Origin of the sequence: Candidatus Poriferisodalis sp., from assembly GCF_965214215.1 — a bacterium.
Taxonomy (GTDB): domain Bacteria; phylum Actinomycetota; class Acidimicrobiia; order Acidimicrobiales; family Poriferisodalaceae; genus Poriferisodalis.
The window spans coordinates 115,344-346,029 of sequence record NZ_CBDCBD010000002.1 but is presented as its reverse complement, the minus strand read 5'-3'; the positions used below and the strand labels follow the sequence as shown (position 1 = coordinate 346,029).

General features: G+C 65.8%; 198 protein-coding genes, 7 tRNA genes, 6 pseudogenes and 1 other annotated feature (2 of these 212 only partly in view). Of the genes and pseudogenes, 113 read left to right on the top strand and 98 right to left on the bottom strand.

The features are described 5' to 3' along the window. On the top strand, positions 1-1,808 hold the 3' portion of the coding sequence (locus ACOOF5_RS01810; protein WP_420435996.1) for a leucine-rich repeat domain-containing protein. Its footprint begins 2,359 nt before the window's first position; 1,808 of the gene's 4,167 nt are visible here — the last part of the coding sequence; the start codon falls outside the window, past its left edge; the stop codon is at positions 1,806-1,808. 25 nt (positions 1,809-1,833) lie between these two features. Here the strand turns inward: ACOOF5_RS01810 and ACOOF5_RS01805 are convergent, their stop codons facing one another. Continuing rightward, positions 1,834-2,625: a tyrosine-protein phosphatase gene (locus tag ACOOF5_RS01805; RefSeq protein ID WP_420435994.1), complete on the bottom strand. Its 792-nt coding sequence runs from the start codon at positions 2,623-2,625 to the stop codon at positions 1,834-1,836. 41 nt (positions 2,626-2,666) lie between these two features. On the opposite strand from ACOOF5_RS01805, the gene ACOOF5_RS01800 reads away from it, so the two are divergent. Then, entirely contained in the window at positions 2,667-3,650 is a 984-nt protein-coding gene (locus ACOOF5_RS01800) for an NAD(P)H-quinone oxidoreductase (RefSeq protein ID WP_420435992.1), read from the top strand. Between the two features lie 49 nt (positions 3,651-3,699). Here the strand turns inward: ACOOF5_RS01800 and ACOOF5_RS01795 are convergent, their stop codons facing one another. The 11 genes from ACOOF5_RS01795 to ACOOF5_RS01745 all read right to left on the bottom strand — a co-directional run bounded on the left by ACOOF5_RS01795 (position 3,700) and on the right by ACOOF5_RS01745 (position 20,443). Further along, positions 3,700-4,971 (bottom strand): citrate synthase, encoded by a 1,272-nt coding sequence (locus tag ACOOF5_RS01795; RefSeq protein WP_420435990.1) that lies wholly within the window; start codon positions 4,969-4,971, stop codon positions 3,700-3,702. A 179-nt stretch (positions 4,972-5,150) separates the two neighbouring features. Continuing rightward, entirely contained in the window at positions 5,151-6,488 is a 1,338-nt protein-coding gene (locus ACOOF5_RS01790; protein WP_420435988.1) for an acyl-CoA carboxylase subunit beta, read from the bottom strand. A gap of 147 nt (positions 6,489-6,635) precedes the next feature. Next, the gene (locus tag ACOOF5_RS01785; protein WP_420435986.1) at positions 6,636-7,553 is read right to left on the bottom strand and encodes a LysR family transcriptional regulator; all 918 of its coding nucleotides are present in this window, start codon (positions 7,551-7,553) and stop codon (positions 6,636-6,638) included. A gap of 289 nt (positions 7,554-7,842) precedes the next feature. Beyond that, the gene (locus tag ACOOF5_RS01780; RefSeq protein WP_420435984.1) at positions 7,843-10,122 is read right to left on the bottom strand and encodes an aconitate hydratase; all 2,280 of its coding nucleotides are present in this window, start codon (positions 10,120-10,122) and stop codon (positions 7,843-7,845) included. A gap of 29 nt (positions 10,123-10,151) precedes the next feature. After that, the gene (locus ACOOF5_RS01775; RefSeq protein WP_420435982.1) at positions 10,152-11,237 is read right to left on the bottom strand and encodes a class I SAM-dependent methyltransferase; all 1,086 of its coding nucleotides are present in this window, start codon (positions 11,235-11,237) and stop codon (positions 10,152-10,154) included. 104 nt (positions 11,238-11,341) lie between these two features. Continuing rightward, a complete protein-coding gene (locus ACOOF5_RS01770) occupies positions 11,342-12,229 on the bottom strand; it encodes a M15 family metallopeptidase (RefSeq protein ID WP_420435980.1) in 888 nt (295 codons plus the stop codon). After that, positions 12,219-14,162, bottom strand: a complete 1,944-nt coding sequence (locus ACOOF5_RS01765; protein WP_420436317.1) for an ABC transporter ATP-binding protein — start codon at positions 14,160-14,162, stop codon at positions 12,219-12,221. Before ACOOF5_RS01765 ends, ACOOF5_RS01770 begins: the two co-directional genes overlap by 11 nt. A gap of 163 nt (positions 14,163-14,325) precedes the next feature. Next, complete coding sequence (locus ACOOF5_RS01760; protein ID WP_420435978.1) at positions 14,326-15,306, bottom strand: lysophospholipid acyltransferase family protein; 981 nt, start codon at positions 15,304-15,306, stop codon at positions 14,326-14,328. Further along, positions 15,296-16,885 (bottom strand): lactate racemase domain-containing protein, encoded by a 1,590-nt coding sequence (locus tag ACOOF5_RS01755; protein ID WP_420436315.1) that lies wholly within the window; start codon positions 16,883-16,885, stop codon positions 15,296-15,298. Before ACOOF5_RS01755 ends, ACOOF5_RS01760 begins: the two co-directional genes overlap by 11 nt. Further along, positions 16,882-19,278: an HAD-IB family hydrolase gene (locus tag ACOOF5_RS01750; protein WP_420435976.1), complete on the bottom strand. Its 2,397-nt coding sequence runs from the start codon at positions 19,276-19,278 to the stop codon at positions 16,882-16,884. The genes ACOOF5_RS01755 and ACOOF5_RS01750 overlap by 4 nt, the downstream gene beginning before the upstream one ends. A 166-nt stretch (positions 19,279-19,444) precedes the next feature. Then, complete coding sequence (locus ACOOF5_RS01745) at positions 19,445-20,443, bottom strand: hypothetical protein (protein WP_420435974.1); 999 nt, start codon at positions 20,441-20,443, stop codon at positions 19,445-19,447. A 265-nt stretch (positions 20,444-20,708) separates the two neighbouring features. Here ACOOF5_RS01745 and ACOOF5_RS01740 point away from each other — a divergent pair, with 265 nt between their 5' ends. Next, complete coding sequence (locus tag ACOOF5_RS01740; protein ID WP_420435972.1) at positions 20,709-20,978, top strand: hypothetical protein; 270 nt, start codon at positions 20,709-20,711, stop codon at positions 20,976-20,978. 220 nt (positions 20,979-21,198) lie between these two features. Continuing rightward, on the top strand, positions 21,199-22,311 hold the full coding sequence (locus tag ACOOF5_RS01735; protein ID WP_420435970.1) for a hypothetical protein: 1,113 nt from the start codon (positions 21,199-21,201) through the stop codon (positions 22,309-22,311). 106 nt (positions 22,312-22,417) lie between these two features. On the opposite strand, the gene ACOOF5_RS01730 is transcribed toward ACOOF5_RS01735, so the two are convergent. From ACOOF5_RS01730 to ACOOF5_RS01720, 3 genes are all read right to left on the bottom strand, one after another. Then, the gene (locus tag ACOOF5_RS01730; RefSeq protein WP_420435968.1) at positions 22,418-23,542 is read right to left on the bottom strand and encodes a D-alanine--D-alanine ligase family protein; all 1,125 of its coding nucleotides are present in this window, start codon (positions 23,540-23,542) and stop codon (positions 22,418-22,420) included. 658 nt (positions 23,543-24,200) lie between these two features. Further along, positions 24,201-25,040: a transposase gene (locus ACOOF5_RS01725; RefSeq protein ID WP_420435966.1), complete on the bottom strand. Its 840-nt coding sequence runs from the start codon at positions 25,038-25,040 to the stop codon at positions 24,201-24,203. Next, the gene (locus ACOOF5_RS01720) at positions 25,041-25,277 is read right to left on the bottom strand and encodes a hypothetical protein (RefSeq protein WP_420435964.1); all 237 of its coding nucleotides are present in this window, start codon (positions 25,275-25,277) and stop codon (positions 25,041-25,043) included. It abuts the gene before it with no gap. 324 nt (positions 25,278-25,601) lie between these two features. On the opposite strand from ACOOF5_RS01720, the pseudogene ACOOF5_RS01715 reads away from it, so the two are divergent. The 3 genes and pseudogenes from ACOOF5_RS01715 to ACOOF5_RS01705 form a co-directional block, all read left to right on the top strand. After that, positions 25,602-25,977, top strand: a pseudogene (locus ACOOF5_RS01715) (transposase); the annotation flags it as partial. Further along, positions 25,966-26,280 (top strand): annotated as a pseudogene (locus ACOOF5_RS01710) (transposase); the annotation flags it as partial. The pseudogenes ACOOF5_RS01715 and ACOOF5_RS01710, both read left to right, overlap by 12 nt. Positions 26,281-26,335: 55 nt before the next feature. Beyond that, a complete protein-coding gene (locus ACOOF5_RS01705) occupies positions 26,336-26,428 on the top strand; it encodes a transposase (protein WP_420436313.1) in 93 nt (30 codons plus the stop codon). Between the two features lie 216 nt (positions 26,429-26,644). On the opposite strand, the gene ACOOF5_RS01700 is transcribed toward ACOOF5_RS01705, so the two are convergent. Continuing rightward, positions 26,645-27,838: an IS110 family transposase gene (locus ACOOF5_RS01700; RefSeq protein WP_420436311.1), complete on the bottom strand. Its 1,194-nt coding sequence runs from the start codon at positions 27,836-27,838 to the stop codon at positions 26,645-26,647. Positions 27,839-28,098: 260 nt separating this feature from the next. Between ACOOF5_RS01700 and ACOOF5_RS01695 the strand changes: the two are divergent. Then, a pseudogene (locus ACOOF5_RS01695) lies at positions 28,099-28,186 on the top strand (transposase); the annotation flags it as partial. Between the two features lie 4 nt (positions 28,187-28,190). Here ACOOF5_RS01695 and ACOOF5_RS01690 read toward each other — a convergent pair. The 8 genes from ACOOF5_RS01690 to ACOOF5_RS01655 all read right to left on the bottom strand — a co-directional run bounded on the left by ACOOF5_RS01690 (position 28,191) and on the right by ACOOF5_RS01655 (position 39,365). Then, a protein-coding gene (locus ACOOF5_RS01690; RefSeq protein WP_420436309.1) for an IS3 family transposase occupies positions 28,191-29,455 on the bottom strand; the annotation gives its coding sequence in 2 pieces (ribosomal slippage) (positions 28,191-29,155 and positions 29,155-29,455; 1,266 coding nt in all). Then, positions 29,043-29,159: a sequence feature (AL1L pseudoknot), on the bottom strand. It overlaps the preceding gene by 117 nt. A gap of 205 nt (positions 29,456-29,660) precedes the next feature. Next, positions 29,661-29,921 carry a hypothetical protein gene (locus tag ACOOF5_RS01685; RefSeq protein ID WP_420435962.1) on the bottom strand — a complete coding sequence of 87 codons (261 nt, stop codon included), beginning with the start codon at positions 29,919-29,921 and terminating at the stop codon, positions 29,661-29,663. Positions 29,922-30,191: 270 nt separating this feature from the next. Then, positions 30,192-30,881 (bottom strand): recombinase family protein, encoded by a 690-nt coding sequence (locus ACOOF5_RS01680; RefSeq protein WP_420435960.1) that lies wholly within the window; start codon positions 30,879-30,881, stop codon positions 30,192-30,194. A gap of 142 nt (positions 30,882-31,023) precedes the next feature. Then, a complete protein-coding gene (locus ACOOF5_RS01675; protein ID WP_420435958.1) occupies positions 31,024-32,709 on the bottom strand; it encodes a Mur ligase family protein in 1,686 nt (561 codons plus the stop codon). A gap of 67 nt (positions 32,710-32,776) precedes the next feature. Then, positions 32,777-33,529, bottom strand: a complete 753-nt coding sequence (locus ACOOF5_RS01670) for an alpha/beta fold hydrolase (protein ID WP_420435956.1) — start codon at positions 33,527-33,529, stop codon at positions 32,777-32,779. Between the two features lie 97 nt (positions 33,530-33,626). Next, the gene (gene leuA / locus ACOOF5_RS01665) at positions 33,627-35,354 is read right to left on the bottom strand and encodes a 2-isopropylmalate synthase (RefSeq protein WP_420435954.1); all 1,728 of its coding nucleotides are present in this window, start codon (positions 35,352-35,354) and stop codon (positions 33,627-33,629) included. A 237-nt stretch (positions 35,355-35,591) separates the two neighbouring features. After that, positions 35,592-37,694 (bottom strand): polyphosphate kinase 1, encoded by a 2,103-nt coding sequence (gene ppk1, locus ACOOF5_RS01660; RefSeq protein WP_420435952.1) that lies wholly within the window; start codon positions 37,692-37,694, stop codon positions 35,592-35,594. 201 nt (positions 37,695-37,895) lie between these two features. Beyond that, positions 37,896-39,365: an acetyl-CoA acetyltransferase gene (locus ACOOF5_RS01655; protein ID WP_420436307.1), complete on the bottom strand. Its 1,470-nt coding sequence runs from the start codon at positions 39,363-39,365 to the stop codon at positions 37,896-37,898. 167 nt (positions 39,366-39,532) lie between these two features. Between ACOOF5_RS01655 and ACOOF5_RS01650 the strand changes: the two genes are divergently transcribed. Continuing rightward, positions 39,533-40,273, top strand: a complete 741-nt coding sequence (locus ACOOF5_RS01650; protein WP_420435950.1) for a J domain-containing protein — start codon at positions 39,533-39,535, stop codon at positions 40,271-40,273. Between the two features lie 22 nt (positions 40,274-40,295). On the opposite strand, the gene ACOOF5_RS01645 is transcribed toward ACOOF5_RS01650, so the two are convergent. Genes ACOOF5_RS01645 through ACOOF5_RS01630 form a run of 4 tightly spaced genes read right to left on the bottom strand, consistent with a single transcriptional unit; the run spans position 40,296 to position 44,658 of the window. Then, positions 40,296-41,141 (bottom strand): VOC family protein, encoded by an 846-nt coding sequence (locus ACOOF5_RS01645; RefSeq protein ID WP_420435948.1) that lies wholly within the window; start codon positions 41,139-41,141, stop codon positions 40,296-40,298. 11 nt (positions 41,142-41,152) lie between these two features. Then, positions 41,153-42,778: a sulfatase gene (locus ACOOF5_RS01640; protein ID WP_420435946.1), complete on the bottom strand. Its 1,626-nt coding sequence runs from the start codon at positions 42,776-42,778 to the stop codon at positions 41,153-41,155. Positions 42,779-42,833: 55 nt separating this feature from the next. Next, positions 42,834-43,592, bottom strand: coding sequence for an SDR family NAD(P)-dependent oxidoreductase (locus tag ACOOF5_RS01635; protein ID WP_420435944.1), 759 nt, complete (start codon positions 43,590-43,592; stop codon positions 42,834-42,836). 13 nt (positions 43,593-43,605) lie between these two features. Continuing rightward, a complete protein-coding gene (locus ACOOF5_RS01630; protein ID WP_420435942.1) occupies positions 43,606-44,658 on the bottom strand; it encodes an LLM class F420-dependent oxidoreductase in 1,053 nt (350 codons plus the stop codon). Between the two features lie 188 nt (positions 44,659-44,846). On the opposite strand from ACOOF5_RS01630, the gene ACOOF5_RS01625 reads away from it, so the two are divergent. Genes ACOOF5_RS01625 through ACOOF5_RS01615 form a run of 3 tightly spaced genes read left to right on the top strand, consistent with a single transcriptional unit; the run spans position 44,847 to position 46,511 of the window. After that, on the top strand, positions 44,847-45,050 hold the full coding sequence (locus ACOOF5_RS01625; protein ID WP_420435940.1) for a type II toxin-antitoxin system HicA family toxin: 204 nt from the start codon (positions 44,847-44,849) through the stop codon (positions 45,048-45,050). Then, positions 45,047-45,289: a type II toxin-antitoxin system HicB family antitoxin gene (locus ACOOF5_RS01620; protein ID WP_420435938.1), complete on the top strand. Its 243-nt coding sequence runs from the start codon at positions 45,047-45,049 to the stop codon at positions 45,287-45,289. Before ACOOF5_RS01625 ends, ACOOF5_RS01620 begins: the two co-directional genes overlap by 4 nt. A 4-nt stretch (positions 45,290-45,293) precedes the next feature. Continuing rightward, a complete protein-coding gene (locus tag ACOOF5_RS01615; RefSeq protein WP_420435936.1) occupies positions 45,294-46,511 on the top strand; it encodes a PrpF domain-containing protein in 1,218 nt (405 codons plus the stop codon). 32 nt (positions 46,512-46,543) lie between these two features. Here the strand turns inward: ACOOF5_RS01615 and ACOOF5_RS01610 are convergent, their stop codons facing one another. Next, positions 46,544-47,854 (bottom strand): cytochrome P450, encoded by a 1,311-nt coding sequence (locus ACOOF5_RS01610; protein ID WP_420435934.1) that lies wholly within the window; start codon positions 47,852-47,854, stop codon positions 46,544-46,546. A 67-nt stretch (positions 47,855-47,921) separates the two neighbouring features. On the opposite strand from ACOOF5_RS01610, the gene ACOOF5_RS01605 reads away from it, so the two are divergent. Continuing rightward, a tRNA-Val gene (locus ACOOF5_RS01605) sits at positions 47,922-47,995 on the top strand. 30 nt (positions 47,996-48,025) lie between these two features. Here ACOOF5_RS01605 and ACOOF5_RS01600 read toward each other — a convergent pair. Next, positions 48,026-48,889 carry an alpha/beta fold hydrolase gene (locus tag ACOOF5_RS01600; protein ID WP_420435932.1) on the bottom strand — a complete coding sequence of 288 codons (864 nt, stop codon included), beginning with the start codon at positions 48,887-48,889 and terminating at the stop codon, positions 48,026-48,028. A gap of 78 nt (positions 48,890-48,967) precedes the next feature. On the opposite strand from ACOOF5_RS01600, the gene ACOOF5_RS01595 reads away from it, so the two are divergent. The 8 genes from ACOOF5_RS01595 to ACOOF5_RS01560 are packed head-to-tail and all read left to right on the top strand — an operon-like array spanning position 48,968 to position 55,687. Then, positions 48,968-49,114, top strand: coding sequence for a hypothetical protein (locus tag ACOOF5_RS01595; RefSeq protein WP_420435930.1), 147 nt, complete (start codon positions 48,968-48,970; stop codon positions 49,112-49,114). Further along, on the top strand, positions 49,114-49,812 hold the full coding sequence (locus ACOOF5_RS01590) for a 4-carboxy-4-hydroxy-2-oxoadipate aldolase/oxaloacetate decarboxylase (protein ID WP_420435928.1): 699 nt from the start codon (positions 49,114-49,116) through the stop codon (positions 49,810-49,812). The genes ACOOF5_RS01595 and ACOOF5_RS01590 overlap by 1 nt, the downstream gene beginning before the upstream one ends. 58 nt (positions 49,813-49,870) lie before the next feature. Continuing rightward, positions 49,871-50,779 carry an MBL fold metallo-hydrolase gene (locus tag ACOOF5_RS01585; protein ID WP_420435926.1) on the top strand — a complete coding sequence of 303 codons (909 nt, stop codon included), beginning with the start codon at positions 49,871-49,873 and terminating at the stop codon, positions 50,777-50,779. Between the two features lie 9 nt (positions 50,780-50,788). Continuing rightward, on the top strand, positions 50,789-51,877 hold the full coding sequence (locus tag ACOOF5_RS01580; protein ID WP_420435924.1) for a 4-oxalomesaconate tautomerase: 1,089 nt from the start codon (positions 50,789-50,791) through the stop codon (positions 51,875-51,877). Continuing rightward, positions 51,877-52,062 (top strand): amidohydrolase family protein, encoded by a 186-nt coding sequence (locus ACOOF5_RS01575; RefSeq protein ID WP_420435922.1) that lies wholly within the window; start codon positions 51,877-51,879, stop codon positions 52,060-52,062. The genes ACOOF5_RS01580 and ACOOF5_RS01575 overlap by 1 nt, the downstream gene beginning before the upstream one ends. A gap of 45 nt (positions 52,063-52,107) precedes the next feature. After that, the gene (locus tag ACOOF5_RS01570; protein ID WP_420435920.1) at positions 52,108-53,625 is read left to right on the top strand and encodes a circularly permuted type 2 ATP-grasp protein; all 1,518 of its coding nucleotides are present in this window, start codon (positions 52,108-52,110) and stop codon (positions 53,623-53,625) included. Next, on the top strand, positions 53,622-54,617 hold the full coding sequence (locus ACOOF5_RS01565) for an alpha-E domain-containing protein (protein ID WP_420435918.1): 996 nt from the start codon (positions 53,622-53,624) through the stop codon (positions 54,615-54,617). The genes ACOOF5_RS01570 and ACOOF5_RS01565 overlap by 4 nt, the downstream gene beginning before the upstream one ends. After that, positions 54,614-55,687, top strand: coding sequence for a transglutaminase family protein (locus ACOOF5_RS01560; RefSeq protein ID WP_420435916.1), 1,074 nt, complete (start codon positions 54,614-54,616; stop codon positions 55,685-55,687). Before ACOOF5_RS01565 ends, ACOOF5_RS01560 begins: the two co-directional genes overlap by 4 nt. An 11-nt stretch (positions 55,688-55,698) precedes the next feature. On the opposite strand, the gene ACOOF5_RS01555 is transcribed toward ACOOF5_RS01560, so the two are convergent. Then, positions 55,699-57,237, bottom strand: a complete 1,539-nt coding sequence (locus ACOOF5_RS01555) for an acyl-CoA carboxylase subunit beta (RefSeq protein WP_420435914.1) — start codon at positions 57,235-57,237, stop codon at positions 55,699-55,701. A gap of 154 nt (positions 57,238-57,391) precedes the next feature. Between ACOOF5_RS01555 and ACOOF5_RS01550 the strand changes: the two genes are divergently transcribed. The 5 genes from ACOOF5_RS01550 (at position 57,392) to ACOOF5_RS01530 (ending at position 63,624) form a co-directional block, all read left to right on the top strand. After that, positions 57,392-58,750, top strand: a complete 1,359-nt coding sequence (locus ACOOF5_RS01550) for an aromatic ring-hydroxylating oxygenase subunit alpha (protein WP_420435912.1) — start codon at positions 57,392-57,394, stop codon at positions 58,748-58,750. Positions 58,751-58,759: 9 nt separating this feature from the next. Continuing rightward, complete coding sequence (locus tag ACOOF5_RS01545) at positions 58,760-60,178, top strand: aminopeptidase P N-terminal domain-containing protein (RefSeq protein ID WP_420435910.1); 1,419 nt, start codon at positions 58,760-58,762, stop codon at positions 60,176-60,178. Between the two features lie 60 nt (positions 60,179-60,238). Beyond that, on the top strand, positions 60,239-61,549 hold the full coding sequence (locus tag ACOOF5_RS01540) for an NAD(P)/FAD-dependent oxidoreductase (protein WP_420435908.1): 1,311 nt from the start codon (positions 60,239-60,241) through the stop codon (positions 61,547-61,549). A gap of 297 nt (positions 61,550-61,846) precedes the next feature. Further along, the gene (locus tag ACOOF5_RS01535; protein ID WP_420435906.1) at positions 61,847-62,953 is read left to right on the top strand and encodes a hypothetical protein; all 1,107 of its coding nucleotides are present in this window, start codon (positions 61,847-61,849) and stop codon (positions 62,951-62,953) included. 62 nt (positions 62,954-63,015) lie between these two features. Continuing rightward, a complete protein-coding gene (locus tag ACOOF5_RS01530; protein WP_420435904.1) occupies positions 63,016-63,624 on the top strand; it encodes a hypothetical protein in 609 nt (202 codons plus the stop codon). A gap of 52 nt (positions 63,625-63,676) precedes the next feature. On the opposite strand, the gene ACOOF5_RS01525 is transcribed toward ACOOF5_RS01530, so the two are convergent. Continuing rightward, positions 63,677-64,444, bottom strand: a complete 768-nt coding sequence (locus tag ACOOF5_RS01525; RefSeq protein ID WP_420435902.1) for an NUDIX hydrolase — start codon at positions 64,442-64,444, stop codon at positions 63,677-63,679. Between the two features lie 67 nt (positions 64,445-64,511). Between ACOOF5_RS01525 and ACOOF5_RS01520 the strand changes: the two genes are divergently transcribed. After that, entirely contained in the window at positions 64,512-65,867 is a 1,356-nt protein-coding gene (locus ACOOF5_RS01520; RefSeq protein WP_420435900.1) for an LLM class flavin-dependent oxidoreductase, read from the top strand. Between the two features lie 127 nt (positions 65,868-65,994). Here the strand turns inward: ACOOF5_RS01520 and ACOOF5_RS01515 are convergent, their stop codons facing one another. Beyond that, positions 65,995-68,100 (bottom strand): polysaccharide deacetylase family protein, encoded by a 2,106-nt coding sequence (locus ACOOF5_RS01515; protein ID WP_420435898.1) that lies wholly within the window; start codon positions 68,098-68,100, stop codon positions 65,995-65,997. A 63-nt stretch (positions 68,101-68,163) separates the two neighbouring features. Here ACOOF5_RS01515 and ACOOF5_RS01510 point away from each other — a divergent pair, with 63 nt between their 5' ends. From ACOOF5_RS01510 to ACOOF5_RS01490, 5 genes are all read left to right on the top strand, one after another. Beyond that, positions 68,164-69,120, top strand: a complete 957-nt coding sequence (locus ACOOF5_RS01510; protein WP_420435896.1) for a hypothetical protein — start codon at positions 68,164-68,166, stop codon at positions 69,118-69,120. Between the two features lie 66 nt (positions 69,121-69,186). Continuing rightward, the gene (locus ACOOF5_RS01505; protein WP_420435894.1) at positions 69,187-70,200 is read left to right on the top strand and encodes a hypothetical protein; all 1,014 of its coding nucleotides are present in this window, start codon (positions 69,187-69,189) and stop codon (positions 70,198-70,200) included. Positions 70,201-70,209: 9 nt separating this feature from the next. Further along, positions 70,210-71,145 carry a hypothetical protein gene (locus tag ACOOF5_RS01500; RefSeq protein ID WP_420435892.1) on the top strand — a complete coding sequence of 312 codons (936 nt, stop codon included), beginning with the start codon at positions 70,210-70,212 and terminating at the stop codon, positions 71,143-71,145. Positions 71,146-71,236: 91 nt separating this feature from the next. Then, positions 71,237-73,774, top strand: a complete 2,538-nt coding sequence (locus ACOOF5_RS01495; RefSeq protein ID WP_420435890.1) for a CaiB/BaiF CoA transferase family protein — start codon at positions 71,237-71,239, stop codon at positions 73,772-73,774. Between the two features lie 49 nt (positions 73,775-73,823). After that, entirely contained in the window at positions 73,824-76,346 is a 2,523-nt protein-coding gene (locus ACOOF5_RS01490) for a CaiB/BaiF CoA transferase family protein (protein WP_420435888.1), read from the top strand. 93 nt (positions 76,347-76,439) lie between these two features. On the opposite strand, the gene ACOOF5_RS01485 is transcribed toward ACOOF5_RS01490, so the two are convergent. After that, on the bottom strand, positions 76,440-79,907 hold the full coding sequence (locus ACOOF5_RS01485; RefSeq protein ID WP_420435886.1) for a carboxyl transferase domain-containing protein: 3,468 nt from the start codon (positions 79,905-79,907) through the stop codon (positions 76,440-76,442). Between the two features lie 224 nt (positions 79,908-80,131). Here ACOOF5_RS01485 and egtB point away from each other — a divergent pair, with 224 nt between their 5' ends. Together egtB and egtD are read left to right on the top strand one after the other, a co-directional pair. Beyond that, positions 80,132-81,439: an ergothioneine biosynthesis protein EgtB gene (gene egtB / locus ACOOF5_RS01480; RefSeq protein ID WP_420435884.1), complete on the top strand. Its 1,308-nt coding sequence runs from the start codon at positions 80,132-80,134 to the stop codon at positions 81,437-81,439. After that, a complete protein-coding gene (gene egtD / locus ACOOF5_RS01475) occupies positions 81,439-82,482 on the top strand; it encodes an L-histidine N(alpha)-methyltransferase (RefSeq protein ID WP_420435882.1) in 1,044 nt (347 codons plus the stop codon). Before egtB ends, egtD begins: the two co-directional genes overlap by 1 nt. Before the next feature lie 19 nt (positions 82,483-82,501). Here egtD and ACOOF5_RS01470 read toward each other — a convergent pair whose 3' ends face one another. The 3 genes from ACOOF5_RS01470 to ACOOF5_RS01460 form a co-directional block, all read right to left on the bottom strand. Then, a complete protein-coding gene (locus tag ACOOF5_RS01470; RefSeq protein ID WP_420435880.1) occupies positions 82,502-83,155 on the bottom strand; it encodes a nitroreductase family protein in 654 nt (217 codons plus the stop codon). A 9-nt stretch (positions 83,156-83,164) separates the two neighbouring features. Then, positions 83,165-83,899: an SCO6745 family protein gene (locus tag ACOOF5_RS01465; RefSeq protein WP_420435878.1), complete on the bottom strand. Its 735-nt coding sequence runs from the start codon at positions 83,897-83,899 to the stop codon at positions 83,165-83,167. Positions 83,900-83,982: 83 nt separating this feature from the next. Continuing rightward, the gene (locus tag ACOOF5_RS01460) at positions 83,983-84,735 is read right to left on the bottom strand and encodes a dienelactone hydrolase family protein (protein ID WP_420435876.1); all 753 of its coding nucleotides are present in this window, start codon (positions 84,733-84,735) and stop codon (positions 83,983-83,985) included. Between the two features lie 229 nt (positions 84,736-84,964). On the opposite strand from ACOOF5_RS01460, the gene ACOOF5_RS01455 reads away from it, so the two are divergent. The 4 genes from ACOOF5_RS01455 to ACOOF5_RS01440 all read left to right on the top strand — a co-directional run bounded on the left by ACOOF5_RS01455 (position 84,965) and on the right by ACOOF5_RS01440 (position 88,115). Beyond that, the gene (locus ACOOF5_RS01455) at positions 84,965-85,780 is read left to right on the top strand and encodes an enoyl-CoA hydratase-related protein (protein ID WP_420435874.1); all 816 of its coding nucleotides are present in this window, start codon (positions 84,965-84,967) and stop codon (positions 85,778-85,780) included. Positions 85,781-85,916: 136 nt separating this feature from the next. Continuing rightward, positions 85,917-86,159, top strand: a complete 243-nt coding sequence (locus ACOOF5_RS01450) for a FitA-like ribbon-helix-helix domain-containing protein (RefSeq protein ID WP_420435872.1) — start codon at positions 85,917-85,919, stop codon at positions 86,157-86,159. Further along, positions 86,156-86,557, top strand: a complete 402-nt coding sequence (locus tag ACOOF5_RS01445; RefSeq protein ID WP_420435870.1) for a type II toxin-antitoxin system VapC family toxin — start codon at positions 86,156-86,158, stop codon at positions 86,555-86,557. The genes ACOOF5_RS01450 and ACOOF5_RS01445 overlap by 4 nt, the downstream gene beginning before the upstream one ends. Positions 86,558-86,642: 85 nt before the next feature. Next, positions 86,643-88,115, top strand: coding sequence for an amidase (locus ACOOF5_RS01440; RefSeq protein ID WP_420435868.1), 1,473 nt, complete (start codon positions 86,643-86,645; stop codon positions 88,113-88,115). A 47-nt stretch (positions 88,116-88,162) separates the two neighbouring features. Here ACOOF5_RS01440 and ACOOF5_RS01435 read toward each other — a convergent pair whose 3' ends face one another. From ACOOF5_RS01435 to ACOOF5_RS01425, 3 genes are all read right to left on the bottom strand, one after another. Then, entirely contained in the window at positions 88,163-89,098 is a 936-nt protein-coding gene (locus tag ACOOF5_RS01435) for a DMT family transporter (RefSeq protein WP_420435866.1), read from the bottom strand. A gap of 167 nt (positions 89,099-89,265) precedes the next feature. After that, positions 89,266-89,736: a hypothetical protein gene (locus ACOOF5_RS01430; RefSeq protein WP_420435864.1), complete on the bottom strand. Its 471-nt coding sequence runs from the start codon at positions 89,734-89,736 to the stop codon at positions 89,266-89,268. A 3-nt stretch (positions 89,737-89,739) separates the two neighbouring features. After that, positions 89,740-91,047, bottom strand: a complete 1,308-nt coding sequence (locus ACOOF5_RS01425; protein WP_420435862.1) for an AAA family ATPase — start codon at positions 91,045-91,047, stop codon at positions 89,740-89,742. 155 nt (positions 91,048-91,202) lie between these two features. Between ACOOF5_RS01425 and ACOOF5_RS01420 the strand changes: the two genes are divergently transcribed. The 7 genes from ACOOF5_RS01420 (at position 91,203) to ACOOF5_RS01390 (ending at position 99,656) form a co-directional block, all read left to right on the top strand. Further along, positions 91,203-93,311, top strand: coding sequence for a type I restriction-modification system subunit M (locus ACOOF5_RS01420; RefSeq protein ID WP_420435860.1), 2,109 nt, complete (start codon positions 91,203-91,205; stop codon positions 93,309-93,311). A 60-nt stretch (positions 93,312-93,371) separates the two neighbouring features. After that, positions 93,372-93,623, top strand: a complete 252-nt coding sequence (locus ACOOF5_RS01415; RefSeq protein WP_420435858.1) for a hypothetical protein — start codon at positions 93,372-93,374, stop codon at positions 93,621-93,623. Next, on the top strand, positions 93,623-94,024 hold the full coding sequence (locus ACOOF5_RS01410) for a DUF2335 domain-containing protein (RefSeq protein WP_420435856.1): 402 nt from the start codon (positions 93,623-93,625) through the stop codon (positions 94,022-94,024). The genes ACOOF5_RS01415 and ACOOF5_RS01410 overlap by 1 nt, the downstream gene beginning before the upstream one ends. Positions 94,025-94,050: 26 nt before the next feature. Next, the gene (locus ACOOF5_RS01405; protein WP_420435854.1) at positions 94,051-94,251 is read left to right on the top strand and encodes a DUF2283 domain-containing protein; all 201 of its coding nucleotides are present in this window, start codon (positions 94,051-94,053) and stop codon (positions 94,249-94,251) included. Between the two features lie 103 nt (positions 94,252-94,354). Continuing rightward, positions 94,355-94,954 (top strand): hypothetical protein, encoded by a 600-nt coding sequence (locus ACOOF5_RS01400; protein WP_420435852.1) that lies wholly within the window; start codon positions 94,355-94,357, stop codon positions 94,952-94,954. Between the two features lie 189 nt (positions 94,955-95,143). Beyond that, a complete protein-coding gene (locus ACOOF5_RS01395; protein ID WP_420435850.1) occupies positions 95,144-96,562 on the top strand; it encodes a hypothetical protein in 1,419 nt (472 codons plus the stop codon). Then, entirely contained in the window at positions 96,552-99,656 is a 3,105-nt protein-coding gene (locus tag ACOOF5_RS01390; protein ID WP_420435848.1) for a type I restriction endonuclease subunit R, read from the top strand. The genes ACOOF5_RS01395 and ACOOF5_RS01390 overlap by 11 nt, the downstream gene beginning before the upstream one ends. Positions 99,657-99,758: 102 nt before the next feature. Here the strand turns inward: ACOOF5_RS01390 and ACOOF5_RS01385 are convergent, their stop codons facing one another. Further along, a complete protein-coding gene (locus tag ACOOF5_RS01385) occupies positions 99,759-101,246 on the bottom strand; it encodes a tetratricopeptide repeat protein (protein ID WP_420436305.1) in 1,488 nt (495 codons plus the stop codon). A 697-nt stretch (positions 101,247-101,943) separates the two neighbouring features. On the opposite strand from ACOOF5_RS01385, the gene ACOOF5_RS01380 reads away from it, so the two are divergent. After that, entirely contained in the window at positions 101,944-102,540 is a 597-nt protein-coding gene (locus ACOOF5_RS01380; protein ID WP_420435846.1) for a hypothetical protein, read from the top strand. After that, positions 102,537-103,244 carry an RES domain-containing protein gene (locus tag ACOOF5_RS01375; RefSeq protein ID WP_420435844.1) on the top strand — a complete coding sequence of 236 codons (708 nt, stop codon included), beginning with the start codon at positions 102,537-102,539 and terminating at the stop codon, positions 103,242-103,244. The genes ACOOF5_RS01380 and ACOOF5_RS01375 overlap by 4 nt, the downstream gene beginning before the upstream one ends. A 57-nt stretch (positions 103,245-103,301) precedes the next feature. Here the strand turns inward: ACOOF5_RS01375 and ACOOF5_RS01370 are convergent, their stop codons facing one another. The 8 genes from ACOOF5_RS01370 to ACOOF5_RS01335 form a co-directional block, all read right to left on the bottom strand. Further along, positions 103,302-104,558, bottom strand: a complete 1,257-nt coding sequence (locus tag ACOOF5_RS01370; RefSeq protein WP_420435842.1) for a type II toxin-antitoxin system HipA family toxin — start codon at positions 104,556-104,558, stop codon at positions 103,302-103,304. Further along, a complete protein-coding gene (locus tag ACOOF5_RS01365; RefSeq protein ID WP_420435840.1) occupies positions 104,545-104,871 on the bottom strand; it encodes a helix-turn-helix transcriptional regulator in 327 nt (108 codons plus the stop codon). Before ACOOF5_RS01365 ends, ACOOF5_RS01370 begins: the two co-directional genes overlap by 14 nt. 80 nt (positions 104,872-104,951) lie before the next feature. Continuing rightward, entirely contained in the window at positions 104,952-106,262 is a 1,311-nt protein-coding gene (locus tag ACOOF5_RS01360) for an alkyl sulfatase dimerization domain-containing protein (RefSeq protein WP_420435838.1), read from the bottom strand. Positions 106,263-106,350: 88 nt separating this feature from the next. Further along, a complete protein-coding gene (locus ACOOF5_RS01355) occupies positions 106,351-107,064 on the bottom strand; it encodes an ABC transporter ATP-binding protein (protein WP_420436303.1) in 714 nt (237 codons plus the stop codon). A gap of 77 nt (positions 107,065-107,141) precedes the next feature. Continuing rightward, positions 107,142-107,858: an ABC transporter ATP-binding protein gene (locus ACOOF5_RS01350; protein WP_420435836.1), complete on the bottom strand. Its 717-nt coding sequence runs from the start codon at positions 107,856-107,858 to the stop codon at positions 107,142-107,144. Continuing rightward, positions 107,855-108,850 (bottom strand): branched-chain amino acid ABC transporter permease, encoded by a 996-nt coding sequence (locus tag ACOOF5_RS01345; RefSeq protein WP_420435834.1) that lies wholly within the window; start codon positions 108,848-108,850, stop codon positions 107,855-107,857. Before ACOOF5_RS01345 ends, ACOOF5_RS01350 begins: the two co-directional genes overlap by 4 nt. Continuing rightward, positions 108,847-109,773 carry a branched-chain amino acid ABC transporter permease gene (locus tag ACOOF5_RS01340; RefSeq protein ID WP_420435832.1) on the bottom strand — a complete coding sequence of 309 codons (927 nt, stop codon included), beginning with the start codon at positions 109,771-109,773 and terminating at the stop codon, positions 108,847-108,849. The genes ACOOF5_RS01345 and ACOOF5_RS01340 overlap by 4 nt, the downstream gene beginning before the upstream one ends. A 45-nt stretch (positions 109,774-109,818) precedes the next feature. Continuing rightward, positions 109,819-111,219, bottom strand: a complete 1,401-nt coding sequence (locus ACOOF5_RS01335) for an ABC transporter substrate-binding protein (RefSeq protein ID WP_420435830.1) — start codon at positions 111,217-111,219, stop codon at positions 109,819-109,821. Positions 111,220-111,463: 244 nt separating this feature from the next. Between ACOOF5_RS01335 and ACOOF5_RS01330 the strand changes: the two genes are divergently transcribed. Beyond that, complete coding sequence (locus tag ACOOF5_RS01330; RefSeq protein WP_420435828.1) at positions 111,464-112,189, top strand: hypothetical protein; 726 nt, start codon at positions 111,464-111,466, stop codon at positions 112,187-112,189. Between the two features lie 43 nt (positions 112,190-112,232). Here ACOOF5_RS01330 and ACOOF5_RS01325 read toward each other — a convergent pair whose 3' ends face one another. After that, on the bottom strand, positions 112,233-112,676 hold the full coding sequence (locus ACOOF5_RS01325) for a GlcG/HbpS family heme-binding protein (protein ID WP_420435826.1): 444 nt from the start codon (positions 112,674-112,676) through the stop codon (positions 112,233-112,235). 134 nt (positions 112,677-112,810) lie between these two features. Here ACOOF5_RS01325 and ACOOF5_RS01320 point away from each other — a divergent pair, with 134 nt between their 5' ends. The 3 genes from ACOOF5_RS01320 (at position 112,811) to ACOOF5_RS01310 (ending at position 115,521) form a co-directional block, all read left to right on the top strand. Further along, positions 112,811-113,761 (top strand): LLM class flavin-dependent oxidoreductase, encoded by a 951-nt coding sequence (locus ACOOF5_RS01320; RefSeq protein ID WP_420435824.1) that lies wholly within the window; start codon positions 112,811-112,813, stop codon positions 113,759-113,761. A 138-nt stretch (positions 113,762-113,899) separates the two neighbouring features. Further along, positions 113,900-114,472 (top strand): VOC family protein, encoded by a 573-nt coding sequence (locus ACOOF5_RS01315; protein WP_420435822.1) that lies wholly within the window; start codon positions 113,900-113,902, stop codon positions 114,470-114,472. 77 nt (positions 114,473-114,549) lie between these two features. Continuing rightward, positions 114,550-115,521: a quinone oxidoreductase family protein gene (locus ACOOF5_RS01310; RefSeq protein ID WP_420435820.1), complete on the top strand. Its 972-nt coding sequence runs from the start codon at positions 114,550-114,552 to the stop codon at positions 115,519-115,521. 336 nt (positions 115,522-115,857) lie between these two features. Here the strand turns inward: ACOOF5_RS01310 and ACOOF5_RS01305 are convergent. Together ACOOF5_RS01305 and ACOOF5_RS01300 are read right to left on the bottom strand one after the other, a co-directional pair. After that, a protein-coding gene (locus ACOOF5_RS01305; protein WP_420435818.1) for an IS3 family transposase occupies positions 115,858-116,999 on the bottom strand; the annotation gives its coding sequence in 2 pieces (ribosomal slippage) (positions 115,858-116,717 and positions 116,717-116,999; 1,143 coding nt in all). A 78-nt stretch (positions 117,000-117,077) separates the two neighbouring features. Continuing rightward, positions 117,078-117,396 (bottom strand): annotated as a pseudogene (locus tag ACOOF5_RS01300) (transposase); the annotation flags it as partial. Between the two features lie 303 nt (positions 117,397-117,699). Here ACOOF5_RS01300 and ACOOF5_RS01295 point away from each other — a divergent pair. The 5 genes from ACOOF5_RS01295 (at position 117,700) to ACOOF5_RS01275 (ending at position 124,617) form a co-directional block, all read left to right on the top strand. After that, positions 117,700-118,965 carry a hypothetical protein gene (locus tag ACOOF5_RS01295; RefSeq protein ID WP_420435816.1) on the top strand — a complete coding sequence of 422 codons (1,266 nt, stop codon included), beginning with the start codon at positions 117,700-117,702 and terminating at the stop codon, positions 118,963-118,965. Between the two features lie 25 nt (positions 118,966-118,990). Continuing rightward, positions 118,991-120,091, top strand: a complete 1,101-nt coding sequence (locus ACOOF5_RS01290; protein WP_420435814.1) for a S8 family serine peptidase — start codon at positions 118,991-118,993, stop codon at positions 120,089-120,091. 735 nt (positions 120,092-120,826) lie between these two features. Then, complete coding sequence (locus ACOOF5_RS01285; protein WP_420435812.1) at positions 120,827-122,392, top strand: 4-hydroxyphenylacetate 3-hydroxylase N-terminal domain-containing protein; 1,566 nt, start codon at positions 120,827-120,829, stop codon at positions 122,390-122,392. A 120-nt stretch (positions 122,393-122,512) separates the two neighbouring features. Next, positions 122,513-123,808, top strand: a complete 1,296-nt coding sequence (locus ACOOF5_RS01280) for an LLM class flavin-dependent oxidoreductase (RefSeq protein WP_420435810.1) — start codon at positions 122,513-122,515, stop codon at positions 123,806-123,808. Beyond that, positions 123,805-124,617 (top strand): alpha/beta fold hydrolase, encoded by an 813-nt coding sequence (locus tag ACOOF5_RS01275; RefSeq protein ID WP_420435808.1) that lies wholly within the window; start codon positions 123,805-123,807, stop codon positions 124,615-124,617. The genes ACOOF5_RS01280 and ACOOF5_RS01275 overlap by 4 nt, the downstream gene beginning before the upstream one ends. A 121-nt stretch (positions 124,618-124,738) precedes the next feature. Here ACOOF5_RS01275 and smpB read toward each other — a convergent pair whose 3' ends face one another. Continuing rightward, positions 124,739-125,269, bottom strand: a complete 531-nt coding sequence (smpB, locus tag ACOOF5_RS01270) for an SsrA-binding protein SmpB (RefSeq protein WP_420435805.1) — start codon at positions 125,267-125,269, stop codon at positions 124,739-124,741. 222 nt (positions 125,270-125,491) lie between these two features. Here smpB and ACOOF5_RS01265 point away from each other — a divergent pair, with 222 nt between their 5' ends. From ACOOF5_RS01265 to ACOOF5_RS01240, 6 genes are all read left to right on the top strand, one after another. Then, positions 125,492-125,767 (top strand): ubiquitin-like small modifier protein 1, encoded by a 276-nt coding sequence (locus tag ACOOF5_RS01265; protein WP_420435803.1) that lies wholly within the window; start codon positions 125,492-125,494, stop codon positions 125,765-125,767. A 112-nt stretch (positions 125,768-125,879) separates the two neighbouring features. After that, positions 125,880-126,827 (top strand): PLP-dependent cysteine synthase family protein, encoded by a 948-nt coding sequence (locus tag ACOOF5_RS01260; RefSeq protein ID WP_420435801.1) that lies wholly within the window; start codon positions 125,880-125,882, stop codon positions 126,825-126,827. 119 nt (positions 126,828-126,946) lie between these two features. After that, the gene (locus ACOOF5_RS01255; protein WP_420435799.1) at positions 126,947-127,696 is read left to right on the top strand and encodes an MBL fold metallo-hydrolase; all 750 of its coding nucleotides are present in this window, start codon (positions 126,947-126,949) and stop codon (positions 127,694-127,696) included. 34 nt (positions 127,697-127,730) lie between these two features. Then, the gene (gene rph / locus ACOOF5_RS01250; RefSeq protein ID WP_420435797.1) at positions 127,731-128,459 is read left to right on the top strand and encodes a ribonuclease PH; all 729 of its coding nucleotides are present in this window, start codon (positions 127,731-127,733) and stop codon (positions 128,457-128,459) included. A gap of 162 nt (positions 128,460-128,621) precedes the next feature. Next, positions 128,622-129,203, top strand: a complete 582-nt coding sequence (gene rdgB, locus ACOOF5_RS01245; protein WP_420435795.1) for an RdgB/HAM1 family non-canonical purine NTP pyrophosphatase — start codon at positions 128,622-128,624, stop codon at positions 129,201-129,203. Positions 129,204-129,283: 80 nt separating this feature from the next. Beyond that, a complete protein-coding gene (locus ACOOF5_RS01240; protein WP_420435793.1) occupies positions 129,284-129,904 on the top strand; it encodes an ATP-dependent Clp protease proteolytic subunit in 621 nt (206 codons plus the stop codon). 29 nt (positions 129,905-129,933) lie between these two features. Here ACOOF5_RS01240 and ACOOF5_RS01235 read toward each other — a convergent pair whose 3' ends face one another. The 7 genes and pseudogenes from ACOOF5_RS01235 to ACOOF5_RS01205 all read right to left on the bottom strand — a co-directional run bounded on the left by ACOOF5_RS01235 (position 129,934) and on the right by ACOOF5_RS01205 (position 140,162). Beyond that, positions 129,934-130,389 carry a hypothetical protein gene (locus ACOOF5_RS01235; RefSeq protein WP_420435791.1) on the bottom strand — a complete coding sequence of 152 codons (456 nt, stop codon included), beginning with the start codon at positions 130,387-130,389 and terminating at the stop codon, positions 129,934-129,936. Further along, positions 130,386-131,105, bottom strand: a complete 720-nt coding sequence (rpe, locus tag ACOOF5_RS01230) for a ribulose-phosphate 3-epimerase (protein WP_420435789.1) — start codon at positions 131,103-131,105, stop codon at positions 130,386-130,388. The genes ACOOF5_RS01235 and rpe overlap by 4 nt, the downstream gene beginning before the upstream one ends. Positions 131,106-131,176: 71 nt before the next feature. Further along, on the bottom strand, positions 131,177-132,406 hold the full coding sequence (locus tag ACOOF5_RS01225; RefSeq protein WP_420435787.1) for an acetyl-CoA C-acetyltransferase: 1,230 nt from the start codon (positions 132,404-132,406) through the stop codon (positions 131,177-131,179). A gap of 156 nt (positions 132,407-132,562) precedes the next feature. Further along, the gene (locus ACOOF5_RS01220; RefSeq protein WP_420435785.1) at positions 132,563-134,875 is read right to left on the bottom strand and encodes a xanthine dehydrogenase family protein molybdopterin-binding subunit; all 2,313 of its coding nucleotides are present in this window, start codon (positions 134,873-134,875) and stop codon (positions 132,563-132,565) included. A gap of 155 nt (positions 134,876-135,030) precedes the next feature. Further along, positions 135,031-135,177 carry a hypothetical protein gene (locus ACOOF5_RS01215; RefSeq protein ID WP_420436327.1) on the bottom strand — a complete coding sequence of 49 codons (147 nt, stop codon included), beginning with the start codon at positions 135,175-135,177 and terminating at the stop codon, positions 135,031-135,033. Positions 135,178-135,527: 350 nt separating this feature from the next. Next, positions 135,528-135,773: pseudogene (locus ACOOF5_RS01210) on the bottom strand (alpha/beta fold hydrolase); the annotation flags it as partial. Positions 135,774-135,872: 99 nt separating this feature from the next. Further along, entirely contained in the window at positions 135,873-140,162 is a 4,290-nt protein-coding gene (locus tag ACOOF5_RS01205) for a hydantoinase B/oxoprolinase family protein (RefSeq protein WP_420435783.1), read from the bottom strand. A gap of 82 nt (positions 140,163-140,244) precedes the next feature. Here ACOOF5_RS01205 and ACOOF5_RS01200 point away from each other — a divergent pair, with 82 nt between their 5' ends. The 4 genes from ACOOF5_RS01200 (at position 140,245) to ACOOF5_RS01185 (ending at position 145,669) form a co-directional block, all read left to right on the top strand. Further along, positions 140,245-141,618 carry an aspartate aminotransferase family protein gene (locus ACOOF5_RS01200; RefSeq protein ID WP_420435781.1) on the top strand — a complete coding sequence of 458 codons (1,374 nt, stop codon included), beginning with the start codon at positions 140,245-140,247 and terminating at the stop codon, positions 141,616-141,618. A 125-nt stretch (positions 141,619-141,743) separates the two neighbouring features. Next, positions 141,744-143,078 carry an aspartate aminotransferase family protein gene (locus tag ACOOF5_RS01195; protein WP_420435779.1) on the top strand — a complete coding sequence of 445 codons (1,335 nt, stop codon included), beginning with the start codon at positions 141,744-141,746 and terminating at the stop codon, positions 143,076-143,078. A 154-nt stretch (positions 143,079-143,232) separates the two neighbouring features. Next, entirely contained in the window at positions 143,233-144,705 is a 1,473-nt protein-coding gene (locus ACOOF5_RS01190; RefSeq protein WP_420435777.1) for an amidase, read from the top strand. A 79-nt stretch (positions 144,706-144,784) separates the two neighbouring features. Further along, on the top strand, positions 144,785-145,669 hold the full coding sequence (locus tag ACOOF5_RS01185) for an acyl-CoA thioesterase (RefSeq protein WP_420435775.1): 885 nt from the start codon (positions 144,785-144,787) through the stop codon (positions 145,667-145,669). A gap of 13 nt (positions 145,670-145,682) precedes the next feature. Here ACOOF5_RS01185 and ACOOF5_RS01180 read toward each other — a convergent pair whose 3' ends face one another. From ACOOF5_RS01180 to ACOOF5_RS01155, 6 genes are all read right to left on the bottom strand, one after another. Then, a complete protein-coding gene (locus ACOOF5_RS01180; RefSeq protein ID WP_420435773.1) occupies positions 145,683-146,348 on the bottom strand; it encodes an ATP-binding protein in 666 nt (221 codons plus the stop codon). A gap of 12 nt (positions 146,349-146,360) precedes the next feature. Further along, positions 146,361-147,542, bottom strand: coding sequence for an HlyD family efflux transporter periplasmic adaptor subunit (locus ACOOF5_RS01175; RefSeq protein ID WP_420435771.1), 1,182 nt, complete (start codon positions 147,540-147,542; stop codon positions 146,361-146,363). Further along, the gene (locus tag ACOOF5_RS01170) at positions 147,539-149,530 is read right to left on the bottom strand and encodes a type I secretion system permease/ATPase (RefSeq protein ID WP_420435769.1); all 1,992 of its coding nucleotides are present in this window, start codon (positions 149,528-149,530) and stop codon (positions 147,539-147,541) included. The genes ACOOF5_RS01175 and ACOOF5_RS01170 overlap by 4 nt, the downstream gene beginning before the upstream one ends. A gap of 86 nt (positions 149,531-149,616) precedes the next feature. Further along, positions 149,617-150,129: a hypothetical protein gene (locus tag ACOOF5_RS01165; RefSeq protein WP_420435767.1), complete on the bottom strand. Its 513-nt coding sequence runs from the start codon at positions 150,127-150,129 to the stop codon at positions 149,617-149,619. A 191-nt stretch (positions 150,130-150,320) separates the two neighbouring features. Then, complete coding sequence (locus tag ACOOF5_RS01160) at positions 150,321-151,484, bottom strand: CaiB/BaiF CoA transferase family protein (RefSeq protein ID WP_420435765.1); 1,164 nt, start codon at positions 151,482-151,484, stop codon at positions 150,321-150,323. 31 nt (positions 151,485-151,515) lie between these two features. Then, positions 151,516-152,970, bottom strand: a complete 1,455-nt coding sequence (locus ACOOF5_RS01155) for an amidase (protein WP_420435763.1) — start codon at positions 152,968-152,970, stop codon at positions 151,516-151,518. Positions 152,971-153,225: 255 nt separating this feature from the next. Between ACOOF5_RS01155 and ACOOF5_RS01150 the strand changes: the two genes are divergently transcribed. Next, the gene (locus ACOOF5_RS01150; protein ID WP_420435761.1) at positions 153,226-153,915 is read left to right on the top strand and encodes a hypothetical protein; all 690 of its coding nucleotides are present in this window, start codon (positions 153,226-153,228) and stop codon (positions 153,913-153,915) included. A gap of 119 nt (positions 153,916-154,034) precedes the next feature. Further along, entirely contained in the window at positions 154,035-156,485 is a 2,451-nt protein-coding gene (locus ACOOF5_RS01145) for a CaiB/BaiF CoA transferase family protein (protein ID WP_420435759.1), read from the top strand. Between the two features lie 24 nt (positions 156,486-156,509). On the opposite strand, the gene ACOOF5_RS01140 is transcribed toward ACOOF5_RS01145, so the two are convergent. Further along, positions 156,510-157,514 (bottom strand): isopenicillin N synthase family dioxygenase, encoded by a 1,005-nt coding sequence (locus tag ACOOF5_RS01140; RefSeq protein WP_420435757.1) that lies wholly within the window; start codon positions 157,512-157,514, stop codon positions 156,510-156,512. A gap of 214 nt (positions 157,515-157,728) precedes the next feature. Here ACOOF5_RS01140 and ACOOF5_RS01135 point away from each other — a divergent pair, with 214 nt between their 5' ends. Then, positions 157,729-158,715, top strand: a complete 987-nt coding sequence (locus ACOOF5_RS01135) for an NADPH:quinone oxidoreductase family protein (protein ID WP_420435755.1) — start codon at positions 157,729-157,731, stop codon at positions 158,713-158,715. 21 nt (positions 158,716-158,736) lie between these two features. On the opposite strand, the gene ACOOF5_RS01130 is transcribed toward ACOOF5_RS01135, so the two are convergent. Beyond that, entirely contained in the window at positions 158,737-160,488 is a 1,752-nt protein-coding gene (locus ACOOF5_RS01130; protein WP_420435753.1) for an AMP-binding protein, read from the bottom strand. A 197-nt stretch (positions 160,489-160,685) separates the two neighbouring features. Between ACOOF5_RS01130 and ald the strand changes: the two genes are divergently transcribed. The 3 genes from ald (at position 160,686) to ACOOF5_RS01115 (ending at position 164,071) form a co-directional block, all read left to right on the top strand. Beyond that, entirely contained in the window at positions 160,686-161,798 is a 1,113-nt protein-coding gene (gene ald, locus ACOOF5_RS01125; protein WP_420435751.1) for an alanine dehydrogenase, read from the top strand. 225 nt (positions 161,799-162,023) lie between these two features. Continuing rightward, positions 162,024-163,115 (top strand): DNA cytosine methyltransferase, encoded by a 1,092-nt coding sequence (locus tag ACOOF5_RS01120; RefSeq protein ID WP_420435749.1) that lies wholly within the window; start codon positions 162,024-162,026, stop codon positions 163,113-163,115. A 32-nt stretch (positions 163,116-163,147) separates the two neighbouring features. Continuing rightward, the gene (locus tag ACOOF5_RS01115) at positions 163,148-164,071 is read left to right on the top strand and encodes a NaeI family type II restriction endonuclease (protein ID WP_420435747.1); all 924 of its coding nucleotides are present in this window, start codon (positions 163,148-163,150) and stop codon (positions 164,069-164,071) included. On the opposite strand, the gene ACOOF5_RS01110 is transcribed toward ACOOF5_RS01115, so the two are convergent. The 3 genes from ACOOF5_RS01110 to ACOOF5_RS01100 all read right to left on the bottom strand — a co-directional run bounded on the left by ACOOF5_RS01110 (position 164,068) and on the right by ACOOF5_RS01100 (position 165,091). Beyond that, positions 164,068-164,172: a type II toxin-antitoxin system HicA family toxin gene (locus ACOOF5_RS01110; protein ID WP_420436301.1), complete on the bottom strand. Its 105-nt coding sequence runs from the start codon at positions 164,170-164,172 to the stop codon at positions 164,068-164,070. The two genes, ACOOF5_RS01115 and ACOOF5_RS01110, sit on opposite strands and share 4 nt — an antisense overlap. Before the next feature lie 48 nt (positions 164,173-164,220). Next, complete coding sequence (locus ACOOF5_RS01105) at positions 164,221-164,430, bottom strand: type II toxin-antitoxin system HicB family antitoxin (protein ID WP_420436299.1); 210 nt, start codon at positions 164,428-164,430, stop codon at positions 164,221-164,223. 253 nt (positions 164,431-164,683) lie between these two features. After that, entirely contained in the window at positions 164,684-165,091 is a 408-nt protein-coding gene (locus ACOOF5_RS01100; RefSeq protein WP_420435745.1) for a very short patch repair endonuclease, read from the bottom strand. 193 nt (positions 165,092-165,284) lie between these two features. Here ACOOF5_RS01100 and ACOOF5_RS01095 point away from each other — a divergent pair, with 193 nt between their 5' ends. Then, a complete protein-coding gene (locus tag ACOOF5_RS01095; RefSeq protein WP_420435743.1) occupies positions 165,285-166,535 on the top strand; it encodes an amino acid ABC transporter substrate-binding protein in 1,251 nt (416 codons plus the stop codon). On the opposite strand, the gene ACOOF5_RS01090 is transcribed toward ACOOF5_RS01095, so the two are convergent. Further along, positions 166,532-167,101, bottom strand: coding sequence for a peroxidase-related enzyme (locus tag ACOOF5_RS01090; RefSeq protein ID WP_420435741.1), 570 nt, complete (start codon positions 167,099-167,101; stop codon positions 166,532-166,534). The two genes, ACOOF5_RS01095 and ACOOF5_RS01090, sit on opposite strands and share 4 nt — an antisense overlap. A gap of 75 nt (positions 167,102-167,176) precedes the next feature. Between ACOOF5_RS01090 and ACOOF5_RS01085 the strand changes: the two genes are divergently transcribed. After that, entirely contained in the window at positions 167,177-167,737 is a 561-nt protein-coding gene (locus tag ACOOF5_RS01085; RefSeq protein ID WP_420435739.1) for a carboxymuconolactone decarboxylase family protein, read from the top strand. Here ACOOF5_RS01085 and ACOOF5_RS01080 read toward each other — a convergent pair. The 3 genes from ACOOF5_RS01080 to ACOOF5_RS01070 all read right to left on the bottom strand — a co-directional run bounded on the left by ACOOF5_RS01080 (position 167,712) and on the right by ACOOF5_RS01070 (position 168,513). After that, positions 167,712-168,257 carry a beta-class carbonic anhydrase gene (locus tag ACOOF5_RS01080; RefSeq protein ID WP_420435737.1) on the bottom strand — a complete coding sequence of 182 codons (546 nt, stop codon included), beginning with the start codon at positions 168,255-168,257 and terminating at the stop codon, positions 167,712-167,714. The two genes, ACOOF5_RS01085 and ACOOF5_RS01080, sit on opposite strands and share 26 nt — an antisense overlap. 50 nt (positions 168,258-168,307) lie before the next feature. Further along, positions 168,308-168,381 (bottom strand) — tRNA-Lys (locus tag ACOOF5_RS01075). A gap of 56 nt (positions 168,382-168,437) precedes the next feature. Further along, positions 168,438-168,513, bottom strand: a tRNA-His gene (locus ACOOF5_RS01070). 119 nt (positions 168,514-168,632) lie between these two features. On the opposite strand from ACOOF5_RS01070, the gene ACOOF5_RS01065 reads away from it, so the two are divergent. The 3 genes from ACOOF5_RS01065 (at position 168,633) to ACOOF5_RS01055 (ending at position 170,583) form a co-directional block, all read left to right on the top strand. Further along, positions 168,633-169,151 (top strand): glycine/sarcosine/betaine reductase selenoprotein B family protein, encoded by a 519-nt coding sequence (locus ACOOF5_RS01065; RefSeq protein WP_420435735.1) that lies wholly within the window; start codon positions 168,633-168,635, stop codon positions 169,149-169,151. A gap of 69 nt (positions 169,152-169,220) precedes the next feature. After that, positions 169,221-169,637, top strand: a complete 417-nt coding sequence (locus ACOOF5_RS01060; protein ID WP_420435733.1) for a hypothetical protein — start codon at positions 169,221-169,223, stop codon at positions 169,635-169,637. A 7-nt stretch (positions 169,638-169,644) separates the two neighbouring features. After that, entirely contained in the window at positions 169,645-170,583 is a 939-nt protein-coding gene (locus ACOOF5_RS01055; protein WP_420435731.1) for an NUDIX hydrolase, read from the top strand. Positions 170,584-170,625: 42 nt separating this feature from the next. Here the strand turns inward: ACOOF5_RS01055 and ACOOF5_RS01050 are convergent, their stop codons facing one another. Next, complete coding sequence (locus ACOOF5_RS01050; RefSeq protein WP_420435729.1) at positions 170,626-171,099, bottom strand: cupin domain-containing protein; 474 nt, start codon at positions 171,097-171,099, stop codon at positions 170,626-170,628. Positions 171,100-171,235: 136 nt separating this feature from the next. On the opposite strand from ACOOF5_RS01050, the gene ACOOF5_RS01045 reads away from it, so the two are divergent. The 3 genes from ACOOF5_RS01045 (at position 171,236) to ACOOF5_RS01035 (ending at position 175,025) form a co-directional block, all read left to right on the top strand. Next, positions 171,236-171,309: transfer RNA gene (locus ACOOF5_RS01045), tRNA-Arg, on the top strand. Positions 171,310-171,379: 70 nt separating this feature from the next. Next, positions 171,380-172,048 carry a GTP cyclohydrolase I FolE gene (gene folE, locus ACOOF5_RS01040; protein ID WP_420435727.1) on the top strand — a complete coding sequence of 223 codons (669 nt, stop codon included), beginning with the start codon at positions 171,380-171,382 and terminating at the stop codon, positions 172,046-172,048. A 64-nt stretch (positions 172,049-172,112) separates the two neighbouring features. Further along, complete coding sequence (locus ACOOF5_RS01035) at positions 172,113-175,025, top strand: ATP-dependent DNA helicase UvrD2 (protein WP_420435725.1); 2,913 nt, start codon at positions 172,113-172,115, stop codon at positions 175,023-175,025. Between the two features lie 41 nt (positions 175,026-175,066). Here the strand turns inward: ACOOF5_RS01035 and ACOOF5_RS01030 are convergent, their stop codons facing one another. Together ACOOF5_RS01030 and ACOOF5_RS01025 are read right to left on the bottom strand one after the other, a co-directional pair. Then, positions 175,067-175,723: an NUDIX hydrolase gene (locus tag ACOOF5_RS01030; protein WP_420435723.1), complete on the bottom strand. Its 657-nt coding sequence runs from the start codon at positions 175,721-175,723 to the stop codon at positions 175,067-175,069. A 100-nt stretch (positions 175,724-175,823) separates the two neighbouring features. Further along, positions 175,824-176,666, bottom strand: a complete 843-nt coding sequence (locus ACOOF5_RS01025; protein WP_420435721.1) for an LLM class F420-dependent oxidoreductase — start codon at positions 176,664-176,666, stop codon at positions 175,824-175,826. A 233-nt stretch (positions 176,667-176,899) separates the two neighbouring features. Between ACOOF5_RS01025 and ACOOF5_RS01020 the strand changes: the two genes are divergently transcribed. Then, positions 176,900-177,091, top strand: coding sequence for a ferredoxin (locus tag ACOOF5_RS01020; RefSeq protein WP_420435719.1), 192 nt, complete (start codon positions 176,900-176,902; stop codon positions 177,089-177,091). Positions 177,092-177,213: 122 nt separating this feature from the next. Further along, positions 177,214-177,287: transfer RNA gene (locus ACOOF5_RS01015), tRNA-Pro, on the top strand. A 61-nt stretch (positions 177,288-177,348) separates the two neighbouring features. Here the strand turns inward: ACOOF5_RS01015 and ACOOF5_RS01010 are convergent. Then, positions 177,349-178,845 carry a CoA-acylating methylmalonate-semialdehyde dehydrogenase gene (locus ACOOF5_RS01010; protein WP_420435717.1) on the bottom strand — a complete coding sequence of 499 codons (1,497 nt, stop codon included), beginning with the start codon at positions 178,843-178,845 and terminating at the stop codon, positions 177,349-177,351. A 164-nt stretch (positions 178,846-179,009) separates the two neighbouring features. On the opposite strand from ACOOF5_RS01010, the pseudogene ACOOF5_RS01005 reads away from it, so the two are divergent. From ACOOF5_RS01005 to ACOOF5_RS00990, 4 genes and pseudogenes are all read left to right on the top strand, one after another. Next, positions 179,010-179,135 (top strand): annotated as a pseudogene (locus tag ACOOF5_RS01005) (VOC family protein); the annotation flags it as partial. Positions 179,136-179,138: 3 nt separating this feature from the next. After that, positions 179,139-180,092, top strand: coding sequence for an SDR family NAD(P)-dependent oxidoreductase (locus ACOOF5_RS01000; protein WP_420435715.1), 954 nt, complete (start codon positions 179,139-179,141; stop codon positions 180,090-180,092). 30 nt (positions 180,093-180,122) lie between these two features. Beyond that, positions 180,123-180,221: transfer RNA gene (locus ACOOF5_RS00995), tRNA-Gly, on the top strand. 52 nt (positions 180,222-180,273) lie between these two features. After that, a tRNA-Gly gene (locus tag ACOOF5_RS00990) sits at positions 180,274-180,345 on the top strand. 86 nt (positions 180,346-180,431) lie between these two features. Here ACOOF5_RS00990 and ACOOF5_RS00985 read toward each other — a convergent pair. Together ACOOF5_RS00985 and tig are read right to left on the bottom strand one after the other, a co-directional pair. Further along, the gene (locus ACOOF5_RS00985; RefSeq protein ID WP_420435713.1) at positions 180,432-181,112 is read right to left on the bottom strand and encodes an ATP-dependent Clp protease proteolytic subunit; all 681 of its coding nucleotides are present in this window, start codon (positions 181,110-181,112) and stop codon (positions 180,432-180,434) included. Between the two features lie 9 nt (positions 181,113-181,121). After that, entirely contained in the window at positions 181,122-182,660 is a 1,539-nt protein-coding gene (gene tig, locus ACOOF5_RS00980) for a trigger factor (protein ID WP_420435711.1), read from the bottom strand. A gap of 228 nt (positions 182,661-182,888) precedes the next feature. Here tig and clpX point away from each other — a divergent pair, with 228 nt between their 5' ends. The 18 genes from clpX to ACOOF5_RS00890 all read left to right on the top strand — a co-directional run bounded on the left by clpX (position 182,889) and on the right by ACOOF5_RS00890 (position 204,127). Continuing rightward, positions 182,889-184,154 (top strand): ATP-dependent Clp protease ATP-binding subunit ClpX, encoded by a 1,266-nt coding sequence (gene clpX / locus ACOOF5_RS00975; RefSeq protein WP_420435709.1) that lies wholly within the window; start codon positions 182,889-182,891, stop codon positions 184,152-184,154. Positions 184,155-184,164: 10 nt separating this feature from the next. Then, the gene (locus ACOOF5_RS00970) at positions 184,165-185,595 is read left to right on the top strand and encodes a bifunctional folylpolyglutamate synthase/dihydrofolate synthase (protein ID WP_420435707.1); all 1,431 of its coding nucleotides are present in this window, start codon (positions 184,165-184,167) and stop codon (positions 185,593-185,595) included. Between the two features lie 188 nt (positions 185,596-185,783). Further along, complete coding sequence (gene ndk / locus ACOOF5_RS00965) at positions 185,784-186,245, top strand: nucleoside-diphosphate kinase (RefSeq protein ID WP_420435705.1); 462 nt, start codon at positions 185,784-185,786, stop codon at positions 186,243-186,245. Then, positions 186,245-187,303, top strand: a complete 1,059-nt coding sequence (locus tag ACOOF5_RS00960; RefSeq protein WP_420435703.1) for a rod shape-determining protein — start codon at positions 186,245-186,247, stop codon at positions 187,301-187,303. The genes ndk and ACOOF5_RS00960 overlap by 1 nt, the downstream gene beginning before the upstream one ends. A 68-nt stretch (positions 187,304-187,371) precedes the next feature. After that, positions 187,372-188,226, top strand: coding sequence for a rod shape-determining protein MreC (gene mreC / locus ACOOF5_RS00955; RefSeq protein ID WP_420435701.1), 855 nt, complete (start codon positions 187,372-187,374; stop codon positions 188,224-188,226). Between the two features lie 13 nt (positions 188,227-188,239). Next, on the top strand, positions 188,240-188,776 hold the full coding sequence (locus ACOOF5_RS00950; protein ID WP_420435699.1) for a hypothetical protein: 537 nt from the start codon (positions 188,240-188,242) through the stop codon (positions 188,774-188,776). Then, entirely contained in the window at positions 188,769-190,907 is a 2,139-nt protein-coding gene (mrdA, locus tag ACOOF5_RS00945) for a penicillin-binding protein 2 (RefSeq protein WP_420435697.1), read from the top strand. The genes ACOOF5_RS00950 and mrdA overlap by 8 nt, the downstream gene beginning before the upstream one ends. Beyond that, a complete protein-coding gene (gene rodA / locus ACOOF5_RS00940) occupies positions 190,904-192,073 on the top strand; it encodes a rod shape-determining protein RodA (RefSeq protein WP_420435695.1) in 1,170 nt (389 codons plus the stop codon). Before mrdA ends, rodA begins: the two co-directional genes overlap by 4 nt. A 40-nt stretch (positions 192,074-192,113) precedes the next feature. Further along, positions 192,114-194,108 carry a TIGR03960 family B12-binding radical SAM protein gene (locus ACOOF5_RS00935; protein WP_420435693.1) on the top strand — a complete coding sequence of 665 codons (1,995 nt, stop codon included), beginning with the start codon at positions 192,114-192,116 and terminating at the stop codon, positions 194,106-194,108. Positions 194,109-194,178: 70 nt separating this feature from the next. Beyond that, complete coding sequence (locus tag ACOOF5_RS00930; protein WP_420435691.1) at positions 194,179-194,997, top strand: TIGR03936 family radical SAM-associated protein; 819 nt, start codon at positions 194,179-194,181, stop codon at positions 194,995-194,997. Then, complete coding sequence (locus ACOOF5_RS00925) at positions 194,990-197,014, top strand: Rne/Rng family ribonuclease (protein WP_420435689.1); 2,025 nt, start codon at positions 194,990-194,992, stop codon at positions 197,012-197,014. The genes ACOOF5_RS00930 and ACOOF5_RS00925 overlap by 8 nt, the downstream gene beginning before the upstream one ends. 56 nt (positions 197,015-197,070) lie before the next feature. Next, a complete protein-coding gene (gene rplU / locus ACOOF5_RS00920; RefSeq protein WP_419838575.1) occupies positions 197,071-197,382 on the top strand; it encodes a 50S ribosomal protein L21 in 312 nt (103 codons plus the stop codon). 3 nt (positions 197,383-197,385) lie between these two features. Continuing rightward, a complete protein-coding gene (rpmA, locus tag ACOOF5_RS00915; RefSeq protein ID WP_419838576.1) occupies positions 197,386-197,637 on the top strand; it encodes a 50S ribosomal protein L27 in 252 nt (83 codons plus the stop codon). A gap of 171 nt (positions 197,638-197,808) precedes the next feature. Beyond that, positions 197,809-199,068: a GTPase ObgE gene (gene obgE, locus ACOOF5_RS00910; protein ID WP_420435686.1), complete on the top strand. Its 1,260-nt coding sequence runs from the start codon at positions 197,809-197,811 to the stop codon at positions 199,066-199,068. Between the two features lie 61 nt (positions 199,069-199,129). Then, entirely contained in the window at positions 199,130-200,224 is a 1,095-nt protein-coding gene (gene proB, locus ACOOF5_RS00905; RefSeq protein ID WP_420435684.1) for a glutamate 5-kinase, read from the top strand. Positions 200,225-200,427: 203 nt separating this feature from the next. Then, positions 200,428-201,660, top strand: a complete 1,233-nt coding sequence (locus tag ACOOF5_RS00900; RefSeq protein WP_420436297.1) for a glutamate-5-semialdehyde dehydrogenase — start codon at positions 200,428-200,430, stop codon at positions 201,658-201,660. A gap of 119 nt (positions 201,661-201,779) precedes the next feature. Beyond that, positions 201,780-202,661, top strand: coding sequence for an AAA family ATPase (locus ACOOF5_RS00895; protein WP_420435682.1), 882 nt, complete (start codon positions 201,780-201,782; stop codon positions 202,659-202,661). A gap of 29 nt (positions 202,662-202,690) precedes the next feature. Next, positions 202,691-204,127 carry a vWA domain-containing protein gene (locus ACOOF5_RS00890; RefSeq protein WP_419838580.1) on the top strand — a complete coding sequence of 479 codons (1,437 nt, stop codon included), beginning with the start codon at positions 202,691-202,693 and terminating at the stop codon, positions 204,125-204,127. On the opposite strand, the gene ACOOF5_RS00885 is transcribed toward ACOOF5_RS00890, so the two are convergent. Beyond that, positions 204,124-205,554 carry a class II 3-deoxy-7-phosphoheptulonate synthase gene (locus tag ACOOF5_RS00885; protein ID WP_420435680.1) on the bottom strand — a complete coding sequence of 477 codons (1,431 nt, stop codon included), beginning with the start codon at positions 205,552-205,554 and terminating at the stop codon, positions 204,124-204,126. The genes ACOOF5_RS00890 and ACOOF5_RS00885 overlap by 4 nt on opposite strands. Beyond that, positions 205,532-206,398 carry a sigma-70 family RNA polymerase sigma factor gene (locus tag ACOOF5_RS00880; protein ID WP_419838582.1) on the bottom strand — a complete coding sequence of 289 codons (867 nt, stop codon included), beginning with the start codon at positions 206,396-206,398 and terminating at the stop codon, positions 205,532-205,534. The genes ACOOF5_RS00885 and ACOOF5_RS00880 overlap by 23 nt, the downstream gene beginning before the upstream one ends. Positions 206,399-206,751: 353 nt before the next feature. On the opposite strand from ACOOF5_RS00880, the gene ACOOF5_RS00875 reads away from it, so the two are divergent. Continuing rightward, positions 206,752-207,345: a nicotinate-nicotinamide nucleotide adenylyltransferase gene (locus ACOOF5_RS00875; protein ID WP_420435677.1), complete on the top strand. Its 594-nt coding sequence runs from the start codon at positions 206,752-206,754 to the stop codon at positions 207,343-207,345. A gap of 2 nt (positions 207,346-207,347) precedes the next feature. Then, positions 207,348-207,767 (top strand): ribosome silencing factor, encoded by a 420-nt coding sequence (gene rsfS / locus ACOOF5_RS00870; RefSeq protein WP_420435675.1) that lies wholly within the window; start codon positions 207,348-207,350, stop codon positions 207,765-207,767. A gap of 49 nt (positions 207,768-207,816) precedes the next feature. Here the strand turns inward: rsfS and ACOOF5_RS00865 are convergent, their stop codons facing one another. Further along, complete coding sequence (locus ACOOF5_RS00865) at positions 207,817-208,746, bottom strand: DUF3048 domain-containing protein (protein ID WP_420435673.1); 930 nt, start codon at positions 208,744-208,746, stop codon at positions 207,817-207,819. On the opposite strand from ACOOF5_RS00865, the gene ACOOF5_RS00860 reads away from it, so the two are divergent. Both ACOOF5_RS00860 and galE read left to right on the top strand, forming a co-directional pair. Then, the gene (locus ACOOF5_RS00860; RefSeq protein ID WP_420435671.1) at positions 208,715-209,110 is read left to right on the top strand and encodes a hypothetical protein; all 396 of its coding nucleotides are present in this window, start codon (positions 208,715-208,717) and stop codon (positions 209,108-209,110) included. The genes ACOOF5_RS00865 and ACOOF5_RS00860 overlap by 32 nt on opposite strands. Positions 209,111-209,325: 215 nt before the next feature. Further along, positions 209,326-210,333 (top strand): UDP-glucose 4-epimerase GalE, encoded by a 1,008-nt coding sequence (gene galE, locus ACOOF5_RS00855; RefSeq protein ID WP_420435669.1) that lies wholly within the window; start codon positions 209,326-209,328, stop codon positions 210,331-210,333. Positions 210,334-210,373: 40 nt separating this feature from the next. Here galE and ACOOF5_RS00850 read toward each other — a convergent pair whose 3' ends face one another. Both ACOOF5_RS00850 and ACOOF5_RS00845 read right to left on the bottom strand, forming a co-directional pair. Continuing rightward, positions 210,374-213,583, bottom strand: a complete 3,210-nt coding sequence (locus ACOOF5_RS00850; RefSeq protein ID WP_420435667.1) for a glycosyltransferase family 2 protein — start codon at positions 213,581-213,583, stop codon at positions 210,374-210,376. Continuing rightward, positions 213,580-215,172, bottom strand: a complete 1,593-nt coding sequence (locus tag ACOOF5_RS00845) for a hypothetical protein (protein ID WP_420435665.1) — start codon at positions 215,170-215,172, stop codon at positions 213,580-213,582. The genes ACOOF5_RS00850 and ACOOF5_RS00845 overlap by 4 nt, the downstream gene beginning before the upstream one ends. 296 nt (positions 215,173-215,468) lie before the next feature. Here ACOOF5_RS00845 and ACOOF5_RS00840 point away from each other — a divergent pair, with 296 nt between their 5' ends. The 4 genes from ACOOF5_RS00840 to ACOOF5_RS00825 are packed head-to-tail and all read left to right on the top strand — an operon-like array spanning position 215,469 to position 220,770. Next, complete coding sequence (locus tag ACOOF5_RS00840) at positions 215,469-216,803, top strand: sugar transferase (RefSeq protein ID WP_420435663.1); 1,335 nt, start codon at positions 215,469-215,471, stop codon at positions 216,801-216,803. Then, positions 216,800-217,810 carry a glycosyltransferase family 2 protein gene (locus ACOOF5_RS00835; RefSeq protein ID WP_420435661.1) on the top strand — a complete coding sequence of 337 codons (1,011 nt, stop codon included), beginning with the start codon at positions 216,800-216,802 and terminating at the stop codon, positions 217,808-217,810. Before ACOOF5_RS00840 ends, ACOOF5_RS00835 begins: the two co-directional genes overlap by 4 nt. Positions 217,811-217,841: 31 nt before the next feature. Next, positions 217,842-219,557, top strand: a complete 1,716-nt coding sequence (locus tag ACOOF5_RS00830; RefSeq protein WP_420435659.1) for an N-acyl-D-amino-acid deacylase family protein — start codon at positions 217,842-217,844, stop codon at positions 219,555-219,557. Positions 219,558-219,561: 4 nt separating this feature from the next. After that, positions 219,562-220,770, top strand: a complete 1,209-nt coding sequence (locus ACOOF5_RS00825) for a CaiB/BaiF CoA transferase family protein (RefSeq protein WP_420435657.1) — start codon at positions 219,562-219,564, stop codon at positions 220,768-220,770. Positions 220,771-220,840: 70 nt separating this feature from the next. Here the strand turns inward: ACOOF5_RS00825 and ACOOF5_RS00820 are convergent, their stop codons facing one another. From ACOOF5_RS00820 to ACOOF5_RS00810, 3 genes are all read right to left on the bottom strand, one after another. Continuing rightward, complete coding sequence (locus ACOOF5_RS00820) at positions 220,841-222,175, bottom strand: bifunctional o-acetylhomoserine/o-acetylserine sulfhydrylase (protein ID WP_420435655.1); 1,335 nt, start codon at positions 222,173-222,175, stop codon at positions 220,841-220,843. 143 nt (positions 222,176-222,318) lie between these two features. After that, positions 222,319-223,344 carry a D-2-hydroxyacid dehydrogenase gene (locus ACOOF5_RS00815; protein WP_420435653.1) on the bottom strand — a complete coding sequence of 342 codons (1,026 nt, stop codon included), beginning with the start codon at positions 223,342-223,344 and terminating at the stop codon, positions 222,319-222,321. Next, on the bottom strand, positions 223,341-224,120 hold the full coding sequence (locus ACOOF5_RS00810) for a 2-keto-4-pentenoate hydratase (RefSeq protein ID WP_420435651.1): 780 nt from the start codon (positions 224,118-224,120) through the stop codon (positions 223,341-223,343). Before ACOOF5_RS00810 ends, ACOOF5_RS00815 begins: the two co-directional genes overlap by 4 nt. Positions 224,121-224,338: 218 nt before the next feature. On the opposite strand from ACOOF5_RS00810, the gene ACOOF5_RS00805 reads away from it, so the two are divergent. After that, positions 224,339-224,782: an ArsI/CadI family heavy metal resistance metalloenzyme gene (locus ACOOF5_RS00805; protein WP_420435649.1), complete on the top strand. Its 444-nt coding sequence runs from the start codon at positions 224,339-224,341 to the stop codon at positions 224,780-224,782. A gap of 157 nt (positions 224,783-224,939) precedes the next feature. Here ACOOF5_RS00805 and ACOOF5_RS00800 read toward each other — a convergent pair whose 3' ends face one another. The 9 genes from ACOOF5_RS00800 to ACOOF5_RS00760 form a co-directional block, all read right to left on the bottom strand. Further along, positions 224,940-225,767 carry an acyl-CoA thioesterase gene (locus ACOOF5_RS00800; protein ID WP_420435647.1) on the bottom strand — a complete coding sequence of 276 codons (828 nt, stop codon included), beginning with the start codon at positions 225,765-225,767 and terminating at the stop codon, positions 224,940-224,942. Positions 225,768-225,810: 43 nt separating this feature from the next. Then, entirely contained in the window at positions 225,811-227,028 is a 1,218-nt protein-coding gene (locus ACOOF5_RS00795) for an acyl-CoA dehydrogenase family protein (protein ID WP_420435645.1), read from the bottom strand. A gap of 40 nt (positions 227,029-227,068) precedes the next feature. Further along, complete coding sequence (locus ACOOF5_RS00790; RefSeq protein ID WP_420435643.1) at positions 227,069-227,902, bottom strand: enoyl-CoA hydratase-related protein; 834 nt, start codon at positions 227,900-227,902, stop codon at positions 227,069-227,071. A gap of 85 nt (positions 227,903-227,987) precedes the next feature. Then, positions 227,988-228,368, bottom strand: coding sequence for a PIN domain-containing protein (locus ACOOF5_RS00785; RefSeq protein WP_420435641.1), 381 nt, complete (start codon positions 228,366-228,368; stop codon positions 227,988-227,990). Then, a complete protein-coding gene (locus tag ACOOF5_RS00780; RefSeq protein WP_420435639.1) occupies positions 228,365-228,511 on the bottom strand; it encodes a hypothetical protein in 147 nt (48 codons plus the stop codon). Before ACOOF5_RS00780 ends, ACOOF5_RS00785 begins: the two co-directional genes overlap by 4 nt. A gap of 56 nt (positions 228,512-228,567) precedes the next feature. After that, on the bottom strand, positions 228,568-228,810 hold the full coding sequence (locus ACOOF5_RS00775; RefSeq protein WP_420435637.1) for a type II toxin-antitoxin system HicA family toxin: 243 nt from the start codon (positions 228,808-228,810) through the stop codon (positions 228,568-228,570). After that, positions 228,807-229,058 carry a type II toxin-antitoxin system HicB family antitoxin gene (locus tag ACOOF5_RS00770; protein ID WP_420435635.1) on the bottom strand — a complete coding sequence of 84 codons (252 nt, stop codon included), beginning with the start codon at positions 229,056-229,058 and terminating at the stop codon, positions 228,807-228,809. The genes ACOOF5_RS00775 and ACOOF5_RS00770 overlap by 4 nt, the downstream gene beginning before the upstream one ends. 3 nt (positions 229,059-229,061) lie before the next feature. Next, the gene (locus ACOOF5_RS00765; RefSeq protein ID WP_420435633.1) at positions 229,062-230,183 is read right to left on the bottom strand and encodes an acyl-CoA dehydrogenase family protein; all 1,122 of its coding nucleotides are present in this window, start codon (positions 230,181-230,183) and stop codon (positions 229,062-229,064) included. A 29-nt stretch (positions 230,184-230,212) separates the two neighbouring features. After that, positions 230,213-230,686, bottom strand: partial view of an acyl-CoA dehydrogenase family protein gene (locus ACOOF5_RS00760; protein WP_420435631.1) — the 3' end only. The gene runs 678 nt beyond the window's last position; 474 of the gene's 1,152 nt are visible here — the last part of the coding sequence; its start codon lies beyond the right edge, outside the window; the stop codon is at positions 230,213-230,215.

Below are 230,686 nucleotides of genomic sequence, written 5' to 3'. Positions count from 1 at the left end.
ACGAGTTGACCGGCTGTATGCCCGCCGAATGGCGTCAGATCGAGTTCCTAGCCGACGATCTGTCGCAACTGGCCGGCTGCGCAGCCGACGAGTCCGAGGCGTCGAGCGAGATTGTGGACGAACTGCGCCGCAATGCCGAAGACTTCGCCTACGAGATCGGCACCCACGGCGGCGCGCTCACCACATCGACGATCTCCGAGCCGCTCACCCTGAACCTGGCGCTGGCCGATGACGCAGGCACGTCGAACGTGCTGGGCTACCTGTTCGAGGGCCTCACCGAGACCTCGTGGCTGAACGACGAAGTAGAGCCCCTGCTCGCCGAGTCGTGGGAGAGCTCTGATGACGGCCTGCGTTGGGTGTTCCGCCTCCGAGACGATGTGACTTGGCACGACGGAACGCCCTTTACGGCACACGACGTGGAGTTCACCTTCAACCGGGTCATCTACAACGACGACTTCAACGCGCGCGGCCGCGCCTCGTTCGAGTTCCGGCACCTCAATGACGACGGCGATTGGGAAACGTCGAAGATGACAGTCGCAGCGCTCGACGACCACACGGTCGAATTCGTGCTGCCGCGGCCGTTCGCGCCATTCCTCCGTTCGATGGGCACGTCCATCTACCCCAAGCACCTTCTGGAAGAGCCCATCACCGCAGGCACCTTCACCGAGTTCTGGGGTATCGACACCGCCCCATCGGAGATCATCGGAACCGGCCCGTTCACCATCGGCGAATACAGCCCTGGCGAGCGGATTGTTTTCGAGCGCAATCCGGATTACTGGCAGACCGACGCCAAAGGTCAGCAACTCCCGTATTTGGACCAGGTAGTGCGCATCGTGGTGCCCGATTTCGCGTTCGAGCTGCCGCTGTTCCGCGACGGCACCACAGACTTCCACGGAGTGCTCGGCGAAGAATATGCGCTGCTCGAGCCGCTGCAGACAGAGGAAGACTTCGCGTTGCACAGGCGCGGCCCTGGCTTCGGCACGAGTTTCTTGACCTTCAACCAGAATCCGGGAGCTGACGCTGAAGGCGAGCCGTTCGTGGACCCGACCAAACTGCATTGGTTCGGCAACGTCAGCTTCCGTCAGGCCGTGGCCCATACGTTGGACAAGGCGGCCATAATCGACGGTGTCCAGCACGGCCTGGGCTACCCGCAGTGGTCGTCGGTGAGCCCGGCCGCTGGCGACTTCCACAATCCTGACGTGCGTCGCTACCCGTACGACATCGACAAGGCGAACGAGATCCTCGACGGCTTGGGCTGGGTCGACACCGACGATGACGGCATCCGCGAGGACGAACTAGGCAACCCGATCTCGTTCACGCTGGTGACCAATGACAGCAACGCCGTGCGAGAGGCCATTACCGCGATTATTCACGACGGGTTGACCGCGGTGGGTCTCGACGTCACCTATGAGACGATCGATTTCGGAGACTTGGTCTCGCAGCTCACGACCACCTACGACTGGGAGGCGATGTTCATCGGCTTCACAGGGGGGCCTGATCCCTACAGCGGAATCTCGCTGTGGCACAGCTCCGAGTCGCTGCATCTGTGGCACCCGTTCCAGGACGAACCCGCGACTGCGTGGGAAGCCGAAATCGACAGGCTCTACATCGAGGCCAGCCAGGAGTTCGATCACGGCAAGCGAGTTCAGCTCTACCGCGAGGCCCAGGCGATCGCTGCGGAAAATGTGCCGGTGATCTACACGACCCTCGGCGAGCGGCTGGGCGCCGTGCGCAACGTGTTCGGCAACATCACGCCCACGCTGCATGGCTACTGGGACATCCGCTACCTGTACCGAACTGACCTGTAACGGCTTCGTCTATCGGCTCAGCCTCTTAGATCAGCAGGTTCGCCCGCAGCATTTCGAGCGCTGCGGGGTCGAGACCCTGGCCGAGGAGGTATCCCTCGACACCGGTTGCCCTGCTGCCATTCGACAGATGGCCGAAGCGATTGTCGAGTTCTGTCAGCACCGCCGACATCACGCCGCGCGGCGCACTGAGGATGGCCCGCACATCATCGATGGCAATGCCGATCTTTGCGAATTCCGGCGTCAGCTCTTTGATGCGTTGATGCGACCGGAGTTCGTTGGACAGGCAGTAGTCATCCAGCACGGTCTCGCGGTCGACGCCGAGTGCTTCGAGCAGCAGCGCTGACGCGATGCCGCTGCGGTCCTTGCCGGCGGTGCAGTGGAACAGCATCGGCAGATGGTCGAAGTCGGCAGCGATGGCCACGAACTCAGCGAACCGCTCGCCGTAGGTGCCGATCATCTTCAGGTAGAGCTCGGCCATGTCGTCTTCGCTCACCGAGCGCAGTCGACCCTCGAATATCTGGTCCACCATGCTGATGTCGCCGTCGACCGTGTCGCCCACCGGCAGCGAGATGTGCGAGGTCACCCCGGGCCACAGCCGCGAGCGGTCCCGTTCGATTTCGGGCCCGGCCCGGAAGTCCACCACGGTGCGAATGCCGCGGCTTTCGAGTTCGTCGAGATCGTCGGGCGTCAACGCACTCAAACGGCCCGAGCGGAACAGCGCCCCCGTCCGAACGTGACGTCCTCCCGCTGAGGGGTAGCCGCCGAGGTCTCGGCAATTACGAGCGCCTTCGAGGGTGACCACGGCATCTCGACGCACGGGCTCGCAGGCTAACCATCGGGGGGCTACGGTCGCCGCCCATGCGTGCAGTGGTGATCCCTGAATACGGCGGCGTCGAGGTGCTCGAGGTGCGGGACGTTCCCGACCCGGTGCCGGGACCGGAGGAGGTGCTCGTAGAAGTGGCCTGCTCGGCCATGAATCGGGCCGACCTGCTCCAGCGGATGGGCTCATACCCAGCGCCCGGTCCGAAGCCGGAATTCGAGATCCCGGGCATGGAGTTCGCCGGCACGATCGCGGCATTGGGCGAACGAGTCATCGGCTGGTCTGTGGGCGACGAGGTCATGGGAATCGTGTCCAGCGGCGCCAAGGCCGAGCGTGTCGTCACCCATGAACGCATGCTCCAACGCATCCCATCGGGCGTGGGCTTGCGAGACGCAGCAGCCATTCCGGAAGTCTTCATGACCGCTCACGATGCGCTCGTCACCCAGGGCGGGCTGACATCGGGCGGCACAGCGCTCTGCCACGCCGGAGCCTCAGGTGTGGGCACCGCAGCGATCCAGATCGCCAAGGCGCTCGGCGCCCGCATCGCAGTCACCTGCTCGACCTCCAAGGTGGCTGCGTGCACCGATCTCGGTGCCGATCTCGTCGTCGACTACACCCAGACTGATTTTGCCGAAGCGATCAGGGAATGGACCATGCGTCAGGGCGTCGACGTAGTGCTCGATGTGATCGGCGGCGACTACCTGGCCCGCAACATCGCGTCTGTCCGTGTGCAGGGACGCATCATCCAGGTCGGCGTCATGGGAGCGCCCACGGCCACGTTCCCCCTCGGCGCCCTCCTGCCGAAACGAGCGGCGCTCATCGGCACTGTTCTTCGCTCGCGACCCATCGAGCAGAAGATCGACGCCAATCAGCGGTTCTGCGCCGAGCTGCTGCCGCGCTTCGACGACGGCTCATTGCGGCCGGTCATCGACTCGCGATTCGCCCTTGATGACATCGCCGCGGCGCACGAATACATGGCCACTAACGCAAACGTCGGAAAGATCCTGCTCGACGTCAGCTAGCGCCGATCTGCCGGCGCGGCACCCGCCGCGCTGAGCGGCGACTGAACAGCTAGCGGTTCTCGATCGGCACGTAGTCGCGTTCGCCCGGACCAGTGAACTTCTGGCGGGGCCGGTAGATCTTCTGCTCGGGATCGTCGAGCATCTCCACCCAGTGCGCCAGCCATCCCGGCGTCCGCCCGATGGCGAACAATACCGTGAACATGTCCAGCGGGAAGCCCATCGCCTCGTAGATGAGCCCCGAATAGAAATCCACGTTCGGGTACAGCCGGCGGTCCTTGAAGTACGAATCGCTGAGTGCGACCTCTTCGAGCTTCATGGCGATGTCGAGCAGCGGGTTCAGCCCAGTCACCTTGAACACCGCGTCGGCGGTCTCCTTGATGATTTTCGCCCGAGGGTCGTAGTTCTTGTAGACCCGGTGGCCGAAGCCCTGCAGCAGCACGTCACCCGACTTGGCGCGCTCGACGTACTCAGCCACGTTGTCGAAGCTGCCGATCTCGTGCAGCATCCGGATCACCTGCTCGTTCGCACCTCCGTGCAGCGGCCCATACAGCCCGCAGGTCGCCGCCGCCACCGCCGAGTACGGATCGGCCCGGCTCGAGCCGACGGTGCGCATCGTGGTGGTGGAGCAGTTCTGCTCGTGGTCGGCGTGCAGGATGAGAAGCACGTCCAGCGCTCGCGTGAGGACTGGGTCGGGTTCGTAGTCGGGATCGGCCACGCTCCACATCATCCGCAGGAAGTTCGCGGTGTAGCTGAGGTGGTTGACCGGGTATTCGTATGGCAGCCCCATCCGGTTGCGGTAGGTGAACGCCGCCATCGTCGGCATCTTGGCCATCAGACGGATGATCTGCACCAGGCGCGTGTACGGATCGTCGATGTCCTTCGCCTCGGGGTAGAAGGTGGACAGCGCAGCAATCGTGGACACCAGCGTGCCCATCGGGTGGGCGTCATAGCGGAAGCCCTTGATGAATCGCGTGACGTCCTCATGCACGTAGGTGTGGAAGGTGATGTGGTGGACCCACTCGGCGGCCTCGGCCTCGGTGGGCAGCTCGCCGTGGATCAGCAAGTAGGCGACTTCGAGGAAACTGGACTGCTCCGCGAGCTGCTCGATGGGATAGCCGCGGTACCGCAGGATCCCCCTGTCGCCGTCAATCTCAGTGATCTTCGAGTCGCAGTTCGCGGTGGAGAGGTAGGCCGGGTCGTAGAACCACATGCCTCGGTCCAGCTCGCGCAATGCGGCCGCGGAGATTGTGCCGTCGACCACGGGAACGGTCACCGACTCCCCGGTGCGGTTGTCGGTGATCGTGAAGCTGTCCTGCGCCATCAGTCCCCCTCGTTCGCGCCGCAGAATGTACCCAATCGAACGCTGTCGCGCGAGTCCGGCAACCCAGTGGGGACAAATGCGCCCGCTGTGCAGGCGGCAGAACCCTCTGCTCCAGCGATCCAGCAGGCCGCAACGTCGCAGAGCCTCCTGCCGCCTCCGCAGCTATCGGAATTTGGCGATTACAGGGGAGCGTTGTCGTGGCGACGGTGTCGCAGCCGTTCGCGCTTGGTGGCGAGCATGTCGAGCGTGTCGATGAGTTCGCGGCGCGTGTCGGTGGGATCGATGACGCTGTCCACGTAGCCCCGCTCAGCCGCGACGTAGGGATTCAAGTACGTGTCCTCGTAGGTGGAGACATAGTCGGCGAGCTCGCTCTCATCGGCGCCGCGGCGCAGGATCTGGGCTGCCTGCGATGCACCCATGACGGCCAGCTCGGCGCTGGGCCATGCCAGGTACACGTCGTTGCCCATGGTCTTGGAGTCCATGACGATGTAGGCACCGCCGTAGGACTTGCGCAGCACGACGGCGACACGCGGCACGGTGGCGCGTGCATAGGCGAACGCGAGCTGCGCGCCGTGGCGGATCATCCCGCGCCATTCGAGGTCTTTGCCGGGATAGAAGCCGGGCGTGTCCACCAACGTGATGAGCGGCAGGCCGAAGGCATCGCAGAAGTTGACGAAGCGGGCGCCCTTCTGGCTGGCGGCGATGTCGAGCGTGCCTGCGATGCTCATGGGCTGATTCGCGACCACGCCCACGCAGTACCCGCCCAGCGAGGCGAACCCCGTGACGAGGTTCGGCGCCCACTGCGCTCGCAGTTCGGTGAGGGCGCCTTCGTCGACCAATTCGGTGATGATGTCGCGTACGTCATAAGCGCCGGTCGGCACCGACGGCAGCACGTCGCCGGCGCCGGGAGTCTGGCGATCACGCGGATCGCCGGTCTCGAAGATGGGCGGCAGCTCATCGCAGTGCGATGGCAGGTAGCTCAGAATCTCGGTGAGCACCTCTGCCACGCAGTCGGCGGAGGTGACCGCCGACGCCGTTCCTGAGGCGTTGGCATGAATCGGGGCACCGCCCAGCTCATCGGGTCCGATGGCCACCCCGGTCATCTCGCGCACCGGGACCGGGCCGCTCACGAATGCGTAGGCGTCGTCGGACATCACCACAATGTCGGACAGCCCGATCAGCAGTGCGATGCCTGAGATGGCCTGTCCCGTCACGCCGGCCAGGATCGGGACCACTCCAGAGCACCGCACGAGCACCCGCGCGGCTTCCCCCCAGCCATGCAGCGCCGCGACGCCGTAGTGCGCATCGGCCCCGCTGGAGGACAGCATGAGGAGCACCGGCAGACGCTTCGCGAGGGCAGTCTGCAGGCCCGCGACGATGGTCTCGCTGTCGGCTGGCGACAGGGCACCCCGCCGATGGGGACTGTCGGCGGAAATGAGCATGGCCGTCCGGCCGCCGAGGGTGGTGATGCCGGCCGTGACATGGCCGCTTGCCCCGGCGCGCAGCTGCAGGTCCACTGCTGCGAGGCTATGCCTTGATAGGCGCAATAGGGGAGAGTCAGAGATGCCACAGCGGCGTAGGCAGCGCGAGACTCTGCGACGTTGCGACCTGCTGGATCGCGGGAGCAGAGGGTCCCGCCGCCTACGCCGCGGGCACACCTGTGCTTATGCGGCGGTGATGCCGGGGATGCGGCGGGACACGCTCCGCATCACTGTGCGGAGCACGTCGCGGGCCGCCGCTGCGGGGGCAGAGAGCATGCCGCGGCGGCGGATGGCCAGCGCGACTTGGCGGGGCGGCAGGCCCGCGACCTGAAGCACGCTCCAGTCGCCCCGATCGGTCCACACCGGGATCGAGGTGATCGGCACGATCGCCGGGCCGTAGCCCTGGAAGGCGAGGGTGGCAGTGAGCCGGATGCCGTCGAGCTGGGCCATCGTCCGCAGTGTCACGCCATGCCGTGCTGCAGCGGAGTCGATGAGCATGCGCATGACCGAGCCGGGAGGCCCGAGCAGCAGCTTGTGCTGCTCGAGTTCGGCGAAGCTCACTTCACGGTCGCCCAGTGCTGCGAGCGCATGCCCGGTGGGGGCGATGACGACGAATTCTTCGGTGAACAAGGGCGTGGCCACCAACTCTTCGTGGTCGAGCGGGGCGTTCACCACTGCGAGGTCGAGCTCGCCGCCTTCGAGCAGACGGGTCAGCGCCAACGTGGTGGAGTCGACGACCGTGGCGTCGACATCGGGATGCTGCCTGTGCAGTTCGTCCAGGAAAGGCGGCAGCAGCCAACGTCCCGGGGTGCCGATGATGCCGATATGCACGTTTCCGGTCACATGGGAGGTCATCGATGCGACATCGGCCCGCATGGCCGCGATCTCGCCGTTGATGCGCTTGGTGCGAGCCAGCACGACTTCGCCCTCAGGAGTCAGCGACCCCACCGCGCGATCCACGAGCACGGCGCCCAGCTCATCCTCGAGCTTCGCTATATGACTGGACACGTTGGACTGCACCGTGTGCAGCGCGCGCGCCGCTGCGGAGAAGCGACCGTGCGCAGCCACGGCAGCCAGCGCGTCGAGGTATTTCAGGTCCATGCGGTCACGCTAGCGCTCCGCTCTTGTATATCTCCAAAAGAGATGAAAACTATCTGCGCTAACTGCTGGCCCGATAGTGAACTCAGAGGTAGCTTGTTCCTGAGCGGTTACCCCATACCGCTGCACATATCGCACCGCCGCACGGTGTCCCCCCACCCAGGCGGGCGAGTGCCGGATCGGAAGCCCCCGCTCCGACCGGCAGCAGGTCTACAGCGTCCCCCACGCCCAAAGACCTCAGCGAAGAGGCCGGCCCACCCCCCGGGCCGGCTTCCTCGCGTCGTGACCAGCTTCAGAGCGACGCCTTGATGATGTTGAGCGCCGAGCCGGCCTTGAACCATTCCACCTGATCAGCGCTGAAGGTGTGGTTGGCCTCGAACGAGTACGTCTCACCCGACGCAGAGCGCACTTCCACGTTGAGGGGCCGCCCGGGCGCCAGGTCTGCGAGGCCTCGCACCGAGATCCGGTCGTCGATCCCGATGCGGTCGTAATCGGCTGGGTCCGCGAACGTGAGCGGCAGCATGCCCTGCTTTTTCAGGTTGGTCTCGTGGATGCGGGCGAAACTGCGGCACAGCGCGACGAGACCGCCCCGGAAGCGGGGCTCCATGGCGGCGTGCTCTCGGCTCGAGCCCTCGCCCATGTTCTCGTCGCCGATCACCACCCAGTTGACGCCGGCTTCGTGGTATGCCTTCGCGATCTCCGGGTACGGCTGCGTCTCACCCGTCAAATGGTTCTTGCTGTGCCCGACGTCGTAGCCGTCGAACGCATTCACCGCACCCAGGTACAGGTTCCCCGAGATGTTCTCGAGGTGACCGCGGTAGCGGAGCCAAGGGCCGGCCATCGAGATGTGATCGGTGGTGAACTTGCCCTTGGCCTTCACCAGCACCGGGAGGTCTTCGTAGTCGCTGCCGTCCCATGGCTCGAACGGCTCGAGCACCTGCAGGCGGTCCGAGGTCGGCGAGACTCGCACCTCGATGTTGCCCCGATCCACCGGCGGCGCCACGAATCCGCTCTCGCCGGGGTCGAAACCGGCCGGCGGCAGCTCGACGCCGACTGGGGTGGGCAGCGTGACGGGCTCCCCGGAATCGGTATGCAGCACGCCGTCGACCGGGTCGAAGTCGAGCGTTCCGGCCAGCGCGAGCGCCATGACGGTCTCGGGCGAGGTGACGAACGCCAGCGTCGCCGCATCGCCGTCGTTCCGCTTGGGGAAATTGCGGTTGTAGGAGGTGACGATCACGTTCGCCTGACCGGGGACGTAGCTGTCGTCGCCTGAGCGGTCCCACTGGCCGATACAGGGTCCGCAGGCGTTCGCGAGCACCACCGCTCCCAGCGCTTCGAAGTCGGCGAGCAAACCGTCCCGCTCGATGGTGGCACGTACCTGCTCGGAACCGGGAGTCACCAGCAGCTGCGTCCGCGTCCGCAGTCCCTTGGCGGCGGCATCGCGGGCGATGGAGGCGGCGCGGGTGATGTCCTCGTAGCTGGAGTTCGTGCAGCTGCCGATGAGCGCTGCGCTGATCTTTAGCGGCCAGCCCTCGGCCGCCGCCTCCGCACCCAGAGCCGACACCTCGCGGGCGAGGTCGGGCGTGTGGGGACCATTGATGTGGGGGCGCAGCTGAGACAGGTCGATCTCGATGACCCGGTCGTAGTGGGAGGCGGGATCGGCCATCGCCTCGTCGTCAGCCCGCAGGTGCTCGGCGACGGCGTCGGCCGCAGCCGCTACCGCCTCCCGACCGGTGGCTCCCAGGTAGCGGGCCATCGCGGCGTCGTAGCCGAACAGCGATGTGGTGGCACCGATCTCAGCGCCCATGTTGCAGATGGTTCCCTTGCCGGTGGCGCTCAGCGATTCGGCGCCCGGGCCGAAATACTCCACAATCGCACCGGTGCCGCCGGAGACGGTGAGGATTTCCGCCACCTTCAAGATCACGTCTTTGGGCGCACTCCAGCCAGACAGCTCGCCGGTCAGATGAACGCCGATGACCTTCGGCCACCGCACGTTCCAGGGGAAACCCGTCATGACGTCGACGGCGTCGGCGCCACCCACGCCCACCGCCAACATGCCCAAGCCGCCGGCATTGGGTGTGTGGCTGTCGGTGCCGATCATCATGCCGCCGGGGAACGCGTACTGCTCGAGCACGACCTGGTGAATGATGCCGCTGCCCGGCTTCCAGAACCCGGCGCCGTAGCGGGCGCACACGCTCTCGAGAAAGTCGTAGACCTCCTCGTTGTTCTCCGAGGCGGCGAGCAGGTCCCGCTTGCCGTCGACGCGAGCCTGGATGAGATGGTCGCAGTGCGTCGTGGTGGGTACTGCCACCTCGTCGAGCCCCGCGGTCATGAACTGCAGCCACGCCATCTGGGCCGTGGCGTCCTGCATGGCGACACGGTCTGGTGCCAGGTCGACGTAGGAAACGCCGCGTTCGAGTTCCTGGTCGCGACTCGACAGGTGTGCGACCAGGATCTTCTCCGACAGCGTGAGCGCCCGACCCAGTCGTTCGCGCCCGAACGCCACCGCGTCGGAAAGGCTGGCATACACCCCTTCGATCAGCTCGATCGGCGTACTCGCGTGAACTGCCATGGACGACCCCCTCTGCGGTCTGGCGAATCTCAGGGACGGACTTCGTAGTACAGGTTTGCGGCGTCGCTGAAGTCGTGCTCGGTGAAGCGCGTGAATCCTGCGGCTGCGGTCATCTCGCGGGCCTTGTCTGGATAGAGACCGAGGGTGCCAAGCCCCATGCCGTCGGGTTCGCTCAGCGCCGACTGCAGGCAGCTCGTGATCGAGAAGCCATAGAACATGGCCAGCATCGGGTTGCGCTGGTCCTGGTCGAAGTCGCCCTTTGAGCGGATGTCTTTGATGAGCAGCGTGCCGTCGGGTGCCAGCGCCCCCCGGATTGCCTCGAGCGCGACATCGGGCCGGGGCATGTCGTGCAGGCAGTCGAACGTGAGTGCGAGGTCGAAGTCGCCGGTGGCGGGAACATCCGCAGCACCAGCTTCGACGAAGGTCGTGTTTTCCAAGCCTTCGTCGGTGGCACGTTCCTCTGCCTGTTGAATGGCGATGGCCGACGGGTCGAAGCCGACGACCTCGGAATTTGGCCACTTCTGTGCGATCAAACACGCTGACACGCCCGCTCCGCAGCCCACGTCGAGCACTTTGGCGCCGCGTTCCAGCTTGGCTGCCACGCCGTCGAGGCCGCCCAGGATGACCGAGGTGAGGTTCTGACGGCTGAACGGCCCGGTGGTGCGAGCCAAGCCGGCGGCCGCCCGAGGGCCCTGCTGCTCGTAGGTCATGCCGATGCCGGTGCGGAACGAGTCGAGGATCAGCTCCAAGACGTCGTCGCCGAGCCCGCCGCGAAAGGCGCCCATGGCGAAGTGCAGGGAGCCCTCTTCATCGACGAGCAGCGCCTCGGCTTCGGGTGACAACGAGAATGCACCGTCGTCATGATCGACGAGGCGAGCAGCGGCAACGCCGTACAGCCACTCTCGCACGAGCCGCTCGGCCAGGCCGGTGGCCTGTGCGAGGTCATGGCTTGTCGCAGGCTGGGTTTGGGAGAGGGCTGCGAACAGTCCGAGCTGGTCGCCGATGTGCAGCATCGCCGACACCATCTCGCCCTTCTTGTACGTCCACACTTGGAATGCGAGCTTCTTCAGGAGTTCGGGATCGATCTCGCGCCGCTCGGTTGCAGTCTCAGCCATCCCCAAGACGCTACCTGCCAGCGTCTCGTCGCTCCTGAGGGTGCGCACGTTGTCGAGACGTCACGCCCTGAATCACTCCTGGACTCGCGATTCCACCCCGGCTGTCAGCCGTTGCAGAGCGGGTCGTCGCTGTCAGGCGGCTGGTGGAAGCACAAGATCGCCTCGACGCCGACGTAGGTGAACTCCCACGGCTCCGGCACCGGGCCTTGCCGACCGCCGTCGGGCGGGTAGCTGGGGATCCAGCCGTGCTTCTTGGCGTTGGCGAAGTTGTCGGCCGACAGCCACTCATAGGCGGGCGTCTGCCCGAAGTCGCTATACCCGGCCTGACCGATGTCGATTGCGTATCCCGTGTGGTGCTTGGAGTAGCCCGGCGGCGCTGACAGCTTCAGGCGTTCTGCAAGGTCACCGAACTCATAGGGCGCCTGGAGCGGACGCAAGAACAATCGTCGCTGGTGCTGGTGCCCCCGGTACGCGGACCTCAGCACCAGGGCGAAACCGTGCTCAGCGGCGTCTGCTCGCAGGGCCAGCCATGCCGAGGCGGCAGGGCGCTGCAAGGCGAGGCCTTCGTCGATGAGACGCAGTTGCGCGTTGTCGGCCGGCAGCGGTCGGCGCCGGTAACCGCGTTTGACGGCCTCGGCGCGAATCCGATCGTCCAACCCGGCTGAGTCGATGATCGTCGGCGCATTCGAGATCGACGACAGGTTCGGCAGCGCTGCGGTGCTGAACAGCCGGTTGAACTCCGGTCCCGTGAAGTGCGGGAAGTGCAGCGAGTCGATGTCTGCAGGAGCGGGCTCTCGCCAGCGCGATGCGGGCTCGTCCCGGGTTGTCGCGGGCGTCCATGGCCCGATGATCGGCTCATCGATCCGAACCTGGGGTTCGATGACCGCGGCACCGAGCGCGCGCGGTCCCACCAAGGCAGTCAGCCCGAACGTCAATGCTGCGACAGCCCAGCAGCACCGTCGCCAGCGACGGGAACGAACCTCAGGCAACACCGCTGCGCTCATCGGTACGCACGAGGGTGCGGTACAGATCGGCATAGAGGCCCTCCGCGGCGAGGAGGTCGCCGTGACGGCCCGTTTCGACGAGGCGTCCCCGGTCGAGCACCAAGATCTGATCGGCGTCGGTAATGGTCGAGAGGCGGTGCGCAATCACCACCGCGGTCCGTCCGGCAAGCGCAGTCGCGAGTGCGCTTTGCACCAACGACTCGTTCTCGCTGTCGAGGTGACTGGTGGCCTCGTCGAGCACCACGATGGCAGGGCGCTTCAGCAGCACTCGGGCGATGGCCAGCCGCTGCTTCTCGCCACCTGAGAGCCGGTAGCCGCGCTCGCCCACGACGGTGTCCCAGCTGTCGGGCAGGCTGGCGATGAGCTCGTCGATGTGGGCGGCCCGGCACGCCTCGTCGAGTTCTTGATCGGTGGCCTCAGGTCGGGCATAGCGCAGGTTCTTGGCAATGCTGTCGTGGAACAGGTGCGGATCCTGGGAGACGACGCCGATGTGGGAACGCAGCGACTCCGAGGTGACGTCGCGCACGTCGTGCCCGTCGATGAGCACTGAGCCGCTGTCGACGTCGTACAGCCTTGCAACGAGCGCAGCGAGCGTTGTCTTGCCCGCGCCCGACGGCCCGACGAGCGCAACGGTCTGGCCCGGCTCGATGACGGCCGACACCGCTTCGAGGGCTGGTCCCGTCAGCGCCTCGCTCGACGGCGCCCCTCGCGCGCCCTCGACGCCCTCGGCCCCCTCGGGCGTCGCTGGCACGCCGTCGTGCTGCGGGGGCGTCGCTGGCACGCCGCCGAGCTCAGCAAGCACATTGCCGTCGGCCGGCGGGTAGGCGAACGTCACGTTCCGCAGCTCGATCTTCCCGACGAGAGTGTCGAGCTCGACGGCGTCGGGACGGTCCGCAATCGGATTCGGCAGGTCCAGCACGGCAAAGACTCGCTCGAAGGAGACCAATGCCGTCATCACGTCGACCCGGGCGTTCGTCAGGCTGGTCAGCGGCGTGTAGATGCGAACCACCATCAGGCCCAGCGCGACGAGCGTGCCGATGGTCAGCGATCTCGAGATCACCAGATGCGCGCCCACCCAGTAGAGCAGTGCTGCTCCCACGGCGCCCACCAGGCTGAGGCCGATGAAGAACGCCCGCCCGTAGAGCGCGCTGCGCACCCCGATATCGCGTACGGTGCGTGCAGTGCGGCTGAAACCAGCCCGTTCGACGTCATGGCGTCCGAACAGCTTGACCAGCAGCGCACCGGCCACGTTCAGGCGCTCGGTCATCACCGTGTTCATCTCGGCGTTGTGCTCCATGCTCTGGCGGGTCAGCGCCTGCAGCTTGCGGCCGACGCGCTTCGTCGGAGCGATGAACACGGGGAGCAGCGCCAGCGCCAGCAGCGTGAGCCGCCACTCCAGCGCCAGCATCGCGATGAGCGTGGTGGTCAGGATGATCGTGTTGGACACGACCGAGCTGAGCGTGCCCGTGAAGGCCCGCTGCGCGCCAATGACGTCGTTGTTCATGCGGCTGATGAGCGAGCCCGTCTGCACATGGGTGAAGAACGCGACGGGCATGCGCTGGACGTGGTCGTACAGGCTCACGCGCAGGTCGAATATGAGACCCTCGCCGATGCGCGCCGACCACCAGCGCTCGATGAACGACAGGCCGGCCTCGCAGAACGCGGCTGCCACGATGATCCCGGCCAACACGTTGAGCTGCCACCGGTCTCCCGCCGGGATGGCGTCGTCGATGATTCGCCCGAACAGGATCGGCGGCACCAAGAATGCAAGCGCGCCCAGCAACTGCACCACGAGGAATCCCGTGAGCATCCCCTGGTACGGGCGTGCCAACGACGCCGCGCGGCGAACCGTGCCGCGCTCGATGTGACGACCCTTGATGCCAGCCGGGTCGTGCCCCATCGCGCCGTGCGCAGAAGCCATGGTCACCACGCAGCGCACGATACGAGCCGCGAGCCGCGTGGATACATGCGCCCGCTACGAAGGCGGCAGCACCCTCAGCGACCAGCGATCCAGCAGGTCGCAACGTCGCAGAGTCCCCTGCCGGCTCCCGAGCTCAGACATCTGTGCCTGTTGACGTGAGTGCTCAGACGTAGGGCCAGCGGCGCTTCGAGGTTGTCGATTCGGCAGACGCCCCATCGGGCGGCGCTGGCTCGGTGAGCGCCCAGCGGCGGCGCCACGCCGATGCCGTGGGGCCCTCGAGGCCGGGGCTGTCGGCACTGTGCAGGCGTCGGCGGGCCGCGAACCAGTTTCCGGTGGCGGTCTCGTCGGCGAGTCCCTCGACTGCGGCCTGCAGCCGTTTGGTGAAGCGGCGGTTGTTCTCGCCCTCGTCGAAGCTCAGCGGGCGGCCGAAATTGATCACCGACCGGGAACGCCTTGGCCACGCGCGGCCCTTGCGCAGGATGTCGAACGTGCCCCGGATGTGCACGGGCACCACGGGTACACCGGCCTGCTTGGCCAGGAACGCCGCGCCGGGACGGAACTGCTGCCCCCAGCCGTCGCGCGAGCGGCCTCCCTCGGGATAGATCACCAGGCTCCAGCCGCTGCGCAGCAAGGCGACGGCCTTGTCGATTGTGCGTCGGTTCAGTGCGGTTCGCTCGATGGGGATGGCGCCGACGAAGAGTGCAGAGATCGCCGACGTGACGCGGTTCCCGAAGAAATAGTCGGAGGCGGCGCCGACGATGAGCCGATTGCGCCACGGCTCGGGCATCGAGGTGGCGATGACCGCGGTGTCAGCGTGGCTCTGGTGGTTGGCGGCGAACACGGCTGGCCCCTCCAGCTCGCTGAGCCGGTCGACTCCCTTGATGGTCGGCTGGGCGTAGTACCGCACCATCGTTTGAACCACCGTGTCGCGCGCGGCACGGCGGGCGACCCGCGCAGGAAAACGCCGAGCCCAGTCGGTGTCGTAATTGGCCCCCACGTTCGTGGGCAGGGGGGTCTGCCCGCGGGGCGTCGGCGCGGCCCGCAGCGGAAATTCCGTGGTGCGCATGATGCGCGTCACCGAGGCCTTCTTGCGCCCCGAGCGCTTGGCCCCGAGGTGCGTGATACCCGGCTTCTCAGACGACATCGGCCATCAGCATGGGCGGATTGTGAACATGGGTGATCGAGGGGTCGCGCCCGACGACGTCAGTGGCCATCTCGAGCGCATCGTTCAGCGTCGAAGCTGAGCGGAAGCCCAGGCGCCCCACAGCGGCCTTGTCGCCGCCGACGATGATGACCCCGCCGAGGTGCTCCAGCGCGTGCGCGCACCAGTACCACATGTAGAACGGATGAACGCCGTGGTAGGCGTATGACGTCCGGTACAGGTGCCGGTACCACTCGTCTTCGGCGTAGCGCTTCTCGTAGCGATGCTCGATGACTTCGGGATCGGTGGTGTCGGCGAGCACCTCTTCGAAGAAATCGATGTAGCTGGGATGGTGCACCGGGTGGAACTCCCACGGCGTGGGGTGCGTCATGATCACCACACCCCCTTGGCGTACCAACGGGCGGCCCCGGTACAGGTTGAAGAAATACCCGAGCCCCAGACAGGCCACCAGGATCGGGTTCATGATCGAGTTGACGTTGTAGGGGCACAGGTAGGGCAGCCCCATGGTGAGAACGTCGGTCTGGCCCTCCACCCGCACTAGGTGCTGGCGGTACACGTTCTCGAGCGTCTGTCGGTGCACAGCCTCGACCTCGCCGGCTTGCACCGAGGTCAGCCCGTAGGGCGCCCGGATGCCGTGGAAGATGCGTCGGGCCTGCCTGCGAGACATCAGGTCCAGTGCAGTCTTTGTGCCCATCAGCATCATGCGATCCCGCGCGGTCATCTCCCACTCGCGGCGCTGCAGAAATCCGTACTGGGAGGGAAAGGTGTCGTTGTTGAGCGTCGTCTCGATCTGGAACACCTTCACGCCGGCCTCTGCCAGCAGGCGTCCTTGGCGCCAGTTGCGGGTGTGCAACTCGGAGTGCTCAGGGTCCATGAACGAGGTCGAGTGGCGCATCGTGTGCACGTTGTGGTGGTGGCGAAGCGCTGTGTAGGGCGACAGCCCGGTGGCGACGCTCTTGTGGCCGCCGTCCATCGACACCAAGTTGATGTTCACATACACCAGCAGGTCCGATTCGACGGCCCGCTTGGAGATCACCACCTCCTCGCCGGCTTCGGTGGTTCCCAGGTGGGTGAGCGCGTCGGGGTCCTCGGCGTCGAAGTTGTAGAGCTGGCCGTGGGGGGCGAACGCGTCGTACACGCGGTCGCCGACGGCGTGGCGCAGCTCGGCCTCGGTCATGCGGCGATGCAATGCGAGCGCGGCAATGAGCTCGACGTCGTCGACGCCGGCTGAGGCCGCCAGGTCCAGAACCTGCTCGATGATCCGGCCGCGGATGTCGGGGGCGGCCATGGGGGGAAGCGGCAGCGAGATGTCGTCGAAGGCGATGGTCAGCTTCATGCCCGGCTGCATGTAGGCGGCCAGCGGTTCGCGATCGCCCAGCGGATTCGCCAGAGCGTCGGCGATGGCGCGCTCGGGGTCGCGGAGGGGTTCGAGGGGTTCGTTGGGATACACGACCCTGCTGCCCGTCGGCAGCTTCTCCAATCGGAGTCCTTCGCCGTGGTGGAACAGGATCGGCGGGGTCGTGCGGTCCACGTCAAGGACGAGACCCTTGCGGGCAGTCACCACCGGGACTCCTCCCGCTCGCCGCCGCCGACGGCAGCCCTTCGGCGAGACCGGTGAGTCCGGTCCAGCCGATCAGAATTGGCGCGCACGCGCCACGGCGGCGCAATGGGCAGCAGCGGACGTGGGCCGCCTGGAGAGCGTTCCCAGTTCTCGCACAGCCATCCCCGCTTGTCGGCAATGGTCACGAGCCGTGTCTCGGGATTGACCGCCACGGGATAGCCCACGGCCTCCAGCATCGGCATGTCCGAGGCCGCATCGGCATACGCCACGCCCTGGGCCAGGTCGAGCCCTTCGCCCGATGCCCACTCCACCATCATCTGGGCACGCACCTCACCCGTGGGCGGGACATCGATCATCTCGCCGGTATAGCGCCCGTCGCGGCTGTCGATGCGCGCCGCGATGATGTGGTCGAACAGCGGTGCCAGAGGCTGGACTGCCAGCTCTAGCGCGCCGGTGATGAGAACAGTGCGGTGGCCTGCAGCCCGGTGTTCGCGCACCCGCCGCAGCCCTGCGGGAAACGCCTTGGTCAGGATCAGGTAGCTGAGCATCTCGGCTGCGTCGGCATCGAGCTGGCCTACCGGCGCCCCCTTGTAGCGTCGGTAGAAGTGGCGCAAGAAGTCGGTGCGGTCGAGCCGGTCGCGCCGCCACAGCCCTGGTGTCTCGGCCAGGGTGCGCAGAGCGAATCGCATTCGCTGGGGCGTTTCGAGCCTGCGGGTGGCGAGCCAGGAGTAGGTCTCCACCACGTTGCTTGCGATGAGGGTGTTCTCTAGGTCGAAGGCTGCGAAATGGCGGGCGGGGTCGAGCGCTGCGGTCCGCAGCCGCTGGTTGCGGCTCGGCCCTGTGCGGGGCTGGGGCGTGGTCTTGACTCGGGCCTGTGCGATGACGCTCGGCAGATGGATGTCTGCGATGTAGGTGGGCCAGTCGATGACGCGGGGGTCGAAGCCGAACCTGTCGCGGTCGGCAGGGAGAAGCGATTCCCACAGCTCGGTGGTGCGGTCGATCTCATACAGCGCTTCGCACTTGCCATAGGCGCCGTACAGCAGCACGTAGTCGCGGATCTGCTCCAGACTGGAGCGCCGCTGCGCGAGCCGGACGGTGAAGTCGTTGCGGCCGCGCATGGGCAGGCGATGCACGACTTTCTCGGCGGTGTTGAACAACGACATGGCCCGATCGAGCTGTTCTTCCAGACCGCTCGCGCCGGCGAAACGCCACTGGGTGCTGGCGGTGGGATGACCCTTGGCGTCATAGACGGGGTGATCCTGGAACCACTGCATGGTCGTGGTGGTCAGCACCTTGAAGCGCAGCGGGTTCACAGCGCCTGATGCCACTTGGAAGATCTCGGGCTCGGGCGCCGGCCCTCGTGCCGCGACGGCGATGATCGCCGCAGCCACCATGTCGACGGGGATGACGTCGATGATGCCTTCGGGATAGCCGGGGAAGGTGTCGAGCTCACCCTTCGCAAACGACACGAACAGCGGTTCGGCCATCCGGAAGCCGCGGATCCAACCCGGGTACGGCTCGGAGAAAGCAGATTCGATGATGGACGGCCGCACGATGGAGATGGGCACATCGCCCTGCAGCTCCACCAGTGCCTGCTCGCCGAGCGCTTTCGAGTAGGTGTAGACGTCTGGCCATCCCAGCGAGGTTGCGCGGCTGCGGCCCGCGGTGACCATCTCGGCGTCCACCCATTCCCGGCGCAACTGCTCGGTCTTGGCGGCGAGCAGGGGCAAGCCGGCCGGGCCGAGTTCCTCGCGGGCGTCACGATGGAAGCGGCGGAGGCGATCGGGCGTGCGACTGGTGGCGTCGAGGTCGGCTCGAGTGCGCCGGGCTGCCGACACTTCCGCCCGCCAGTCCACGTCCATTGAGAATGGTGTGTCTGCCAAGAAGACTTCCGACGCCGAGCCACGCCGGTTCCCGGCGACATAGCACGTCGACACGGCAATCACGTGCGGTGCGGTGCCTTGGCGCCCGCAGGCTTCGAGCAATCGGTTCGGGCCCAGCAGGTTGATCTCGATCGATGCGTCGAGCGGGCTGTCGAAGCTGACGGTTGCGGCGGAGTGGATGATCACATCGCAGCTGCAGAACAGCTCGAGGTCTTCAGGCGACAGGCCCAGCCCGTCGACGCTCACGTCGCCGGACACGACGGTGATGCGGCGGCTGCAGATGTCGTCGAAGTCGCTGCCCCACGCGGCGCGGAGCCGATCGAACGCGTCGTTGCTCAGGATCTCGCGTTGCACGCGCCGGTGCACATCCCTGCGACGACCCGGGCGCACCAGCAGCACCAAGTCGCAGTCGGGCACCGAGCGCAGCAGTCGCTCGACGAGCGCCGTGCCCAGAAAACCGGTTGCACCGGTGATGGCAATGCGCTTGGCAGCCAGAGCGTCGGCGATCACGACGTGTTGTCTAGCCCCAATGAGTGCCAGATACGCGCACGACCGATTCATCTTCCCGCTCGGGCAGTCGTTCGACTGAGACGGCAGGCGTTACCGAGGTCACAGCGGCGCGTCGGCGGGGTGAGCCAGAACCCCGGAGCGGAGGTGCCGCGGCGGTGAGTTCCGGCTACTGGTCTGTCGGCGCCGTGGCGAGTTCTGCGAACAGCCGGGCGCAGGCTCTCACTGCCCGCCAGCCGCATGACAGGGCGTAGCGCTCGTAGTCGCTTCCGGGTGGTCCGAAGGTGGCCAGGTCGCGGCATGCCGTTGCATCGGCGGCGCCGCAGCGTTCCCATAGCTGATCCAGGTACTCGTCGTTGCCGGGCGGCGGGTCGTGCGGCGTTCGACCTGCGAGCGCAGGCGGAGCGCCGTCGTTGCCTACCAACAGTGCACAGTCGCCCCTGGTGCGGCCGCCGCAGGTCCAACCGAAGCTGGCATACGCCGATCCACCCGGCGCGGACAGCACGAGCTGCGCACAGGCGCGGCTGCTTGCTTCCCCGCACGCCGTCCACCAGCCGTCCAGTTCTGGGATGTTTCCCGGGGCCGGCGAGGCGGGATCAAATTCGACGCCCAGCAGGCCTGCATCGGCGCCGGGTCCGCCGAGCAGCACATTGCAGTGCAGGTTCTCGCGTCCGCCGCAGCTGAAGGCGAAGGCCTCGTAGTCGCTGCCGGCGGGCGACTCGAACAGCAACGCGTTGCACGCAGCGGCCGAGCCCTGCCCGCACACGACCCACAGCTCGTCGAGCGCTTCGTCGGTTCCGGGCGGAGCGTCGGAGGGATCGAAGAGCGCGGGAGCACGCACGAGTGCCGCGGGCAACGCCGCGTCGCGTTCCTCTGCAGGGGTGCGCACGCGGGTGTCTGGCGTCGCTGCGGAGCCTGAAGCGCCGCTGTCGAGCGCGCAGATGTCCCTGGCGATGTCTGCCAGCGGTTCGTCGGCGGGTTCGAGCGGCAGCGACAGTTCTGCGGCATCGATCAGGCCGAGGGCGGCGGCCAGACGGTCGCGCTCGCACGCCGTGAGGTCGGACTCCGAAGCAGTGCCGCCGTCGGCGACCGAGATATCCGATCCGCTGCATCCCAGCAACAGCGTCGCAGCAGCAAGCGTCAAGAGAAGCCGACGAGATGCTGCCAAGCCGACCCGACCTCGAAGGTTGTGTGTGGTCTTGCTGGCATCGCGGCAGGACGGCATCGAATGAAGTCTGCTGCTTCGCGCAGCATGTGCCATCACCCGGTTACCCCGAGGGCATCGTCGAGCCGCGACCACGGACCCGGCACCTCCATTCGCGATGTCTCCGCTCTCCCAACCTGTGCAACTGGTGAGCCGGGTCGCCATGCTTCGAGAGCGCTCCTTGAGCGCCATGCGCAGTTTGGGACCTGTTGAAGGGGTCGCGGTCTGGTTGCTGACCGTAGCTCTCGGAACGATCGTCGTGGTAGCGGTGTTTCTCGTCCCGTGGCTGACAGACGTGTTCGAGGTGTGCGACCCGTACCACGAGTCTGCCAACACACCGTACGGCTGGACCGTCGCGTGCGGGTCGATGGCCGCTTCGCTGGTCTTCGCTCGGCTGATCGGATCGAAGCCGGTGATGTGGGTGGCTTGGGGTTCGCTTCTGTTGCATTGGCTCGCATGGCACTGGCTTCTCACTCCCAATGACCCATGGTGCGTTTGACAGACAGACGCGTGTGTTTAGTGAAGCCAACCACTCCGACAATGCAAGGCTACAATATGCCAATGGCACCGCATCGCGAAACTAAGTAGTCGGCACCGTGTCGATGCGGTCGCGGGTTTCCCGAGCCGCCAAAGGAGTCTTGATCTGTTCGATACTTCTCGTGATGGGTTGCGCTCCAACTCCACAGGGCGCTACGCGCCAACAGGAAGATCAGTACCGATTGGCTGATGATGAGCCCCTTGGCACTGTGATTGCGGAACAGGTCCCGACATCCACGTTCGCAAGCACTACAACACTCGGAACGACTCATGTGATCTTCGCTCCAAATCCTGACGACGTACTGCCTCTGCCGTGGGCCGATTTCCATGAAATGTACGAACTCACCAGCTTCGACAGCGAAGAGATGCTGATTGAGGGCAGGCTAGAAATTGAAGGCAGATGCGCATATATCGGTTCTCAAACTCCCTACTCGTCAACTATAGAAGAGCCGAGCCGCTTAGTCCTTGCCTTGCCTCGCGGGAGATTCCAGTATGATGAGTCGTCAGGCGAACTTTGGATGCACTATGGAGACCGGCAAATTGAAGGACCCATCGATGTCGGCGAACGCATAAGTATCGGGACTGGTGCCGGGTATCTGCGCAGCGAGGCCTGTGGCAATGAGATCATTGTTTCGACGCACTCCATATGGGGTTGCAGGCGCCACTTCTCGGTACAGTATCCTTTGTGCGAGATCGAAGAATATGCCCGCTACCATCACATTCAGCGTGACGAGGCCCGACGACGCTTTGAACTCTTTCCGGTCTTGCAGGCTACGTTTGAGGAATTGAAAGAAATCGAATCGGACCGAGTTGCCGGATGGGGATTTGATCACGGATCGGAATTTGCGGCATGGTTCTCGCTGACGGGTGTTGAATCGCCGAGTGAGGCCGCCCTGGCTCTCGTCGATGAGCATGATGATCTTGAGATCCGAACCGGGGCCGAGACCAGCTACAACCGGCTGCTTGAGGCCCACGCGGCGTTCGCCGACGGGCAAGACTTCTACTTGCCAGTCGACGCCGCGTTGGAAAACATCGCACGCTTCGAACTGGCCGATGCAGTCACCCGCAGTTGGATCGATCCCTCCGAAGGTCACCTCGGCATCGGTGTCGACACCGACTGGATGCCGCGCCAAGTGGCCTCGGCGCTCTTGGCCAGCGAATACGGCAGCTACTCCGACGCTGCCGCTGTTCCAAGCCATATTCCAAGGGAAGAGCTGCTCGCAACCATTGAGCGCATCATCGCGCAACGCCTCGATGTACCCCTGCTTGTGCAGCGTGCCTCGATGCGCCGTTGACCGGGTGTTCTGCGCGATTCACTGCCGCCCGCTGAGGGTCTCGATCCGCTACACGCGACTGACAGCGGTACTGCGGTGACGCAACCGGCGAGCACCCGCCGCGAGGTCACGCCAGCTTTGTGGCGATGGACCCCACCGATCGCAGGGCCGTGCCGTCGGCGCCTTGTGTCACGAATCGGCGAGTGGGCTTGTCTCGCGCTTCGGCGATGAGATCGTCGAGCAGCTCGATGAGGCTGTCGCCCTCGTGGGACCAGAAGTACCAGCTCAGAGAGCCGGGGATCGGGTTGATCTCGTTCACCCACAGCCCGGTGGGGTCGTCGCTGCCGTCCCACAGGAAGTCGATGCGCATGACGGACCGGGCCATCACAAGATGGCTCACCTCGACGGCGGCAGCGCGCAGCGCAGTCTCAATTGCGGGGGGCAGCTTGGCGGGCAGCTCTCGTGGCGCTGTCGCCATGCCGCCGCCACCGGTGAGGTACTTCTCGGCGTAGGTGTAGATGGTGCTGTCGCTGCGCAGCGGACGCTCCACAGCGCTCAACCGCAGTTCAGGCCAGGTGCGCAGCGAGATGTTCAGGTCGATGACGTCGCTGAGGTACCGCTGCACCACAGCCCCGTCACGCAGCAGCGGCGACGACCGGGTCAATGCCCGTGCCGTCGCGAGGTCAGCGACGATCTCGATGCCGATCGACGAGCCGCCGAAACGCGGCTTCACGATGAGCGGCCCTTCCGACAGCTCGGCTGCGGCGGCGTCGCCCCGCAGATCCTCGGTGAGCAGCCAGAGCGGCAGCGTCGAGAGTCCAGCGGATTCCGCGGCGCCGCTGAATGCCAGCTTGTCCATGCAGATTGCTGCGCTGAGCTGTCCCGGACCGGTGTAGGCCAATCCCGCCAGGTCCAGCAGGGCGGGCAAGCCGCCGTCCTCGCCGGGGCCGCCGTGACAGCAGTTGACCACCACGCCGACCGGCAGCGGTCGACGGCGCCGCTCGGCTCGCACAAACCCGCCGCCGGGCTGAGCGGCCAATTCGATTTCCGTTGCTGAGCGCGGCAGTCCCTCGGCGAAGGCCGACGCTTCGATATCAGGCGGCACTTCGTGCCACGTGCCGACCGGCGACCAGTACAGCGCCACCGGATCGCGCCCAGCCTCGGCGAGCGCATGCACGGCCTGCAACCCCGTCAGGATCGAGATGTCGTGCTCGGGGGACGGCCCGCCGAAGCAGACCCCAGGACGGGTCATCGGCGCGCCCTCAGGATTCTCAGCCGTTCCATGCGGGCCATGTTCTCACGGCGGCGCTACTGGTCACGTACTTCTCGATGACGTACGTTCTAGCGGGCCCCGGGCACCGAGGGACGGCCGTCGTCGGCTGATTCGCCTCGGGTCTGGCACAGACTCAGGTTGTTGTCGGAACGCTAGGGTCGGTATGTGGAATTAGACGGCCGCGTGTCAGCAACATTGCACATCGCCGATGCCTGACCAGCACAGCCCCGTCCCGGAGCCCATCGAGGCAGTGAGTGCTGCCAAGCTTGTTCAGGACTATGCGTTGGGCCGCGCGGTGCCGCAGCGAAGAACACTCGCTGGCGAGCCCCGTGCGGACTTTGACCAGCTCATGCCAAAACGTCGGCCAGCCGTCGTGATATTGCAGGTAAGCGCCGTCTTGGCGCTCTGCATCGTCGTTGCGATTGCAACCGCAACGATTCTTTTGTAGCAGGGTGCAGAGCAGGACCCGACTTGAACCACTTGGTTTCGCTCTGGGTTGCCTTCGGGGGAAGCGCCAACGGGCGCTGACCTGCGGAAACGCTCAGCCCGTCCGTTACGGTCACAGGTCCATCACCAGCGTGACTTCAGGTACTGTCGGTCGATGGCGTCTGACGGGGGACTGTCGGACGCTCCCTTGTCAAGCGGCGAGTGCGAGGGGCTGGTTTCGGGCGGTTTCGTCGCGCCACATTCGGCGGATGACGCGGTTGGCGAGTTGGCGTTTGTGGGCTCGTCTGGCTTCGCGTCGAGTCTTGCCTTCGCCGGCTTTGCGGGCGAGGTAGGCGATGGCTTCGGGCTGGGTGCGTTGTTGGGTGACCGACACGATGTGCAGCACTGAGTTGATGCGCCGGTCGCCTCTGAAGTCGAGCCGGTGCTTGACCGGATCGCCGGCGCCCTCGCCTGAGGAGAGCGCGACGGCGCCGGTGCCGCACCAGCGGGCGAACTTGGATTCGCGGTCGAACCTGGTCGGGTCGCCGACCTCGCACAGCAGCGTCGCGGCTGAGATCGGGCCGACGCCCGGCTCGTCGCGCAGGGTGGTGTCGTGGTTGTCGAGCAGCTCGTCGATGAGGCGTTCCAATCGGAGGATCTCGCGGCGAGCTGTGCTGTCCTGGTCGATGAAGTTCTGGAGCCAGCAGAGCCGGTATTTGCCGGCTGGGGTCGTGCATGTGTCGGGGTCGATCCCTTCGAGGCGGCGCAGCCGGGCTTCGATCTTGCCGGTCGTGGTGAGCAGGTCGCGTGTCTCGGTGGGCAGCTTGGAAATCTGGTCCGCGACATGGTGCAAACCCAGCGTGCGTGCGGCTACCAGAGCACGACGATGCTCGAGCACGGCCTCGATCTCGGCCACGGCAGGGTCATAGGCCTCCAGCGTCTGCACGGGTCCCAGCGTCGGCTCGACCAACAACGCGCGGGCCGACGCGACGGCGTCGGTCTTTTCGAGCCGCCGGCTGCGGCGCTGCGCCGCCGAACGCGACGCGGGCACCTAGCGGGCGTCGAACCCGGCCGCTGCGAGTGCGATCGCGGCGTCCGCGCCCCACTTGGCTGATCCCTCGACGCCGACGTGGCGGACGTCGTGGGCGTCGAGCAGGTCGATCGCAGCGCCGTAGCCGACGGCGGTGTTGTCGAACGTGTCGTGAGTGATCGCGACGCCGTGGGCGTCGACGATCCCGACGGTGAAGGTGTCTTGGTGGGGGTCGATTCCCCCGACTCGCGGTGTCATGGGGTGCTCCTGGCCGAAGTGATGTTCCGGTGGGTCCGGGACGGCAGGGGCGCTTCGTCACAACCGAGTCGAGACAGTCAGGCTCCCTTCAAGACAGGAGCGCTCCTGCCGGTCCCATGCTCGACGCGACAGGTCTGACAACAGGCACACGACCAAGAGATTGTGGAGTCATCGCCGAGCGCAGGACCGGACCGTAACCCCCTGGCTGGGAGCCCCGGCGACATCAACAGTGACACTCGAGAGGTTTGTGTAAATGGCGTGGTCTGAGGGTCCGCAGCGTTGGGCTGCGGGCCGGGACCGATCATGTCTGCGGCTGATCAAAATATGCTGGTGGTGCCGGCGGGAGAGGCCGTCGGCGAGACGGCGATGAAGGACTGGGCTGAGCTGTTGGTGGCCCAGGCGCGTGCGGACGGCGTGGAGCTGACCGGCGAAGGAGGCTTGCTGACCGGGCTGGTGCGCCAGGTGCCCCGGGCCGGTCTCGAGGTCGAGATGAGCGAGCATCTGGGCTATGAGCGTCATGCTGTTGCGGGCCGCGGGTCGGGGAACTCTCGCAACGGGTCGACGCCCAAGACTGTCAAGACCGAGATCGGCGAGGTCGAGCTGGCGGTTCCGCGGGATCGTGCTGGGACGTTCGAGCGGGTGACGGCGGCGCAAGCACCGCCGCCGTCTGGACGGGCTGTCGGGCAACGTGATCTCGCTGTACGCGAAGGGGCTCACTACCGGCGAGATCCAGGCTCATCTCGAGGAGATCTATGACACCTCGGTGAGCCGGGAGACGATCTCGAAGATCACCGAGGGGATCGTGGCCGACATGGCGGCGTGGCAGAACCGCACCGCTCGACCCCGTGTACGCGGTGCTGGGTTCGACGCGATCGTCGTCAAGGCCTGCGACTCCCAGGTCGCGAACCGGCCCACCTATGTCGCCATAGGCGTGGATCTTCAAGGAGAAGGCGACGTTTTGGGCATGTGGCTGGGACCCGCAGGCGGCGAGGGCGCCACCCAGTGGGCGACGATGCCGGCCGAGCTGCGGAACCGCGGCCTCGCCGACGCGTCGGTTCGTGTGCTGCGACGGGCTGAAGGGATTGCCCTCCTCGATCCGGGCGACCTGGCCCGAAGCGACGGTGCAGACCTCGTTAGTTCATCATGGGTAGGCCCCGAAGGGTTCGGGGTGTCATCCGCGTCGGCGGAAGAGAACCAGTGCAGGCCGACCCAGGAGGTCCGGACGCGGTTCGCCCAGTTGGCCGGCGACTGGGAGGACGCCTACCCCGCGATGATCCGGTCGTGGCGGCAGTCCTGGGACGAGTTCGTGCCGTTCGGGGAGTTCCGGCCCGAGCTGTGCCGAGTCGTGTACACCACGGATGAAATTGTCAAGTGTTGGTGTGGGGGCGTTGGGGCTGCCAGTGGGCGACGAGGACTTCGTAGGCGTGTTCTTGTTGCTCGACGAGGGCTTTCTCGGCGTCTCGCAGCTGTTTGATGTGGTAGTCCCGCGACGGCCCCGCGTGGGGGCCGGGCCGAGGCGGGGCGCCGGCGGCGAGCTCGAGGCTTCGGCGTTTGTGCGCGACCAGGCTGGGGCGGGCGAACGCGTAGTCCTCGTCTTTGGTGATGAGGTGCCAGCACAGCACCGTCATCTTCCTCGCGGTCGCCACGGTTGCGATCTGAAAACCGCGGCGCTGGTTGATGCGTCGGTGGAACGCTCGCAGCGGGCCCGGGGCACGCGACGCCGAGAACGCGGCCTCGACGAGCATCCCGCGGGCCTGGGCACGACCGGCCTTGGTGATCCGGCCGTGGGCTGCGGGCCGGTTGCCGGACTGGCTGACCCGGGGGTTCAGCCCGAGATAGGACACGAGGCGATCGGGAGACTCGAACCGACAGAAGTCGCCGACCGCAGCAACAATCGACGCGGCGACGACCACGTTGATCCCCGGAACCGTCATCAAACGAGCGATCACAGGGTCCTCCACGGCATCGGCTGCAATGTCGCGCTCGACTTCGGCGAGCTCGTCGCCGCCGAAATCGAGCTGGCGCAACAACGCGTCGACGCTGCGCTGCTCATCGGCGGGCAGCGCCTGGGCTGCGAGCCAGCGGCGGCCGACGCCGCCGAACAGATCAGCGTGAGGGCATGTCGGCACCAGATTGCGCGACAAGATGGCATGCACCTGGTTCTTGAGCCGGGTCCGCTGACGCACCAGATGAGTCCGTCGAGCCACCAGCCGCCGCCGCATCGCGGTCCGCTCGTCCCCCACCCACGTCTCGGGCAGGAAATCGGCCGCCAACAGCTGAGCGAGGATGCGGGCGTCGACCTTGTCGGTCTTCACCTTCGCCTCAGCGATCGCTCTGGTCTTGCGCGGATTGGACACCACCACCCTGGCCACGACGTCGCGCAGCATCACCGCGATCGCATCGGAGTTCGTCGTCGCCTCGAGCGCGATCTCGTCGTCAGGCTCGAGGAATTCCTCCGCCCAAGCTCGCAGGTCCTGCGGGCGCACCCCGATCCTGCCCTCGTCGCGCACCAGCCCGTCCTGCTCGACAGCGATCTGCGCGAACGAGCGATGCACATCCATCCCGATATGACGCACCACAGCAGCGTCTCCTCTCCAACTACGGATCGAGGAACCGCCGGGCGGACACGACAAAAACGGATTCGCGCTCGCAGCGCAGCCGGGCCAGTCGCAGGGGCGGCCAAGTACTAACACGAGCTCGCAGCTCAACGTGTAGATCGGCCTGCCCTAGCTGTTCCTCCTCGACACCCCGAACCCGGCAACCGCGAACCTACGATCCGACAGCGGCCAGCGCCCGAGACACCAGCAATTTCATACCCGATACAAACGCCATAGAAAGCCTCAACGCCAGATTCCGGCGGGCAGTGCGCCATCGAGGGCACTCACCGCAACGAACAAGCCGCCATGAAGTGATTCACCCTGGGTTTTGCGCAGGCTGAATGTTGTGGTTTTCTGTCTTGTTGTGGTCGGTTCTGGTCGCAGCGTAGGCGGCTTCGAATTCATCGGGTGACATGTCGTCGAGGTAGCCGTGGATACGGTCGGTGTTCCACCAGTGGACCCAGCCGAGGGTGGCGAGCTCGACGTCGTCGACGGTGCGCCATGGTCCTTGGCTCGGGCCGCGGATCAGTTCGGTCTTGTAGAGCGCGTTGACCGATTCGGCGAGGGCGTTGTCGTATGAGTCCGCGACCGACCCGATCGAGGGCACCGCGCCGATCTCGTCGAGGCGTTCGCTGTAGCGGATGCTGGTGAACTGGCTGCCGGCGTCGGTGTGCGCGACGAGTCCTTCGAGTCGGGCGCCGCGTGCCCAGCGGGCCATCTCCAATGCGTCGAGCACCATCTGGGTGCGCATGTGAGAGGCGGCCCGCCAGCCGACGATGCGACGGCTGTGGGCGTCGGTGATGAAGCACACATAGGCGACGCCGGACCAGGTGGGCACATGGGTCAGATCGGCGACCCACAGCCGGTTCGGGCCGTCGGCTGCGAAGTCGCGTTCGACGAGATCAGCAGGCCGGTCCGCTTCGGGGTCCGCCCGGGTGGTCCGCAGTTTCTTTGTCCGCCTTATGCCCCGTATGTCCAGCATTTTCATGAGCCGAGCCACTTGGTCGCGGCCGATGTCGTGACCGGCGCGTCTGGCGGCGATCCACAGCTTGCGCGCCCCGTACACGCAGTAGTTGGCCTGCCACAACGCCAACAAGATCGGCATCATCTTCGCGTCGCGCACCGACCGCTGCGACGGCGGCCGCCGTTTCGCGGTCCAATACGTGGAAGGGGCCACCTGCAGCGCAGCGCAGACGGGATCGACCCCGAAGCGGGCACGGTTCGCGTCGACGAACTCGACGATCATCGCTGTCGGCGGTCGAGCTCCGCCCCGAAAAAAACCGCTGCCCGCTGCAGGATCTCGTTCGCCCGGCGCAGCTCACGATTCTCCTGGCGGAGCTTCTTGAGCTCGGCGTTATCAGCGGTCGACGCCCCTGCCCGTGTCCCGGCGTCGATCTCGGCTTGGGCCACCCAGCGGCGCAGCGACTCGGGCCCATAACCCAGCTGCGAAGCCACCCTGGTGACCGTCCCCGCCGAAGTGCCCAGCTCCTCGCGCAACGCGAACACCATCCGCACCGCGTGCTGCTTCTGCTCAGCCGAATACCGACGAGACGTCGCCGCCGGCCCCGCATCTGTGTCCATAGATCCCATGCTCGCTCCAATCCTTGGAGCCTGCGCGAAACCCAGTGCGAATCAAGAGTCATGTGCCGGCGAAGCGAGAGAGTTCAGCACGGCTCGAAGTGTGAACGATTGCCATAGTGCGTGCAGGTGCCGCCACCAGTTGGCTGGCTGTAGAGCCAACGCACGGTACAGCGACTGGTGGCGGCACGCCTGCCTAGTGCTGCCGCTACTGAGGGAATGCGAATGTGCAGGCAATGATGTACGCGTCATTGCCGTAGGGTCCCATGTTGTAGGGCATGTTTGTCACACAGATCTTGTATTCCTCCCTCATGCTGTGCTGGATGGTCTCGCAATCACTCGTCCATGAGATCCGTCTCCGCGTTTCGTATCGGGGAACTTCCTCGACACTTGATGGCCGGCCAAAGCTGTCGTAGTAGGTGACTGTGTCGGTGCCGACACGGACTTGGTATTCCTCCCAAGTGGGCACTCTGCGGCAGCTTTGCTCATGATGGGCCGAAGCGGGTACCGCCATGAGCGCTACTGAAGTGATCGCAAGCATCATTGCGATGGCCGCTGGAGCTAGCCGTTTGGTTTTCATGATTTGTTGGTTTCTTGTAAGGATGAACCAACGTCATGAATGCGGTTAGCGGCCGGTAACGGACCTTGATGTCCGGTGTTTCAGCGGCTGCCGCCGTGCGAACAGCGCCGGATCGCGACCGAGAATCTCGCGAAGACCAGTGTGCAATGATCGCTTGCGTCAAGCGGCTGCGGAGTCGCGGCGCGCTTGGTCTGCTTCGCGGTCGAGCTTTTCGCTGCGCAGGATGCTCGCCACCGTGGAGGGATGCCAGGTGGTCTTGCCGGTGGCGGTCCGATAGCCGTGTTCGGTGAGCATCCTGGCGATCCGGGGCAGGCTGTGGCCCGCTTCGCGGGCTTGCACGCACAACGCGCGAGCTGCTTGGGGCTGCCGACACGGGCGCCCGAGGCGGGTGCCCTGGGACTTGGAGACAGCGAGCGCTGCCTTGGTGCGCTCGCCGATGAGGCGCCGCTCGAGCTGAGCGATCGCGGCCATGATCGTTATGCAGCACTCCCCGAATGCGCTGGCGGGATCCAGCGGGGCGTCGAGCGCGACCAGTGCCCATCCTTCGCGCACCGAGCACGTCAGGATCTCGAGCAGATCCGCGGTGTCGCGTCCGAGCCGGTCGAGCCGCGACACCACCAACGCGTCGGCTTGGGCCGCGGCCAGCATCTCGAGTGCGTGTCTCAGGCCCGATCGCTGCTGCGGCGGCGTCGTGCCCGAAACGCCTTCATCTGCCACAGCGCGGACGAAATGCCAGCCGCGCGCGCGAATAGCCGCATCTGTTTGTGCCTGCTGGGACGCGACCGACAGCCCCGACTCGGCTTGCTCGGCTGTGGACACACGGGCATAGCTGATCGCTCGCGATGGCATGGTCGTGTTCCCCACTGACAGGCCCCCTCTGTTCTTACAAGAATAGTTCCTTTCTAGTAAGAACACCCGATGTCTACCACCAGCAGCAACCCGAACGCAACCCCGCCGGAACATGACTCTGAGCCGAGCACCTCGAAGACGATCAGGGGTAGTGGTCAGGGAGGTCGTTCTCGTACAGGACGGCATCGCCGGCGCCGAGATGCGTCCGCACCCAGCTCACTGCTGATTCGAGGTCTGCCATGCAGCGAACCGTGGCGCGATCGTCCGTGCGACCGTGAATGGGGTTGCGCATGTGGCGGCCTCGGTTTGCTCGCCTGGCGGTGGCCTGATCCCAGCCGGCTGCTCCGCCCAGCAACGCAGTCCGGTTAGTCCGACCGACGATGATGACGTCGTCGGCAATCTGCGCGGCCTGCTCGCCGAGCAGGCGATTCTCGTGAGCTTGGCTGCGGCCGAGTTCGACCATGCCTGGAGTGACCACAACGCGCCGGGCGGCGTCGGTGTTCGCCAGCATGGACAGCGCCGCTCGCGCGCCTGCAGGATTGGAGTTGTAGGTGTCGTCGATGACCATGACGCCGGTGGGGCTCCGTGCGGCGGTGCGGCGGTGATCGGGAGTCGGCAGGTCGCCGAGCCGGCTTGCGATGTCGGCATCGGAGACGCCCAGCACCGATGCCGCGGCCACGGCGCACGCCACATTGGCAGGTGCGGCGCCGCCGAGGGGGCCGACAGCGATTTCCCTGCCGAACAACGTGATGCGGCGCGAAACGGCAGCCTCATTGATCGACACGTCGTGCGCGGCGACGGGAGCATCGCTGCGAAGCCCCGAGCTCGAACCGTTCGTCGCCGCAGGCCCGTCCCTTTCGACATCGGCTGGCAGCACGGTCACGTCCGCGCGCGGATCCTGCGTCGAGCACCGGATGACCCGCAGACCCGAAGCCGCCAACCGATCAGCCTCGGCTCGCAATCCGTAGGCGTCGATGTTGAGAATCGCCGTGCGGCTCGTCGCGAAGATCTCTGCCTTGGCAGCCACGATTCGGTCGAGGCTGCCGAAGCGCTCGAGGTGGACCGGACCGATCGAAGCCAGGATCGACACCGACGGGCGCACCCAGCGGGTCATCGCGGCAATCTCACCGGCGGCGAACGTGCCCATCTCTGCGATGAACACCTCGGTGCCGGGCACCAAGTGCTCGTTGACGCTGCGACATATCCCCGCGGTGTTGTTGAAGCTGGCCGGCGTCGCCACGACGGCCTTCGAACCCTCCACCAGATGGCGCAGGTAGCCCTTGATGGTGGTCTTGCCATACGAACCGGTCACTGCCACCCTCACCGGATCGACGCGGTCCAGGCGTTCCTGGGCTCGATGCACCCAGCGTCGGGAGAGCACCGCTTCAAGCGGCGCCAAGATCGCCAGCGAAACGTCCACCCACAGGGGCAGGCCGAACAGCAGCACCGCCACGATCGGCGGGGCCAACCCGGCGAGCAGGCCGACCCCGATCAGCACCAGGCACAGCAGAGCCAGCGTCACCGCCAAGGTGACCACGCGACGGGTCCACGCCAGGGGGCTGGTGCGGCCTCGAATCGGAAGTCCGCGGGGCCCGACGGCAACAGCAGCAGCGGTGACCGCCGGCGCCCACCAGAACGAACCGCTGAGCACCACGCCGACGGCTGCGATCAGCGCCAGCACGCGGTTGGTCCCGTCCAGCAGCCACCAGCGCCGGGCAAAGCGCGAGGTCCGCCCCACGCCGTAATGCTCACGCTGTGCAACGCGCAGCCAACGCGCTGCTGCGACCACGCCGGCCACCACCGACGCCCACAGCACGACTTGGCTCATCGAAGCGCAGCGGTCGGGCGTCGCGACCGGAGTCCGCGGCGGCGGAGAACTCGATACCGAACGACGTTCACGAAAGAGCGGCGAGCCGATGGCTCAGTCGAGCTGCCAGGGCACCTGGCGCTTCGATGGGCGCCAAGTGACCGACGCCCTCCAGCACGGTCAGATGTGCATCGGCGAGCAGGTCGGATGCGTCGCGCGCCACCGAGACGGGCACTTGTTCGTCTCGGCTGCCCCATACGAGATCGACGGGCTGTGCCAGACGACTGAGCTGGCTCTCGTATGTCTCGTTGACAGCAGCGACCAGCACGTCACGCATGATGCCTCGCGCGGACCGATAGTCGGAACTGCCATGGCGCTGGCGCATGCGCTCCATGGTGTCGTCGCCGAGCAGGCCACGACGATGCAAACCGCGGGCGAGACGGAAACGCAGTGCTGGCCCCCCCGCAGAGCGATCAGTGCGCTGCAGCAGCGGCACACCGCACAGCACCAGACTGGCGATCACCTCGGGCCGGCGAACAGCCAGCTCCACGGCCACTCGCCCACCGAAGCTGTGCCCCAGCACGACCAAACGCGGCGCGCACTCGTCCAGCACCGGCTCGATGAGGTCGGCATAGGCAGCCGCACCGCCGGCTTCGGTGGGCGCGGGACTCGCGCCGAAGCCTGGCAGATCGAGCGAGATGGCGTCGGCGCCGCTCAAGCAGTCGAGCAAGTCTCGATGGGTGCGGCCCCAGCCGTGCAGGCCGAGCACTGATGCGGGCTCAGCACCGATGCGGCTGCCAAAGAGCGCACCGTCAGCAAAGCTGCTCAAAGGGAGCGCCAATGGATGGTCCTTCCCGACGTTGAATGTGTCGCTTCCCGGCCATGTTCCCAGCTGCGGAGGGAATCGGGCGTACGGGCCGCTCGGGCCGCCGGCGCGCTCAGCGGGCGTGCACCTCGGAATCGGGACCAGGGTGGGACCGGTTGATCGCTGACAGCAGTGCCCGGAAGCTGGCCGTGACAATGTTCGGGTGCAGCCCGACGCCCCAGTACACGTCACGCGATGGGGTCTCGATCTCCACGTACGCCGCGGCAGTGGCATCGGCGCCCGTGCCGACGGCGTGCTCGTGATAGTCGACGAGGCTGACCTCGATACCCAACGCATCAGCCAGGGCGGTCTTGAACGCCGAAAGCGGGCCGTTGCCGCGTCCCTTCGCCCGCACCTCGCCGTCGGGCCCCTTGATGGTCGCCGCCACTTCGGACTCGTCGGAAGACTCCGAGTCGAAGTAGCTGCGGTGCCCGACGTAGGCGAAAGGTGACTCCGCATGCAGGTAGACCTCGTCGAAGGTCTTCTTGATCGCCTCGGGCAGGATCTCGCCGCCTTCGTCGGTAATCGCTTGGATCACGCCGCTGAACTCGATCTGCAGCCGCCGCGGCAGGTCGAGGCCGAAGCTGTTCTTCATGACGTAGGCCACGCCGCCCTTGCCTGACTGGCTGTTCACTCGGATGACGTCCTGGTAGGTGCGACCCACGTGCGCGGGGTCGATCGGCAGGTACGGAACCTCCCAGTAGTCGTAGTCGTTGGCCAGCGCTTCGAAGCCCTTCTTGATGGCGTCCTGGTGACTGCCGCTGAACGCCGTGTACACCAAGTCGCCGCCGTAGGGATGACGAGGATGGACCGGCAGCTGGTTGCAGTACTCGGTGATGCGGCGCAGGTGGTCGATGTGGCTGATGTCCAGCTCGGGATCGACTCCTTGGCTGAACAGGTTCATCGCCAGGGTGATGATGTCGACGTTGCCGGTGCGTTCGCCGTTTCCGAACAGCGTGCCCTCGACCCGGTCAGCACCGGCCATCACCCCGAACTCCGCGGCCGCCACGCCGCAGCCGCGGTCGTTGTGGGGGTGCAGTGAGAGCACCACGGCCTCGCGGTTGTCCACATTGCGCCCGAAGTACTCGATGAGGTCGCCGTAGGTATTCGGCGTTGCCATCTCCACGGTGGCGGGCAGGTTCAAGATGATCGGGTCGTCGGCAGTAGCGCCCCATTCGGCGCTGACGGCGTTGCACACCTCGAGCGCGTAGTCGATCTCGGTGCCGGTGAACGACTCGGGCGAGTACTCGAAGCGGATCGCACCGCCTTCGTGGCGCTCGGCCAGTTCCTTGCACAGTCGTGTGCCTGAGATGGCGATGTCTTTGATTCCTTCTTTGTCCAGCCGGTACACCACCCGGCGCTGCAGTTCCGAAGTCGGGTTGTAGAGGTGGACGATCGCCTTGTTGGCCCCGGCAATCGCCTCGTAGGTGCGCTCGATCAGCTCGGGCCGACTCTGGGTGAGCACCTGGATCCAGACGTCGTCGGGCACCAAGTCCTCTTCGACCAGCATGCGGCAGAACTCGAAGTCGGGCGCCGAGGCCGACGGGAAGCCGACCTCGATCTCTTTGAACCCCATCTCGACGAGCACCTCGAACATCTGGCGTTTGCGCGGCACGTCCATGGGGTCGATGAGTGCCTGGTTGCCGTCGCGCAGGTCCACTGAGCACCACAGCGGCGCCTCGGAGATGATCTGGTCGGGCCAGGTGCGGTCAGGAAGGTGCGCGGGGAAGCGGTAGGTGCCGTAGAGGTTGAATGGCATCGAGCTCGGCTGCTGCGTGCTGATGCGCTTGACGTCTGCCATCGGATTCTCCTGGGTCGGCGGGTCGGTTGGGTGTGGGGGTGAGGAATGGGTACTGGTCGGTTGGGGCCACGAAAAAACCCCCTGGCCCGGAGGCGCAGGAGGTTGGGCGAGGACCTGTGCGGTCCTCGCCTAGGTAAGAAGGAGCAGCCCGGTTGCGGAATGCAGTGCGTGGTGAGTCGAGAGGCGAATCACGGTGAAGATTCTACCAACCTGAGCGGAAAACGACCAGACGCGGAGTCAGCGGCGGCGGTCGGCGTGTCGGGCCAGCATCAGCTCGTGCAGATCGGTGCCGCAGTGCTGTGTCCATTCGCCGTCGTTGCCCAGCTTCCAGTGAGCGATGCCGTCGTCGAGATACATGTCGGTGAGCGCGCCCAGCTCATTGGTGAGCGCGGGCGCTTCGATGGGCGCCAGCGCCTCGACGCGGTAGCGAAGGTTGCGTGGCATGGCGTCGGCTGAGCCCAGCAGGATCGTGTAGCCGCGGTCGGGATTGCCGAATCGGTACACCCGGCTGTGCTCCAAGAAGCGGCCCACGATGCTTCGTACCGAAATGTTCTCGCTCATGCCTTCCACGCCAGGAACCAGGCAGCAGATGCCGCGCACGACCAAGTCGATCCGGCAGCCCTGCTGCGATGCCTCATACAACGCGTCGATCACCTCGTTGTCGACGATGGCGTTCATCTTCATGAAGATGTGGCCGTCTGGCTCGGCGGCTTCGGCCTCGATGTGCTTGACGAGCGAATTGCCGAGGCTGTGCGGAGCGACGGCCAGCTTGAGGTAGTCGGTCTTGCGGCTGTAGCCGGTGAGCGAATTGAACAATGCCGCCACGTCGGCTGCGAAGTCTCGGTCGGAGGTGAGCAGTCCGAAGTCTTCGTAGATGCGTGCGGTGTCGGCGTTGAAGTTGCCTGTGCCCACGAAGCAGTAGTGGGCGATGCCACGGGATTCGCGCCGCACCACCATTGCCAGCTTGCAATGGGTCTTCAGGCCCACCACGCCATAGGCGACATGCACGCCCGCACGTTCGAGGAGCCGTGCCCACTCGATGTTGGATTGCTCGTCGAAGCGCGCCTTGAGCTCCACGACGACCACGACCTGCTTGCCGCGTTCTGCGGCCCGGATGAGCGAGTCCACCAGACGGGTCCGCTCTGAGGTCCGGTACATCGTCAACTTGATGGCCAGCACATCGGGGTCGTCGGCCGCTTGGCGAATGAATGCGTCGAGGCTGGTCGTGAAAGACTCGTAGGGCAGGTGCACCAAGACGTCCTGGCGCTTGAGGACATCGAAGAAATCGACTCTGGCTTCGGGCTCGGTTGCCTCCGCACGTCGGCTCCCGGTGCCGCTGGCGAACAGTGCGCCGGCCTCAGTCGTCGCCCGCAGCGGCAGCGGTGTTCTGGGGTTGTGCGGAGGCGTCTTGAGGTCGTCGCGGTCGATGTCGTACAGCTCGAACAGGTCTGACAGGCCGAGGAGTCCCTTCGAGGTGTAGACGTCGTCGGGGGTCAGCTTCAGCTCACGGGTCAGCATGTCGAGGGCGTCGTTGCTCAAGTCCGGGGCAGCTTCGAGCCGAACCGCACCGCCGAAACGGCGCTGGCGCAGCTCGAGTTCCATGTGTTTGAGCAGGTCGTCGGTCTCAGTGTCGTCGATGTCGAGATCTGCGTCCCGGGTGACGCGGAACGTGCTGTGGCTGAGCAGCTTCACCCCGGGAAACAAGTCTCCCAGGTGCGCCGAGATGACCGATTCCAGAGTGATGAATCGGTGTTCGTCGGGCAGTGCCAGAAAGCGGGGCAGGATCGGCGGCACCTTCACACGGGCGAACGACGGACTGCTGGTGGAGTGCTCCACGAACACGGCGAGGCTCAGCGAGAGATCCGAGATGTAGGGAAAGGGGTGTGCGGGATCGACGGCCAGGGGTGTCAGCACTGGATAGACCTGCTCGCTGAACAGCTCATCGACCCAAGCTCGGCTGGCGGCATCAAGTTCGTCGGGCTCGACGAACGAGATGCCTTCGGCGGCGAGCGCGGGGCGCAGCTCTTCCTCGAATAGCGAGGAAGCGACCCGCAACTGCTCGGCTGCCGCTGCCCGAATCCCCTTGAGCTGGGCTCGCGGCGTCAGGCCGTCAGGCCCGGCATGGCGTACGCCGGCCTCGATGGAATCGAGCACCGTGGGAACCCGCACCTGGAAGAACTCGTCGAGGTTCGACGCGTGGATGGCGACGAACTTGATGCGCTCGAGAAGCGGCAGATCACGATCACGTGCGAGTGCCAGGACGCGATGATTGAAGTCGAGCCAGGACAACTCTCGATTGAGGTAGCGCTCGGGTGATCGGTCCCCGTTGGCGGCGGACATGACGGCTCAAGCCCCTGTGCGGTCGATGCACGGCGCCGTGGGGCGCAGCACCCTGCGCTGGTGAGGGTACGCAATCGGCGTCACTGTCCACAAGGGGCGGCGGAATACCGGCAAATTGGCTTGATCTGTTGGGCTCGGCCTGTGGAAAATTTGTGCACTCTGTGCGGGGCCCCTGTGGACAACTGCCGGTGTGGCTGCGAATCAGGCGGGCGCGAACTCGAAGGCATCGTCGACGACAACGTCGGTGCCGATGAACTCCGACCTGATCATCTCGTCCATGAGCGCTGCGTCGCTGCTGCGGGCCCATTGCCTGCCGTTGGGGGTGCGCACCGCCGCCAACGCCACCTCGGGTGCCTCCCGGCCGTGCATGACGGTGTACGCCTCCACCGTGGCGTCGCCGGTGTAGTCCGCGTCGAGGTCGACAGAGGGGAACCGGTCGATCTCGTCCTGGCAATCCTGATGGCGGAAGCCGACCTCCGGAGGTGTTGTGGAGTACACGCCGAATGAGTGCTTGGTGAGGTAGCCGCCATTTGCCGAGCACAGTCCGATGCTGCCGGGGTTCTCGCGGAGCTTTCCGGCCATGGTGGCAATTGAATGGCCGACGTAGTTGTTGAGCGGGCCACCCGCGAACGTGAGACCGCCGGTCAGCGTCAAGTCGCGGTCGAGACCCAGGCCCAGTTCGGTGGCCGAAATCTGCACGGCTGAGGGGAAGCAGGAGTAGAGGTCGACGTAGTCGATGTCGTCGACGCCGACACCAGCCAGTTCCATGACCCGCCGCCCGGCCACGCGGATGGCGGGCGAGCTGTGCAGGTCGCCACGGTTGGACACGTAGTTGGTGTCGCGCCCGTCGGTCCCCGCGTATGGGAACAGCCAGCGATCGGTCGGCACGCCTGCGGCCGTCGCAGCCTCAGCGGAGCACACGATGAGCGCGGCGGCAAGGTCGAGATCCCAGTTGGAGTTCATGCACTTGGTGTAGGGGAAGCCGATGAGCCGATTCGTTTGGCTTGGGTTGCGGATCTCGTCCGCTGTCATCGGTGTGCGTACCCAGGCGTAGGGATTGGCGACCGCAGCCTGGTTGAACTTCTCCCACATCACGGCGACACGATCCCGGTGCTCGTCCATGGATTCGCCGCGGGAGGCCCTGAACGCCGATTCGAAAACGGGATACAGGTTGATGGGATCTCGTAGGCCGCGTTCGACTTCCACCTTGTTGTTCATGACGACGTCGGCGCCGAGCACCTCGTCGGGCACCTTGTCGGTCTGGGAGGTGTAGGGGATGCGCTCGTCGCGACGGCGGGCTCGGCGGCGGCTCCAGATTCCTTCGGCCCCGGCGATGAGCACCACATCGGCTTCACCGGCCGAGATGCGGTTGCAGGCCATATTCACCAGGGATTGCGGAACATTGCCGCCGTCGGTGGACAGCCCGGTCTTGGCGGAGGTGCCGAACCGTTCGTTCAGCAGTGCGGCCGGGTCGGGATACGGCCAGGCGCCCTTCACGACCCAGGTGTGGGTGGCTCGGCTGGTCAGCCCGGGTACGCCTGCGTCTTCGGCTGCTGCAGCCAGCGCCTCGGCCATCATGGCGACGGGCTCGAGCGCTTCGACTGGGACCTCGGGACGCTGCTTGAACTGACCGGCGCCTACGAGGACGGGGGTGCGCGGGTCGATCTGGATGTCGGTCATGGTGATGTGGCCTCGTGTGTGGGAGCTCGGTGGGTGATCGGGTCGCGACGATAGCGAACCGCCCTTTGTCGGGGCCGAGCGGCGGTTCCCCAGTGCGGTTTGCAGCGACGGCATGTGAATTGACGGGCGGCAGTAGCGTCGGGATGGGGAGGCCGACGGTGGCCCAATTGCCCGATCACTACGCAGCGCTCGGCGTGCGTCCCGACGCTGGTGCGGCAGAGATTCGGCGCGCGTGGATCCGGGCTGCCCGGGCCAACCATCCAGATCAACGCGGAGACGTCAACCAAGCGCAGACAGAGCGTTCCGACCGCCGCATGCGAGCAGTGAATGAGGCGTGGCGTGTGCTGGGCCGCGTGGAATCGCGCCGTTCCTACGACGAAGAGCGTGCGGCTGCGGCGTCGAAGCCGACCGAACCGGCTTCCTCAGCCAGACCGGCCCCGCCCGCGGGCGGTGCGACTGGCCCCAGCGGCAACCAAGGTGAATCCGCCGACCCGTGGTTCGATGGCGCTCCGACCACCGAGCCCGGAGGTCCGGGCGGTTTCGTCGTCAGCCACCGCGGCGCGGCGCTGGTGGTGAGGGTGTTGCCGTGGCTGGCGATCACGGTCGTGGGGTTGGTGATCTTCGTGGCGAGCGCGTACATGACCGCCAACAACGACGTCGACCCGTCCAGGGTTGCGTCGCTCGATGTGGGGGAGTGTTTCTGGTCGGCGCCCGATGGAACGCTGCACACAGTCGCTTGCGATTGGCACGAGACCGACGGCGTGCTCGATCAGATCATCACGATGTCACCTGGTGACCGCTGTCGCCATCCCGATGCCGTAGTCCACGAGGCGCCGATTGCCGGTCGGCGGCTGTGCTTGGTGCCTGTGGACCGCTGGGAGCCGCCCGCCGTGGAGTAGCGGCCCTTGCTTCGCTGGGGACTCAGGTGTGTTCGGTGAGCAGGAGGCGGACGCCGAGGTTGTGCTCGGGGGGGACGATGAACATGGCGTCCTGTTGCTCGCCGCCGCCGCATACGCCGACTCGTTGCGCCCCCGGGACGAGGGCGGGGTCGTCGATCTGGAAGTGCAGCAGCTGCAGCCGGCCGGGCCGGTTGCCCATCCAATGGGCGAGGTTGGGCTCGGTGGGCTGGATGAGCTTGAGGTTCCACGGACCCGAACGCAGGTCCGCCCCGACCCCGACGTTGGGGTCCTTCCACTCATCGGTCTGTTCCATGCCGAGCGGTCCGCTGAACAGCGCGGCGGCGGCCTGCACATCGGCCACGAGGTGGACCACCGTTGCCAGCGACGTGGTGCGTTCGTGGCGGGTGGGCGGCAGCGGCGGTGCGTCGTCCCAGCCTCCGCCTCCGTCCCAGGCGATCTGGATGACGATGCCCCAGCTGTCCTTGGGATGCAGGAAGGCTTCCTTCCATGTCGGGTTGTCCTCGTTGACCCCGATGACGTTGTAGCCCGCTTCAGCCAGCGCTTCGACGGTGTCGGCGAAGTCGGGCGTCTTAAACGTGAAGTGGTGCGGGCCCGGGCCGTTGCGGGCCATGAAGCGTCGCAGGAACTCGCTGCCGTCGTGCTCGATCGGCTCGAGGATCTCCACCCGCGCGCCGCCGTCGAAGGCCACCTGGCAGAAATAGAAGTCGTCGCCGGCCTGTGACGCCGGGTCGTTGTCCGGTCCGCCGATCCAGCGACCGCCCAGGTCGCGGCTGTAGCGGATCACGTTTTCCCAGGCACGGTCGCTGACCACGGCGACGTGGTCCATGACGAGGGTGTCGGTCGGCATGGAGTCGCAGGTTATGCCGGAATGAAGGAATCGCTCACGTTGGGCGAGGCAGGGGGCGGGTGCAGGGGCATGCCGCGGGCGAGGTCGTCGGCTTCCATGAGCGCCTCTGCCAACCGCTCGTACATGTCGGCTCGCCGGGCCGGGTCGCTGCGGCCCAGGGGAGCGACTTCGTCGGGGTCGGCGGCGGTGTCGAAGAGCTGCTCGGAACCGTCGCTGTGGCGGGTCAGCCGCAGATCGGCGGTGACCAGCGTGCGGGTCTTTACCGGCGTCAAGATGTCCATCGTCAGCGCACCAGGAAAGTCGTCTTCGATCAGTACCTCATCGCGCACTGTCGCCGAATTGTCGTCCAGCACCGGTGCGAGGCTGCGACCCCCGATGCCCTCGTAGCCGGTCACGCCGGCGAGATCCATCAGCGTCGGGCCCAGGTCGATGCTCCCGGCGAGCGATTGGGTGCGGCCTGGTGAACGCCTCGGGTCGGCAATCACCATCGGCACGGCGAGCGTGCCCCGGTAGTGCAGGAAGCCCTTCAGCATCAGCCCGTGGTCGCCCATCATGTCGCCGTGGTCGCTCGTGAACACGACGATCGTGTTGTCGGCTTGGCCCAGCCGATCCAGCGCAGCCAGGATCTGGCCGATGCCGTCGTCGATCATCTCGATCATGCCGTAGGTGGCAGCCAGAGCCTCCCGGAGCATTTGATGGTCGCCGGCCACTCCGCACGGTGTGACCCAGGCTCGCTGGGCCGAAGGGTGCATCCGGCTGATGGCCTGCACATAGCGGGGGGCGCCGTCCAGCGGATCGTCGATGGAGGCGGGGACCTCCATGTCGTCGGGACGGTGGCGGTCGAACCACTCGCCGGGAGGAGTCATCGGGTGGTGCGGGTCGGGGTATGAGGCCCATGCCAGCCATGGACCTCCCTGCCGAGCGGCGTCGGTGATGAAGTCGATGGTGCGCTCGGTTACGAACGTGCTGGAGTGGAACTCGGCGCTGTAGGGCGGCTCGTAGACCTGCCACCAACGCTCGGAGCGACGACGGGCGGGCGAATCGGCCGTCAGCGGCACCATGAGATCTTCGAGGCGGCCGCCGCGGTCCAGCGCCCACAGCAGGTGGTGTCCGGTGACCCGAGCGCCGTGGTCGATCGACAGCTCGACGTGTTCGAAGCCATAGAAGCTGTCGGGGAATTCGGGTGCCCCGCTCATGTAGCGCTCAGCATCTTCGAGCGTGTCCCAGCCCGAGGGCCAGTAGTCGTCGACGGCACCTCCGGTTTGGCGCGATGGGAACACTGCGTTGCGGGACATGCCGTGTTGGAGGTGCGACTTGCCGATGAGTGCCGTGCGGTAGCCCGCCGCCCGGAACTGACGCACGTGGGTGTTGGCGCCAGGTTCCAGCGACCGGTCGTTGAACACCACCCCGTGAGCGCTCGGCATGCGCCCAGTCATGATCGTCGAGCGATTCGGCATACAGACCGGGTTCGCCACCCATGCGTTGTCGAAAACCGTGCCACGAGCGGCCAATGCGTCGAGGTGGGGGGTGCGTACCACTTCGTTTCCGGCGAAGCCGGTGTGGTCGGCTCGCTGCTGGTCGGTGATGATGAACAGCACATTGGGCTGTGCCGGAGCGCCGTTTGTGGCAGCGGTCATTGCGATCTCCCGTCGATGGCGTGGGCAGTGAGGCAGCGGAGGCTGCGCGGACGCGTCAGCCGAAGTTCATGGCACCGGGGTTGCCGCCGTCCACCACCACGGTCTGGCCGGTGATGGAGTCGGCTTCGCACAGCATCACGGTGGCATTGGCGATGTCGATCGGGCTGCCCACCTGGCCGAGTACCGAGGCCCGCCGGGCGCCCTCGGAGATCTCGTCGGGCAGCCGAGCCGCCATGCGAGTGCCCTCGACGAGACCCGGGGCCACGCAATTGACAGAAACCGTGGGCGACAACGCGACCGCAAGGCAGTGCGTGAGGTGGATCAGCGCGGCCTTGGAGCAGCTGTAGGCGATGCTGCTGGAGCCGGGGAGCAAGCCGCCCACCGAGGCGATGTTGACGACGCGTCCCCCGCCGTCTGCCTGCAGCAGGCCGGCCAGCGCTCGGGTGAGCAGGAACGGGCCGCGCAGGTTGGTCTCCTGCACCCGATCCCAGGTAGCCGAATCGAGCGTTTCGAGCTGCCGGAAGGGGATACCGATATTCCATGCAGCGTTGTTGATCAGCACATCGCAGCGGCCGTGGGTGGCGATTGCCGCAGCTGCTTCGTCGATCGAGGTTTCGTCGCGCTGGTCGAGCTGCAGAACGCTGGCCGAGCGTCCAGCGGCTCGCACCAGGTCGGCGCTCGCCTCCGCCCGCTCCTGATCGCCGACGTAGGTCACTATGACGTCAGAGCCTGCTGCGGCCAGCGCCTCGCAGATGGCGCGTCCGATGTCGCCCGAGCCGCCGGTGACGACGGCCAGCTTGCCTGTCAAGTCCATGAGTTGAAGCCTTTCAGTCGGCGACCATCTCGGCCATTGCTTCGAGCAGCTGCGGCGGACCCGCAATCTGCAAGGTCGTCACCACGGTGTCGTCCCAGCGCCGCAGGTCGCGGGCAATCTTGTCCATCGGACCGATGAGCGCTACTTCTTCGACCAGTTCCACAGGGATTGCCGCTGAAGCTTCCTGCTTGCGCCCCTCGAGGTACAGGTCTTGCACCTCGTCGGCGACGTGCTGGTAGCCCATCCGGCAGAACACGTCGTAGTGGAAGTTGGCGTCACGGGCGCCCATACCGCCCATGTACAGCGCCAGCATCGGGCGCACACGGTCGGCGGCCCGCTCGACGTCGTCGTCGGGCACCACGCTCACCATGCACACCACCTCGAAGTCGGCGTCGTCGGGAATGCGGCCGTCGGTGCCGATCTGGGGCTTGCCCGCGGCGGCGAAGCCCGAGTTGAGGGCGTCGGCGTAGAACTGGTTGTCCTTGGGGGCGAAGAAGATGGGCAGCCAGCCGTCGCACAGCTCACCGGCCAACGCCACGTTGCGGGGCCCTTCCGCACCGAGGTAGATCGGCAGGTCGGGCCGCAGCGGATGCACGGTCGATTTCAACGCCTTGCCCAAGCCCATGCCGCCCGGGAATGGCATCTGGTAGTGGTCGCCGCTGAAGCTGACCGGCTTGTCCCGTTCGAGGATCGCCCGGATGATCTCGATGTACTCCCGGGTGCGTGCCAGCGGTCGGGGGTATGGCTGGCCGTACCAGCCCTCCACCACCTGCGGCCCGCTCACGCCGAGCCCCAGGATGAACCGGCCGCCGCTCAGGTGGTCCATCGTGATGGCTGCCATGGCGGTTGCTGCAGGAGTCCGGGCCGAGATCTGCACGATTCCCGTGCCCAGGCCGATCTGCTCGGTGTGGCTGCCCCACCACGCGAGCGGAGTGAGGCAGTCTGAGCCGTACGCCTCGGCAGTCCAAAACGAATGGAAGCCCAAACGATCTGCAAGCTGCAGCGTCTCGAGCGCGTCGGGCGGAGGCCCTGCTGACCAGTATCCGGCTCCGGTTGCAAGCTTCATGTCACGCCGCCCTGTCGATCTCGGGATTCCTGCGGTGCCCAGTATGGGCGTTCGCGACGAGGCGCACCGGCGCGTGTCTGAGCGGCCGTCTTCGCCGGCCCGGGCCGAACAGGTAACCGGTTCTCACCTGGCAGAGGCGCAAGAAAATGAAATAGATTGAAACATATTGAAAACATACAGTCGCTCGGATGCCGACGGTGCGAGAAGCGATTCGGGTAGTCACCGCCGACGGCTGGCGTCTCAAGCGAATTCGCGGCAGCCATCGCCAATTCGTGCATCCACGCAAGCCCGGTAAGGTGACCGTTGCGGGCAAGTTCGGAGACGAAGTGCCGCCGGCCACGTGGAAGAGCATCTTGAGGCAAGCTGGCATCGCAGGGAGACCCTCAGCATGAGCGACACCGCCACGACCGACACCCTGAACTACACGGTGATCCTCGAACGGTCCCGAACGGGCTACGGCGCATACGCGCCGGATCTCCCCGGCTGCGTTGCCGTCGGCGAAACCCGCGAGCAGACCGTGGCGCTGATGCGCGAGGCAATGGAGCTCCATCTCGAGTCGATGAGCGAAGACGGCGATGAGATTCCTGAGCTGATCTCATCGGCAGTCGAGATCGAGGTGTCCGTCGCCTAAGGCCATGTCGTCGGGCCACACAGGAGAGTTGGCTACCCGGCAGCGGGCGATCCCGTGCGTGCTGATGCGGGGCGGCACGTCGCGAGGGCCGTTTTTCGCGGCGAGTGACCTGCCCGCCGATCCCGAGCGGCGCGACGCCGTGCTGGCGGCCGTCATGGGGAGCCCCACGGGGCGGCAGATCGACGGGCTGGGCGGCGGCACGACCGTGACCAGCAAGGTCGCTGTCGTGGGGCCGTCGGAGCATCCCGAGGCCGATGTGGACTACCTGTTCGCGCAGATCGACCCTGTCTGGGGCACGGTGGACACCAAGCCGACGTGCGGGAACATGCTGGTCGGTGTGGGGCCGTTCGCGATTGAGCACGGGCTGGTGGCCGCTGGCGCTCCCACCACGTCGCTCGTGGTGCGCAACGTCAACACCGGCAGCTTCATCGACGTGGTCTGCTGCACGCCCGGCGGGGAGCCGACCTACGAGGGCGACTGCGCGATCGACGGTGTGGACGGCACGGCGGCGCCGGTGGAGTTGCGGTTCCGCGGCATCGAGGGTTCGGTGACCGGCTCGATGTTGCCAACCGGGTGCGTGAGCGAGCCCATCGTCGCGGGTGGAGTCGAGGTGGATGCGACGCTCATTGACGTGGCGATGCCGATGGTGATGGTGCGGGCCAGCGCACTTCGCCGAAGCGGCCATGAGGCCCCGGAGGAATTCGATTCGGATCCCGATTTCATGGCGACCATGGAAGCGATCCGCCGTGAGGCGGGTCGGCGCATGGGCCTTGGCGACGTGTCGCGCAGCGTCGTACCCAAGTTCGGCTTGCTGTCAGCGGCCCGCGACGGCGGCACGATCACCTCGCGCTACTTCACGCCTACCCAGTGCCATCCAGCCCACGCCGTTTCAGGCGGCATCTGCGTAGCAGCGGCCACCGCCGTTCCAGGCACCGTGGCCGCATCACTCGTCGACAACCCGGCGGCGGCCCCGAGTGTCCCAGGCACCGCTGCTGATTCGCTCGCGCACGAGTCGGCCAGCTGGAGTGCCGGCGACGTTCAACATGACGGCGAAGCGCAACGCGATGTAACCATCGAGCATCCGAGCGGTTCGCTGGAGGTCGCGTTGCGGACGCAATGGCGTGACGGCAGCGTGCGGGTCATCTCGGGCGGTGTGACGCGTACTGCCCGCAAGATCATGTCGGGAACCGTCTACGTGCCTGAGCAGGTGTGGTCGGGCTGAGTCGTTTCTCGGCGTAGCCGCGGTCGAACCGTTCAGTCCCAGTCGAGCCAAAGTTCCTCAGGTCCGCGGAAGGTGATGTTGGGGAACGTCCAGTAGTCCTGCGGCACCAGCCGCAGCGAGGGCACCCGCTGGGTCAGGATCTCCAGCGCAATGCGGGCTTCCATGCGGGCCAGGTTTGCTCCCAAGCAGAAGTGGATGCCCTTGCCGAAGCTGATGTGGCGGTGCGGGTCGGGCCGGGTGAGGTCGTAATCGTTGACATCGAATCGGTCGGTGTCGGCGAACGCGCACGGCTCGCGGTTCGCGGCAGCGAAGTTCAAGAACACCCGTGTCCCCTTCGGCAGGTGCACCCCGCCGAGGTCGGTGTCCCGTGTGGTCACCCGCCGCCAGGCGACTTGGCTGGAATCGAACCGCAGTGTTTCCTCGACAGCCGTCGGGATCAACGATGGGTCGGCGCACAGGGCATCCCACTGGTCTCGTCGAGGCAGCAGGCACCGCAGCGTGTTGCACAACAGATTCGTGACCGGATCGTGGCCGGCGAATGAGATCCCGTAGATGATCGACTCGACCTCCCGGTAGCTGAGGCCGCTGCCGTCTTCGGGGTCCGGGTCGGCATCGTGGGCGTCGAGCAGCTCGGAGCAGAAGTCGTCGGTGCGGTTGCGGTGGCGCTCAGCAACGAACTCACGGCAGTAGCGCCAGTACGCCAGCATCCCCTCGGCCATATGGGCCTGCTCGGCCGCTGTGGGCTTGCCCCAGGCGAATGCCTTGCGGTTGACGCACCACGACTTCAGCATGAGATCGTCGGTGGGCGGGAATCCGATGAAGCGGAACACGATCTCCGCCGGCAGCGGGAACGCCACCGCCTTCACGTAGTCGGCCGGCGCGGGGCCGGCCAGCATCTCGTCGATCAACTCGGTCGCCCGTGATGCCATGTAGTCCTCGAGCGTGCGCAAGCGCCGCACCGAGAACCCGGCACGGGTAAACGCGCGGATGCGTCCATGATCGGGTTCGGCCCGGTTCGACATCACCGCCTGGGGGTCGTAATCGGGTGCGGACAGCACCTCTGCAGCCTCGGGCGCCAGCGGGAAGATCGGGTCCTGCACGTTGGACGAGGCATAGGTGTCGGGGTCCATGAAGACCGCCTCGATGTCGTCCATGCGGGTCACCACCACGTGGCCCATCTCGGCGGCGTAGAAGACCGGGTGGTCCTCGCGCAGCTGCGCGGCAATGGGATACGGATCGGCCAGGTACTCGTCGCTGAGCGGCGACCAGCTCTCGTGCACGGGGCAGCCCGGCGGTGGGGGAGCCAGCCGATCCGGTGCGGTGTGGTACGAGTCTGTGCTCATGGGGCCGTCTCCCTGCCGATGGCCGGGCGCTCGCCAGCGTCGGCAACGCCTATCATCGTCGGCCCGCGGGCGATTGGCTCAGATGGTTAGAGCGCTGCCTTCACACGGCAGAGGTCACTGGTTCGAGTCCAGTATCGCCCACCTCATCAGCCCTGCGTGAGGCGCCCCAGCTCAGCCGTGTTCGGCGAGGTGGCTGAGCAGCAGCTCGGTGAAGACGCCGGGCGCCTCGTCGGTGACGAAGTGGTTGACGCCGTCGATTTCCTCGAAGCGGTACGGGCCGATCACGTGGCTGGCCGTGTTCTCCGCTGCCATGCGGCCTACGGTGACGTCCTCGTTGCCCCAGACGTACATGGTGGGGACGGCGGTCGGCGGGGTGCCGTTGGATTGGATCCTTGAGGGACCCATTGCCCGGTACCAGTTGACGGCGGCGTCGAGGGCATCCCGCTCGCCGAGCGTCGAGAGGTAGGCGTCGATGTCGACCTCGGGAACGCCGTTGCGCGCCATCGCTCGCCTCAGGGGACCGGCGGCGTCGACGAGCAGGTTGTCGGTTGCCTCGGAACGCTGGAACGCCGGGTGATGGCGGGAGCGATGGGGTTGCTCGGGGTCATCCCGCATGGCTGACATGAATGCCACCGGATGGGGCCGCGAGATAACGCTCAAAGAAATGACCCGCTCGGTGTGATGTGCGGCGATGAACCAGCCGAGCGCGCCTCCCCAGTCATGCCCGACGATGTGAAACCGATCCGCTCCAAGGCTGTCAGCGATGCCCAGGGCATCGGCCATGAGCAATTCGACGCGGTAGTTGTCGATGCCCCCCGGGCGGGCGCCTGCCGAGTATCCCCGCTGATCGGGGGCGCAGGCGCGGTACCCGGCTGCTGCGAGCGCCGGCAATTCGGCACGCCAAGTGTGGCGAGTCTGGGGAAAGCCATGCAGCAGCAGGACGGGCTGCCCATCCGCCGGCCCGGCGACGTCGGCGGTGAAGCTGAGGCCGTTCGACTCGATGACTGTGGTGGTGACGCCGTTCGTGCCCGTCATCGCTGCGGCCCCTTTACTGAAATTCGGTGGCGCACAGCATGCCGTACCCGATGGACGCGTCGCTGCGAGCCAGCGAATATGGTCGCCTCCGGTAGCCGGCGGCTCCGGGCACCGCTGAAGCGTCGCTGGGATCGTTCCGGGGAGGTCACGGTGATCATCGACTGCCACGGCCACGACACCACCGCCCCGCCGCTGGCACAGTCGTCTGCAACTGAGGAGGTCTGATGTCTTCGGAACCTGCCCACGGCCGCCACGTTGTGGTCCGCACCATCAAGCGTGCCGAGGCTGCGGACATCGCAGGACTAGGCGATGCCGGCACGGCCACCGTGCACGAGGCCATCGGCCGCCGCGGCTATCTCGGACCTGAGCTGCGCCCGATCCAACAAGGCGTCAAGGTGGCCGGCTCGGCGGTCACCGTGCGCTCGCATCCCGGCGACAACATCATGATCCACGCTGCCGTGGAGGTCTGCCAGCCAGGGGACATGCTGGTCGTCACCAGCACGGCCCCCTCGACTCACGGCATGTTCGGCGACCTGCTGGCGTCTTCGCTGATGGCGCGAGGCGTCGTCGGTCTGGTGATGAATGCCGGAGTACGCGACACCACGGACCTGAGAGCGATGGGCTTTTGGGTGTGGACCCGGCATGTGTCCTGCGAAGGCACCGTCAAGGCCAGCCCGGGTTCGGTCAACGTGCCCATCGGCATCAACGGCGTGATCATCGAACCGGGGGACGTGATCTGCGCCGACGACGACGGCGTGCTGGCCGTGCCTCGGGCGGAGGCCGGGTGGGCGCTGGAGAAATCGAATGCTCGCCTCGCCGACGAAGAAGCCGCGCGCGCCCGCCTGAGCGCAGGCGAACTCGGGCTCGACATGTACGGGTTGCGTCAGAAACTGATCGACATGGGTGTCGAGTGGCGCGACTAGGAGAGCGGCATCCCCCAATACGGCACCTGGCGATGGGCTGCCGAAACATGGAGACATCGTGACGACTGAGGTCATCATCACCGGGACGGGATCGCCGATACCAGACGCCGAACGTGCCGGACCTGGGGTACTCGTTCGCTACGGCGACATCACCATGCAGTTCGACGTCGGCCGTGCGACCGTGCAGCGGCTCGCCGGCGTCGGCATGTGGGACCTGCAGCTCACGGCTGTGTTCGTGACGCATCATCACAGCGACCACCTCACCGGACTCGCCGACCTCGTGCTGAGCCACTGGGTGATGGCTCGGGGCGATGATTTCACGCCGCTGCAAATCGTCGTTCCCAAGGGCCCCGCTGTCGACTATGTGAGCGAAATGACCCATCCGTGGCGCCACGACATCGAGGTGCGCGCAGAGCACTCCGCCCGTTTGAGGCCCGTCGAGATGGAGTTGATCGCGTTCGATCCGCCCGCATCGCCCGCCGAGGTCTGGCGCTGCGAGGATGTCGTGGTCAGCGCCGGCCCCGTCCGACACGAGCCGGTGCTGCCCGCTGTCGGGTACCGGATCTCCACGCCCGACGGCGACATCGCCATCAGCGGCGACACGCGGGTGTGCGACGAGATGGCCGAACTTGCAACGGGTGCCGACGTGGTCGTGTACGAAGCGATGCTCTTCGATGTGATCAGGCAGGGAACGCCACTTCGCCACTTCATCCTCGACTACCACGCCGACACCTGCCTCATCGGCGCCCAAGCAGCCGAACTGGGCGTCCCGACGCTGGTGCTCACGCACTTCATTCCCGCACCGGCGACCGCCGCGGTGCCAGCGCTCGGATCCGCCGTCACCGAGCAGAATTATGTGGACCAAGTTCGTGAAGGCGGCTACGTCGGAGACTTGCTGGTGGCCAGAGACCTGGACAAGGTTGTGCTCGAAGCCGGCTCAGCACCGCGCATCGAGCGCCGGGGCTGAGGACACTCGATGTCCGGCGGCCTCCGCTGCATGGTCATGCGAGGCGGTACCTCCAAAGGTGCTTACTTCGTCGCCGACGAGCTGCCGAGCGATGCCGACGAGCGCGATGCACTGTTGGCGCGGATCATGGGCTCGCCCGACCCGCGCCAGATCGACGGCATCGGCGGTGCACACCCGCTGACGTCCAAGGTTGCAGTGGTGGCGCCGTCGTCAGACCCCGACGTCGACGTGGACTACTTGTTCCTGCAGGTGGGGGTCGACGACGGCGCGGTCAGCGATCGTCAGAATTGCGGCAACTTGCTGGCCGGTGTCGGGCAATTCGCAGTTGAGCGTGGGCTTGTCACGGCCGTGGGCAATGAGGGCCAAGTGAGCATCCGGATGGTCAACAGCGATTCGATGGCCACGGCCACGTTCCCGTTGGAGGACGGTCTGCCGACCTATGACGGCGGCACGTCGATCTCTGGAGTTCCAGGCAGCGCAGCCCCGGTCCGCCTGGACTTCGCCGATACTGCCGGGTCGGCATGCGGTGCCCTGCTGCCGACCGGCGCCGTTGCCGACGTGATTATCGGCGTCGAGGCGACCTGCGTCGACAACGGCATGCCGACGGTCGTGCTGCGGGCGACCGATCTGGACATCGCCGGCGACGAGTCGCCGGACACGCTCGAGGCCGACCGACCGTTCCGGGAGCGCTTGGAGAACATTCGCCTGCAGGCAGGCCAGCTGATGAACCTCGGCGACGTCATCTCCGCGACGGTGCCAAAAGTGACGTTGGTGTCGGCGCCGCGAGCCGGCGGGAACATCTGCACGCGCACATTCATCCCGCACCGCTGCCATGACGCCATCGGGGTGCTGGGCGCTGTGAGCGTGGCCACGGCCCTGAGGCTGGGAGGCGGGGTGGGATCCGAGCTGCTGCGCCCCGGACCCGATCCCGATCTGGTGGAGATCGAGCACCCGACGGGCACATTTGCCGCAAGGGTGGAGTTGACCCTCGGCCCCCAGGGCCCGGTCGTGGGTCGATCCGGCATTGTCCGCACGGCCCGCAAGCTGTTCGACGGAGTCGTTTTTCCCGCGAATCCAGCGATACGCCAGAGCGAGTGATGGACCGCACGATCCCGCCGCCGCACCGCATCCTGTGGGGCACCGATTGGCCCCATGCCAACGTGAGGCACATGCCCGATGACGGCGACCTCGTCGATGTGCTTGCATCATTCGCTCCCGACGAGGTCACCCGCAACCGGATCCTGATCGACAATCCCGATGCGCTGTGTGACTTCTGCTACTGACGTTGATGACACAGACGGCTAGTTCCACGCGCTATCAAATGTGCTATGGCGGACTTCCGCAGGCCCGACGCTGAGTTTCCTGCTTATGACGAAGCGTTTGACCGTGACGGCTCCGTCCGGCCGCTCTACGCAGCGATCGTGGAGCGCTTCTCCAACTTCGATGCGGCCGAGTTGCGGCGCCGCGAGGGCATCATCGAGGAGGAGTTCCGCCGTCAGGGCATCACCTTCACCGTGTACGGCGACTCGAAGGGAACGGAGCGGACGTGGCCGATGGACTTGTTCCCCCGACTTATCGCCGCGGCCGAGTGGCGCGAGATCGAGCGGGGCTTGGCGCAGCGCGTCACGGCGCTGAACCGGTTCCTTGCCGACGTCTACACCGGCGAGGGCGCGGCCATGGCCGACGGCGTCGTGCCCGCATGGCTGGTGCAGTCGTCGGACGGCTTCGAGCGCAACGCGTTCGGTATCAGCGTGCCCCATGATGCTCACTGCGTCATTGCGGGCATCGACCTGGTGCGCGATGCGCAGGGCCAGTACCGGGTGCTCGAGGACAACCTGCGCAATCCGAGCGGGATCAGCTACGTCATCGAGAACCGTACGGCGATGACCAAGGCGTTTCCCCTCGTCTGGGAAGACCACACGGTCGAACCCGTCAGCCAGTACGGCCGGATGCTGCGAACGGCGCTCGAATCAGTGGCGCCCACGGGTTCCGGCGACAAGCCGCTCATCGTGATCCTGACGCCGGGCATCTACAACTCGGCCTACTTCGAGCATGCATTCCTCGCCCGGGAGATGGGCGTGGAGCTGGTCGAAGGGCCCGACTTGGTGGTGGATGAACATGTCGTGTACCTGCGCACCATCGAAGGACTGGTTCCCGTCGATGTGATCTACCGGCGCATCGACGACTCCTTCTTGGACCCGGTGTCGTTTCGCCCCGATTCGACACTGGGCGTGCCCGGGCTGCTCGGCGCCATTCGTGCCGGCACCGTGACGGTGGCCAATGCCGTCGGAAACGGTGTTGCGGACGACAAGGCCATCCACCCCTATGTGACCGACTTGATTCGTTACTACCTCGGCGAGGACCCCATCCTCCCCAACGTCCAGACCTATGTGATGTGGGAGCCTGATCAGCGCGCAGCGGCGTTCGAGCGGCTGGACGAGCTGGTCATCAAGCCGGTGGGGGAATCGGGGGGCTACGGCATCGTCATCGGGCGCAATGCCACCGACGAAGAACTTGCGAATGCGCGGGCAGAAATCGAGGAGGATCCCCGCAACTGGATAGTTCAGGAAGTGGTGGAGCTGTCGACGCTGGCCTCGATGTGCGATGACGTGCTCGAGCCCCGCCACCTCGATCTGCGGCCGTTCGTGATCACAGGAGAACGAACGCAGGTCTTCCCAGGCGGCCTCACGCGAGTGGCGATGCGCAAGGGGTCGTTGATCGTGAACTCGTCCCAAGGCGGCGGTTCGAAGGACACCTGGGTGCTGGCGCCCAGCACCAACTCCGCAGCCGCGGAGACCGCCGGCAAACCGTCGATGGATGCCGCCGGGCAGGAGTCGGCCCGATGATCCTGGCCCGGCATGCCGATTCGATGCTGTGGGCTGGCCGCTACTTGGAGCGCGCCGACACCATCGCCCGGTGCGTATCGGTCGAGACCAATGCCGTGATGCATCGCCCGCCCACGGAGGCCCGGCTTGCGTCGCGTCGGCTGGTGCAGGCGCTCGGTCTGCAAGACGAGTTCGTGGCAGCCCAGGTCGGCACTGGGCCGTACGCAGTCATGGACTTCCTGGTATCCGATGAGACGAATCCGGGTTCGGTGGTGTCGTCGGTGCAGTCCGTGCGGGAGAACCTCCGCATCGTGCGAGACCGCATCCCGGTGGAGCTGTGGGAAGAAGCCAACAGCCTCCACATCCTCATGCAGAGCGCCAAGGCCGTCAGCTCGGGGGCGCGGGAACAGACCGGCGGCGAGGTGTCGCGGATGTCGGTCATCACCGCCCGACGAGGCTGCCGGTCGCTGAGCGGAGTGATGACCGAATCGATGATGCGGGACGAGGGCTACGCCTTCATGGAGGTGGGCCGCCTGCTGGAGCGCTCCATTTTGACGGTCGAACTGCTCAAGTCGGGCCTGGGCACCGGCAGTGATGTATTCGACGGCAACCGGCTGCTGGCGTTCACTCATTCGCTGCAGGCGGCTCGCCGTGAGATCGGCCACTCGCCGAGCTGGGCCGCGGTGGCCAGATTCTTGCTCCAGCACTTCGATTTTCCCCGCTCGGTGTTGTGGTGCCTGGGTCGGGTGGAGCAACGACTGGAAGATCTCGCAGCCGCGGCGGGTGCGGTGGCGGTGCCGCGACGCCGCGCTGGCGCCTTGCGGGCCCGCCTGGAGTACGGCGAACTCGACGGTTCGCTGGCCGCCCAGCCCGACACGGAATTGTCCGAGCTGGGCATTTCGCTGGCCACGCTGGCGACTGACGTGCATGCCAGCACCGTTTCCGGTTCCGGTCAGGTCGAGGTGCAATCCCAGTTTGTGCGCCCAGGTGACGGCGGGGACGCGGCGTCGTGAGGCTCGACATCGCCTACCGGCTGCACTTCCGTTACGCCGCTGCGGTGTCGGAGTCGCAGAACGAGATTCGCGTCCGCCCTCGCGATGACCTCCGCCAGCAAGTGCTGTCGTACCGGCTGACGACGACACCGGCGACACGGGTCTTGCAGACCCGCGACTACTTCGGGACGACCGTCGATCATCTCGGGGTGCGGGGCGCCCACCGTGAACTGCTGGTGGTCGCCGAATCGTCGGTGGAGACTGCGCCGATCCCCGACGACCCACCGGTGGTGAGTTGCGAGCGGCTCGCCGATGTGGAATTCGCGAACTCCCATGTGGAGTACCTGGCTCCGTCCCAGCACGTCCAGTGGGGAGATCTCATCAACGAAGTTGCAACGTGGTCGGTCCGCTCGGCTCCCGACAACGTCAGCTCTCGCGTGATCGCCATCGTGAAAGCGGTGCCGACGGTCTTGACCTACGAACGCGGTTCGACATCGATCGGGGTGACGCTGGAGGAGCTCGTGGACGGCGGTCGCGGCGTCTGCCAGGACTTCGCGCACCTTGCCGTGGGCATGCTGCGCTGTGTCGGCATCCCTGCCCGTTACGTGTCGGGCTACCTGTTCGCAGTCGACGAGACGAGACCCGACGGTGACGGCAACGACGGTTCGCCGACGGCCGCAGCGAGCAGGGCAAAGGACTTCGTGGCAGAAAACGGCATTGGCGAGCAGACGGGCGTGCTGGACTCCGACGGCGAGGCACCCACTGCCGTTTCGGTGCAGACCCACGCGTGGATTGAGGCCGCTGTGCCTGGCTTCGGCTGGTACGCGCTCGATCCCACCAATGGCGGAGCGGTCGGCGAGCGTCACGTGATCATCGGTCATGGACGCGACTACAACGACGTCGCGCCGGTGCGCGGCGTCTTCCACGGTTCGGCCGACGCCCAGGTTGACGCCGAGGTGATCATCGCCCAGCCCACGGCGCCCACCTCGATGGTGACCGAACCGATTCGCCGCCGCTCCAACGTGGCCGTCGCCTCCCCGGCTGCTGCGATGGCGGACCATCAACAGACCGCCCAGCAACAGCAGCAGTAGCGGGGCCTCAGCTACCAGGGATCGATCGGGTGCTTGCGGGTTTCGCGCTGCCGCGGCGGCGGAAGTGTCGCCAGCAGCCGCGCGATCAGGTCCCGAGTCTCGGCCGGGTCCACGATGTCGTCCAGCAAGAACGATCGGGCGAATTCCAGGCCGGTATTGCGTTCCTTCCACTCAGCGACGCGCCGATCTTGAATCTCGCGCCGTGTTGTGTCGTCGGGTGCAGCCTCGAGCTCGTCGCGGAACACGATGTTCACAGCGCCTTCGAGGCCCATGCCGCCGAATTCCGCCGTCGGCCAGCCGACATACAGGTCAGGGTCCAGCGCGTCGGAACCCATCGCGTAGTAGCCAAGGCCATATGCCTTGCGCAGAATCACCGTCAGGATCGGCACATCGGCAGCGCTGAGCGCCACCAGCGTGCGAGCGCTGTGACGCACGAGAGCGGTCTTCTCCGCAGCCGTCCCGATCATGAAGCCCGGCGTGTCGCACAAGAACAGCAGCGGCAGGTCATAGGCATTGCACAGCTCGACGTGTCGCGAGAACTTGGCCGAGCCCTCGGCATCGATGGCTCCTGCCCCGAACATCGGGTTGTTCGCAAGCACACCGATGGGGCGCCCCTCGACCCGGCACAGCGACGTCGACAGGCAGCGGCCGAACCTCGGACGCAGCTCCAAGACCGACCCTTCGTCGGCCAGGATCTCCACGATCTTGCGCACGTCATAGGCACGCCGAGGGTTCTCGGGCACCATCGTGCGCAACGGCGCCTGATCCACCGCGACCGGCGGCGGGGGAGTTGCCACGTCGGTGAAGTACGACAGATACCTGCGAGCCGTCTGCAGCGCCGCTGTCTCGTCGTCGACCACCAGCTCGATCGTGCCGACCCGCTCGTGCATCGAGACGGGGCCGAGTTCTTCGGGTGTCAAGTCCTCGCCGGTCGCAGACCTCACGAGCGGCGGCCCGGAGAGCCCCAGCGTCGAGTCCTTGGTCGCGATCACCACATCGGAGGTGCCGGCGATGTTGGCCTGGCCCGCGAAGCTCGGCCCCGACAAGATCGTGACGATCGGCACCAGGCCTGAGAGCCGTGCGAGCTGGATGAACGTGGTCGCCGTGCCGCTGTCGTAGAACAGCTCAGTGGCGCGTGCCCCGGCGCCTTCTGACCAGAAGATGACCGGCCAGCGATTGCGCTCGGCCACCTCCATCATCCGGTCCACCTTGCGATGATTGGTCGGGCTCTGGCTGCCGCCCATCACGGTGAAGTCGTAGGAGAAGGCGCACACCGAGACGCCGTCCACGAGCCCGACGCCCATCACCAAGCCGTCGGCTGGGGCGTCGCCCAGCGAGCGGATCTGTGGCTGTGCGAGCTGGCCGTACTCGACGAACGTCTCAGGATCGAACAGGGCGGCGATGCGTTGCCGAGCCGTCCACCGGCCACGTGCGTGCTGGCGAGCCACGGCGACGGACCGGGCTGCGTCCAGCGTTGCCTCCTTGGCTGCCATTGCCTTGGCCAGCCGCGGCGGCAGTTCGGGTTCGTCGGGCACAACGTCGTCACTCACGCCGCAAGAACCTACGCCGCCTCCCCAGCACCGGCATCTGTGCCTACTGGCTTGAGCACTTAGAGATCGACGGCTTCTAGGGTTTGGCGATGTCTGACATCATCCGATGCGCAGGAATCACCAGCCAGCACACCAGAGGCGGATCGGAGCAGCCATGACGATTGTGCGGGGCGAGGCCAGATCGACCGGGCCGTCGTACCAGTCGATCCTGCTGGCCGACGCAACACCTCCGCCGGCGCCACTGCTCGAAGAGGCTTACAGCTGGGAGGACACCGATCAGGTCGACATCGACCGCTATGTGTCACGAGAGTTTCACCAGCTCGAGGCTCAACGGCTGTGGCCAAGCACCTGGCAGATGGCGTGCCGGCTCGAGCACATTCCCGAGGTCGGCGACTACATCGTCTATGAGATCTGCAATATCAGTCTCGTCGTGGTTCGCACCGAGACCGATCAGGTTCGGGCATTCCACAACTCGTGCTTGCACCGTGGCACCACGCTCGTCGAGGGCGATGGCAACGCTGCCTTCTTCAAGTGCCCGTTTCACGGCTTTGCTTGGAATCTCGACGGCTCCTTCCGCGGCATGCCCGCGTCGTGGGACTTCCCCCACGTCGATGGGCCAGATTTCTGCCTCCCTGAGGCCGCCGTGGCGCTGTGGGGCGGATTCGTGATGGTCAATCCAGACGGCACTGCCGAACCGTTCGAGCGCTACGCCGCTCCGCTCACCGAGCACTTCGAGCCGTACCGGCTCGACGACCGCTATGTGGCTCATCATGCAGTGCAGGTGGTCGAAGCCAACTGGAAAGCCACCCAGGAGGCGTTCCTCGAGGGCTACCACGTCGCAACGACGCACCCCCAAGCGAAGCGCATCTCCAATGACTTCGCCTGTGCCTACGACGTGTTCGGCCCGAACCTGAGCCGCATCGTGCAGGCCCAAGCGGTGCCCGCCAACGATCTTGTCGGCCAAATCGGTCAAGCCGAGATCGCACGCTCGATGCAACGCCTGCTGCCCGCACAGGACCGCCAGGAGGTTCCCGACGATGTCGACGCCCGCAGCTGGCTCGCCGAGCGCTTCCGGGAGTCACTGGGGCGACGCTGGCGACACGACCTCGCCGGGGCATCGGAGGCGGCCATGCTCGACTCCATCCAGTACTTCGTGTTCCCCAACTTCTGCCCGTGGGCGGGCTACCAGCTGCCGATCGCGTACCGGTTCCGACCTTGGGACGACGACCCGAACCTGTCGCTGATGGAGATGATGCTGTTGCACCCGATGCCCGACGACGGCGAATGGGAGTCAGCTGCTCCTCATTGGCTCGACGTCCGCGAGAGCTGGGCTCACGCTCCCGGGTTCGAGTCGTTGGGCGCAGTCATCGACCAGGACATCGCAAACCTGCATCGGGTGCAGCGGGGCATGCGGGCGGCCCAGCACCGTTACCACACCTTCAGCGACTATCAAGAGATTCGCATCCGCCACTTTCACCGTCGTCTCGACGATGTGATCGGCCGCAGAAGTTAGGGTGCGCGCGTGAAGCCGACTGACGAGGCGTTGGCCGAGCGGCGGGCGCGAGTGGCGAAGCGCTGGGAGCTGACCGACGAGGTAGTGCTCCTGCGGGCAGGGGAACCTGCGAGCTGGTCGGGTACGGATCAGCACTTTGCCTTCCTGCCGCATCCCGACGTCGCGTATCTGACGGCGGTGGGATCGCCGGGCACGACGCTGGCCTTCGATGCCGCGGCCGGCGAATGGGAACTCTTCGGGCCCCGATTCAGCCCCGAACGGCTCGTGTGGGAGCAGCCGCCGACACCCGTGGGCCGGCCGCTGGACGAGTTGGGGGACTGGCTAGCGGAGCGAGGCGATCGCAGCGTCATCGAGTTGGGCGCCGGTGCTGAGATGCCCGAGACGCTGCCGGCTGCGGCCGCAAAGGCTGAGTCCGACACGCCCGCCACCGACGGAGACGATCAGCCCAGCTCGGCACCGGATGACTCGACTCCTGAGCAGGTCGACGCGTCACCAGCGACGATGGTCGTGCGTTTGGGCGCAGCGATTGCGCTTGAACGCATCACCAAGGACCCCGCCGAGCTTGACGACATCCGTTGCGCCGCTGCCGCGAGCGCAAGCGGATTCGACTGGGTGTACGCAAACGCCGCGGCAGGCATGACCGAGCGCGAGATCCAGGTCGGCATGGAAGCACAGTTCTTCGCTGCGGGAGCACCCCGGGTGGCCTACGACAGCATCGTGGCGTCCGGTTCGCATGGGGCCTACCTGCACTACGTCTATGCGGGCGACGACCCCCTGCGGCCAGCGACCAGGACGGTGGAAGCCGGCGACCTGCTGCTCATCGACGCCGGAGCGCAGTTCGGCGGTTACGCCAGCGACGTGACCCGGACCATGGTCGTGGGCGCCGATCCGACCGACGAGCAGGAATTCCTGTGGAAGCTGGTGCTGAGCGCCCAACAGCAGACGATCGACATGTGCCGGCCTGGGATTGTGTGGCGCGAGGTGCACCTGGCTTCCGCCCGGATCCTGGGGGCGGGATTGGTCGAGATGGGCGTACTGCGGGGTGACCCGGCAGAACTCGTGACCCAAGGCGCGGTGGCGCTGTTCTTCCCCCATGGGCTCGGGCACCTGCTGGGCCTTTCGGTGCACGACATCACGAGCGTGCCCTACAGCCGAACGCCGAGCGACGACCCGGTGCTGTCGAGGCTGGGGCCCGAACGAGTCCTCGCTGCAGACATGGTCACCACCGTGGAGCCCGGGGTCTACTTCATCGACGCCCTGTTGTGCGACCCCGCCCGGCGGGAGAAGTTCGCAGACAGCGTGGTGTGGGATCGGGTCGACGAGTTGCGGGGTTTCGGCGGAATCCGGATCGAGGATGACGTGCTGGTGACCGACGCCGAACCCGAAGTGCTCACGGCGGCGATCGCCAAGCCGATCCGCATCGGTTGATTCCGAAACGGTCCGCGCAGTGCTTCACCCATTGTTCGATGGCCACACGGGTGGCATCGCATGAGCGGGCAGCGCTACGACGCCATCGTCATCGGCGCCGGCGTCATCGGCACGTCAGTCACTTGCGAACTGGCACGGCGTGGCTGGCGGGTGCTCGGTCTCGACCGCAACCCCGGCGCAGGCCAGGGTTCCACCAGCGCCTCGTCGGCCATAGTGCGGTTTACCTACTCGACCCGCTCGGGCGTGGCGATGTCCTATGAAGGCCTGCAGTACTGGCTGGACTGGCCCAACCACATCGGCGCGTGCGACGAGGCGGGCTACGCAGGGTTCACCGAATGCGGGATGGCGACGCTCTTCAGCGGCGAAGGTCCCCACTTGCTGCCGGTGCCGCACTTCGAGGCTCTCGGCGTTCCCCATGAGATCTGGGACTGCGACGAGACGGTCGCCCGGCTCGTTCCGCTCGACATGTCCCGTTTCGGTCCGCCTCGCCAACTCGACGACCCTGATTTCTGGGCGGAGCCCACGTCGCGCCTCGAGGGCGCGCTGTGGACGCCCGAAGCCGGTTACGTGGGCGATCCGCAGCTCGCCGCCCACAACCTGCGGCTCGCGGCGGAGGCCGCCGGTGCCGAATTCCGCTTCGGTGCGGTCGTGGTCGCGGTCTCAGGCTCCGGTCGCGCCGAGGGCGTGGTGCTGGCCGACGGCACTGAGGTGTCGGCGCCCGTGGTGGTGAATGTCGCCGGCCCGCACAGCAGCGCCATCAACCGCCTTGCCGGCGTGCTCGATGACATGTCGATCAGCACCCGGCCGCTGCGCAAGGAGGTGTATCACGTGCCCGCGTCGCCGGGCGTCGACTTCGAGCACCGTGGTGCAGCCATGGCCGACGACGACTGCGGCTGCTATGTGCGGCCCGAGGTGGGCAACAACCTCCTCATCGGCTCGCTCGAATTGGATTCGACGCACTTCGAGTGGCTCGACGCCGATGAGATCGACGGCTGCTCGCAAGGCCTCAGCCGCGATCAGTGGGAAACCCATGTGCTGCGGTTCGCCAGGCGGATGCCCGAACTCGGCCTGCCCCACCAGCCGAGGGGCATCGTGGGCGTGTACGACGTGGCTGACGACTGGATCCCGATCTATGACCGCACGTCGCTCGACGGCTACTACGTGGCGATCGGCACCAGCGGCAACCAGTTCAAGAATGCCGCAGTCGCCGGCCATTGCATGGCCGAGCTGATCGGCGCGGTCGAGGCCGGCCACGACCACGACACCGATCCCGTCGTCGTGACGGGCAAGCACACGGGTTTCGACATCGATATGGGCACGTTCTCCCGCAAGCGAGACCTCCACGGTTCGTCAATGTCGGTGCTCGGCTAGTACCGAGCACGCATGCGACAGTGCTCGGCAAGCTCTGGTTGCTGGCTGGCTTGCGGCAAACATCGGCATTGATTCCCTCTCGGGCCAAGCCCAATTTCTGACACGCCGCCGAATCGAATATCTGTTAGAACATTCGTTCTTGACTTGATGCTTGAACATGGCTTACGTTCGTGTGCAGCGGCCCGGTTGTATTCGGGCACCGACAGAACGAAGGAGTTAAGAATATTGAATCAGGAACTGAGGAGTCGGGGTGACCCCTCCACTTCTCACCTTGGTCGGTTTGGCAGACGGTCCCGCGTGCGGGACCGCGTTTGGGTTCTGGTGGCGATTGCCGTCGCAGCAGCGCTGGCTCGTCTGCGTCATCAAGAGGCCGTTGCACCACTGATCGCGAAGTGGCGACAGCAGCATCCAGCGGCATTCGGAGGCGCCTACCACGCCGACGGTTTCGCCACTCGGACGACGGTGCGGTGGGTTGGGCAAGTGCCGGCGGCGATCGCTACCGAGATTGAGCAGTCGGGTCTGGCGATTGGATTGGATGTCACTGCTACCGCTTCGCAAGCTGCGCTGGTCGCGAGGACCCACGCGATAGCGCAAGCACTGCACGATGCCGGTTCGACTGATTTTGCGGTGGCGCCGAATATTCGCACGCAGAGAATCGACGTCATTCTTGGCGTCACCGATGAGAGCGCTGCGAACGCAAGCGAATTCGAACGAACGGTCCGGGAACTGGAGACCTCGACCATCGGTGTAGGCGTCAGCCGTGTCGCTGAGAGTCCGTTCACGCCCGACACGGCTCAGGGCGGTACGGCCGCTAGCAAGAACCGCAACGGTTCGGGTGTTGCGTGCACGTTCTCATTAGGCGTCAGGTCGGGCTCTATCTATGGCCTGTTGACCGCTGGCCACTGTGCGAACACGTTGTATTACTTCGATCCTGTCTCAGGTAGCACGACAGCGCTGACCCTGCAGGACGAGTACGAGGGCTACTACGGCGACTTTGCGTGGTACTCCTACTCGGGCACCGTCGAGCCGAAGTTCTATGCCGGGTCCAGTACATCGAGTCTGCGCACCGTGACCAGTGTCAAGTCAGCAACTTCGATCGCAATTGGCGACTACTACTGCAAGTACGGACGTGCTTCAAACCGAGGGGGCTGCAACAACGTCAAGTACACCGGTGTCTGCCACAACGGTGGCGGCAGCGTTGTATGTAACCAAGTGCGTATGCGCAGTGTGTACGGCGCGTGTGGGGACAGCGGAGGCCCGTGGTTCTCAGGTACTCAAGCCGTCGGAGTCAACACCGGCCGCTACGGCACCGACGGGAATTGCTCCACGACGTGCAGCGAGCACGCATTCACTCCAGTCGCGTCGGCCGCCGAAGATCTCGGCACGCAGGTGTTGACGAGATAGTGCGAACCACCAGTCGCTCACGTCAGCAACGGCAACCATGGTCGGGCCGCCGAGTGCTCTGGGTGTCCGCCGCGGTGATCGTCGGTGCTCTCGCTATCGGGAACGCCTGTACGGCTTTGTTTGGGGAAGCCGCCGAAGGGCCTTCGAGCCGCCTCGTGCAAGTCGAATACAGGCCCGATGCCTGGGACGACGCCCGCTATTCGCCCCGGCAGGTGCTACTCGACATAGGAAGCCGGTGCATCACCGGTACCGGCCGCGACGGCACCAGGTATTTGCTGCTGTTCGAGACTGGCCGCGAGCTCGTCGAAGCCGACGGCTCGCCGGCGATATCGGGCGTGTACTTGCCGAACCTGTCGCTGCTGCGACCAGCGACTAACGTGGCCTCAGTGCCGCAAGCACCGGCGAATCTGCTGGGTGGCGACCCCGAAACGCTGTACTTCGATCCCTACGGTGCGGTTGTCCGAGGCGACCGCACCGGATTCTGGGTAGGGGCACACGGAGAGGAACGGAACGTCGGTAACTTCGCGACTCAAGGCACTGCCGTTGACGGCGAAGTGATGCTTGCCTCCATCAGGGCTGTGGGTCACCCCGGGCTGCGATGGCTGACCACCCCATACCCGGAATGCGAGCAGTACCCCCACGCTTGGGTGCCGAACAACCTTCCGACGTGACAATGCAGCCTTTGCAGTGTGAGAGATGTGCCGGTTCTGATGGTTCGCTTGGTCAAGACCAGGCGAACACTGGCTGTTCGAGTTCGTCGACGCGGATGTCGAGGCCGTCGTAAGCGACCGCTCGGAATTGGTAAAGCACGGCACCGGTGGGGGCGTGAATGAGGTCGCCGCCGATGGGGACCTGCACGACTGGGCGATCGCTCTCGGGGATGCTGACGAAGCGAGGCGAATCGTCCCTGGTCAATTCGCGCATTGAGACACGGTGCACCGAGGCCACCTCGGCAGGGTTGGCCACTGGGTCGCGGTCGTCAGAAAGCCAGAACACGAACGGGCTGATCACGTAGCCCGAGCGGGTCGGGTAGTCGTCGAGCCGGCCGAGCAGATCGTTGCTAGTGAGCCGCAGCCCGACTTCTTCGTCGGCTTCTCGCATGGCTGCTTCCAGCGGCGTCTCGCCGGCATCCAGGCGGCCTCCCGGCAGGGCCCATTGGCCGCCGTGGCCGCGCAGATGCGAGCCGCGCCGAGTGAGCAGCACTGCTGCGCCCCCGGCGGTGCCTTCCACGTCTCCGGTCAGCATCGGGTCGTCGGCGGCGCCGGGAACCGCGGCCAGCATCTCGCGTCGTTCCTCAGCGGTGAGACCGCGGAACGCGGGATCGGCGCCGTGCAGCTCGGCGTCGCTGTCCAGCACAATCACTGCGACCGCGGCGTGCTTGCGGCCCTCACCGGGATGCCGCTGGACGTCGTGTCGAGCCAGGTTCGCCGACAGCCGTTCCCGCAGCGATTCGTCGTGGGCGATCTCGCCGGTTGACGGCTCAGACGACATAGCCCGAGAGTCTGGCACCTCGCCCTTGCGGTCCGCCGGTGAGCGGGACTCTCTACGATCGCTGGACGTGAACGCGCAACGCCAGATCGTTTTGGTGGGTTTCCTGCAGGCGCAGAACTGCACGACGATCCCCGCAGCGTGGCGGCATCCCCAAGCCCGGCACGATGTAACCAGCTTCGACTACTACCGCCACATCGGCGAGGTGCTCGAAGAGGGCCGCTTTGATCTGGGCTTCTTCGATGACCGGCTCGCCATGCCCGACATGTTCGGAGGTGATCACCGCCACACCGTGGAGGCCGGCATCCGCTGCGTCAAGCTCGATCCGGTGACTGTGCTCACCGCGATGGGCATGGCCACCAGCAGGCTCGGGCTGGGCGCCACCTACTCCACGACCTACTACGAGCCGTTCCACGTGGCCCGGGTGTTCGCCACCTTGGACCACCTCACCGGCGGCCGCGCAGCGTGGAACGTCGTCACCTCAGTCAACGACAACGAGGCCCGCAACATGGGCCTGGACCAGGCCCCAGCCCACGACGAGCGCTACGACCGCGCCGACGAGTTCATGGAGGTCGTGCACGGCCATTGGGACACTTGGGAGGCCGGCGCTATCGCTGCGGACCGCGATGCTGGGCTCTACGCCCACGGCGACCGGGTGCACCGCCTCGACCACGACGGCGAGTGGTTCTCGTCGCGGGGGCCGTTCACCGTGCCGCGCACGCCACAAGGGCATCCGGTGGTCATCCAGGCCGGCCAGAGCGGCCGGGGCACTGCCTTTGCGGCCCGCTGGGGCGAGCTGCTGTTCGTCAGCCACGTGCGGCTGGATGCCGCTGTCGAGCATTACGCCGCGGTGAAATCGCAGATTGCCGAACTGGGCCGCGACCCTGACCAGGTGAAGATCACCAACCTCACGTTCCCGGTGGTCGGGCGCACCATGGCCGAGGCCGAAGACCGGCGCGCCGCCTACGACGAACTGCCGACGCTGGTGGACGACCTGTCATTGCTGTCGGAGGGGCTGAACTTCGATTTCGCGGCCCGTGACCTCGACGAGCCTTTGACCGACGACGACCTCGACGCCATGACGGGCATCCAGGGCATCCGCAACCAGGTGCTGCAGACCACTGGTCGCGCCAATCCCACCGTACGCGACTTCGTGCAGATCTCAGGCCGCGGCCGGCTGGCTCATCCGACCGTCGGCGGACCGGTCGAGCTGGCCGACTACTTCGAGGAGTGGTTCACCGAGCGAGCGGTGGACGGGTTCGTGATTGCGGGTACGCACATGCCCGGGGCATTCGAGGACTTTGTCGAGCTCGTCGTGCCAGAGCTGCAGCGCCGTGGCCTGTTCCGAACCGACTATGGAGGCACGACGCTGCGCGACCACCTTGGCTTGCAGGTACCCGAGCCTGGTTCGTGGCGCCTGTCGTAGTCGTCGGCCTGATTTCTGTGCAGAAATGCCGCCGTAGACGGCTCTTTTGCACAGAAAATGCATCGGGCTCAAATCTGTGCAGAAATGCCGTCGCAGACAGCACTTGTGCAGAGAGAACGCGTCGGCCTTAGGTCTGTGCAGGAGTGCCGCCGCCAAAGCTGCGGGTGTGTGCGGCCAACTCGGCAGCGGTTGCGGTGTGGATGTCGCCGAGGGCGTTCACCTCGCCGAGAGCAGCGTCCAGAATCTGGGCACGGAACGGCTGACCGGCGAGCCAAGGACGCAGCGTCAGCATCAGCAGACGCGCTCCCGCCGGATGCTGAGTGCCGTCAAGGTGCATACGGGCTGCGGCTTTCGTAACGATCTCGTGCCAGCCGTTCAGGGACACCCGGCGGTGCCAGAGGGCGAACTCGTCGTCGGCCTCGAGGAACAGCGGCAATGACACCATCGGCGGGGTGCCTTCGGCACGACCCACCCCGGCCAGCACGCCGTCGGTCGTCATCAGGAATGGCTGCTCGTCGTTGGGCCAATCCAGCACTGCGTCGATCCCGGCCTCTGCCAACAGCGCCGGGGTGCGGAACGACTCAACCCCTTCGGCCGAGAACCAGGTGGTCGGGCGGATTGCGGTGGCGGCCTCGATGGCATCGATGCTTCGCGCAATGGCGTCCCGCTCTTCGGACTCGGAGTTCTTGGAGGTGACGAGCTGGGTCGCCGCGATGCCTCGCCCAGCGATCTCGCAGCCTCGCTCGACGAGGTGTCTCACCAGCCAGCCGTAGTGCTCCGCGGTCAACGCGTCGACCGCCACGGTCGCAGCGATGCCGTGCCGCTCGAGGATGTCCAGCAGGCGAAAGATGCCGACCCGGTGGCCGTACTCACGGATGGTGAGCTGCGGGTAGTCAGGAGCTGGCAGCCGAGCCAATCCGCCGCTGCGGTGACGCAACGCGTAGGCGTCCGGCGGCGGGTCCCACTCGACATGCTCAAGGACGATCACAGCGCCCACTGCGAGCGGGCTGCGGTTCGGCCATTCGAAGCGGGCACGGCCCGGCAGCGGCGACCAGTCGTAGTAGGGGTGGTCCATGCCGTGCTGGTGATGGGCCGGGCCGAATTCGTAGGGGGCCTGACGGGTTGCTGCGAGGCCCAGACCGGCGGTGGCGGCGGTGCCGGATGCCGCTCCGACGTTCCTGTGCGCCGGCGGTGCGGCCGGGCGGTGCGGGCTCACTGTCACTCGCGTTGGCGACTGCTGGGGCTCCGGCGGCGCCAGCTCGTGGGCGACGGCGTCGTCGTAGTGATGGTCGAGGTAGTGCTGAGCGATCTGGCTGGCGGTGGTCTGCCACACGTCGTCGTGGCTCATCAGGTAGTCGAGCATCGCCGCGAGCCCGTCCACCCGGTGAGGCATGCCCATCAGGTACGGGTGCAAGGCCACGCACATCACGCGTCCGCCGGCCGAGTCGTCGGCTTCTCGGCGCAGCACGTCGAGCTGGGCACGCGCCATCGCCACAAATTCGTCGGTGTCGTGGTGCTGGGTGAACACTGGCACGTCGTTCAGTTCCATCGAGTACGGCACCGACACGAGTCGCTGCCCGCTCCGGGTTGCCAGCGGCACGGGCTGGTCGTCGTGAAACCAGTCGGCGTGGTAGATCAACCCCGCCTCGGCCATGAGATCCGGCGTCAGGGCGGTGTTTGAAACGGCGGGTCCGAGCATGCCCCGCAGCTGCTGACCGCTGTGTCTGCGCAGTGCCTCGATGCACTCGATGTAGAACGCCCGCTCGGCGGTTTCGTCGACAGAGGAGATGTAGCGCGTGTTGTAGATGCCGTGGGACATGATCTCCCAGCCGCGCTCGACCATGGCCGAGCCGACCTCGGGGTAGTGGTCGAACACGGCGAGGTTGGTGGAGGCCGTTGCGACGATGCCGTAGCGATCCAGCACGTCGACCATGCGCCAGAAACCCACCCGGTTGCCGTAGTCGCGGTAGCCGTAGCCCTGCACATCGGGGTGCGGCGAGCGAACCCACGTGTTGCGCTGGGGATCTCGCGGCGGCAAGAACTCGTAGTGCTCGACATTCGGGGCGATCCACAACGCCACGCGTGCGTCGTTCGGCCACCGGACCCGCGGCCGGTCGGTGATCGGCAGGTACTTCACGCGGTGCGGCGGCAAGCCGCCCGGCAGCGGTGCGATCAGGCCAGATGCCCCGCTGACTGAGCTGGCTTCGTCGTCGGGGCCGGCCATGTTGTGCATACGCCGACGCTAGAACAGCTCGCCACTCTCCTTACGTGGGCGCGGTGGACATAACATCAATTTATGGCAGGAGACAGCACGCGGCCCCGGCCTGCACTGCCGCCGGGAGTTGAGCGGCCCCAATGGCATCACCGACCGCTCGCCCCCGGTGAGCTGCGACGGATCCCCGATCTCGTCCGTGATTCGTTGTCGCTCATCGGTCGGCGCTGGCGGCCGTTTGCAGAATTCACGGTCATAGGCGTCGCGGGCTATCTCGTGGCGTTCGTCATGCTCTTCTTGGGCTTGAACGCACTGCTCGGCGGTCAGTTCTTCTCCAGGATCTCGGAGTTGACCGACCCGACCGCTGACGTATGGGCCGACTTTGACGCCTGGCTCGAGTCGTTCGATGTCACCCCGACGACCGCGGCGTTTGTTTTGCTCTTCGCCTTCGGCCTCGCGTGCTGCGTGGGCTTCCTGGTGCAAGAAATTGCTATCTCGCGCATGGCGCTCGACGATGTCCAGGGGCGACCCTCCGACTTCGGTGAGACACTCGCGGCCTCCGTGCGGCGCCTGCCTAAGGTCTTCGCCTTCCTCGTCGGTCTCGGTCTTGTCATCGGCGTGGCGGGGTGCGGTATCGGCGTGCTGCTGCTGTGGCTCGCACGTCCCCTCGGGATCGTCTGGCTACTGACGTCCTGGTTGGCACTTGTGGTCTTCTTCCCACTGCTGACCATCTACTTCGTGATGGCCTACGTCGAGCCTCGCATTCCCTCGCCCCGCCGCTGGTGGCGGCTGATTCGTGGCCGCAAGGCGGCAATCTGGGGGCGGGTCATGCTGCTGGGGATAGCGGCCAACGTCATCGCTGTCGGGCTTGCCGAGGCGCTGGGTGTGCTGCCACTGCCCGCCTTGTACGGAGACCTCGTCATCAACGCAGTCGTCTTCCCGCTCATTTTCATGCTGAGCGCGGTCGTCCACCTGCTGATGTACGCCGATCTCATCACCCGGGACGACCCGGTCCCGCTTGAGGCCGACTCGCCGAGCTGACGCTGGCGGGTCAGTCTCGACCCAGCGTTACCGGGTCCCAGTCGACCCGTTCGCTAGCGTCGGCCCGTGCCATTGGGGCGGCCACCGCTGCCGGAGACGCCGCAGAATGCCCGCCAGATCCCCCGGGCCGAGCCCGCCGAGGGGGTTGCAGAGGCCGAACATCCGCCGGTCGATCCGCCTGGACCGTTCTTCTGGGCGCGTCCCCCCGAGTCCGAGCCCGGTTACGGGAGGCTTCGGCCGCTTCGAGCCCTCATCGGCGACACGCTCCGATTCGCTCTCCGAGACTGGCGCAACGTCATCGTTGTGTCACTGCCTGCCCTTGTAGCCCAGTCGCTCGTCTGGCTCGCGTATCGCTGGGCGTTCGAGTCGGTTTTCGACGACAGTCGCAACACCGAATACGCATTGCGTCTGACATTGGCGAGCACGCTTGCGTTCGTACTGATGGGGATCGGCAGCCACCTCTTCAGCACAGCCGTGGTTCATCTCGTCGTGCAACGAGAGCGTGATGGGACGTCGAGTCCAGGATCGGCCATGCGCTTGGCGGTGCGCCGACTTCCGAGAGTCATCACCGTCAATCTCGTGTACGGCGTTCCCGTGGCGATCGTCTCCGTGCCGATCTTGATTTGGCCGGTGCCGATGTACCTCTTGGAGCGAGACCAGTTGGGACTGTTGCCTTGGACCTATCTCGCAGCGGGGATCATCGCGTATGCCGCTCCACAGATCAACGTGTATTTCACAGCGATCAAGGTCGAAGATCGGCGGCCGAAGTTCCGGCGGGCACGACAGCTTGTTGACGGGCAGCGCGCGGCCACGTTGGGTCGGGTGCTGTTGTGCCAATTGGTCCGCGTCGCCTTCCAGGCGTCATCGATGTTTCTTGTGTTGACGATCACCTCGTTCGCTTGGTTTGGATTCGCAGTCGTAGACATGGTCGTGACTACGACACTTCTGACGACGGCGTTCACTCTCTTGTACGTGGACCTGGCAAGAGTGGCCGCCGAAGGCCGCCCTCCAGACGATGGCCCGACGCTGATCGACGCGTCAGGATCCCGCGACGCCGGTCCGCTACGCCAGCCGACCTAGCATTTCGGCATGGCTGACGACGACACGCGGCCGCGCCCGGTGCCGCCGCCTTCCGAGCCAGGGCGAGGCGACCGGCAGCGTGATGCGCACCGCCGTGTGGGAGCACTGTGGGTTGGCACCTTCGGAGTGGTGGGCAGGCGCTGGCGCGATCTGGTTGTAGCCGCGACGCTCGGTTCGGCGTTGTGGCTTGTCTCGTTTGTGAGCGCGTACGTGGGTGCGGACGAACTGTTCGGGGGCCAATTCTGGGCAAAGATCGACGTTCTCTTCAGTGGCGAGCTTCAGACGACTGCGCAGATCGATGCATGGTTCGCGTCGTTCGACTTCACCTTCACACCGCAAGCAGCGGGTCTGTTGCTCGTGGCGCTCTTGGCCAGTTTCTTGAGCATTCTCCAGCCCGCGGCGAGTGCCCAGATCGCGCGCCAAGAGTTGGCTGGTATCGATGCCGACGGCAGTACCGCTGTGAGCATCGCGCTCGGTCGGCTGCCTGTGCTGCTGCTGATCAATGTCACGCTCGCTGTCATTCAAGTAGCCCTGTTGGGGGTCGGGCTGGGCCTCGCTGCGGTCGCAGAACCGTTGAGCACCGTGTGGGACATCGTCACGCTGGTCGTCTCGATAGTCATTACTCCCCTGTTAGCCATCTTGTGGGCCATGGCATACCTAGAGCCTGGATTGCCATCGTTGCGCCGTTGGAATCGGCTCATGGGGCGCAACAAGCTGGCGACTTGGGGCCGTGTGATGCTGTTTGAAGTCGTGCGCATGGTTCTTGCGGTAGTCATCTTCATCGTGGCTGTCGCGAGTCCGCTCTCATTTGCGTATTCGGTGGCGATCGTGGTCGTCTTGGTGTGGCCGTTGACCGTCGGGATCGTGACCGTCGCGCAGGTGATTATGTACGAGGATCTCCGCAACGCACCCTCCCCGGCTGGGGGCACGAGTGACGGCAATTGAGGCCGAGGGTTCACCGCTTCCCGTTTCACGTTGGGACGAGGCGTTGTACTCCCCGGCAGGCAGGCATCGGTGGGCGTGCTGAAATGTGCCCATGAGCGGGGAAACGAATATGGACGCAACTGGGGTGCTGGCCGATTACCGCGTGATCGACCTGACCGACGAGCGCGGCCACCTGGCCGGGTTGATCTGGGCCCAGATGGGCGCCGACGTGATCGCGATCGAACCGCCCGAGGGCTCGTCGGCGCGTCGGCTCGGGCCTTTCGCGGGCGATGTCGAGGATCCAGAGCGCTCGCTGCACCATTGGGCCTACAACCGGGGGAAGCGCAGCGTGGTGCTGGATCTGCGCACCTCCGAAGGCGTCGATCGTGCCAAAGCACTCATTGCCGGCGCGGATGTCGTGTTCGAGTCCTTCGACCCTGGCGAGGCTGACGGTCTCGGCTTGGGCCGCGACGTGCTCGCGGAGCTCAACCCGGCCTTGATACATGTCTCGATCACTGCGTTCGGCAGTGATGGCCCGAAAGCCAATTGGACCCATTCGGACCTGGCGTTGCAGGCCTCAGCGGTGAACATGGCGATCACCGGCGACGCGGACCGGGCGCCGCTTCGCGCAGGGGGCACGCTTCCGCAGGCGTTCCACAACGCGGCATCCGAGGGCGCCGGAGCGGCGCTGATTGCCATGTGGGACCGCCAGACCCGCTCGGGACTGGGCCAGCACATCGACACGTCCGCCCAGCGGTCCATGAGCCAGGCCTCCATGTCGTCCACGCTCAACGCGTCGGTGAATGCGACCGTGACGCAGCGCATCGCCGGCGGCGCCAGCCTGCAGGGCATCGACATACAGCTCATGTGGCCGTGTGCCGACGGGCATGCCTCGGTGACGTTCCTGTTCGGACCGGGTTTCCGAGCATTCACCGAGAACCTCATGGCCTGGGTGCACGAGGAGGGCTTCTGCGACGAGGCCACGCGGGACAAGAACTGGACCGAGTACGCCATGATGCTGCTCGACGGTCGCGAGCCAGTCTCGGAGTACGAGCGGGTCAAGGGGATCCTCACCGATTTCTTCGCCACCAAAACCAAGGCCCAGCTGCTGGACGCGGCGATGACCCGGCGGGTGCTCATCACGCCGGTGTGGAACACCGGCGAGGTAGTGGATTCCCATCAGCTCGCTTTCCGCGAGTACTGGGAGGACGTCGATCACAGCGATGTCGTGTCTGACAGCGGCGCTGGTTCATTCGATCCTGCGGCAATTCGCTATCCGGGCGCATTTGCGAAGTTCACCGAGACTCCGCTGGCGAAACTGGGCCGCTCCCCGAGGTTGGGAGAGCACACCGACGAGGTCTTGGCCGGTCTGGATGCCGCACAACGCCTGCCGGCAGTGCCCGCTGCCGCCGCTCCGGTGGCCCTTACTTCGCCGCCACTCGAGGGCGTCAAGGTGCTCGACTTCATGTGGGCGATGGCCGGCCCGGCGGCTTCGAGGGTGCTGGCCGACTACGGCGCCGACGTCATCCGTGTCGAGTCAGCGAACAAGCTCGATGCGATTCGGTCGATCCAGCCGTTCCACGACGATGTCGGCGATCCCGACGGTTCGGCGCTGTTCAGCAATCTGAACGCCGGCAAGCGCGGCTTGGCGCTGGACATGTCAAAGCCCGAAGCGATGGAGGTCATCTGGGACCTCATCGACTGGGCAGACGTGATCCTGGAGTCGTTCTCGCCCAAGGCGATGACCGGTTGGGGCATGGGCTGGGAGCAAGTGCGTGAGCGCCGCCCCGACATGGTGATGGCGTCGAGCTGCCTGATGGGCCAGACCGGGCCGCTTGCGCTGCTCGCCGGCTTCGGAACCATGGCCGCAGCGATCTCCGGCTTCTTCTATCCGGTCGGGTGGCCCGATCGGGCGCCGGCGGGCCCGTTCGCTGCGTACACCGACTACACGTCGCCGCGCTGGCTGGTGGCCGCTGTGATGGGGGCGCTTGAGCACAAACGCCAGACCGGCCGCGGCCAGTACGTCGACATGTCCCAGGCTGAGGCGGCTCTGCACCTGATGGGGCCGGCGTTGCTCGAGCGCACCACCAACGGGCGCATCTGGGAGGCGGCGGGCAACCGGGATCTGGTGTTCGCACCGCAGGGTGCGTACCGGACCGCAGCGGGAAGCCCCGCAGGGGACGACATCGACGACAACTGGATCGCGATTACCTGCGTCGATGACGGCCAATGGGCTGCTCTGGCGGCCGCGATGGGGCGCGATGACCTGGCGTCGCTGAGCATCGGCGAGCGCCATGCGCGCCACGACGAACTTGACGAGGTCATCTCTGCGTGGACCCGCGACCGTGACGGCTACGAGCTGATGGCTGAGCTGCAGGCGGCTGGTATCGCGGCGCACATCGTGCAGAACTCGCCGGAGTTCACGATCGATCCGCAGATCGTCCACCGCCAGTTTCTCACCGCGGTCGGCCACGGCAAGCAGGGCACCACGGCGGTGGAGAACACCCGGTTCGTGCTGTCGCGCACACCGGCATCGGTGACCTATGGCGGCCCGACGCTCGGCGAGCACAGTTTCGAGGTGCTTACCGAGACGCTCGCCTATGACGGCGACCGCATTGCCGAGCTGGCTGTGGCCGAACTCTTGGAGTAGTGGCTTGGCGGTAGCAGACTGTTGTGCGCAGCCGTGCTGAAATGTGCGGATGCCTGACGCCCCCGCTGATTCTGAGACCACGTCGATGCTGAGCCCATTCCGCGTGCTCGACCTGACCGACGAGCGCGGTCACCTGTGCGGGGCGATCCTCGCCCAGATGGGTGCCGACGTGATCGCGGTGGAGCCGCCCGAGGGCTCATCGGCGCGACGGCTGGCCCCCTTTGCCGGCGATGTCGAAGGACCCGAGCGGTCGCTGCACCATTGGGCCTACAACCGTGGCAAGCGCAGCGTGGTGCTTGATGTGCGCACCGACGAGGGCGCTGAGCAGCTCAAGGCGCTGGCGGGCGCGGCAGACATTCTGATCGAGTCGGCCGGTGCCGGGGCCATGGACGGTCTCGGCCTCGGCTACGACGTTCTGTCGCAGCTCAATCCCGAGCTGGTGTACGTGTCCATTACGCCGTTCGGCTCGGACGGGCCGAAGGCGAATTGGGTGGCGTCGGACATCACGCTGCAGGCGTCGGCCGTGAACATGGCCATGACCGGCGACTCCGATCGGGCGCCGGTGCGTACCGGGGGACTGTTGCCCCAGGCGTTCCACAACGCCGCTTCCGAAGCGGCCGGCGCAGCGCTCATCGCCCTGTGGGAGCGGCAGACAGTCTCCGGGCTCGGCCAGCACGTCGACATGTCGGCGCAGCAGAGCATGAACCAGGCTTGCCAGTCGTACGCACTCTCGACGCCGATCGGTGCCACACCGCCGGTCAGGCACGCAGGCGGAGTGCTCGTGGAGGGCCTGCACATCCAGCTGATGTGGCCGTGCGCGGACGGCCACGCCTCGGTCACGTTCCTGTTCGGGCCTGGCTTTCGGGCCTTCACGCAGAACCTCATGGACTGGGTGTGCGAGGAGGGCTTCTGCGACGAAGCCACACGAGACAAGAATTGGACCGAGTACGCGATGATGCTGCTCGACGGGCGCGAGCCCGTCTCGGAGTACGAGCGGCTGAAGCAGGTGCTGGCTGACTTCTTCGCCACCAAGACGAAGGCGGAGCTGCTCGACGCGGCGATGAGCCGTCGGGTGCTCATCACGCCGGTTTCCACCACCGACGAGGTAATCGACTCGCACCAGCTCGCAGCGCGCGAGTACTGGGAGACCGTCACCCAGATCGTCGACGGGGACGGTCAGACCGACGTGACATATCCGGGCCGTTACGCCCGTTTCGGTGCCACGCCGATGCCGCCGCTCGGCCCGCCGCCCAAGCTCGGCCAGCACACCGATGACGTGCTCGCGGAGCTGGAGTCGGCGGTGCAGACTCGTCCCCGGATCGAGGCAACCGGCGCAGACGTATCCGCTCACACGCCCTCGACAACCCGCCCGCTCGAGAACGTCAAGGTGCTCGACTTCATGTGGGCGATGGCGGGGCCCGCAGCAGCGCGGGTGCTTGCCGATTACGGCGCCGACATCATCCGGGTGGAGTCCGAGACCCGACTCGAGGTGGCCCGTTCGCTGCAGCCGTTCCGTGACGACACCGGCGATCCCGAGTACTCAGCGCTCTACAACAACATGAATGCCGGTAAGCGGGGCATCTGCCTCGACATGTCCAAGCCGGCGGCGCTCGATGTCATCTGGGATCTCATCGACTGGGCCGATGTCATCGTCGAGTCGTTCTCGCCCAAGGCCATGGCCGGCTGGGGGATCGGCTGGGAGCAGGTCCGCGAACGTCGGCCGGACGTCATCATGGCGTCGAGCTGTTTGATGGGCCAGACCGGCCCGCTCGCGATGCTGGCCGGTTTCGGGACGATGGCTGCGGCCATCTCAGGGTTCTTCTACCCGGTGGGCTGGCCCGATCGCGCACCGTGCGGTCCGTTCGGCGCCTACACCGACTACACGTCGCCGCGCTGGCTGGTGGCGGCCGTCATGGGGGCGCTGGAGCACCGGCGCCGCACCGGCGAAGGCCAGTACATCGACATGTCCCAGGCCGAGGCGGCATTGCACCTCATGGCCCCCGCACTGCTCGATCAGACGGTCAACGGCCGCATGGCTCAACGGGTGGGCAACCGGGACAGCCACATTGCTCCCCAAGGCGTGTACCAGACCGGCGCGACACAAGCCCATGACGACAACTGGATTGCGATCGCTTGCGTCGACGACAGCCAGTGGCACTCGCTGGCAGCCCAGATGGGTCGCAGCGATCTGGGAGACCTGACGCTGGCGCAGCGTCACGAGCGTCACGACGAGCTGGACGACATCATCGCAGCGTGGACCCGAGGTCAAGACGGCAACGCGTTGATGTACCGCCTCCAGGACGTCGGTGTCGCGGCTCACATCGTCCAGAACTCGCCCGAGTACACCGCGGACCCGCAGATCATTCACCGGGGTCAGCAGGTTGAAGTCGGTCACGCCAAGCAGGGCACGACCGTCGTCGACGCTTCCCGCTTCGTGCTGTCGCGCACACCTGCACAGGTGACCTACGGCGGCCCAACACTCGGCGAGCACACCTTCGACATCCTCACCGAAGTCCTCGGCTACGACAGCGACCGCATAGCCGAGCTCGCCGTCGCCGAACTCCTCGCCTGATTGAACGGACCCAGACAGAGCAGACACACTCGGAAATTCCGAGCATCTTGTGCGCGGCCAAACCGAGTACCGAGTACTCGACGAAACCGAGTGCTACCAGGTGTCGACCATGGGGCGCTTCTTGCCGGTGCGCGGGGGCGGCTTGGGAGCGGCGAGCAGCGCCATGCGGATCCAGTCGCGGCTCTCTGCGGGGTCGATCACGTCGTCGATCTCGAAGAATGTCGCGGTGTTGACGGCTTTGCCTTGGTCGTACAGGCGAGCGACGCGCTTCTCGTACTCGGCTATGCGCTCGGCGGGGTCCTCGATGGCTTCGAGCTCGCGGCGATAGCCCAGTTTCACGAAGCCTTCGAGGCCCATGCCGCCGAACTCGCCTGTGGGCCACGCCACGGTGAACGTCGGCGCCTTGAAGCTGCCGCCCGCCATGGCCTGCGCGCCGAGCCCGTACCCCTTGCGCAGCACGATCGTCATGAACGGCACCGTCACGTTGGCCGCTGTCACGAACATGCGGGCTGCATGACGCACGGTGGCTTCGTACTCGGCTTGGGGGCCCACCATGATCCCGGGCGTGTCGCACAGGAACAGCAGCGGGATGTCATGTGCGTCGCACAGCTGGATGAAGCGGGCGGCCTTGTCGCCGGTGTCAGCGTCGACCGCGCCGCCCAGGTGGTGGTTGTTGTTGGCCACCACGCCGATCGGGCGTCCTTCGACGCGTGCCAGGGCAGTGACGCAGCCGGGGCCCCAGCCGCGACGCAACTCCATGACCGAGTCCACATCGCAGAGCTTGTCGATCACCTCGCGCACGTCGTAGGCCCGCAGCCGGTTCTCGGGAACCACGTGACGCAGCTCGCGTTGATCGTGGCATTCCCATTCGTCGATGGGTCCCTGGAAGTACGACAGGTACCGCTTGGCCGCCTCGATCGCCTCGGCCTCGTCGGCGACGAGCACGTCGATGACGCCGTTGGGCCATTGCACATCGACCGGGCCGACTTCCTCGGGGCGAAACACGCCCAGGCCCCCGCCTTCGATCATGGCCGGTCCGCCGACGCCGATATTCGAGCCCTCGGTCGCGATGATCACATCGCAGCACCCGAGCAGCACTGCGTTGCCGGCAAAGCAGCGTCCGTTGGTCACACCCACCATCGGCACCAGACCGCTGAGCTGCGCGAAGAAGGTGAACGCCCAGCAGTCCAGACCGGAGCCGCCGATCCCGTCGGTGTCGCCCGGTCGACCGCCGCCTCCCTCGGCCAGCAGCACCACCGGCAGGCGGTTGTGCTCGGCGATCTCGAACATGCGGTCTTTCTTGCGGTGGTTGTTCCCGCCTTGGGTCCCCGCAAGCACCATGTAGTCATACGACATGACCATGGCCATGGACTTCTCAGGGCCGAACAGGTCGCCGTTGACGCTGGCCACGCCGGCGACCATGCCGTCGCCTTGGGTGTTGGCGATCAGGTCCTCCATGGAGCGACGGCGCCGCTGCGCGGCCACCATCAGCGGGCTGAATTCCACGAACGTGCCCGCATCGACAAGGTCGGCCATGTTCTCGCGCGCGGTGCGATGCCCCCGCCCGTGGCGCTTGTCAACAGCCTCGGGCCGGTTCTCATCGAGGCCGAAGCCGCGGCGCTCGAACACCTCCGCCAGGTCGGGCCGGATGTAGTCGAGGTCGACCGCTGCGGCAGCCTCAGTCACTTCCACGTCGACTTCGGCTTCCTCGACGAACAGCAGCGAGTGGCCGTCGTACACCGTGTCGCCGGGGGTCACACCGACCATGCGCACGATGCCCGTGACCGTCGAGGTCACCACGTGCTCCATCTTCATGGCTTCCATTACGGCGACCTGCTGGCCCTCGGCCACCGGGTCGCCTTCAGCCACCGACAGCGAGACGATCGTGCCTTGCAGCGGTGCCGCCACCGCGATGCTGGCGTCGGGGCCGGTGACCGTCGCCACCGGCACGCCATGCAGCGACGCTGTGCCAGCCGCCATGGCTTGAGCGCGCACTGCATCCGATGCGGCTCGGTCGGCCGGAGCGTCGTCGATGTCGCCGTGGCGCAAGACCGCCAGCGGGTCGTTGTCGACCACGGCACCCGCTCTGCCGGCAACGCCGGCGGCGGCAACCGCCTCGACTGGCGTCCACACCGTTGCCGTCTGCGCAGCAGCGGCGCACAGTGCCGCGGCGTGGTCGGCCACGAAGCTGGTGGTGAGCTCGTTGGCGACCACTTCGGGCCGGTCGAGCAATGCTGCGAGGAAGCCCAGGTTCGTTGCTACGCCGTCGATGCGGAACTCGCCCAGCGCCCGTCGAGCACGGCGGACGGCATCGGCGTAGTCGCGGCTGGGGCTGTAGGCGATCACCTTGGCGAGCAGCGAGTCGAAGCTGGGATTGGTGCCGTAGCCCACGTAGCCGTAGGTGTCGGTGCGAACTCCCGGCCCGGTGGGCGGCTCGAATGCACCAAGCACGCCGCCGCTGGGACGGGCGGTGCCGTCGGGCTGCATCGTCTCGGTATTGACCCGGCACTGGACGGCGTAGCCCCGCGGCGAGGGCACATCCGGTTGGCGGAGGCCGACATCGGCCAGGCAAGCACCGCCGGCGATTCGCAGCTGCGCGGCCACCAGATCGACGCCGGTGACTTCTTCGGTGACTGTGTGCTCAACCTGGATGCGGGCGTTGACCTCGCAGAAGGCGATCGTGCCCGGGTCGTCGGCGTCGATGAGGAATTCCCAAGTGCCCAGGCTGCGGTAGCCGACCGCGGTGGCCATCTCGACCGCCGCATCGCAGACCGCCTCGCGAGTCTCGGGCCGAAGCGTGGGCGACGGTGCGATCTCGACGATCTTCTGGTTCTGGCGCTGCAGCGTGCATTCCCGCTCGCCCAGTTGGGCAACCGATTCGCCGTCGCCGACAATCTGCACCTCGATGTGGCGGGCACGCTCAATGAGCCGTTCCACGTAGAGATCGCCATTGCCGAATGCGGCGGCAGCCTCGCTGGCGCACCGCTCGTAGGCCGCCTCGAGCTCATCGGCCGACCGGACGACGCGCATGCCGCGCCCACCGCCCCCGGCGAGCGCCTTGATCATCATCGGCCCGTGGTCGTCAAAGAAGGCTTGCGCTGCTTCGACCGATGTCGGCTCGGAGGTGGCAGGTAGCAGTGGCACCTGGTGCTGCTGCGCGAGTGCCCGCGCAGCAAGCTTGTCTCCGAAGAGTTCGAGCTGCGGTGCGGTCGGCCCGACAAAGGTGATGCCGGCGGACTTGGCAGCCAGCGCAAGGGCGGGATTCTCAGCAAGGAACCCGTAGCCGGGATGAATGGCGTCGCAACCGGCTTCCGCAGCAGCGCGGACGACGTGGTCGACGTCGAGGTAGGGAGCGACCCCCCGCCCCTCGAGCGTGACTGACTCGTCGGCGACACGTGTGTGCAGGGACGTGACGTCGTCGCTGCCGGCGATTGCAACTGTGCTGATGCCGAGTTCGCTGGCAGCCCGAGCGACCCGTACGGCAATCTCGCCACGGTTCGCAATCAATAGCTTCTTGAGGCCCATCGATGCCGACTCCCTGTCTGCGACTGTGTCGCCCACCGGCGCAGGCGACCGCGAAACGCTCGAGTCGACCGCTGCGCGCAATTCCCGTCCGCGTGTTTACCGCAGCGCACCCCGTTCGCGTCGATTGAGCGCCGCATCAGCTTGAGATCCATGCGGGTTTCGACTCTCCAACCGCCCGAAACATGAACAGCAGTCCAATCTGGGTGTGCAGTGCCTTCATACAGGGGCACTACCCTCCGGCGGGCCATATGGCCTCCGCTATGACCATTGACACGCTTTCAGGCCTCCTTGCGGCCTATCGCTCAGTGCGGGCGCGCACCGATGCGCTCACCGCACCGCTGAGCGACGAGGATCAGTGCATCCAGACAATGCCCGACGTGAGCCCCACCAAATGGCACCGGGCGCACGTCACGTGGTTCTTCGAGACCTTCGTGTGCAAACCGCACCTCGACAGCTACCTCGAACACGATCCGGCGTTCGGTTTCCTGTTCAACTCCTACTACGAGACCGTCGGCAAGCGGCACCCGCGACCCGAGCGAGGGAACCTGTCGCGGCCGTCGTGTGCGGAAGTGACTGCGTACCGCCGCCACGTTGATGGGGCAATGTGCGATCTGCTCGGTGACGGCGTCGCACCTGAGGTCGCAGACCTGGTGACGCTGGGTCTGCACCACGAGCAGCAGCATCAAGAGCTGATCCTGATGGACATCAAGCACGTGTTGTCGTGCAACCCGGCGTTGTGGCCGGCATACCGCACGCCACCAGCACCACAGACTCCACCAGCACCACAGGTGGCCAGCCGGGTGACGCCATGTACGAGCCAGACCCGCTGGGCGAACTTCGACGGCGGCGAGGCGAGCATCGGTCACGACGGGTGCGGTTTCTCATTCGACAACGAGGTGCCTCGTCACCGGGTGCTGATCGAGCCGTTCCGGCTGGCCGACCGCCCGGTGACCTGTGCACAGTGGCTGGAGTTCATGGTCGACGGCGGCTACGACACGCCGACGCTGTGGCTTTCCGATGGCTGGGGCCAGCGGATGGCCCACGGCTGGGAATCGCCGTCGTACTGGTACGTCGCTGATGACGGCTGGCAGGTGTTCACCCTCGAAGGGCTCAAGGGCGTCGTGGGCGACGAGCCGGTGTGTCACCTGTCGTACTACGAGGCTGATGCATTTGCTCGCTGGGCAGGCGCCCGGCTTCCCACCGAGTTCGAATGGGAGCACGCCGTGCAAGGCGTGGCTCAGGCCGGGAACATCGGAGCAGGCGCCGGCCTGCATCCGGCCCCGTCGCCCGCGTCGCCGGCAGCCGGCGCACCGGGGTCGTCGCCGCTGATGCAGATGTACGGCGACGTCTGGGAGTGGACATCCAGCCCGTACTCCGCATACCCCGGCTTTCGTGTGGCCCCCGGCGCTGTGGGCGAATACAACGGCAAGTTCATGATCAACCAGATGGTGCTGCGCGGCGGTTGCTGCGCGACGCCCGAGGGTCACATCCGTCCCACCTATCGCAACTTTTTCCACCCCCACACCCGCTGGCACTTCTCGGGCCTGCGTCTCGCTGCCGACGCCTGATGACGCACCCGAACCTCGAGACGCTTCCCGCCGAGGGAACGGTGATCGACAACTGGCTCGAGGCCGGATGGGCGGATCGGGAGTTGCGCGCAGACGTTTCGGTCGGCCTGTCGTCGAGCCCGAAGGAGCTGCCGCCGAAGTGGTTCTACGACGATCGCGGCAGCGAGCTCTTCGATCAGATCACCCGCCTCGACGAGTACTACCCGACCCGTCGCGAGCGGGAGATTCTCGAACGGGAAGCCCATGCCATCGTGGCGGCCTCGGGAGCCGACTGTCTCGTTGAGCTCGGATCCGGCACATCGACGAAGACGCGCATCCTGCTCGATGCGTTCGCGGCCGTCGGTCAGCTCAGTCGGTACGTGCCGTTCGACAACAGTGAGGCCACCCTGCGGAATGCGGCCTCGGAACTGGCCGAGGCCTACCCGGGTCTTCGCGTACACGGCGTCGTGGGCGATTTCGAACATCACCTCAGACACCTGCCGCTCGAAGAGCCAGAGCGCCTCGGGGACCCGTCGCCGCGCCCGCCGGCCATGGTGATGCTGCTCGGCGGCACGATCGGCAACTTTGCGCCTGCGCATCGTCCGGCGTTTCTCAATGCCGTCGCTGCGTCGATGCAGACAGGCGACACATTCCTGTTGGGCACCGATCTCGTCAAGGAATCGGACCGTCTTGTTGCGGCGTACGACGACGCAGCAGGCGTGACGGCGCAGTTCAACCTCAATGTGCTGTCGGTGCTCAACCGCTGCTTCGGCGCAGACTTCGACCTCGATGCCTTCAAGCACGAAGCCGTATTCGATGCTGCCAACGAGTGGATCGAGATGCGCTTGTGCGCAACTCGTGACCAGCGGGTCCACATCCCGGCCCTGGAGATGGCCGTCGACTTCGCAGCTGGTGAGCGAATGCGCACCGAGATCAGCGCCAAGTTCCGACCCGAGGGTGTCCGCGCTGAGCTCGGCGCGGCGGGCCTGGTCACCCAACGCATGTGGACCGACGCAGACGGCGACTACGCCCTCACGCTGGCTCGGCGGGTACGGCGAGACTGAACGGTTGGCGCGCTGGCCGCTACCAGCCGTTGAGGTGGACGAACTGGTCGAACGGCTTGCGGCGGCCTGGCTTGAATCCGGTGCCGACGGTGTGAGCCACCGGCAGCAGAGCCACCTGCTGCACGTCGTCGTAGGGAATGCCCAGGATCTCGGCCACTTCCTGCTCGCGGGCCAGGTGCACGGTCGTCCAGCAGGTGCCCAGGCCCCGGTTGCGTGCCGCTAGGCAGAAGCTCCACGCCGCCTGGATGACCGAGCCCCAGCGCAGTGCCTGCAGCCCCGCAGGAGCTCCGTCGAGGCGACCTTCGATGCAGGGAACAAAGATCGCGGGCGCGCGCGGAAAGTTCTCCGCCAGGTAGCGGGCTGAGTCCATCATCCGGACCCAGTCGGCTCTCGCGGCGGGGTCGGTCTCGGCGGCTGCGGCCTTGGCCAGGTAGTTGTCGTCGATGCGGCCGAGCCAGACTTCTTGGTAGATCGCCCCGACGGCGCTGCACTGCTCCGGATCGGTCGAGACGACGAAGTGCCAGTCCTGGCGCAGCGATCCGGTGGGAGCCTGCAGCGCCAGCTCGAGGCATTCGCGCAGCGTTGCGTCATCGACTGGCCGGTCGAAATCGAGCCGGCGCCGTACGGCCCGGGTAGTGGCCAGCACCTCGTCGGCGCCGAGCGAGAGCGTCATGTCGGGGCGTTAGGCGCCGAGGGCAGCTGCGATGGCAGCCACGCCGTCGGCGAGAGCCTGAGCCTCGGCGTCGTCGAGCACGCCATAGATCGGCGCAACGAGGTTGTCGGTGAGGGCTTCGGCGGCTTCCCATTGCACCCGATGCTCGTCGGTGACCTGCGCGTCGTCCGACCAGCCGAACATCTCCACGTCATCGGGTCGGCGCACCCGGTGAGCCATCTCGGTCGACAGGCCCGATGCCACGATGGCAACGAGGTGCAGGCTGCCGCGCAGCTCTCGCAGCACGGCCACGTTCTGAAATGCACGCGCCGCGGGGTCGTCGTTGCGGGGCTCGGATGCGATTGCGGCGAAGAGCGCCTGTGCGGAACTGTCGACGAGTCCGGCGTCGATCACCTTGTCGGCGGCGGCATTGAACGCATCGAGGCCTTCGACGCCGTCGAGCTTGGATGAACCGAAGGTGGCGGCGCACTCCATGTAGAGCCGGCCGCCGTCACGCGGCGCCATCGTTTCCCGGGCCGAATTCCAGATCTTCGCTACGAGACCGGGGTTGAAGTAGCCGAATGCGCTGTGCACCACAGCCGCTTCGACATCGCCGAGCACCCCGCCCCGACCCAGCATGTACAGGCGGAAGCCATCGAGGCCTGCTTCCTTGCCGCGCTCCAGCGTTCCAGGGTCGAAATAGAACATCGAACCCATCGAAGCGATGGGCGGGCATACCTGTTGGACAAGATCTCGTGTTTCCATAGGGCGACAGTGTGGCATCGCGCAGCGTGGCCCGCTCCTGCCGCCTCCGCAGCTATGACGTGTGTGCCTATCCGCTGACGGTCTTAGTGCAGGCGGCGGGCGAACATGTCGAGCAGCAGCTCCCAGTGCCGTTCGGCGGCAGGCTTGTCGAACACCGGCCGCTGGGGGAACACGAAGCCGTGGTGGGTGTCGTCGACCCAATACGTCTGAGCGTCGGTCCCGGCGTCGGCGAAGGCTTTGCAGAGCCGGTCGTAGTGCGCCCGGTCGACGTAGTCGTCGTGCTCGGCGGACATCACCAGCACCTCGCCGTGGATGTCGGGCGCCCGAAGGTGGGGCGAGTCGTCGGCGTCTACGGCCAATCTCACGCCGTGAATAGATGCCGCTGCGGTGATCGTGTCGGGGTAGTCAGCGGCCAGCCAGATCGCCATCGGACCGGTCATGCAGTACCCGGTGGTGCCGACCCGTTCGATGCTGGCAGCCGGGTCAGCGTCGGCATAGCGCATCAGGGCCGCAGCATCACGTGAGACCATCGCGTTGGACAGGTTGGTCATCAGCTCGAACATGAACTGCCGGCTGGCGGGGTCGTCGCGCTGGACAATGAAGCCCGGGATGTCGCGGTAGTACAGGTTCGGCAGCAGCACGTAGTAGCCGACCGTGGCGATGCGGCGGGCCATGTCGTGCAGTTCTTCGCGCTTGCCGGGAGCATCCATCAAGAACAGCACCGTGGGGAACGGTCCCGGCCGGCGCTCGCTCGGCTCTGGATGCACCACGAAGGTGCTCATCTCGCCCTCGCCTGTGTCGATCGACACGTGGTCTTCGAACATCGCTGCCTCCATGTTGCTGAGTTTGTGGCGCGGGGCCTCGGGGCCGGCGCTTCGTTGTCCGGCGGGCGCCATGCCGGCCGCTGCCGGTGCGGTGCCTCTTGTGTAGTGCGTGCGGGGCCGCAGCGCTAGCGCAGCAGTCTCTGACCCACCTTGTGCGGACCTGCACGCCTATCGCCTTGCGGGGGCGCCGAGGGCACATCGCCGCGGCCGGTTGAGCGTCGGCGGCATACGATCCCGGGCCATGCAGGCACTGGACTTCGAACCGCAGTACTTCGTCTATGAGGAGATCCGGCCGCGTGTGGCCCGGATCACCATCAACCGGCCCGAGGTGCGCAATGCCATCAATACGCCGGCGCACAAGGAATGGTCCGACATCCTGGACCACGCCGCGGCCGACGACGACGTGTGGCTGATGGTCATCACCGGGGTGGGCCGCCAGGCCTTCTGCGCTGGCCGCGACCTCAAGCATCTGTCGATGATTCGCCAGTCCGACGAGGCCACCCAGGCTGCGGACCGCGAGCTGATGAGCCAGGTGACCCGGCTGATCGAGCGCTTCGACTATCCCAAGCCGCTGATTGCACAGGTGAACGGCGTAGCACTGGGCGGCGGCTTCGAGGTGGCAATGGCGTGCGATCTCGTCGTGGCGGCCGACCATGCCCAGTTCGGGCTGACCGAGCCGCTGCGCGGCTTGTATGCCGGCGGCGGGGGAGTGCATCGTCTGCCCCGCCAGATCCCGATGAAGCTGGCCATGGAGTACCTGCTGACGGCCCGAACCATGAGCGCGCAACGGGCGCTTGAGCTGGGCATCGTGAACGACGCCGTGCCCTACGACGAGCTCGACGCAGCAACCGATCGGCTGATCGACGACATCATGCGGTGCGCGCCGCTGTCCATCCAGGCCACCAAGCAGGCTGCGATGCGCGGGCTCGACATGCCGCTCGGCGAAGCGTTCCACCACCCCTACCCGGCAGTCGCCCGCCTGATGGCCAGCGAGGACGTCAAAGAGGGCCCCCGAGCCTTCGCCGAGAAACGCCAACCCAACTGGCAAGGCCGCTGATCAGCCTCGCCGTGCACGGCGAGCTTCAGGATTCATCCACGCCGATTACTCAGCTGCGCAAATGTGCGCAGGAGCAAGAGCAGGCGATAGCGCTAAAACAGCGCTGGTAGCGCTACTCCAGCGCTAGAATTGCGCGATGGCGACGATCCAGGTCAGGCACGTCCCCGACGAGGTGCACGAGAAGCTCCAGCAGCGCGCAGCCAATGCAGGCCAGTCGCTGCAGCAATACATGTTGGCGACTGTCTGCCGTGAGGCCGAGTTGACGAGCATGGAGGAATTGCTGGTACGTCAGCGTGCCGACGCCCTGACCTACGGCGAGCAGGAACTTGATCTCGATCTCGTCGTTGAGATCATCCGCGCACACCGTGACGCAGAGTGATCGTTGTCGACGCCAGCGTCGCGGTGCCCGCTGTTGCCGAATTCGGTGACCGGGGCACCTCGGCCCTGTTGCGGATCCATCAAGACCGATCGCTTGCGCCGCACATCCTCGACCTCGAGGTCACACACGTACTGAGGTCGATGTGTACGCGCGGCGAATTATCGGAACGAGTTGCCCGGCGAGGTCTGCAGAAGCTGCTGAGCCTGAAGATCATCCGAGTTGCGCACGAACCATTGCTGGCACGTTGCTGGGAACTGCGTCACAACGTGTCCGCCTACGACGCTTCCTATGTTGCGCTCGCTGAGCAGACCGGCGCGACTCTGCTGACCAGAGACGTGCGCCTTGCCCGCGCCCCAGGCATCGAGTGCGAAGTGGAGCTGTTCGGCTCGGCCGCCTAGACGCTGGCTGCGCGAGACTGCGCCGTTGACGGCGGGGCTACGGGCTGGCACAGCGAGCGGTGGCCCCACGACGACCGGGGTGAGGATGAACGACGCGACCGCACTGGCTGAGCAGGTGCGAGCCGGCGATATCGACGCTGCCACAACCGTTGAGGACGCCATTGCGCGTTGTGAGCAGGTGAATCCGACGATCAACGCGATCGTTGAGCAGACGTTTGATGCTGCCCGTCAACGGGCGGCCGAGCTCGATGCAGGCGGAGCATCGTCAGGCTTGCTCGCTTGCGTGCCGATTGCGTTGAAGGATCTGTTCTGTCCGGCCGAGGGCGAGCCCGGTTACCAGGGCAACCGTCGTCTGGCAGAGCTGGACTTTCGCTATCCCGAGACCGGGGCGGTCGCTCGCCGTTGGGCCGAAGCGGGTGCCATCAGCATCGGTCACTCGCACAGCCCCGAACTCGGCGGCGGCCAGTGCCCCGCCGCTGCCGAGACACATCTCTACGGGCCCACACGCAACCCGTGGAACACCGACCACACGGTGCTGGGGTCGAGCGGGGGAGCGGCGGCCGCAGTGGCGGCGGGCATCGTGCGCATCGCCCATGCCAGCGACGGCGGCGGCTCGATCCGTATTCCCGCCAGCGCCAACGGTCTCGTCGGTCTCAAGCCTTCTCGAGGGCGGATCTCCAACGCCCCCGCCGGGGAGGCCTGGGGAGGCGGCACCACCGACGGGGCCGTTGCCCTCACGGTGCGCGACGCGGCGCTGGCGCTCGACGTGCTCGCCGGCGCTGAGCCCGGCGATCCGTACGCGCCAGCGCACCCGGCGCCGCCCTCTGGCTATGTGGCCGAGGTCGGCCAAGACCCAGGCCGGCTGCGCATCGGGGTCAGCTCGACCATCCCCTTCGAAGACACCGATCCTGCATGCACGCAGGCCACCGAGGCCGCAGCTGGCCTGCTCGACGGCCTCGGCCACCGGGTGGAGACAGCGCGGCCCGAACCGATGGCCACCAACGACTACATGTACGACTACGTGCGCATCATGCGCGCCAGCGCAACGGCAACTCTGCGGTCCCTCGAAGGCGTGCTGGGCCGACCGTGGGCCGAAGGCGATGTCGAGCCGGTCGCGTGGATCAACTACCAGCGCGGTACCAAGATCAGCGCGCCAGACGTGCTGGCTAGCCGGGAGCGCCTGCACCAATTCACCCGCCGGATCGTGCAGTGGTGGAATCCAGCGCCCGGTCTTGGCGACGGCTTCGACCTGCTGTTGACGCCCACGCTTGGCGTCGTCCCGCCACGCGTCGGCCATCTCGTCGAGGGCGACGAACGGACGCTCACTAGGCGGCTGGCCAAGGTCACGCCGTACCTGCCACAGTTCAACGTCAGCGGCCAGCCCGCCATCTCGGTGCCGTTGGGAACGCCTGAAGGCATGTCACCCGAGGGCCTGCCCATCGGCATCCAGCTGGTGGCCGCACCTGGCCGTGAGGACGTGTTGCTGCGGGTTGCCGCCCAGATGGAACAGGCCGCGCCTTGGTCGCAGCGCCGCCCGCCCATCCACGCCGCTCGCTGATTGAACCTGAGCTTTCGCAGCGCCGGCTGCATCCGTCTCCGCCAGTTCTATGTCAGCTTCGTGCGGGACTGGTCGAGCACCACTGCTGCGAGCGCGAACATCACCACGGCCATCCCGACGAATTGCCACAGCGTTACCTGATCGCCCAGGAACACCCAGGCCATCAGCGTGCTGGTGACGGGGATGGCCAGCGTCATCGTGGAGCCCAGCCACGACGGGATCCGCACCAGCGACCAATTCATCAGCATGTGGCTGGCGAGTCCCGGCCCGATGGCCATGATGCCCAGCCACAGCCACGCCCCTGAAGATGGCCAGTCGAACACCTGCCCCGAGGCGAGCGCGAACGGCGTTGCCACCAGCGAGCACACCAGCGCGCTGCCGCCCGTGTACTGCGCTGCTGCGATCTTCTGCGTGCTGAGCTTTGAGCACACGAAGTAGCCCGTCCACGCGAACAGGGCGCCGAAGGCCAGCAGGTCGCCGTACACGCTCCACTCCGAGAGCCCCGAAGAGCCCACCACCACGATCACGATGCCGCCGATCGCCACCAGCGCCAGGCCCCAATGGCGGCGGCCCGGCTGCTCGTCGAAGATCCGTGGCGCCAAGAAGAGCATCAGCAATGGCTGCAGCGATGCGACCACCGTGGCGTTCGCGACCGTGGTCAGCCGCAGAGCGACGAAGAACAGCATGATGTCGAACGCCAGCGAGAACCCGCCCCAGAACGAGATCTTGATCGAAGACAGTCGCAGCGGGGTGCGGTTCGCCCACAGAAACAGCGCGACCAAGCCCGTGTAGAGCCACATCCGCCAGAACACGACGGCCAACGGCCCGAGCTCGGAGATGCCCTTGGAGATCACGCCCGAAGCCGCCCACCCCACCATCGCCACAGCGGCGGCGGGCACACCGAGCGCACGTTCGGACAGCGCGGGTGCGCCGCGCCCCCCGTACGGCACCCCCGGCGCCGACCCCGATCCGTTGTCGGCCATGTGCGTGCTCCAGCCCCGCCGTTCCAGCTAGCAAGTCACGGCCGCGGGCATGCCGAGCCGACCCCAAGAAGTGCTGTGGCGAACACTACGTCTCAGCGAGCAGGCGAGTACGGTGCCGAAATTGCTGATGTCCTGCGCGAGATGCGCGCCACAGCGCGTGCCAGCAATCAGCTGTAGGCCGTGAGCTCTTGGTCCAAGCTCCATACTTCGGCGCTCGTGTACTGCGTCCCACGGAGGAATTGGTCGCGCTCCACGAGAAGGGCGACATCGCCGGTGCCGAGACGACCGTCGCCGATGAGCGTCACCAGATCCGAACCGGTCGAGTTTCCGTCAAGTAGTTCCTGAATGAACTGCTGGTCCATGGTCACCGCACGAATGATCCACGGAGGATCAGCGGCCTGTGCCGCCCGAAGGACTTCTTGGAGTCGCTCAGCGAGTTTCCGGCGGTTGGACGACTGCTGAGCAATCAGATTGCCGACCTCCACAATCGCCGTTACCGGAATGACGAACTGTTGACCGGCTGCAATCCGATCCTCGAATTGTTCCGCTGTTTCGCGTGCCGCAGCGTCGCCGTCCATGCCGATGAGGCGCATCAGCACTGAGCTATCGACAAACACCACTGCTTTGCGGATGGGCACCGATCAGAGCCCAAGTACATCGACGAGCGAACGTTGCTGCGCTGGCATGTGTTCACGCGGTCGCAGTCGATCCCGAATTGCCGAAGTTCCCAGCGGCCCACCGCCGATCACCTCGAAGTAGTCAGAAAAGTCGGTGAGACGCGTGGACTGCGTCCACCCATCCGAATCGCGGCTGCAGACAATGACTCCTTCGTGATCTTCGCCCTCCAACGCATCGAGAATGGCAGGGCTGTGAGTCGTCGCCAAGGTCCGCGCCCCAGTCCGAGCGGCCGACTTGAGGCGGCCTAGCAGCAAATCGACTTGCGACGGGTGCAAGCCGTTCTCAAGCTCTTCGACTACCAGCAGTCGAGAATCCGGTCCCGAGCCTGCCGACTCATCGTCGACAGGTCGAGCCTCGAGCAGTGCCGCTGCAATGGCGAGAAAACGCAGGGTGCCGTCGCTCATGAGGCGCGCAGGGATGGGATACGATGCATCGCCGATCCGTTCGTGAATTGTCGTCATCACATCCCCGAGATCGCTGCTGACGACGCCCAGATCAGCAACTTGAGCCTCGGAGAGGGACCGCGTCATCTCGAACAAGGCCCGACGTGCTCCGTCATCGCGCATCAGGCTCGCGAGTACTGCGGAGAGGTTCTCGGCGTTCCTGCGAAGGCGAGTGTCCTTCTCGGGAACGTACTCGCGCATCTGCTGCGGAATGGGGTCGAGAATGAAGATCCCGCGAAGGGCTGCGAGCATGTGTTCGGCGACACTGTGAATGTGCCGACCCGCCTGCGATGTCGCGGGCACTCGAGTGGCCACCTGTGTCGTCAGTAGTTGCGTCGCCCGAAATGTCACTAATGGGTTTGGACCCTGCTTACGGTTGTCCCAGCGGGCATCGATGTCACCCGAATCCTTCCGGGGCGCATCAGTCTTGAGCAGGTCTTGCACTTCACCGTGGCGCGGGCCGCCGCGGCGCTGCGTCCAGAGCCGCTCTCGCACGATCTGCACGCTTGGCCGAACGGAGATGGCGACGGCCAAGTAGTAGATCTTGTCGTCGATTTTGGCAGCACAGCCGATATTGAAGACGTCTTCGCCGACTGGCGCGCACCCTTCGGATCCGCCTCGCACCAGTGGCCCGTCACGACCGCCATCGAGCGCATCTCGGACGGTCATGCCGCTCGCAAGGGCAGACAGCACCGCAGCAGCGTCGATGACGTTCGACTTGCCGCTGCCATTGCGACCGACAAGCAGTGTCAGTGGCCCGAGACGGACATGGGCCTTCCGCAGGCTCTTGAACGCTGGCAGCCTCAGTTGCACCAGCGTGGCAGCCATAGCCACAAGCGTACTGATGTGCCGAACCGGCGGACTGAAGCTGACGGGGATCAGTTCCTGAATGCGGTGACACCCTGTCCGATTGAAGTTCCCCTCACTACAGTCGCCGACGGGCTAGGCCAGCCCATGCCCCAGCGGCGCGGCCGGAGGATCGAGTGAACGCACAGACTCACGGCGAGTTGGCGAATTTCATCTGGGACATCTGCAATCTGCTGCGCGGCCCCTACAAGCGCAACGAGTACCGCAAGGTGATCCTGCCGCTGACGGTGCTGCGCCGTTTCGACTGCGTGCTTGCTGACACCAAGGACGACGTGCTCGCTGCGGCAAGGGTGCATGCCCGCCAGTCCGAGAACGTGCGTCACCAGCTTGTTTCGGCTGCGGCGCAGCGGCCGTTCTACAACACCTCGCCGTTCGACTTCGCCCGGCTGCTCGACGACCCCGACCAGATCGCAGCGAACCTCAACGCCTACATCGCGGCGTACTCGCCGAACGTGCGAGACATCATGGCCAGCTTCGACTTCGGCACCCAGGTCGACCGCCTCACCGAGCGCCAGCGGCTGTTCCAGGTGATCCAGCGGTTCGCGAACCTCGACCTGTCGCCTGAGCGTGTGGACAACATGCAGATGGGCTACGTGTTCGAGGAGTTGATCCGCATCGGCGCGGAGCAGTCCAACGAGGAGGCCGGGGAGCATTTCACGCCCCGCGAGGTGATCCGGCTGATGGTCAGCCTGTTGCTGTCGCCCGAGCCTGACCTGGGCAAGGCCAATGTCGTCAAGACCATCTATGACCCTGCCTGTGGCACCGGCGGAATGCTCAGCGTCGCGGAGGACTTCCTGCGCAGCCACAACGCCGAGGCGCGGCCGTTCCTGTTTGGCCAGGACATCAACAACGAGTCATGGGCGGTGTGCCGCTCGGACATGCTCATCAAGGGCGCCGACGCCGACAACATCAGGCTGGGCGACTCGTTCACCGATGACGGCTTCAAGCGGCGCTCGGACGACTCGCGCTGGACGTTCGATTACATGTTGGCCAACCCGCCATTCGGGGTCGAGTGGAAACAGCAGCAGCAGGCCATCAAGCAAGAACGCGACACGCTCGGTTTCCAGGGCCGCTTCGGGGCGGGCCTGCCGCGCATCAACGACGGTTCGCTGTTGTTCCTCCAGCACATGCTGTCGAAGATGGCACCCGTCGCATCCGACGGCACCGGGGGCAGCCGCATAGCGATCGTGTTCAACGGGTCGCCGCTGTTCACCGGCGACGCGGGCAGCGGCGAGAGCAGCATCCGCCAGTGGATCATCGAAAACGACTGGCTCGAAGCCATCGTCGCCCTGCCCGACCAGCTCTTCTACAACACCGGCATCTCCACCTACATCTGGGTGCTGACGAACCGCAAGGAAGATCACCGCCGAGGCAAAGTGCAGTTGATCGACGGCCGCGAGTTCTACGTCAAGATGCGCCGCAGCCTCGGCAACAAGCGAAAAGAACTCTCGCCCGACCAGATCGACGACCTGACCCGCATCCACGGCAGCTTCACCGACGGCGAGACACGCGACGTCACCGACGAAGACCCCGTCACCCATGAGCCGCGCACTCGGCCGAGAGTCGTGAGCAAGGTCTTCGACGACTCCGATTTCGGGTACCGCAAGATCACCGTCGAGCGGCCGCTGCGGCTGAACTTCGCCGCCACCTCCGAGCGCATCGCTCGCATCGAAGGTGAGCGTGCGTTCGTCAACCTCGCCAAGAGCAAGAAGCGTGAAGGGAAGGCTCACGACGCCGAAGTCGCCGACGGGCTGAAGCGCCAGCAAGCCATCCGCGACACGCTCGCAACCCTCGCCGAGACCACCGACGGCGTGACCATCACGAACCGCGACGAATTCACCGCACGGCTGCGAGCCGCCGCCGAGGCGCACAGCGTCAAGCTGTCCGCACCCGAGCGCAACGCCGTCCTCGCCGCGCTCAGCGAACGCGACCCCGGGGCCGCCGTCTGTGAAGACCGCCATGGCAACCCCGAGCCCGACACCGGTCTGCGAGACACCGAGATCGTCCCGCTCGGCGAGGACATCGACGACTACATGGAGCGCGAGGTCTTCCCGCACGTCCCCGACGCCTGGGTCGACCATGACAGGACGAAGATCGGCTACGAGATCCCTCTCAATCGCCACTTCTACGTCTACGAACCGCCTCGCCCGCTCGAAGTCATCGAAGCCGACCTGCGGACCCTCGAAACCGAAATCGCACAACTGCTCGCCGAGGTCACTTCGTGAAGCGGCTGGGCTACGCGATACCGTCAGACTTGATTGCCACGACTGCCGGGAGGAACGACCGTGAGCGAGACGTTCTCCGATCGCCGGGCATCGCTGACCGAGCAGGAGGGCGGCACCCGCCGCTCGCCACTCAGGGATTTCTTGCACGGCGCAGCCCTCATCTTTGACTTCGGGGGCAGGCTCGGCCGACGAGGCATCACGACGACGCGCCACCCGTCCGATGCCAGCCGGCTCGAGGCGGACTGGTGGGCTGTAGGCAACGACATGCGGCGGGCCATGGGCCAGCCTCCGGTCAAGCACCCGACGTCGTGATGTCCGACGACCTGCCTGCCGCGGCCGACAGCGACGGGCGGGAGCCCATGCGAGCAGGCCAGGTCTCGGTGGAGCGCTATGCGGCCGCTTATCGCATCGGCCCCTTGCCTACGCCCGAAGACCTCGCGGCATACGGTGACATCAGTCCGGAACTGGTACTTCGGATTGTCGACGCAGCCGATGCTGAGCGGGCCCACCGGCACCGAATGGATGCGGAGCGGGCTCGCCGTTCTGCCATGGGGCTGGTTGCCGGTTTTGCTATTGCCGTCCTGTTCTTGGCGGCCTCGGTGTGGCTCATCCGTGACGGCCACGCTGTCGAGGGTGCGGTGCTTGGGTCGATTGACATGGTTGCGCTCGTAGCCCTGTTCGTCATCGGCCGCCGGGACACCTCTTCGCCATGATTCATCGGAAGAGCGCAACGTGAACGATGAGGCTGCGATTCAACAAGGAAGACGACGCCCTGTACTTCCGGCTCGACGAGTCAGCGGTCGTGGACACATTGGAGGTAGCGCCCGGCGTCATCCTGGATTTCAACTGTGCCGAGCAGGTAGTCGGCATCGAGATGCTGAACGTGTCGTCGAGATCAGCCGACCTCAACCTCGACGCGTCTCAGTCCGAAACCGCGTAGCAGCGGGCCCGCCGCAGCGCCGGTCTCGTGTGGCCGCGCTGATGCTGTCGCTGCGCTGATTCAGGCGCTCAATTCCCCAAGCGGACGAAATAGGATGGCCGTCGTGGATCAAGCGGAATCGGCGGCGGAATGGCCTCCGCTTGAGCCGATCTGGCAGATGGTCGGCCGATTCTGGAAGATCCAGTACGGCGTGGAGAGCCTGCTGAGGAACACCTTGCCGATATTCGCAGACGGGGACTGGACGCAGCTCACCGCCGGTCAACTGAGGCACCGGTGCCAAGAGTGGTGCCGCGATCCGGGTGTGAACGAGTTCGTCCACACCGACAAGGCTCTCGAATGGATCAAGAGGTGCGTGGACAATCGAAACTGCCTTGCCCATGCCGACCTCGACGACGATGGTCGTCTGTGGGGCGGCGAGCACGGGGAATTGAAGGCCATCGAGATCACCCAGCACTGGCTCGAGAATGCATATGCCACCGCGTGGGTCACGCTGCGCATGGTCTACGACCTCGCTCTTGCTGCCAGTGCAGATCAACTCAGCCGGGCTTGCTTTGAGGTTTGGGACATCCCGGAGGACGAGCTTGCGGAAGCAGCACGCACGTTCACGCAGCTTGACCCCAAAGTTCGCTCGGGGTTCGAGCAGTGCGCCGAAGAGATGCTGTTCCCGTGGGGCCGCCCGAAGCTCATTTCGCGATCGTCGTGAGCGTAATTCCGCCAGCAGATTTGGGGCCCGGATGACCGGTGGCTTGATGGTGCCCAGCCGCTTGCGAGCCCTGATGGGTGCCTGTAGGCATCCGCGAAGTGCTGGTGAAGAGCATCACGCTCCTGCCATCCGATCTAGGAGCCCGGCTGCCGCGTTGACGGTACGGCATCCATTCGAGATGGCGGTGGTATGACGCGGCGCTATCAGACCTACTGCGACTCTGGATGCGAGTGGTTGGGAGACCTGCCATCGCATTGGCGCACCACGCCGTTGCATCGGCTGGTTTCCTACCGGACCAGCAGCGTTGACAAGAAGTCCAAAGCCGACGAGATCCCTGTCCGGCTCTGCAACTACACCGACGTCTACTACAGCGAACGAATTCGCGCTGCTGATGGCGAGTACATGGCTGCGACGGCGACTGGTCACGAGGTGGAGCGATTCGGGCTTCGGCCCGGCGATGTGATCATCACGAAGGACTCAGAGGACTGGCGCGACATCGGAGTACCAGCGCTGGTCGAGGACTCCTCCGACGACTTCGTGTGTGGTTACCACCTCGGCATCGTTCGCGCCGGTGCGGAGATCGACTCTGGTTACCTGTTCCGCGCGCTGCTGTCCGACGGTGTGAACAAGCAGCTGCAAGTCGCGGCGACTGGCGTTACTCGATACGGGATACCCAACGCGTCTGTCGAGAGTGCCGTGCTTCCGCTGCCGCCCCTTGACGAACAGCGCGCCATCGCAGCGCACCTTGACCGCGATACCGCCCGCATCGACAGGCTGATCACGTTGCAGGAGTCGCTCATCGAGCGGCTCGACGAGTACCGGACGGCGTTGGTCACGCGGGTGGTGACGAAGGGGCTGCCGCCCGAGGCTGCGGAGGCGGCCGGGTTGGACCCGGAGCCAGCGCTGAAAGACTCGAGGGTGGAGTGGCTCGGGGAGGTGCCGGAGCATTGGGAAGTTCATCGCCTCAAGCACGTTGCCAGCTATCGCACAAGCAATGTTGACAAGACATCCATCGACGGTGAGTTGCCCGTCAGGCTCTGCAACTACACGGACGTCTACTACAGGGGAGTGATCCGCTCCAGCGACGGCGACTTCATGCGTGCCACTGCAACGCCGAGGGAGATTGCTCGGTTCAGGCTCCAACCTGGTGACGTGCTCATCACCAAAGACTCCGAGGACTGGCGTGATATCGGCGTGCCAGCGCTCGTCGTCGAGAGTGCAGACGACTTCGTGTGCGGCTATCACCTTGGGATCATCAAATCGACTCGGCACTTGGACTCACGCTTCGTGTATCGCGCGGTGCAGTCCGAGGCGGTGAATCGCCAACTCCAGGTATCTGCATCAGGAGTCACGAGATACGGACTGCTCAACGCCTCAGTTGAAGACGTGGTGCTGGCCGTGCCACCGCACGACGAGCAAGAAGTCATCGCGGCCTATCTCGATTCGCAGTCCCACCGCATCGACGTCCTGCGCGAGAAGGCCGAGTTGTCAATCGAACGCCTCCGGGAGTACCGCTCGGCGCTGCTCTCGGCGGCGGTGACGGGCAAGGTCGATGTCCGGGATGTCGCGGCGTCAGATGCGGGGGGGGGGGGGGTAAGTGCCTCCTGAGCAGACGTCGGAACGAGCGTTCGAGTCGACGGTGGAGTCGATGCTGGGCCGGGTCGGCTGGATCTCGGTTGATGCCTCGGAGTGGGATGTGGATCGGGCGCTGTTCTCCGAGCGTGTGGTCTCGTTCGTGCGGGCGACGCAGCCGGAGTTGTGGGAGCAGGCCGAGAAGTCTCAGGGCGCGGAGGTTGTGCCGCGGCTGCTGGAACGGCTCTGCAAGGAGCTTGATCTGAAGGGCACATTGGAGGTGCTGCGTCATGGCTTCAAGTTCGTGGGCAAGACATTCCGGCTCGCGTACTTCAAGCCTGCCCACGGGCTGAACCCCGACGCGCTGGCACTGTTCGGGGCGAACGAGTTGACGGCGACCCGGCAGGCTCGCTGTCATCCGGGCAAGAACGACACGGTTGACCTGCTGCTTGCGCTCAACGGCGTGCCGGTGGCGACATGCGAGCTGAAGAACCCGACGACGGGCCAGACGTGGAAGGACGCGACCGCTCAGTACCGCTCCGATCGTGAGCCGGCGGCGCCGTTGTTCCGCTTCGGCAAGCGGGCGCTGGTGCATTTCGCAGCGGACCCTGACGAGGTGCACATGACGACGCGGCTCGCGAAGGGCGAGACGCGGTTCTTGCCGTTCAACCGGGGCAGCCACCCGGGCGAGGTGCGCTGCGGTGCGGGCAACCCTGCTCATCCGTCGGGTCACAGGACGGGATATTTCTGGGGTGAGGTGCTGGAGCGGGACCGGTTCTTGGAGATCATCGGTTCGTTCATGTTCACCGAGCGCCGCGAGGAGAAGGTCGTCGACGCGACGGGCACTCGCACGGTCAAGCGCGAGACGCTGGTCTTTCCCCGATATCACCAACTGGACTCGGTGAGCCTGATGGTGGACGCCGCCCGCACCGAGGGAGCGGGCAACAACTATCTGGTGCAGCACTCGGCGGGCAGCGGCAAGACCAACTCGATCTCGTGGCTGGCTCATCGCCTTTCCAGCCTGCACACCGCCGGTGACGACAAGGTGTTCGACTGCGTGGTGGTGATCACCGACCGGCGCGTGCTCGATGCGCAGCTGCAGGACGCAATCACCCAGATCGAGCACACCCAAGGGGTGGTGCAGGCCATCGACGAGGACTCCGCTCAGCTTGCCCGAGCGCTGGTGGACGACACCAAGATCGTCATCACGACGTTGCAGAAGTTCCCGTTCGTGATGGGCGGCCTGATGCGCATCGCCGGCGCGGACTCCCCGGACACAGCCAGCGAAGCTGAGGGCGCTCAGGCCGCGGAGTGGGCGCAGAGCCTTGCGTCTCGGCGCTACGCGATCATTGTGGACGAGGCGCATTCGAGCCAGACCGGCGACACCGCCCACCAGATGAAGCAGCTTCTCGGAGCCGGCGCGCTGGCCGGCGGCGACGATCCGCAGGACTGGCAGGACGGGCTGAACGCGGTGGTGGAGTCACGCGGCCCGCAGGAGAACCTGAGCTTCTTCGCGTTCACCGCGACGCCGAAGGGCAAGACGATCGAGCTTTTCGGCCGCCCCGGCCCGGACGGCCAGCCGGTGCCGTTCCACACCTACAGCATGCGCCAAGCCATCGAGGAGGGCTTCATTCTCGACGTGCTGGGCAACTACACCGACTACGACACATACTTCAGCCTGGTCAGCACCGCCGAGAACGACGACGACTTCCCCAAGCGGCGCACCGCGACCAAGCTCAACAAGTTTGTCGCCCTGCACGAGCACAACCTGTCCCAGAAGACTGAGGTCATCGTCGAGCATTTCCGTAATCAGGTGATGCACGCCATTGGCGGCAAGGCCAAAGCGATGGTGGTGGCGGGTTCGCGGCTGCACGCCGTGCGGTACATGAACCACTTCACCCGCTACATCGACGAGCACGGCTATGACGACGTGCGCCCGCTGGTGGCGTTCAGCGGCACCGTCACCGACCCCGACACGGGCGCTGAGTACACCGAGCCGAAGATGAACACCGACATCGTGTCAGGCAAACCGATCAGCGAGGCGGCGCTACCGGGCCGGTTCGCTTCGCCGGACTACCAGATACTGCTCGTGGCCGAGAAGTACCAGACCGGGTTCGACCAGCCGTTGCTCGCGGCCATGTACGTGGACAAGCCCCTGTCGGGCGTGCATGCGGTGCAGACCCTCTCGCGGCTCAACCGCATCGCCGCAGGCAAGCAGCCGCCGTTCGTCTTGGACTTCGTGAACTCGCCTGCCGACATCGCTGCGGCATTCGCCCCCTATTTCGACGTGGCCGAGTTGCGTGAGCGGTCCGACCCGTACCAATTGGACACCCTTGCCCACGAACTCAGCCAGGCAGGCGTGTACCAGCAGTCCGAGGTGGACGACTTCGCATCGGTGTTCTACCTGCCCGCGCACCGCCAGCAGCCGACCGACCACGCCCGCCTCGAAGCGGCCCTGCAGCCCGCACGGGACCGCTTCGCCGCCCTCGACGAGGATGCCCAAGAACAACTCCGGGACCGGCTCGCCGCCTACGTGCGCCTCTACACGTTCCTGAGCCAGATCATCCCCTATGCCGACTGCGAACTCGAACGGCTCTACTCCTACGGCCGCATGCTGCTGCCCCGGCTGGCCGCCCCCGACAGCGGCGACCCCGTCGATCTCGGTGGCGACGTCGAACTGGAGTACTACCGCATCCAGAAAATCTCCAGCGGAGCCATCAGTCTCGACGGCGACGACGCCACCGTCACCAGCCCCACCGCCGTCGGCACCGGCACCGCCGAAGAGGAAACCGAGCCGCTGTCACAGATCATCGAGCGCCTCAACCACCTCTTCGGAACCGACTTCGACGACAGCGACCGCTTGTTCCTCGAAGCGGTCCACAACGACGCCATGCAAGAAGACGACATGCTCGTCACCGCACGAGCCAACGACTTCGACAAGTTCTACCTCGCACAGCGCACGCGTCTGCAAGAACTCATGCTTGAACGCCTCGCAGAGAACGAAGCATTCGTGAACCGCTGCCACAACGAAGTCGACCTCGGCGACGTCGTGGACTACGGCATGATGCAAGCCATCTTCGGCAGCGCCAATACTGTGACAGACAACAACGCTGTATCGGACGCAGGATGAGCATTCAACCACTTCGGTTTTGGTGGAGGCTCAGGTGTCTTTTGGGAAGGATGGGGCTACGTCGAACAATGGGAGGTGTCCCGCAGCTTGCGAGGCGCCTGCTCAGGCCCTTTCTATCGGCCGCAGTTCGACGTTGAAGCTGGGCAAGCCGTCGTACCCTGCACCGCTGTGGGCATTCGTCACACCTGTGTTGCCTGCATTGCCGCGGCTGCCGTTGAATGGGAAGCGGTCCGGTGCACCGAATAACCCCGTAACGATCACCGTTCGCTCTCGCACGTGAACTTCGAAGTCTTCGTGTCCCTCCGTGGCCTCTATCAGACGCTTGCAGGTTGCGGCGTTGCGGCGACACGACATGGCGGTGCTCCCGGGAGCGTCGAGCCTTGCGCCGTCGTTATACCGGTTCAGCGCCTCACGGAAACGTCCATTCATCATCTCGCAGTTGCCGAGAGCGAGAGCAGCGTCACTTTCCTCGCGTTCGGACCACGCTTCCTCGAAATCATGTGCAGCCTCATCAAATCGCTTCAGCGCGTACTTCGAGTTACCGCGGTTGACGAGCACGTTTCGCGGAGTTCCGAATCCGTCGTATCGCAAGGATTGATCGAAGTCTGCGATTGCCTCGTCATGGCGCCCACTCGCGGCGTGCACGTTGCCGCGGTTGTAGTAGGTCGCATGAAGTAAATTGTCCTCAAGTTGCGGCGGCCTCGCCCGCAGTCCAACAGGATTCAAGTAAACCGGCCCGCCACTGTGCTGGATGGCGCGCGTGTATGCTTCTACCGCCTCGTCGAAACGGCGCAGTGCGGAGAGCGTGTCACCGACAGCGGCATGCGACTCTGGCACTTCTGGGCGCATTGAGGCGTACGATTTGTAGTGGACTAGGGCATCCTCGTAGCGTTGCTCCTGGAAGGCGCGGGCACCTCGATCTCTTCGCTGTTCGGGTGACACAACGTTCAGCGCCCGTAACGGGCTGCCTCTGCTGTTCGAGCGCGCCAATCCTTCCATGTCCCTGAAGAGGGTCTCGTAGGACACTCTCAGGCCTTCCAGAAACTCGCGAAGACTGTCCTTGGACGCTTTAGGTACATCAACATGGCGGATAGCCGATTCAGGGATCAAGGGTGGATTGCACACGATGAAAACGCTGTGCTGATCTCTGACGCGAGGCCCGAGAGTGTGCTCGGGTTCGTGAAATACGGGCCCTTCCGCGTTGAGCAATTCCTCCTCTCCAATCTCACGGCTATTGACAAACAGCTGGTGATCGTCTACGTCCACGGCAAAGACCTTGCCGTCCTTCTCTGGTTTATCGTCCACCGCAAACCAGAGGGCGACCAAGGGACTGAGCGTGAAGTCCAAGAGGCCCGTCGCTGCTCCGAGATGCTGAAGCACGGCCAGCCGCTGCCAGAACGGCATGTTGTGATCTCCGTCGATTGTCTCTGCCCTTCTGATGAGATCTTTGTGGGATGCGTTCACGAGCCTTCTGAGGCTGCCGTCGTCGTCAAGGACAGTCTCACCATGAGCCGTAACAATGCGGTCGACCGCTCCAGACCGCAGTTGCCAGTCCGAGTCGGCTTGGCCCCTGAATGCGGGCCTGGACATTCCTCGCGCTATGTGCTGAAGCTGCTCAATGAGGCCCCAGGCAGGCATTGGGTCACCTTACTCGAGAGCGCTTCCATGACTGACGGCGCTCGCGCCAGTGTGCGAAGTCGTCGTCGCATTCCTTCTGCAAGCCGCCGTAGCGACGAGCTTTGAATCACCCCGGGTTGTGTAGAGACTCGGGTTGTTGAGTCACGGCCAGGGTGGCTGTGACGGTTTGACTGTAGCGGGCGGTTTCGTGGTCGGATGCGGCACCCGACAGCCGGCGCTGTTTGTGCATCGAGTGCCGTCAGCTTGCCGTTTCTCGCAGATGCCTGACCGTTTTCTCACGCCGGCGAGATTGCCGACCTGGACGGGAGCATCGAAACGGTGTGACATGCGGCGAGCGGTGGTCAGGCTGCGGCAGGCGTAGCCGTTGCTCGGTGACGGCTCGACGAGCCTGCGGCGATGCCGGGATGCCTTCGGGACCGGCGACACGTCGCAGCCTGAGCGGCCGGAGTCTGCTGCAGCTTCCGCAGCGACGTAACAACCGGCGAGTCTCAGCGCACGGCGTAGAGCCTCGCCAATAGCGGTTCGCGGCAGCGCATCTGGGGTGTCGTGCCGCGGGGACTGAACGGCGGCAGCGACGATGCCCATATGCTGCCTGTCGCCTTCGTCCGCTGGTGCGTTATTATGCACAGAACGGACAGCAGAGGTTCGCATGGCGACAGCATCGGATCGTGAAGATGTCGAGACGGCCGGCCGGCACATAGCGCAAAGCCTCGCGGACCTTGCGCCATGGCTTCGCGGCTGGGGATTCGTGCCGTTGCAACTGCCCGCCGATGGCTTCGACGATGCCGAGCGGGAGACGTTGACAGCCGACGAAGGCATCTATCGCTGCCCGGACATGGAGTCGCACATTCTGAACGCCCACCGAGTCCGCGAATCAAGACAAGCGCTCCTTGACACAGGCTCGCTGAGCACCCGAGACATCGCAAGGGGCCGCGGGTGCTCCCTGAACACCGTTCAACGACAGATCCAGAGATCGCGCCGGCGAAACGAACTCGTCGCTGTCGCCGTCTCAGGGGCGCTTCGAGTCCCGGCTGTCCTGCTCGACGACGCCTTCGATGTTCGGACCGTCTGGCGGCCGGTCATCGCCGTGCTGCGCGAGGCGAGACTGAACGACTGGGCTGTCTGGCGATGGATCGCGCGCCCCAACGCCGGTTTGTCGGGAAGAATCGCAGCAGACCTGATCGAAACGGATGCCGAACACGTCTATGGGGCTGCACGCCGGCGGATGATTCAAGCCACTTCATGACTTGTCCGGATCCGGACACGTGCCCCGTCGATCCGAATCTGCCACAAAGCATCACGTCCGCGGCGAAGCTCGCACGGTCTCCGTGGTACAACGTCTCCCGGCACCCCGAGGTGTTCAACAAGTCAGGGCGCGGCGACAGCCGATTCAACCCGCTCTTTGGTGACGACGGCAATGTCCTCCCACACGCATACCTCGCACAGAACCATGTGGCAGCGCTCCTCGAGACCGCACTGCACGACACATGGGGCTCTGAGAACGTAGTGGAGCGCTCCGACCTCGAGGGGTTGAGATTGCGAGCCGTTACACCGCGAGCCGAACATCTGATGGCCGATATCAGAGACGCACAGCTTGCCCGATATGGGCTGGTTCGAGAGAACCTGGTCTCCTGCCCGTCAGCTCACTATCCATGCACACGCGAATGGGCGAGCACAAGAACCCGGATGCAGATCGACGGACAGGCGACGTCCGGGTTCGTCTGGAATTCGAGGCAAGCGGAAATCGCGGCAGCCCACGCCGACGCGCCGATGCGTGTGCTGCTCACCGTCGTTGAGCAAGCCGGGCATATCGCGGTCCTGTACGACCATGACAACGCAGGAGACGCCCTCTTCGAGACACAGACCATCTATGAGGACCTGAGCCGTGGCGACGGCTTCGAATTCGTGCGACAGACAGCCACTCTCGTCGGGCTGACAGTCGCCATATGACAGCACCTGCAGGACTGAATCTCCCCGAGTTTGATGGAGGCTCTGGGGGTCCCTGAGTTACGCGTGAATCGCCCCGAGATTGATGGTGAACGGGTTGAGGAACTGGCGCTCCCACAGTTGCTCTCGTTCTGGGGTGGACAGCTGCGCCAGATCGCATACTTCGCTCCACTCGCTGCGGATCACTTCTATGTGATGCTGGACGATGTCGGCAGCCTCGCTCCGACTGAGGTGATAGCGGCCTGCGTGCTCGACGCAGCCGCTGACCTGGCTGATGCGTTCGCCGTTCGGACCGTATGCCATTGCCTGGAAGGCTTCGCCGCCGGCTCGCAGCTGTGGGCAGATGTCGTACGCCGGCGTGAGCGACAGCATTTCGCCGTCCCAGAAGGCCGCGTGGTTCTTCGGATGGTCGTCGGTGTTGCTGACCAGCATGTTGAACACGATGCGCGAGAAGAGCTCGCGAAGCGTCGCATCAGCCGAGACGAATCGAGCTCGGATCTGATCTGCGAAGTCGACATAGGTCCCGTATCGGCCCGCGATGCCATAGGCATCGTGCAACTTCAACACAGTCTGCGCGGACACCATCAGGCGGCGCCCGCCTCGGGGAGTGCGGTCGAATCGATCGACGAGCAGCACGTCACGGCCGACCGCAGAGATCAGCGTGACCGAGGCGGCGTCGATGCCTGCTCGGCGCGCCAGTTCCATCGCGATGAATTCGGCCTTGACGACCGGGTAGCTGTCGGATGCGGAACTGAACTTCGCAATGACGCGGCGCGACCGGTCGGCAAGCGATGCTTTGGGGCGTGCGCCACCCATCGAGGTGCCTCCCAGCAGCGCCCGCTCTAATGCCGGCGACAGAGGACGGCCTTCCTCGATGGCGGCTGCGGCCTCGGCCAGTTCGGCCACCGACGACTGCTCAGCGACTCGTGGCACGTACTCGGTGGGCGACCGCTGGAAGTCGAGTGCCCCGGCGCGATCAGAACCGGAGTTGAGTAGGTAGCCGAGTTCGGAGATGTCCCGGTCTGCGAGTCGGTGTCGGTGTTCGATCACCCTGCGCCCCCAGGCGTCCGGTGCACTGTCAGCAATGCAGCCCGGCAACGTGCCTGATGCCGGCGGCGTTTCTCCGGGCTCCAGCGGCAGCTCGGGCAGGGACAGCGCGACGGCGTCGGGGTTGTCGAGGTAGCTGCGGCCGTAGGTGAACGTCGCCACCGGCCGCCGGTCGTCCAGGCGTCCCGCCACTACGGGTTCGCTGGCACCGGGGAGCCAGACCCACACGTACACCGTTGGGGGATTCGACGACGGCTCAGAATTGGTCATCAACCTGACGCCTGCGAACTCGTTGGGGCAGGACCGCAAGTCGAGCTTCGACGAGTTCGGCTTCGCGGGCCACCGTCGTCGCGTCGTCGCTGAACAGCGGGACACCGACCAGCGCGGCTGCCTCGAACACGGTGCCCAAAGCCACTGACGGATCGCCTCGCTCGACCTTGCGCACCGTGGTCTCGCTCGATCCGACCCGCTCCGCGAGTTCTGCAACGGTCCATCTGCGCTCTCGTCGGGCGAGCGAGATACGCCGACCGAGCAGTCGAACTGCTTCGGAGGCAGCCCGGCTCAGTGGCTGACCCGTTCTCATGGCATCAGCATATTACTGTTTAAAGGATCTAAAACCCAGTATTGTGTGACAGCAACTCATCCGCCGGTGTCTGGCACTTGCTACGTCGGACGCTCGGCGACCTCGCGTGATTCGGCCGCGGCGGCGCTGAAGATGCCGATCGACATCAGCGACTGCTCGGCGGCCCTTCGGGCCTCGTAGATCTCAGCTCGGATGCCGTGCAGGGTCACCGACTCGGGGTCGGATACCACCGCCAGCTCGATCAGATGGCATGCCAGCTTGAGATCGCCCTCGTCGACGAGTTCTTGCGCGCGCTGGGCGAATGCCTCAGCACCACCGCCGAGGCGCACCAACTCGCCCGCGAGCTCGCCTTTGGGGGAGGGCTTGAGGTTGGCGGGGTCGAGATCCCACCATCCCCCGTACAGGCGCCAGATGTTGCGGATCACGAATTCCGGCTCGTCATAGACCGGCCGCATCCACGGTCGTTCCAGCCATTCCGGCGGCAGCGAGACACTCTGGAGAATCTCGTCCAGCGAAGCTCCCTCGTTCATGAGGTCGAGCGTTTGGCTTACCAGCACCTCCAGCGACTCGGCCAGCGTCAGCAGCACCGTGGCGATGCGCTCACGACCCCTCACCGGCGGGCCGTGCGCTGGTATCAGCAGCTCGGGTTCGAGGGCGTCCATGCGGCGCAGCGCCTTTGCCCACTCCAGCGGGTAGCGCTGCACCTTCTGGGGGTTGCCGGCATTCGGGAACACCCACACCACCAAATCACCGGGACAGATCGCCCGGTGCGAGGGCATCCACGCCCATGTGTGATCGTCGGTCTCGCCCTTGTCGTGATGCAGTTCGAAGTCGAGCCCGCCGACCGACAACGAGTCTGCGGTTGCGTAGGTGCGGGTCGGCCACAACGCATCGGACGGCAGGAAGTTGTCGTCGTCGAAGGCGATGCCCACCCCCCGCCGCCGCAGCCCCAGGCCGAACTGGCGCCGGTTGATGATGAGGTTGTAGCCATTCGTGGCGTTGTAGCGCTCAAAGCGCGGGACCACGTTGTCGTGCCCGACAACCTCGGGCAGCGGCTGACGGCGCTCGGCTGCATCAGCCGCCAGCGCGCCGCTGCCGCCCACATGGTCGACGTGTCCATGGGTGTACAGCAGCGTGTTGATTCGATCGGTGGACCAGCCCCGCAGCGAATCAACCACCGCCGTGCCGCTGAACGGCCCGCTGGCGTCGAAGCACACCAAGCCGTCGTCGGTGCCGAAGGTGACCATGTTGCTGAACGCCTCGATCACTGCGACGTTGTCGTCGATCTCGCTCAGCGCGTTATTGACGCGGACGATCTGCTCGTCGGCTACTCCGGTGTCGATGAGTCGGCTCGACAGCTCGATGGGATCCACGGTCTTTGGCGGTGCCACGACACTCCCTTGTGGTTCGACGGCTTCCGGTTCAGGTGGCGGTCTGTGCTTCGTGTTCATTGGCCGTCTGGATGTGGCCGTCGATAGGTCAGTCCTGCAGCAGGTATGCCGAGTGCAGCACCTCAGGCTGGCGAATCAGTTCCTCCGCGCTGCCGTCGTAGCGGATGCGACCGCCTTCGAGCACATACGCCTTGGTGGCCATCGCCAGGGCGACCTGGGCGAACTGCTCGATCAGCAGCACAGCCACACCGCTGTCGGCCACCTCTGCCAGCACCGGCGTGAGCCGCTTCACGACGATGGGTGCCAAGCCCAGCGAGAGCTCGTCGACAACGAGCACCCTGGGCCGCGACACCAGCGCTTGGGCCAGCACCACCATCTGCTGTTCGCCGCCCGACAGGAGCCGACCGGCGGAGTCCCAGCGGCGTTCCAACTCGGGAAAGAGCGACTGCGCGTATTCCACGCCATCGGCTGCGCTCTTGGCGTCGAGCGAGTAGGTGGCCACGCGCATGTTGTCGGCCACGGTCAGGTCGCTCAGCAGCCGACGGCCCTCAGGCACCACCGACACGCCGGCGTGGCGGACACGCTCCGGTCGCCAGCCGGTGATGTCGGTGCCGCCGACGGTGACCTGTCCTGAGCGTGTGCGGGCCAGGCCGGCAATGGCGGCAGCGAGGCTGGACTTGCCGGCCCCGTTCGGCCCCAGCAGTGTGGTGATCTCACCTGGGGGCACCTCGAGGGAGACATCGTGAACCACGGGTCGCCCGCCTCGATCCACTGTCAGGTCGCTCAGCTCCAGGTTCGACATGGCGGCGCCGTCAGCCGCAACTGCGGTCACGTTGCCGTCGCTGGACTTGCCGTCGGTGGGGGTCTCGTCGGCCACGGTCACGCCTCCTCGTCGCCGACGTAGGCGGCGAGCACACGCTCGTCGTGCAGCACATCGGCAGTCGGGCCCGCAGCCACGAGACGCCCGAAGTCGAGCACCGCTGTCCAGTCGCAGCACGCCTGCACCAGCGACATGTCGTGATCCACCAGGATCGCCGTGGCTCCCGTGCGCTCAGGCACCGAGCGAATGATCTGCGCCAGGTGCTCGGTTTCCTCCTCGGGCAGCCCGGCAGCCGGCTCGTCAAAGAGCACTAACCGCGGCGCGCCCACGATGGCGCGAGCCACTTCGATGAAGCGACGGTCGCGCTGAGACAGCGTGCGGACCACCTTGTCGCGAACGTCGCTCAGCCCGACGAACGCCAGCACGTCGTCGACTGCATCCTGTGCGTCGGATCGTGAGCCCTTGGCTGCGTGCTCATGCACGGTGAGCACGTTTTCGTACACGGTCAGGCTCTCGATGGCCTGCACCGTCTGGAAGGTGCGACGCACGCCCCAGCGAGCCCGCGCGTAGTCAGCCATGTCCAACAGGTCGATGTCGTCGATGACGACGCGGCCCGACACCGGAGTCACGAATCCCGACAGCACGTTGAACATCGTCGTCTTGCCGGCGCCGTTCGGGCCGATCAGCCCGCAGGTGCCGCCCGGGAACGTGAGCGTCACCTGATCCAGCGAGCGGACACCGCCGAACTGCACGCTGAGGTCGGTGATCTCGATCACTCGAGCAGACCCTTCTTCTCCATGGCCTTCGTCGTCTGGATCAGGTTGATCATGAGGCCGATCCCGAAGATGGTCAGCGCGAAGTCATTCCAGAAGTTGTGACCGATGACGTTCTGGGTCAAGAAGGGCAGCATGATCGTGGCGAAGAAGGCCGCCAGCACCGCACCCCACAGCGAGCTGATGCCGCCCATGAGCACCACCGCAATCAGGAACAGCGCAGCTTGCCGGTCGAACTGCGCAATGCTGGAGTTCGACTGCACATGGGCGCCGTACAAGCCGCCTGCGACGCCTGCCATGAAGGCGGCCAGGCCGAAGGCCAGCAGCTTGTAGCGCGTGATGTTGATGCCCGAGGCCAGCGCCGAAGGCTCGCTCTGGCTCACCGACGCCCACGCCCGCCCCGGCTTGGAGGCCAGGAACGCCACAGCAATCATGAACATGACGAACGCAACGATCACGGCGTACCGGAAGAAGGCGACATCACCGTCAGCTACGAATGGGCGTGGCATCGGCTCACGATCACCGATCGCGAACGCAACTCCTCGAAAACCCGGACCGCCGGTGGGGAGCTTGATGCGGTTCAGCGCGATCTCGATGCCCACTGCCAGCAGCAGTGTGACCAGGGCCAGGTAGAGCCCGCTGACCCGAAGCGCGGGCAAGCCGATGAGCAACCCGAAGATGGCAGCCACCAGTCCGCCGGCGATCAAGAGCAGGGGGAACACCCCGGGGTAGGGGACATCGGTGAGGTAGGCCAATCGGATCGTCACCCAGGCCCCGATGCCGTAGGGGGCAACCTGGCCCAGCGACACCAAGCCCACCCGGCCGTACAGCATCCCGACGCTGGCAGCCACGATGGCGTAGATCGCCATCTGGGTGAAGTTGAAGATCCACGTCGCATCGAGGACCGACGGCATGACGAACATCGCGAACAGGAACAGCGCGCCGACGAGGGTCGGTTGAAAGGCTCGGTGGGAGAGCGCCTGAGCGACCCTCACGACATCTCCCTGCCTGCGAGCACCACCGTGCGCTTCCGGGAGATCCACAGGATCGCGACGACGGCGATCACCATGGGGGTCACCTTGCGAATCTGGGACAGGAAGCTCAAGTTGCCGCTGAACGGCGTCAGCATCGATTCCACGACGCCGATCAGCAGGCTCGCCCCCAACGTGATCCACAGCGACCTGAACTGGCCCACGATGGCCCCCGCAAGCGCCGGAATGACAAACCAGGTGAGGGTGACCTGATCCATGCTCTTGAAGAGCGCCGGCAGCAGCAGGAAAACACAGCCGCACAGCAAACCGGCACCGAACCAGGCCATCGCCTCGACGCGCCGGACCGGGACGCCCAGCAAAGCCGCGGTCTCACGATTGTTTGCGATCGCCCGCATGGCGGTGCCGGTCTTCGTGCGCCGCAGGAAGACCCCCACTCCGATCACCACGGCGAACGCGAACCCCAGCGCCAGCACTTGCGTCGTCGAAACGACGGTGTTGCCGATGCTGAACCTCGCGGTGGGGAAGTGCATTCCGCGAGGCTTGGAGGTGTCCCAGCGCTCTTTCATGATGCCCATCAGAAAGAGCGCCAATGCCACGGTTCCCAGCGTCTTCACCAGGGAATCGCGCTTGTCCAGTATTGGCGCGAAGACCCGCCCGTAGATCAGGAACATGACCGCGCACAGCACCACCAGCGCCGGGAACAGCAGAATGCCGAATCCCGATACGTGCGGCTCGGGAACGATGAGCGATCCGCCCATGAACGACCACACGAGGTGGACGCCCATGGTTCCGACAGCGCCGAAGGCCAGGTTCACCACACCTGTGGTGCGGTAGAGGACGACGATGCTCGTCCCCGTCACCGCATACATCGCCCCGAATGCCAGCCCTTGGATGAAGAAGGGCAGCAGTATCGAGCTATCGGGCATCCGACGCGATGTGTGCGGTGACTCGAGGTCTGATGGTTACCGGGCTCAGCCTTGCGAGCCCAGACCGCCCTTCCAGTTGTTGGGCTCGTCCGCGGTCAGACCGCCGCCGGCCTCGGCCTCGCGCACGGCCACCAGGATGGGGTCGATCGCGGCAATCTCGAAGCAGCCGCTGTCGTCCCGCATGGCGCCCACGCCGTCAGGCACCACGTTGTAGTCCCAGTTGTTCGACACGTTGCCCAGTTCCAGGCCGCCGAAGTACCACGGCTTGCACAGGTGGTCGGTCTGGAAATTCTTGATGCCGCCGATTGCTGCGTTCACGGCTGCGCGGTCATCGAGATCGGCCGGGTCCATGCCCAACAGGGCGTGCACCAGGATGCGACCTGCCACGAAGCCCATCTGCTGGAAGCTGCCCAGCGTCGGGTCTTCGTGGAAGTCGGCGGTCACCTGCCGGTACAGCTCGATATCTGATCGAGGATCGTCCAGCAAGCTGAACTCGGCGTTGATGTTGATCTTGCCTTCCCAAGCCGAGCCGAGAGCGACGGCGACCGAGCTGTCATTCAACGGCGTCGACGAGCCCCAGAGGACCCGGTCGATCAAGCCTTGCTCTTCGGCCGCCTTGAGAATCTTGAGGCCCTCGGGCGGCGTGTAGTTGAGCAGCACGCCTCCGCCATCGCCGGCCCGGTTCACGAGGTCGAGTGCGACAGAGGTCGGATCCGAGATCGGCAGGTCTGTCAGGACGTTCTCCCACTCCAGCCCGGACTGCTCGACGAACGCGCCGGCGAGCGACTGCGCATATTCCGCGGCGGGCGAGACGCCGGTGACCGTCACGACCTTGTTGGCGGCACCCTTCGCGACGACGGCTTGGGCTGCACCGAGCAACGAGTAGGCCGGACCCATGTTGGTTGCCGAGATACTGGGCGAGCTGAAGCACTCACCCGCAACGCCCGCAACGATCACGTTCAGGCCCTGCTCCTCGTAGTAACCGGCATTCACCGCGCAATCCAAGATCGAGAAGCCGCCGGCGAGAGCCACGACGCCGTCGGTCTCGATCAGCTTGCGAGCCGCAGCGGCGGCGTCCTCGGGCGTGGCGTTGTCGTTCTCCCAGACCATCTCCAAGGGGCGTCCGTGAATGCCGCCGTTGGCGTTCACGCAGCGGAAGTACGCCTCCATCATGAGCGGACCGGTCGAGAAGTCGATCCCGGGAACCGAGGTCGTCACGTTGCCGATGACGATCGGCTCGTCGGTCGCCTCTTCGCCCGTGCCGAGGCCGCAGAAATCGCCGGCCTGGTCCATGGCCATGTGCTCGTCGGCCATGTCGTCAGACATGTCGTCGTCGGCCGCCGGTGCCTCGGTGGCGGCCGGGGCCGCTGTGTCGGCTGTGTCGCTGTCGTCGTCACTGCCGCATGCCGCGGCGACGAGTACGAACACAAATGCAATTGCGGTCAATTTGCGAAGCATGAGCTTCCCCCCTCTGTGCGGCCGGGCAGGCTGCCCGGCCGGGAACCCAGCCCTCGTGAGCCCGCTCCCCCTGCGGGCGAGATCGGGGACCTCGCCTCGGGCGAGCCTAATCCGGTTCACAGAACTGAGCGCACTCAAATTCAGCGCACTCGGTTGGATACATTGCTGCAAGCGCGATGCGCTCGACGTGCCGTGCACAATCAGTCCTGACGGGCAAAGAAATGGGGATCCCATGGCCGACGCAGAACACCGTCCGGTGGCGCTCACCGACGACATGCGAATGAAGTTCAACGCAGTTTCCACGGCGACGCTTGCGGGTCAGATGCAGCGGCGAGGCATGCAGAACAGCTTCCTCAACGGCTTGCGGCCGCTGAATGATGGCCAGCGAATGCTCGGCTATGCACACACCCTCCGGTTTGTCCCAAAGCGGGAAGACTTCGAGCGACGCCTGCAGGGCCCCAACGCTCAGCGCCGAGCGGTGGAGTCGACCGAGCCCGAAGAGGTACTGATCGTGGAAGCCCGCGGCGAGCCGCACGCCGGCACCATCGGCGACATCTTCACCATGCGTATCAAACACCTCGGTGCGTCGGGGTTCATCACTGACGGTGCGCTGCGCGACACGCCCGCCGTCGCCGACGTCGGGTTGCCCGTGTACCACCAGTCGTCGCACGCAGCGACCCTTGGCCGGCTGCACACTCCGCTCGATCACCAGGTGCCGATCGCCTGTGCCGGCGTCACCGTGTTCCCTGGCGACATCATCGTGGGCGACGGCGAGGGGGCTGTGGTCATCCCGGCGCTGCTCGCCGAAGAGGTCGCGAACGACTCCTACGCCCAAGAGATAGAAGAGGAATGGGCCATCGAGCGGGTCGCCGCAGGTGACAGCTCGATCGGCACCTTCCCGATTGCCAAGGATCGGCGTCCCGAGTTCGAGGAATGGCTCGCCGAGCGCCAAGGCTGAGCCCGGCCGCCCGGCTTGCCCGGGCTCACATGCACCACTCCAGCTAGCCAGCCAACGCGTCGGCGCCGGCCTGGGCGACCTCGGTGTCCTCGTCGGCCGAACCGCCCGAGGCGCCAATCGCACCCACCAACGTGCCGTCAACGAAGATCCCCACGCCGCCGCCGAACACGATGAGCCGCGGCGTGTGCGTGATGCCGTGCACCAGTGCCGGCTCATCCTTGATGAGATTCCACCAGTTGCCGCTGGGCATGCCGCCGAAACCGGCCACGGTGAACGCCTTGTTGAGGGCGATGCCTGCCGACAAGCGCGGCGCGCCGTCCATCCGTGCAGTGGCAATCGGCTCGCCGGAAGGATCGGTCACCGCAATGCAGAACCGTCCGCCCATGTCTGCGGCCTTGGCGAGCGCGGCATCAAGTGCCTTGCAGGCGCCGGCGAGTGTCAGCGAGCGTGCGGGTGCGGTGTCGGCGGCGTCTGTGCTGTCGGCCATGGAGAACTCCGGCGGTGAGTGGGCGAACGGGCCGAGACTACGCTCCGGCTCGCACACGCACCGCTGCGCGTCGCCCCGCCTCGGCGGCCGACCGAGGCGAGGCCACCGGTGCCGCTCAGCAGGGGGAGCGAGCTATGGACGTCGGCATCATCATCGGAGAAGCGACACCGCTGGGATGGGAACGGTGGCGCCATATCTGCCGGCTGATCGAACGGCTCGAGTTCCATTCGCTGTTTCGTTCCGACCATTACTTCAACGGCAAGCAGAAGGACGCCATCGACGTCTATCTGTCGTTCGTGATGGCCGCCGAGGAGACCCAGCGGATCCGTTTCGGCCCCTTGGTGACGCCGGTCACGTTTCGTGAGCCGGTGAACGTCGGGCGGATGGCCCAGCAGCTCGACGCTCTCGCAGACGGCCGCTTTGTGATGGGGCTCGGCGCAGGCTGGTACCCCGACGAGCACGAGATCTACGGGGTGGACTTCCCCGCTGGTCCCGAGCGTTACGACCGGCTTGAAGAGGCCATCGCCCTGATGAAGGAGCTGTGGTATTCCGAATCGGGCACGTTCGATGGCAGCTACTACCGGATTCAGGGCACCAACTCCAAGCCCCACCCGCCCGCGGGGCGCCCGCCCATCCTCATCGGCGGCACGGGCCCGCGGCGCACGCTGCGCATTGCCGCCGAGCATGCCTACGAGTGGAATGCCACCCCGCTCGACGTCGACGACTTCCGGGCCGCGAACGAGGCGCTGGCCCGGCATTGCGAGGACTTCGGCCGTGATCCCGCAGACATCCGCAAGTCCATGCTCATCTTCGCCGCGATCGGCCCCGACGAGCACCAGGAAGAAGTGGTACTGCGGCGCTTCTTGGACATGATGGCCCCCGAAGGCTCAGGCATCAGCCTGGAAGACGCCATCGCTGCGGGCCACGGCCCGTGGCGCGGTTCGGTCTCCCAGCTCGTGGACCACTGCGGGCAACTGCGAGACCTCGGTCTCGACGAGGTGGTGTTCGAGCATTTCTGCCACGAGGACGACACGGTCCCCGAGTGGATCGCAGCCGAGGTCAAGCCGCTGATCGAGGCACTTTGAGCTACGTCGCACCAGTCTCTGAGCGCAGTCAGATTTTTCGTAGCAGCGGCGATTGTGACTATGCTCCGCATCAGTACGCGGCAACCCATTGCAGGCAGTGGGTGCAACGCACCGCAACACACATCACGGGGGTAGCTCATGACCGACACCATTGCGAAGCGCACGACTGCAGTGACGCCACGGGGGATCAATCACCTCGTGCTGAACGTCCGCAACATGGAGGAATCGCATCACTTCTGGAGCGACCTGCTGGGGTTCAAGCAGGTCGGAGCGTTGGACTCGGACAAGTACAACGTGCCTCCCTACAAGATGCAGTTCTACAGCGGTGTCATCGACGACGTGAATCACCACGATGTCGCCTTGGTAGAGATGCCCCGGCTGCCCGAGGCTCCCGAGCAATGGGACATGTTCTCGGGCGCAAGTGCGGTCAATCACATTGCCATCGCGTATCCCGACAGGGAGTCCTGGCTGGAGCAGGTGCAATTCCTCAAGGAAAACGGCGTCAAGATGAACTTGCGGGTCGACCACGGCATGACTCACAGCGTGTACATCAACGATCCCAACGGCTATGGCGTCGAGGTGCTCTACGAGCTGCCCGCGGAGGTCTGGGAACACGACATCAATGGTGCTCTCAACTACGCGGTGACCCTCCCCGAGGAAGATCTGTTGGTCGACACCACCGACTACGAGACAAACTTCGACCCGAGCTGAGTTCAGTTCTGTCCGGTCCTCCTCGTCACGTTCATTCCCGCCACGACTTTGTGATCGTGGCGCGCCCCTAGGAGTTCTTGATGCGCGCAATCCAGGTAACCGAACCGGGCGGGCCCGAAGCGCTCGTCTGGACTGAGGTCGACGACCCGGTCGCCGAGGCCGGAATGCTGGTCGTCGATGTCGACGCCGCCGGGGTGAACTACATCGACACGTACCACCGCAGCGGCCTCTACCCCATGCCGCTCCCGTTCATCGCGGGCGTGGAGGGTGCCGGCACCGTCGCCGAGGTCGGCGAAGGCGTCGAGGGGTTCGCGGTCGGCGACCAGGTGGCCTGGACCGGGCACCCCGGCACCTATGCGGAGAAGGCCCGAGTCCCCGCCCGCGTGGCAGTCGTGCTGCCCGAAGGGGCCAGTACCGAACTGGGTGCCGCCACGATGCTGCAGGGCATGACCGCCCACTTTCTGGCGTGCTCGACGTTTCCGCTGGAACCAGGTCACCGCTGCCTGATCCATGCAGGTGCCGGCGGAGTAGGGCTGCTGCTCATCCAGATCGCCAAGCTGCGCGGTGCCGAGGTCTTCACGACGGTAGGCACTGCGGGCAAGGCTGAGCTGGCGGCGGGCGCTGGCGCCGACCACGTCATCAACTACCGCGACGAACACTTCGGTGACGCCGTTGAGCGCATTGCCGGGCCGCGGCCGTTGGATGTGGTCTATGACGGCGTCGGTGCCGACACGTTCGACCGCGGCCTCGACGTCCTGCGTCCACGCGGGACGATGGCCACCTTCGGCAATGCCTCAGGTCCGGTGCCGCCGATGGCGCCGCTGCGTCTGTCGACCGGCGGGTCGCTGTTTCTCACCCGGCCGACGCTCGGCGACCACACCGCCACCCGCGCAGAGCTCGAAGACCGGGCCAACGATCTGTTCGGCTGGATCGCCGAGGGCCGACTCGATGTGCGCATCGGCGCTCGCTTCGCGATGGCTGACGCCCGCGCAGCGCACGAGGCTCTGCAGGGCCGCGCGACGACCGGCAAGGTTCTGCTCATTCCTTAAGCCCAGATCCACCGTTCGGCTTTTGGCGGTGGTGGGCGTCAGCCAGAAAGGCTTCCAGACGGGGCATTTTGCCGTTGACGATGTATCGGCGTGATGCCGTGACGGGAGGCACCTTCTGTAAGCGATTTTATTCGGGGTTTGGACCGGATCGAGGCAGTGTTTGACGAGGGTTCCTTGGTGGGCGATGCGGGGGTGTTGGCGGGCTCGCTGCCATAGATCTCGGTCCGATGGTCCTGGATCTCCCCGGTCGTGAGCCCTTACCCATACAGACTGATCGCATTGCCCGACAAGCCGTCCACGGTGCCCGTGACGGGGACCCGTTAGTTGGTCCAGTCGTTATGGGTGTTGGGTTGTCGGGTTTTCGTGTCGGTGGCTTGCAGCGTAGGCGGCGGGTGTCAGGCCGCGGAGTGATCGGTGGGGCCGGTGGTGGTTGTAGTCGTGGCGCCAGTCTTCGAGGACGACTCGGGCTTCGAGGAGGTTGGCGAAGTCCTCGATGTTGAGGCATTCGTCGCGCAGGCGTCCGTTGAACGATTCGATCCAGCCGTTCTCCCAGGGGGCGCCGGGCTCGATGTAGGCGGTGTCGGTGCCCGAGGTCTCGCACCAGTCGCGCAGCGCGTCGGCTGTGAGCTCGGGGCCGTTGTCCATGCGCAGATGAGCCGGCGCGCCCCGTCGGGCGGCGACGGCTTCGACGATGGCGACGACGCCGTCGGCGTCGATGCTGTGATCGGCGTGGACGGCGAGCGCTTCGCGGGTGAACTCGTCGATGACGTTGAGCAGCTTGAGACGCCGCCGGGCGGCGGTCTCGTCGAACTGGAAGTCCAGCGCCCACACGTGGTTCGGGTGCTCGGCGCGCAGCCTGGCGGCGGTGCCGTCGCCGAGGCGGCGGCGCTTGTGACGGCGCTGCGGCGGCCGCTGAAGACGGTGGGCACGCCACAGACGCAGCGTCCGCTTCGCGTTCACCACCCGCTCCTCGCGCACGGCGACGTCGTGAGCCTTGCGCCATCCCCAGCGGGGGTGGGCCTGGGCGAACACACACAGCCACTGCCCATAGACCGCGTCCGCGTCCGCGCGAGCTGCAGCCGGACGCCGCTGGGTCGAGCGATGCTGGCCCACCACCGCGCACGCCCGGCGCTCTGACACCCCGAACCGGTCCCGCAGCCGCACCACCGCGGCCCGCCGGCGGTCCGGGGTCACCATTTTCCCTCCGCAAGATCCTTCAGCATCGCCTTGTCCAGCTCCGCCTCGGCCAGCAGCTTCTTGAGCCTGGCGTTCTCGACGCGCAGCGTCTTGAGCTCCTTGACCTGCTCGGCCTTCATGCCGCCATAAGTGCTGCGCCACCGATTCCACGTCGACTCAGTGATCTCCAGCTGCCGCAGCACCGAGCCCAGCTCCTCGCCCGCGTTCAGGCGCTTCTCGCCCTCACGCAGCTTGCGGACCGCCTGCTCGGGCGTATGACGCTTCCTCTTCATCGTGGTCATCCTCCCATTCTCGGGAATCAGACCCACAACTCATGGACCCAAATCAGGGTCCCCTGTCACCCGCGCTCGCGCCGCCGTCACAGGCTCGAACGTGCCCGCACGATCCCGAGGCACCTGCAGGTCGACCTCGCCGATCTCGGTCTTGACCGTCTTGGGAGTCGACCCGTTCCGAGAGTTCGGGGTCCGGCGGCCCTCCACAGCGAGACGCTCGTAGCCCAGATGCTCGCTTGTCTCGACCTCGAGGCCACACTGGAGCACCTGGCGCACCAGCCCCGCGAGCAAGCCGCCGTCGCTGGTCAGCACCCGCGCCCTCAGCGCGTGCCTGGGCCACCAGCTGCTCGGCCCAGTCGGCCATCGCCGTCTCGCCAACGACCTCGCTCGTCGGCACGACCGGCATGTCATGATCAGTCACAGACATGATCCTTCCCGGCCCACAGCCCAGCAGCCCGAATCCCACAAAATCGCGAAGGCTCAACTTTTGGAGTGTCACTGTTGATGTCGCCGGGGCCTCCAGCCAGGGGGTTACGGTCCGGTCCCTCGCTCAGTGCTGGCTCCACACCGAGCCCAGCAGCCCCAATCCCGCAAGATTACGAAGGATGAACTATCCGATTGTCATTCTTGGAGCCTTCGGACAGGCCCTCAGCCTACGAATACGTGCTATCCTACCAAGAATTGGGTCAATGCATGGAGGTCGATAGTGATGCAGACGGGCAATTTCGGAGTTCGTCGAGTCAAGAGACACTTCAATGCGGTAGCTGTTGTACTGGTCGCCTGTTGTGTTCTCTTGGTTAGCAGCATAGGGAGCCATACAGCAGTATCTGCCCTCAGCGAAGGTGACCAGTCACCAGATGCTTCATCTGAAGATGGCCCAGCCTTAGTCTCGGCGACACACACTGCATACAAGATTACGTTCGATAGTAGTGGGCGATTTGATCAAGCTCTTGAGATTGAAGCTGTCATGCCAGCTGGCGCGTTTGTTGACGGCCACATAATCGACATATCTCAGCGATTGGCCAACGCCGTTACTGACCCAATACTTGAAGGCAATCCTCAGTGGTTTATGCAGTTGGAAGCGATTCCCAAGATCGGAAAGAATGTCCAGCTTTCTGGCTCAGCAGTGATTCGATACGACAACACAGCGCCGGGTTCGAGTTCGGCGACCGTTGACGCCGTCCGTGTCGTCGAGCAAGGTAACAAAGATACAATTACGCTTCCTAGTGGTATCGAGGTAAGTGGGTGCAAATTCGTGAGCCGAGGTTCTGCAGGGAGGCAGGTGACGACGGCATTTGTTGAGATTGCATACGACCCGGATACCTGTAGACGTGTCGTCGAGTTAGGCATCATATCGCATGCTGCACCTGCTTCGGCAGCGACAGGCGACGCCGATGATGGTAACTCTACATCTGTCATTTCCGATCCAATAGCTGGTAACTCGGGTCTGCCGGAGAGTTCTACGGCTCCTGATGCAACAGGTCTCAGCAATGACGGAGACGGGAAGAACAATTTCAGACTAGAAATACCCGACTTTAGAGCCAAGACCCGATCCCAGGTTTTAGAACTTGCTTACCCAATCCTGCCTGCCACCTCAGAAGTTCATGCGCAGGTCGAGGTATGGAATCAACAACCTCAGTATTCACCCAGCAAATCGAGATCGTGGTCCGACTGGTTGGATGAAACAGGATGGCGCCGTGACAGTCGTTACATATGGAGTGATCGGAATTCAGACTACATTTACGTGGGTGAGACATCTAGTTTCTCAAATCGGTATTTCGCTAATCTAGTTTGCACTGGAGCTTTCCCGATTCCGATTTCGCCCGGTACCACGTTCGCTGGCCACACTGTGCAGACGGTAGGGTACGCTAATCTGACAAAGGAGCACTATGTCCTCAACTACAAGTATGGTGCGTGCTCGTATCTTCTGCGCACAAGCCAGACAAACAACTTTTGGTGGATAAACCGGAACTGACAGCTGCAGCATAATATTTCGATCGATGACTACGGTAAAGGCGTCGTTCGCCAGAGGATCACGGAACAGTGATTGGTTGATGCCTCGCTCATCTCGGCACGGCCGTGTGTCAATTATGAAATGTGTCGCTCTGCTTAGCGTAGTGGCCGTCTGGGGTATTGTGTCCTGCACTACGGAAGACCGTCAAGCGAGTTCCACACCGGCAACTAATGCTGCTGAGCCAGTGAATGAGTTCGTTCCTACCAACGTCAGTCGAGTTCACGGCGGTCCTGAGATTCCAAAGGGACCTGGATGGCCGCCCAGTATCGCGATCTTGGATACGGGAATCGATGCGACGAATTCGGATCTGAATGTAGTGGATGGCTTCAACTGTGCGACGGATGACACCGAGGACTGGCAGGACTCGAATGGTCATGGTACGTCATTGGCAGGCGTCGTCGGAGCGAAACAAGATGGTAAAGGGATTATCGGGGTTGCTCCAGGTGCGGAACTGTACGCTATCCGGATATTTGCAGACGAAACCTTGGCGTCCGAGGAAAGTGTTCTATGTGGCCTCAGGTGGGTATACCAGAATTCAAGCCACATCGATGTTGTACTGACAGCCTTCAACCGACCCGATGAGACAGCGGCTGATGAGGCCAACTGTACCTCAGATGATCTACGACAAATGATCTGCCACTTGCATGAGTCAGGTATAACTGTAGTCTCAGCCGCTGGAAATCAGAAGACGGACGCGTCGGTGTTTGTTCCCGCCAAACTGAGTCGGGTCATTAGCGTGGGGGCCATAGTCGACTTTGACGGGATCGGCGGCGGCTTGGGATCACCGACCTGTGGGCCCGGGATGGATGATGACATTGCTGACTTTAGCAACAGAGGTCCGAGCGTTGACATATATGCACCTGGTGTCTGCATACAGACAACTAGACTGAAATCACTGCGAAACTCTGTTGCGCCGAGCGGTACCTCTTTGGCAGCGGCGCATGCCGCTGGGGCTGCAGCGATCTATATGGCATGTCATGTACATGCGACGCCGGATGAGGTGAAGGATGCGCTACTGGATTCAGGTGAAATGGTATTGGCTGACGGAATGAGTGTGCCAACAATCGCCGTAGTATCAGAGTGCTAATTACTGCAAAGACCTGACCGTGGCGGCGATGCGATGAAAGTACCTGCTCGCCCAAAAGCAGAACGCTGGATCATCTTGATGGGTCTTGCATATTGGATTTCGTTTTCGATCTTCATATTCGCGCTGCATGGCGATGAACTTGACTTGGACGCTGTGTTCCCACTTTTTGGGCAGAACGGTAGGGCTACGAACTCCTATGAGACAACACCGCTCAATCCGCCAGCTGCAGTGGTAGCCGCATTCTGGACCGTCGGCACCATCGTCGGACTTCCCATCGTGGTACCGGTTCAGGCAATGGTAGCGGTTCTTCGTCTGAGCGCGATAGCCATCGGAATCTGCCTTCTTGTAACCATTCTCCGCCTCGGAATATTCTTGGCACCTGTACTAGCCCTTCAGTTGTGGGCCCTCCAGCGACGGGACTCGGCTGCTTGACTGTAGAACGGCACGACGTACTCCTCGAGTATTTCGGAGCGATTGCGTAGAGGGTGAATGGATGGGCGCAAACCTTCAGTAGGCCCCACTAGCTGCCTGCGGCGACAACATCCTGACCTGTGACTTTCCCTTACCTCCCTATGATTTGCGCGAAATTGGCCAAAGGCAGCCTCTCCTACCCGCGCGCCCTCTAAGCTGCGGCATCAGACTGAACCGGCTCAGTCTTGCGCTGAGTCCAGAATCCCGATCTGCGTCCTGCGTTAGTGTCGGGGCCGCGTTCAGGGGAATGTGACAGGGGGAGCTATGAGCGAATCAGTCGAGACATGGTCGCCGATGACCGGCGACGAGTACGTCGAGAGCCTGCGCGACGGGCGCACGGTGTACTTCCAGGGCGACAAGGTTCGAGACGTCACCACGCACCCGGCGTTCCGCAACAGCGTGCGCTCGATCGCCCGGTTGTACGACGCGTTGCACGATCCCGACCAGCAAGACGTGCTGATGTGCGACACCGACACCGGATCGGGCGGCAAGACCCACAAGTTCTTCCGTGTGCCCCACAGCGCTGATGATCTCGTCGGTGCCCGGGACGCAATTGCCGGCTGGCAGCGGCTGACCTACGGGTGGATGGGCCGCAGCCCCGACTACAAGGCCTCGTTCTTGGGCACGCTGGGCGCCTTCCCGGAGTTTTACGGCGACTACAGCGAGAACGCCCAGTACTGGTACCGGCGCAGCCAGGAAGAGGTGTCGTACTGGAATCACGCCATCGTTCACCCGCCGGTCGACCGCCACCTCGGTGCTGACCAGATTGCCGATGTCTGCATGCACGTCGAACGGGAGACTGACAACGGTCTCATCGTGTCGGGCGCAAAGGTGGTGGCCACGGGCTCGGCATTGACCCACTACAACTTCATTGCCCATTTCGGCCCCGTGCCCCTCCAGGACCCGGCATACGCGATCGTCTGCACGACGCCGATGGAAGCCGATGGCGTGAAGCTCATCTGCCGCAACTCCTATGAGCTGCAGGCAGCAGCCACGGGCAGCGTGTTCGACTACCCGCTGTCGAGCCGGCTCGACGAGAACGACTCGATCCTGGTGTTCGACAAGGTGCTGATCCCGTGGGAGAACGTGTTCCTCTACGGCGACCTCGAGAATGCCAACAACTTCTTCCCTGCGTCGGGCTTCATCCCGCGCTTCACGTTCCATGGGCTGGCCCGACTGTGCGTGAAGCTGGACTTCATCGCCGGTCTGCTGTCGAAAGCGCTGCGGGCGACCGGCACCCGTGGGTTCCGGGGCGTGCAGGCCAACCTGGGTGAGGTGATTGCCATCCGCAACCTGATGTGGGGCCTCAGCGATGCCATGGCCAAGAGCCCCGACCCGTGGGAGAACGGTGCGGTGCAGCCCGCGCTGCTCTATGGCATGGCCTACCGCACGTTCACGCCGTACTTTTACCCGCGCATCAAGGACATCGTGGAATCGGTCGTCGGATCGGGGTTGATCTACGTCAACTCGAATGCGAAGGACTTCAGCTCTGACGAGATCCGGCCGTACTTGGAGCGCTACGTGCGGGGCTCGAACGACATCCCCGCGATGGAGCGGATGAAGATCATGAAGTTGCTGTGGGATGCCATGGGCAGCGAATTCGGTGGCCGCCATGAGCTGTACGAGCGCAACTACGCCGGCAACAACGAGCAGATCCGCTACGAGAACCTCGATGTGGCCGACTTCGAAATCCCCGGCATGGGCTCGATGACGCAGATGCTGGAGGGCTTCGCCGAGCAGTGCATGTCCGAGTACGACCTCGACGGCTGGAACCTGCCGGGCTTCTTCAACCCCGACGACGTCTCCATCGTGGGTCGCGACTGGGACTGAGCCCAGCGCCGTTCGTTGCTGCGCGGCAGCAGCGCCAGCTGCAACGCAGAGTCGAACGCGGAGTAGATTTTTTTCCGACGAGCCGCGCCCGCTGCCTTTCTGCCGTCCAAGGAGCACACCGTGAAGTCCATCTTCTTCCACCTGATGCCGTACCCGGAGCTCCCGCCGGACTTTCCCGAACAGCACCGTTCGGTGTGGGTCGATATCGACCCCAAGCTCTACGACCCCGCTGTCGGCCACCGGACCTATAACGCGTATCTCGATCAGCTCGAATTCGCGGGCCAGTGCGGGTTCGACGCCGTCGGCATCAACGAGCACCACTCCAATGGCTACGGGCTGATGCCGAGCCCGAACATCATCGCCGCGGCCCTCTCACGGAACTGCCCCGACACCAACATCGTCGTGCTGGGCGACTCGGTCGCCTTGTATAACCCGCCGCTGCGCGTGGCCGAAGAGATCGCCATGCTCGACGGCATCACCGGCGGGCGCATGATCGCGGGCTTCCCGGTGGGCTCGCCGATGGACACGATCTACGCCTACGGCCAGAATCCCGCCACGCTGCGGGAGCGCTACCACGAGGGCGTGGATCTCATCCGCCAGGCGTGGACATCAGACGAGGTGTTCAGTTTCAACGGCAACTACAACAAGCTGCGCTACGTCAACGTGTGGCCCCGCCCCGTGCAGCAGCCCCACCCGCCCATCTGGATTCCCGGCGGCGGCTCGGTGGACACCTGGGACTGGTGCGCCGCTGAGGATCTCGTGTACTGCTACCTCAGCTACTTCGGTTACAAGGCCGGTCTGCGCACCATGCAGGGGTTCTGGAAGAAAGTCCAGGACCTGGGCAAGGAGACCAACCCGTTCCAGGGCGGCTTCGCTCAGTTCATCGCCGTGGCCGACACTGAGGCCGAAGCCTGGGACCTGTACCGCGAGCCGGCCGAGTACTTCTTCAACACCTGCCTGCACGTGTATGCCGGCTACGCCGATCCGCCGGGGTACAAGACGCCCAACACTGTGCGTGCCGGCGTGGAAGGCATGGTCGAGCGGGCCGCCCGGGAGGCCACCGCCCGCCGCGAGGCCAACGCAGCCGACGCTGCCAAGGCAGGCGCAGCGAAGGCGTCGTACGGCTCGAAGAAGCTGACCTTCGAGGCGATGGTCGAGAAGGGCTACATCATCTTGGGTAATCCCACCCAGGTCACCGAGCAGGTGCACGAGCTGGCCACCACCATGAACGTCGGTCACCTGATGGTCTTCAGCCACTTCGGCAACATGGATCCCGAGCTGGTGAAGATGAACACCGAGATGTACGCGACCAAGGTGATGCCCGAGGTCGCCGGTCTGTTCGAGGACGAGTACGAGGATCACTGGTGGCCCAAGGCCGACCATCAGCTCGCACCGGTCGGAAGCCGCGCCCAGTGAGCGCAGCCACATCGCTGGCCGGTCACTTCGCGCCGAGCTCGCTGCCATATCGAGACGGGCACATCGGCCTCGTCGAGCTGGGTGAGGGCCCGACCGTGGGCTACCTCCACGGGATGCTCGGCAATCCGGGCCCCCACGCCGTGCTGGAGCAATTGGCCGCCGCGGGGCATCGCGTGGTGGCGCCGAGCCTGCCGGGATTCACCGGCTCGAGCGAGCCTGATGGATTGCGCACCCTGCACGACTGGGTGGTCGCCACCAGTGAGGTCATCGATGTAGCCGGGCTGACCGGCGCCCCGCTGGTGGCCTCCAGCGTGGGCGCGATGATGGCGCTCGAACTCGCAGCGGTGCGACCCGAGGCCTTCGGGCCGATGGTGCTCGTGGCCCCGTTCGGTCTGTGGGACGACAACGATCCAGTAGCCGACCCCTTCGGCACGACGCTGAGCGTGCAGCGCCAGATGCTGACCGAGGACGCCGCGGCATCAGCGGCGTTCTTCGACGACCCCGCAGACCTGCCCGCCGACATGGTGGTGGAGCACGGCGTGCATCGCTATCTCACACGCACCGCCGCGGCGCAGTTGATCTGGCCACTGCCCGAGTGGGGTTTGGCGGCCCGTCTGCACCGCGTCACCAACCCCGTCACACTGGTGCACGGCGCCAAGGACCGCATCATCCCCGCTTCGTACCTCGGGCGCTGGGCGAACGCGCTGCCGAACGTGGTGAGCACCCATCTAGTAGACGACGCCGGCCACCAAGCCGATTTCGACCAACCCGCCGAAATCGCCAAGATCGCAGCCGCCGCGTTCGCCTAGGGACTCCAGCCGTTAGGCACAGATGCCGCAGCGGTGGAGGCGGCAGGAGACTCTGCGACGTTGCGACCTGCTGGATCGCGGGAGCTGAGGCTTCTGCCGCCTCCACCGCGGACGCGCGTTGCTAGGCAGAGCGGTCTCGCAGCGCCCGCTGGGCCTCGCGGTCGGTTTCTCGCTTACGGATGGCTTGGCGCTTGTCGTACAGGCGGCGGCCCCGGGCGAGGGCCAGCTCGAGCTTGGCCCGCCCGTCGCGGAAGTAGATCTCGAGTGGGATGAGCTGCAAGCGGTCCTGCTCGGTCCGTGCCCGCAGCCGGTTGATCTCGGCGCGGTGCATGAGCAGCTTGCGGGGTCGTTCGACCTCGTGGCCCATGGCTGCCGAAGCATGCGTCCACGGGGCGATGTGCAGACCCATCAGCCACATCTCGTCGTCGCGCACACGGGCGTAGGCATCGCTCATCTGGGCGCCGCCGGCACGCAGCGACTTCACTTCGGAGCCGCGCAGGACCATGCCGCACTCGAAGGTGTCGAGCACCTCGTAGTTGCGGCGCGCACGGCGATTCGACGCCACGATGCTGTGGTCGCTCGACGATGCGCGGGTGGGTGAGCCGTCTCGTTGCATCACCATTTTCCTCCCGCCCACATTTGCTGCGCTCATGGGCTGCTCGGGCCACGGCTTCGCCAATCGGCTCAGCCGTCGGCCATGTGCCCGAGGGTACGGCTGGCGTTGGTCGCACCAGCGGTTGAGCCGACGCCCCGCAGTAGGCGACGGCGATCATGACCCCGTAGAATCCTGAGCGAGCAGGTCGGGAATTGCCGTGGCGCCACGCAAGTCTGCCCTGCAGCCGCCCGCCCCAGCGCTACCGAACCGGGAGTTCCGATGGCTGTCACCGTCCGCTTGCCCACCGTCCTGCGCCCTCATGCCAACGGGCAGTCGCAGGTGTCCGCCGAAGCCAAGACTGTCGCCGAGGCGGTCTCATGGCTGGTCGGCGAGTTCCCCGGCATCGCCCCCAACTTGCTCGGCGATGACGGCAGCCTGCACCGCTTCGTCAACGTGTATGTCAACGACGAGGACGTGCGCTATCTCTCCCAGATGGACACGGCACTCGCTGAAGGGGACGAATTGTCCATCCTGCCGGCCGTCGCCGGCGGTTGAGCCGACAGCCTCAACAGCGGGCGTGTGTCGATACCGGCATTCGCCGTGAGCGTGCTGCCGATCCTGCCGTGGCGGCATCGCGTCGAACATTCGAGGCAGACGTGAGTGCAGCGTGACGGTATATCGCTCGGTCGACGAGCTGATCGGCGACACTCCCACCCTCGACGTCAGCCGGCTCAGCCCCAACCCCTCGGTCGCGCTCTACGCCAAGCTGGAAGGGCAGAACCCGACCGGATCGGTGAAGGATCGGGTGGCGCTCGCCATGTTGGACCGTGCCGAGGCCGAGGGCCGTCTGGCGCCGGGATCGGTGATCATCGAGCCCTCATCGGGCAACACCGGCATAGCGCTGTCCATGCTCGGGCAGCGCCGCGGCTACCGGGTGAAGATCGTGCTGCCCGGCAACGTCACAGCCGAGCGACGCCAGATGCTCGAGATCTTCGGCGCCGAGATCATTGCTAGCCCGGCCGAGCAGGGCTCCAATGGCGCTGTGCGTCTCGCATTGGAACTGGCCGAGGCGAACCCCGACTGGACGATGCTCTACCAGTACGGCAATGAGGCCAATCCCGAGGTGCACTACCGCACCACCGGCCCCGAGATCGTGGCCGATGTCCCGAACATCACCCACTTTGTGGCAGGCCTCGGCACGAGCGGCACGCTGCTGGGTGTCGGTCGGTACCTCAAGGAACACGCGCCCGGGGTGCAGGTGTGGGCCGTCGAGCCGCCAGCGGGTGAACAGGTCGAGGGATTGCGCAGCCTCGACGACGGTTACGTGCCGCCCATCTTTGAGCGCTGGGGCGGCGTCGACCTGCTCGACAGCAAGATGATCGTGCGACCCCGCGAGTCGATCGAGGCGACGCGGATGCTGACGGCTGAAGGCGTGTTCTCGGGAATCTCGGGCGGTGCCGCGTTGGCCGGGGCCCGCAAGGCCGCCGCCCGCATCGGCGAAGGCGTCATCGTGTTCGTCGTCAGCGACCATGGTTGGAAATATCTCTCGGTCGGCGCGTGGACTGACGACCTCGACGCTGCGGCCGACCACGCCGCCGACGTCATCTACTTCTGATTCGCTGCTCGGGAAATTCTCCGGTTGCTCGAAGCGGGAACGCGCTGCCCGACGAGCTGAAGCTCAGTGACTCCGGCGCGATGTGAGCCGAGCGTTTCGCTTGCGTAGTATCGGCCTCCGTGAGCAAGCTCTCGGTGACGGTCTTGGGTTGTTCGGGCAGCTACGCCGCGGCAGGCGAGTCCTGCAGCGGGTATCTGGTGCGCAGCGAAACGACGTCGTTGTGGGTCGATTGCGGCCCTGGCACCTTCGCCAACCTGCAATCCCACGTGCCGCTCGAGTCGGTCGACGCGATGCTCGTCAGCCATCATCACCCCGATCACTGTGCCGAGCTGCCGGTGGTCTACAACGCTGCGAAGTACTACATGGGCATGTCCCACATCCGGGTTCTCGCAACCGAGGGTGTGCGGGAGGTCACCGAGGCCTACGGTGACAGCTCTGATCTGTTCGGCTGGGAGATGGTGAAGGATTCGTCGGAGGCACGCGTCGGCGACATCGACGTGCTGTTCTCACGCACCGATCATCCGGTCGAGACACTGGCGATGCGCTTTGAGAGCAACGGCAAGTCCATCGTCTACACCTCCGACACCGGTCGGGGCTGGGCGCTGTCTGCCTTGAGTCGTGACGCAGGACGGCCCTCCCCAGACCTCGTGGTGGGCGAGGGAACGCTGCTGCACGCAACCGACAATCCCGAGATTCCTCATGTCAGCGCCGCATGGCTGGCGGCGGATGCCAACGACGTAGGGGCACGGCAACTCGTCGTGACCCATGTACCGCCCGGATCGGACCCCCAAGATCACCTCACCGAGGCGGGCGAGGTGTTCAGCGGCGATGTGGCGGTCGCGAGCACCGGCGCAACCTTTTGGGCGTGAACGCCGAGCGTGTCGTGAGAACTGAGCCCGAGTCGTGACGCGCGCCGACGGTCGAGTGCCCGGCGAACTGCGCCCCATCACGTTCGAACGCGACTTCACCGACCAAACGCCCGGATCGGTGCTGGTGTCCTTTGGTCGGACCCGGGTGCTGTGCACGGTGTCGATCGACGACGACGTGCCACGCTGGATGCGCGGCCGGGGGACTGGCTGGGTGACTGCCGAATACGCGATGCTGCCTGGCTCGAGCGGCGAGCGTGTCGGCCGTGAGTCCAAGCGCGGCAAGCAGAAGGGGCGCACGCTTGAGATTGAGCGCCTGATCGGACGGGCGCTGCGAGCGGTGTGCGACATGGCAGCGCTCGGCGAGCGCGAGGTCACCGTCGATTGCGATGTGTTGCAGGCTGATGGGGGGACGCGCACCGCATCGATCTGTGGCGGCTACGTGGCCCTCCACGATGCGTGCGCCCGCCTGGTCGCCAAGGGCGCCATCAACCAGCACCCGCTCATCGATGAGTGCGCCGCCATCTCGGTGGGGATCGTCGACGGCGAGGCCCGTCTCGACCTTCCCTACGAGGAGGATTCACGGGCCGAAGTCGACATGAACGTCGTGATGACCGGGCTGGGGCGCTTCGTGGAGGTGCAGGGCACCGCCGAGGGCGAACCCTTCGACGACGCCCAGCTCGCCGCAATGCTGGCGCTGGCCCGTTCGGGGATTACCGAGATCGTCGACCTGCAGCGAGCAGCCCTCGCGACGCCGCCTGCGTGAGAACCCGAGCCGATAGGCGAAGCCGTGGCCGGAGCGGTCCGTCAGCGACAGCGAACAACAGCGGGAGACAACGGGTGCGGCGACGAAGGGGTTCTTCACCCATCCGAGCCAACTCTGAGGCCGCGCACGCCGGGGATTCTGCGCTGAGCGGGGCCTGAGCGGATGCGGCTCGTGATGGCTTCGGCCAACCCGCACAAGGCGACGGAGATGTCCGACGTGCTGCGCGACGCGATGCCGTCCGCTGAGGTCGTGCCGCGACCTGCCCATCTCGGCGATGTGGCCGAGGATGGCGAAACCCTGGCCCACAATGCGCTCATCAAGGCACGATTCGTATGCGCGGCGGCCGGCGAACCGGCTATCGCTGACGACACCGGGCTTGAGGTAGACGCGCTCGGCGGCGCGCCCGGGGTGTACAGCGCTCGTTACGCGGGGCCCGAGGCCGATCCGGTCGCCAATGTGGCCAAGCTCCTGAGCGCGCTAGCGCATGTGCCGCTGGCGCAGCGCACGGCGCGGTTCCGGACCGTGGTCGCAGTGGTGTTCGACGACGGGCGAGAGGTGCTTGCCGAGGGCGTCGTTGAGGGGGCCATCGCGCAGTCGCCGCGGGGAGATCAGGGGTTCGGCTACGACCCGGTGTTCATCCCCGATGAAGCAGCCCACTTGACGTTCGCGGAGATGAGCACGGATGCGAAGAACCGCATCAGCCACCGTGGACGCGCGCTGCGGGCGCTCGCCGAGCATCTCTGACCGCGGCGGCGACCTGTTTAGCGTCGTGCGGCCGGAATCGTCCGGCTGGGCTCGATGGCCCCGTCGGTAACCTGCGCCCCATGAGCGACCTTCCCTCCACACAGCGCCCGAACCCGGCGTCTGAGCGTGCGTTCGAGTCCAGCAGTGTGACCGGTTGGACCCAGATTTCGAACCGGCTGCTTGACGACCGCATCGTGTTCCTGGGCGACGAAGTGGACGACCAGTTGGCCAACGTCGTCTGTGCGCAGATGCTGTACCTAGAAGGTCAGGACCGGGGCCGCGACATCTCGCTGTACATCAACAGCCCTGGTGGCTCGGTCACCGCCGGCATGGCCATCTACGACACGATGCAATTCGTCGCCTGCGACGTGGCCACGGTTTGCCTCGGGCTGGGCGCCTCGATGGGGCAGTTCCTGCTCACGGCGGGAGCGCCGGGCAAGCGCTACTGTTTGCCGCACGCCCGGGTGATGATGCACCAGCCGTCTGGCGGAGTACGCGGCCAGGCATCTGACATAGCCATCCAGGCCGAGCAGATGGCTTACGTCAAGCGCCTGATGGCCGAGCGCACTGCGCTTCACAGCGGTCAGGACGTCGAGCAGATTCTGCTCGACTCCGAGCGAGATCGCTGGTTCACTGCCGAGGAAGCCAAGGGCTACGGCTTGTGCGATCACGTGATCGTCAAGCGCGGGGAGATGATCTAGCCGGGCGCAGCAGTGCTCGTGCGTCTGGTTTATCCAGGCGCAGCAGTGCAATGGCGGGTGACGTAGTTCACGACTCGCTGCGTGGCGGCATCCTGGGTCTCGAGGAAGGGATCCTGCGCTGCGATCAACGCGGCCGCACGGTCGAACGTCTCCCGCGACGCTGTCTCGGCGACGGCATCGGAAAGCGCTGCGGTCAGATCGGCTAGCAAAGCCATGTCGGGTCGTATTTCCATCGGTGCTGCTGCTGCGGCGTCGGCGAACTGCCGAGCAGTGCGGTCCATTGCCTCGCGTGTAGTGGTGTCGTCGTTCGGGTTGACCGTCAGGCTGAGCTGGTCGACGACGAGCAGGTGAGCGAACTCCCCGCAGAACTCCTCGACGGAGGGTTCCCCGGCGTCGCGCCACAGCGTCAAGCGAAGCGCAAGGGCGATCGCTACGACGGCGGCGGCGATGAGGAGCCAGCGCCGGCGAGCTGTCACGGCCATCACGCTCGGGACGCTGCCTCCGCACGGCAGCGCAGGTCCGTGACACCGTGCGCGAGTCCCTCGGAGTAGCGGTACAACGCGCTGCCCGACACGAGCACGTTGGCGCCTGCCGCCGCAGCTCCGCTGATCGTCTCGGCCGAGATGCCGCCGTCCACCTCGATGTCGATTCCCGCGCCTGACGCCCCAGACGACCCGCTGTCGGAGATGAGCTGTCGCAGCGCAGCGATCTTGGGCTCCATCGTTGCGATGTATGCCTGGCCGCCGAATCCCGGATTGACGGTCATGACCAGCACCATGTCGACGAGGTCGAGCACGTGGGCCACAGCGTCGATCGGTGTCGACGGATTGATGGCCACGGCCGGTTGCGCGCCCAGCTCGGCAATCCGGCTCAGCGTTCTATGCAGGTGCGTCACCGACTCGGCATGGACGATCAGCATCTCGCAGCCGGCGTCAACGTAGGCGCCGAGCATCGGGTCGGGGTTCACGACCATGAGGTGGGCCTCGAACATCACGCTGGCATGGGTGCGGCAGGCCGCGATGACGTCGGGGCCGAAGGTCAGGTTCGGGACGAAGACGCCGTCCATGACGTCCCACTGGATCCGATCGACTCCGGCCTCGGCAAGCGCAGCGCACTCGTCGCCGAGGCGCGCAAAATCAGCGGGCAGGACCGATGGAACGATCTCAATGGGTCGCGGCGCCGTCGTTAAGGACGTGTTCACCCGGCCAGTGTTGCCGACGCGCCGCCATGAGGCGCGGCAGTTACCTCGGGAATGTGCCCGAGGGCAGTGGCTTAGTTCAGGCGTTCCACGATCATGGCCATGCCCTGACCGCCGCCGACGCACATCGACTCGAGCCCGAAGGTCTTGTCGCGGTCGGCCAGACCGTTCAACAGGGTGGTCATGATGCGGGCACCGGTCATGCCGAAGGGGTGGCCCAGCGCAATGGCACCGCCGTGGAGATTCAGCTGATCGACGATGTCGATGCCCAGCTCGTCGGCGGACGGGAGCACCTGTGCCGCGAAGGCCTCGTTGATCTCGACCATGTCGATGTCGCTCATGGTCATGCCCGCCCGTGCCAGCGCCTTCTTGCAGGCCTCAATCGGGCCGAGGCCCATGATCTCGGGGTTCAACGCCGAGACCGCCGACGAGATGACGCGAGCCAGCGGTGTGATGCCCAGTTCTTCGGCACGCTTGCGGCTCATCACCATCACGGCGGCCGCGCCGTCGTTCAGCGGGCACGCGTTGCCGGCTGTCACCCGGCCGTCGGGCCGGAACACGGGCTTCAGCTGTGAGACAGCGTCGTAGGTGACGCCTGCACGGGGCCCGTCGTCAGCGCTGACCACGCTGCCGTCAGGCAGCTCGAGCGGTGTGATGTCCATCTCGAAGAAACCGCTGGCGATGGCGGCCTCGGCCTTGTTCTGGCTCATCACGCCGTATTCGTCCATGGCCTCGCGGCTTACGCCCTTGTGCTCGGCGACGTTCTCGGCCGTCTGGCCCATCGCGATGTACAGGTCGGGCAGTCCCGGCGCAGGCGCCCAGTCGCCGTGACCGCCTTCTGACCGCACCTTGGTGCGCTCGCCGGGAGCACGGAACTGCGGGTTGGTGGTGCCGGGCAGGCTGTCGGAGTTCCCCTTGTCGTAGCGGCTGACGCACTCGACGCCGGCGGCGATGAAGGCGTCGCCCTCACCGGCGCGGATGGCATGGGCTGCCATGCGGATGGTCTGCAGCGACGAGGAGCAGTAGCGGTTGACGGTGGTGCCGGGCACCTCCTCGAGGCCGGCCAGGATGGCCGAGGCACGAGCGATGTTGAAGCCGGCCTCTCCGCCGGGCTGGCCGCACCCCAGCATGAGATCCTCGATCTCGTTGCGGGGAAGCTCGGGCACCTTGTCGAGCAGCTTGGTCACGATCTGCGCCGTCATGTCGTCGGGCCGCATCTCAGTCAGCGAGCCCTTGAATGCTCGTCCGATCGGGCTGCGGGCGGTGGCGACGATGACCGGATCGGTCGCGGCGTCAGTGCTCATGGGGGTGTCCCTTCTGCGGGCGCGCCGAGCCCTTCTGTCGAGCCGGTCACGCTGTGTGTGCGAGCACAGAGACTACGTGATTGCTAGGCACTTCGTCCGGGGACGAAGAGCGCGCTGATCCGCCTTCCTCGGCAGGGGACGGCCCGTCTCGTGAGCTCAGGCGTTCTGCAGTGCTCGCCAGACGTTCTGGGGGCTGCAGGGCATGTCGATGTGGTCGATGCCGAGGTGGGCGACAGCGTCGCATACCGCGTTGTGCACCGCCGGGGTGGAGCCGATCGTGCCCGACTCGCCGATGCCTTTCGCACCCAGGGGGTTGCGCGGGCTGGCCGTCTCGGTGTTGGACACTTCGAAGCTGGGCAGCTCCGCGGCCGAGGGCACCAGGTAGTCCATCAGGCTGGCGTTCAGCGGGTTGGCATCGTCGTCGTATTCCACGTGCTCGTACAGCGCTTGTGCGACGCCTTGGGCGATGCCGCCGTGCTGCTGGCCGTTCACGATCATCGGGTTCATGATGGTGCCGCAGTCGTCCACCGCCACGTGGCGCAGCAGTTCGACCTCGCCGGTTTCGCGGTCAACCTCGACGACCGCCACGTGAGAGCCGAACGGGAACGTGGAATCGGTCCCGTCGAAGTTCTCCTCGGCCATGAGGCCCGCCTCGACGCCCGAGGGGCGGGCACTGTCGTCGTTGGCCAGCTTGGCAATGTCGGCCCAGCTCACCGAGCTGGTCGGCACACCGGCTACCGCCAAGCCGCCTTCGGCCACCACGATGTCGTCGGCGGAGGCCTCCAACAGGTGGGCGGCGAGCTGCTTGCCCTTCTCGAGTACCGCCTGGCTGGACAGGTACACCGCCGAGCCTGCGGTCTGCAGTGACCGCGAGCCCAGTGTGCCGGCACCCGAGGGGACCTCGGCGGTGTCGGCGTCGACGTGAGTCACGTTCTCCATGGCGATGCCGAGCACGCCCTCGACGATCTGGCTGAAGGCCGTGTCGTGCCCTTGGCCGTGGCTGGAGGTGCCGACCCGAATCGTGGCCGTGCCGTCGTCGTGAACCTCCGTGCTGCCGTATTCCACGTGCAGCCCCACGGGGGCCGTGATCTCCACGTAGGACGACACGCCGATGCCGATCATCTTGGAGTCGCCGGAGTCACGCCTGGCCTGCTGCTCGGATCGCAGCTCTGCGTAACCCGATGCTTCGAGCACCGCATCGAGCGCCCGCTCGTATTCGCCTGAGTCGTAGCTCACCCCAGTCTGCAACGTGGTGGGGAAGGCATCGGGCTGCAGGTAGTTCTTGCGGCGAATCTCTGCAGCGTCCATGCCGATCGCAGCGGCGGCCTTGTCAAGGATGCGCTCCACCATCTGGGTGGCCTCGGGTCGCCCGGCGCCCCGGTAGGCGCCGATCGGCGTGGTGTTGGTGATCACCGTCGCAGACTGGTAGTCGATGACGGGAATGTCATAGACGGCTTGGCTGAGCATGCCGGTCAGCATCGGCAGGATCGCTCCGATGATCGGATACGCACCGGCGTCGGCGATCACGTTCGCCTTGAGGCCCACGATGCTGCCGTCATTGCGCACGCCGAGCTCGACATTCATGACCATGGCGCGGCCTTGCACCATCGACAGCATGTTCTCGGTTCGGTTCTCGGTCCAGCGAACTGGCCGGGACAGTTCTTGGGCCGCCCTGCCGACCACGATGTACTCGGGGTACACCGCTGCCTTGGGGCCAAATCCGCCTCCCACCCACGGCGCCGTTACTCGCAGCTGCTCGGCCTCGAGGCCGAGCGCGGGGGCGAGCGCTTCGTGCTGGGAATGAGCGTTCTGGACCGACACGTGCAACGTCATGGTGCCGTCGCTGCCCGGCACGGCGACGCAGCCATTGGGCTCCATCGGTGCGCCGGCGAGACGCTGGGTGACGATGCGCTCGGAAACGACATGATCAGCGCCGGCCAGTGCATCGACGCCGGGGCGCTCACCGGTCTCTTCATCTGGCCCGGGGATCGCGAAGGGGAAACACACGTTGGACTGCTGGCCCTCCCATACGACGGGTGAGTCGGGGTCGGCAGCGCGCTCGAAATCAGAGACGACCGGCAGCGGGCTGTAGTCCACGTATACGGCCTCTGCAGCGTCGTTGGCCTGCGCTTGGGTGCCTGCCACAACCATTGCCACCATGTCGCCGACGAAGCGGACACGACCGGCGGCGAGCGGCGGACGGTTGAAGTCCGGCGGCATCATCGGGAAGCCTTGGAATGCGTCCATCGACAGGTTGTCGGCGGTGTAGACCGCCAAAACGCCCGGCATCGACGCTGCCTCGGAGGTGTCGATCGAGGTGATCTCGGCGTGCGCTTCGGTTGAGCGGACGAAGGCAACCACAGCCGCATCGACATCGAGGTCGTCGACGTAGTGGTTCGCACCGGTCAGCAGACCAGGATCTTCCTTGCGCTGGACGGCATTCCCAAGAATCGAGCCCGATGCGGCCATCACTTGCCCCCTTGTGGGTGACGCTGCGCGAGCAGCGTCGACGTACGTTCACAACAGCGTGCCCGACCATGCACGACGGCCCGGCATCAGCCGCGACAGTAGCCCAATGGTGAAGCGGCGCTGTTCGCCAGAATGGCTGTCGCAGCGAGGGCTGCTCAGGTCTCGTTCGACCTGGCGGCGGCGCGGTCGAGGGATGCGAGCCAGCTCGCGACGGTGTGTGCGGCGAGACCGGGTTTCTCGCACATCCACCAGTGGCCGACATCGAGCAGTTCGGTGACCCGGGCACCGGCTCGCTTGGCCATGCGGCGATGCATGATGCCCCGCCGGTGAAGTGGTCTCCCGCCGCCAGGATGCAAAGTCCAGGGCGCTGGCTGGCCGCTGCGATGTTGAAGCCCAAGTCGGCCATGGCCGGTTGAGCGGCGTCGCGGTAGAGCGCCAAGATGCACCGTCCCATGTCGGTGTTGATGTGGGGCACGACTGCTGGGGCCACCTCGGGCCCCATGCCCAAGCCGGCATAGAAATCGACTCGCTCGGCATCAGGACGACTGATCATGCGCGCGATCGAGGCGTCGCCCTGAGGGGTTTGCCACAGCTGGGCCGCGTCGTGCCAGACGTAGTCGGGATCGAACAGACCGATCACGTCGGTGCACCACGAGCGAATCAGATCGGGGCGCTCCATGGCGATGCGCATGACGTGCCCGCCGCCCCAGTCATGGCCCACCAGGTCGATGTGGGAGGCACCTGCGGTGAGCAGCCGTTCCAGCTCAGCCGCGAGCCAGTCCCGATACTCACTCATGGTGGCGCCGAAGCTGTCGGGCGCGGGCGCGCCGAATCCCGGCGGCGAGAGCGCCACCACATCGTCGGCCCCGATTCCGTGACGAGCCAGAGATGCTCGCATGGGCTCCCAGATGGCGGTTGTCTCGGGATTGCCGTGAACCAGCACAAGCGTCATGTCAGGGGCTTTCTCTTTGAACGGGTGGTCAGCGGACGCTGGGACTCAAGCGTTCGGCGCAGCACGATGAGCTGCGGCACGAAATTGTTCGGTGGCAGCGACGTCGATGGTCCGCCCGTCGTCGCCGATGACAACGCCGTAGTCGCGGCGGGCGCCCTCGACACTGACGACATCGTCCATGACGTCGCGCAGCACTGATGCCGGCTCGCGCTCGAAGGCGTCGCCCCAGCCGCCCCCGCCTGGTGTGTCGGCGATCATGCGCGCGGGACCCATCCGCTTGATGCCGTACTTGGGAGGCACGAACGTCGGCCCATCGGCATCGGTGTCGACGGGGACGATCCACTCCAGGCCGACCCCGCCGGTGCCACCGCCGCGCACGCCGTGGCCCGATGGGGTGTCGAGGCCTTCAGCCCTGAACGACCAGATAGCAGGCTCCAGAATGTCGGCTTCATACCGCACACCGGTGCCGCCACGTCGTTGCCCCGGACCGGCGTTGTCGCAGCGCTGTTCGTGGCGGACGTACCGCACGGGGTACATCTGCTCGTGGAACTCCAAGTTCGGCAAGTCGAGGCCGCCGAGCGTGATGAGGTGCCCCATCTGCGCGAAGCCGTCGCGCTCCGCGGTCGCACCTGGTGTGGCCATGGCATGCCACTGGTACATCACCCAAGTGGTGCCGTCGTCGCGGCGCCCGGCGACGTGCCCGTGCATGGTCTTGGACCAAGCTGCGCACGCCCGATCCGGATCGGCCTGTGCCAGTGCCTGCCACACCGCAATCACGATCTCATGTGCGACAAACACGGTGTTCATGGTCATCGGGGCAGGCGGCAGTGCGTTCACGATGCTGCCTTGCGGGGCGATGATCGTCACCGGCCGGTAGGTGCCCTCGTTGCGCGGGATCGACGTGTCGAAGAACGAGGACACGGCAAGGAACACCGACGAGTAGGTGTTCGCCAGCGAGCTGTTCTTGAAGCCGTCGATCTGGGGATCGGTACCGGTGAAATCGAGCGTCATCTCGTCGCCGTCGACGGTCATGTTCACTCGCACGGCGATGTCAGCAGGGCCGAAGCAGTCGTTGTCGGTGCGGTCCTCGCCGTAGTAGGTGCCGTCGGGCAGTGCGGCGATGGCGGTGCGCATGCGACGCTCGCCGTGGGTGAGGACGCCGTCGAGGTAGGCGAGATAGGGCGCGACCCCGAGCTCGGCAACCAGACCCAGGACACGCTCGGCGCCGATGCGGGTCGAGCCCAGCATGGCGAGCAGGTCGCCGTCGAGCAGCTCGGGCGTCCGACAGTTGATGAGCAGCAGTTCCCACAGGTCGTCGCGGATCTTGCCCTCCTCGATCAGTTTCATGACCGGCAGCCGGATGCCCTCTTGCCAGATCTCGGTGGCCTCAGGGTTGTAGGTGCCTGCGATCCCGCCGCCGATGTCGGACTGGTGGGCACGGTTGCAGCAGAACCCCACGAGCGTGGGCTCGCCGCCGCTGTCCTCTGTGCTGTCGCCATGCTCGCCCTGTCGGGCGACGCTGTGCTGCTGCTCGCCCTCTCGGGCGACGCTGTGCTGCTGCTCGCCCTCTCGGGCGACGCTGTGCTGCTGCTCGCCCTCTCGGGCGACGCTGTGCTGCTGCTCGCCCTCTCGGGCGACGAACACAGGCCTCGCGATCACCCAGTCGGGCAGGTGGTTGCCGCCGGCCACGTAGGGATCCGACAGCAGGAACACGTCCTCTGGGTTGATGCGTCCCTCGTAGCGCTTCAAGAGCGCTCGGACCGCAAAGCCGCCCCCGCCAGTGTGGATGGGGATGCCGTCGGCGTTGGCGACCAACGTTCCGTCCGGGGTCGTCACGTAGCAGGAGAAATCGTGGCTCTGGCTGAAGATCGTGCTGCGCGCAGTGCGCGTCATCACCCAGCCCATGTGCTTGCTGATCTGGTCGAGCCGGTTCTGCATGACGGCGAGCACGATCGGGTCCAGCCCGAATTCGTCCGTCGCAGCCGCCGCCTCGCCGTTCGACCCGCTGCGGGATCGACCCGATTGGACGCTTCGGGACACTGCCGCGTCGCCCGCAGTGGAGAGCGTGCGCGCATTGGCGGAACGTTCCTTCGCATCGCCTCTTGTTTCCCGCTCGAGTTCGCTGCGCTCAACGGCCGCTCGGGCCACGGCTTCGCCCTTCGGTTCAGCCTCGAGGCCCTCAGCGGTCTCGTCGGTGGGCACGAGGTCGATGAACAGGTCGCCGTTCGCGTCCACCCACAGCCGGTCACCCGGACGGGCCACGACCGTCGTGGTCAGCTCCTCGACCAGTGCCGGGCCCATGATGGCGTGGCCGCGCCGCAGCACGTCGCCGTCGAAGACCGCAGTGTCGCACCAGCCGAAAGGCCCGTGCCATACCGAACGTGTCTCGATGGGCTCGGGATCACCCACCGCAGGAGCCGTCTGCGAAGTGGCCACGTCGCCCGTCGAGGCGCGTGCCACGAGGCGAAGCGAGGCCACCATGATCGTGCCGTCGGCTTGGACGTGGCCGTACAGCCGCTCGTATTCAGTCTCGAAGGCAGCCCGGACTGCGACTGCGTCGATCCCAGATTCGTTCTCGGAGTAGGCAGGGACGCGGATGGTCCACAGCTGGCCGGGGTGATGCAGCTCCAGATCGCAATCGAGCGTCACGTGTTCGGCAACGAATCCCTCGCCGTCCATCACCTCGAGTGCCTGGGCACGCAGGGCGTCGAATCCAGCGTCGATCTCGACGGGGTCGAGTTCGTTGAGCGAGCCCATCAAGAAGCGGGTGAAGTCCTGGCGAACGTCGGAGTGCAGCATCCCGATCGCGCACAGGGCGCCGGCATCGCGGGGCACATAGACGCGTTCGCAGCCGAGCCCTGCAGCTACCGAGGCGCCGTGCATGGGGCCTGCGCCTCCCGCAGCGACCATCGTGAAGCGCCGCGGCGAATGGCCTCGCTCGATCGAGATGTGCTCGGTCGCGCTGAGCAAGTGCTGCTCGACCACCTCGACGATGCCGGCGGCCGCCTCTTCGATAGCCATGCCGAGCGGCTCAGCGACGTGCGTGCGGATCGCCTCGCGGGCTGCGTCGATGTCGAGGTCCAACGTGCCGCCGGCGGACTTGCCCGGGCGAAGGCGGCCGAGGATCAGCTGCGCATCGGTGACGGTGGGCAGCGTGCCGCCGTGGCCGTAGCACGCCGGGCCAGGGTCGGCGCCAGCGCCCTGCGGCCCGACGAAGAGCAGACCGGCCTCGTCGACGCCAGCGATCGTGCCGCCGCCTGCGCCGATCGTGTGAATGTCGATCGCAGGCGTGGATACGTGATATCCGGCGATCATGATGTCGTCGCGGGTGTCCACCTCGCCGCCCGACATCAGTAGGACGTCGCAGGACGTGCCCCCGATCTCCATCGAGATCAGGTTTCCCGCCACTGCGGAAGTGCTGTCATCGTTGACGAGGGCGGCATCGGTGGCGTCGCGGTACAGATTGAGCGCGCCGACGGCAGCGGCGGGACCGCTGAGCAGCAGGTTCACGGGCCGCTCCGACACCTGATCGACAGAGGCGGCGCCACCATTCGACTGCACCAACAAGATGGCGTGACGCAACCCGGCCGCAGCGAGATCGTCGTTCAGCGAGCGCAAGTACGACACGATCTTGGGCGAAAGCGAAGCGTTGACGACGGCGGTGGATGTGCGTTCGTACTCGCCCATGAGCGGCGAGACAGCGGCCGATGTCGTGATCCACGTGCCGTCCCATTGCTCGCTCACGGCATCCGCGGCTGCTCGCTCGTGGGAGTCGTTCACGAACGAATTCATGAACGCAATGGCGATGGCCTCCACCTCGTGGCTGTCGAAGTGCTCCAGCACCGAGCCGAGGCTCTCGACATCGAGCGGGGCGTGTTCGCTGCCGTCGGCGTCGATGCGTCCGCCCAGCGTTGCCCTCAAGTAGCGAGGCACGAGCACCGGGGCATACGGAGCGCGGTGGTTCCACTGGTCCTCGCGCAGGCCTCGGCGGATCTCCAGCGCGTCGCGGAACCCCTCGGTGGCGATCAGCCCGACGACCGCTCCTGTGCCTTCGAGCATGGTGTTGGTGGCCACCGTGGAGCCGTGGACGAACAGCGAGCAGTCAGCGAGCACGTCGCCCAGGGGCATGCCGAGGTCCACGGCGACACGGGCGAGCGCAGCGTGAACTCCTCGACTCGGATCCGCCGGGACTGAGGGAACTTTCGCCACCCAGGTCGCGCCCTGCGCATCGGCCAAGACCAAGTCGGTGAAGGTCCCCCCGACGTCCACGCCGATCCGCCAAGGCGCCGCGGGCCGCCGTTGGGCGCCGTCGGCGTCGGTTGCGGGCGCTGTCATCTGTTCAGTCTCGCACCCAAGGCTCTGCCATGACGTCTGAAGTCCGCTGCTGGCGGAGAAAACCGGTCCTCTCAGGGGACCGATGCCAGACTTCGCAGATGTCTCAGCAGGCACAGCGAAGCTCACCATGCAGATGACTGAGTCGGGACGATGGCCTACCGAGGCGTCTGCGGCGCTGTATGAGCGCGCGCGGCGCTCGATCACCGATGGCACCTCACGGGACACTCTGCTGCGTACGGGAGGCCATCCGATCTACGTCGATCACGGCGAGGGCGCGTGGGTGACCGACGTGGACGGCAACCGCTACCTCGATTGCAACAACAACTTCGCGTCCATCATTATCGGCCACGCCGATCCCACGATTGCCGCCGCGGTGCAGGCACGCATGGCTCGAGGCACCGCCTTCTCGTTCCCCAATGACTCCGAAGTCGATCTGGCCGAACTGCTGTGCGGGCGTGTCGAGAGCTTCGAGTTCATCCGCTTCTGCAATTCGGGTACCGAGGCGGTCATGGCTGCTCTCAAAGCCGCCCGCGCCTACACCGGGCGGCCGAAAGTCATCAAGGTCGAAGGTGCCTATCACGGCACCTACGACCACGCGGAAGCCAGCCAGTCACCCAATCCCACAAACTGGGGCGATGCGACGGCGCCGTCGACGGTGCGCTACGCCGCTGGCACGCCGGCCTCGGTCGAAGACGAGGTGGGCATTATCTCGTTCAATGACGCTGAGGGTGCCCGCGCTGCGATCCGCCGAAGCGGCGATCAGCTGGCGGCAGTGCTGCTGGATGTCATGCCGAACCGGGTGGGCATGCCCGCGATCGAATCGGAGTTCATCTCAGCGATCCGCGAGACCACGCGTGAGGTGGGCGCGTTGGTGGTGCTCGACGAGGTCATCTCCTTCCGGCTGGGCTACGGAGGGGCACAGACGAACATGGGCATCGACCCCGACATCACCACGCTGGCCAAGATCATCGGCGGGGGGTTCCCGGTAGGTGCCATCGCCGGTCGTCAAGGCCCTATGGAGACCTTTGTCCGTGTGGCGGGAAACCGGGCCAAAGTGCCATCGGGCGGCACGTTTGCTGCGAACCCCATCACGATGACCGCCGGCCATGCAGCGATGACCTTGCTCGACCGCGATGCGTTTGCCCGGCTGGACACCATCGGCGAGAACATACGGTCGGGCCTGCGGTCGATCTTCGACCGTGCGGGCCTGAACTGGCAGGTCACCGGCGCGGGCAGCCTGTTCCGGGTGCACCCGCACCATCGCACCATCCGCAACTACCGTGACTCGCATCTGTCGAGCGACGAGATCGTCGAGATCACTGAATTCGGCCGCCGCATGCAGTCCCGCGGCGTCTACCTCATCGCCGAGGGCCTTGGCTGTGTGAGCCTCGCGACGAGCGACGACGACATCGAGCACTTCCTCGGGGCCGCCGAGGCATCGCTGCCCAGCCCATAAGAGTCCGAACACGGCGTGCGCCATTTCCGTGGGCTCGTGCTGGAGGCTTACCGGCGGGGGGCCGGTGCGGTCTAGGAGCCTCGACGGTCAAGCAGCCAACGCGGTGGCTCTGCGACACTGAGCCGATGGCTCCCTCGACCGGTTCACCCACCAATAGCCAGCGCTCAGAGGCACAGTCCGCTGCGCTGTATGCCCGGGCACAGCAGTGGATTCCCGACGGCGTCTCCCGAGCCACGCTGCTGCGGCGGCCGAACCCGATCTATGTGGATCACGGCGAGGGCGCTTGGGTGACCGACGTGGACGGCAACCGCTATCTCGACTGCAACAACAACTTCACTTCGCTCATCATGGGGCACGCCAACCCCGCCATCGTCGAGGCAGTGAGCGCCCAGATGGCGAGGGGCACGGCGTTCGCACTGGCGTGCGATATCGAGATCGAGTTGGCCTCTCTGCTGTGCGATCGGGTCGAGAGCTTCGAGCTCATCAGGTTTTGCAACTCCGGCACCGAAGCAGTGATGGGTGCGCTCAAGGCTGCACGGGCATTCACCGGTCGGCCGAATGTCATCAAGGTGGAGGGCGCCTATCACGGCACCTACGACCACGCCGAAGCCAGCTTGGCGTCGGATCCCACCAACTGGGGCGATGCCGCGGCGCCGGCCACGGTGCCGTACGCATCGGGCACGCCGAACTCGGTGATCGAAGAGGTCGGCATCATCCACTTCAACGACGCCGAGGGTGCCCGCGCGGCGATCCAGCGTCACGGTGACCGGCTGGCTGCGGTGCTGCTCGATGTGATGCCGAGCCAGGTCGGATTGCCGACGATCGAGCCCGAGTTCATTGCGGCGGTGCGCGAGGCGACCCGCGAGGTAGGGGCGTTGCTGGTGCTCGACGAGGTGATCTCGTTCCGGCTGGGCTACAGCGGAGCGCAGACCCTGCTGGGCATAGACCCCGACATCACCGCTGTGGCCAAGATCATCGGCGGCGGCTTTCCTGTCGGCGGTGTTGCGGGGCGCAAGGGGCCGATGTCCACCTTTGCTCGGGCGGGCGGCACGCGCGCCAAGGTGCCCTCCGGTGGGACGTTCACGGCAAACCCAGTCACCATGGCAGCCGGACTCGCCACTATGAACCAGCTCGATCACGCAGCGTTCGCTCGCTTGGACGACATGGGCGAGACCGTGCGCAGCGGTTTGCGTACAGCAATCTCCCAGGCAGGCGTGGATTGGCAGGTCACCGGCCGCGGAAGCCTCTTCAAGGTTCATCCCCACACCAGGCGCATCCGCAACTACCGCGATGCCCACCTCAGCAGTGACGAAGCCGCAGAGCTCGAGCAGTTCGAGCACGCCATCCAGGCGGGCGGTGTGTATCTGTCGGGCGGGGGCCTCGGCTGTCTCAGCTTGGCCATGACCGACGACGACATCGCTCATCTGCTCCGAGCCGCCGACGCCGCCTGGTCCAGCTGAACCTCGGCGCACGACCATTGATGCAGCCGCCATCTGCACCTCGAGCGTGTGCCAGTGGAAGTCACCGTTGCGCGGCGAAGCCACTTGCTTCCCGCTCTTGTTCGCTGCGCTCACGGGCCGCTCGGGTCACGGCTTCGCCTCTAGTCTCGGCGCGATGACAGGCGCCACGAACACAGATCCGAACCTGATTCCAGCCACCGAGCTGGCCTCGTTGATCCGTCAGGGCAAGGTGTCGGCGGTCGAAGCTCTCGAAGGCGCGCTCGACCGCTACGAGCGCTTCAACCCTGCGGTGAACGCGGTGATCGTGACTCGGATCGACGAGGCGCGTGAGCGCGCTGCAGCGGCTGACGCAGCGCTCGCAGCGGGGGAGTGCTGGGGGCCGCTGCATGGCGTGCCGATGACCATCAAGGAAGCCTTCGACTGGACAGGCACCCCCTCGACGTGGGGCAATCCGGCGTGGGCCGACAACGTGGCCGAAGCCGACGCTGTCACGGTGACGCGGTATCTGGATGCCGGCGCGGTCATCTGGGGCAAGTCCAACGTGCCGCTGATGCTGGGCGACTGGCAGAGCTTCAACGACATCTACGGCTGCACCAACAACCCGTGGGATCTGACTCGCACGCCGGGCGGTTCCTCCGGCGGTTCGGCGGCGGCGCTGGCCACTGGCATGGCGTCGCTGGAGCTGGGCTCCGACATCGGTGCCTCCATTCGCAACCCGGCCCACTATTGCGGCGTATTCGGCCACAAGCCGACGTTCGGATTAGTGCCCGACGGGGGTCACGCAGTGCCCGGCGCTCTGGTCGGAAGCGACATCGCGGTGTGCGGCCCGCTGGCACGCAGCGCTGCCGATCTGGATCTGGCGCTCGATCTGCTTGCCGGGCCATCCGGCTTCGATGCGCCTGGCTGCCGCGTGGCGCTGGGGTCCGAACCTCGCGACACGCTGGGTGCGTTCCGGGTGGGCGTCATGCTGGACACGCCGGTCATCCGGAATTCGACGGCGATGATCGACACCTTGCAGCGGGCGGTGGACGCGTTGGCAGCCGCTGGCGCCGATATCAGCGAAGCCACACCCGACATCGACCAGCACGAGTTTCACGAGAACTATCTGATGCTGCTGCGCGCCGCCACCGGAGCGCTGGCCGACGACGCAATGTGGAACGACGCACAGTCGCGCGCCCATCGGTACCACGACGGCGAGGGCGACTACCAGTCGCTGGTCGACTACGCGATGACGATGAGCCACCGTGAGTGGTTCGCCCACCACAACAAGCGCGAGGGCTACCGGCAGGCGTGGGCCCGGTACTTCGACGACTATGACCTGCTGCTGTGCCCGATCGCCGCATCGGCGGCGTTCGTTCACGACCACACGGGCACCCGGCCGACCCGCACCATCGACATCGACGGCCACCAAGAGTTGGGCGTCGACCAGCTGTTCTGGGCCGGCTGGAGCTGCAGCGTGTATCTCCCTGGAACCGTCGCTCCGGTCGGGCTGACTGCCGACGGACTGGACCTGCCCGTGGGCATCCAGATCGTGGCCCCGCATCTGGGGGACCGGCGCGGCATCCGCTACGCGGCCCTCATCGAGCGCACCCTCGGCGGATTCGCCTCCCCGCCCGGGTACGAGTAGCCGCTCCGGGCATCGATAGCTGAGCCCTCAGCTCGATTGTCGGGCCTGCGGGTCGAGCGGTCTGCTAGAGAACTAGGCCGTGAGTGACACTGAAGCGGCCGTAGATGAGGCCCTAGACGAATTGCTGGACCTGCTGGACCTGCTGGACCTGCAGCAGAACGACAACGGCTCGGACACGTTCCGGGGCAAGGGCTCCGGGTTTGACGAATTCGGCCTGTACGGCGGGCATGTGCTGGCGCAGGCGGTGGTCGCGGCGCAGCGGACGGTGGACGAGGGTCGGCTGATGAACTCGGTGCATGCCGTGTTCCTGCGAGGCGGTGACGGACTGGCGGAAGTCGACTACCGGGTGGATCGTGTGCGCGATGGGCGTGCGTTTTGCACACGCCGATCCCAGGCGTTCCAGTCCGAACGCCTGATCTTCGAGCTCACGGCGACCTTTCATGTCCCCGAGACGGGCAAGGTCGACATGGCGACCCCGATGTCTCCCGACGTGCCCGCGCCCGAGTCTCTGCCCACCTATCAGGAGTGCATCGCGCAGGTCGGCCCGATCTTCGGCGAGCAGTGGTCGTACATGACACGTCCCGTGGAATACCGGGTGGCCTATGCGCCGTGGGCGCCCACAGGGCCGTCGCCCCGCGGCGGCATCGACTACTGGTTCCGGGCGCCGCGCCGATTGCCGGACGATCCGGCGATCCACGAGGCGATCATCGCCTACATGAGCGACGACTGTCTCGCCGACAACGTGATCGTGCCCTATGGGGTCACTTGGCTGGACAGCGAGGTCCAAGTCGTCAGCTTGGATCACGCCATGTGGTTCCATGAGCCAGTGCGGGCCGACGAGTGGGTCTATTGCGAACAGCGCCCCCTGGCGGCAGCCAGCAACCGCGGCACCGCCGAAGCCCGTTTCTGGCAGAACGGCCGCCTCGTCGCCACCGCAGTCCAGGAAGCTCTCGCCCGCCTTTGAGGTGACAGCGGCCTCAGCTGTTGGCTTGGGGGTCTTCGGCTGGTTCGGTCTGGTCGGATTCGTCGGACTCGTCGGACTCGGTCGGCAGACGCTTGGTCATCACGATGACGTTGCAGCCCTGCTGTCGCTCGCTTGTCACGGTGTCCATCACCTGGTGGACCAAGAACAGCCCTAGCTCGCCCAGTTGCTCCCCGCCGAGGATTGCCCCCTCGCCGCTGTCAGGCCGACGCATGGGCAGATCGGCGCCGTCGCTGACGATCAGCAGCACCACTTCATCGGCATCTAAGTAGATCGCCAGCTCGACGGGACGCACTTCGTCGTTGTCGTAGGCATTGGAAATGCTGTAGCTGAGAATTTCGTCTACGGCCAGGTCGATCGCGTAGCTGAGTTGCGTGCCGAGCCCGTGGTCGGAACAGAACGTGTCGATAGCTGCGGCGACACGCGCGAGTTCGCGCAGGTCGTTGACGAGCGACAGCTCCAACTTGCTGTGCGGATGGGCAAGCTGCTCAGTCTGGTCGTCGTCGGGTTCATGCTCTGGGCTTTCTGGGCTTTCTGGGCTTTCTGGGCCTTCTGGGTCGACTGGGTGATCTGGGCCGACTGGTGTACAGGCCGGTGCCTCACCGCTCTGCTCGGCGGCATCTGGGGCGTTCTCGCTGCCTGAACTCGACGGAGATGACATGGTTTGCTCGCCTCAGTCTTCGCGGAGCGAGCGATTGAAGAAGTCGGTGACCGGCTTGAACAGGTAGCTGATGACCGTGCGCGAGTCGGTGCGTATCTGGACCTCGGCGGGCATTCCGGGTACGAGCACCAGTGCATTGTCATAGTCAGGGTCGGCATCAGCGGCATCGGCGTGCGGCGGCGGCTCGATGGACAGCTCGGCCTCGTACCACGATTCGCCGACGCTCGGGTCGGTGAAGGCGTCTGCCGAGACCTGTACGACTCGCCCCGTGCGTTCGGGCGACGATCGGTACGGAAAGGCCGTGAAGCGGATGATGGCTTCCTGCCCAAGGTGGACTTGGTCGATGTTGCGAGGGCTGATCCGCGTCCGCACGACCAGCGCGGAGTTGTCGGGAACGATCTGCAACAGCGGCTCGCCTTGGAAGACCACCTCGCCTGGGCCCGAGACAGCCAGATCAAAGACTGTGCCGTCGGTGGGGGCATACAGCGTGGTCCGGTCGATGCGGGCGGCGAGGTTACGGATCCGCGCCCTGAGGTCGTGTTCTTCGGGCAGGGCCGCGAGCAGCAGCGCTTCCGCCTCGGAACTTCGGGCCGCCTCGATCTGCAAGATCTGCGCCTGCATCTGCGCGATGAGATTCTTGGCTTCGAGAGCCTCGCCGGCCGCCATCTGGGCTGCCTCAGCCTCTGCTTGGGCAATGCGCGACTCCAAGATGGCGATCTGGCCGCGGTGGTTCGCCAAGCGCCGGTCGAAGAGAGCTTGGCTGTCGGTCACGAGCGCCTCGACGGCTATGTCGGCCGCGGCCAGCTCCAGCGACTCGTCCCATTCGATGGTGTCCGAGCCGCCCTGTTCGGCTTCGAGACGATTGCGCTGGGCGATCAGCGCCGTATGGCTCAGTTCGAGAGTGGCCAAGTCGTCTTGCAGCGAAGCCTCGGCGAAGCGCAGCAGCGGATCGCCGCCCGAGACGCGGTCGCCGTTTCGCACGTACACCTCGGCCACCGCGCCGCCGTCGAGGTGTTCGATCGGCCGATTGCCGGCCGAGATGGTCACCTCGCCGCTGGCGACGACCGCGCCCGCTATCTCCGACGTCATGCCCCACACGAAAAAGCCGCCGACCAGCACAACGATGCTCGTGAGTCCCAGCAAGACCGCCGGCCGAGCGGAGTATCGACTGACCTGCTGTTCCTGAGTGTTCACGGGCCGTCGTTCTGTACGTGATCGTTGTCGTGCGGCGCCGTCACCGTGACCGGCGCAGCGGCGATGTCATCGCCGGCGGCATCGACGGGTCCGCTGCGGCGCTTGAGCCGCGCGACGGCCGCGTCGATGCGCCGCTGCGTCAGACTCGAATCCGGAGCTTCACCGCCATTCGCGCCCGCTTCAGCGGCTTCGGCCGGCTCGACGGAGGCAACAGTCCCCGAAGCGCTCGCGGAGGCAGCAGGCGGAAGTGCCGTGTTGGCCCGATCCGGCGATGGACTCGCCGTCGCGTCGCTCGAATCGGTGCTGCGCAGCGACCGGACAGGGCGCGAGCCACCGTGCTGGCTCGCCGGCACCGGTCGGCCGTTCTCCATCAGGTAGACGGTGTCGCATTGCGCGAATGCGCCGTGCCGGTGGGCGACGATGATCGCCGCACCGCCGCGCCGCTTGTGCTCCTCGACTGCCCGCGACAGCGCCATGGTGCCCTCAGCGTCGAGATTGGAGTCGGGTTCGTCCATCACCACGAGCACCGGCGCGCCGAAGAACGCTCGGGCCAGCGCAATGCGCTGTCGCTGGCCACCCGAGAGTGCAGCGCCCCCGGCCGAGACGCGGAAGTCGTACCCGTCGGGAAGCTCGAGGATCATTTCATGAGCACCGGTTCGCTTGGCGGCATCGACGATCTGGTCATCGGTCGCGTCAGACGAGAGCCGGGCGATGTTCTCGGCCACCGTGCCGTCGAACAGCACGACCTCCTGCGGCAGATAGCCGATGTGGCGACCCAAATCGTCGCCGTACTGCTCGAGTTCGGCGCCGTCGAGGCGAATCGATCCGCCCACCGACGGCCATACGCCCGCCAGGGCACGCGCAAGCGTGGTCTTGCCCGACGCTGAGGGTCCCGCGATGCCGATTGCTTGGCCGGGTTCGAGACGCAGCGATGCGCCGCGCACCGTTGCATAGCGAGCATCGGGCGGTGCAATCACGACCTGCTGCGCCTCCAACAGTGCCCGCGGCTCGGGCAGCTTCGTGCGCGGCCCCGCCGCCGGGTTTTCTTCCAGCAGCGAGGAGAGCGAACGATACGCGGACAGGGTGCGCAGCAGCAGCGGCCACTGGCCGATTGCCTGATCGATCGGTGCCAGCGCCCGCCCGAGCAGGATCGAGGCAGCGATCATCAGCCCGGCAGTGATCTCGTTGCGAATCACCAGCCATGCGCCGAGACCCAGCATCAGCGACTGCAGAAACAGCCGCAGCGTCTTGGATGCCACGCTGAACAGGCCGAGCCGGTCGGAGGCGACGACGGACGTGTCCAGCGCCTCCTCGTTCAGTTGCTCGGCGCGGGCGATGACCGCGTTCTGCATCCCCAGCCCGTGCACCGTCTCCCCGCCGGCACGCATCTGCTCGATGAAGAATGCCGAGCGGTTGGACGACTCCCAGAGCCCTTCTTGCAGACGCGCTGTCCGGTACTGCCCCAACAGTGCGACACCGACCAACAGCAAGCCCGACATCACCGCCAGCAGCCCGAGCATCCAGTGGAACAGGAACAAGATGGCGAGGAAGACAGGCGTCCATGGCGTGTCGAAGAAGGCGAAGGGAGCCGTGCTGGAGGCGAATCGCTGGATTGCGGCGAGGTCCTGCGGCCCGGTCGCGGGTTGCGAGCGTGCGCTCGGCGAGGTGGAGCGATCGATCACCGCGCGCAGGACGCGCGAGTCGAGGCGGGCGTGCAGTCGGGTGCCGGCGCGAGCCAGAACGCGACCGCGTGCGTAGTCGAGCACGCCCATCATCGCGAAGGCGAAGACGACGATCACGATCAGCGTCAGCAGGGTGGCTTCTGAGCGCGAGGACAGCACGCGGTCGTACACCTGCAGCATGAACAGCGGCCCGGTCAGCATCAACAGGTTGACGAAGGCACTGAATAGCGCGCAGGCGTAGAACAGCCGGCGGCTCTCCGAGAGCACCGCTTGGATCTCCCGGGAGCTGCCGCTTGCTTCGGTCACCGTGGTTGTGTGCCTACCTGCCAGATCGCAAGGCGCAGCCGGAATCGATCAGCACGCCGACTGCGGCTGATGGGCGCTGCGTGCGACTAGCCGGCGTCGGCGTCGGTTGCGCCTTGGAAGATGAAATCGCCTGCGTCGAGGTCTGAAGCGTTCACGCCGAGCAGCTGGATGGAGCCGTAGCCCGCAGCGTCCGCAGAGATCACGGTGTGCTGGCCTTGCTGCTGAATCGACAGGTCTGAGAGTTCCGAGATCGAGCCGAAATGCGAGAGGTCGAGTCGGTCCTCGTTCACGTTGAAGTCTCGGATCGTGTCGTTGCCGTGACCGGGCTTGTACACGAACGTGTCGAAATCGGTCGCGCCGGCAATCGCAATGTCTGAGCGGGTGCCATCGCCCCAGAGCGAGTCGTCGCCGTGGCCGCCGTAGATGGTGTCGTCGCCGTCGCCGCCTGCGATGACATCGTCGCCGCCGCCGCCGCGGAGGACATCGTCGCCTTCGTACCCGTAAATTCGGTCGTCGCCTTGGAGACCGCGAATGTCGTCGTCCTCGAGTTCCTCGCCCTTGAGGACGTCATCTCCGCTGGTGCCTACTTGATCTGCCATGTTGGTCCCCCTGTACCCAACCGCCTGGTGCGAGCGGCGCTCATCGCTGACTGTTGATGCAAATTATACGCGTGCAGAAAGACGGAGATCAATCACGCCGGCGTGTGCAGAGTGCCGCGAACAGCGGGCGATGCCGAGGGGGCTGAGCCGAAGGGCGAAGCTGTGGCGCGAGGCGCTGCCCGCAGCAGTGCTCAGCCCACGATGCCGTCGGCGCGCAGCGCTGCGATCTCGGTGCCCGACAAGCCCAGATCGGTGAGCACCTCGTCGGTGTGCTCCCCCTTGGCCGGGGCGAGGCGCTCCAGTTGTGTGGGCGTCTTGCTGAACCGAGCCGGGAAGCGGGCGGTGCGGACCTGGCCGATGACGGGATGGTGGTGGGTGAGCACCGTCTCGTTGTGCTTCACCTGGGGGTCGTCGAACACCTCGGTGACGTCGAGCACGGGCGCGCATGGGACGTCGGCTTCTTCGAGCGCCCGCAGCGCATCGGCTGTAGTGAACTCGCCGAGCAGCTTGGCAAACACCTCCTGGTGTTCATTGGAGTTTCGTATCCGAGCCGCGCGCGTGGCGAAGCGAGGATCGTCGGCCAGATGCGGCACGCCCAGCTTCCCGCACACGCGGGCGTACTGCTCGTCCGACGGCCAGATGGCACCCACCCAGCCGTCCGCCGTCTGCCACGGGCTGTACCACTCGCTGTAGGTGGGTGTGCGCGGGGCCTCGGGCACCGACTCGTTCCAGAAGTAATCGAGCCACATCCACGACAGCGTCGAATCGAGCAGGTTGACTTCGACGTGCTGGCCGCCGGCGCCGTTCGTCCGCGCCAGCAAGGCCCCGAGCACCGCTGTGGCCCCCGTCATCGCCGTGGTCTTGTCTGCAGTGGCGGACTTGACGAAGTCGCCACCTTGCGACGCGGTCATGCCGGTCAACGACTGGATGATCGGGTCATACACGGGCTGGTGCGCGTACGGCCCGGCAGGCCCGAAACCCGAGACCGACAAGTACACGAGATCGGCGTTGACGGCGCTGAGATCGTCGTAGCCGATGCGTAGGCGCTCGGCCACGCCAGGTCGAAAGTTCTGGATGAACACGTCGGCGCCCTCGACGAGCTGCAGCAGAATTTCGCGCCCGCGCTCATCGCGGATGTCGAGATCCATGCCGCGCTTGTTGCGGTGCATCTGGACCCAGCAGCCCGATTGGTCGCCGACGATCGCACCGGTCAGGCGCATGACGTCGGAAGCGCCCACCTTCTCGATCAGCACCACATCGGCGCCCATCTCGGCGAGCTGCGTTGACACCCACGCGCCGGCGACGGCGCTCGACACATCGACCACGGTGATGCCTTCGAGCGGTCCTGTACCCATCCGTTCCTCGACCCTAGAAGTGCGACGCGGCTCAGAAGCCGTCCGGTCGCTGGAACCCGCCGAGTGCCTCTTGCAGGAAGCGGCCCACGGCCAGGGTTGTGCGGTCTTCCAGGAAGGGCCCGGCGATCTGCACCCCAACCGGCAGATCGCCCCCGGCTGTCGGCACCGTGCCCACGGGCACCACCGTCGCGGGCAGCCACGCCACGCCGGTGAGGCCCATCCACTTGATGATGTCGAAGTACGGCCGGGTCTCGCCGTTCACCGTGATTCGGCGGCTGGTGGCGGGCCGGCTGTGGTCGTGACGCACGGCGGCCGTCGGCGTCACCGGCAGCAGCACGACGTCCCAATCGGTGAAGAACTCCTCCCAGCGCCTGCGCTGCTGCAGCCGACGCTCGTGCCAGCTCAGCCACTCCCGGTGACGCATCGCGGCGTACCAGATGCCCAAGTCGCCCTGGGGCTCGTCGTTGGACGCGGCGATCTCATCGAGTTGCGCGAGCGTCCAAGTCCCGGCTTCGGCGGCAGAGAGCAGGTGCAAGAAGGTGTCGACGGCCTTCTCGAAGGTGAATGTCGGACGGGCGTTGGTGTCGACACGCGCACCGGCGCGCTCCAGGGCGCTCGCTGCCCCCAGCAGCAGCTCTCGATACTGGGTGTCGATCGGGCACAGATCTTCGTCGAGCCACACCGCGACACGGAAATCGGAGATGTCGCTGTGTCGAGCCGGTGGAAGGTCGAGCGAGTAAGCCTTGGAATTCCAGGTGTCGGGCCCGGCGAGAATGTCGAGCGCCATCTCGAGATCGTCGACATCACGTGCCATCGGGCCCGCAACGGCGATGTCTGCCTGGCTGAGCGTGCCGGGCATGCCGGGGATCTGGCCGAGTGCGGACACGACGCCGTAGCTCGGCTTGTGTCCGGTGACGCCTGACCAATGCGACGGGATCCGAATGGAGCCGCCGATGTCCGAGCCGAGCTCGAGCGGGGTGTAGCCGGCGGCCAGCGCCGCGCCCGAACCGCCGGAGGACCCGCCAGGGGTGTGCTCGATGTTGTAGGGGTTGGCGGTGGTGCCATAGACCTCGTTGTAGGACTGCGCGTCACCCGCGAACAGCGGCAGGTTGGTCTTGGCGAACACGACCGCCCCTGCCGCCTTGTAGCGGGCGACCGGGTCGGCGTCGCTCTCGGGCACGAAGTCGGCCAGCGCCGGTGCGCCTGACGTCGTGACGAGTCCCTCGGTCTGGAAGGAGTCCTTGATGGTGATCGGCACGCCGTGCAGCGGTCCGAGTTCGTCGCCGCGCGCCACAGCAGCGTCGGCTGCGTCGGCAGCGGCCCGTGCGCGCTCGGCATCGAGAGCGACGACGGCGTTTATCGGACCGTCGAGGCGGTCCACCCTCCCGAGCGCCGCTTCGAGCAGCTCTCGCGAAGAGACGTCCCGGGCTGCGATGGCAGCCGCGGTCTCTTTGGTCGTGGCGTAGGCGAAATCGTCTGCGGCCATGAGCTGGTCCTCCCGATACGTGCGAAATCGCGCTGAATGGTGTCGGCAAGCTACTTCGCCGCCGTGTGCTGGTGCCCGCCTCAGCAGTGACCCATCCCGACCTGCCACGTCGTGCAGATTGCGCTCTGCGGGCTGCGACATGGCGTCTGTAGCCCCGCGATGGGCCGGCTGTGGCGGTGGAGTGACGATCGCGAAGCCAGAAAACCAGTTGGAGCGTCGACGCGCGGGCACCACGGTGTCTCTGTGCGAAAGAACATGAAATTCCTCAAACGCTTTGTCGTGCTCTTCAGTGTCGCTCTCGGTGCACTCGCATTGCCGTCTTCGGCTGAGGCGGTGCCGTCGTTGGTGTACCGCGCAACTCCAGGCAGCCCGGCGCTGTATGCGTCGCAGAAGCTGCCCCCGCGAGACCCGGCGTTGGGTGACCTTCATATCGAAGTGTCGAGTCGGGACCCGGCTCACCGTGCCGACAAGGTGGGCGTGGCGGCCAATCGAGGCTTGTCATCGGTCACGTTCCCGCGTCCGGTGCCCTTCTTCGCGCCGCCGGCGCAGCGAGTGCGCACCCTGGTCGGCGTCGATACGTGGTTCTGGGTGTCGACGGCCAGCTGGCGTCCCATCGTGCGCATCGTTGCGGCAGGCAGCGTGGTGGTCACGCTGGTGGCAACCCCAATCACCCTGCAATTCCTTCCCGGCGACGGATCAGCGCCGGTGTCGTGTCCTGGTCCGGGCCTGCCGTGGATCGTGCCGGGCACCCGCTCGCCGTGCAGCCACGTCTTCCAGCGAGCATCCACGGTCGGAGCGGCCGGCCGATTCCGCGGCACGATCCAGTCGGTGTGGATGGTGCGATGGACCTCGAACACCGGGCTCGCCGGCACGGCCGGACCAGTCGTGGTGCCGACGCCCGTGTCATTGCGAGTCGTGGAGGCTCAACCGGTACTGGAGCGCTGAGGCCGGCGACGGCGAGCGGCTTGGCTGCCCCGATCAGCGTTCTGTTGGGGCCGCACTAGCTTCGGCGCGCAACGAGAGTGCCGTGCGCGGGTGATGTCAAGCGAGGAAAGAGGTTTGCTGTGTTGAATTGTCGAGTACTGGACCTGTCCGACCATCGGGGCCAGATGGCGGGAGCGCTGCTGGCTGACCTCGGTGCGGACGTCATCCTGGTGGAACCGCCTGGCGGTTCTGCTGCGCGTGACGTAACCCCGTTTGTCGCCGGACGAGAGGGTGACCCCGAGGCGTCGCTGTGGTTCTGGTCGTACAACCGCGGCAAGCGCAGCGTCGTGCTGGATCTCGACGACGCGAGGGACCGCCAGAGGCTGCGCGACCTCGCAGCAACTGCTGACGTGCTGATCGAGTCTGACGCGCCCGGTGCGATGGCTGCCCGAGGTCTGGGCGCGGAGGACCTGGCCGAGGTCAACCCCGGTCTCGTGTACACGTCCATCTCGGCGTTCGGCCAGACGGGACCCAAAGCCGACTGGGCCGCCACAGACTCGGTCATCTCTGCTGCGGGCCAGCTGTCCAACGTGGTCGGCGACGAGGATCGGCCCCCGCTGCGCATCCCGCTCGACCAGTGCTTCTTGCATGCGTCGGCTGAAGCTGCGGTCGGGTCGCTGATCGCGCTCCGCGAGCGCAAGCGCTCTGGTCAGGGCCAGCACATCGACGTCAGCGCGCAGCAGGCCGTCACCCAGGCCACCCAATCGGCCACGCTGTGCCACCTGTACAACTCGCCTGAGCTGCTGCGGATGAGCGGCGGTGCACGGCTTGGCCCCTTCCGGGTCCGGCTGCGCTCGCCTGCCGCCGACGGCTACGTCTCGGTGACGATCCTGTTCGGCGAGTCCATCGGCCCCTTCGGCGCCCGCCTGTTCGAATGGATGCACTCCGAGGGGGGCTGTGCGGACGGCGATCTGGAGGTCGACTGGATCCACTTCGTGGAGGGTGTGATCACCGGTCGCATCCCGCTCACCGAGTACGAGCGCATCCAGCAGGTCGCAGCTGACTTCACCGCCACTCGCACCAAGGCCGAGCTGTTGGAGGTGGCGCTGGACAAGCGGCTGCTGATCGTGCCGATCGCCACGGTCGCCGACGTGGTCGAGTCACCCCAGTACTCCGAGCGGGACTTCTGGCGGGACATTCCCACCGGCGGTCTCGACTCGGTGCGCTATCCGGGCCCGTTGGCGAAGTTCAGCGAAACCCCGCTAGACATCTCGACGCCCCCGCCCTCGATCGGCGAGCACACCGGCGAGGTGCTCGCTGAGGTGGGTGCTGCGGCCCCGGTGCCGGTGTCCGACGCAGTGGTGGCTGCGGCCGGCTCGAGCCACCGCGATCCGTCCCTTCCGCTTGCGGACGTGAAGATCCTCGACTTCATGTGGGTCATGGCCGGACCGGGATCCACGCGGGTGCTGGCCGACTGGGGCGCCACGGTGGTGCGTGTCGAGTCGTCTCACAAGGTCGAAGCGGCCCGGACCATCCAACCCTTCTTGAACGACGAAGCAGGAGCCGACAACGGCGGGCTCTACCAGAACATGAACGCCGGCAAGCTCGGCATCACGATCGACATCTCCAAGCCCGAGAGCCGCGACCTGATCCTGGACCTCGTGCGCTGGGCCGATGTGGTGTGCGAGTCGTTCTCGCCGCACGCCCTGCAGGACATCGGCCTGTCATATGAGGACCTGCGAGCGGTCAAGCCAGACATCATCATGGCGTCGAGCTGCCTGTTCGGCCAGAGCGGGCCGCTGTCGTCGCTGGCCGGCTTCGGCACGATGGGCGCCGCAATGTCCGGCTTCTATGAGATGACCGGCTGGCCCGACCGCGACCCGGCGGGCGTGTTCGGCGCCTACACCGACTACGTGTCGCCGAAGTTCTTGAGCGCAGCCCTCTTGGCAGCGCTCGATCATCGCGACCGCACCGGCGAAGGCCAGTACATCGACTTGTCCCAGGCAGAGGCGTCCATGACGTTCCTGGCCCCGGCGGTTCTCGACTATGAGGTGAACGGCCACCTGCCCGACAAGCTCGGCAACGATCATCCGGTGATGTCCCCGCACGGTGTCTTCGCCTCTGCGGGCGAGGATCGCTGGATTGCTGTGGCCTGTGCCAACGATGACCAGTGGCGAGCACTGTGCGAGGTCATCGGCGCCGACGGGTTCGCTGGACTCGGCGTCGACGAGCGCCGGGAGCGAGCCGACGAGATCGCCGAGCTGATCACGGCGTGGACCTCGGTGCGTGACGGGCTCGAGGCACACGACGAGCTGCAAGCGGCTGGCATTGCGGCGCACGCGATCGCAGACTCGGCGATCATGGCTACCGACCCGCAGCTCGAGCACCGGAACCACTTCCGCAATGTGCCCCATGGCACCAACGGCACGATGTGGGTGGAAGGCACCCGGTTCATGATGTCGCGCAGCTCCGACGGCATCAGCCATGGCGGGCCGACCTACGGCGAGCACACCTTCGAGGTGCTCGAGCAGCTGCTCGGCTACGACCAAGACCGCATTGCCGAGCTGGCCGTGGCAGGCGTGCTGGAGTAGCTGCGCGCCGGTTCTCGCCGGCCGCTAGGCCTCGAACGTGCCGACCTTCTCGCCGGTGACGTTCTCGTAGTTCCGATTCAGGAACCAGCGCTGGTAGTCGCCGTAGGTGCTGGGCGCCCAGCGAGCCGGGGCCTCGTCGTTGACCGTCGTGGGCACCGGCGCGACCACGGCATCATCCCGGGCGCCGTAGAAGAAAGGTGCCGCATACCGCTCGCCGTCTGTGGGGTTGCGAGCTCGATGCGCGGTCGACAGATAGACCCCGTTCGTCCAGCGCTTCAACATGTCGCCGCTGTTGACCAAGTACGACTCGGCGAGCTGCGGCGGGGTGATCCAGTCGTGGCCGGCGGGACGGATCTCCAGCCCCGGCACCTCGTTGGCCGGCAGGAACGTGAACACCGAGCTGTCGGTGTGGGGGGCCAGACCCCACTCGTTGTCGTCGTAGTCCATCGGTGGGTAGTGCGACAACCGAAGTGTCACGCTGGGCTTGTCGAAGTCGGGCACGAACCAGTCGTGCGGCAAGTCCAACGACTGCGCCAGCACCGGCAACAGCCGGCCGCCGAGGGCGATGAGCTGGTCGATGTAGGCCTCGCACCTCGCCGCGAAGCCGTCGATGGGCGGGAACTGGTTGTCGGTGTGGTAGCCGTGCCGGTGACAGAAGAACGCTTCGTTCTGGTTGGGCTTGCGGACCTCTCCTGCGATGTCTGAGGCATACGACGTGCCGCCGCCCATGCCGAGGTAGCCGCCGACGAGCTTGCCCATCGGAATGGAGTCCTTCGTCGGCTGCGGCAGTGCGTGCAGCTCGCGGGCGGAGTTGAAGATTCCCTCCACCATCGCCCACGGCACGCCGTGGTTCACGACGAAGAAGAACCCCATCTCGGTGAGCGCACGTCGCAGTTCGGCGGCGAGCGCTTCGACGGCCGACGGAGCGGGAGCTGCCTCGTTGAGGGGTGACAGGTCCAGGACGGGGATCACGTCTGTCGTGTCTTGCGACAGCCCTTCGGTACTGCGGTCCTGCGTCGTGAGCGCCATCTGGTCCCCTCCGCTCGTGGGGTCGACTGCTGCGCCGAGCGTACGCGTCTGACTTGGGTCGCGCGAGGGTGAGCTACGCAGCGGCCGTTCGCAACCTTGAGGGAGATCGGGCACGGCTTGGACGGCCGGCTCAGCCGGTGACGGCCGTGGCTTGCGGCGTGACCGTCAGGTCTCCGAAGCGAGTCGTGACAGTGCGTTGCTACGGTTCCGCCTCATGAAAGCGTGGCGATTGAACGAGTTGGGTTACCCGTGGGACGTGCTGGAGCTGGGCGAATTCCCATCGCCTGAGCCGGGGCGGGGTCAAGCACGGATCACCGTCGAGGCCACCGACCTGAACTTCGCAGACATCCTCCACTGTCAGGGTACGTATCAGGAACGGTGGGACCCGCCGTTCACGCCCGGCATGGGGGCGTGCGGCACCGTGCAAGCGGTCGGCCCTGAGTGCGATCTTGCCGTCGGCGACCGGGTCATCGGCTCGGGCACCGCGGGCTGGGGCGGGTATGCCAGCGAAGCGCTCATCAGGGGCTCGACCGCCCGGCGCATCCCTGACGACGTCTCGATTCCGGCGGCGTGCGCGGCAAACGTCATCTATGGGACGGCGTGGTTCTCGCTGTATCGGCGCGGGCAGATGCAGGCAGGCGAGATGGTGCTGGTTCTGGCGGCCGCCGGCGGCGTCGGCTCGGCCGCGGTGCAGATGGCCAAGGCGGCGGGCTGTACGGTGATCGCTGCGGCGGGCGGTCCTGCGAAAGTGGAGATCTGCCGCCAGCTGGGCGCCAATGTCGTCATCGACTACGACAACGACGACCTGTACCAGTCCGTCCAGGACGCCACTGGCGGCCGCGGTTGCGACATCGTCTATGACCCGGTTGGGGGCAAGTACTTCGACGTTGCCCGGCGGCTGGTGGCGTGGGAAGGCCGGCTGCTGGTGGTGGGTTTCGCCAGCGGCACCATCCCGCAGGCGCCGATGAATCATCTGCTGGTGAAGAACTACTCCGTGGTGGGCGTGCACATGGGCGGCTACCGGGGGCGCATGGACGAGGTGCTCGAGGAGTGCTACGCCGAGCTGTGGCCCCAGGTTGCTGACGGCCGGCTCGACCCGCTCGTCAGCCAGGAGCTACCGCTCGATGGTTTGATTGACGGCCTGCAAGCGCTGCACCAGCGCAAGACGACCGGCCGGGTGCTGCTTCGGCCTGACCTGTAGACGGCTGCGAAGGCGGCCCCGTCAACCCCGGGCCACGATGTAGCCGATCGACTCCCGGTCCCATAGATCCCCGGTGACGCCGGCGTCCCGGATGGCCTGCTTGCGGATCTTGCCGGAGGCGGTCTTGTCGAGTTCAGGGACGAATTGCAGGTAGCGCGGCACGCTGTGACGGGGCATGCGCGGCACACACCAGTCCAGAAATTCGACCGGGTCGGGCGGCGAGCCGTCCAATGCCACAACGGCGAGCACCTCGTCCTCGCCGCCGGCGCCTTCCACCCGTAGACCCACGACTGCGCTCTCGATCACGCCGTCGTAGCCGTTGATGACGGTCTCGACCTCATAGCTGGAGATGTTCTCGCCGCGGCGGCGGATGCGGTCGTTCAGCCGGTCCACGAAATGCAACCGGCCGGCAGGGTCGATCCGGCCCGCATCGCCGGTGTGGAACCAGAGGTTGCGCCACGCTTCCACGGTCTTGGCGGTCATCTGGTGGTAGCCGACGTTGAAGCAGAATGGCACCTTGGGCCGAACCAGGATCTCGCCGATCTCGTCTGGTGAGAGCGGCAGATCGGTCGCCGGGTCGGCCACGATCACCTCGAAGTACTCATCCAGCGGCGGGCCGGCGCAGCCAGACATGACGGCATCCGCCGGATCGGTGTAGGCGACCATGTTGACCTCGGTCATCCCGTACCCCTGCACGATGCGCACACCAAATCGCTGCTCGAAGGCCGCCGCCCACTCGGCGGCGACGGGGAGTGCGATGACAGCCCGCAAGCGATGTGCCCGGTCCCGGTCGGTGGGGGGACTGCGCCAGATGAACTCGGGCATGACCCCCAGCGCGTTCGTCAGCGTGATGCCCTGATCGATGACGGTGTCGAGCCACTGTCCCACGCCGAACCGCTTGGTGACATATGCCGACGCGCCGCCGTGCAGCGCTGCATAGATCTGCATGAACAGGCCGTTCGCGTGGAACAGCGGCATGCAGCAGAAGAAGCGGTCGTCGGGTGTGATCTCCAGGCGTTGCGCTGCGGTGAGGCCGAACAGGTAGCAATGCGCCTGTGGCATCAGCACGCCCTTGGCGGGGCCGGTGGTGCCCGAGGTGTACATGATCGTGCAGACATCACTGGGCTCGGCCTCGAGCACGGCGTCGTCTCTCGGCTCAGTGCCCAAGAGTTGCTCGAGCGGTAGCACGGTGGTGCCCGCAAGTGCGCTGTCTGTCGAGACGCCACCGGTGACTCCACCGGAGGGGTGAGCGTCCTCGTCGTTCACTAGCAGCGTGGTCTCAATGCGCCAGTCCGGTTCGGGCGCCGCTCGTGCCGCCATACCTGCCGCTGCCTCATCGGTGGTGCTAGTCGGAGCAGCTACATCGTCGAATCGGCTGAGCAATCCCCGGTCCACGGCCACGATCCGAGGCTCAGAGTTGCGTACTTGGTGTTCCAGGAAGGCACCGCGCAGGTCGGTGTTGACGGGCACGAAGATGGCTCGCCGCTTGTGGGTGGCGATCATCAGCAGCATGAACTCGGCGCTGTTGGTGAGCAGGCCCAACAGGCGATCTCCTGGCTGCAGGCCGATGTCAGCCAGGGCAGCGGCGAGCCGATCGGTCAGCTCGTCGAACTCGGCGAACGTGACTGTTCGGCCGTCTTCGAATGCGAGAAACTCTCGGTTGCCATGGGTGTCTGCTGCGTGCCGAACGAGCGCCGGCAAGGTCCAGCCGTGGGTGCTGGCGCTGTCAGCGTCGGGGATTTCGGTGTTGGTCCCGTGGTCACCGGCGCCCATCGGCAGAATCGTAGACTTCGCCCGGGCTTCGTGGCCCGAATGGGGTGCGCCGGTTCAACGGGCGCATGGGGAATTGGGCGCCTGGGATGGAGGTGACCGGATGTTGATCGGATTGCCTCGTGAGCCTCACGCGCGTGAGCGAAGCTTCGGGCACCAGGCGCTTCGGGCAAAGGCCTGCGCGGCGGGAGGATGATCTTGTGCTGATCGGATTGCCGAGTGAGCTCAAGGCGGGTGAGCAGCGTGTCGGGCTGACGCCGCACGCGGTGCGTGAGCTGGTGTTGCACGACCATCAGGTGTTGGTGGAGTCCGGCGCTGGTGCGGGTATTCGTGTGCCCGATGCCGAATATGAGGCTGCAGGTGCGCTCATCGGCCGTTGCGACGAGGTGTGGGAGATGGCCGATCTGGTTGTCAAGGTGAAAGAACCGCAAGCCTCTGAGCGCAAGATGCTCAGCGAGGGCCAGATTCTGTTCGCCTACCTGCACCTCGCTCCGGACCCCGACCAGACATCCGAACTGGTGGACTCGGGCGCGGCCTGCGTCGCCTATGAGACGGTGACCGACTCACGCGGCGGCTTGCCGCTGCTGGCCCCGATGTCCCGGGTAGCCGGCCGGCTCGCCGTGCAAGCGGGCGCTTGGGCCCTCGAGACTGCTCATGGCGGCATCGGTCTGCTGATCGGCGGCGTGCCGGGCGTTCCGCCGGCTCGTGTCGTGATCGTCGGCGGGGGAGTGGTCGGCGAGAACGCGGCCGAGATCGCCATAGGCATGGGCGCCGATGTGCGAGTGCTCGACATCGACCCGGCGGCTCTGGATCATCTCGAGCAGCGCTTCGGTGCGTCGGTTGTCACCGTGACGTCCACCCGGGCGACGGTCGAGACCGAAGTGCTGAACGCCGACCTGGTGATCGGTGCCGTGCTCGTGACCGGCGCCCGAGCCCCCAAGCTGGTGACCGCTGACATGATCTGCCAGATGCGACCCGGGTCGGTGGTGGTGGACGTGGCCATCGATCAAGGCGGTTGTTTCGAGACGTCGAAGCCGACCACCCATGCCGAGCCGACCTTCGTGGTGGACGGCGTCGTGCACTACTGCGTAGCGAACATGCCCGGTGCCGTGCCGGTCACCTCAACCCGGGCGCTCAGCGATGCCACCCTGCCCAGGGTGCTGGCCATCGCCGAGAACGGCCTCGACGCCCTGCGCACCGACCCCCACCTGCGAGCAGGCCTCAACGTCTACAAGGGCCACGTCACCGAGCCCCACGTAGCTGCCGCCCTCGACCTCCCCTACACCGACCCCCTCACCGCCCTCGGCCTCTGATTCGCTGGGTCGGAAGCGGCCAGCCGTACGACGAGGAGGCGCTGCGCGTGGGCCGAAGGGCAGCCGCTCGGGCCGTGATCAGCGTGTTGCTGGCTTACGACCGACTGGCGAAGGAGCTGAAAGACTGACGGCATCTCTGTGGGAGGTCTCAGCGTGTCACACCCGTGTCCCACTATCCCCGAATCAAGAATTGGCGCTTTGTAGCGTCGGTGATGAGGAGGGCTGGTGTCCGGAACGCAACGACGCGTGCTACGAACGATTGACTTGTTTGCTGGAGCTGGTGGGCTCACGCTCGGGTTTGAGATGTCCGGGCGGGAAGATGGCCCGGCGAGGTATGAGACCGTGCTCGCTGTCGAACACGACGCGGCGGCGGCGCGCACCTACAAAACCAATTTCGGCGTAACGGTCTTCGACGGCGACATCGAGGCATTCGATCTGGCCGCCTACCCGAGGGCCGATGTCATTCTGGCTGGCCCGCCTTGTCAAGGGTTTTCACCACTTGGTCGTGATCGCGACGATGCGTCTCGGGCTGAGCTGAATGGGCTCTGGGAGCACTGCCTGGAGGCGATCGCGGTTGTGCGGCCCTTGGCGTTCGTGATCGAGAACGTGCCCCAGTTCCAGAAATCAGCGGAGTTCGAGGAGTTGCTTCGCCGCCTGGAGTCGAACTCCTTCCTGCGGCTCTACGGACTCGGGTACGGGGTGCTCAACGCAGCTGACTATGGAGTTCCCCAGACGCGCCGTCGAGGCATCCTCGTGGGCCTACTCGGACAGAACGTCGAATGGCCCCCACCGGCTAGCCACGGTGCAGTCATTCATGGTCAGCCACCAGTCCAGACCGTGCGCGACGCCATCGGCGATCTGCCCAGAACCCCCACGACGGACCAGCCGACGATGCGCGGCGATCTGCAAGACCTTCACATCAAGCGCAACCCACGCCCGACCTCCCTTGAGCGCTACCGAGTGATCCCCGAAGGTGGCAACCGGTTCGATCTCCAGCGCGAGCGCCCAGACCTGACGCCGCCTTGCTGGGCGAACAAGCCCACGGGAACCACAGACGTCATGGGCCGCTTGTGGTGGGATCGGCCAGCCCAGACGATCCGGACCGAGTTCTACAAGCCCGAGAAGGGCCGATACCTCCACCCCAAGGCTGATCGCCCAATCACACATCGTGAGGCGGCGCGACTTCAGAGCTTCCCGGACACCTTCATCTTCGAAGGCACCAAGATTGAGATCGCGCGTCAGATCGGGAACGCAGTCCCGCCACTGATGGCACGCGCAATCGCCTTGCACGTCCTTAAGGCCCTCCAACCGAGTTGACGTCGTCCGGTAGCTGTCGCTAGACCCGCGGTGTGGAGCGAGGCGCGGATGGCGAGAACGACCCGGACGAAGAGTTGACTGCGGTAGCTGTTTCGCTACGTGGCGTTGACCCCGGCGGAAGTCGCACGGCGAGCGTGCTCCGACAGACGCTCGACCAACTCTACGACGGTGTGCGCACGGGCCGGTACCGCTGGGATCAGTTGCAAAAGACCGAGAAGACCCACTGCGGGACCTTGGTAGAGATCAACATGCAACGCGAATTTGGATTCAAGGACGGCAAGAAGCTGGACTTCAACATCGCTGGATTCGAAGTCGACTGCAAGTACTCCCAAGATGACGGCCGGTGGATGATCCCGCCGGAGGCGCACGGCGAAATCTGCATGGTGCTTTGGGCCAACGACAATGAGTCGGCTTGGAAGATGGGGGTCGTCCGGGCACTCCCGCAGCTGCTCAGCGGTGGCATGAATCGAGACTCCAAGACGACTCTGAACGCCGCGGGGCGTGAAGCGGTTTGTTGGATCTTCCGCCACGGAAGACTGGCTGAGAACACGCTGCTCCACCTTCCAGAGGACACCGTGGATCAGATCATGGGCAGCAACTCCGGTGCTGAGCGAGTACGGCGGCTGTTTCTCTTGGTCCAACAGCGGCCGATCCGCCGGGAGATCGTTGCCACCGTGGCGCAGCAGGTCGACTACATGAAGCGCGTTCGGGACAATGGTGGCGCCCGGGGAACGCTCAAGCCGGAAGGCATCATCATCCCGGGGCACTACAGCACGCATCAGGCCATTGCTGCGGCATTGAATGTGCCCGTGCCGGGCAAGGGCGAATTCGTCAGCGTCCGCGTTTGCCCGGCGCAGCCAGGTGATGCGCACGTAGCGGAAATTGACGGTTCGCTGTGGCGGGTCGCCGCAGACGATGATTCCGTGGTGCCAGCTCCGATGCTGCCGAAGCGTTAGCTCTCAGCGGAACGATTGGTCGTCGACCGCCCGTCCGAATGGCGGAATCGCTTGTGCGAGCCCCGCTGGCGGATCACTTCGAATCCGAGTGATGTCAGCACCGCGGCGACCCCTCGTGACTTGAGGATCGGCACCGATGGCACAAGGCTTCAGGCCACTTGGACGACCTGCGTGCCGACGAACTCGCCCGCCATTGCCGGGGTGCCGTCCTCGAGGATCATCGCGATGACTTCCTTGAGGTTGTCGTTGAGCTCTTCAAGAGTTTCGCCTTGAGAGTGTGCACCCGCGAATCCCGGGACGTAACCGACAAAGAACCCAGTGTCGGGGCAACGCTCGACTACGGCAGTGAAGTTCCGCATCGGCACGACCTCGACCTCGCTCTCAAACAGCGATTGTAGGCGTCCCTGCGTATCGCATCGGATCAGTCGCAACCGGAACCAGCGAGGCGACTCACTCTTCTGTGCAAGTTTCACGCATCGTCGGCTACCAATTCTGCACAGTTGCCAATACAAGTTTCACACGTTGTCGGCTACCAATTCTGCACAGTCATCGGTGCCGCTCTTGCACCCAAGTCCTGACACGTTTGGCGCTGAACGACGAGAAGCCGCTACCTCAGCACTCGGGGCGCGAGAGCTTCGCAAGGTCGCGGGCGCGCTGGCGGATGAGCTGTTCGATCTGGTCGGCGGCCTCGTCGGGCGGTTCGTGTTCCCAGATGCGCACTGGGGTCCAGCCAGCGGCCTCGAGGCGGGCGGCGGTGTCGGCGTCGCGGGCTCTGTTGCGGGCGATCTTGGTCTCCCAGTACTCGGCGTTGCGGCGGGGTTTGGTGCCGTGGTCGGGACAGCCATGCCAGAAGCAGCCGTCCACGAAGATCGCCACCCGCAGGCGGGGGAACACGACATCGGCCTCCCGGCGCATCTCCGGCAACGGCCGACGGTGCACGAAGTAGCGCAGGCCACGTCGGTGCAGCGCTGAGCGGATCAGCCGTTCGGGCCCCGTATCGCGGGACCGTTGCTTCGACATGCGCTCCGAGGCGGGACCCGGCAGCGCTTTCGGCTCCACCCGGCCGGTTCTACCAGTCTGATGCGAGAGCAGGAAGTGCGCGCCAGTGCAGCCCGACCGGCAGGACGGACCGAGCGTGCCGTGCCGCAGTTGTGCTCATACGCTGCCGACCGGCTCTTGGGCGGCAGCCTTGCCGCAGATCGGAGGCCCCGACATGACTCGATCTCCCTTCCGCACGTCGTGGCGGCGCCGGGCGCAATCAGCAGCAGCACTGGCGGCGGCTGTGCTGCTGGCGGCGGCATGCACCGGAGGCGATGCCGATAGCGGCACCGCAGATGACGACTTCGCCGGCACCGTCCGTATCGGAGTGGCGCTGAGCGAAACAGGCCGGTTCGCCGCGGAGGGCAAGGCCGTACGTCAGGGCTACGAGACCTGGCTGCGCTTGGTGAACGTCGAGCAGGCAGGGATCCGCGTCGGCGACGACCGCTACCGGGCCGAGATCGTCTATCGCGACGATGAGTCCGACCCCGACCGGGTGGCCGCACTGATCGAGCAGCTCATCGACTCCGAAGAAGTGGACTTCCTGCTCGGTCCATATTCGAGCACGCTGACCGAACCGGCCAGCGCTGTGGCTGAGGACCGTGACGTAATCATGGTGGAAGGCAACGGCGCGTCCGACGGTCTGTTCGAACGAGGCTTCCGCAACCTGTTCTACGTCGGTGTCGTCGCATCGGACTACACACGGTCGAGCATCGAACTGCTCGCAGCACGCGGTGCGCGCACCGCGGTGGTGGCGCATGAAGACACCCCGTTTGCCACCTCGGTCGCGCAGGGCGCGCAGCGTCACCTTGAGGCCAACGGCATCGAGGTGATGGCGGTGAAGCGCTATCCCGTCGGCGTCGACAATGTCGACGACTTGATGACCGAGCTTGCAGCGCTCGGACCGGACATCTTCGTGGGCGGGGGCCACTACGACGACGCCGTGTTGTTCCTGCGCTCAGCTCAAGAGCTCGGCTTCCAGCCCGAGGCCATGCTCATCACCGTTGGTCCCGCCAACCCGCAACTGATCTCCGATATCGGCAGCGGCGCCGATGGGGTGCTCGGACCCACCACGTGGGAGCGCGTGATGACCTACGAGGGGCCAAGTTTCGGCTCGGCGTCTGCCTACGCCGACCGTTACGAGGGCCTGTGGGATGAACCGCCGACCTACCAGGCGGCGGGGTCAACGGCTGCCGCCCTCGCACTGCAGTTCGCCATCGAAGCTGCCGGCAGCCTTGATACCGATGCTGTGCGAACTGCGCTGCGAGATCTCGATATCGAGACTTTCTACGGCCCGATCCACTTCGACGAGCGCGGCGTCAACGTTGCCAAGCCGATGGGGACCGTTCAGGTGCAGGAAGGCCAGATTGTTGTCGTTGCGCCCGTCGCAGCGGCTGAGGGCGCACTCATTTACCCGGCCCGCTAACGGCCCATGGTGAAGAACTCGTTGTTGGGGCGCATCGACGTCAGGTGGGCCATCCGGTTCGACAGGGCGAATAGCCCCGTGATGGCTCCGATGTCCCAGATGTCGTCGTCGCTGAAGCCGTGGGCCCGAAGCTCGTCGTGGTCGCTGGATGATGCCGACCACGGCTCCCTGCACATTTTCAGGGCGAAATCGATCATCGCCCGTTGCCGGTCCGTGAGATCGGCCTTGGACGGGTCGACCGCGAGCTGATCGGCCAGCAGTGGGTCCTTGGCGCGGATGCGCAGGATCGCACCGTGTGCCACGACGCAGTAGAGGCAGTTGTTGGCGCCGCTGGTGGCCACCACGATCATCTCTCGCTCCGCTTTGGAGAGCCCGCTCGGACCCTCCATGAGTGCGTCGTGGTACGCCATGAACGCCCGCATCTCGTCGGGCCGGTGCGCCAGCGCGAGGAACACGTTGGGCACGAATCCGGTCTTGGACTGGATGAGTTCGATGCGTTGTCGCAAGTCGTCGGGCATGTCCGCAATTTCGGGCACGGGAAAGGTCGAGATGGCTGGCTCGGTCATGCCCGCAGCCTAAGGAGGCGCAACGGGCGGGCTGCCCTCCTACATTTGCGGTGCTGACGAAGGGATGTGCTGACGATGCACCTGACACGACCGACCTCACCTCGCCTCAAGCCGATCCCCAAGGTGGCCGAGCGGGCCCGCGAGGCGATGGAGAACTCGTTTGCCAATGCCGTCAACGTCATTGCGACCCTTGCGCACAGCCGGTCGATCTCGAAGGCGTTCGGAGAGTTCGCCCAAGCGATCCTGTACAAGGGCGACCTGTCCCGGCGTGACGTTGAGATCGCGGTGCTTCGCATGGGCTGGAACTGCCAGTCCGTGTACGAGTTCGGCCAGCACACGCTGATGGCCCTGGCCGAGGTCATGACCGAAGAGGAGATCTACCTCGTGACCCGGCCAATCTCCGAGGGGAACTGGACACCGGCTGAGGCGGCCCTTCTGCAGGTGGTGGATGACCTGTACTCCGACGACTGCGTCTCCGATGCCACGTGGGCCGAGGCCACATCGCACTTCAGCAATGCCGAGATGGTGCACCTCATCGCCGCTTCGGGCTGCTACCGGATGGTGAGCGGGCTGCTCAACAGCACCGGCGTGGAACGCGACGAAGGCGTTCCTAGCTGGCCGACGGCACTTCGTTGAGCAGGCCGGTGTCGACGTCGTAGATGAAGCCGCGCACAGCCGTGTCGTGCTCGATAAACGGCGAGGCTCGCAATGTTGCGATGGCGGCCTGCACGTCCTCGGCGGGGTCGGCGAAGGAACCGATCGGCCAGCGGGGCCGCTCGCCGAAACGGTCTTCCATCTCCTTGGCGAACGCGGCGGCGTCGAGACCGCACATGCCACAGCCGGTGTGATGCACCACCAAGACTTCCCGGGTGCCGAGCAGTTGCTGGGAGATGCACAGCGAGCGGATCACGTCGTCGGTGATGACTCCGCCTGCGTTGCGCATGACATGCGCTTCGCCGACGCCGAGCCCCAGCTCGGCCAGCGGGTCGATGCGGGCATCCATGCAGGTCACGATTGCGACGTGACGGCTGGGCGCAGCCGCCATGCCCGGGGTCTTGACGGCGTCGGCCACCCGCCGATTGCGCTCGACCAGCTCATCGGCCGATGTGCGGTACTCCGACGGGTTCAGCTCTGCGTGTGCGTCTCGTTGGCCCATCGGGCAAACCTCGCCTGTGCACCAGCCGGTGTTCTTCGGCAGTCCAGTTGTACGCCCCCTGGGACTTGAACCCAGAACCTGCGGATTAAGAGTCCGTTGCTCTGCCAAATTGAGCTAGAGGCGCGTGGTGCCCCGCAAGGCTAACGACAGCCCCGCGACACTTGTGGTGGGCAGGGGTGCGGCGGATCGAGGGGAATCGAACCCCCGGCCTCCAGTGCCACAAACTGGCGCTCTAACCGACTGAGCTACGACCCGCACGGGGTGGTCAAGGATGCCACGGGTCGCACCGCCTCGCTACCGGATTTCGCGGCGGCGTGATCGGACACAAGGCGGCGACCTCTGACAGGTACGGGCGCGACGGCGTACCGTGGGAGCGTGAGCACGCAGACATCGCACGCCGCAGCCGCCCGCAAGCCGCCCGTGGAGTACATCCCCCGCATCACCGCCCAGTACATCGGACTGGGCTACGGCGAGTACCGCTGGGTGCACAGCGAGACGCCGCCGCCGTGGACGCCGCTGACCAAGCCGCTCTCTGAGTGCCGAGTCGGCCTCATCGCCACCGGCGGCGTCTATGTCGCCGGTCAGACGGCCTTCCACTACCGCGACGACACGACCTATCGGGCGATCCCTACCGATGTCGACACGTCACAGCTGCGGGCCACGCACTTCGCCTACGACCTGACCGATGCCCGCTCGGACATCAATTGCGTGTTCCCGATCGAGGCCTTGCGCACAATGCGCGACAGCGGCGAGATCGGCGAGCTGGGCCCGAATGCGTACACGCTCATGGGCGGCATCTACAGCACCCGCCGGGTGCATGAGGAGCTGATCCCGGAATTGGCGAAGCGCTGCGTGACAGACGAGCTCGACGTAGTGCTGCTCGTGCCGGTTTGACCTGTCTGCCATCAGACCGGGGGTCTGATTGCGAGGGCCATCGAGGCCGAAGGAATCCCGACACTGACGATGTCGAGCGCACGCGACATCACCCGGGCGGCCTGGCCGCCCCGCTCGGCGTACCTGGACTATCCGCTCGGGCGCACCGCAGGCAAGCCGCACGAGCCAGAGCTCAACCTGCAGATTCTGCGAGACACGTTCGCAGCCTTCGAGAGCCTCGGCGTGCCCGGCTCGATGGCGCACCTGCCCTACCGCTGGTCGGACTCCGACCGTTGGAAGGACGGGGTGTTCGCGCCCGCCACCAAAGCAGCAGACCTGCCGCAGAGCGCTGTCCCGACCGGCAAGGCAGCCGGGAAGGACACCTACGAGGACGACCGGGTTGCGCGTCACCCGACGCCGCAATACCAGACCGAAGAGGACGCAGCAGCCGCCCGGGCGAGCCACGACGGCGAAGAGTGCCTCGTTTGCGCCGGCATCGACTACTGATCTGCAAGTGAACGAACAGCCTGAGCGTCGCGCCTCGGTCGGCGCCAAGTCGCCCGGGTCTGGGGGCGACTACGACCCCGAGGCTGTGCCGGTTCGCGACGCGGCCACCGTCATGATCCTGTCGGGCGACGACGATCCCCACGTGCTCATGCTGAAGCGCAACGCACGGTCGATCTTCGTGGGCGACATGTGGGTGTATCCCGGCGGCGCAGTGGATCCCGAAGACGCCACCGAGGTGGCCGACGAGACCGTGTCGGGTCTGACCGACGACGAGGCCTCGTTCAGCATCGGCATCGAGCGCGGCGGTATCGCCTTTTGGGTGGCGGCGCTGCGGGAGACGTTCGAGGAGGCTGGCATCCTGCTCGCTCATCACGACCATCCGGTCGGCGTGGACGACCCCAGGGACCTGCCGTCGGGCATCATCGACCTCTCGCCGCCCGATGTGGCCGAACGGTTCTCGCAGTACCGCGACGAGGTCAATGCTGGTGAGCGCGACTTCATCGAGACGGTGCGCAGCGAAGACCTGTTGCTCGACGGCAACAACGTCTACTTCATCGGCCGCTGGGTGACACCCATGGGATCACCCCGTCGCTACGACACACGCTTCTTCTTGACAGCAATGCCAGACGGCCAGGTGCCGTTGCCCGACCACGACGAGGCTGTCGAGCATCAATGGGTGCGCCCCGCCGATGCGATCCGGCGCAACGAAATCGGCGACATGGTGATGATGACGCCCACCATCGGGATGCTGCACCGGCTCGCAAGGTTCGAGACCATCGATGAAGCAGTTGCTGCGGCTGGACGAGGAACCCCAGCCGACGATGAGCACGTGCGGATCCGCTACGACAACGAGGGCCCGCATCGGATCGCCTTCCCCGGCGACCCGGACTACGACGACGCCGACGGCCGCACCGAGACCGGCATCCTGCGCTGGCCCACGAACTAGTCCAGCGCTCTCGTTCAGGGGCTCCGAAGGCTGGCGTCAGTGTCAACTCGCGAGTTCGCGGGCCTGCTCTATGAACGACTCGATGGTGTTCTCGGCCAGGATGTTGCGGTCGGCGTCAAGCACCTCGAACATTCGCCCTGTGGGCTCATGCATCGAGAACAGCACCAGCGAGCCCTCGGGGCCGCCGCGCTCCATGTGCACGTCGCCGTCGGGGCCGCTGCAGTAGGTGCCGGCTGGGCGGACATCGTGGTGCACCTCGTTGCCGTCCCCATCGATGTCGATGACGTGATGCTCGCCCTCGAGGACCAGCGAGGTCGTCGTCGCCACGTGGCGGTGGAAGTGGCAGTAGGCATCTGGTGCCCATCGAATCAGCAAGTCCAGCCGTCCGGCGTCCGCCTCGTGGCCGAGCACGGCGATGTCGTAGTCGATCGGATAGTCGAACCGCGGGCTGCCTTCGTGGTGGATCCACAGAAGGTCGTTGGTGTCGAAGCGGAAGCCTGGATTTGTCGCCGTCACGTTCAGTCTCCTTTGAGGGTCGGAGCCGTGCGAATTCCGGACTCGCGAATGTAGCGACGAGGTCGTTGTCGTGTTGCTGAACCCTTGGAGCCGGGCCCGTTCGGTGGCAGGATGGCTGCGGGTCCTCGTGGCCAGAGCCCCCGTGGCGCAACTGGACAGCGCAGCGGGCTTCTATCCCGCCGGTTGCAGGTTCGAGTCCTGCCGGGGGCGCTTGGTGCGGCCAGTGTGCAAGATAGGAAATGGCGATGGGGTCGCCGGTGAACGCGGGTAGGTTCAGCGGATGCCGCAGGGCTCAGTTTCTGGCACGGATACTGCTTCGGCGTCCAAACTCGCAGGTGGGGTGACGTCGATCGCAGAGACGAATGGCGCTGTTACCGACGAGCCGGTGGATACCGACCGGATCGAGCGGGCGGTCCGGGAGATCCTGGTAGCGATCGGCGAGGACCCCGACCGAGACGGCCTGAGCAAGACGCCCAAGCGAGTCGCCCGCATGTACGCGGAAGTGTTCGCTGGCCTGCAGGAGGACCCCGAACACCACCTCCAGGTGCAGTTCGAGACTGGCCACGACGAGATGGTCATGGTGCGTGACATTCCCTTCTACTCGATGTGCGAGCACCATCTCATGCCGTTCGTCGGTCGGGCCCACGTCGCCTACATCCCCGGCGAGCGGGGCATGATCACCGGGCTGTCGAAGCTGGCGCGTCTAGTGGAGGCGTACGCGCGCAGGCCGCAGGTGCAAGAACGGCTCACCACCCAGGTCGCCGACAAGCTGATGGAAGTGCTGGAGCCGCGGGGCACATTGGTGGTTGTCGAAGCCGAGCACCAGTGCATGTCGATGCGGGGCGTGCAGAAGCCGGGATCGCTGACCATCACCTCGGCGGTGCGTGGCCAGTTCCGCAACACCGCGACCCGTGCGGAGGCAATGCACCTGATCGGCATCGGCCGCTAACGCGTCCACCGGTGCACAGCGAATTGCTCAGCACTACGTGGACGCCCAGTGCCCCCGAGACGCCGTGACGCCTGCCACGGCTGCGGCTGCGGCTGCATTCGCGGGGCCGCCCCAGTTGGGCCGCAGCGTGCTGGTGCGCCCAGGTGACCGCCCGCCCGATCCATGGCTGGACTGCGAACACGTCACGGTGAGGACGGGCGATTTCAGCGCCGAGGTCGGTATTCGGCTGCGCGAAGCCTGGCGCACACGCACCCGCCTGGTCATCGAGCTTGACGGTGAGTTGCCCGATCTGGCGCCTGTGTGGCACGCGCCGTGGTGGGAGCTCACGCCCGGCCTCACCATGCGTTCTGAGGTGCTTGCACACCTGCTGACGGCGAATTGCGTGGATGCTCGGGCCCCTCAGCGACCACGTTTGGCGCCCGTCTCCGCGGCGCTGAAGCTGGGCGCGCAGCCCTGCGACGACGCTGCGGCCGGAGATGTGATCACCGACGCCGGTGCGGTGTGGTGTGACGGTGGGCCGCTCGACGCATTCGATCTCGACACAATGGCGCTGGCTTCAGCCGTCGTACCCGCTGCGAATCTCGCTGTCGGCAGTTTGAGAGGCGCTCGGCGTGGAACTCCGCAGGCCGACCTCGCATCCGATCAGCGCGCAGCAGTCGGCCACCTCGGGGGAGCGGCCTGCATCGTGGCGCCCGCGGGCTCAGGCAAGACACGCGTGCTCACTGAACGTGCTCGCTACTTGGTACGCGATGTCGGCATCGCCCCAGGCGCGGTGTGTCTGGTGGCCTTCAACGTGCGTGCCCGCCGCGAGATGCAAGAACGCACCGCGGACCTTCCGGGCATCGAAGTTCGCACGCTGAACAGCCTCGCACTCGCGATCTGCAATGGCAGCGGTCCGTTCGCTCGTCCCTCTCGGCATGGCCGCATCGAGGTGATCGACGAGATGGGGGTGCGCGACCGGCTCGACGGTCTGATCAAGCGTCGACGGCGGGCGATGACCGACCAACTCGCGCCGTGGCTGGAGGCGCTCGGCGCATCTCGATTGGGTTTGCGTGATCCGGCCGATGTCGAGTTTGACTTCCAACCCGACGTTCCCGACTTCGCATCGGTGGCGCCGAGATTCGTCGAAGATTTGGCGGCAGACGGATTGGTCGACTTCGACCAGCAGATCATCCGAGCGATCGAGATCTTGCTGGCTGACCCGCAGGCTCGTGCCGCTGCACGCCGAGCTTCCGGTGTGCTGCTGGTAGACGAGTTTCAGGACTTGACGCCGGCACACCTGCTGATGATCCGGTTGCTCGCCGGCCCGCGGGCCGATGTATTCGCCGTCGGCGACGACGACCAGACGATCTACGGCTACGCGGGCGCGTCGCCCCAGTGGCTCATCGACTTCGACAAGTACTTCCCCGGGGCGGCACGCCATCACCTGAACGTGAACTACCGCTGCCCGCCGCCCGTCATCGACGCCGCCATCAAGCTGCTGTCGCACAATCGCCGTCGGATCGACAAGCAGGTCACTGCGCCCCAATCAGACTCAGAGGCCCAGCGGGCCGCTGCGGCGGCGGCCTCAGTCGCCGGACCGGGCGACAGGCGTGGCCCCGGCGACGATCCGACGAATGGGACTGTCGCCGCCAAGGTTGGGCAGGAGGCGGCTGCGGCACTTCGCGACACCGTGGCCGCGCTGACGGACGGTGGCGTCCGTCCTTCCGATATTGCCGTGCTGACGAGGGTCAACAGCACTTTGCTGGTGCCGCAGATCGTGCTCGGCGACATGGGCGTGGCGGCTGATGCGCCACTGGGCCGGGGGTTCTTGGAGCGCACCGGTGTCGCGGGCGCGCTGGCGTGGCTCAAGCTGGCTGTCGCGCCCCGTCAGGCACTGCCGAATGGTGCGTTGTCGGATGCAGCGCGCCGGCCGCCACGCGGAATTTCGCCCCGGGTGATCGAATGGATCGGCGAGCAGCGCAGCATCGGCGCTCTGCGGGCGCTGGCGGGCCGTCTCAGCGACGAACGCGCAGCAACAAAGATCGACGAGTTCGCCGACGACATCGACATGCTGCGTCAGCGGACCGCGAATGAGCAGCTCGCCACGCAAGCCATTCTTGAGATCGTTCGAGATGAGCTGGGCTTGGGCTTCAGCCTCGACACGCGCCTAGATGCATCGCGTCGCGCAGTGGACAGGTCTGCCCACGGCGACGACCTGCGGGCGCTGATTTCGGTGGCCCATCTGCACCCCGACCCGGCGGGTTTTGCCGGATGGTTGACCGACCGCCTGTCAGGGTTCGGCGCTGCGGACACCGTCGGCTTCGGCAATGACGAGGCCCGCCCGCAACGCAACGGCGGCCCGGCGACGACGGCCCGGCGATCAGGGGTGCGGCTGGCAACGGTGCACAAGTTCAAGGGGCTCGAATGGCCCCACGTCATCGTCTATGAGGCGTCGGCCGGGTTGATGCCGCACCGGTTGGCCCCCGATGTCGAGGAGGAGCGCCGGGTCTTTCACGTGGCGCTGACGCGCTGTTCCGAATCGGTGACCTTCATCAGCGACGACTTGCCGTCCCCATTTCTGGCGGAGCTGAGCGAACTGGCGCCGCCGATGCCAGAAGTGCCCGCATCGGCGCAGACCACCGAGCCCGTGCGAGGAACGCAACGAGGCACCGGTTCCTCTGGCCCTGCCGACTCAGGCGGCACACCGGCCTTGCCGGGCACCGACGCACGCCCGGCGACCCGTCGTTCGAAGCCCGAACCCCCAACCGATCCGCATGATGCGGCGCTGTTCGAGGCCCTGCGTGCTTGGCGCCTTGAGCGAAGCCGGGCCGACGCAGTACCGGCATTCGTCGTCTTCGGCGATGCGGTCCTGATTGCTCTGGCCACACAGCGTCCCCGCAACGAGGTCGAGCTGTTGGCCGTTTCGGGCATCGGGCCGGCCAAGCTCGACTCCTACGGCGCCGAGGTGCTGTCGGTCATCGCCGAACACGCCTGACGGTGCCGTGCCCGCGTCGCCGAGATTGGATCGGAGCTTGGCTAGACCGCCAGCGGCCCTTCGCCGGCGAGGAACCGCTGGGCCATCACCATCAGCACTACCCAATATTCGGAGCTGGGTACGAGGTCATCGAGCGTGGCTTCGAAGGTTGCCTCTCCTGCGTCGGCATGACCGGCTGACGTGACACCGTGCAGGGTGATCGACGGGCCGCCCTCGAACAGCGCGAGCAGGTCGGCGATGGGCACGTCGAACACCGCGTCGACCTCGTCGCGTGCCAGCACGTAGTCGGTGAGCGGACGGTCGTCGCGCAGCAGGTACACGCTGGTCAGCTCGCAGTTCAGCGTGCCTTCGCCGCTGTCATCGGCCAGCCTGCGGACGCCCAGCGGCACCAGATCGGCACTGGCGGGCCTCACGCCGAGTTCTTCTTCGAGTTCTCGCACGCCATCGAGCGGTGTCTCGCCGGCGGCAAGATGCCCGGCAGCGCTGATGTCGAGCAATCCCGGAAACGCAGCCTTGGAGCGAGTGCGTCGCTGTAGCACGGCCGTCGGAACACCGTTGCGCAGCGTGACGATCTGACAGTGGAACACGCGGTGCCACTCGCCTCGCTCGTGGACCTCGTCCCGCGGGGCCGTGCGCAGGTAGCGCCCCACCTCGTCGACGACGTCGAGCTGCTCTACGCCGGGCGCGCTGTCGGTCATCGCCACATTCTTCCCGCTGGCGCGGCCGACGACGAAACCGGCGACAGCGCGCGGCCGACAACCACTGCGGCCTCGGCGATGGCCCCGACAGCGGGAGCGGCTACAGCAGCGCGGTGTACTTGTCGAGGATCGGCAGCACCGTGTCGGCGTCGGCTGGCGGCAGCGCCAGCACCACCCGGGTGCAGCCGATCTCGGCGAGGCTTTCGAGGATCTCGGGCTTGGGAGGCGTGCCGAACTGGCCGAACTCGATGTCATCGGCGTCGCGGCCGGCTTCGATCGCGGATTCCCGGATCTGCTTCATCGGCACTTCGAGGTCGTAGCGGCCCGAGATCGGCATCCAGCCGTCGCAGAACTCGACGATGTCAGCGATGGTCTTGGGCCCGGCGGCGCCGCCCAAGATCACCTTGGGGCCGCCTTCCTGCACGGGCTTGGGCCACGCCCACGATGAATCGAAGTTCACCCAGTCGCCGTGGAACTCGGCCTCGTCGTTGGTCCACAGCTCACGCACCGCCAGCATCATCTCGCGGGTGATGGCGCGCCGATCGGTGTACTTGACGCCGTGGTTCCGGAGCTCTTCCTTGTTCCAGCCGTAGCCGATGCCCAAGATGAACCGGCCGTTCGAGATCCGGTCGACCGTGGCGGCTTCTTTGGCGAGCCAGATCGGGTCGCGCTGGGCTACGAGTGTGATCCCGGTGCCAAGCATGATGTTCTCGGTGACGGCGGCAGCGGCGCCGAGCGACACGAACTGGTCATGGGTGCGCCAGTACTCCTCAGGCAGGGGCGGTGCGCCCTCATTGCCGCCCCATGGCGTCTCGCGGCTGGTGGGAATGTGGCTGTGCTCGGGGAACCACAGCGACTCGAAGCCCCGTTCCTCGACAGCTTTGGCCAACTCGACAGGCCCGATGGCCTTGTCGGTGGGGAACATCATCACGCCGATCTTCACGGTGGTCCTCCTGGGGAGTGGCGAGGGTGGCCGGTGATGGCCGCCGCTGAGGGTAATGGGCATGAGTCATCGGTGCCCGCCTCGCGGGAAATGCAGGGGAGAGCCGGAGCGGCACAGGTTCTCCCCAAACGTGGCGTAGCGTTGCGCTGATTCGTAGCGAGCACGCGCTCAGACTCGCAACAATGAGGTCCGGTGGCCTAGAGGCCCGCAAGGCCAGGCGATGTGGAGGCACAGTGAAAATCACCATTGACGTCGACAAGTGCATCGGCAGCGGATCGTGCGAGATGATCGCTCCGGGCATTTTCGAGGTGGGCGACGACGGACTCGTACAGCTGCTCGAGAGCAGTCCTAGCGCCGAGCATCACGGCGCGGCGCGCACGGCAGCGGCCAGCTGCCCCACGCAGGTCATCTCGGTGGACGACTGAGTCGCAGCACAACTCCGAGTCGCAGCGCACAGCAGCAGCGCCGGCCTCAGAATCCACACAGGCCGTTCGCACCGCCACCGGTACGCTCGAAATCGGGAGCTGACCCGTCAGCTCTTCAGATTCGGGAAGTGGCGCAGCTTGGTAGCGCACCTGCTTTGGGAGCAGGGGGTCGTGGGTTCAAATCCCGCCTTCCCGACCGCCGGCCGGGGGGCTGGCACCCGAGAACCAATCGCGCCTGTCGAGCCCGAACGGGAAGCTCAGCGAGCCGTGGGGAATCCCAGGTCGACGCCGCGGTCGGCTGGGTCGGGCCAGTGCTCGGTCACCGCCTTGAGCCGTGTGTAGAAGCGGATGCCCTCGGGGCCGTGCATGTGGTGGTCGCCGAACAGCGAGTCCTTCCAGCCCCCAAAGGAGTGATACGCCATCGGCACCGGGATGGCCACATTCACCCCGACCATCCCGACGGGAGCCTCACGCCGGAACCGCCGTGCAGCACCGCCGTCACGGGTGAACAGCGCCACACCGTTGCCGAACTGGTTGTTCTCGATGAGCTCCATCGCCTCTTCGAACGATTCCACCCGTACCAGGCACAGCACGGGTCCGAATATCTCGTCCTCGTACACCTTCATATCGGGCGTGACTTCGTCGAGCAGCGTTGGGCCGACCCAGTAGCCGTTTGGGTGGCCGTCCACCATCAGCTCACGGCCGTCGCGCACCAGCACTGCGCCCTCTGACTCGCCCAAGTCGATGTAGCTGAGCACCCGGTCACGGTGCTCGGCCGTCACGAGCGGCCCCATGTCCACCGCTTCGGCGCCCAGCCCTGGGCCAATACGCAACGCATCGATCCGCTCGCAGATCTCCCCAGCCAAGTCATCAGCAATCGCCCCCACTGCCACGACCACCGAGATGGCCATGCAGCGCTCGCCGGCCGACCCGTAGCCAGCCGAAACCGCAGCGTCGGCTGCTTGGCCGAGGTCAGCGTCGGGCAGCACGATCATGTGGTTCTTGGCGCCGCCGAGCGCTTGCACCCGCTTGCCTGCCATCGACGCCGTGCGATGCACGTGGCGGGCGATCGGCGTCGAGCCCACGAAGCTCACCGCGTCGATCCCGGGGTGCTCGCACAGCCCATTCACCGCATCGGCGTCGCCGTGGAGCACGCTGAACACGCCGTCGGGCAGCCCCGCTTCGGCGAACAGCTCGCCGATGCGCACCGATACCGATGGGTCCTTCTCCGACGGCTTGAGCACGAAGCAGTTCCCGGCGGCGATCGCCACCGGGTACATCCACATTGGCACCATCGCCGGGAAGTTGAACGGCGTGATGCCCGCCACCACGCCCACCGGCTGGCGGACCGTGTACGCATCGTGGGAGGTGCTGATGTCGTCGGTGCGCTCACCCTTGAGCAGCTGCCCGATGCCGCAGGCGAATTCCACCACTTCGATCCCGCGTCGCAGCTCGCCAAGCGCATCGGCGCGAACCTTGCCGTGCTCGGCCGAGACCATCTCGGCCAGTTCCAAACGGTGCTCTTCGAGCAGCTCCCGGAAGGCGAACATGACCGCGGCACGAGACGAGATGGAGGCCTCCCGCCACCCCTCCCATGCCGTACGTGCCGTGCTCACAGCCACGTCCACGTCGCCTGCAGACGCCATGGGAACGGTGGCGACCACACCGCCGGTGACTGGGTCGGTCACATCGAACATCGTCTTGGGCGACCCTTGCGTGCGCTGACCGCTGATCCAGTGGTCGACTTGCCTCATGAGAGTCCTCCTTGCCGGCTGCGCTCATCATCGAGCGGACGCGCCGAAGGACCGCATTTTCGCAGCCTTGAGCGATGATCGGGAACGCAGGCGAGAGCGGGGCTGGTAACGGCGTTGCAATGCGCGCAGCGTGGTTAGAGTCCGCGGCATGAGCGACGTCAATCCGGTTCGGGAGCATTCGCGACCCGTTCGGCCACAAATGGTCCATCGCGACCCATGTGAGAGACGTGACTCCCGAAGAGATGGCGGCTGCGGCAGCAGCGATGTTCGCCGAAGGACCGGAGGCATAAGCCATGGCAGTCACTGAACTCCAAGGAAGGATCGCTGTCGTCACCGGCGGCGGCACGGGCATGGGACGTGAGCTGGTGTGTCGGCTCACAGCCGCGGGAGCGCACGTTGCCGCCTGCGATCTCAATACCGAGACGCTGCAGCAGGCGGCCGATCTCGCAGGGGCACGCGCAGCCAGCGGCGTACGAATCACCACGCACCAGTGCGATGTCACCGACGCTGATGCCGTAGCGGCCTTTGCCGCCGAGGTCGCCGAACAGCACGACACCGATCACATCAATCTGCTGTTCAACAACGCCGGCGTCGGCGGTGGCGGCAGCTTCGTGATCGACGACCAGCGCGAGGCGTGGGACAAGACCTTTGAGGTCTGCTGGAACGGCGTGCTGAACTGCGCCCGTGCGTTCATGGACATGCTCGTACGTTCCGATGCAGGCGCGATGGTCAATACCGCCAGCATCAATGGCTTCTGGGCAACCATCGGCCCTGGCTTGCCGCATACCTCCTATTGCGCCGCGAAGTTTGCGGTAAAGGGGTTCACCGAGGCACTCATGCAGGACCTGGCGCTGCACGCGCCGCATGTCAGCGCCCATGTGGTGATGCCTGGCCACATCGGCACCGAGATAGCGCGGAACAGCTTCACCACCCACGGCGCAGACATTCCGCTCATTCGCAAGAACATGCAGGCGAGGGGCATCAACCTCGATGGATTCAGCGACGAGCAGATCGAAGGTTTCGTCAACGACCGCAACACACGATTCCGCGATGACGCTCCGACGACCGCGGCACAGGCGGCTGAGGTCATTTTGTCGGACGTGCTGGCTGGCCGGTGGCGGATCCTGGTTGGCGACGATGCGTACGCCATCGACGAGGCAGTCAGGGCTGATCCTGAAGCCGCCTACACCGAAACGTTCATCGAGCAGTTGCGCGACCAAGGGCATCTGCAAGTCCTCGGTCGCTGAGCGGGCGCGCCGCTACCCTCGGCGTTCCTTGCGGACGTAGTTCAACGGCCAGAACCTCAGCCTTCCAAGCTGATGATGCACGCGGCGCCTCTGGCGCCGCCATCGAGACGGCGATTCCCGTCGTCCGCTCGCTGGGGTTCGGCAGTGCGCTATGTGCGCGCCGCTACCCTCGGCGTTCCTTGCGGACGTAGTTCAACGGCCAGAACCTCAGCCTTCCAAGCTGATGATGCGGGTTCGATTCCCGTCGTCCGCTCGCCAGAACCTCAGCCTTCCAAGCTGATGATGCTGGCAGCACATGGTGTGCTGCGGGTGACTCGGCGATTCCCGTCGTCCGCTCGCCTAGGCGGCGCGGATGGGGCCGTCCTCAAGAACTTGACGGTTCGCGATCACCTCGTCGATGATCCCGTACTCCTTGGCGGCCTCTGCATCCATGATGAAGTCGCGGTCGGTGTCGGCGTGAATCCGCTCGAGGTCCTGGCCAGTGTGGTGCGCAATGATCCGCTCGAGCCGCTCGCGCATCCGATCGATCTCCCGAGCCGCCAGCTCGATGTCGGTCGCCTGACCGATCGCCTGCCCGTAGGGCTGATGCAGCAGCACCCGCGCATTGGGCAGCGCCATTCGCTTGCCCGGAGTTCCCGCCGCCAGCAGCACCGCGGCTGCCGACGCCGCCTGACCCAGGCAGATTGTGGTGATGTCGTTGCGGATGTACTGGCTGGTGTCGTAGATGGCGAACAGGGAGCTGATATCGCCGCCGGGCGAGTTGATGTAGATGTTGATGTCCTTGTCGGGATTCTCCGACTCTAGGTGGATCATCTGTGCGCACACCAGGTTGGCGATCACGTCGTCGATGGGCGTGCCCAAGAAGATGATGTTCTCCTTCAGAAGCCGCGAATACAGGTCGTAGGCGCGCTCGCCGCGGTTGGTCTGCTCCACCACCGTGGGCACGAGGTAATTCCGTGCGTTATGCCGTCCGGCACCTTGGTCGTCGTGATCGTGGCTTACGGAGAACTCGGTGGTCACCATCGGTCCTTAATCGTCTGGGTTTTCGGAGTCTGGGTCTTCGGGGTCATCGGGCGACGGCAGCTCGAGCTCCGAGCGTTCGATCCCCTCGCCGTCCGGTCCCACGAGTGTGGCGGCTTCGATGGCCCATTGAAGCGCCTTGTTCTTGCAAATGGCCGCCGTCAAGTGCGCGAGCCCATCAGTTTCCGCTATGACCTCTCGCAACTGGTCCGGGCTGCGGCCATCGTTGGCCGCCATCTTCTCCAGCTCTGCGTCGACGTCATCGTCGTCGGCCTGCAAGGCCTCGGCCGAGGCCAGGGCGCGCAGTGCCAAGTCTAGGCGCACAACCCGCTCGGCATCGTCTCTCAATTCCCCGATGAATGACGCCGGCTCCTGCCCCGTCGCCTCCAACCACTCCTCGATCGTCATGTTGCGCTGCTGCAGCCCGTTGCCCAGCTCGGACATGCGATCCGCGATCGCTCCGCTCACCATGGCGTCGGGCACGGGACCCTCCACCAAGCCCGCCAACTGCTTCTGGACCTCGTCTCGCAGCACCATGTTGGCTTGCATGATTCGTCCGAAGCTGAGTTGCCTCGCTGTGGCCTCATGCAATTCTTCGACAGTGTCGTGCTCAGTGTTCTCGTCGACCCAGGCGTCGGTCAGATCGGGCAAGACGAGCTCAGACACAGCGTTGACGGTGATCTCGAAGTCAATTTCCATCTCTGTCTGGACCGGATGCGGTGCGCTGAACGACAGCTCGGCGCCCGCTTCGCTGCCGCGCAGATGCTCGTCGACTTCGGGCACGATGCCGCCGCTGCCCACCTCATAGAGGTAGTCCTGCGCAGACAGCCCGGGCAGCGGCTCGCCCTCCACCGAGCCCTCGATGTCGATGGCGACCCGGTCGCCGTCATCGGCCGGCCGCTCCACCTCGGCGATATCGGCGAACTGACGGCGCGTCTCGTCGATGCGAGCCTCGATCTCGGAGTCCGGCGGCACCGGGCTGGGTATCTCTAACTGCAGGGTCTCATAGCCCGAGATCGACACCACCGGCCGGGTCTCGACGGTTGCCTCGAAGGCCACCGGCCCTTCGCTGCCGTCGAGCGTGAGCTCTAGCTCGGGCTGGTTCACCACGTCGACCTGGTTGTCGCGCACGGCTTCGGCGTAGTAGCGGGGCAACGCTTCTTCAAGCGCCTGCGCGCGGCCGATTTCTGGCCCAAAATGCGATTCCAGCACCTGGCGGGGCGCCCGCCCCGGGCGGAAACCCGGGATGCGCACCTCGCGGGCGAGCTTGCGGAATGCAGCCTCGACGTCGGCGTCGAAGGTCGCCGCGTCGACTTCGACGGTCAGCTTGACCCGGGGCCCGATGAATCGCTGTGCGGCTTCCCCGTGCTCGGCGTCGTCGCCGGTGTCGTGGCCGACATCATCGTCCGCGGCCTCGTCGGCAATCTCACCGTCGTCAGGGGACTCGGCGGAAGCCGAAGCGTCGTCGGGGAGGGATGCATCGGGTTCAGGAACTGGCGCGGGCCCGATGAAATCCGCTGGATCCAGCGGCGTCAACGTCGTCTTCACGAAGCGCGGAGCCTACCGGCGCGCCCTCACCGCTCCCCGTGTCCCCGAGCACGTCGACTTCCAAACAGATCACCGCATGCCGCGCGCGCTGTGCCATCCTTGGCGATCAACTCTTGGCGCGCATGCGGTCGGACCGTGTGCGAACCTTGACAGTCCATTGACGTGCAGGATCTCGCGAGAGCTCTTGCCGGAGATTCCCCGGAAGAATTCGCGGAAGGGAGGTGCAGCGTGGCGAAGTTTGGCGAGGGAGGCGAGCTGCTCAAGTGCTCGTTCTGCGGCAAGTCGCAGAAGCAGGTGCGCAAGCTCATCGCGGGCCCGGGCGTCTATATCTGCGACGAGTGCATCGACCTGTGCAACGAGATCATTGACGACGAGGTCGAGACCACCACCGAGACGCCGTTCGAATCGGTACCCAAGCCGCGCGAGATCTTCGCCTTCCTCGATGACTACATCATCGATCAGGACCGGACCAAGACGATCCTGTCGGTGGCCGTCTACAACCATTACAAGCGCATGCGCCTTGAGCCCTCCGGCCCTGGCGCATCCGAAGACATCGAGATCGCCAAGTCCAACATCCTGCTGATCGGTCCGACTGGCTGTGGCAAGACGATGATGGCGCAGACGCTGGCCCGCATGCTCAACGTGCCCTTTGCCATCGCCGACGCCACTGCGCTCACCGAAGCCGGCTATGTGGGCGAAGACGTCGAGAACATCTTGCTCAAGCTCCTTCAGGCGGCCGACTTTGACGTGAAGCGGGCGGAGACCGGCATCGTCTACATCGACGAAATCGACAAGATCGCTCGCAAGGCCGAGAACGCCTCGATCACCCGCGACGTGTCGGGCGAGGGCGTCCAGCAGGCGCTGCTCAAGATCCTCGAAGGCACGGTGGCATCCGTTCCCCCGCAAGGCGGCCGCAAGCATCCCCACCAGGAGTTCCTGCAGATCGACACCAGCAATGTGCTGTTCATCTGCGGAGGCGCTTTTGACGGCCTCGAGCGGCTCATCGCCGACCGGGTGGGGGAGCGAGGCGTCGGCTTCGGCGCAACGCTGCGCAACGCCGGCGATGGCTCTGCGCTCGATGTGCTGCCGGACGTGTTGCCTGAAGATCTGCGCCACTTCGGCCTGATTCCCGAGTTCATCGGCCGGCTTCCCGTCGTCGGTGTCGTTGACCCGCTCGGTCCCGACGCGCTGCGACGCATCCTCACCGAGCCGAAGAATGCCCTGGTCCGTCAGTACCGCCGGATGTTCGAACTCGACGACGTCGAGCTCGAGTTCACTCCCGATGCACTCGAAGCGATCGTGGATCAGGCGATGCTGCGCAATACGGGCGCCCGGGGACTTCGAGCGATTCTCGAAGAGGTCCTGCTGGGGCTGATGTACGACCTGCCGAGCCGTGACGACGTGGCTCGCTGCATCGTCGACCGGAAAGTGGTGCTTGACAAGGTGAACCCCACGCTGGTGCCTCGGTCCACCGTCACGCGCCGCGCCTCTTGAGCAACGCGTCTTGAACCCTGAGCCCTCTGACACTGGGCCGACGAAAGCCACATCGGGCCCACTGCGCGACTACGAGGCCGCCGTGGACTGGCTGGACTCCCATATCGATCTCGAGCGGCTGCTCGGCAGCGCAGAAGCGACGCCGCCCACGCTGGACCGTATGTGGACCCTCATGGGCGTCTTGGGCGATCCCCAGGACAGCGTGCCGGCGATTCACATCACCGGCACGAACGGCAAGGGCAGCACGGCACGGCTGGCGGTAGCGCTGCTGGGGTCGTGTGGTCTGGCTGCGGGCAGCTACACGTCACCACACATCGAACGTGTCAATGACCGGATCACCGTCGCCAACGAGCCGCTCGACGACGAGTCATTCACTTTGGCGATCAGCGAGATAGCGGTCTTCGAATCGATGGTGACCGAGCGCTGCGGTGAACGGCCGAACTACTTCGAGGTAATGGCCGCTGCCGCGTACAACTGGTTCGCCTCGAACGCCCACGTGAATGTGATCGAGGTGGGCATGGGCGGGCGCTGGGACGCAACCAACGTCGTGGACGCAGCCGTGGCAGTCATCACCAACATCGGCGCTGACCATCTCGAGATCATCGGGCCGACGCTGGCAGACGTTGCGGCGGAGAAGGCAGGGATCATCTCGGCTGGGGCGATCGTCGTCTGCGGCGAAACAGCCCCGGAGCTCGTCGAAGTCGTGGCCGCTACGGCGGCGGAGGCGAGTGCCGATGTCTGGCGGCGAGGCGTCGACTGGGATGTCGTCCAGCGTCAGACTGCCGTCGGCGGCCAGCTCGTGAGCATTCGCACGCCCCTCGGGGAGCACGCCGACCACTACGTGCCGCTGCATGGAGCTCACCAAGCGATGAACGTCGCCACGGCCATCAGCTCTGTCGAGGCGTTCTTTGGTCGGCGCATCGACGATGACGTGATTGCGGCCGCTTTGGAATCCGTCTCGCTGCCGGCTCGTTTTGAAATCGTCGCTCAGGAGCCGACGGTCGTCATCGACGGGGCCCACAATCCTGGCGGAGCCGCTGCGTTGCGAGACACGCTCGCGGAATCTCTGTGGGTGGGTTCGGCGTCGTCGCCGGGACACCCCACAGGCGCGCCGACGAGCACGGACGGCGCCAAGGTGCTGGTAATAGGTGCCAACAGGCCGCACGATCCCGGTGCATTCTGTGAAGCGCTAGATCTCGATCCCTTCGATGCGGTCGTCGCCACGGCAGCGGCGTGGCCGCGCGCAATGGCCCCGAGCGAGATCGCCGCCGCCGTCGAGCACTCCTGTGCGGGACGTGCGCGGCCGCTCCAGATCACTGGCGTCGCCGGCGTCGGCGAGGCGCTGCAGCACGCCCGCGACCGGGCTGGTCGGGAGGGGATTGTGGTGGTGAGCGGATCTCTCTACGTCGCTGCCGAAGCCCGGCGACTTCTCAAAGGCTGAGCCCCCGGGCCTGAGCGGCCCGCGAGCCCAATCGCATGAGGCATGGGGAGCTACAGCGGGAAGCAAGAACCCTCGAATCGAGGAATTCCGCCTTTCGCGCACCCTCTCAGCCGTGACCCGCATTAGCCTCGTGCGCGCAGCCGATGGCGCATCGCGCCAGTACGCGCGCACAGCCGAGGGAGACAGCGATGCGGCAAACGCTGGTGATCTGCAAGCCAGACGCAGTCGAGCGCGGCCTCGTCGGCGAGATTGTGGGCAGATTCGAGCGCAAGGGACTTGCCGTCGCTGCCCTTGAGCACCGGACCATTGATCGCGATACGGCCGAGCGGCACTACGCCGAGCACGCCGGCAAGCCGTTCTATGAGCCGCTGCTGGAGTTCATCACCCGCTCGCCGTCGGTTGTCATGGTGCTCGAAGGTCCCCCAGACGCAGGCGACGACGTCTTCGCCGTCGTGCGCACCATGATGGGCACGACTAATCCCGCCACTGCAGCGCCGGGCACCATCCGGGGCGACTTCGGGCTGTCTCCCACGGAGAACCTCGTACATGGCTCCGACAGCGAGGCTTCGGCGGAACGCGAGATCGCTTTGTTCTTCCCCACCATCGCTACGACGAACAATGTCGCGTCAATCAACGAGGTCAGCGGTTGATGGCGGCGAAAGGAGCATCCCGACCCCGCCGGCGCAGCTCGGTGTTCGGCGGCAGGGACATCGCGGTCGATCTGGGCACGGCCAACACGATCGTGTTTGTCCGCGGCCGGGGCATCGTGCTGAACGAGCCGTCGGTAGTCGCGGTCGACTCGATGACCGGCAACTCGTTGGCCGTCGGGCAGGAAGCCAAGCGGATGATCGGCAGGACCCCCGGCAACATCACCGCCATCAGCCCACTGAAGGATGGCGTGATCGCCGACTTCGACATCTGCGAGAAGATGCTGAGGCACTTCATCAACGAGGTTTCCCAGACCCGTTGGCCCAAGCCACGCATGGTGATCTGCGTGCCGTCGGGGATCACCGGGGTCGAGCAGCGCGCCGTGCAGGAAGCCGCCGAATATGCGGGAGCGCGCCGCGCATACATCATCGAGGAGCCGATGGCCGCAGCGATCGGCGCCGGGCTGCCGGTGCAGACAGCGCAGGGGAGCATGATCGTCGACATCGGCGGCGGGACCACTGAGGTCGCGGTGATCTCGCTGGGCGGCATCGTGACGGCTCGTTCTGTCCGCATCGGCGGCAACCTGATTGACGCGACGATCAGCGCTCACGTCAAGAAGGAACATGGCCTTATCGTGGGCGAGCGCACCGCGGAGGAGATCAAGCTTGCCCTTGGTTCGGCGTGGCCATTGCAGCAGGAAATCTTCGCGGAGGTCCGTGGCCGCGACATGGTCAGCGGACTGCCCGAATCCGTCAGCGTGGACAGCATGGAGATCCGCGAAGCGATCGCGGGGCCCGTCAGCGCCATCGTCGACTCGGTGAAGGCAACGCTCGACGACACTGCGCCGGAGTTGGCAGCCGACGTCATGGACCACGGCATCACGCTCGCCGGCGGAGGAGCAATGCTGCGTGGTCTGCCGGATCGACTGCGCTCGGAGACAGGTGTTGCAGTCCACATCGCGGAGGATCCGCTGTTCGCCGTCGTGCGCGGTTCTGGCCAAACGCTCGAAGAATTCGACGTCCTCCACGGAGTGCTCTACTCCTCCACCGAGGGGCGCTGACGCCCCCGGCCGTGGCCCGCCGCGCCGGCATTCGGAGACGCACTTGGCTTCGTCTGGCTCTGCTCGTCGTGACGGCCATTGCACTGCTGACGCTTGACGCACGCGGTTCTGGCGGTGTGCTGGACAGTGCCCGCGGCACGGTGCAGGAGCTGCTGGGTCCAGTGCGGACATTCGGCGATTGGGTAACTGGGCCGATTCGCAACGCGTGGCGCGGGGTCGTCAGCTTCGATGACGTGGAGGCGGAGAACGCGCAGCTGCGTGGTCAGCTGGCTGAGGCGCAGGCATCAGTGCTGCGTGTCGGCGAGTTGGAGCGCGACCGCCAAGAACTGCTTGCGCTCATGGGTGCCCGCGACGTGGTCCAGGCGATTCCACGGGTCACGGCGCGTGTCATCGATGCGCCGGTGTCGAACTTTGAACGCACGATTGTTGTAGACGCAGGTCGTCGTGACGGCATTCGCGAAGGCATGCCGGTAGAGAGCGGCGACGGACTGATCGGACGGGTCTCCCGCGCCGACCCCTCTTGGTCGTTAGTCGAATTGCTGACCGATCCAAACTTCGACGCTGGCGTGCGCATCGTTCGCTCTGGAGACGACGGATTGGCCTCCGGTCGGGGACCGGGCCGCGACCTGGAGGTGAGCTACATCGAGCTGGAGACAGTCGTCATCCCCGGAGAGACCGTGGTCACGAGCGGCTTTGAGGGCAGCACGTTTCCTGCAGGGTTGCTCGTGGGCACCGTCACCGATGTCGAGCCCGATGCAGTACGGGGGGCGCAGCGGGTCACCGTGCACCCTGCCGCGGATCTCGAGCGGCTGCGCTGGGCACAGGTGCTGCTCTACGAACCCGAAGTACCCGAGCCGGTCATCGTGGATCGCGAGCCAGATGACGACCCTGCCGAAGCAGGCACAGTCGGCGGCGAGTCGTGAGGGAGGACTGGCGATGATGGCAGGTGCCGGTCCGCCGGCACGGTCGGCGCTGGTTCTGGCTCTCGCCATCATCGTCCACGTGGGCCTGCTGGTGTACATCACACCGGCGGGTGTCATCGTTGATCCGCTGGTGCTGCTGGCCGTCGCGGGAGGGATCGTCGGTGGCAAGGGCACCGGGGCGTCGTTCGGTGGCGCCTGCGGGCTTGCATCTGATCTCATCGTTCACACACCGTTCGGCATATCCCTGCTCGTGCTGACGCTGATGGGTTACGTGTCGGGCAGCGTTGCCGAGCAGATCCCTACAGCTCGCTGGCTCGCTCGTGCGGCGGTGGCCTCGGTGCTGTCAGCGGGCGGGATCGGTCTCTTCGGCGGAGTCGGTTGGCTGATGGACCTCGTCTACGTGACCGAGGCGCCGCTCGTTCGCATCGCCCTTGTCACCGGTGTTGCGTCGCTGCTGACCAATCCGCTGCTCGAACGTGTGCTTCGATGGGCACTCATCATCCGTCCGCGCATTTCTGACCTTCGAGAAAGCACGGCTCGCGGTGGATGAGCGGGTCCGCCGCCGGATGGCCTTCATCGGCATCGTGATGATCGGCCTGTTCGGAGCGCTCTTCACCCGCCTGTGGTACCTGCAGGTGCTCGAGACTGAGCAGTTCACCGTTGCCGCTGAGTCGAACCAGGTCCGCATCATCATCACTCCGCCGACGCGTGGCCGCATTCTGGACCGTCATGGCGTGGTCCTCGCGGACAACGTCCGCACCGGTGTGGTGACCTACGACTATTCGAGATACGGCGAAGAGCACACCGTAAGCGTGCTGGCCCAACTCGCCGACCTGCTCGACGTGCCCGCAGAACTGCTCAGCCAGGGCTTTGCCGATCAGCGCACGCACCCGCTCGCCCCCAAGGTAATTGCCACAGGCCTCGACGAGGACGGCCTGCTTCGCGTGGCGGAACGATCCATCGCCGGTGTGGAGGCCCGCTGGGACTGGGTTCGCGTCTACCCCCAGAACGAAGTCGGGGCACACATCGTCGGCTACGTCGGGGCGATGTCAGAGCGCCAGCATCGGGAGCTGATCGATGATGGCTACCTGCCCTACGAGCGGGTCGGCAGGGCGGGCATCGAGGGCCTCTTCGAAGCCGAGCTCCACGGCGAACCGGGGCGCACCAAGCTCGAGGTGGACCGGCAGGACCGGGTGCAGCGAATCTTGGCCGACGTGCCGCCGCAGCCGGGCCACGACATCGTGCTGTCCATTGACGTCGAGCTGCAGGCTGCAGTGGAGTCGTACCTGCGCCAAGGGCTGATCGCTGCCCGTAAGACCGTGAGCGAGGACTCCGGGTTCTTCTACCCGGCCCTGACCGGGGCAGCCGTCGTCATGGATGTGCGCAACGGCGATGTGCTCGCGATGGCCTCGCATCCGACCTACGACCCGAATTGGATGGTGGAGGGCCTGTCACTGGCGGAGTACCAATCGGTGTTCGAAAACCCCTATGCGCCGGGCGCGCTGAACAATCTCGCAGTGCAGGGCACCTACTCACCCGGTTCGGTCTTCAAGCCGGTGACAGCACTCGCTGGCCTCGAAGCGGGCCTCATCTCGCCGCGGGCGGCATATCACGATGTCGGCTACTACAGGATTCCCGATGCGCGGGGCTGCACCGGCCGCTGCACGTTCTTCAACGCCGATCGGGCCGCGCTCGGAACCCTGGACTTGTCGGGGGCGCTGACCCGGTCCAGCGATGCCTACTTCTACAAGGTGTCCGACGACCTGTACTGGGTCGACGGCCCGGAGCAGTGGGCGATTCAGGACATGGCTCGCGCCCTCGGATTCGATTCCCCGACCGGCGTGCAGTTGCCATTCGAAAAGACGGGCCGCGTGCCTGACGGCGATGTGAAGAAGACCCTCTTTGAGTTGAGTCCCGAGGCCTACAACCCTTACGACGAGCCGCCGCGCTGGTTCCCGGGCGACAACATCAACACCGGGATCGGCCAGGGGCTCGTTGCCGTCACACCGCTACAGCTCGCAAACGCGTACGCCACTCTTGCCAACGGCGGCACCCGCTTCTCTCCGAACGTCGTTGAGGAGGTCGCGTCTCGCGAGGCAGAAACGTTCGGCGAGCCCGTGCTGACCTTCGAACCGAGGGTGCTCGACACCGTGGAATTCCCCGCCGGCAGCGCGGTCGTACGGGAAGGGCTGAGCAACGTCACCAATCCCCGGTTGCGAGGCACCGCCGCCAAGGCCTTCGAGGGCTACGACCATGCCGGCTATCCGGTGTCGGGCAAGACCGGCACGGCCCAGGCGCAGGGTCTGAACGCCGTGCTGCGGCGCAAGAAGGAGGACACGGCGGTGTTCGTGGCGTGGGCGCCCACCCATGACCCGCGATACGCCGTCGCCGTTGTCATGGAGGAGGCCGGCTACGGCGGCGAGGCGGCTGCGCCTGTGGCCCGGCGCATCATCGAGGCAGTCCGGGCCTACGAGCAGCGCTGGCCTGAACCCCAGATCGCGTTCGTGCCTCCCCAGCCCGAGTGCCCCGATGTGCCAGAGGCGCTGCGCGGCGATCCGGCGTTCTTGGGCTACGTGCCCGAAGGCTGCCCGTGGGGCGTCCAGCTGCCACGAGCCAACACGCCCTCTGATGCGGATGGTGACGGCATCCCCGATGTGGATCAGATCGAGGGGGGGTCATGATTGCGCGGCTGCTGAATCGCACGCAGACCCGCCGTGAATTGCGGTCTCCGGCCTGGTTCGCCGACTACTCCTTGGCGCTCGCCGCCATCGCAATCGCGTGCCTGGGCGTGGCGATGAACTACGCCGCGACGTGGCGCAGCCTCTCGTTCGAAGGCGGAGACCCATGGACCGTGGCGCGCCGTCAGGCAATCTTCGTGGGCATCGGGATTGTGGTCATGATCGTCGCGGCCGTCGTCGACTACCGAGTGCTTCGCTTTTACTCGACGCCTGCCTACCTCATCATCCTCGGGGCGCTCGGCGCGTTGCTGCGCTGGGGCCCCGAGATCCGCAACGCACGGTCATGGTTCACGCTGCCGTTCTTCGGCTTTCAGGTGCAGCCGTCGGAGTTCGCCAAACTCGTCGTGATCGTGTCCTTGGCCGCTTTCGTTGCCAATCACGAGGGATATCTGCGCTTCGACACGCTCTTCAACGCCGGGTTGTTGCTGGTCGTGCCGATGGCCCTCATCTATCTCCAGCCCGACCTCGGCACGATGCTGGTCTTCGTGGCGGTGGCCATGGGCATGCTGCTCGTCGCCGGTGCGCAACTGCGGCACATCGTCGTCATCACGCTGGCTGGAGTCCTCGCCCTCGTGCTGGTCTTCAGCATCGACGCGCTCCAAGGGCCCAGGCTGCTGAGCGAGACGCAGCGAAACCGTCTCACGGCATTCTTGGACCAGGACTTCGAGCCGCTCGAGGCCTCCTACAACCTGCGTCAGAGCCAGATCGCCATCGGAGCGGGCGGCATTTGGGGACAGGGCTGGAAGCAAGGCACACAGACCAACCTCAGCCTCGTGCCCGAACAGCACAACGACTTCATCTTCACCGCGCTCGGCGAAGAATTCGGTCTCGTCGGCGGCACGCTCCTGCTCGCGCTCTATGCGTACATGACGGTGCGCATCTGGCAGATGGCTCGTGTCGCCAGCGACCCCTTCGGTCGATTACTCGCGGTCGGAATCCTTTCGATGCTGCTATTCCAGGTGTTTCAGAACATCGGTATGACGATCGGCATCATGCCCATCACCGGCATCCCCCTGCCTCTCATGAGTCACGGCGGTTCGGGCACCATCACGGCTTTCGCTGCGGTCGGCATCGTCATCAGCGTCGGGGCTCGCCGCTACGCCCTCTAGCGCTTCATCAACTGCGTGGACCGGTAGCGTTGATGGGGAAATGACAACGCTGTGGCCTCGGCTCGAGCCCTTGCTGCCACGTGTCTCCAAGCCGGCTCGGTATATCGGCTGTGAGGACGGGATGCAGCAACCGACGCTCGGCCCCCATCTCACTTCGTGGTTGCTGACCTACCCCGACACCTACGAGGTCGGCCTGCCCAACCAGGGTCTGCAGATCCTCTACGAGCTGTTGAACGAGCGCCCGGATTCCAGTGCTGAGCGGACATACGCACCTTGGATCGACCTCGAGGCCGAAATGCGGACCCATGGGTTGCCGCTGTTCTCGGTGGACACCCACCGGGCGGCAGGCGAATTCGATGTCATCGCCTTCAACCTCTCGGCTGAACTCGTCTACACCAACGTGCTCAACTGCATCGACCTGGCCGGGCTAGAGGTGAGGTCATCTCGGCGCAACGACGCCGATCCGCTGATCGGCGCCGGAGGGCATTGCGCGTTCAACCCCGAGCCGCTGGCCGATTTCGTGGATTTCTTCGTGGTCGGGGACGGCGAGGAAGCGGTCAGCGAGATCACTGAAGTGGTGGGTGCGTGGAAGCGCGCCGGCAAGCGGGCCGGCACCCGTGAAGGCGTGCTGCGAGAGCTGGCCGGCATCGAGGGTGTGTACGTGCCCGCGATGTACGACGTGGCCTATGACGGAGCGGCGCTCGTGGAGGTGACCCCGAAGTACCCCGACGTGCCGCCGCTGGTTGCCAAGCGGACGGTCGCGGACCTCGCCGACTGGCCCTATCCCCGCCAGCAATTGGTGCCGGTCACCGAGGTGGTGCACGACCGACTGTCGGTAGAAGTGTTCCGGGGCTGCACGCGGGGTTGTCGTTTCTGCCAGGCGGGCATGATCACCCGGCCGGTACGCGAGCGGCCCGCCGCGCAAGTGCGCGAGATGATCAGCAACGGCCTCGCGCGCAGCGGGTATGACGAGGTCAGCCTGATGTCGCTTTCCACCGCTGACTACAGCGGGATCGCCGAACTCGTGCGCGACACCGTCTCCGCTGGCGCCTTGGAGACTGCGGGTGCTGATGCGAATCGCATCAGCGTCTCGCTGCCCAGCCTGCGGGTGGACGCCTTCACTGTTGACGTAGCGGCTCAAGTGTCACGCGCACGCCGCACAGGGCTCACCTTCGCGCCCGAAGCGGGTTCATGGCGACTCCGTCAGATCATCAACAAGCTCATCACCGAAGAAGACCTGTACGGCGCCGTGCGCTCCGCGTACAGCCAGGGCTGGCACCGCATGAAGCTGTACTTTCTCACGGGTCTGCCTTCGGAGATGGACCCAGACACCGAGGCCATCGCTCACTTGGCCGAAACGTGCGCTCGCATCGGGCAGGAGTACACGAAGCGGGCGTCGGTGACGGTATCGCTGGGGGGCTTCGTGCCCAAGCCGCACACGCCGTTTCAGTGGTTCGGGCAGAACCCGCCCGACGAGCTGGCCCGCAAGGTGCGGCTGGTGCGCTCCGCGCTGGGCCGCAACCGTCGCGTGCAGTTGAAGTGGCATGACCCGGCCGCTTCGACCGCTGAGGGAATTGCCAGCCGGGGTGACCGCCGGGTGGGTGCGGTCATCGAATACGTCTGGCGCAGGCGCGGCACGTTCCAGGAGTGGAGCGAGCGCTTCGACTTGGGCCTGTGGGAAGAGGCAATGGCAGCGAGCGGCCTCAGCCTCGACTGGTACGTGTACCGCCACCGAGGCGAATCTGAGGTGCTGCCCTGGGACCACATCGGTGCCGGGCTGCATCGTGACTTTCTGTGGCAAGACTGGCAGGACGCCCTGGCTGGGCATGGCCTGCCTGACTGCCGATGGACCCCGTGCTACGACTGCGGGGCCTGTACTGAATATGGGATCGAGCACATAGTTGCGTCTCCTGTCGCCCCCAATGGCGGCAGTCAGGGGACGGGACAGGATCTCGCGACCGGCCATCTGGTGCCGGTCGAGCTGCGTCCCCGCCGGCTGGCGAGCGCAGGTGCATCGGCGGGGGGTGGCGCGTGAAGATGCGCAGGCCCCCAACGCCGGTGCTGAGCCGAAGTGCTGCTCCCACCCAAGCGGGTGGGAGGCGGCGTTGAGGTTGCGCGTCCGCTTTTCCAAGATCGGAAAGATCCGGTTTATCGGCCATCGCGATGTCGCTCGGGTGACCGAGCGCGCTGTGCGCAGGGTCGGTTTGCCTGTGGCGTACAGCGAAGGCTTCTCACCTCGCATGAAGATGAGCTTCGGTTTGGCGTTGCCGACCGGGTATGAGTCTGACGGCGAGTTTGTCGAGCTGCCGCTGATTGCGGACGCGGTCGTCGACGGCGGTGCCCCCGGCAGCGACGACCGGGGTGTTTCGGGGCCCGTGATCGTCTGCCAGACCGATACCCACAAATCCTGCGAGCTCGAGCCGGCGTCGGCCGCCCCCAGCTACTGCACCGTTGCGGAGGCACTCAGCGAGGCGTTACCGGTCGGCATGGAAGTGTCGGCGGCAGTTCTGACCGACGGCAGCGGTCCGTCGCTGCAGGCGGCGACTCGCTCGTGCGGCTGGCGGTTCGACATCATGGGACTCGATCCGGCTGCGGCGGAGAAAGCGGTTGCGGAATTCCTCGCCGCCGGTACCGTCGTGACTGAACGGGTGCACAAAGGCGAAACCGTGAGTTCGAATGTCCGACCCAGCGTTGAGGTGCTGCAGGTGGTGGGATGCTCGGATCGGGGGGCGGTGCTGAGCGCCGTGCTGTCCGCAACGCCTCGGGTGGTGCGCCCTAGCGAACTGGTGTCAGCGCTTGCGCCGGCACATGAAATGGGCATTGCCCGAAGAACACATCAATGGACGTGTGGCGCAGCGGGACGAGCCGAACCGGCCGTGCCTGCCATGTGCGCCCAGAAACACAAGGAACTCATCAGTGGATGAATCAACACTGAACGACACAACAGACAACACTCAGGACAAATCACAAGAGAATCCGACCCAGAAAAACCCCACCCAGAAGAATTCGACACCCCGTAATCCAGCCGAGAACAGTTCGACGCAAACCAATGCGGCAGAACCGGCACCCGCTGTTCGCAAGCGCCGACTGGTTGCGCCCACGAGCGGCGACAAGCTTGGCGCGCCCGAACCAGGAATGAGTCCCGAGGCGCCGACAGCAGCGGCTTCTCCGCCGCCGACCAAGCGCAAGCGGGCAGTAACGGCACCGGACAAGCCCGCATCGCGGTCTCATGTCAAGTCGGAGCCCAAGGCGAAGTCCCAAACCAGGGGGAAGTCGGAACCCAAGGGAAGAACGAAGTCCGATCCGGCATCATCGGAGTCTGAGATTGCGAAACCTCCGGTCCCACCGGTTCCGCCACCGGCGCGCAAGCCTCAGATCGGCGACAGCCGCCCGGCACCCTCCCAGCAGGCACCTGAGAGTGAGGGCGCTGGCGGGCGCCGGCGCCGCAGGCGCGGCGGGCGGGGGCGAGGCGGGCGCGGCCGATCCGGCGAGGCCGCCTCGACGACCACCGAGACCCGGAACGGCTCCCATGCGCCGGTCGAGGCAATCCTGGCCGATCAGCAGCCGCTCGAACTTGACGATGAACAGCTCACCGAGCGACGCGGAAAGTACCGCAATGGCAAGCCGCTCGGCCGATACCGGATGTGCGTCCATGTCTCGGAGGGGGCCACACACATCGCCGTGCTCGAGGGCCGGTCGCTCATCGAGTACTACGTGAGCCGCCCGTCCGACGACATTTCGGAGATCTACGGCAATCTGTACATGGGCCGGGTGCGCCGAGTGCTCCCGGGCATGGAAGCCGCATTCGTCGACATTGGGACACCCAAGCAAGCGGTGCTCTACCGCGGCGACCTCACCGTTGCATCCGACGACAGTGACGAAGACGCCTCGGGCGAGCGCAAGCGCGCCGGCGGGCGGCGGGGCCGCAACGTCTCGGGTCCCGCGATCGGCGACCTGATCAGCAACGGCCAAACCATCATGTGCCAAGTCATCAAGAACCCGATCGGCCACAAAGGGGCTCGTCTCACCACCGAGGTGTCCTTGCCCGGCCGCTTCGTGGTCCTCATCCCCGGCAGCAACGTCACGGGGATCTCAAGGCGCCTTCCCAGCCGTGAGCGGCGAAGGCTGCGCACCCTGCTCGCCAAGGAGATCCCTGAGGGCTTCGGCGTGATTCTGCGCACGGCAGCCGAGAACGTCACTCCTGCAGAGATCCGCCGGGACATCGAGCGTCTGACACGCCAGTGGACTCAGATCTCGGAGTTGTCGAAGCGATCCGATGCGCCGGCGCTGCTGTTTCGTGAGCCGGAATTGGCAGTTCGCATCATCCGGGAGCAATTCACTGCTGACTTCCGGGAGGTAGTGATCGACGATCCGGTACTGTTCGACCAGGTCAAGGGCTACATGGAAGCGGTCGCTGCTCCCTTGATGGATCGCATTCGCTACTACGACCCTGTGGCGGAACGGCTACCGCTCTTCGAACGGTCCCATGTCGCCGAACAGGTGCGCAAGGCGACTGATCGCAAGGTCTGGTTGCCGTCAGGCGGGTCGCTGATCATCGAGCACACCGAGGCGTTGACCGTGATCGACGTCAACACGGGGCGCAACGTGGGCAGGTCGAGCCTCAACGAGACACTGTTCCAGAACAACCTCGAGGCCGCCACCGAGATCGCCAAGCAACTGCGGCTGCGAGACATCGGCGGCATCATCGTCGTGGACTTCGTCGACATGGACGACAAGCGCCAACGCGAGCAGCTGATGAACACGCTGAATGAGGCTCTGGCCCGCGACAAGACGCGGACTGCAACTGAACCCATCTCCGACATGGGCATCGTGCAGATGACCCGGATGCGCACCGGTGAAGGTCTCTTGGAGTCCATGTCCGATCCATGCGACGAGTGTGAGGGGCGCGGCATTCAGCTGCGCGAATCGCTGTTCGCCTGATCCAAAGCGAGAGCTCCGCGCCATTCCAGCAGTGTCATCGGTATCCTTCCCAACCGATGTATGCAGTCATTGCCACCGGCGGCAAGCAGCGCCGCGTCGAAGCCGGCCAACGGCTCGATGTCGAGCTGCTCGCGGTGCCGCCCGGCGAGGAGGTCACCTTCACGCCGGTTCTCGTGGTGGATGACGGCGCAGTGCTGGCGACACCCGATGAACTCGTGGGGGCCTCGGTGAAGGGCAAGGTGGTCGGCGAGACCAAGGGGCCCAAGATCGACGGCTTCACCTACAAGAACGCCACGACCTACCGGCGCAGGTGGGGACACCGCCAGCGCTATAGCACGGTCGAGATCACCGCGATCGCGAGGGACTGAACGATGTCGAAGACCAAGGGCGGAGGCTCTACTCGCAACGGGCGCGACTCGGTCGCCAAGCGACTCGGCGTGAAGGTGTATTCGGGGCAGGCCATCGATGCCGGCGGCATCATTGTGCGCCAGCGCGGCACCAAGTTTCATCCAGGGCGGAACGTGGGCCGCGGCAAGGACGACACACTGTTCGCCACGACGCCGGGAGTCGTGCATTTCGGCTACCGCCGCGGACGCCGCCTCGTCGACGTCGACCCCTCGTAGCCCTCGAGAACTTCAATCCCACACCCTTGAGGCTGAGCCAAATGGCGAAGCCGCGGCCCGAGCGGCCCGCGAGCCCAATCGCATGAAAATGGGGAACAAGAGCGCGAGGGAAGGGACTCAAGCACGAGCTGATCGATCAGTCTGCGCACACCCCAAGGCAGGCGAACCCCGATGAGCGACTTTGTCGATGAGTGCCAGCTGCACGCCAAGGGCGGCGACGGCGGCGCAGGCTGCGTTTCGTTCCGGCGCGAATCCCATGTGCCGCGCGGCGGCCCCGACGGTGGGGACGGCGGCCGCGGAGGCGATGTGTGGGTTGTCGCGGACCGCAACGTGGCGTCGTTGCTCGCGTTTCGCGACTTCCCTTTCCGGCGCGCCACCAACGGCGGGCACGGCCAGGGCCGCAAGAGGCACGGCCGCAGCGGCGTCGACGAACTTGTGCTCGTGCCCGAAGGCACGACCGTGCGGGATCGTGACGGCACTGTGCTGGCCGACCTTGTGGACGCTGGTGATCGCTGGCTGGCGGCACATGGCGGCAGCGGCGGCCGTGGCAACGCCCGCTTCTCGTCGAACAGGCTGCGTGCTCCTCAATTTGCGGAACAGGCAGAACCCGGCGAGGAACGCTGGTTGGGCCTGGAGTTGAAGCTGATGGCCGACGTGGCGCTGGTGGGATTCCCCAACGCCGGCAAGAGCACCTTCATCAGCGCAGTGTCGGCGGCGCGACCCAAGGTCGCTTCGTACCCCTTCACAACCCTCACGCCGAGCCTCGGCGTCGTTCGGCTCGACGACGGCACGGGCGGCGGCCACCTGGACAGCTTCGAGATGGTGATCGCGGATGTGCCTGGCCTCATCGAGGGCGCTGCGGAAGGCAAGGGGCTGGGCCATCAGTTCCTGCGCCATGTCGAGCGCGCTCGGGTGCTGCTGATCATGGCTGACCTGGCGGAAGTCTCTGATCGCGACCCCCATGAACAGGTAGACGTCCTTCTTGCGGAACTCGAGCGCTACGATCCCGAGCTCGCATCCCGCCGACGGCTGATCGTCGGCACCAAGGCCGATGTCGCTCACTTGGCCTGGGACGGCCAGCGACTCAGCGCTGTCACGGGCGACGGCGTGGCCCCGGTTCTCGGCCGGCTGCGCGAGCTGGTCACCGAAGCCAGAGAGGTCGACGAAGCCCCCACCCAATACGTCGTGCACCGCCCCGAACCCACCGGCATCACGGTGCTGCGGCTCGCAGATGGCGTGTTCGAGATTGAAGGTCGCCAGGCTCGCCGGGCTGTCGCGTTGTCCGACCTCACCGATCCAACGGCGCTCGCATGGGCGCAACGCCGCCTGGAAAAGCTCGGCGTTTCCCGAGCGCTGGCTCGGAACGGCGCCAACTCAGGTGACTTGGTGCGCATCGGCGATTTTGAGTTCACGTACGAGCCAGACACATGACCCTTCGAGAAATCTGCGAGATCGCCGTCACCACCTCGGCGACACGGCAGGATTGACGTCGATGCCTGACTCACTGCGGCTGATCGCCAAGATCGGGACGTCGTCCATCACCACTTCGGATGGGCGTGTCGACCTGGACGCCGTCGCGAAGCTGGCATGCGATGTTGCGAACGTACGCACCGCCGGCCACGACGTCATCGTGGTCACCTCTGGTGCGATCACCGCCGGCGTGCAGCGTTTGAACGTCGAGCGGCCCTCAGAGCCTGAGAGGTTGCAGGCGCTGTCGGCCGTCGGACAGATCGACCTCATGGCGTCCTACCGAGAATTGTTCGCCGCCGAAGGCATGGTCGTTGGCCAAGTGCTCATCGCGCCACACGATTTTCGGGATCGCGACCAATACCTCCACGCCCGGGCGACGTTCCACCATCTGCTCGACCTCGGCGTCGTCCCGGTCGTCAACGAGAATGACGCGATCGCCGACGACGCCATCCGCTACGGCGACAACGATCGGATTGCGGCGCTCGTCGCGAATCTCGTGCGCGCCGACGCGCTGATATTGCTGACCGACATGCCCGGCGTTCTCACCGCCGACCCAAGCATCGATCCCGACGCCTCGCTCATCTCTGAAATCTTGGAGGTGAGCCCGTCGCTGCAGGCGGCGGCCGGTTCCGCGAATGCCGTCGGCAGCGGGGGCATGGCCTCGAAGCTGGCCGCGGCCCGGATGGCTTCGTGGAGCGGGGTGCGCACGGTGATCGCTTCGGCCCGCAGGCCCGACGTCGTCGCCGACGCAGCCGTCGGCCTTTCCGGCGTGGGCACCGTGGTGCCTGCCCGAGACGCCCGCGTTTCCGCCCGCAAACTCTGGATCGGCTTCGCCGTGGCCGCCCGGGGATCGGTGACGGTCGATGACGGCGCTCGCCGAGCGGTCTCGAAGAGCGGCAAATCGCTGCTCGCCGCCGGCGTCGTCTCTCACGAAGGTTCGTTTGTCGCCGGCGAAGCTGTCGACATCGTCGATCTGGCTGGGGAGACCTTCGCGAAGGGCCTCGCTGCTATCGACGCCGAGGGGCTGCGGGTCACCGCAGGTCTGCGCAGCGACCAGTTGCCTACCGGATTGCATCCGCTCGTCGTGCACCGCGACGACCTCGTCGTCCTCGGATGAACGCGGATGGGTGGCCTCATCTCGCTGCAACGCCTGTCACACCCGCTCTTGTTCCCCAATTCTCATGCGATTGGGCGCACGGGCCGCTCGGGTCACGGCTTCGCCTCCGGGGTGATTCGAGACGTTGCCACTAGTCTGCGCAGGTGCCTGACGTGGCCTCTGACACCGCACGGGAGTCGATCGGCAGCCCCGTCTCTGCTGCAATGATCGCCCTAGGCGAGCGTGCGAAGGCCGCTGCGTCGGATCTGGCACAAGCGCCTGGTGCGGTGCGAAACGAAGCCCTGCTGTCGGCCGCCGACCTGCTCGAAGCAGCAACCGACCGCGTGCTTGCTGCCAACCGCGACGACGTGGACAACGCCGAGGCCGCCGGCACCTCAGCGACGCTCATCGACCGACTGCGGCTCGACCCAGGGCGCATCTCGGCCATGGCAGCGGGCCTGCGCAACGTGGCGGCCCTCGCCGACCCGGTCGGCCAAGTGGTTGACGGGTGGGTGAGGCCCAACGGGCTGGCGGTGGAGCGGGTACGGGTGCCTCTGGGCGTCGTCGCGATCATCTATGAGAGCAGGCCCAACGTCACCTCAGATGCCTTCGGGCTGTGCCTGAAGTCGGCGAATGCCGCATTTCTGCGGGGTTCGAGCGCCGCGCTCAACTCCAACAGGGCTATCGCGGAGGCATTGCGAGACGGCTTGGTCAAAGCCGGTCTGCCCGCAGACGCACTGGTGCTCGTCACCGATACACGTCACAGTGCGGCCACCGAGTTCATGCGCCTACGCGACCACATCGACTGCCTCATACCGCGCGGCGGTCCCGCTCTCATTTCGTCTGTGCTCGCCAACGCCACCGTGCCCTACGTGATCGACGGCGACGGCAACTGCCACGTGTACGTCGACACAGCGGCCGACCTCGACATGGCGGCCGGCATCGTCGCCAACGCGAAGCTCAGCCGACCCTCGGTGTGCAACGCAGCAGAATCTCTCGTGGTCCATCGAGACGTGGCCGGGGCGTTCCTGCCCCGAGTCATCAACGACTTACAGGGCGTCGATTTGGTCGGTGACGCGGCGGCGCAGGCCATCTCGTCGCAGATCGGGCCAGCAAGTCTCGAGGATTTCTCGACGGAGTTCTTGGCGCTCAAGATGAGCGTCGCCGTGGTGGACGACCTCGACGCCGCTATCGACCATGTCAACCGACATGGCACGGGACACAGCGAGGCCATCGTGACCGGTGACCTCGCCGCTGCGCAGAAATTCACCCGCCGAGTGGATGCCGCCGCAGTGCTCGTCAACGCTTCGACACGTTTCGTGGACGGAGAGGAATTCGGATTCGGAGCGGAGATCGGCATCAGCACCCAAAAGCTGCATGCTCGTGGTCCTATGGGCCTTGAGCAGCTCACAACCACCAAGTTCGTGGTGACCGGAACAGGTCACATTCGACACTGACCGTGCCGAGTGGTGGCCGCGGCTGCCACACTGTCTGACCGGCAGCGTCGCCGACGACTCTGGGCCGACGAACCGGCGCCCACCGACCACTGCCCACATTGACAGGGGAGACACCCAGAATGAGCGACACAATGTTCGGAGACCTCTCGGGTGTCCGTGAAGGATTGGCGAAAGTCGAATACCTCGCTGATGACGGCATCGCGAGCGTCGTGTTCCTGGCCGAGAGGCTCGGCAAGCCAGTGCTGGTGGAAGGGCCAGCAGGGACGGGCAAGACCGAGCTCGCGAAGTCGGTCGCTGCGATGACCGGCGCCCGCCTGATCCGGCTGCAGTGCTACGAGGGCCTCGACGAAGCCAAGGCACTGTACGAGTGGAACTACAAGAAGCAGCTCTTGCGCATCCAGGCCGACAGGGGTGTCGACGCCGAGCACGAGGATTGGGTGGAGTTGCAGGACGACATCTTCCAGGACGAGTTCCTGCTCACCCGGCCGCTGCTCGAGGCGATCAGCGCGAAAGACCAAGTGGTGCTGTTGATCGACGAGGTCGATCGCGTCGAGATCGAGACCGAGGCACTGCTGCTCGAGATCCTGTCCGACTACCAGGTCTCGATCCCCGAGCTGGGCACCATCACGGCAACCCAGATCCCGATTGTCATCCTGACGTCCAACAACACCCGGGAGCTCTCAGAAGCGCTCAAGCGGCGCTGCCTGTTCCTGCACATCGACTATCCCGACCTCGAACGCGAAAAGCAGATCGTCCTGACCAAGGTCGCCGGCATCAGCGAGAACTTGGCTGAGCAGATCGCGCGCGTCGTCCGCTCCATCCGCCAGCTCGAGCTCAAGAAGGCGCCGTCGGTGTCTGAGACCCTGGACTGGGCTCGCACCTTGGTCCTGCTGGGCATCGAGAACATCGACGTCGAGCAGGCCAAGGAGACACTGCACATCCTGCTCAAGTACCAATCCGACATTGAGAAGGCCGCCAAAGAGCTGACGGTCGAGGCCTAGACAGGGCTCGACGAGGACGGAGATCGGCCATGTTGGATCTGCTGAGCGGTTTCGTGGGTGAGCTGCGCAACGCCGGCCTGCCGGTGTCCCTGACGGAGAATCTCGACGCGATGGAGGCTGTCAAGCACATCCCCATCGAAGACCGTGACGCCTTCAAGTACGCGCTTGCCGCCACGCTGGTGAAGAACGAGCAGCACTGGCGGGCATTCGAGACGGTCTTCGAGGTGTACTTCTCGCTGCGAGGGCCTGAGTACAACGTCGGCGACGAGAATGGCGACGGCGAGTTCGATCCAGACAATCTCGAAGAGTGGATGTCTCAGCAGATGCAGGGCATGGGCGGCCGCGGGGGCGGGCAGGACATGTCCCCCGAGGAGATCGCCGAGATGCTCTTCCGGGCGCTGCTGAATGCGGATGAGGCGATGATGGCGGCCATGGCCCGGGCGGCTGTGACGCAGTTTGCGGGCATGGAGCCGGGTCGACCCGTCGGCGGCACCTACTACCTGTATCGCACGCTGCGCAATCTCGACCTCGACGGCATGCTCGAGCGGCTCATCGAGGAGTCGTCCGAGCGCTACGAGGGCGACATGACGCAGTTGGCTGAGCGGCTCGAACGCGAGGAGTTCGAGAATCGCATCGAGCAGCTGAAACGCGAGATCGAAGCCGAAATCCGGCGCCGCCTCGTGGCCGACAGAGGCGTCGAGGCGATGGCCAAGACGCTGCGCAAACCGCTGCCCGAAGACGTCGACTTCATGCACGCCAGCCGTGAGGAGATGGCCAACATTCGCAAGGCCATCCAACCGCTGACACGCAAGCTGGCCGCGCGCCTGGCGCGCAAGCGCAAGCACAAGCGTCGCGGCCCCCTCGACTTCCGGGCCACAGTGCGACGTTCGCTCAGCTACGGCGGCGTGCCCGCAGAGCCGCGTTTCCGCCATCCGCGCCCGAACAAGCCAGAGCTCATCGTGGTGGCGGACATCTCGGGCTCAGTCGCGGCGTTCGCCAGATTCACCCTGCACTTGGTGTACGCGCTGCAAAACCAGTTCTCCAAGGTGCGGTCGTTCGTGTTCATCGACGGCATCGACGAGGTCACTCACATGTTCCAAAACGAAGAGGACATCACCAACGCGGTGCACCGGGTGAACACCGAAGCCGACGTCGTCTGGGTAGACGGCCATTCCGACTACGGCCATGCCTTCGGCGTGTTCTGGGAGAGCTTCGGAAAGGACGTCAACGCCAAGTCAACGATGATGTTCCTGGGTGACGCTCGCAACAACTATCACTCCACGAATGCGTGGGTGCTTAAGGAGTGCCAGAAGCGAGCCCGCTCGGTGTTCTGGCTCAACCCTGAACCGCGCTCGTACTGGGACACGGGAGACTCGGTCATCACCGAGTATTCGACGTATACCGACGGCGTGTTCGAGTGCCGCAATCTGCGCCAGCTTGAAGGCTTCGTCGACAATCTGGCCTAGCTGGCGCCATTCCCGGCAGATGCGAGCAGGTCGGAGGCCAGGAAGGCCAAGTCGAGTGACTGCCGACCGTTGAGGCGCGGGTCGCACATCGTCTCGTAACGGTCGCCGAGTTGGTGCTGGGCCAGCTCGTCGCCGCCGCCGACGCATTCGGTGACCGCATCGCCGGTGATCTCGAGATGAATGCCGCCGGGCCACGTCCCCGCAGCGGCGTGAGCGGCGAAGTACTGACGGATCTCAGCCAATATCGCGTCGAAGTGGCGCGTCTTGACACCGTCTTCGGTGCTGTAGGTGTTGCCGTGCATCGGGTCGCACTGCCACACCACCGGATGTCCGGCATCGGTGACCGCGGTCAGGATCGGCTCGAATGATTCGACCACGTTGCCGGCTCCGACGCGGCTGATCAGGGTCAACCGGCCCGGAATCCGATTCGGGTTCAGCGCTTCGCACAGCGCCAGCGCCTCATCGGGCGTGACGGTGGGACCCAGCTTCGCCCCAATCGGATTGTGCACGCCTCGCAGGAACTCCACGTGGGCTCCGTCGAGCTCGCGGGTGCGCTCGCCGACCCACAGCATGTGCGCCGAGCAGTCGTACCAATCACCGGTGATGCTGTCGGTGCGGGTGAGCGCTTCCTCGTAGCCCAGTAGCAGCGCCTCATGGCTGGTGTAGAGCTCCACCTGGCGCATGGCACTGTCATCGGTGTCGAGACCGCATGCATTCATGAAGCGAAGCGCTGCATCGATGCCGTTGGCCAGCATCTCGTAGCGGCGGCCGGCCGGGCTGGACGCCACGAACTCCTGATTCCAGTCGTGCACCTGTCTCAGATCGGCGTAGCCGCCCCGTGTGAATGCTCGCAACAGGTTGAGCGTTGCCGCCGATGTGTTGTACGCCTGCAGCAAGCGGCCTGGGTCAGGCATGCGAGCCTCAGGTTCGAACGCGATGTCATTCACGATGTGGCCGCGGAAGACGGGCAGCGTCTGGCCGTCACGGGTCTCGGTGGCCGAACTGCGCGGTTTCGCGAACTGACCGGCGATTCGACCTACCTTCACGATGGGCAGCCCGGCGGAGTACTGCATCACGACGGCCATCTGCAAGATCACTTTGAGACGGTCACGGATCTGGTCTGCGGTGGAGAGCTCAAACGACTCGGCGCAGTCGCCAGCCTGCAGCACAAAAGCCTTGCCGGCGCAGACGTGACCGAGCAGCTCGGTCAGCCGCCTCGCCTCACCGGCAAACACCAGTGGGGGACGGCGACGCAACTCGGCCAACGAAGCCGCGAGCGCGTCTGCGTCGGGCCACTCAGGTTGCTGGCCGGCGGACCGTTCGGACCACGAGCCGGGATGCCATCTCGGTGCGTGCTGATGAGAGCTGGCGGGACTGGGCGCGCCCGACCGGGAGCTCGAGGCGTCAGACAGCGTCTGCGTCGGCATCGATGTCTACGAACTCGCCGTCCGCGGCAAGGCTTTGCAGCTCATCGACCGCACGCTTGACGAGACGGCGTGCCGCTTCAGCAGTCACGCCGAGCTCTTCGCCGATCTCGCGGTAGCTGCGCTGCTCACCGTCGATAATCCCGTTGCGTCGGGCCACCGCGTAGCGGGCGCGCTTGTCCAAGCGACCGAGCATCGACATGACCATGCCCCGTCGATCGGACTCGATCGCGAAGTGCTCGGGCCCGGGCGCATCATCGCCGATGAGGTCGATGAGCGCGCTGTCGCCGTCGTCGCCAACGGTCTTGTCGAGTGACGTGGGCGTGCTGATCCGTTGCAGCCAAGCATTCTCGTCGTCGAGCGAGTCGCTGTCGCCGCCGTTGTGGCGCAAAGCGGCCCGCAACGTGGCAGAGCGATCCGAAGGCAGACGGATGAGGCTGCCCTTCTGATCGAGCGCACGCCCGATGGACTGCCGGATCCAGAACGTGGCGTAGGTGGAGAACTTGAAGCCGCGCCGCCAGTCGAACTTCTCGACTGCGTGCTCGAGGCCGAGGTTGCCTTCCTGGATCAGGTCGAGCAGTTCCAGCGTCGGAGGCAGCGGGTAGCGGCGTGCGATGGACACGACGAGCCGGAGATTCGCCCGGATGAATCGATCGCGTGCAGCTGCTGCAGTCTGCACGGCCTTGCGAAACTCGCGCCGCTCGGCCACGGACAATTCCTCATCGTTGTCGAGGCTCGCCCGCGCATCGCGTCCTGCCTCGATCTGCTGGGAGAGCATGCGCTCGTCCTCTGCTGTGAGCAGCGCAACCGCACCGATCTCGTTCAGGTATTGGCCAACTGAATCCATGACATTCGCTCCAACCGGCAGGGGGCAGCCGGTTCTTCGTCTTCGGTTGCATGCCGCCCCGGCATGCCACCCGGTGGGGGGCACCGGGTATGTGTTGCCTTCGGCGAGCTAGCGCAGCCCGGCCTCAGGCATGGCCCCGCTGTGGTGGCGGAGCCAATCTTGGTTGTACGCCCGCATACGATGCCAAGCCCGAGAACCCGGGCCTGCCGCAGCACTGCTTTGGGCGGACGGTCAAACGTAGCACACAGTGCATAGCGCGCGCAAGAAGTTGCAACCGAGGCTTGCCGGAAATCGCAACGGCGCCTGGGTGCGAGCTACAGATGGGATGTGAGGCGTGACTCTACACTGCTGCGGTGCCGCCGCGACAAGCGATCTTCGGGGGTACTTTCGACCCACCTCACGCCGGTCACATCGCTGCGGCCGTCTGCGCGCAGGAACAACTCGACGCCGGCGTGCTGCACATCATCGTGGCGAATGACCCGTGGCAGAAGTCAGCTGAGCGTGACCTGACCCCCGCGCATCACCGGTTGGCCATGGTCCGGCTGGCCTTCGGTGATGTCGATGGCATGGAGGTCAGCGATGTGGAGATCCAGCGGGGTGGGCCGACCTACACCATCGACACGGTGCTTGAGCTCGAGCGGCCCGGGATCGAATCGGTGCTGGTGGTGGGTCCCGCCGCGGCGAACGGCGTGTCGACGTGGCACCGTGCCGCTGAACTCGCCCAGCGCGTGACGCTCGCGGTCGTGGTGCCCGCCGGCCAACCACCCGCCGATGTCGAAGGTTGGCGCACCGAGACGGTGTTCATGGATCCGGTTGAGGCCTCCGCCACACTGGTGCGTGAACTGCTGGCCGAGAGCGCCTTGCACGGGGGCGCGCCGGGCGCCGCTCGACTCGTGCCGCCGGCAGTTATGAGCTACATCGACGAGCACACGCTCTATTCTCCGTGAACGTGGCATCGGTTCAGCAGGCGTCCCCGGCTTCGGGTGGGGTCCACACCGTCGGGCCGGTCGCTCGCGATGCCCCTTCAACCGTCCCGCTGGAGGTCAAGGCCGCAGTCGAAGGAGCGGCGGAGATGACCGCCGAGCGCATCGTGGTGCTCGATGTCGGCGATTTGCTGGCGATCACCGATTGGTTCATCATCGCGAGCGCACCCAACGTGCGGCGCGTGCGGCGCATCGCCGAGCTGATGGAATCGCACGTGAAGGCGGCCGGGGGACCTGGGCCAATCCGCACCGAGGGCCTCGACGAGGCGCAATGGGTGCTGCTCGACTTCGGCGAGTTCGTCGCGCACATCTTTCACGAGCCCACGCGCGAGTACTACGACCTCGAGCGGCTGTGGTCCGACGTGCCTCGTCACGAGTTCGACTGAACCGCTGACGGCGTAGCTCGCTTGCACCGTTGCGATGACGGGGCACTGATCAGGGAACGATCTCGGCTGTCCCCGCTCGGGCGAGCGCGATCCAAGTGCGACCCGGCGTCAGTGGCACGATGAGGGCGTTGTCGGAGCGGAACACGGTGACATCGAGTTCGGACAACCTCTCCCACGTGCCTCGCACGACCACGCCGTCTGTGAAGATCCATGCCTCGCCGCCGCCAGTGAGCACCGGTTCGGGAGTTGCAGCATTTGCGGGACTCTGGCGGTATCGCACGAATTGCACGATGACGTTCTCGGGTGCGACGCGCACACCGTCGAAGTCGGTGTGGTCTCTTCCGTTCTGAGCACGGGCCCAGCCGCCTGCGGCTCCGTCCCAGCGATACGACGCCTCGATTTGCCCGAAGTCGATATCGACGCCGCTCGCGGCGGTGCTTCGCGGCAGCGCCTCACCCTCGTCGCGGAATCTGAGGTATCTCGGCGGTGTCCTGCCTTCAGCCGTTCCTGCGCCATAGATGCGAGCCGTGTCGGTGATGAGATTGTGCGGAGCGTTCTTCTCCGGCGAACGCTCGAAGACGTCCTTGGCGATGGCGGCCCCGTCGATGATGCTGACCGCGTCGACACTGCGCAGGGCTCGGGCGGTGTACGCATTCGCTCCCGAGTTCACGAAGATCGGCCGGTTGAGATTCGACAGCAGTGCAAAATCGCCGGTGCGGGCCGATCGAACAGGGCCGACCACGTCGGCATCTGTGGAGTGGAAGATCGCGGCGAATCGCGTGAGTCGGGCCTCGACGAGTTCCTCATAGACGACGTCGGCCTGATTGAGACCCCACTGCGGCAAGGCACGCGGGTGGTTGTCGATCTTGACGACGGCAGCGGGCCGCACGATCTCGACCGGTGTCGGCAGGCCGGTAAATGGCGCGGCGAACTGCGGAGCAGCGGTTGTGGTGGAGGTGGCAGGCTCGGCGCTGGTCACCGATGTGACCGGCGCGCTGGTCGTTGCTGGAGCGGTGCTCGCTGGCGTCGCGATGCTGGTCTGCGGCACAGTGGACACCGTCGATGTGGACGGAACTGGCTCGACCTCGATCGTCTCTGGCGGCACCGTGATCGACGAGCACGCCGCCAGCAACATCAGTGCTGCGAGCCACGTCGTCCAGCTCAGGGCCCGACGCGTCGCGCCGGTGGAGACTCGGGTACTGAGGCCCGTCCCGACCGTGGGCGGCCAGCACTCGGCGCACGGTTCGCGGACACGCTCCAAAGGTCTGCTCCTTGACATGGGCAGCAGGGCCATCGCCATCACCCCACCAGCCGCAGAGTACCCGGTGGCATGCAGAATATGACGCCATCTCAGCCGTCCAAGAGGCGCCTCGGAGGGGGTGAACGCTCGCACTGCGCGCCAGGGGTTTCCCCGTAGGATGCATGATCGAGACGCGGGAGTCGCTGCCCTGTCGATGATGCGTTCCGATGCCTTCATGATGCGATCAAGCAGTTCCGTGCCGTTGGCCTCCGTGCCTGTTCATCAGATGCCGCACCGTGTGAAGTGCATCAACGCTCGATGACCACACTCGTGACCGGCGGGGCTGGATATGTGGGAAGCCACTGCGTCGTGGCGCTGCATGCCGCCGGCCGGGATGTGGTGATTCTCGACGACTTTTCGAATGCCAAGCGAAGCGTCGTCGACGCGCTTCGCTCGCTCACCGGTTGCCAGCTCGATGTTGTCGAAGGCGACGCCTCTGACCGCATCACCATCGCTCGGCTCTTTGGCACTTACGACATCGACTCGATCATCCACTTCGCGGCATACAAGAGTGTCCCCGAGTCGGTCGCCGAACCGTTGCGGTACTACCGGAACAATGTGACATCGACGCTGTCGTTGGCTGAGGCGGCGCTCGAGCGAGGCGTGTCGCGCTTTGTCTTGAGTTCCTCGGCCGTGGTGTACGGCACGGTGGCGGAGCTGCCCATCACCGAGGAGATACGGTTGCTGCCCGAAAGTCCGTATGGAGCAACCAAGCACATGTGCGAGCGCATTCTCGTCGACGCTTCTGCTGTCTCGGATATGCAGTCTGTTCTGTTGAGGTACTTCAATCCTGTCGGTGGACACTCGTCGGGCCGCCTCGGCGAGAGCCCGCTCGGCGAGCCGCAGAACCTGGTGCCTGTCGTCATGCAGGTAGCGAACGGCATGCGGCCGCGACTCGAGATCTTCGGTGACGACTATGACACCCCTGACGGCAGTGCCATACGTGACTACGTCCACGTCATGGATCTCGCAGAGGGCCATGTGGCCGCGCTCGACGCCGACTTAGGCCGCCATCGCAGCCGTGCTTTCAACTTGGGAACTGGCGTCGGAACGTCGGTCCATGAGGTCGTGCGCAGCGCCTCCGAGGTCACCCAGCGCAACATCGCCTTTGACGTGGTTGCGCGACGACCTGGGGACCTCGCCGAGTCGTGGGCCGACTGCAGTCGAGCCGCTGCCGAACTCAGGTGGCGAGCTCGGCGGGACCTCAAGCAGATGCTGGCGGATCATTGGCGATTCCTCCGCAGCCACCCGAGCGGGCTGCCCTGAGGGGCACCGGTTCACCCTGCCTGAGACATGTTCGCGGGCGTCAGTAGGTCCCCGGCTCGCTCACGATCCCCGCGAAGGCGAGGTCACACCCGTCGCGAGTCTCCTCGGCATGCTGCTCGAAGTACGAATCGTCGACGCCCCAGGTGTGCGAATCGCCGTGCCTGACCAAGACGTAGCCCTGGCCGTGGGTCCGGTAGAGGCGGCGGCCGCTGCCCGCAACGTCGTCGATCAGTGCCTTGTCGACTCCAGACGGGACCTCCTGCCAACCAAGAATGGAGTCGAGGTCGCTGCGGGAGATCATCATCGCTCCGCCAGCCAGGCTGAGTTCAAAGCTCAGCCGTTCCGCGCCGCCTCGAAAGCGGCGGATTGTGCGGTTGCTTCTCTCCAGGTAGACGTACTCGGCCGCTTTTCCTACCAAGCATGCGCCCGAATACTCGTGAGCCAGCACGAGATCCCACACATGCTCGGGACCGTAGAAGTCATCGTCGTCGAACTTGGTCAGCAGGGCACCCGATGACGCCTCCACAGCTTGGTTGAGTACGGCGCCCAATGGTGCGGAACCCGACACCGGAACCACCTTGCTGGCAATGGGGAGGTTCTCGTGGATGGCGTCAATGGCAGCAAGGTCAAAACCATCGCCGTGCAGGGCCAACACCAGTTCCAGGCATGGGTAGCTCTGGATTGCCACACTTCTGACCGCCGATTCGACCAACGTTGGCCGGCAGGTTGCCAGCAGCACAGAAACCACAGGCAGCGGGGGCGCCTCGAGGTCGGCGACTGTGAGTACTTGGCGAGCTCGAGCCCGAAGCGAGTGGTTCCTCAGCGCCTCACGTCGCATGCCAACACTGTGTGACTCCCGCTCCTGGTCATTGGCCTCCGGTATGGAGGAGTCTCTCATCAACGCGTAGAGGTCGGCTCCGAGCAGCGTTCTGAGTTCTGGATCTTCGTCGACGACGTGAACAACGACGCCATATGCGGCAAGTGCGGCGAGCGTTCCCGCTCGTCGCGCAGTGCTGTGGTGGTACGGCGCAATGTCGGCCACGTGATGAAATCGCCGGCAGGCCACGACCTTGCCGGGATGTACCGTCTTGCGAACGTCGAGATCCTCTGGCAGCAATGTGACGGGTCCAAGCGCCGCCGGCAGTGGACGGAATTCGGACGACCAGTTCATCGGATTGACTTGCTCAGAGTCGAACGCGGGAACACGTGCAAGCGGTTCGAGGTCGTTGACGGTGATCACCGTTGCTGTGGCGTCGTCACCATCTACAAGCGCGTCATCATCGACTAACAGTGCCCGAGTAGCAGTTCCCACCTCGTCGTCGACTCGACTCGAAGCCTCAAAGATCTGGCTCGCCCTGGCGCCTCGCACCGCGAAGTGCGGACCGAGGCGATACGTCGCTGGTCGGATTCCGAGGGTCGACGGTCCAAGACTTTGACGCGTCCATCTGGAAGCGCGGCGGGTTTTCCACATGGTGCGTCGGGAGGTGCGTCTGGCCCAGCTCTGGGCGCGGAGCGTCTTCCACATGGTGCGTCGGGAGGTGCGTCTGGCCCAGCTCTGGGCGCGGAGCGTCTTCCACATCAGCCATCTGGCGGCTTGGCGATGCTTCCAGGCGACCCACCGCACTCGCCACGCGAGCGCCGAGCCGATCCAATTCCCGACGGCCCGCGCAAGCTGCGTCGCGTCTTCGAGGCTTCGAACTTGCGACGCCTGACGCGAAAAGCTCCGGGTCATGCTGCGGAGCCTGCCGAGCCGCGCTGCTGCCGAAGGCCGAGCAGCCTTTCGAGCAGCGCTGGCCCGGCGACGATCAGCACGTTCGGTGGACCGCCTGGACCCAATGGCGCGCTCGCGACGTGGCGCTATCCGGGCCGGCTGCTCGGACCTTCTGACGGGTGCAGGTCGCTCCTGTTTGGTCTCCCGCTGTTCGGCTGCGGCCGTCCCGCTGCTGCACTCGATAGGTCTGCCGGTGCGTGCAGCACGATGGAGTTCACGAGCCCGAATCAACGAGATGCAGGTGCCGTCCGCGAGTTCCAATTGGGCGCTCTTGGCCGACTTGAGCGACCGGGTCAACCGCATCAGATCGTCGGGGGCCACCTCAGCGCCCGCAGGCACCGTGACGTGGAACGCAGCTGCGGCGAATGCCTCCGTCGCACCGCCCTCGGGCCCGAAGCGCACGCGCGCATCGCCGGCGACAATCCGACGGATTCGCTCGTAGTCGGAGCCGAGTGCTTGCTGATGCTCCGGAGACTCGTCGACCCAAACGACGAGGTCGTGCAGGGTGCTGCCCAAGATTCGCTCGACTGTCTCAAGCAGGGCTTCGGGGTCGGCGCTGCCCGGAGTGACGGTCACCACGCACTGCGGCACCGCGAAACTCCGACCAGGTTTCGCCTGCCTGAAGCCGTGGTGCGCGATGAGCTGCGAGATCTTGGCGCGCTGCAACTCGAGGCTGGCCGTTTCGGCGCTGCTCGGCGCCGCTCCCGGACCCTGATGCCAACACATCGCATCACGCGCCGGAACCAGAACGCCGCCGCGGGTATAGGCCCGGTATCCGAATTCGGTGTCCTCACAACCCCATTGGGTGAATGATTCGTCGTAGCCGCCAGCGAGTTCGAAGAATGATCGGGAAACACCCAGGTTTCCCCCAGTCACGACCCGAAAGAGGTCATCGGCGTCGGAGGTGAGCTCACTGGTTCGCGCCATGTGAAACTCGATCCATTCCGGTCTGTCCACAGCGCGGCCCTCGAAGAGCCTCGACAGGGATCCGTCCCGCTTCCTGACGCTGTCGCCGTCGATTCCGGCCACGTCGACATGCGCTCGGAACCCGAGTGTCAGGACATCGCTTGCGGCGTGATGCCAGCGAGCGTGTTCAGCCAGCCAGCCTGCTTCGGGCATCATGTCGCAGTCCAAGAACACGATGATGTCGTTGGAGGCGGCTCGGACGCCGGTGTTGCGCGCACGTGCGAGCCCGAAGCCCAAGTCCTCTTGGTGTACGACACGGATGTCGAACGGACAGTGCGAGGGTGTCTGCAACGGCACTCGCGAGCCGTCGTCGACGACGACGACCTCGAAGAGGTCACGTGGGTACGTCAGGGTCTCGATCGCTGCAAGCGTGAGATCGAGAGCCTCGGGCGCTTCGAAGTAGGTGATCACGATGCTCACGGCTCGTTCCGGCACGAAGTGCGGCGCCGGTGCCACGGGGAGCGAACGCCAATCGTTACCTTCGATGTCGGCGGGCGGTGCGGGCTGGCTCATTGGATCAACTCGTCGGCTGTTATCAGCGTGTAGGACTCACCGACCGCCAGCGCGTGTGCAAGTGCGGATTCCGGCACGAAATCGGGAATGCGGTCATTTCGGAGAAGCACGAGGTCCGAAGCAATGATGTCGTCAAGCTTGCTCTCATCCAGCGACCACACCGGCAGATCCAGATAGTACGAGGCCCATCGGGCTGTCGAAAGTCCTGACGCAATCCATATCAATTCGGCCTCATCGACCTCGGGTTCAGTTGCAACAGCGTGTTCGAGGACCGCGCCTGCGTCGGCCGGATTGGTCAAGTAGAAGTCCCGGGTCGGTCCTGTGACGACCACGGCGAGCGTAGCCACCGGGACCAAGGCGGCCGCAAGGCCCACCGGCCAGCGCAGCCTCGCTGCCGGTCCCCGCAGAGCCCTCCGAGCGGCATCGGCCAGCGCAGCCACTCCGATGACGGTTGGCGCCAGCCACGGAACATTCCAGAGACGATGGATCCAGGCGCCCTGCTGGAAGACGAAGGTCAGCGATGCCGCGACAGCGAGCGTGACAAATGCCGGGCCGCGGGTGCGTCGGTCGACGAACGCAGCCACCAGTGCCGGCAGCAACAGCAGCCTCAGCCACCACGAGGTCATGAGTTCGTGACCTGCGAAACGCCATTGGCGTGCCAGGAATTCCCCGAAGCTGAAATTCCGTTGCTCAATGGCAGTGGAGACATCGGTTCCGGTTCGGAACGCGACCCGTTCACCGAGTTCGCCGATGTCGGTGGCGTTGAGCAACCACGCCGCGGTGAGCAACCCGCCGGCGAGTGCACCAGCCGCGATCGCGATCAGTGCAGGCGACCATCCCAGACGTGCTATCTGGCCGAGGCTTCGAATCGGTGCCGAGCCCCCTCCGGCGCCCTTACGGCGTCGCTGGATCGTTCCCACGAAGAGCCACGGCACCAGCAGGCCGAGAGCGGCGATCGCTATCCACGAGTGCAGCGCAGTAAGCGCGGCAAGAGCGGCTGCCCCTGCCAGCGCCCACCGGGGCGGCCGCTCGACCTGGCGCAGCTTCGCGACAGTTGCGGTGAGGGCCAGCAGCAGCGAGAAGCTGATTCCGTGACGCGCGAAGACGTAGAAGAATCCGGTGCTCGCCATGACCATCAAGGCAAGCAATATCGGTCCCCAGTGCAATCCCACCACCCGCAGCAGCGACGCCATGAGTGCGACCGTGGCGGCGCCGATCAGGAAATCGGTGATGCGGAGCGCAGGAAGATTGTCGCCGAGGACTCCGAACGACGCGATCGTGATGAACAGCCGGAGCGGCGGGTGATGCGCGTAGGTGACGGCAGCGCGAGGTGGCTCCGAGCGAGGCGGTACGTCGTACTCGGCCCGGATGTACGGGTCCATCACCGCCCCGAATTGGGACTCCACCGGTCCCATCTCCCAGAAGTTCCGTGCTTGGAGTCCCGCACGACCGAAGATTCGGCCGTCATCGCTGTTGCCGAGCGGCAGATCGAGGTCTGGAGCCCACAGTGCGAAGACCGTGATGCAAATGACGACGACCAACGTCCAGCCCGACATGAGGCGAGACGCGGAATGATGGCGTGTCGTCATCGTTGGCCTGTCCATCCGCGTTGATTGGGCCAGAAGAAAGTGAGCGAGAGGATCGCAGCCTGCCGCAACCAGCGGCCGAGAAAGCGCAGCGTAGCCTTGCTGTCGCACTGGCCAACGGGAGGCTCATGCGCTTAGGCCCCAATCCGGAAACGGTCGAACTCGACGGGAAGAACAGTTCGCGCGCTGTGCAGTACCGAGCGAACCAGGCCCATAGGGACATCGCGCGTCGGGATTTTCCGCGCGCCAGACTTCAGTCCCACGCCAAGCAACGTGATTCATCCAACCGTGCACCACTCGTGACGCCCACCTCGCCTTCGATGTGGAATCCGCGAACCCGCAGGGGGTTTCGGTACCTCTACGTCGTTGACGCGGTGACCTTGTTTGCCTTGATGGTGGCCATCACCGTGGTGCGTTTCGGCCTCGACTGGCCGACCTACCCGTGGAACCACTACCTCATCGGATTCGCCGTAGCCACCCTTTTGCACATGGTCGTCTACTACTTCGGCGGTCTGTACGAATTCGAGCAGCGGCTGGGACATCGGCCGTGGCTTCCCCGAGCCATGCTGCTGACCTTCATGGCGGTAGGCGGCGACGCCACCGTCACGCTGTTGACGGGTCGCTATCTGATGCCACGGGCGAATCTCGTGGTGCTGGCCGTGGCCGGTGCGGTGCTCATCTCGTTCAATCGGTGGGGGGCGAGGCGTGTCCGCCTGCTGCGCGCGGGCAAGCCCAGGGTGTTGCTGTCCGGTACGCCTGCCGATATCGACTCGGCCGAAGAGCACCTCGCCGACGCCGAGCCCGATGCGGTGGTTGCGGGCCGCCTCGACGACCCCTCCCTGATCATCCCCGAGGCCGATCGCTTGGGCGCGACCGAACTGCTGCTGCTGTCGGGTCAACCGCTGGAGACCATCTATCCCGAGCCGCTCGGCGAACTCGAGGCGCGCGACATCGGCGTCTTCCGTCGCATCACACCCGCAGACACGTTGCTCGGGCTGCAGCGCAGCCGCCAGATCGGGGGGATGCCCTTCGTGGCATTACGGGAGCATGCTCTGCCGGTGTGCCGCCTGCGCTTCAAGCGGCTGCTGGATCTGGCCTATCTGGCGTTGCTTGCCCCGTTCGCCTTGCCGATCACCGGAGCCGTCGCTGCCTATGTGAGGATCGTGGGCGGGCGTGGTGTGCTGTACCGCCAGGAGCGTGTGGGTCGCGGCGGAGTGCCGTTCGTGCTGTTGAAGTTCCGCACGATGGCTCGTGATGCGGAGCTCAACGGGCCTGTGCTGGCTGTCTCCAGCGACCCGCGAGTGGTGCGAGGCATGGACTGGCTGCGTCGCACGAGACTCGACGAGCTACCGCAGCTGTGGAACGTGCTGAACGGCACTATGTCGTTGGTGGGGCCTCGGCCGGAGCGGCCGCAATTCGTATCCAGGCTAGAGCGTGAGATCGCCGGGTACGGGCGGCGCCACGACGTTCCGCCCGGCATCACCGGGCTCGCACAGACCCAAGGCCACTACCAGACCGATCCCGGCTACAAGCTGGGTCACGACCTGCAGTACGTCGTCAACTGGTCGCCGGTATTGGACTGGCAGATCATGGCCAAAAGCCTCGTCGTCATGGCTCGCCGTAACGCCCGGTGAGCGACGCGGCAGCGGCTGGAGGGCCGCATGTCCCCGCCGGCAGGCCGCATGTCACCGTGGTGATTCCGGCGCGCAACTGTGCTGCTGAGCTGCCTGGATGCTTGGATGCTGTGAGCGCCCAGACCTACCCAGGGGTGCTCGATGTACTCGTGTCGGTTGCACCGAGCGCCGACGACACCAGCCGCGTTGCTGCAGCAGCCAGCTGCAAGTGGCCGTTGCGCATTGTTCAGAACCCCGCGGGTACTACCTCATCGGGCCTCAACCGTGCCATCGGTGCCGCTGCTGGTGAGGTCATCGTGCGAGTTGATGCTCAGGCCAGGCTGCCAGCCGACTACGTGGAGCGAGCGGTTTCGACCTTGGAGCGGACCGGCGCCGCGAATGTGGGCGGTCTTCAGCGTCCGGTCGGGAGCGACAGATTGAGCCGGGTGATTGCCGCGGCGTTATCCTCGCCGTTCGGGGGAGGTCCGGCGGCGTTCCGGCGGGGCAGCGATGAGGGACCCGTCGACACGGTCTACTTGGGGGTGTTCGACGCTGTTGCACTCACGACCGTGGGCGGGTTCGACGAGTCGCTAGAGCGGAATCAGGACTACGAGCTGAACTGGCGCCTGCGCGAGGAGGGTCACGTGGTGTGGCTCGATCCGAGATTGGCCGTGGACTACCAGCCGCGCTCCAGCTGGGCGGGTTTGGCTCGCCAGTACTTCGACTACGGCGTCTGGAAGCGAGTGGTGATCAGCCGTCACCCAGGCTCGACCCAGCCGCGGCAACTTGCAGCGCCGACGCTGGTCGTCGGTGTAGTGCTGTCCGCATTCGAACTGGCGCGTGGGCGTCTGCGCGGGGGGATCGTGCCCGCTGTTTACCTCGGTGCGTGCACGCTGGCCGCGGCCCGGCTGCGCTCCAGCCTTCCGCAGTTGGGCGACCGTCTAAAGGCGGCGGCGGCGTTCGCTGTCATGCATTTCTCGTGGGGTGCCGGCTTCTTGTGCAGCGGGCGAAACCGCCGAACCCGGTAGCCCAACGGCACTACTCAGTACGCTGACCGCCATGGCTGAGGTCGTGGTCCGCAACGGAACTGTGGTGGACGGCAGCGGCGGCCCCCCACGATCGGCAGACGTGGCCATCACTGACGGCACGATTGTCGAGGTCGGCGAGGTGGCCGGCCGCGGTCGCCGCGAGATCGATGCTGACGGGCACCTCGTGCTGCCGGGCTGGGTGGATATTCACACCCATTACGACGGACAAGCCACCTGGGATCCCGAGATGACGCCGTCTTCGTGGCACGGGGTGACGACGGCAATCTTCGGCAACTGCGGCGTCGGTTTTGCTCCGGTGCAACCAGGCACCGAGGACTACCTCATCAACCTCATGGAGGGTGTCGAGGACATCCCCGGCACGGTGCTCGCCGAGGGCATCGACTTCCGCTGGACCAGCTACCCGGAGTACCTCGACGCACTCGCCGAGACACCCCGGGTGATGGACGTCGGCAGCCAGTTGCCCCACGGAGCGCTGCGGTTCTTCGTGATGGGCGAACGCGGCGCCGACCATGCTGAGATGCCGACCGACGAAGAACTCGGCCGCATCACCGAGCTGGTCACCGAGGCATTCGCAGCGGGAGCGCTCGGCTTTACCACCAGCCGTACGACCAAGCACAAGGCGGCCGACGGTCGGCTGACGCCGTCACTGTCGGCGGGAGATCCCGAGCTCGCAGCGGTGGCACGGGCGATGCGACAGGCCGGCGCCGGCGTGCTGCAGGTGAACTCCGACTTCGGGCCCGGCGAATTCGAGACGCTGCGCGCAGCAGCCGAGATCTCGGGCCGCCCGCTGTCGGTGCTGTTGTTGCAGGTGGACAATGCCCCCGAGCTGTGGCGGGAGACGCTGGCACAGATCCATGATGCGAACGCAGCAGGCATCGCTGCGAATGGGCAGGTCGGCTGCCGGCCCATCAGCGTGATGCTCGGGCTCGACGTGTCGGTGAACCCCTTCGGCAACCACCCGGCGTACCGCGACATCGCCCACCTGCCGGCACCGCAGCGCGCAGCCCGCATGCGCACCGACGAGAGCCTGCGTCGCGCACTGGTGGAAGACCGGCCGGTCGACGGTTTCAGCAGATGGATGGACTATGCGCTCACCCGCGCCTTCGAACTCGGCGACGTGCCCGACTACGAGCCCGACCCGCGTGCATCGGTTGCGGCGCGGGCTGCAGACCTCGGCGTCAGCCCGTGGGAACTGGCACTGGATCTGCTGTCCGACGGTGACGGTGACACCCTGCTGCTGTACCCCTTCGAGAACTACACCGCGGGCAGCCTCGAGGTGATCCGCGAAATGCTGGCCGACCCTCACACCATCTGCGGGATCGGCGACGCGGGAGCACATGTCGGCACCATCTGCGATGCGTCGTACCCGACGTACCTGCTGACGCATTGGGCCCGGGACCGCAGCCGTGGCGACGGCCTGCCGCTGGAATTCCTAGTGCACAAGCAGACTCGGGCCAATGCGGCCGCCTACGGGCTGGCCGATCGCGGCCTGCTCGCTCCCGGTTATCGGGCCGACCTCAATGTGGTCGACTTCGAAGCACTTGGCGTGGGGCGCCCGCAACTCGTGTACGACCTGCCGAGCGGCGGCAAGCGCCTGATCCAGCGGTCGACGGGTTACCGGCACACGTTCGTGGCGGGTGTTGAGGTGTCGGCCGACGGCGAGTTCACCGGTGCCCGCCCCGGCACACTCGTGCGCGGCGCCCAGGCAGACCCTGCCAGCGACTGAGCCTGTGAGTCCCTCGCCCTCGCCGGACGCCGCCGCGGGCGGCCCGGATTTGCCGCTCGCCGCCATCACCGTGCTCGATCTGACCATTGCGCGCGCGGGGCCGACGGCCGTACGGCAGCTTGCGGACTGGGGTGCCGACGTGATCCGGGTGGATGCTCCTGTCGACGGTTTCGAGGAAGGCCGTGAGGCATCGTCGGATCACCTCAACATCCATCGCAACAAGCGCTCGTTGGTGATCGATTTGAAGAATCCGTCGGGCCGTGAATTGCTGCACCGGCTCGCCCGGTCGGCCGACGTGCTGATCGAGAACCTGCGGCCAACTGTCAAGTACCGGCTGGGATTCGACTGGGAAACCCTGCACGCGGTCAATCCAACGCTCGTCATGGGCTCGATCTCGGGCTTCGGCCAAGACGGTCCGTACGCGACGAGAGGCGGCGTCGACCAGATAGCGCAGGGCCTTGGCGGGATGATGTCTGTGACCGGGCTGCCGGGCCATGGTCCCGTGCGGGCCGGCGTGGCGATCAGCGACGTGACCGCAGGCCTTCAGCTCGCGATCGGCGTTCTGGTAGCGCTCATCGAGCGATCCCGCACCGGCGAGGGCCGCTGGGTGCACACCTCGCTGCTCGAGTCGATGATCGGCATGCTCGACTTCCAGGCGGCCCGCTGGACGGTGGCGGGGGAGGACCCGCCGCAAGCCGGCAACGACCACCCCACGATGATCCCGATGGGGACCTACGAAGCCGCAGACGGGCACATCAACATCGCTGCCCCCGGCGGTCGACTGTGGCGAGCCTTCTGCGCCGAGATCGACCGCCCCGATTTGGTCGACGACGAACGATTCTCGTCGACGAAACTGCGCTCGGCCAACCGGTCTGAGCTGAACAATCTCATCGGCGAGCGGTTGGCCCAGGCGAACTGCGACGAATGGGTCGAGCGGCTCAACGCCGTGGGCATCCCGTGCGGTCGCGTCAACACCGTGGCTGAGGCATTCGCCGACCCGCAGGTAGAGCATCTCGGCATGGCCGCGCCGGTGCATCACCCGGCGATGGGCGACATCCGCATTGTGCGCAACGCCACCCAGATCGACGGGGTGCCCGGTGACATCCGCCGGCCCAGCCCCGCGCGAGGCGAGCACACCAACGAGATCTTGGCCCAGTTCGGCCTAGAACCCGACGAGATTTCTGCCCTGCGTAACGCTGGCGCCGTCAGCTAACGCTGGTCACGCATCGGCTGCGGGCTGACGACTCGGCGTCGCCAGCCCGCGAGCGCGATCTTGCGTGGCGTCAGATGCCGGCGGCGGCCTCGAAGCCAGTATCGAGGTCGGCGATGATGTCGTCGATGGTTTCGATGCCCACCGACAGCCGCACCAAGTTCGGCTCGACGCCGGTGTCGGACTGCTCCTCGGGGGTGAGCTGGCTGTGCGTCGTGCTGGCCGGATGGATCGCCAGGCTGCGCACGTCGCCGATATTGGCGACATGGCTGTGCAACTCGAGGCTCTCGACGAACTTCTGGCCGGCCTTGGTGCCGCCGTCGATCCCGAACGCCAACACTGAGCCGGCGCCCCGAGGCAGATACTTGCGCGCCCGCTCGTTGTAGGGACTGGACGAAAGCCCGGCGTAGAGCACCCACTCGACCTGCGGGTGGGACTCCAGATACTGGGCCACCGCTTGGGCGTTGGCGACATGCCGTTCCATGCGCAGCGACAAGGTTTCGATTCCCTGCAGGAACAGGAAAGCGTTCATGGGCGAGACCGCAGCGCCGATATCGCGCAGCAGCTGCACCCTTGCCTTGAGGATGTACGAACCTGCGCCGAGGGCCGGCCAGTAGGCCAGCCCGTGGTAGCTCGGATCGGGCTCGGTGAACATCGCATGCCGCCCAGAGGCACCGAAGTCGAACGTTCCGCCGTCGACGATGAGCCCGCCGATGGAGGTGCCGTGACCGCCGATGAACTTGGTGGCTGAATGCACCACGATGTCCGCACCGTGGGCCAGGGGCTGGCACAGGTACGGCGATGGCACCGTGTTGTCGATGACCAGCGGAACGCCCACCGAATGGGCCACATCGGCCACGCCTTCGAAGTCCAAGATGTCGTTCTTGGGATTGCCGATGGTCTCGCCGTAGAACGCCCGCGTGTTGTCACGGGTCGCATCGCGCCATGCGTCGAGGTCGTCGGGATCTTCCACAAACGTGGTCTCGATGCCCATCTTCGGCAGCGTGTAGTGGAACAGGTTGTACGTGCCTCCATACAGCGACGGGCTGGCCACGATGTGGTCGCCCGACTCCGCAAGGTTGAGGATTGCCAGCGTCTCCGCAGCCTGCCCGGAGGACACCGCCAGCGCGCCGGGCAGGCCGACTGCTGTGCGAATGCCCCCTTCGAGCGCACTGATGCGCTCTTCCAGCACATGCTGGGTGGGGTTCATGATGCGGGTGTAGATGTTCCCGATCTCAGCCAGGCCGAACAGCTTCTGGGCATGTTCGGAGCTCTCGAAGGTGTACGAGGTGGTTTGGTAGATGGGAACCGCGCGGGCGTTGGTGGCGCTGTCAGGCGCCTGGCCCGCGTGGATCATTCGGGTTTCGAAACCCCATTGGTCGGTTTGGACTTCATCTGCGTCGCTCATAATGAGCTCCATTTCTTGCGCCCCATGAGGCGGGCTATGCCTATAACCCGGCGGGATTGCCGAGCGCGCAAGACTGTACCGGCAAATCCCGACCTATCCGGTCGGATTTTCTGTGACAGATAGGTGTCGGAATCTTGGGAGTCTCAGAAACCGGTTTGCTTGTCGACTACGCCTTCCAGCGGACGGCCCTCTCGCAGCGCGACGAGGTTGCGGCAAAAGCGCTCCAGGTTGCGCCGTGCGCGGTGCTGGCTGGCGCCGGCGGTATGGGGTGTCATCACGCAGTTGTCGAACCCCCACAGCGGGCTGTCGGCGGGCAACGGCTCGACGGGTGCGACATCGAGAGCTGCGCCGCCGATCCGTCCTTCGGCCAACGCGCGCTCCAGCGCCGGTCCGTCGATGATCTCGCCGCGGGTCACGTTCAGCAACACCGCGCCGTCGGGCATCAAGGTGAACATCTCGTCATCGAACATGGCCCGGGTGTCGCCGGTGAGTGGCAGACCGACTGCCAGGACATCGCTGGTCGCCACGATGTCGCGCAGCGACTCCGGTCCGCCGACCACCTCGACGCCCTCGCCGGGTGGTACCGGGTACAGGTCCATCGCCCGCACGTTCATGCCGAACGCGGTGGCGCGGCGGGCGATGTGTCGGCCCGTGCCGCCGAAGCCCAGAATGCCCATGGTCAGGCCTTCGAGCTCGAGTTCGCTGTAACGCATCTGTTCCCGAAGTTCGTTGTCCCATCCCTCGGAACCGAGCTTCACCGCCGTTGCGATGCGCCTGACCAGCGCCAGCAGCAGGCCGAAAGCATGATCGGCCAGGTGGCTGCCGACCAGGCCCTTCTCGCCGGTGAGCACGACATCGCTGGCGAGGAACTTGGGATACATGAACATGTCGACGCCCGATGCCGTGGCGTGAATCCAGCGCAGGTTCGGCGCCGCATCGAACAGCCACTCGGGCACGATCCCGAGGATCACCTGTGCATCGGCAGCCAGCGGCACCCCGTCTCGCGGCCGCTCCACGATATTCACGACGGCGCCCGGTCCTGCGGCGGCGCGAATGGCGGCCTCTTTATCGGGGCTGACATCGGGCAGTGTGAGTGTCTTGGTGACCAGCACATGGAGCGGCCCGTCGGGCACGTCCAGGACGGTCGGGCTGGGCAGTGCAGAACTCATGAGATCGTCGCCTCCACGTCTCCGATGCCGCTGTAGTGGGTCGTCCAGCGCTGGCCGGGTTCGACCCGGAAGCGGGAATACGCGCCGGTGATCACGCTCTGGCCCGTTTCGAGAGCCAAGCCGTGGCGGTGCAACGTCGCTGCGAGACGGGCAATCGACAGGTACGGGTTGTCGACCTCGTCTGCGGCCGTGCAGCTGAAGCGCTCCTCGCCGTCGCACGAGACCGTCACCACGCAGCGGTCGAGATCTGCTGCGGGCGGAGCGTCGACTCCCGAGCCTCGCACAATGGCCCAGTTCGTCAGGCTGTCGGCGACGAGCATGGCGAGGTTGCCCCCGACGGCGACGCGTGCCTCGTTCACCTCGTAGCCGGCGCACACCTGCGCGATCCGAGCGGGCACGGAAGCAGGATCGACGTCGTCGCCGGCGATGCGCTCGCCGATCACGAAGCACATCTCAGGTTCGATGCTCACCTTGCTGATCTGTGCGGACGGGATGTCGGCGGGCGATACGAGCACGCGGTTGACGTGCCCGAACGGCCGGTCGTCGATTCCTACCGCAGTCCTAGCCCGATCCGAGGTCAGCCCCACCTTCCAGCCGGCTTGCACGGCACCACTGGCGGTAGCTCGCCGCTGCATCTCACACTGGATGGCGAGTCCGTCTTCGAAGCCCAAGTCGGCAAACGCCCCTACGGGTGCCTCGCCTCCGCCGGCGAGGTAGGCAGTCAGAGCATCTGCTGCCGCGAGCTGTGCGGGGCTGAGCGGTTGTGGCGAAGTCACAGCGGCGCACCTTAGAGGCTGCGCGCAAGGGTGAGCCTTCCCGTTCTCGCATCAGTTGTTGCCCGCGTTTGTTCCCGGTCTTCATGCGATTGCGCTCACGGGTTGCTCGGGCCACGGCTTCGTCTATCGGCTCAGCCTCTGAGGTTGCTCGTTGCCGGTGGGCTCAGATGTCCAGGTTCGTCCTACCCAGTCCAGTCGGCCCGCCGTAGTGTGTGCCCATGAGGTTGCAGCTGGCACTCAACGTGGACGACATCGACGAGGCGGTCGACTTCTACTCACGTCTGTTCGGGGCGGAGCCTGCGAAGCGGCGCGAGGGCTATGCGAACTTCGCTATCGATGAGCCGCCGTTGAAGCTGGTGCTCTTCGAGTCGACTGGCGACGGGGGCACCATCAACCACCTCGGGGTCGAGACCGAGTCCGCTGGCGAGGTGGAGCAGGCACACGCGCGTATGAGCGACGCCGGCATCACCACCTCGACCATTGACGAGACCATGTGCTGCTACGCCGAGAAAGTGGAGACGTGGGCGACCGATCCGCATGGCATCGAGTGGGAGTGGTACGTCAAGCAGGGCGACACCGAGGTGATGCAGAACGTCGTGCTGTCACGCCGCGGCGACGGAACCGAACGCCTGAGCCACGCTGAAGACGCCTGCTGCGCATAGCGGCACCGAGAGTGGGCGGATCGTCCCGGCCGTCGCTCGCCGGGCCGAGCTTTGGCAGTCCCTAGTGGTGTGTCGAGGTGTTGGTCGGGGCAGTGCGCAGTGTGCTGACCTGCGGAAACGAGTTCTCAGCAGCCCTGCACACATTGCCGATGAACCGCTAGGTCTGGGGTCGGCGCTCTCGCAGCAGAACTTCCTGGGCGATCGTGGCGACGTGGCGGCCGTCAGGAGCGAACAGGTTGCCCACGGTCATGCCCCGAGCGCTCGTGAGGCCGTGGCAGTCGAATTGGTAGAGGTGCCACTCATCGGCGCGCATCGGGCGGTGGAACCACATGGCGTGATCCAGTGACGCGCCCATGAACTTCTCCTGGTACTGCTCGCGGGTCACCTGCAGGGGATGCAGCGAGCGGGCGGCGTTGAACTGGATGGCGTCCGACGTGAACGCCAGACCGCAGATGTGCAGGCGGGGATCGTCGTTGATGGGATCGACGATGCGTACCCAGCCCATCGACTGGCCCGCCCCCGGATGGCTTGGCAGCGGACGGCGTTCCATGATCCACGGCCAACGCTCTTCGTCGATGTTGCGACAGTCCTGCGGGTCGGGTGCGAGCGGGATGCGTGCGGTTTGCACCTGGGCGTCCTGCTCTGCCACGTGGAATGAGCACGACAGGTTCAAGATTGCGCCGCCGCTCTGGCGGGCAACGACCGCTCGGGTGCAGAACGATCGGCCGTTGCGCAGGCGGTCCACCTCGTAGCGGACCGGTTCGTCAAGCGTGCCGCCCCGGATGAAATAGGCGTGTACCGAGTGCGGCACGAACGCTTCGTCGACGGTTTGAAACGCCGCCCACAGGCCTTGTGCGATGACCTGACCGCCGTAGATCCGACCCCACATGTATTCGGGGCTGACGCCGACGTAGGTATCTGGGCCGTGCTGCTCGAGGAACATCACCTCGCCGTAGGTGGTGGGCGCTGCGATGCCGCTCGTCACAGCGTTCCCTTGCGGGAATCGCCCGTATGCGTCGGAGGTCGGATCACAGCATTCCCTTGCGGGAATCGCGCCAAGGCACATCACGGTCGAGGCGGGGTTCGCCGGGGAGGCCCAGTACTCGCTCTCCCAAGATGTTGCGCTGGATCTCGTCGGTGCCGCCCCGTATCGACATCGACGGTGCCGTCACCGTCTCGATGTAGCCGTGGCCGTCTTCGAGCATGCCTGCTGCTCCTGCTGCGCGATTCGCCAAGTAGGCACACCGCTTGTACGACGACACCGTCCTCAGCTTCGCACCGCTGCCAGCAGGTCCAGGACTGCCGCCCGACCGAGCCTCGTCGGAGGCCCTCTGCGCGGTCCAGCGCGACGCCATGTCGGCAGCGTAGATCGACATGGCCTCGTCCCGTCTCACCTTGTCGTCGAGTGCGCCAAGCGCGACCAGATCGGCGATCCACGGCGGGATACGTGCTCCCCGCTTCGCACCGTCGCCCCCGCCGCGGCTGCCGGCGCCGGCACGTTCGTGCGAGAGAATCGTCATGGCAACGCGCCAGCCTTCGCCCACATCGCCGACCCGCCATTCGTCACCCACGACCGCGCCGTCCACGAACACTTCGCTGAAATGGGCGTCGTTGTTCATCTGCCGCAGCGGCCGCACGTCGACACCAGGTGCGTCCATGGCGGTCACGAACATCGTCAGCCCTTTGTGCTTGGGCTGTGCGGGGTCGGTGCGGGCCAGGCAGATTCCCCATTCGGCCCACATCGCCCGGCTGGTCCACGTCTTCTGGCCGCCCAGGCGCCACACGTCGCCGTCCCGCTCGGCGCTGAGGGCCACATTTGCGAGGTCCGAGCCAGCTTCGGGCTCGGAGAACATCTGGCACCAGATCTCGGCACCAGAAGCAATCGGACGCAGCCAGCGCTGCTGCTGTTCGGCGGTTCCGTGTGCCAGCAGAGCGGGACCCACCATCCCCAGCCCGATCGCGAACGGGTACAGGTCGGGCACGACGTACTCGCGCAGCACCGAGCCGACGAGGGCGTTCTCGGCGGGCGACGCGTCCCGGCCGCCATGGTCAGCAGGCCAGGTCGGCACGTGCCAGCCGCCCTCGACAGTCGCCGCCAGATACGCCCGACCATTGTCGAGGTCGTCGCTGCCAGCACCCATCGACGTCAGCCGGGTCGCTTCGGTGCGCCGCTCGAGCAGTCCGTCGAGCGCTGCCCGGATGTCGTCGGGGGTAAGCGTGGCTGCCTTCAACGGGGGATCGGCCATCAGCTGCGGGTGCGGTCGGGCACTTCGGGGCGACCCGGCATCAGCTGCGGGTGAAGTTCGGCGTACGACGCTCGTTCATGGCGCTGACTCCCTCACGCCAGTCGTTTGTGGTGCGCAGGCGGTCCTGCTCGGCCTTCTCGTTGTCTGTTGCGACCTTGATGGCGTCGGCGAGGTGCCCCCGCATCGTGTTGCGGATCGATTCGACGGCCAACGGCGCCGACCCGGCGATCTCGCAGGCGAAGTCGTACGCGGCCTGGCGCAGGTTGTCGAGCGGCACCAGCTTGTCGGCTAGCCCGAGTTCGACAGCTTCGTCGCCCTTCACTCGGCGGCCGGTGTAGAGCAGATCCAGCGCCTGCTGGTTGCCGACCAGCATCGGCAGGGTCACGGTGAGCCCGAAGCCGTGGTGGAAGCCCAATCGGGCGAAGTTGGCAGTGAAGCGAGCCTCGGGTGCCGCGATGCGAAAGTCCGGGAAGCAGGCCACGCCGAGGCCGCCGCCCACCGCTGCGCCCTGGATGGCGCCCACCACCGGCTTCTGCTTGGAGAACAGGTCGAAGGCTGCGTCGTACAGATGGCGCGGGCTGCCGTCGGCGTTGGTGGCGGTAATTTCGCCGCCCCGGCGGCCATCAGATCCGAACTGGGCGCCCGCACAGAAGTTCTTGCCTTCCGAGCACAGCACGCTCGCCCGGCAGCCGTCCTCCTCGTCCAGATCGCCGAACGCGGCGACGAGGCCGTCGATGAGTTCCAAGTCGAAAAAGTTGTTGGGTGGCCGCTGAATCTCTACGACGGCCACGTGGTCGTCGCTCAGCTTCACCGAGACATCGCCGTACTGTCCGAATTCGGCGAGAGTGCTGTCGACTGTGCTGTTGCTGCTCATGCGGCGAGCGTAGATGCGCCGCCCGCGAAGCGCTCGACTGGTCGCAACCGCTGCCCGCATCCTGGCGTAATTCAGCGGGGCTGGGTCACTGCCAAGCCAGCACCCGTGGTGCATGCGGCGCTGTCGTTGTGCGAAGCGACGCGAAATCGTCGACGTCCGAAGTCACGATGTCGTGGCCGATTCGCTCTGCCACCACGTAGAGATGTGCGTCGACCACGTAGGCGGTGCCCGATCTGCGAAGGGTTTCGCCCACCATGGCAACCTCGCCGGGCAGGAAGGGGTGCAGCGTCATTGATTGGAGCGCTCGTGCGAGTCGGGCTTGCCGGCTTCCGTTGCGCCACACCTGTGCAGCAACCGGGGAAGTTGTGTGGAGGGCATCCCCGTTGCGCTCAGCAGTCATCAAATGCGCGTGGGCCTGCGTGGCGCCGCGATCGATCGCGATGAGGACGCCTGCGTCAAGGATCATCGGTTGTAGTAGCGCTGCTGCATCTCGGCAACCATGTCCTCATTGACCGGACCTGACTCGGCTTCCCAGTCACGCAGCAGCGACCTGAGCGCTACACGTTGTGCTTGTTCCTCGGCAAGCCTCCGGATGCCGATCAACTGCACTCAGCCCATGCCCGGTCTCAGCCGGCGCTCTGACGATAAGCGGCGATCCGGTCTGATCAGATGTCGAGCATCTCCATTGGCTCATCGACTGTCAGGTCGTGATGAGCGGCGACGCTTTTGAGAATGCTCGACAGGGTCTTGATCTTGATGGGGTTGTGATCTGGGATCAATTCGTGATGCTCGCCATTGACCTGCGTCGTGATTCGGACGTGAGAGCCGCGGCGACGCGTGACTTGGTAGCCCAATGTGGTGAGCGCACCTTGCAGATCGCGCCCGCGCACATCGCGGGGCAGCCTCACAGTGCCAGGACTTCGTCTCTGACGAAGTGCAACCGAACGACGCTCGGACGGGTCAACGCGTCGTCGAAGTAGCACTCAACCGCCTCGCGGACGTTGTCGCGCATTTCCTCGATCGTCTCCGCCTGGGTGTGAATGCCGTACCCGAGTGCGATGGCGGAGTATCCGCCATCGACTTCGTCATCACTGACCTCGAAGATGATCTCAGAATTCGTCGGCGACACAACCACCTCGCTACCGGCGCCTCCCACCAGTCACTGTAGGGCCAAGGTGCCGGAGGTGATGAGGGGGTAAAGGCCGTCGGCGCCGACGCCTGTGGCCATGTTGCCGAGCACCGCGGACCAGTGGGCGTCCGAGCCGTATTCCTTGCGCCAGCTCCACAGCCGGCGACTGAAATGATGCAGCGGGTACTCCTGGGTCATGCCCATGGCGCCGTGGGCTTGGTGGCAGGCCTTCGTGGCCCGGGCGGCCGCCTGGTTGGCGATGAGCTTGGCTGCCGCGATCTCGAACGCAGCGCTGCCGCGGGTGGCCTCCCTGGCTGCGACTTCGGCGGCCATACGCACCAGCGCCGCGTCCTGCGCTGCCCACACCAGATGCTGCTGCACGGCCTGGAAGCGAGCCACCGGTCGACCGAATTGGACGCGCTCGTTGGTGTAGCTGACGGTGAGCTGGCACATCTTCTCGATGGCGCCGGCCATCAGGGCAACCCTCGACAGGGCGCCGCGCTCGGCCAGTGCGGCCGCGTCGACACCGTCGGGCGCAGGCGCTGCCTGACCCGTTGCGCCGTCGAAACGGACCGTGTCGCGGGGCTCGCCGGCCATGTTCGGCAGCGGCGTGATCTCGCACTCCGATGTTGGCACGGCGACCACGGTGGTCTGCCCGTCGCATTCGCAGACGCACGCAATCGTCTCTGCGCTGCGGGCCGACGGGACCCGGTGGGCCTCGCCGGTCAACGTGACTCTGCCGTCACCGGTCACCTCGGCCGAGCAGGCGCTGCCTCCCGACCAGCCACCTTCGGCTGCTCGGGGCGGGACGACCGTCACCAGACCGTCGGGGCGCTCGATGCCGGCTTCGGCCAGCAGCCAGCCGCCGAGGATGCCGTTCTCAGCAGCAGGGATCGGCGCTGAGTGGTAGCCGACCAACCGCAGCACCTCGATGGCTTCAGCCAGCGTGCCGCCCGAGCCACCAGCGTCTTCAGGCACGGCGATCAGGTCGAAGCCGGTCTCGCGGAACGCCCCCCAGATATCTGGTGCATCACCGCTGTCCTCGGCAGCCTGGACTGCTTCATGGGTGCAGAGCTCGCTGAACAGACGATCCGCCGTCTCGGTGATCAGCTCGTCGACCACAACCGGCTCGGGAGTGCTGTTCTGGGTCATACCGGCAGTCTGTGTCGATGGGGCCGCCGTCATACCGGCAGCCCCTGGAGGCCCTTGGAGGCCACCGAGCGCAGGATCTCGATGGTGCCGCCTCGGATCGTATTGCCGGGGAAGGTCACCACGCACTGGGCCAGCAACCGCTCGAACAATGACTCCGACGCGGGCGAGTATTCCTCGTCGATGAGCTGCACCAGCTTCTCGACGACCTCCTGCTCGTAGCGGGTGCCCATCTCCTTGACCAGTGCCGACTCCACCGACGGCGCTTCACCCTCGTCGATCAGCCGAGCCACCGACAGCGACAGGTTTCGGATGCCCCACCAGCGTGCTGCCAGCTCTCCGAACAGGTCCGACACGGCGTCTTGCATCGGCGTGCCGGCGGCCTCGCGCAACAACTGCTCGACCGTCGAGAAAGGCGACAGCCAGCGGTCGGGCCCGCCGCGCTCATAGGCCATCTCGGTGGTGTTCTGGTGCCAGCCCATCCCTGGCTGGCCCACCACGTTGAT

Excerpts from the sequence above, each read along its gene's own strand:
- ACOOF5_RS00850 (WP_420435667.1), bottom strand. The coding sequence starts at position 213,583 with ATGAGCCAGCCCGCACCGCCCGCCGACATCGAAGGTAACGATTGGCGT.
- ACOOF5_RS01465 (WP_420435878.1), bottom strand. The coding sequence starts at position 83,899 with ATGGAAACACGAGATCTTGTCCAACAGGTATGCCCGCCCATCGCTTCG.
- ACOOF5_RS01460 (WP_420435876.1), bottom strand. The coding sequence starts at position 84,735 with ATGGAGGCAGCGATGTTCGAAGACCACGTGTCGATCGACACAGGCGAG.
- ACOOF5_RS01320 (WP_420435824.1), top strand. The coding sequence starts at position 112,811 with ATGGACGTCGGCATCATCATCGGAGAAGCGACACCGCTGGGATGGGAA.
- folE (WP_420435727.1), top strand. The coding sequence starts at position 171,380 with ATGCCGCAGGGCTCAGTTTCTGGCACGGATACTGCTTCGGCGTCCAAA.
- ACOOF5_RS01325 (WP_420435826.1), bottom strand. The coding sequence starts at position 112,676 with ATGGCCGACAGCACAGACGCCGCCGACACCGCACCCGCACGCTCGCTG.
- ACOOF5_RS01150 (WP_420435761.1), top strand. The coding sequence starts at position 153,226 with ATGAAATTCCTCAAACGCTTTGTCGTGCTCTTCAGTGTCGCTCTCGGT.
- ACOOF5_RS01495 (WP_420435890.1), top strand. The coding sequence starts at position 71,237 with ATGAGCGGGGAAACGAATATGGACGCAACTGGGGTGCTGGCCGATTAC.
- ACOOF5_RS00815 (WP_420435653.1), bottom strand. The coding sequence starts at position 223,344 with ATGAGTTCTGCACTGCCCAGCCCGACCGTCCTGGACGTGCCCGACGGG.
- ACOOF5_RS00830 (WP_420435659.1), top strand. The coding sequence starts at position 217,842 with ATGGCTGAGGTCGTGGTCCGCAACGGAACTGTGGTGGACGGCAGCGGC.
- ACOOF5_RS01395 (WP_420435850.1), top strand. The coding sequence starts at position 95,144 with ATGACGCGGCGCTATCAGACCTACTGCGACTCTGGATGCGAGTGGTTG.
- ACOOF5_RS01575 (WP_420435922.1), top strand. The coding sequence starts at position 51,877 with ATGGACCGCACGATCCCGCCGCCGCACCGCATCCTGTGGGGCACCGAT.
- ACOOF5_RS01775 (WP_420435982.1), bottom strand. The coding sequence starts at position 11,237 with ATGGCTGAGACTGCAACCGAGCGGCGCGAGATCGATCCCGAACTCCTG.
- ACOOF5_RS01760 (WP_420435978.1), bottom strand. The coding sequence starts at position 15,306 with ATGTCGTCTGAGAAGCCGGGTATCACGCACCTCGGGGCCAAGCGCTCG.
- ACOOF5_RS01060 (WP_420435733.1), top strand. The coding sequence starts at position 169,221 with ATGTCGAGCGCACGCGACATCACCCGGGCGGCCTGGCCGCCCCGCTCG.
- ACOOF5_RS01580 (WP_420435924.1), top strand. The coding sequence starts at position 50,789 with ATGTCCGGCGGCCTCCGCTGCATGGTCATGCGAGGCGGTACCTCCAAA.
- ACOOF5_RS01435 (WP_420435866.1), bottom strand. The coding sequence starts at position 89,098 with ATGGCCGACAACGGATCGGGGTCGGCGCCGGGGGTGCCGTACGGGGGG.
- ACOOF5_RS01030 (WP_420435723.1), bottom strand. The coding sequence starts at position 175,723 with ATGACCGACAGCGCGCCCGGCGTAGAGCAGCTCGACGTCGTCGACGAG.
- ACOOF5_RS01285 (WP_420435812.1), top strand. The coding sequence starts at position 120,827 with ATGAGCGAATCAGTCGAGACATGGTCGCCGATGACCGGCGACGAGTAC.
- ACOOF5_RS00960 (WP_420435703.1), top strand. The coding sequence starts at position 186,245 with ATGGCGGCGAAAGGAGCATCCCGACCCCGCCGGCGCAGCTCGGTGTTC.
- ACOOF5_RS01550 (WP_420435912.1), top strand. The coding sequence starts at position 57,392 with ATGACGATTGTGCGGGGCGAGGCCAGATCGACCGGGCCGTCGTACCAG.
- ACOOF5_RS01675 (WP_420435958.1), bottom strand. The coding sequence starts at position 32,709 with ATGAGCCAAGTCGTGCTGTGGGCGTCGGTGGTGGCCGGCGTGGTCGCA.
- ACOOF5_RS00795 (WP_420435645.1), bottom strand. The coding sequence starts at position 227,028 with ATGGCCGATCCCCCGTTGAAGGCAGCCACGCTTACCCCCGACGACATC.
- ACOOF5_RS01515 (WP_420435898.1), bottom strand. The coding sequence starts at position 68,100 with ATGCACAACATGGCCGGCCCCGACGACGAAGCCAGCTCAGTCAGCGGG.
- ACOOF5_RS01500 (WP_420435892.1), top strand. The coding sequence starts at position 70,210 with ATGGCTGACGACGACACGCGGCCGCGCCCGGTGCCGCCGCCTTCCGAG.
- egtD (WP_420435882.1), top strand. The coding sequence starts at position 81,439 with ATGACGCACCCGAACCTCGAGACGCTTCCCGCCGAGGGAACGGTGATC.
- ACOOF5_RS01365 (WP_420435840.1), bottom strand. The coding sequence starts at position 104,871 with ATGAGAACGGGTCAGCCACTGAGCCGGGCTGCCTCCGAAGCAGTTCGA.
- ACOOF5_RS01105 (WP_420436299.1), bottom strand. The coding sequence starts at position 164,430 with ATGCGGAACTTCACTGCCGTAGTCGAGCGTTGCCCCGACACTGGGTTC.
- ACOOF5_RS01640 (WP_420435946.1), bottom strand. The coding sequence starts at position 42,778 with ATGACCGCTGCCACAAACGGCGCTCCGGCACAGCCCAATGTGCTGTTC.
- ACOOF5_RS01440 (WP_420435868.1), top strand. The coding sequence starts at position 86,643 with ATGAACGACGCGACCGCACTGGCTGAGCAGGTGCGAGCCGGCGATATC.
- ACOOF5_RS00880 (WP_419838582.1), bottom strand. The coding sequence starts at position 206,398 with ATGGATTCAGTTGGCCAATACCTGAACGAGATCGGTGCGGTTGCGCTG.
- ACOOF5_RS01385 (WP_420436305.1), bottom strand. The coding sequence starts at position 101,246 with ATGTCCAGGCCCGCATTCAGGGGCCAAGCCGACTCGGACTGGCAACTG.
- rodA (WP_420435695.1), top strand. The coding sequence starts at position 190,904 with ATGATTGCGCGGCTGCTGAATCGCACGCAGACCCGCCGTGAATTGCGG.
- egtB (WP_420435884.1), top strand. The coding sequence starts at position 80,132 with ATGACCATTGACACGCTTTCAGGCCTCCTTGCGGCCTATCGCTCAGTG.
- ACOOF5_RS01225 (WP_420435787.1), bottom strand. The coding sequence starts at position 132,406 with ATGAGCACTGACGCCGCGACCGATCCGGTCATCGTCGCCACCGCCCGC.
- ACOOF5_RS01780 (WP_420435984.1), bottom strand. The coding sequence starts at position 10,122 with ATGGCAGTTCACGCGAGTACGCCGATCGAGCTGATCGAAGGGGTGTAT.
- ACOOF5_RS00900 (WP_420436297.1), top strand. The coding sequence starts at position 200,428 with ATGATCGCCCTAGGCGAGCGTGCGAAGGCCGCTGCGTCGGATCTGGCA.
- ACOOF5_RS01355 (WP_420436303.1), bottom strand. The coding sequence starts at position 107,064 with ATGTCGAACCTGGAGCTGAGCGACCTGACAGTGGATCGAGGCGGGCGA.
- ACOOF5_RS01135 (WP_420435755.1), top strand. The coding sequence starts at position 157,729 with ATGAAAGCGTGGCGATTGAACGAGTTGGGTTACCCGTGGGACGTGCTG.
- ACOOF5_RS01330 (WP_420435828.1), top strand. The coding sequence starts at position 111,464 with ATGGCCGACGCAGAACACCGTCCGGTGGCGCTCACCGACGACATGCGA.
- ACOOF5_RS00890 (WP_419838580.1), top strand. The coding sequence starts at position 202,691 with ATGTTGGATCTGCTGAGCGGTTTCGTGGGTGAGCTGCGCAACGCCGGC.
- ACOOF5_RS01425 (WP_420435862.1), bottom strand. The coding sequence starts at position 91,047 with ATGGCTGCCACGCTGGTGCAACTGAGGCTGCCAGCGTTCAAGAGCCTG.
- ACOOF5_RS01085 (WP_420435739.1), top strand. The coding sequence starts at position 167,177 with ATGCACCTGACACGACCGACCTCACCTCGCCTCAAGCCGATCCCCAAG.
- ACOOF5_RS01100 (WP_420435745.1), bottom strand. The coding sequence starts at position 165,091 with ATGTCGAAGCAACGGTCCCGCGATACGGGGCCCGAACGGCTGATCCGC.
- ACOOF5_RS01610 (WP_420435934.1), bottom strand. The coding sequence starts at position 47,854 with ATGAGCACAGACTCGTACCACACCGCACCGGATCGGCTGGCTCCCCCA.
- rdgB (WP_420435795.1), top strand. The coding sequence starts at position 128,622 with ATGCGGCTCGTGATGGCTTCGGCCAACCCGCACAAGGCGACGGAGATG.
- ACOOF5_RS01625 (WP_420435940.1), top strand. The coding sequence starts at position 44,847 with ATGCCGACGGTGCGAGAAGCGATTCGGGTAGTCACCGCCGACGGCTGG.
- ACOOF5_RS01800 (WP_420435992.1), top strand. The coding sequence starts at position 2,667 with ATGCGTGCAGTGGTGATCCCTGAATACGGCGGCGTCGAGGTGCTCGAG.
- ACOOF5_RS01680 (WP_420435960.1), bottom strand. The coding sequence starts at position 30,881 with ATGCCATCGCGAGCGATCAGCTATGCCCGTGTGTCCACAGCCGAGCAA.
- ACOOF5_RS00895 (WP_420435682.1), top strand. The coding sequence starts at position 201,780 with ATGAGCGACACAATGTTCGGAGACCTCTCGGGTGTCCGTGAAGGATTG.
- ACOOF5_RS01410 (WP_420435856.1), top strand. The coding sequence starts at position 93,623 with ATGTCCGACGACCTGCCTGCCGCGGCCGACAGCGACGGGCGGGAGCCC.
- ACOOF5_RS01615 (WP_420435936.1), top strand. The coding sequence starts at position 45,294 with ATGTCGTCGGGCCACACAGGAGAGTTGGCTACCCGGCAGCGGGCGATC.
- ACOOF5_RS01645 (WP_420435948.1), bottom strand. The coding sequence starts at position 41,141 with ATGCCGACCGACACCCTCGTCATGGACCACGTCGCCGTGGTCAGCGAC.
- ndk (WP_420435705.1), top strand. The coding sequence starts at position 185,784 with ATGCGGCAAACGCTGGTGATCTGCAAGCCAGACGCAGTCGAGCGCGGC.
- ACOOF5_RS00820 (WP_420435655.1), bottom strand. The coding sequence starts at position 222,175 with ATGAGCGACGCAGATGAAGTCCAAACCGACCAATGGGGTTTCGAAACC.
- ACOOF5_RS01140 (WP_420435757.1), bottom strand. The coding sequence starts at position 157,514 with ATGGCGCTCACGACGCAGGACCGCAGTACCGAAGGGCTGTCGCAAGAC.
- ACOOF5_RS00785 (WP_420435641.1), bottom strand. The coding sequence starts at position 228,368 with ATGATCCTTGACGCAGGCGTCCTCATCGCGATCGATCGCGGCGCCACG.
- ACOOF5_RS01340 (WP_420435832.1), bottom strand. The coding sequence starts at position 109,773 with ATGCCCGATAGCTCGATACTGCTGCCCTTCTTCATCCAAGGGCTGGCA.
- galE (WP_420435669.1), top strand. The coding sequence starts at position 209,326 with ATGACCACACTCGTGACCGGCGGGGCTGGATATGTGGGAAGCCACTGC.
- ACOOF5_RS01000 (WP_420435715.1), top strand. The coding sequence starts at position 179,139 with ATGGCAGTCACTGAACTCCAAGGAAGGATCGCTGTCGTCACCGGCGGC.
- ACOOF5_RS01315 (WP_420435822.1), top strand. The coding sequence starts at position 113,900 with ATGACCGACACCATTGCGAAGCGCACGACTGCAGTGACGCCACGGGGG.
- ppk1 (WP_420435952.1), bottom strand. The coding sequence starts at position 37,694 with ATGTCCGCCGCCAACGGGGACCGATCACCCGAGCGCTACCTCAATCGA.
- ACOOF5_RS01795 (WP_420435990.1), bottom strand. The coding sequence starts at position 4,971 with ATGGCGCAGGACAGCTTCACGATCACCGACAACCGCACCGGGGAGTCG.
- ACOOF5_RS01130 (WP_420435753.1), bottom strand. The coding sequence starts at position 160,488 with ATGGGCGCCGGTGACCACGGGACCAACACCGAAATCCCCGACGCTGAC.
- rplU (WP_419838575.1), top strand. The coding sequence starts at position 197,071 with ATGTATGCAGTCATTGCCACCGGCGGCAAGCAGCGCCGCGTCGAAGCC.
- ACOOF5_RS01155 (WP_420435763.1), bottom strand. The coding sequence starts at position 152,970 with ATGGCCGCAGACGATTTCGCCTACGCCACGACCAAAGAGACCGCGGCT.
- ACOOF5_RS01525 (WP_420435902.1), bottom strand. The coding sequence starts at position 64,444 with ATGTCGTCTGAGCCGTCAACCGGCGAGATCGCCCACGACGAATCGCTG.
- ACOOF5_RS00935 (WP_420435693.1), top strand. The coding sequence starts at position 192,114 with ATGACAACGCTGTGGCCTCGGCTCGAGCCCTTGCTGCCACGTGTCTCC.
- ACOOF5_RS00790 (WP_420435643.1), bottom strand. The coding sequence starts at position 227,902 with ATGAGCAGCAACAGCACAGTCGACAGCACTCTCGCCGAATTCGGACAG.
- ACOOF5_RS01730 (WP_420435968.1), bottom strand. The coding sequence starts at position 23,542 with ATGACCCGTCCTGGGGTCTGCTTCGGCGGGCCGTCCCCCGAGCACGAC.
- ACOOF5_RS01290 (WP_420435814.1), top strand. The coding sequence starts at position 118,991 with ATGACTACGGTAAAGGCGTCGTTCGCCAGAGGATCACGGAACAGTGAT.
- ACOOF5_RS00950 (WP_420435699.1), top strand. The coding sequence starts at position 188,240 with ATGATGGCAGGTGCCGGTCCGCCGGCACGGTCGGCGCTGGTTCTGGCT.
- ACOOF5_RS01295 (WP_420435816.1), top strand. The coding sequence starts at position 117,700 with ATGCAGACGGGCAATTTCGGAGTTCGTCGAGTCAAGAGACACTTCAAT.
- ACOOF5_RS01095 (WP_420435743.1), top strand. The coding sequence starts at position 165,285 with ATGACTCGATCTCCCTTCCGCACGTCGTGGCGGCGCCGGGCGCAATCA.
- ACOOF5_RS00885 (WP_420435680.1), bottom strand. The coding sequence starts at position 205,554 with ATGCCGACGCAGACGCTGTCTGACGCCTCGAGCTCCCGGTCGGGCGCG.
- ACOOF5_RS01220 (WP_420435785.1), bottom strand. The coding sequence starts at position 134,875 with ATGGCCGCATCGGGCTCGATTCTTGGGAATGCCGTCCAGCGCAAGGAA.
- smpB (WP_420435805.1), bottom strand. The coding sequence starts at position 125,269 with ATGAGCGCAGCAAATGTGGGCGGGAGGAAAATGGTGATGCAACGAGAC.
- ACOOF5_RS01565 (WP_420435918.1), top strand. The coding sequence starts at position 53,622 with ATGATCCTGGCCCGGCATGCCGATTCGATGCTGTGGGCTGGCCGCTAC.
- ACOOF5_RS01620 (WP_420435938.1), top strand. The coding sequence starts at position 45,047 with ATGAGCGACACCGCCACGACCGACACCCTGAACTACACGGTGATCCTC.
- ACOOF5_RS01195 (WP_420435779.1), top strand. The coding sequence starts at position 141,744 with ATGGCTCCCTCGACCGGTTCACCCACCAATAGCCAGCGCTCAGAGGCA.
- ACOOF5_RS01190 (WP_420435777.1), top strand. The coding sequence starts at position 143,233 with ATGACAGGCGCCACGAACACAGATCCGAACCTGATTCCAGCCACCGAG.
- ACOOF5_RS01380 (WP_420435846.1), top strand. The coding sequence starts at position 101,944 with ATGGCGACAGCATCGGATCGTGAAGATGTCGAGACGGCCGGCCGGCAC.
- ACOOF5_RS01785 (WP_420435986.1), bottom strand. The coding sequence starts at position 7,553 with ATGGACCTGAAATACCTCGACGCGCTGGCTGCCGTGGCTGCGCACGGT.
- ACOOF5_RS01590 (WP_420435928.1), top strand. The coding sequence starts at position 49,114 with ATGTCTTCGGAACCTGCCCACGGCCGCCACGTTGTGGTCCGCACCATC.
- ACOOF5_RS01370 (WP_420435842.1), bottom strand. The coding sequence starts at position 104,558 with ATGACCAATTCTGAGCCGTCGTCGAATCCCCCAACGGTGTACGTGTGG.
- ACOOF5_RS01630 (WP_420435942.1), bottom strand. The coding sequence starts at position 44,658 with ATGAAGCTTGCAACCGGAGCCGGATACTGGTCAGCAGGGCCTCCGCCC.
- ACOOF5_RS01405 (WP_420435854.1), top strand. The coding sequence starts at position 94,051 with ATGAGGCTGCGATTCAACAAGGAAGACGACGCCCTGTACTTCCGGCTC.
- ACOOF5_RS01595 (WP_420435930.1), top strand. The coding sequence starts at position 48,968 with ATGGTCGCCTCCGGTAGCCGGCGGCTCCGGGCACCGCTGAAGCGTCGC.
- ACOOF5_RS01215 (WP_420436327.1), bottom strand. The coding sequence starts at position 135,177 with ATGGCCAAGCGAGCCGGTGCCCGGGTCACCGAACTGCTCGATGTCGGC.
- ACOOF5_RS01600 (WP_420435932.1), bottom strand. The coding sequence starts at position 48,889 with ATGACGGGCACGAACGGCGTCACCACCACAGTCATCGAGTCGAACGGC.
- ACOOF5_RS01455 (WP_420435874.1), top strand. The coding sequence starts at position 84,965 with ATGCAGGCACTGGACTTCGAACCGCAGTACTTCGTCTATGAGGAGATC.
- proB (WP_420435684.1), top strand. The coding sequence starts at position 199,130 with ATGCCTGACTCACTGCGGCTGATCGCCAAGATCGGGACGTCGTCCATC.
- ACOOF5_RS01450 (WP_420435872.1), top strand. The coding sequence starts at position 85,917 with ATGGCGACGATCCAGGTCAGGCACGTCCCCGACGAGGTGCACGAGAAG.
- ACOOF5_RS01160 (WP_420435765.1), bottom strand. The coding sequence starts at position 151,484 with ATGGGTACAGGACCGCTCGAAGGCATCACCGTGGTCGATGTGTCGAGC.
- ACOOF5_RS01490 (WP_420435888.1), top strand. The coding sequence starts at position 73,824 with ATGCCTGACGCCCCCGCTGATTCTGAGACCACGTCGATGCTGAGCCCA.
- ACOOF5_RS01205 (WP_420435783.1), bottom strand. The coding sequence starts at position 140,162 with ATGACAGCGCCCGCAACCGACGCCGACGGCGCCCAACGGCGGCCCGCG.
- ACOOF5_RS00805 (WP_420435649.1), top strand. The coding sequence starts at position 224,339 with ATGAGGTTGCAGCTGGCACTCAACGTGGACGACATCGACGAGGCGGTC.
- leuA (WP_420435954.1), bottom strand. The coding sequence starts at position 35,354 with ATGGCAGACGTCAAGCGCATCAGCACGCAGCAGCCGAGCTCGATGCCA.
- rpmA (WP_419838576.1), top strand. The coding sequence starts at position 197,386 with ATGTCGAAGACCAAGGGCGGAGGCTCTACTCGCAACGGGCGCGACTCG.
- ACOOF5_RS01265 (WP_420435803.1), top strand. The coding sequence starts at position 125,492 with ATGGCTGTCACCGTCCGCTTGCCCACCGTCCTGCGCCCTCATGCCAAC.
- ACOOF5_RS01200 (WP_420435781.1), top strand. The coding sequence starts at position 140,245 with ATGCCAGACTTCGCAGATGTCTCAGCAGGCACAGCGAAGCTCACCATG.
- ACOOF5_RS01635 (WP_420435944.1), bottom strand. The coding sequence starts at position 43,592 with ATGGACTTGACAGGCAAGCTGGCCGTCGTCACCGGCGGCTCGGGCGAC.
- ACOOF5_RS01165 (WP_420435767.1), bottom strand. The coding sequence starts at position 150,129 with ATGGCAGATCAAGTAGGCACCAGCGGAGATGACGTCCTCAAGGGCGAG.
- ACOOF5_RS01540 (WP_420435908.1), top strand. The coding sequence starts at position 60,239 with ATGAGCGGGCAGCGCTACGACGCCATCGTCATCGGCGCCGGCGTCATC.
- ACOOF5_RS01180 (WP_420435773.1), bottom strand. The coding sequence starts at position 146,348 with ATGTCATCTCCGTCGAGTTCAGGCAGCGAGAACGCCCCAGATGCCGCC.
- ACOOF5_RS01010 (WP_420435717.1), bottom strand. The coding sequence starts at position 178,845 with ATGAGGCAAGTCGACCACTGGATCAGCGGTCAGCGCACGCAAGGGTCG.
- ACOOF5_RS01570 (WP_420435920.1), top strand. The coding sequence starts at position 52,108 with ATGGCGGACTTCCGCAGGCCCGACGCTGAGTTTCCTGCTTATGACGAA.
- ACOOF5_RS01080 (WP_420435737.1), bottom strand. The coding sequence starts at position 168,257 with ATGGGCCAACGAGACGCACACGCAGAGCTGAACCCGTCGGAGTACCGC.
- ACOOF5_RS01240 (WP_420435793.1), top strand. The coding sequence starts at position 129,284 with ATGAGCGACCTTCCCTCCACACAGCGCCCGAACCCGGCGTCTGAGCGT.
- ACOOF5_RS01510 (WP_420435896.1), top strand. The coding sequence starts at position 68,164 with ATGGCAGGAGACAGCACGCGGCCCCGGCCTGCACTGCCGCCGGGAGTT.
- ACOOF5_RS00765 (WP_420435633.1), bottom strand. The coding sequence starts at position 230,183 with ATGACCCAGAACAGCACTCCCGAGCCGGTTGTGGTCGACGAGCTGATC.
- ACOOF5_RS00845 (WP_420435665.1), bottom strand. The coding sequence starts at position 215,172 with ATGACGACACGCCATCATTCCGCGTCTCGCCTCATGTCGGGCTGGACG.
- obgE (WP_420435686.1), top strand. The coding sequence starts at position 197,809 with ATGAGCGACTTTGTCGATGAGTGCCAGCTGCACGCCAAGGGCGGCGAC.
- ACOOF5_RS01700 (WP_420436311.1), bottom strand. The coding sequence starts at position 27,838 with ATGGATGTGCATCGCTCGTTCGCGCAGATCGCTGTCGAGCAGGACGGG.
- ACOOF5_RS01375 (WP_420435844.1), top strand. The coding sequence starts at position 102,537 with ATGACTTGTCCGGATCCGGACACGTGCCCCGTCGATCCGAATCTGCCA.
- ACOOF5_RS01720 (WP_420435964.1), bottom strand. The coding sequence starts at position 25,277 with ATGACACCGCGAGTCGGGGGAATCGACCCCCACCAAGACACCTTCACC.
- ACOOF5_RS01090 (WP_420435741.1), bottom strand. The coding sequence starts at position 167,101 with ATGACCGAGCCAGCCATCTCGACCTTTCCCGTGCCCGAAATTGCGGAC.
- ACOOF5_RS01765 (WP_420436317.1), bottom strand. The coding sequence starts at position 14,162 with ATGGCTTCTGCGCACGGCGCGATGGGGCACGACCCGGCTGGCATCAAG.
- ACOOF5_RS01470 (WP_420435880.1), bottom strand. The coding sequence starts at position 83,155 with ATGACGCTCTCGCTCGGCGCCGACGAGGTGCTGGCCACTACCCGGGCC.